The organism is Mycobacterium barrassiae (assembly GCF_025822765.1).
GTDB lineage: Bacteria > Actinomycetota > Actinomycetes > Mycobacteriales > Mycobacteriaceae > Mycobacterium > Mycobacterium barrassiae.
This window is the reverse complement of record NZ_JACKUK010000023.1, coordinates 665910-855395: the sequence shown is the minus strand read 5'-3', so window position 1 is coordinate 855395 and position 189486 is coordinate 665910. Positions and strand designations below refer to the sequence as shown.

General features: G+C 65.0%; 182 protein-coding genes, 1 tRNA gene and 3 pseudogenes (1 of these 186 cut by a window edge). 120 read left to right on the top strand and 66 right to left on the bottom strand.

Going from position 1 to position 189486, the window contains the following annotated elements; genetic code table 11:
- Window positions 1–20: 20 nt before the first annotated feature.
- Window positions 21–1106: an IS630 family transposase gene (locus tag H7J93_RS14500; protein WP_267306957.1), complete on the top strand. Its 1086-nt coding sequence runs from the start codon at window positions 21–23 to the stop codon at window positions 1104–1106.
- A 158-nt stretch (window positions 1107–1264) separates the two neighbouring features.
- On the opposite strand, the gene H7J93_RS14495 is transcribed toward H7J93_RS14500, so the two are convergent.
- Complete coding sequence (locus H7J93_RS14495) at window positions 1265–2122, bottom strand: formate/nitrite transporter family protein (RefSeq protein ID WP_267306956.1); 858 nt, start codon at window positions 2120–2122, stop codon at window positions 1265–1267.
- 271 nt (window positions 2123–2393) lie between these two features.
- On the opposite strand from H7J93_RS14495, the gene H7J93_RS14490 reads away from it, so the two are divergent.
- A complete protein-coding gene (locus H7J93_RS14490) occupies window positions 2394–3239 on the top strand; it encodes a hypothetical protein (protein WP_267306955.1) in 846 nt (281 codons plus the stop codon).
- Between the two features lie 78 nt (window positions 3240–3317).
- Entirely contained in the window at window positions 3318–4127 is an 810-nt protein-coding gene (locus H7J93_RS14485) for a hypothetical protein (protein ID WP_267306954.1), read from the top strand.
- 63 nt (window positions 4128–4190) lie between these two features.
- Here H7J93_RS14485 and H7J93_RS14480 read toward each other — a convergent pair.
- Window positions 4191–4805 (bottom strand): annotated as a pseudogene (locus H7J93_RS14480) (IclR family transcriptional regulator); the annotation flags it as partial.
- Between the two features lie 19 nt (window positions 4806–4824).
- Here H7J93_RS14480 and H7J93_RS14475 point away from each other — a divergent pair.
- The 4 genes from H7J93_RS14475 (at window position 4825) to H7J93_RS14460 (ending at window position 9251) form a co-directional block, all read left to right on the top strand.
- The gene (locus tag H7J93_RS14475; RefSeq protein WP_267306953.1) at window positions 4825–6039 is read left to right on the top strand and encodes an amidohydrolase family protein; all 1215 of its coding nucleotides are present in this window, start codon (window positions 4825–4827) and stop codon (window positions 6037–6039) included.
- 15 nt (window positions 6040–6054) lie between these two features.
- Window positions 6055–7323: an amidohydrolase family protein gene (locus H7J93_RS14470; RefSeq protein WP_267306952.1), complete on the top strand. Its 1269-nt coding sequence runs from the start codon at window positions 6055–6057 to the stop codon at window positions 7321–7323.
- 4 nt (window positions 7324–7327) lie between these two features.
- Entirely contained in the window at window positions 7328–8524 is a 1197-nt protein-coding gene (locus H7J93_RS14465) for a CaiB/BaiF CoA transferase family protein (RefSeq protein WP_267306951.1), read from the top strand.
- Window positions 8525–8618: 94 nt separating this feature from the next.
- The gene (locus H7J93_RS14460; RefSeq protein ID WP_267306950.1) at window positions 8619–9251 is read left to right on the top strand and encodes a L,D-transpeptidase family protein; all 633 of its coding nucleotides are present in this window, start codon (window positions 8619–8621) and stop codon (window positions 9249–9251) included.
- On the opposite strand, the gene H7J93_RS14455 is transcribed toward H7J93_RS14460, so the two are convergent.
- Entirely contained in the window at window positions 9248–12403 is a 3156-nt protein-coding gene (locus tag H7J93_RS14455) for a bifunctional cytochrome P450/NADPH--P450 reductase (protein WP_267306949.1), read from the bottom strand. The two genes, H7J93_RS14460 and H7J93_RS14455, sit on opposite strands and share 4 nt — an antisense overlap.
- 69 nt (window positions 12404–12472) lie before the next feature.
- Window positions 12473–13363: a beta-keto acid cleavage family enzyme gene (locus tag H7J93_RS14450; RefSeq protein WP_267306948.1), complete on the bottom strand. Its 891-nt coding sequence runs from the start codon at window positions 13361–13363 to the stop codon at window positions 12473–12475.
- 111 nt (window positions 13364–13474) lie between these two features.
- Here H7J93_RS14450 and H7J93_RS14445 point away from each other — a divergent pair, with 111 nt between their 5' ends.
- Complete coding sequence (locus tag H7J93_RS14445; protein WP_267306947.1) at window positions 13475–14167, top strand: mycothiol-dependent nitroreductase Rv2466c family protein; 693 nt, start codon at window positions 13475–13477, stop codon at window positions 14165–14167.
- A 49-nt stretch (window positions 14168–14216) separates the two neighbouring features.
- Here the strand turns inward: H7J93_RS14445 and H7J93_RS14440 are convergent, their stop codons facing one another.
- Window positions 14217–14432: a hypothetical protein gene (locus H7J93_RS14440; protein ID WP_267306946.1), complete on the bottom strand. Its 216-nt coding sequence runs from the start codon at window positions 14430–14432 to the stop codon at window positions 14217–14219.
- Window positions 14433–14615: 183 nt separating this feature from the next.
- Entirely contained in the window at window positions 14616–14969 is a 354-nt protein-coding gene (gene fdxA, locus H7J93_RS14435; protein WP_267306945.1) for a ferredoxin, read from the bottom strand.
- A gap of 200 nt (window positions 14970–15169) precedes the next feature.
- On the opposite strand from fdxA, the gene H7J93_RS14430 reads away from it, so the two are divergent.
- From H7J93_RS14430 to H7J93_RS14420, 3 genes are all read left to right on the top strand, one after another.
- Window positions 15170–15415: a three-helix bundle dimerization domain-containing protein gene (locus H7J93_RS14430; RefSeq protein WP_267306944.1), complete on the top strand. Its 246-nt coding sequence runs from the start codon at window positions 15170–15172 to the stop codon at window positions 15413–15415.
- 16 nt (window positions 15416–15431) lie between these two features.
- A complete protein-coding gene (locus tag H7J93_RS14425; protein WP_267306943.1) occupies window positions 15432–16334 on the top strand; it encodes a universal stress protein in 903 nt (300 codons plus the stop codon).
- A gap of 110 nt (window positions 16335–16444) precedes the next feature.
- Window positions 16445–17437, top strand: coding sequence for an Acg family FMN-binding oxidoreductase (locus H7J93_RS14420; RefSeq protein ID WP_267306942.1), 993 nt, complete (start codon window positions 16445–16447; stop codon window positions 17435–17437).
- A gap of 69 nt (window positions 17438–17506) precedes the next feature.
- Here H7J93_RS14420 and H7J93_RS14415 read toward each other — a convergent pair whose 3' ends face one another.
- Window positions 17507–17761 (bottom strand): hypothetical protein, encoded by a 255-nt coding sequence (locus H7J93_RS14415; protein ID WP_267306941.1) that lies wholly within the window; start codon window positions 17759–17761, stop codon window positions 17507–17509.
- A gap of 196 nt (window positions 17762–17957) precedes the next feature.
- On the opposite strand from H7J93_RS14415, the gene H7J93_RS14410 reads away from it, so the two are divergent.
- Window positions 17958–18362, top strand: coding sequence for a PNPOx family protein (locus H7J93_RS14410; protein WP_267306940.1), 405 nt, complete (start codon window positions 17958–17960; stop codon window positions 18360–18362).
- Between the two features lie 4 nt (window positions 18363–18366).
- Entirely contained in the window at window positions 18367–18966 is a 600-nt protein-coding gene (locus H7J93_RS14405) for a zinc ribbon domain-containing protein (protein ID WP_267306939.1), read from the top strand.
- On the opposite strand, the gene ppsA is transcribed toward H7J93_RS14405, so the two are convergent.
- Window positions 18963–21239 carry a phosphoenolpyruvate synthase gene (gene ppsA, locus H7J93_RS14400; protein WP_267306938.1) on the bottom strand — a complete coding sequence of 759 codons (2277 nt, stop codon included), beginning with the start codon at window positions 21237–21239 and terminating at the stop codon, window positions 18963–18965. The genes H7J93_RS14405 and ppsA overlap by 4 nt on opposite strands.
- A 204-nt stretch (window positions 21240–21443) precedes the next feature.
- Between ppsA and H7J93_RS14395 the strand changes: the two genes are divergently transcribed.
- Together H7J93_RS14395 and otsB are read left to right on the top strand one after the other, a co-directional pair.
- Window positions 21444–22397 carry a 1-phosphofructokinase family hexose kinase gene (locus tag H7J93_RS14395; protein WP_267306937.1) on the top strand — a complete coding sequence of 318 codons (954 nt, stop codon included), beginning with the start codon at window positions 21444–21446 and terminating at the stop codon, window positions 22395–22397.
- A gap of 29 nt (window positions 22398–22426) precedes the next feature.
- Entirely contained in the window at window positions 22427–26146 is a 3720-nt protein-coding gene (otsB, locus tag H7J93_RS14390) for a trehalose-phosphatase (protein WP_267306936.1), read from the top strand.
- A 2-nt stretch (window positions 26147–26148) separates the two neighbouring features.
- Here the strand turns inward: otsB and H7J93_RS14385 are convergent, their stop codons facing one another.
- Window positions 26149–27030, bottom strand: coding sequence for a universal stress protein (locus H7J93_RS14385; RefSeq protein ID WP_267306935.1), 882 nt, complete (start codon window positions 27028–27030; stop codon window positions 26149–26151).
- A 254-nt stretch (window positions 27031–27284) separates the two neighbouring features.
- Between H7J93_RS14385 and H7J93_RS14380 the strand changes: the two genes are divergently transcribed.
- The 11 genes and pseudogenes from H7J93_RS14380 to H7J93_RS14330 all read left to right on the top strand — a co-directional run bounded on the left by H7J93_RS14380 (window position 27285) and on the right by H7J93_RS14330 (window position 39252).
- Window positions 27285–28688, top strand: coding sequence for a wax ester/triacylglycerol synthase domain-containing protein (locus H7J93_RS14380; RefSeq protein ID WP_267307012.1), 1404 nt, complete (start codon window positions 27285–27287; stop codon window positions 28686–28688).
- Entirely contained in the window at window positions 28685–30058 is a 1374-nt protein-coding gene (locus H7J93_RS14375) for a wax ester/triacylglycerol synthase domain-containing protein (protein WP_267306934.1), read from the top strand. The genes H7J93_RS14380 and H7J93_RS14375 overlap by 4 nt, the downstream gene beginning before the upstream one ends.
- Window positions 30051–30512 (top strand): hypothetical protein, encoded by a 462-nt coding sequence (locus H7J93_RS14370; RefSeq protein WP_267306933.1) that lies wholly within the window; start codon window positions 30051–30053, stop codon window positions 30510–30512. The genes H7J93_RS14375 and H7J93_RS14370 overlap by 8 nt, the downstream gene beginning before the upstream one ends.
- Window positions 30499–31159, top strand: a pseudogene (locus H7J93_RS14365) (1-acyl-sn-glycerol-3-phosphate acyltransferase). Before H7J93_RS14370 ends, H7J93_RS14365 begins: the two are co-directional and overlap by 14 nt.
- Window positions 31160–31433: 274 nt before the next feature.
- Window positions 31434–33278 carry an AMP-dependent synthetase/ligase gene (locus H7J93_RS14360; RefSeq protein WP_267307011.1) on the top strand — a complete coding sequence of 615 codons (1845 nt, stop codon included), beginning with the start codon at window positions 31434–31436 and terminating at the stop codon, window positions 33276–33278.
- A 355-nt stretch (window positions 33279–33633) separates the two neighbouring features.
- Window positions 33634–35442: an NAD(P)H-dependent oxidoreductase subunit E gene (locus tag H7J93_RS14355; protein ID WP_267306932.1), complete on the top strand. Its 1809-nt coding sequence runs from the start codon at window positions 33634–33636 to the stop codon at window positions 35440–35442.
- Complete coding sequence (locus tag H7J93_RS14350; RefSeq protein WP_267306931.1) at window positions 35439–36155, top strand: 2Fe-2S iron-sulfur cluster-binding protein; 717 nt, start codon at window positions 35439–35441, stop codon at window positions 36153–36155. Before H7J93_RS14355 ends, H7J93_RS14350 begins: the two co-directional genes overlap by 4 nt.
- A gap of 86 nt (window positions 36156–36241) precedes the next feature.
- Window positions 36242–36769 (top strand): NADH-quinone oxidoreductase subunit B family protein, encoded by a 528-nt coding sequence (locus tag H7J93_RS14345; protein WP_267306930.1) that lies wholly within the window; start codon window positions 36242–36244, stop codon window positions 36767–36769.
- 15 nt (window positions 36770–36784) lie between these two features.
- Window positions 36785–38266 (top strand): Ni/Fe hydrogenase subunit alpha, encoded by a 1482-nt coding sequence (locus H7J93_RS14340; RefSeq protein WP_267306929.1) that lies wholly within the window; start codon window positions 36785–36787, stop codon window positions 38264–38266.
- The gene (locus H7J93_RS14335) at window positions 38263–38745 is read left to right on the top strand and encodes a hydrogenase maturation protease (protein WP_267306928.1); all 483 of its coding nucleotides are present in this window, start codon (window positions 38263–38265) and stop codon (window positions 38743–38745) included. The genes H7J93_RS14340 and H7J93_RS14335 overlap by 4 nt, the downstream gene beginning before the upstream one ends.
- Before the next feature lie 72 nt (window positions 38746–38817).
- The gene (locus tag H7J93_RS14330; protein WP_267306927.1) at window positions 38818–39252 is read left to right on the top strand and encodes a pyridoxamine 5'-phosphate oxidase family protein; all 435 of its coding nucleotides are present in this window, start codon (window positions 38818–38820) and stop codon (window positions 39250–39252) included.
- A 30-nt stretch (window positions 39253–39282) separates the two neighbouring features.
- Here the strand turns inward: H7J93_RS14330 and H7J93_RS14325 are convergent, their stop codons facing one another.
- Window positions 39283–39978, bottom strand: a complete 696-nt coding sequence (locus H7J93_RS14325) for a C2 domain-containing protein (protein ID WP_267306926.1) — start codon at window positions 39976–39978, stop codon at window positions 39283–39285.
- 179 nt (window positions 39979–40157) lie between these two features.
- Here H7J93_RS14325 and H7J93_RS14320 point away from each other — a divergent pair, with 179 nt between their 5' ends.
- Both H7J93_RS14320 and H7J93_RS14315 read left to right on the top strand, forming a co-directional pair.
- Complete coding sequence (locus tag H7J93_RS14320) at window positions 40158–40442, top strand: DUF1876 domain-containing protein (RefSeq protein WP_267306925.1); 285 nt, start codon at window positions 40158–40160, stop codon at window positions 40440–40442.
- A gap of 26 nt (window positions 40443–40468) precedes the next feature.
- Window positions 40469–42514: an erythromycin esterase family protein gene (locus H7J93_RS14315; RefSeq protein WP_267306924.1), complete on the top strand. Its 2046-nt coding sequence runs from the start codon at window positions 40469–40471 to the stop codon at window positions 42512–42514.
- 19 nt (window positions 42515–42533) lie between these two features.
- Here H7J93_RS14315 and H7J93_RS14310 read toward each other — a convergent pair whose 3' ends face one another.
- Both H7J93_RS14310 and H7J93_RS14305 read right to left on the bottom strand, forming a co-directional pair.
- Window positions 42534–43406: a beta-ketoacyl-[acyl-carrier-protein] synthase family protein gene (locus H7J93_RS14310; protein WP_267306923.1), complete on the bottom strand. Its 873-nt coding sequence runs from the start codon at window positions 43404–43406 to the stop codon at window positions 42534–42536.
- A complete protein-coding gene (locus tag H7J93_RS14305; protein ID WP_267306922.1) occupies window positions 43390–44490 on the bottom strand; it encodes a 3-oxoacyl-ACP synthase III family protein in 1101 nt (366 codons plus the stop codon). The genes H7J93_RS14310 and H7J93_RS14305 overlap by 17 nt, the downstream gene beginning before the upstream one ends.
- Window positions 44491–44597: 107 nt before the next feature.
- Between H7J93_RS14305 and H7J93_RS14300 the strand changes: the two genes are divergently transcribed.
- From H7J93_RS14300 to H7J93_RS14245, 12 genes are all read left to right on the top strand, one after another.
- Window positions 44598–45296, top strand: coding sequence for a hypothetical protein (locus tag H7J93_RS14300; RefSeq protein ID WP_267306921.1), 699 nt, complete (start codon window positions 44598–44600; stop codon window positions 45294–45296).
- Between the two features lie 100 nt (window positions 45297–45396).
- Window positions 45397–47106: a sensor histidine kinase gene (locus H7J93_RS14295; RefSeq protein ID WP_267306920.1), complete on the top strand. Its 1710-nt coding sequence runs from the start codon at window positions 45397–45399 to the stop codon at window positions 47104–47106.
- A gap of 405 nt (window positions 47107–47511) precedes the next feature.
- On the top strand, window positions 47512–48318 hold the full coding sequence (locus tag H7J93_RS14290) for an MlaE family ABC transporter permease (protein ID WP_276021989.1): 807 nt from the start codon (window positions 47512–47514) through the stop codon (window positions 48316–48318).
- Between the two features lie 4 nt (window positions 48319–48322).
- Entirely contained in the window at window positions 48323–49192 is an 870-nt protein-coding gene (locus tag H7J93_RS14285; protein ID WP_267306919.1) for an MlaE family ABC transporter permease, read from the top strand.
- 3 nt (window positions 49193–49195) lie between these two features.
- Window positions 49196–50257, top strand: a complete 1062-nt coding sequence (locus H7J93_RS14280; RefSeq protein WP_267306918.1) for an MlaD family protein — start codon at window positions 49196–49198, stop codon at window positions 50255–50257.
- The gene (locus H7J93_RS14275; protein WP_267306917.1) at window positions 50254–51264 is read left to right on the top strand and encodes an MlaD family protein; all 1011 of its coding nucleotides are present in this window, start codon (window positions 50254–50256) and stop codon (window positions 51262–51264) included. Before H7J93_RS14280 ends, H7J93_RS14275 begins: the two co-directional genes overlap by 4 nt.
- Entirely contained in the window at window positions 51261–52304 is a 1044-nt protein-coding gene (locus H7J93_RS14270) for an MlaD family protein (protein WP_267306916.1), read from the top strand. Before H7J93_RS14275 ends, H7J93_RS14270 begins: the two co-directional genes overlap by 4 nt.
- Before the next feature lies 1 nt (window position 52305).
- Window positions 52306–53469 (top strand): MlaD family protein, encoded by a 1164-nt coding sequence (locus tag H7J93_RS14265; protein ID WP_267306915.1) that lies wholly within the window; start codon window positions 52306–52308, stop codon window positions 53467–53469.
- The gene (locus H7J93_RS14260; protein ID WP_267306914.1) at window positions 53466–54521 is read left to right on the top strand and encodes an MlaD family protein; all 1056 of its coding nucleotides are present in this window, start codon (window positions 53466–53468) and stop codon (window positions 54519–54521) included. Before H7J93_RS14265 ends, H7J93_RS14260 begins: the two co-directional genes overlap by 4 nt.
- Window positions 54518–55483: an MlaD family protein gene (locus H7J93_RS14255; RefSeq protein ID WP_267306913.1), complete on the top strand. Its 966-nt coding sequence runs from the start codon at window positions 54518–54520 to the stop codon at window positions 55481–55483. Before H7J93_RS14260 ends, H7J93_RS14255 begins: the two co-directional genes overlap by 4 nt.
- Window positions 55484–55518: 35 nt before the next feature.
- Window positions 55519–56271 (top strand): hypothetical protein, encoded by a 753-nt coding sequence (locus H7J93_RS14250; RefSeq protein ID WP_267306912.1) that lies wholly within the window; start codon window positions 55519–55521, stop codon window positions 56269–56271.
- Window positions 56272–56316: 45 nt separating this feature from the next.
- A complete protein-coding gene (locus tag H7J93_RS14245) occupies window positions 56317–57051 on the top strand; it encodes a hypothetical protein (protein ID WP_276021987.1) in 735 nt (244 codons plus the stop codon).
- Window positions 57052–57064: 13 nt separating this feature from the next.
- Here H7J93_RS14245 and H7J93_RS14240 read toward each other — a convergent pair whose 3' ends face one another.
- Both H7J93_RS14240 and H7J93_RS14235 read right to left on the bottom strand, forming a co-directional pair.
- Window positions 57065–57436 (bottom strand): hypothetical protein, encoded by a 372-nt coding sequence (locus H7J93_RS14240; protein ID WP_267306910.1) that lies wholly within the window; start codon window positions 57434–57436, stop codon window positions 57065–57067.
- Between the two features lie 59 nt (window positions 57437–57495).
- Complete coding sequence (locus H7J93_RS14235; RefSeq protein WP_267306909.1) at window positions 57496–58275, bottom strand: acyl-[acyl-carrier-protein] thioesterase; 780 nt, start codon at window positions 58273–58275, stop codon at window positions 57496–57498.
- A gap of 200 nt (window positions 58276–58475) precedes the next feature.
- Here H7J93_RS14235 and H7J93_RS14230 point away from each other — a divergent pair, with 200 nt between their 5' ends.
- Genes H7J93_RS14230 through H7J93_RS14215 form a run of 4 tightly spaced genes read left to right on the top strand, consistent with a single transcriptional unit; the run spans window position 58476 to window position 66139 of the window.
- Window positions 58476–61094, top strand: a complete 2619-nt coding sequence (locus tag H7J93_RS14230) for a two-component system response regulator (RefSeq protein ID WP_267306908.1) — start codon at window positions 58476–58478, stop codon at window positions 61092–61094.
- A 6-nt stretch (window positions 61095–61100) separates the two neighbouring features.
- A complete protein-coding gene (locus H7J93_RS14225; protein WP_267306907.1) occupies window positions 61101–64673 on the top strand; it encodes a response regulator in 3573 nt (1190 codons plus the stop codon).
- Window positions 64666–65535, top strand: a complete 870-nt coding sequence (locus H7J93_RS14220) for a CheR family methyltransferase (RefSeq protein ID WP_267306906.1) — start codon at window positions 64666–64668, stop codon at window positions 65533–65535. Before H7J93_RS14225 ends, H7J93_RS14220 begins: the two co-directional genes overlap by 8 nt.
- The gene (locus H7J93_RS14215; protein WP_267306905.1) at window positions 65522–66139 is read left to right on the top strand and encodes a chemotaxis protein CheB; all 618 of its coding nucleotides are present in this window, start codon (window positions 65522–65524) and stop codon (window positions 66137–66139) included. The genes H7J93_RS14220 and H7J93_RS14215 overlap by 14 nt, the downstream gene beginning before the upstream one ends.
- 10 nt (window positions 66140–66149) lie before the next feature.
- Here H7J93_RS14215 and H7J93_RS14210 read toward each other — a convergent pair whose 3' ends face one another.
- Window positions 66150–67928, bottom strand: a complete 1779-nt coding sequence (locus tag H7J93_RS14210) for a serine/threonine-protein kinase (protein WP_267306904.1) — start codon at window positions 67926–67928, stop codon at window positions 66150–66152.
- Between the two features lie 156 nt (window positions 67929–68084).
- On the opposite strand from H7J93_RS14210, the gene H7J93_RS14205 reads away from it, so the two are divergent.
- Genes H7J93_RS14205 through fadD1 form a run of 7 tightly spaced genes read left to right on the top strand, consistent with a single transcriptional unit; the run spans window position 68085 to window position 74420 of the window.
- Complete coding sequence (locus H7J93_RS14205; protein ID WP_267306903.1) at window positions 68085–69236, top strand: acyl-CoA dehydrogenase family protein; 1152 nt, start codon at window positions 68085–68087, stop codon at window positions 69234–69236.
- Between the two features lie 4 nt (window positions 69237–69240).
- Complete coding sequence (locus tag H7J93_RS14200) at window positions 69241–70236, top strand: acyl-CoA dehydrogenase family protein (RefSeq protein ID WP_267306902.1); 996 nt, start codon at window positions 69241–69243, stop codon at window positions 70234–70236.
- Between the two features lie 5 nt (window positions 70237–70241).
- Window positions 70242–70745, top strand: coding sequence for a MaoC family dehydratase (locus tag H7J93_RS14195; protein WP_267306901.1), 504 nt, complete (start codon window positions 70242–70244; stop codon window positions 70743–70745).
- On the top strand, window positions 70742–71248 hold the full coding sequence (locus H7J93_RS14190; RefSeq protein WP_267306900.1) for a MaoC family dehydratase: 507 nt from the start codon (window positions 70742–70744) through the stop codon (window positions 71246–71248). The genes H7J93_RS14195 and H7J93_RS14190 overlap by 4 nt, the downstream gene beginning before the upstream one ends.
- Window positions 71245–72447, top strand: coding sequence for a thiolase family protein (locus H7J93_RS14185; RefSeq protein WP_267306899.1), 1203 nt, complete (start codon window positions 71245–71247; stop codon window positions 72445–72447). Before H7J93_RS14190 ends, H7J93_RS14185 begins: the two co-directional genes overlap by 4 nt.
- A 1-nt stretch (window position 72448) precedes the next feature.
- Window positions 72449–72850, top strand: coding sequence for a Zn-ribbon domain-containing OB-fold protein (locus H7J93_RS14180; RefSeq protein ID WP_267307009.1), 402 nt, complete (start codon window positions 72449–72451; stop codon window positions 72848–72850).
- Window positions 72843–74420 carry a fatty-acid--CoA ligase FadD1 gene (fadD1, locus tag H7J93_RS14175; protein ID WP_267306898.1) on the top strand — a complete coding sequence of 526 codons (1578 nt, stop codon included), beginning with the start codon at window positions 72843–72845 and terminating at the stop codon, window positions 74418–74420. Before H7J93_RS14180 ends, fadD1 begins: the two co-directional genes overlap by 8 nt.
- A 31-nt stretch (window positions 74421–74451) precedes the next feature.
- On the opposite strand, the gene H7J93_RS14170 is transcribed toward fadD1, so the two are convergent.
- On the bottom strand, window positions 74452–75693 hold the full coding sequence (locus H7J93_RS14170; RefSeq protein WP_267306897.1) for a cytochrome P450: 1242 nt from the start codon (window positions 75691–75693) through the stop codon (window positions 74452–74454).
- A gap of 202 nt (window positions 75694–75895) precedes the next feature.
- On the opposite strand from H7J93_RS14170, the gene H7J93_RS14165 reads away from it, so the two are divergent.
- Window positions 75896–76225: a hemophore-related protein gene (locus H7J93_RS14165; protein ID WP_267306896.1), complete on the top strand. Its 330-nt coding sequence runs from the start codon at window positions 75896–75898 to the stop codon at window positions 76223–76225.
- Between the two features lie 119 nt (window positions 76226–76344).
- Here the strand turns inward: H7J93_RS14165 and H7J93_RS14160 are convergent, their stop codons facing one another.
- Window positions 76345–77148: a DUF1906 domain-containing protein gene (locus H7J93_RS14160; protein WP_372507879.1), complete on the bottom strand. Its 804-nt coding sequence runs from the start codon at window positions 77146–77148 to the stop codon at window positions 76345–76347.
- A 133-nt stretch (window positions 77149–77281) separates the two neighbouring features.
- On the opposite strand from H7J93_RS14160, the gene H7J93_RS14155 reads away from it, so the two are divergent.
- On the top strand, window positions 77282–78778 hold the full coding sequence (locus H7J93_RS14155; protein WP_267306894.1) for a serine hydrolase domain-containing protein: 1497 nt from the start codon (window positions 77282–77284) through the stop codon (window positions 78776–78778).
- Here the strand turns inward: H7J93_RS14155 and H7J93_RS14150 are convergent.
- Both H7J93_RS14150 and H7J93_RS14145 read right to left on the bottom strand, forming a co-directional pair.
- On the bottom strand, window positions 78775–79449 hold the full coding sequence (locus tag H7J93_RS14150; RefSeq protein ID WP_267306893.1) for a TetR/AcrR family transcriptional regulator: 675 nt from the start codon (window positions 79447–79449) through the stop codon (window positions 78775–78777). The two genes, H7J93_RS14155 and H7J93_RS14150, sit on opposite strands and share 4 nt — an antisense overlap.
- Before the next feature lie 56 nt (window positions 79450–79505).
- A complete protein-coding gene (locus tag H7J93_RS14145; RefSeq protein WP_267306892.1) occupies window positions 79506–80429 on the bottom strand; it encodes a metal-dependent hydrolase in 924 nt (307 codons plus the stop codon).
- A gap of 91 nt (window positions 80430–80520) precedes the next feature.
- On the opposite strand from H7J93_RS14145, the gene H7J93_RS14140 reads away from it, so the two are divergent.
- A complete protein-coding gene (locus H7J93_RS14140) occupies window positions 80521–82488 on the top strand; it encodes a flavin-containing monooxygenase (RefSeq protein ID WP_267306891.1) in 1968 nt (655 codons plus the stop codon).
- A 71-nt stretch (window positions 82489–82559) separates the two neighbouring features.
- Window positions 82560–83585 (top strand): alcohol dehydrogenase catalytic domain-containing protein, encoded by a 1026-nt coding sequence (locus H7J93_RS14135; protein ID WP_267306890.1) that lies wholly within the window; start codon window positions 82560–82562, stop codon window positions 83583–83585.
- Window positions 83586–83597: 12 nt separating this feature from the next.
- Here H7J93_RS14135 and H7J93_RS14130 read toward each other — a convergent pair whose 3' ends face one another.
- Window positions 83598–84497 (bottom strand): alpha/beta fold hydrolase, encoded by a 900-nt coding sequence (locus tag H7J93_RS14130; protein ID WP_267306889.1) that lies wholly within the window; start codon window positions 84495–84497, stop codon window positions 83598–83600.
- A gap of 67 nt (window positions 84498–84564) precedes the next feature.
- On the opposite strand from H7J93_RS14130, the gene H7J93_RS14125 reads away from it, so the two are divergent.
- From H7J93_RS14125 to H7J93_RS14095, 7 genes are all read left to right on the top strand, one after another.
- On the top strand, window positions 84565–86337 hold the full coding sequence (locus H7J93_RS14125; RefSeq protein WP_267306888.1) for an N-acyl-D-amino-acid deacylase family protein: 1773 nt from the start codon (window positions 84565–84567) through the stop codon (window positions 86335–86337).
- A complete protein-coding gene (locus H7J93_RS14120; RefSeq protein WP_267306887.1) occupies window positions 86330–87232 on the top strand; it encodes an alpha/beta hydrolase in 903 nt (300 codons plus the stop codon). Before H7J93_RS14125 ends, H7J93_RS14120 begins: the two co-directional genes overlap by 8 nt.
- Window positions 87233–87240: 8 nt before the next feature.
- Window positions 87241–88380, top strand: coding sequence for an aromatic ring-hydroxylating oxygenase subunit alpha (locus H7J93_RS14115; RefSeq protein ID WP_267306886.1), 1140 nt, complete (start codon window positions 87241–87243; stop codon window positions 88378–88380).
- Window positions 88377–89525, top strand: a complete 1149-nt coding sequence (locus tag H7J93_RS14110; RefSeq protein ID WP_267306885.1) for an epoxide hydrolase family protein — start codon at window positions 88377–88379, stop codon at window positions 89523–89525. The genes H7J93_RS14115 and H7J93_RS14110 overlap by 4 nt, the downstream gene beginning before the upstream one ends.
- 5 nt (window positions 89526–89530) lie before the next feature.
- The gene (locus tag H7J93_RS14105; RefSeq protein WP_267306884.1) at window positions 89531–91279 is read left to right on the top strand and encodes a DUF3556 domain-containing protein; all 1749 of its coding nucleotides are present in this window, start codon (window positions 89531–89533) and stop codon (window positions 91277–91279) included.
- A gap of 89 nt (window positions 91280–91368) precedes the next feature.
- Window positions 91369–92223: an SDR family oxidoreductase gene (locus H7J93_RS14100; protein ID WP_267306883.1), complete on the top strand. Its 855-nt coding sequence runs from the start codon at window positions 91369–91371 to the stop codon at window positions 92221–92223.
- 155 nt (window positions 92224–92378) lie between these two features.
- Window positions 92379–92675: a hypothetical protein gene (locus H7J93_RS14095; RefSeq protein ID WP_267306882.1), complete on the top strand. Its 297-nt coding sequence runs from the start codon at window positions 92379–92381 to the stop codon at window positions 92673–92675.
- On the opposite strand, the gene H7J93_RS14090 is transcribed toward H7J93_RS14095, so the two are convergent.
- Both H7J93_RS14090 and H7J93_RS14085 read right to left on the bottom strand, forming a co-directional pair.
- Window positions 92654–94159, bottom strand: coding sequence for a sensor histidine kinase (locus tag H7J93_RS14090; protein WP_267306881.1), 1506 nt, complete (start codon window positions 94157–94159; stop codon window positions 92654–92656). The genes H7J93_RS14095 and H7J93_RS14090 overlap by 22 nt on opposite strands.
- On the bottom strand, window positions 94156–94923 hold the full coding sequence (locus H7J93_RS14085) for a response regulator transcription factor (protein WP_267306880.1): 768 nt from the start codon (window positions 94921–94923) through the stop codon (window positions 94156–94158). The genes H7J93_RS14090 and H7J93_RS14085 overlap by 4 nt, the downstream gene beginning before the upstream one ends.
- 123 nt (window positions 94924–95046) lie before the next feature.
- On the opposite strand from H7J93_RS14085, the gene H7J93_RS14080 reads away from it, so the two are divergent.
- The 3 genes from H7J93_RS14080 to H7J93_RS14070 all read left to right on the top strand — a co-directional run bounded on the left by H7J93_RS14080 (window position 95047) and on the right by H7J93_RS14070 (window position 99129).
- Window positions 95047–95643 (top strand): TetR/AcrR family transcriptional regulator, encoded by a 597-nt coding sequence (locus H7J93_RS14080; protein WP_267306879.1) that lies wholly within the window; start codon window positions 95047–95049, stop codon window positions 95641–95643.
- A gap of 187 nt (window positions 95644–95830) precedes the next feature.
- On the top strand, window positions 95831–96235 hold the full coding sequence (locus tag H7J93_RS14075; protein WP_276021982.1) for an MmpS family transport accessory protein: 405 nt from the start codon (window positions 95831–95833) through the stop codon (window positions 96233–96235).
- On the top strand, window positions 96232–99129 hold the full coding sequence (locus tag H7J93_RS14070; protein WP_267306877.1) for an MMPL/RND family transporter: 2898 nt from the start codon (window positions 96232–96234) through the stop codon (window positions 99127–99129). The genes H7J93_RS14075 and H7J93_RS14070 overlap by 4 nt, the downstream gene beginning before the upstream one ends.
- 5 nt (window positions 99130–99134) lie before the next feature.
- Here H7J93_RS14070 and H7J93_RS14065 read toward each other — a convergent pair whose 3' ends face one another.
- The 5 genes from H7J93_RS14065 to H7J93_RS14045 all read right to left on the bottom strand — a co-directional run bounded on the left by H7J93_RS14065 (window position 99135) and on the right by H7J93_RS14045 (window position 103568).
- Window positions 99135–99617 (bottom strand): nucleoside deaminase, encoded by a 483-nt coding sequence (locus H7J93_RS14065; protein ID WP_267306876.1) that lies wholly within the window; start codon window positions 99615–99617, stop codon window positions 99135–99137.
- A gap of 12 nt (window positions 99618–99629) precedes the next feature.
- Window positions 99630–100910 (bottom strand): MFS transporter, encoded by a 1281-nt coding sequence (locus tag H7J93_RS14060; RefSeq protein WP_267306875.1) that lies wholly within the window; start codon window positions 100908–100910, stop codon window positions 99630–99632.
- Window positions 100911–101031: 121 nt separating this feature from the next.
- A complete protein-coding gene (locus H7J93_RS14055) occupies window positions 101032–101577 on the bottom strand; it encodes a nuclear transport factor 2 family protein (protein ID WP_267306874.1) in 546 nt (181 codons plus the stop codon).
- 19 nt (window positions 101578–101596) lie between these two features.
- Entirely contained in the window at window positions 101597–102223 is a 627-nt protein-coding gene (locus tag H7J93_RS14050; RefSeq protein WP_267307008.1) for a TetR/AcrR family transcriptional regulator, read from the bottom strand.
- Window positions 102210–103568, bottom strand: a complete 1359-nt coding sequence (locus tag H7J93_RS14045; RefSeq protein ID WP_267306873.1) for an aromatic ring-hydroxylating oxygenase subunit alpha — start codon at window positions 103566–103568, stop codon at window positions 102210–102212. Before H7J93_RS14045 ends, H7J93_RS14050 begins: the two co-directional genes overlap by 14 nt.
- A gap of 88 nt (window positions 103569–103656) precedes the next feature.
- Here H7J93_RS14045 and H7J93_RS14040 point away from each other — a divergent pair, with 88 nt between their 5' ends.
- Window positions 103657–105417, top strand: a complete 1761-nt coding sequence (locus H7J93_RS14040; protein ID WP_267306872.1) for an N-acyl-D-amino-acid deacylase family protein — start codon at window positions 103657–103659, stop codon at window positions 105415–105417.
- 3 nt (window positions 105418–105420) lie between these two features.
- Here H7J93_RS14040 and H7J93_RS14035 read toward each other — a convergent pair whose 3' ends face one another.
- The 3 genes from H7J93_RS14035 to H7J93_RS14025 all read right to left on the bottom strand — a co-directional run bounded on the left by H7J93_RS14035 (window position 105421) and on the right by H7J93_RS14025 (window position 107993).
- Window positions 105421–106266, bottom strand: a complete 846-nt coding sequence (locus H7J93_RS14035) for a mycofactocin-coupled SDR family oxidoreductase (protein ID WP_267306871.1) — start codon at window positions 106264–106266, stop codon at window positions 105421–105423.
- A 78-nt stretch (window positions 106267–106344) separates the two neighbouring features.
- Window positions 106345–107283: an acyl-CoA thioesterase gene (locus H7J93_RS14030; RefSeq protein WP_267306870.1), complete on the bottom strand. Its 939-nt coding sequence runs from the start codon at window positions 107281–107283 to the stop codon at window positions 106345–106347.
- A gap of 131 nt (window positions 107284–107414) precedes the next feature.
- Window positions 107415–107993, bottom strand: a complete 579-nt coding sequence (locus tag H7J93_RS14025; RefSeq protein ID WP_267306869.1) for a VOC family protein — start codon at window positions 107991–107993, stop codon at window positions 107415–107417.
- Window positions 107994–108049: 56 nt separating this feature from the next.
- Here H7J93_RS14025 and H7J93_RS14020 point away from each other — a divergent pair, with 56 nt between their 5' ends.
- Genes H7J93_RS14020 through H7J93_RS14010 form a run of 3 tightly spaced genes read left to right on the top strand, consistent with a single transcriptional unit; the run spans window position 108050 to window position 111319 of the window.
- Entirely contained in the window at window positions 108050–108976 is a 927-nt protein-coding gene (locus H7J93_RS14020) for an NAD-dependent epimerase/dehydratase family protein (protein ID WP_267306868.1), read from the top strand.
- Window positions 108973–110121 carry a sulfotransferase family protein gene (locus tag H7J93_RS14015; protein ID WP_267306867.1) on the top strand — a complete coding sequence of 383 codons (1149 nt, stop codon included), beginning with the start codon at window positions 108973–108975 and terminating at the stop codon, window positions 110119–110121. Before H7J93_RS14020 ends, H7J93_RS14015 begins: the two co-directional genes overlap by 4 nt.
- Before the next feature lie 4 nt (window positions 110122–110125).
- Window positions 110126–111319 carry a DUF1214 domain-containing protein gene (locus H7J93_RS14010; RefSeq protein WP_267306866.1) on the top strand — a complete coding sequence of 398 codons (1194 nt, stop codon included), beginning with the start codon at window positions 110126–110128 and terminating at the stop codon, window positions 111317–111319.
- A gap of 216 nt (window positions 111320–111535) precedes the next feature.
- Here H7J93_RS14010 and H7J93_RS14005 read toward each other — a convergent pair whose 3' ends face one another.
- Window positions 111536–112315, bottom strand: a complete 780-nt coding sequence (locus H7J93_RS14005) for an SDR family NAD(P)-dependent oxidoreductase (RefSeq protein ID WP_267306865.1) — start codon at window positions 112313–112315, stop codon at window positions 111536–111538.
- 58 nt (window positions 112316–112373) lie between these two features.
- Window positions 112374–113075, bottom strand: a complete 702-nt coding sequence (locus H7J93_RS14000) for a PAS and ANTAR domain-containing protein (protein ID WP_267306864.1) — start codon at window positions 113073–113075, stop codon at window positions 112374–112376.
- Between the two features lie 166 nt (window positions 113076–113241).
- Between H7J93_RS14000 and H7J93_RS13995 the strand changes: the two genes are divergently transcribed.
- Complete coding sequence (locus H7J93_RS13995; RefSeq protein WP_267306863.1) at window positions 113242–113646, top strand: MerR family transcriptional regulator; 405 nt, start codon at window positions 113242–113244, stop codon at window positions 113644–113646.
- 10 nt (window positions 113647–113656) lie between these two features.
- On the opposite strand, the gene H7J93_RS13990 is transcribed toward H7J93_RS13995, so the two are convergent.
- Window positions 113657–114817, bottom strand: coding sequence for an LLM class flavin-dependent oxidoreductase (locus tag H7J93_RS13990; protein ID WP_267306862.1), 1161 nt, complete (start codon window positions 114815–114817; stop codon window positions 113657–113659).
- Window positions 114818–114910: 93 nt separating this feature from the next.
- Between H7J93_RS13990 and H7J93_RS13985 the strand changes: the two genes are divergently transcribed.
- The 3 genes from H7J93_RS13985 (at window position 114911) to H7J93_RS13975 (ending at window position 116292) form a co-directional block, all read left to right on the top strand.
- Entirely contained in the window at window positions 114911–115372 is a 462-nt protein-coding gene (locus H7J93_RS13985) for an OsmC family protein (RefSeq protein ID WP_267306861.1), read from the top strand.
- A gap of 97 nt (window positions 115373–115469) precedes the next feature.
- Window positions 115470–115934, top strand: a complete 465-nt coding sequence (locus H7J93_RS13980) for a hypothetical protein (RefSeq protein WP_267306860.1) — start codon at window positions 115470–115472, stop codon at window positions 115932–115934.
- 76 nt (window positions 115935–116010) lie between these two features.
- The gene (locus H7J93_RS13975) at window positions 116011–116292 is read left to right on the top strand and encodes a hypothetical protein (RefSeq protein ID WP_267306859.1); all 282 of its coding nucleotides are present in this window, start codon (window positions 116011–116013) and stop codon (window positions 116290–116292) included.
- 16 nt (window positions 116293–116308) lie between these two features.
- Here H7J93_RS13975 and H7J93_RS13970 read toward each other — a convergent pair whose 3' ends face one another.
- The 4 genes from H7J93_RS13970 to H7J93_RS13955 are packed head-to-tail and all read right to left on the bottom strand — an operon-like array spanning window position 116309 to window position 120919.
- On the bottom strand, window positions 116309–116596 hold the full coding sequence (locus H7J93_RS13970; protein ID WP_267306858.1) for a hypothetical protein: 288 nt from the start codon (window positions 116594–116596) through the stop codon (window positions 116309–116311).
- A 10-nt stretch (window positions 116597–116606) separates the two neighbouring features.
- Window positions 116607–117800, bottom strand: a complete 1194-nt coding sequence (locus tag H7J93_RS13965; protein ID WP_267306857.1) for an amidohydrolase family protein — start codon at window positions 117798–117800, stop codon at window positions 116607–116609.
- Between the two features lie 35 nt (window positions 117801–117835).
- Entirely contained in the window at window positions 117836–120049 is a 2214-nt protein-coding gene (locus H7J93_RS13960) for an acyl-CoA dehydrogenase family protein (protein WP_267306856.1), read from the bottom strand.
- 3 nt (window positions 120050–120052) lie between these two features.
- Window positions 120053–120919: an amidohydrolase family protein gene (locus H7J93_RS13955; RefSeq protein WP_267306855.1), complete on the bottom strand. Its 867-nt coding sequence runs from the start codon at window positions 120917–120919 to the stop codon at window positions 120053–120055.
- A gap of 247 nt (window positions 120920–121166) precedes the next feature.
- Between H7J93_RS13955 and H7J93_RS13950 the strand changes: the two genes are divergently transcribed.
- The gene (locus tag H7J93_RS13950; RefSeq protein WP_267306854.1) at window positions 121167–121745 is read left to right on the top strand and encodes a TetR family transcriptional regulator; all 579 of its coding nucleotides are present in this window, start codon (window positions 121167–121169) and stop codon (window positions 121743–121745) included.
- A 17-nt stretch (window positions 121746–121762) separates the two neighbouring features.
- Here H7J93_RS13950 and H7J93_RS13945 read toward each other — a convergent pair whose 3' ends face one another.
- Entirely contained in the window at window positions 121763–122647 is an 885-nt protein-coding gene (locus H7J93_RS13945; protein WP_267306853.1) for an alpha/beta fold hydrolase, read from the bottom strand.
- 151 nt (window positions 122648–122798) lie between these two features.
- On the opposite strand from H7J93_RS13945, the gene H7J93_RS13940 reads away from it, so the two are divergent.
- Window positions 122799–123533 carry a YwaF family protein gene (locus H7J93_RS13940; protein WP_267306852.1) on the top strand — a complete coding sequence of 245 codons (735 nt, stop codon included), beginning with the start codon at window positions 122799–122801 and terminating at the stop codon, window positions 123531–123533.
- 9 nt (window positions 123534–123542) lie between these two features.
- Here the strand turns inward: H7J93_RS13940 and phoU are convergent, their stop codons facing one another.
- Window positions 123543–124184 carry a phosphate signaling complex protein PhoU gene (gene phoU, locus H7J93_RS13935; protein ID WP_267306851.1) on the bottom strand — a complete coding sequence of 214 codons (642 nt, stop codon included), beginning with the start codon at window positions 124182–124184 and terminating at the stop codon, window positions 123543–123545.
- A gap of 100 nt (window positions 124185–124284) precedes the next feature.
- On the opposite strand from phoU, the gene H7J93_RS13930 reads away from it, so the two are divergent.
- Complete coding sequence (locus H7J93_RS13930) at window positions 124285–125298, top strand: NAD-dependent epimerase/dehydratase family protein (RefSeq protein ID WP_267306850.1); 1014 nt, start codon at window positions 124285–124287, stop codon at window positions 125296–125298.
- 57 nt (window positions 125299–125355) lie between these two features.
- Here the strand turns inward: H7J93_RS13930 and H7J93_RS13925 are convergent, their stop codons facing one another.
- Window positions 125356–125619, bottom strand: a complete 264-nt coding sequence (locus tag H7J93_RS13925) for a hypothetical protein (RefSeq protein ID WP_267306849.1) — start codon at window positions 125617–125619, stop codon at window positions 125356–125358.
- Window positions 125620–125898: 279 nt separating this feature from the next.
- Here H7J93_RS13925 and H7J93_RS13920 point away from each other — a divergent pair, with 279 nt between their 5' ends.
- Window positions 125899–128754, top strand: a complete 2856-nt coding sequence (locus H7J93_RS13920) for an MMPL/RND family transporter (RefSeq protein WP_267306848.1) — start codon at window positions 125899–125901, stop codon at window positions 128752–128754.
- A gap of 49 nt (window positions 128755–128803) precedes the next feature.
- On the opposite strand, the gene H7J93_RS13915 is transcribed toward H7J93_RS13920, so the two are convergent.
- Together H7J93_RS13915 and H7J93_RS13910 are read right to left on the bottom strand one after the other, a co-directional pair.
- Window positions 128804–129673: an alpha/beta fold hydrolase gene (locus H7J93_RS13915; protein ID WP_267307007.1), complete on the bottom strand. Its 870-nt coding sequence runs from the start codon at window positions 129671–129673 to the stop codon at window positions 128804–128806.
- A gap of 69 nt (window positions 129674–129742) precedes the next feature.
- Window positions 129743–130717, bottom strand: coding sequence for a hypothetical protein (locus H7J93_RS13910; protein WP_267306847.1), 975 nt, complete (start codon window positions 130715–130717; stop codon window positions 129743–129745).
- A 122-nt stretch (window positions 130718–130839) separates the two neighbouring features.
- On the opposite strand from H7J93_RS13910, the gene H7J93_RS13905 reads away from it, so the two are divergent.
- Together H7J93_RS13905 and H7J93_RS13900 are read left to right on the top strand one after the other, a co-directional pair.
- Window positions 130840–131733: an alpha/beta fold hydrolase gene (locus H7J93_RS13905; RefSeq protein ID WP_267306846.1), complete on the top strand. Its 894-nt coding sequence runs from the start codon at window positions 130840–130842 to the stop codon at window positions 131731–131733.
- An 81-nt stretch (window positions 131734–131814) separates the two neighbouring features.
- Window positions 131815–133581, top strand: a complete 1767-nt coding sequence (locus H7J93_RS13900) for an alpha/beta hydrolase domain-containing protein (RefSeq protein WP_267306845.1) — start codon at window positions 131815–131817, stop codon at window positions 133579–133581.
- Window positions 133582–133612: 31 nt separating this feature from the next.
- On the opposite strand, the gene H7J93_RS13895 is transcribed toward H7J93_RS13900, so the two are convergent.
- From H7J93_RS13895 to H7J93_RS13885, 3 genes are all read right to left on the bottom strand, one after another.
- Window positions 133613–134212 carry a dihydrofolate reductase family protein gene (locus H7J93_RS13895; RefSeq protein ID WP_267306844.1) on the bottom strand — a complete coding sequence of 200 codons (600 nt, stop codon included), beginning with the start codon at window positions 134210–134212 and terminating at the stop codon, window positions 133613–133615.
- Window positions 134213–134359: 147 nt separating this feature from the next.
- Complete coding sequence (locus H7J93_RS13890) at window positions 134360–137620, bottom strand: MMPL family transporter (RefSeq protein ID WP_267306843.1); 3261 nt, start codon at window positions 137618–137620, stop codon at window positions 134360–134362.
- An 85-nt stretch (window positions 137621–137705) separates the two neighbouring features.
- Window positions 137706–138506, bottom strand: a complete 801-nt coding sequence (locus tag H7J93_RS13885) for a SigB/SigF/SigG family RNA polymerase sigma factor (RefSeq protein WP_267306842.1) — start codon at window positions 138504–138506, stop codon at window positions 137706–137708.
- A 169-nt stretch (window positions 138507–138675) separates the two neighbouring features.
- Between H7J93_RS13885 and H7J93_RS13880 the strand changes: the two genes are divergently transcribed.
- Together H7J93_RS13880 and H7J93_RS13875 are read left to right on the top strand one after the other, a co-directional pair.
- A complete protein-coding gene (locus tag H7J93_RS13880) occupies window positions 138676–139113 on the top strand; it encodes a VOC family protein (protein WP_264073186.1) in 438 nt (145 codons plus the stop codon).
- A gap of 172 nt (window positions 139114–139285) precedes the next feature.
- On the top strand, window positions 139286–140071 hold the full coding sequence (locus tag H7J93_RS13875) for an extracellular catalytic domain type 1 short-chain-length polyhydroxyalkanoate depolymerase (protein ID WP_267307006.1): 786 nt from the start codon (window positions 139286–139288) through the stop codon (window positions 140069–140071).
- Here the strand turns inward: H7J93_RS13875 and H7J93_RS13870 are convergent, their stop codons facing one another.
- Both H7J93_RS13870 and H7J93_RS13865 read right to left on the bottom strand, forming a co-directional pair.
- Window positions 140072–140227, bottom strand: a complete 156-nt coding sequence (locus H7J93_RS13870; protein ID WP_267306841.1) for a hypothetical protein — start codon at window positions 140225–140227, stop codon at window positions 140072–140074.
- 29 nt (window positions 140228–140256) lie between these two features.
- Window positions 140257–140415 (bottom strand): hypothetical protein, encoded by a 159-nt coding sequence (locus H7J93_RS13865; protein WP_267306840.1) that lies wholly within the window; start codon window positions 140413–140415, stop codon window positions 140257–140259.
- 44 nt (window positions 140416–140459) lie between these two features.
- Between H7J93_RS13865 and H7J93_RS13860 the strand changes: the two genes are divergently transcribed.
- Window positions 140460–140951, top strand: a complete 492-nt coding sequence (locus H7J93_RS13860) for a nitroreductase/quinone reductase family protein (protein ID WP_267306839.1) — start codon at window positions 140460–140462, stop codon at window positions 140949–140951.
- An 89-nt stretch (window positions 140952–141040) separates the two neighbouring features.
- Here H7J93_RS13860 and H7J93_RS13855 read toward each other — a convergent pair whose 3' ends face one another.
- On the bottom strand, window positions 141041–141454 hold the full coding sequence (locus tag H7J93_RS13855; RefSeq protein ID WP_267306838.1) for an EthD domain-containing protein: 414 nt from the start codon (window positions 141452–141454) through the stop codon (window positions 141041–141043).
- 10 nt (window positions 141455–141464) lie between these two features.
- Complete coding sequence (locus H7J93_RS13850) at window positions 141465–142382, bottom strand: LysR family transcriptional regulator (RefSeq protein ID WP_267306837.1); 918 nt, start codon at window positions 142380–142382, stop codon at window positions 141465–141467.
- A gap of 112 nt (window positions 142383–142494) precedes the next feature.
- Here H7J93_RS13850 and H7J93_RS13845 point away from each other — a divergent pair, with 112 nt between their 5' ends.
- From H7J93_RS13845 to H7J93_RS13820, 6 genes are read left to right on the top strand one after another with little or no spacing between them, the layout of a single operon-like run.
- Window positions 142495–143778, top strand: coding sequence for an aromatic ring-hydroxylating oxygenase subunit alpha (locus tag H7J93_RS13845; RefSeq protein WP_267306836.1), 1284 nt, complete (start codon window positions 142495–142497; stop codon window positions 143776–143778).
- A complete protein-coding gene (locus tag H7J93_RS13840; protein ID WP_267306835.1) occupies window positions 143775–144098 on the top strand; it encodes a hypothetical protein in 324 nt (107 codons plus the stop codon). The genes H7J93_RS13845 and H7J93_RS13840 overlap by 4 nt, the downstream gene beginning before the upstream one ends.
- Window positions 144099–144104: 6 nt before the next feature.
- Window positions 144105–144935 (top strand): TauD/TfdA dioxygenase family protein, encoded by an 831-nt coding sequence (locus tag H7J93_RS13835; RefSeq protein WP_267306834.1) that lies wholly within the window; start codon window positions 144105–144107, stop codon window positions 144933–144935.
- Window positions 144932–145795, top strand: a complete 864-nt coding sequence (locus H7J93_RS13830) for a TIGR03619 family F420-dependent LLM class oxidoreductase (protein ID WP_267306833.1) — start codon at window positions 144932–144934, stop codon at window positions 145793–145795. Before H7J93_RS13835 ends, H7J93_RS13830 begins: the two co-directional genes overlap by 4 nt.
- A complete protein-coding gene (locus tag H7J93_RS13825; protein ID WP_267306832.1) occupies window positions 145792–146391 on the top strand; it encodes a carboxymuconolactone decarboxylase family protein in 600 nt (199 codons plus the stop codon). The genes H7J93_RS13830 and H7J93_RS13825 overlap by 4 nt, the downstream gene beginning before the upstream one ends.
- Window positions 146392–146427: 36 nt before the next feature.
- Window positions 146428–147258, top strand: coding sequence for an LLM class F420-dependent oxidoreductase (locus H7J93_RS13820; RefSeq protein WP_267306831.1), 831 nt, complete (start codon window positions 146428–146430; stop codon window positions 147256–147258).
- Here the strand turns inward: H7J93_RS13820 and H7J93_RS13815 are convergent.
- On the bottom strand, window positions 147255–147761 hold the full coding sequence (locus tag H7J93_RS13815) for a DUF302 domain-containing protein (RefSeq protein WP_267306830.1): 507 nt from the start codon (window positions 147759–147761) through the stop codon (window positions 147255–147257). The two genes, H7J93_RS13820 and H7J93_RS13815, sit on opposite strands and share 4 nt — an antisense overlap.
- The gene (locus H7J93_RS13810; protein WP_267306829.1) at window positions 147748–148704 is read right to left on the bottom strand and encodes a nitrilase-related carbon-nitrogen hydrolase; all 957 of its coding nucleotides are present in this window, start codon (window positions 148702–148704) and stop codon (window positions 147748–147750) included. Before H7J93_RS13810 ends, H7J93_RS13815 begins: the two co-directional genes overlap by 14 nt.
- 214 nt (window positions 148705–148918) lie before the next feature.
- On the opposite strand from H7J93_RS13810, the gene H7J93_RS13805 reads away from it, so the two are divergent.
- Both H7J93_RS13805 and H7J93_RS13800 read left to right on the top strand, forming a co-directional pair.
- Window positions 148919–149506: an SDR family oxidoreductase gene (locus tag H7J93_RS13805; RefSeq protein WP_267306828.1), complete on the top strand. Its 588-nt coding sequence runs from the start codon at window positions 148919–148921 to the stop codon at window positions 149504–149506.
- A 3-nt stretch (window positions 149507–149509) separates the two neighbouring features.
- Window positions 149510–150043 (top strand): LOG family protein, encoded by a 534-nt coding sequence (locus H7J93_RS13800; protein WP_267306827.1) that lies wholly within the window; start codon window positions 149510–149512, stop codon window positions 150041–150043.
- A gap of 10 nt (window positions 150044–150053) precedes the next feature.
- On the opposite strand, the gene H7J93_RS13795 is transcribed toward H7J93_RS13800, so the two are convergent.
- Entirely contained in the window at window positions 150054–151247 is a 1194-nt protein-coding gene (locus H7J93_RS13795; RefSeq protein ID WP_267306826.1) for a thiolase family protein, read from the bottom strand.
- Between the two features lie 87 nt (window positions 151248–151334).
- On the opposite strand from H7J93_RS13795, the gene H7J93_RS13790 reads away from it, so the two are divergent.
- Window positions 151335–151733 (top strand): Zn-ribbon domain-containing OB-fold protein, encoded by a 399-nt coding sequence (locus H7J93_RS13790; protein WP_267307005.1) that lies wholly within the window; start codon window positions 151335–151337, stop codon window positions 151731–151733.
- Window positions 151734–151876: 143 nt separating this feature from the next.
- Here the strand turns inward: H7J93_RS13790 and H7J93_RS13785 are convergent, their stop codons facing one another.
- The 6 genes from H7J93_RS13785 to H7J93_RS13760 all read right to left on the bottom strand — a co-directional run bounded on the left by H7J93_RS13785 (window position 151877) and on the right by H7J93_RS13760 (window position 157930).
- Entirely contained in the window at window positions 151877–152815 is a 939-nt protein-coding gene (locus tag H7J93_RS13785; protein ID WP_267306825.1) for a R2-like ligand-binding oxidase, read from the bottom strand.
- Between the two features lie 153 nt (window positions 152816–152968).
- Window positions 152969–153670 carry a TVP38/TMEM64 family protein gene (locus H7J93_RS13780; RefSeq protein WP_267306824.1) on the bottom strand — a complete coding sequence of 234 codons (702 nt, stop codon included), beginning with the start codon at window positions 153668–153670 and terminating at the stop codon, window positions 152969–152971.
- Window positions 153671–153691: 21 nt separating this feature from the next.
- Window positions 153692–154660, bottom strand: coding sequence for an LLM class flavin-dependent oxidoreductase (locus tag H7J93_RS13775; RefSeq protein ID WP_267306823.1), 969 nt, complete (start codon window positions 154658–154660; stop codon window positions 153692–153694).
- Window positions 154661–154673: 13 nt separating this feature from the next.
- On the bottom strand, window positions 154674–155423 hold the full coding sequence (locus tag H7J93_RS13770; protein WP_267306822.1) for an SDR family NAD(P)-dependent oxidoreductase: 750 nt from the start codon (window positions 155421–155423) through the stop codon (window positions 154674–154676).
- Window positions 155420–156667, bottom strand: coding sequence for an alkyl sulfatase dimerization domain-containing protein (locus H7J93_RS13765; protein ID WP_267306821.1), 1248 nt, complete (start codon window positions 156665–156667; stop codon window positions 155420–155422). The genes H7J93_RS13770 and H7J93_RS13765 overlap by 4 nt, the downstream gene beginning before the upstream one ends.
- Window positions 156668–157930: a sulfotransferase family protein gene (locus tag H7J93_RS13760; protein ID WP_267306820.1), complete on the bottom strand. Its 1263-nt coding sequence runs from the start codon at window positions 157928–157930 to the stop codon at window positions 156668–156670. It lies immediately after the preceding gene.
- A gap of 237 nt (window positions 157931–158167) precedes the next feature.
- Here H7J93_RS13760 and H7J93_RS13755 point away from each other — a divergent pair, with 237 nt between their 5' ends.
- The 6 genes and pseudogenes from H7J93_RS13755 (at window position 158168) to H7J93_RS13730 (ending at window position 163322) form a co-directional block, all read left to right on the top strand.
- Entirely contained in the window at window positions 158168–159523 is a 1356-nt protein-coding gene (locus H7J93_RS13755; protein ID WP_267306819.1) for an APC family permease, read from the top strand.
- 25 nt (window positions 159524–159548) lie between these two features.
- The gene (locus tag H7J93_RS13750; RefSeq protein ID WP_267306818.1) at window positions 159549–160421 is read left to right on the top strand and encodes an SDR family NAD(P)-dependent oxidoreductase; all 873 of its coding nucleotides are present in this window, start codon (window positions 159549–159551) and stop codon (window positions 160419–160421) included.
- Entirely contained in the window at window positions 160418–161965 is a 1548-nt protein-coding gene (locus H7J93_RS13745; RefSeq protein WP_267306817.1) for an FAD-binding protein, read from the top strand. Before H7J93_RS13750 ends, H7J93_RS13745 begins: the two co-directional genes overlap by 4 nt.
- Window positions 161962–162255 (top strand): annotated as a pseudogene (locus tag H7J93_RS13740) (SDR family NAD(P)-dependent oxidoreductase); the annotation flags it as partial. The gene H7J93_RS13745 and the pseudogene H7J93_RS13740, both read left to right, overlap by 4 nt.
- The gene (locus tag H7J93_RS29430; protein WP_267307013.1) at window positions 162206–162373 is read left to right on the top strand and encodes a hypothetical protein; all 168 of its coding nucleotides are present in this window, start codon (window positions 162206–162208) and stop codon (window positions 162371–162373) included. The pseudogene H7J93_RS13740 and the gene H7J93_RS29430, both read left to right, overlap by 50 nt.
- Window positions 162374–162383: 10 nt before the next feature.
- Entirely contained in the window at window positions 162384–163322 is a 939-nt protein-coding gene (locus H7J93_RS13730) for a TIGR03619 family F420-dependent LLM class oxidoreductase (protein WP_267306816.1), read from the top strand.
- Window positions 163323–163371: 49 nt separating this feature from the next.
- Here the strand turns inward: H7J93_RS13730 and H7J93_RS13725 are convergent, their stop codons facing one another.
- Entirely contained in the window at window positions 163372–164943 is a 1572-nt protein-coding gene (locus H7J93_RS13725) for a PTS transporter subunit EIIC (protein ID WP_267306815.1), read from the bottom strand.
- A gap of 122 nt (window positions 164944–165065) precedes the next feature.
- On the opposite strand from H7J93_RS13725, the gene H7J93_RS13720 reads away from it, so the two are divergent.
- Genes H7J93_RS13720 through H7J93_RS13705 form a run of 4 tightly spaced genes read left to right on the top strand, consistent with a single transcriptional unit; the run spans window position 165066 to window position 168153 of the window.
- Window positions 165066–165536: a PTS sugar transporter subunit IIA gene (locus H7J93_RS13720; RefSeq protein ID WP_267306814.1), complete on the top strand. Its 471-nt coding sequence runs from the start codon at window positions 165066–165068 to the stop codon at window positions 165534–165536.
- A complete protein-coding gene (gene nagB / locus H7J93_RS13715; protein WP_267306813.1) occupies window positions 165537–166322 on the top strand; it encodes a glucosamine-6-phosphate deaminase in 786 nt (261 codons plus the stop codon). It begins immediately after the preceding gene.
- Window positions 166323–167462, top strand: coding sequence for an N-acetylglucosamine-6-phosphate deacetylase (gene nagA, locus H7J93_RS13710; protein ID WP_267306812.1), 1140 nt, complete (start codon window positions 166323–166325; stop codon window positions 167460–167462).
- Window positions 167463–167478: 16 nt separating this feature from the next.
- Window positions 167479–168153: a hypothetical protein gene (locus H7J93_RS13705; RefSeq protein ID WP_267306811.1), complete on the top strand. Its 675-nt coding sequence runs from the start codon at window positions 167479–167481 to the stop codon at window positions 168151–168153.
- 22 nt (window positions 168154–168175) lie between these two features.
- On the opposite strand, the gene H7J93_RS13700 is transcribed toward H7J93_RS13705, so the two are convergent.
- A complete protein-coding gene (locus H7J93_RS13700) occupies window positions 168176–169864 on the bottom strand; it encodes a patatin-like phospholipase family protein (protein WP_267306810.1) in 1689 nt (562 codons plus the stop codon).
- Window positions 169865–169988: 124 nt separating this feature from the next.
- On the opposite strand from H7J93_RS13700, the gene H7J93_RS13695 reads away from it, so the two are divergent.
- The 3 genes from H7J93_RS13695 to H7J93_RS13685 all read left to right on the top strand — a co-directional run bounded on the left by H7J93_RS13695 (window position 169989) and on the right by H7J93_RS13685 (window position 171390).
- Complete coding sequence (locus H7J93_RS13695) at window positions 169989–170435, top strand: SRPBCC family protein (RefSeq protein ID WP_267306809.1); 447 nt, start codon at window positions 169989–169991, stop codon at window positions 170433–170435.
- Entirely contained in the window at window positions 170419–170958 is a 540-nt protein-coding gene (locus tag H7J93_RS13690; protein WP_267306808.1) for a TetR/AcrR family transcriptional regulator, read from the top strand. The genes H7J93_RS13695 and H7J93_RS13690 overlap by 17 nt, the downstream gene beginning before the upstream one ends.
- 87 nt (window positions 170959–171045) lie before the next feature.
- Window positions 171046–171390: a hypothetical protein gene (locus tag H7J93_RS13685; protein ID WP_267306807.1), complete on the top strand. Its 345-nt coding sequence runs from the start codon at window positions 171046–171048 to the stop codon at window positions 171388–171390.
- A 59-nt stretch (window positions 171391–171449) separates the two neighbouring features.
- On the opposite strand, the gene H7J93_RS13680 is transcribed toward H7J93_RS13685, so the two are convergent.
- Window positions 171450–171647, bottom strand: coding sequence for a hypothetical protein (locus H7J93_RS13680; protein WP_267306806.1), 198 nt, complete (start codon window positions 171645–171647; stop codon window positions 171450–171452).
- A 53-nt stretch (window positions 171648–171700) separates the two neighbouring features.
- On the opposite strand from H7J93_RS13680, the gene H7J93_RS13675 reads away from it, so the two are divergent.
- Complete coding sequence (locus H7J93_RS13675) at window positions 171701–172402, top strand: Ntn hydrolase family protein (RefSeq protein ID WP_267306805.1); 702 nt, start codon at window positions 171701–171703, stop codon at window positions 172400–172402.
- 67 nt (window positions 172403–172469) lie between these two features.
- Window positions 172470–173081 carry a GNAT family N-acetyltransferase gene (locus H7J93_RS13670; protein ID WP_267306804.1) on the top strand — a complete coding sequence of 204 codons (612 nt, stop codon included), beginning with the start codon at window positions 172470–172472 and terminating at the stop codon, window positions 173079–173081.
- Window positions 173082–173152: 71 nt separating this feature from the next.
- Here H7J93_RS13670 and mbtN read toward each other — a convergent pair whose 3' ends face one another.
- Genes mbtN through mbtL form a run of 3 tightly spaced genes read right to left on the bottom strand, consistent with a single transcriptional unit; the run spans window position 173153 to window position 176159 of the window.
- Entirely contained in the window at window positions 173153–174316 is a 1164-nt protein-coding gene (mbtN, locus tag H7J93_RS13665; RefSeq protein WP_267306803.1) for a mycobactin biosynthesis acyl-ACP dehydrogenase MbtN, read from the bottom strand.
- A complete protein-coding gene (gene mbtM / locus H7J93_RS13660) occupies window positions 174313–175893 on the bottom strand; it encodes a long-chain-fatty acid--ACP ligase MbtM (protein WP_267306802.1) in 1581 nt (526 codons plus the stop codon). Before mbtM ends, mbtN begins: the two co-directional genes overlap by 4 nt.
- Window positions 175890–176159, bottom strand: coding sequence for a mycobactin biosynthesis acyl carrier protein MbtL (mbtL, locus tag H7J93_RS13655; RefSeq protein WP_267306801.1), 270 nt, complete (start codon window positions 176157–176159; stop codon window positions 175890–175892). Before mbtL ends, mbtM begins: the two co-directional genes overlap by 4 nt.
- A gap of 178 nt (window positions 176160–176337) precedes the next feature.
- Here mbtL and crcB (H7J93_RS13650) point away from each other — a divergent pair, with 178 nt between their 5' ends.
- From crcB (H7J93_RS13650) to H7J93_RS13630, 5 genes are all read left to right on the top strand, one after another.
- Window positions 176338–176844, top strand: coding sequence for a fluoride efflux transporter CrcB (gene crcB / locus H7J93_RS13650; RefSeq protein WP_267306800.1), 507 nt, complete (start codon window positions 176338–176340; stop codon window positions 176842–176844).
- Entirely contained in the window at window positions 176841–177209 is a 369-nt protein-coding gene (crcB, locus tag H7J93_RS13645; protein ID WP_267306799.1) for a fluoride efflux transporter CrcB, read from the top strand. Before crcB (H7J93_RS13650) ends, crcB (H7J93_RS13645) begins: the two co-directional genes overlap by 4 nt.
- A 56-nt stretch (window positions 177210–177265) precedes the next feature.
- Window positions 177266–178897: a phosphoglucomutase (alpha-D-glucose-1,6-bisphosphate-dependent) gene (gene pgm / locus H7J93_RS13640; protein WP_267306798.1), complete on the top strand. Its 1632-nt coding sequence runs from the start codon at window positions 177266–177268 to the stop codon at window positions 178895–178897.
- Complete coding sequence (locus H7J93_RS13635; protein WP_267306797.1) at window positions 178894–180162, top strand: MFS transporter; 1269 nt, start codon at window positions 178894–178896, stop codon at window positions 180160–180162. The genes pgm and H7J93_RS13635 overlap by 4 nt, the downstream gene beginning before the upstream one ends.
- A gap of 56 nt (window positions 180163–180218) precedes the next feature.
- Window positions 180219–180291 (top strand) — tRNA-Ala (locus H7J93_RS13630).
- Between the two features lie 80 nt (window positions 180292–180371).
- Here the strand turns inward: H7J93_RS13630 and H7J93_RS13625 are convergent.
- Together H7J93_RS13625 and H7J93_RS13620 are read right to left on the bottom strand one after the other, a co-directional pair.
- A complete protein-coding gene (locus H7J93_RS13625) occupies window positions 180372–181559 on the bottom strand; it encodes a tyrosine-type recombinase/integrase (RefSeq protein ID WP_267306796.1) in 1188 nt (395 codons plus the stop codon).
- Window positions 181556–182137 carry a hypothetical protein gene (locus H7J93_RS13620; RefSeq protein ID WP_267306795.1) on the bottom strand — a complete coding sequence of 194 codons (582 nt, stop codon included), beginning with the start codon at window positions 182135–182137 and terminating at the stop codon, window positions 181556–181558. Before H7J93_RS13620 ends, H7J93_RS13625 begins: the two co-directional genes overlap by 4 nt.
- Before the next feature lie 54 nt (window positions 182138–182191).
- Here H7J93_RS13620 and H7J93_RS13615 point away from each other — a divergent pair, with 54 nt between their 5' ends.
- The 9 genes from H7J93_RS13615 to H7J93_RS13575 all read left to right on the top strand — a co-directional run.
- Complete coding sequence (locus tag H7J93_RS13615) at window positions 182192–182419, top strand: helix-turn-helix domain-containing protein (protein ID WP_267306794.1); 228 nt, start codon at window positions 182192–182194, stop codon at window positions 182417–182419.
- A gap of 234 nt (window positions 182420–182653) precedes the next feature.
- Window positions 182654–184090 carry an AAA family ATPase gene (locus H7J93_RS13610; RefSeq protein ID WP_267306793.1) on the top strand — a complete coding sequence of 479 codons (1437 nt, stop codon included), beginning with the start codon at window positions 182654–182656 and terminating at the stop codon, window positions 184088–184090.
- A 142-nt stretch (window positions 184091–184232) separates the two neighbouring features.
- Window positions 184233–184436, top strand: coding sequence for a hypothetical protein (locus tag H7J93_RS13605; protein WP_267306792.1), 204 nt, complete (start codon window positions 184233–184235; stop codon window positions 184434–184436).
- Between the two features lie 6 nt (window positions 184437–184442).
- Complete coding sequence (locus H7J93_RS13600) at window positions 184443–184697, top strand: hypothetical protein (protein ID WP_267306791.1); 255 nt, start codon at window positions 184443–184445, stop codon at window positions 184695–184697.
- Between the two features lie 474 nt (window positions 184698–185171).
- Window positions 185172–186638 (top strand): terminase large subunit domain-containing protein, encoded by a 1467-nt coding sequence (locus H7J93_RS13595; protein WP_267306790.1) that lies wholly within the window; start codon window positions 185172–185174, stop codon window positions 186636–186638.
- Window positions 186635–187990 carry a phage portal protein gene (locus tag H7J93_RS13590; protein WP_267306789.1) on the top strand — a complete coding sequence of 452 codons (1356 nt, stop codon included), beginning with the start codon at window positions 186635–186637 and terminating at the stop codon, window positions 187988–187990. The genes H7J93_RS13595 and H7J93_RS13590 overlap by 4 nt, the downstream gene beginning before the upstream one ends.
- Window positions 187987–188544, top strand: coding sequence for a VG15 protein (locus H7J93_RS13585; RefSeq protein ID WP_267306788.1), 558 nt, complete (start codon window positions 187987–187989; stop codon window positions 188542–188544). Before H7J93_RS13590 ends, H7J93_RS13585 begins: the two co-directional genes overlap by 4 nt.
- Window positions 188541–188975: a hypothetical protein gene (locus H7J93_RS13580; RefSeq protein WP_267306787.1), complete on the top strand. Its 435-nt coding sequence runs from the start codon at window positions 188541–188543 to the stop codon at window positions 188973–188975. The genes H7J93_RS13585 and H7J93_RS13580 overlap by 4 nt, the downstream gene beginning before the upstream one ends.
- Before the next feature lie 115 nt (window positions 188976–189090).
- A protein-coding gene (locus tag H7J93_RS13575) for a phage major capsid protein (RefSeq protein ID WP_267306786.1) crosses the window boundary here: on the top strand, window positions 189091–189486 show its start. The gene runs 465 nt beyond the window's last position; 396 of the gene's 861 nt are visible here — the first part of the coding sequence; it begins with the start codon at window positions 189091–189093; the stop codon falls past the right edge of the window.

The following is a 189486-nucleotide window of genomic DNA, read 5'->3' as shown; positions in this document are numbered from 1 at the left end:
TTAGCGGTTAGACTTGGTGGGTGCCGAACCCTGTTGCGCCGGTTGTGCGCTTGACCGAGGATGAGCGTTCTGAGTTGGTGTCGTGGTCGAGGCGGTCGAATAGTGCTAATGCCTTGGCGATGAGAGCTCGGATCGTGTTGGCGGCAGCTGACGGGCTGAACAACACCGCGATCGCAGACAAGCTCGACATCCACGTCTCCAGCGCCCGGAAGTGGCGGACGCGGTTTGTGGCCGACCGGCTCGACGGGTTGCTCGACGAGCCGCGTCCTGGTCGCCCTCGGGTCGTGGGCGACGAACAGATCGAGGCGTTGATCGTGGCGACGTTAGAGACCGCGCCCAAGGACGCCACGCAGTGGTCGACGCGGTCGATGGCCGAGCACCTGGGTTTGAGCCAGTCGATGGTGTCACGGGTATGGCGTGCCTTCGGACTTGCTCCCCACAAACAGGATTCGTGGAAGCTGTCAAAAGATCCGTTGTTCGTGGCCAAGGTCCGCGACGTCGTCGGTCTGTATCTGAACCCGCCCGAGCGGGCATTAGTCCTGTGCGTCGACGAGAAGACCCAGATCCAGGCGCTTAACCGCAGTGCGCCGGTGTTCCCGATGCTGCCAGGCACCCCGGCGCGGGCCAGCCACGACTACGTCCGCCACGGAACCTCCAGCCTGTATGCCGCTTTGGACCTCACCACCGGCAAGGTCATCGGCGCGCTGCACTCGCGCCACCGCGCTACCGAGTTTCTGGGCTTCCTGCGCAAGATCGACGCTGAAGTTCCCGACGACCTCGACGTGCACCTCGTGCTGGACAACGCCTCGACCCACAAGACGCCGGCGGTAAAACGTTGGCTGACAAACCATCCCCGGTTCGTAGTGCACTTCACCCCGACCAGCTCGTCGTGGCTCAATCTCGTCGAACGCTGGTTCGCCGAACTGACCACCAAGAAGCTACGCCGCGGCAACCACACCTCAGTCCGCCAACTCAACAACGACATCCGCGCCTGGATCGAGCACTGGAATGAAAACCCCAAGCCCTACGTCTGGACCAAGACCGCCGACCAAATCCTCGCCAGCATCGGCAACTACTGCACCCGAATTAACGACTCAGGACACTAGNCATCCGCGCCTGGATCGAGCACTGGAATGAAAACCCCAAGCCCTACGTCTGGACCAAGACCGCCGACCAAATCCTCGCCAGCATCGGCAACTACTGCACCCGAATTAACGACTCAGGACACTAGGAATAGAGCGCTAGGTGGTTACCGGTGGCGTCATCATTTGATGACGCCCGACTTGGAAGCATCGCCGCCCGTGGGGCTTTCGTCGGCTTCCTCACGCTCTTCCTGGAGGCGGTCTTTGCTACGCACTAACCGAAGAAGTGTCACGAGGCCGAGCCCGCCGATCACGTTGCCCAACGCGGTGTAGCCGAACCACGAGAGCCAGCTGAGGTAGCCGAAGGGCGAATCACCGGTCGCCAGCGCGCCGAAAATGATCAGCGAGTCGAGAATCGAGTGGAACATCTGCAGACCCGCGAGCACGAAGGCGCCGGCCACTGCGGCGGCGATCTTGCCGATCATCGCGTCGGTGCCGTGCTGCATGCGGGTCATCAAGGTGATCGCCATACCGCCCAGCAGCGCCAGTGCGATCGTCTCCGCTGAGATCGGTGCCGCGATGTAATGCGTTGCGGACTCCACGGCCTGCGCGCGCAACTTCGGAAACCCAGTCATGATCAACCACATGAGCACCCAGCCACCGACGAGGTTCGCGATCAAGGTGCCAGTCCACAGCTTCAGCAACTGACCCATGCTGGCGCGTTTGGCGGCAACTGTGGTGACAGGTACCAGGAAGCCTTCGGTGAAGAGCTCACTGCGGCCCAGCAGGAGAGCGAGGAAGCCGATGGAAAACGCTAAGCCTGCCAACAGCGGGTTCTGCGTCGCGTGCAGAATCGCCAGGTAGGCAAGAACCCCCATCGCGACCTCGGTACCGCCGAAGAAACCGGTCGCAAGCACTTCACGCCATGTCCGGTGAAGGCGCTGGGTACCCTCGTCGATCATTCGAGCGAAAGCATCCTCGAGTTCATCCTCGATCGGACGATCAGTGTCGCCGAGCTCCCGCTGAGTCGTCTCGCTCACCATGATTCCTTCTGTCCGCAAATCAGTGACGAACACAAATACCCGCCCCAGCACTCCCCGAAAAGCACAACGACTGCCCGCAGTGCGCCTGGAGGGTTAGGAAGCACGTGAAGCGCATGATGCGTACTACGTATGGGCTCTGAATCCCGCATACTGCTACCTAGATGTTGTCTGCTTCGTACTATGCGTATCCAGATGCTGATGTAACTGTCCTCGTCGGCACGTGGCCGAAGCGGCGACGTCGCGACCGCAGGGAGAGTTGAGGAGCGTAATGAACGTCTATACGCTGACGCTGTTCGAAGGCTTGGGGCCGCGGCCAGAGTGGGTAACGGCTGCCAGCTCGGCCTGGGCTTACACCTTGGTGGTGGGTGCAGCATTCGTCGTGTCGGTGATCTGGTGCCTCGTCTACGTTGTTCGCCAACGCGACGTACTTCCGTTGGTGATGCTCCTGGGCGGTGTGATCTCCATGGGTCTGGAACCGACCGTGGACACGCTGGGCAAGGTCTGGTACGCCAAAGACAATCCGTGGGTGGTCTATGTCGGCATGGGGGTTCCGCAGCCGGCGTTCTTGCTCATGGGTTACTCCCTCTTCTGGGGCGGCGCGGTATACATCGCGTCTCGGCTCGTGCGCAATGGACTGTCGATATACAAGGTTTTCGCCGGCGTGTTCGTCGTGGACCTGATCGTCGAGTACCTCGGTGTCTCGGTATTGGGTGTTGGCCTCTACTACGACTTCTCGCCGTTCAGGGTGATGGGCTTTCCCTTGTGGTGGGCATTCGTGAACGCGGCCGCCGCAGTGATCGGAGTCTGGCTCGTGCTTGTGTTGGAGCCGCGATTGACCGGGTGGCGACGACTGGGCTTCTTGGTGGTTCCGGCGACGGCATTCGGCACCACGCATGCCGCGTGCTCCTGGGCAGTCTGGCTGACCTTGCATTCTGACGCCCCGCATTGGTTGGCCAACCTTGCAGGTCTGTATGCCATCGCAATGTCGTTCGGGCTCACCGCTTTCGTAGCTTCGGAGTTGCGGGACCGTCGGCAGCTGACTGATGGGTCCTCGACATATTCCGCAAATACACTCTCTTCCAGCGTATCTGGAGTCTCGCCGCGATCGAAATGACGGCGGGTATCAGCCATAGCAGCGCTCGGGTCGGCAATAAACCCTCGAGTCCCGACAAACGATTGGCATCGGATCACGATGAATCGGCTTCTCGCCTCGGATCTACCTCCGGACCTGCATTCCCGAATCTCACCGGCGTTGGTGCTGGTGGCTTTCGGAGTCATCGTCGCGGCGTCTGCGGTGTACGCCGTCTATCTGTCAGTGCGCCGTCGAGACTTGGTGCCCCTCGTCGTCTGCGTGGGGGCGCTGATTTGCGCGCTCAACGAGCCGATCTACGACATCCTGGGCAAGATCGTCTATGCCGACAACCACCCCATGGCATATACCTACTTCGATCGCGAGATCCCGTGGTTCCTGGTCCTCGGATACCTGCCGTGGGTGGGCCTGCTGCCATACCTCGTTGCGCAAGCGATGCGAAACGGCTTGCCGCGCAGCAAGCTCCACTGGCTGGCGTTCGGGTCTTTCGTCTCCGTTGTCGTCGTCGAATCCCTCGGTACCTCATTTGAGGCTTGGGGATATTACGGGGCGCCGCCGCTGAAGTTCCTCGTGGTAGCGCCGCAAATGGCACCGGTGCCAATCGTGGGGGGATTCCTGCTCTTCGCAGTCGCGGACCGGCTTGTCGGATGGAAGCGGGTACTGGCCGCGTTCGCCATTTCCACCGTCGCTCTTCCGATGGTGTTCGCCTCCGCCTCTTGGCCGCTGTACGTCGGACTGAACGCCGATCTGCCCGTGGTTGTCAACTGGTTCTTGGCGATCGCGATGCTAGCTCTGACTGCTGCGACCGTGGCGGCCGCAACGCAACTGGGTGAGAACCACCGCAAGTTCCTCGAGCTGGAGGGCAACACGCGCCTTCAAGCGTCAGCACGCGTATCGACAAGTCGATCCTGAGCCTCGACCACAAAGATCGATTTGGGGCAGCGGCACCCACCTATTACGTTGGTGCACAACAAATCACGCCTCTGATAGAGCCGCGCTCAGCCGACGGGTCGCCTCGGAAAGCTGCGTCCCGATGCGGGTGACCTCCGCGCCAGTCATCGGCTCGGCGCTGGGAACCAGGCTGAGCATCAACGCGATCCGCGAATCCAGACCGAGGATCGGTGAGTCGATATGGCTCAGCTCGTACGTGCCGTCCGCGGCGAGGCTGACCGGGAACCACTCCTCCTGGTGGATCAACTCGTCGGTCAGCTCCTGGGCCAGCCGACTGAGCCGCGTCGAACGCACTTCAGCACTGCGCACGATCAACGCCAACTCCTGCAGGCGTAGATCGGGCAGCAGATGAAGCCCGACGGCATAACCGCGCTGCCGGGCGTTGGCAATCGCTTCGCGGTAGCGGTCGCGCACATCCTCAGGCAGCGCGGCCAGCCAGCGTTCGCGGACATCCGGTCCGGCCCACGCGACCGTCGATGCCCCATAGGGCGGGCGGTGGGGGAACTGGGTTCCGATCGGCATCGGATGGCCGCCGCCCAGCCGACTCCGGACCTGATCAACGACGGTGGAGTAGTCCTCGTCCACCGCGAAGGCGACGCAGTGCGCGCCGGTGGCGGCGGACAGCTCCACCATCGCCGAGCCGACCCGGGTGTAACCCATGGAGCGCTACACCGTCATCTCGGCGGACTGTCACGCCGGCGCCGACCTGCTCGACTACCGCGAGTATCTCGATCCCGCCTACAGGGACGAATTCGACAGCTGGGCAGCGACATACGTCAACCCGTTCGCCGACCTCGCCCACGAAGAAGCCGAACGCAACTGGGACAGCGACCGGCGCAACGCCGACTTGGACACGGAGGGCATTGCGGGGGAGGTCATCTACCCCAACACCATTCCTCCGTTCTTCCCTTCGTCGAGCCTGGCGGCGACCCCACCGGAGACCGCCCGCGAACTCGAGCTGCGTTGGGCGGGACTGCGGGCGCACAACCGCTGGCTCGCCGACTTCTGCTCGCAGTCACCTGAGCGGCGCGCCGGGGTCGGACAGGTGATGCTCCAGGACCTCGGCGAAGCCGTCGCCGAGATCGCGCAGATCGCCAAACTCGGTCTGCGGGGTGGTGTTCTGCTGCCCGGGATCCCGCCCGGGGCCGCCATCCCACAGCTCTACGCCGAACACTGGGAACCGCTGTGGACCGCGTGCGCCGAGGCCGGTGTCGTGGTCAACCATCACGGCGGCAACGCCGGACCGAGCCCGCTCGACGGCTGGGGCAGCTCGTTCGCGGTGTGGGTGTACGAGACACACTGGTTCGCCCACCGTGCGCTGTGGCACCTGATCTTCAGTGGCGCAATGGATCGCCATCCGGATCTCACCGTGGTGTTCACCGAGCAGGGCGCGGGGTGGATTCCGGCCACCCTTGATTCGCTCGATGTCGCGGCTGCCCGGTATGCGCGCGAGGGTTCGGCGATCGCCCGCTTCGCCGGTCCCACCGCAGGCTCGTTGAGCCTCAAACCGAGCGAGTACTGGGCTCGCCAATGCTACGTCGGTGCCAGCTTCATGCGGCCGGTCGAGTGCGCTGAGCGTCACAACATCGGCGTCGATCGCATCATGTGGGGGAGTGACTACCCGCACCTCGAAGGCACCGGCCCCTTCACCCGAGAGGCGTTGCGCCACACCTTCTCCGGTGTGCCGCCCGAGGAAGTGGGCGCCATGCTCGGCGGAAACGCGGCGGCCGTCTACGGCTTCGACCTGGTAGCGCTCAAGCCTCTGGTCGACCGGATCGGTCCGACGGTCGACGAGGTCGCCGAGCCGCTGGAGGCCGTACCGGCAGGCGCAAGCAGCACCGTCTTCGAGCCCGACCCCATCCGAGCCTGGTAGCGAAAGGACCTGCCCATGGATCCGTACCTCATCATCTCCGCGGACACCCACGCCGAGCTTCCGACCGAGCGGTACCGCGAATACGTCGACCCCGAATACCGGGAGGACTTCGAGGCCTACCTCGCCGAGAAGTTCGCAGCCGCGCAGGCAGGCGGATTCATCGACGAGGAATTCGCCGAGCAGTGGTTCGACGAACACGGCGAAGGCATTGCCGGCGGATGGGATGTCGCACAACGGGATAAGGAGCTCGATGGGGATGGTGTGGCCGGCGAGGTCATCTTCCCCGACGCCGACGCGGTAACGGGAGTCGCCGGGGCACCGTTCGGCGCCGGCCTGGGACAGTCGGGCGATCTGGACCCGGGCCGTGCCATGGCCGGGGCGCGCGCCCACAACCGTTGGCTGGCCGAGCTGTGCAGCCACAGTCCCGAGCGGCGGGCCGGCGTTGCGGTGATCCCGATCCTGGCGGATGTCGATGCTGCGGTCACCGAGATCACGCGCGCGGCCGAGGCCGGTCTACGGGGCGGGATCCTGATTCCGGTCCTCTGGGGCGACTACCCGCCCTACCACGATCGTCGGTACGACAAGGTTTGGGCCGCTTGCCAAGACCTGAACATGCCGGTGCACACCCACGTGGGCCCGGCGCCGAGCGCAGAGTACGGACCGCACCTGGGCATCTACACCACCGAGGTGCGGTGGTGGGGCGCTCGGCCGTTGTGGTTCGCCTTGTGGGCCGGTGTTTTCGAGCGCTTCCCGAAGCTACGATGGGGTGCTACCGAGTGCGGTGCATTCTGGGCGAACGACCTGTTGTGGCTGATGGACACCCGGTTCCTGCGTGAACACTCGGCGAAGAAGATGAGCAAGTTGCTCGAGGGTGACCTGATGATGCCGCCCTCGGCGTACTTCGACCGGAACTGCTTCATCGGTGCCACCACGACCGAGCGCCGAGAGCTGGCGCGACGCTACGAGATCGGTGTCCCGAACATGCTGTGGGGCAACGACTATCCCCATCCGGAAGGGACATGGCCGAACACCCGCAAATGGCTCCGACACGCGTTCTGGGACATCCCGATCGACGAGACCCGGCAGACCTTGGGACTGGCGGCGGCCGAGATCTACAACTTCGATCGCAAGGCCATCGCGCCGCTGGTCCAACGCATCGGCCCGACGCCCAAGGATCTGGGCCAGGACGATTCGGTCAGCATCCCCAAATGGGAGGCCGCCCGCCAGGCCGGCCGCCACTGGCTGACGGAGGCGGAGCCGCTCGCCGACCTGGTGGAGAACTGATGGCATGAAACACGCCGGACCGCTGAGCGGAATTCGCGTGCTGGAGTTGTCGATTGCGCTGACGGGCCCCTACATCGGCGCGCTGTTCGCCGACCAAGGTGCAGACGTCGTGAAAGTGGAGCGCCCCGACATCGGCGACATCATGCGGTGGATCGGCCCGAGTGTGAACGGGTTGAGCGCAGTGTTCAGGGTCTGCAATCGCGGCAAGCAGTCGATCGCCGTGGATATCCGTACCGACGCCGGCCGGGAGATCGCCCTCGAACTCGCCGCACGAGCAGACATCGTCATCCAGAACTTCCGTCCCGGCGTGGCCGAGCGGCTCGGTGTCGGATACGACGACGTCGCCGAAATGAACCCCGACGTCGTGTACGTATCGCTGACTGGATTCGGCGAGGTGGGGCCATACCGTGATCGCAGCGCCTACGACACGGTGATTCAGGCCTACGGTGGCGTCGCGTCGAGCCAGGCGGTGCCGGACGTGGGGGAGCCGATATTCCTGCAGCAGGTGCTCGCCGACAAGGTCACCGCGCTCTACGCCAGCCAGGCGGTCACCGCCGCCCTGTTCGCACGTGCCAATGGTCGTGGTGGACAGCATGTGCACGTCTCGATGGTTGACGCGGTCGTCTCGTTCCTGTGGACCGATGCCGCCGGCAACGAGGTGCTGCGCGACGCCGACGGTTCGCAACCGTCGAGCTTCACCTCCGGCTTCAAACCCTTCCGCCTCATCGACGGATGGGGTGTGGTGACTCCCATCTCGGACTCGGACTTCATTGGAATGTGCCGTGCGCTCGACGCACCCGGCGCCGACGATCCGCGCCTGCAGACTGCCGAGCTCCGAAATCAGCACCGCGCGTTGATGGCTGAGGTGATGGAGGGCTGCTATGCGGACGCGGCACGCTTGACCGTTGAGCAAGCTACCGTTCGCTTCGAAGCCGCGGATGTGCCCTACGCCATGATCGTGCCTCCCGAGAAGCTGCCCGACGATCCGCATGCCGTCGCGATGAAACTGTTCGAGGAGTCCGATGATCCGGTCGTGGGCCGCACCCGCATCCCGAGACATCCGGCCATCTTCGATGGCACACCCGCTCGATTGGCCGGCCCCGCCCCGACATTGGGGCAGCACACCAAGCAGGTACTCGGCTCGCTCGGCCGCGACGATCAGGAAGGCGAACTACGGCAAGCCGGTGTTATCGCCGGATAACGGCAGTTCCGCCGCTTCTTGCCGTCGAATCGTTATCCGACCTTGCCGCCGATGACACGTACGCCAGTAAACATGTCAGCGTGTGAAGCGTTGTGTGCTGGGACTCGTCTGTGCGGTACTGCAGACCGTGCCGCTGGCAGCACCCGCAGCGGCCGCCCCAACTGTCCAGTGGATAGTCGTCGGTGTACCCGCTGCAAACGCGACGACCGGAACGCTCACCGCCTATCAACGCCTCGGTCAGCAATGGAAGGTGGTCCTGGGGCCGATACCTGCGAAAGTGGGGGCGGTCGGTGTCGGCGCTCCCGCCGACGGTGTGCATCGGACGCCCGTCGGCACCTTCGGGTTCGATCAGGCCTTTGGCCGCCAGCCGAATCCCGGTACGAGAATGCCGTATTTCCAAACCACTAACCAGGACTGGTGGGACGAGGATCCCCAATCGCCGACCTACAACACCCACGTGCGCGGACCTGACAGTCCGTCGTCGATTGCGGAGAACCTGTTCGACTCGGGCCCTGTCTACGACTACGCCGTGAACATCGTGGTGAACCCGCAGCGCATCCCTGGACGTGTGTCCGGGATCTTTCTCCATGTGACCGACGGCAGTCCCACGTGGGGGTGCGTCGCGATCGGTCGCGAAGAGATGCGTGCGGTGCTGAAGTGGCTAGACCCTGCCGCGTCCCCGCGGATCACCATCGGAGTGGGAAATCCCTCGTTGGTCTCGGCCTAGCCCGCCCACACGTCCTCGACGTAGCGGTCGGACTCGACCAGGTCGATGAGCCAGTCGCGCGCCTGACTTTCATCGGATCCAGTTCGCGCGCAGTAGATGTCGAGGAATGCCCCGCGTACCGCGGGAGCCATTTTCGCGCCGTCCCCGCAGACGTAAACGTGGGCGTCCTTCGCGGGGTCGCCGAGCAGGTCCCACACCTCGTCGGCGTCGGCGGTGATCCGGTCCTGCACATAGCGGACTCCATCCTGCGGTGCGCGGGAGAACGCCGGACGCATCCGCACGATGCCGAGTTCTTCGCCCATCTCGAACTGGTCGCGGAAGATGTAGTCGACGTCAGGGTCGCGCACACCGAAGAAGCACAACGCGGACGTGTACTGCTCGCCTGCCTCCCGCGCCGCCAACCGGTCGCCGAGAAATCCGCAGAATGGGGCCACGCCGGTACCCGCGCTGACCAGGATCACATTCTTCTCGGGGTCGGCGCCCGCTCGAAATGCCTCACGCGCCTGGTCCACCCGGGCGCGGATGGGCGTCCCGGGGTCCATGGCTGCGAGGTGGTTGGACGCCACACCCTTGAAGAGTCCGCGACCGGACCTGGCGGGTGCGTCCAGCACGCTGACGATGAGGTGGACCACGCCGGGCGATCGTTTCGACGACGATGCGATCGAGTAGTGGCGCGGCGTCATCGGCTCGAGCATCTCGAGCAGTTCCGCTCCGGTGACATCGCACGCCGCGAACTCCAGCAGGCACTCGACCGGGCTGAGTTCGCACGGTCCGGTCATCTCGGCGAGCGCTTCGAGCCGTTGCCGCTCCGGTTCGCACGAATTGGACGCCGCGAGCCGACGTAACTGGCTGGGGGTGGCCGGCTTTCGCAGCTCCACGAAATGGGTGAGCAGTTCACGCACGCTGACCTCGCGATCGAGGGCAATGAGCCGGCGGCTGCTTCGTCGCGGGTTGATCGCCAGGCGTTGATCGGGATCGATGCCCAGTCCTTCGAGCACGGCGTCGACCAGTTCGGGCGGGTTATCGGCAAGGACCGTCAGATGGTCTCCGGTGTGATAGGTGACATCGTCGGGAAGAGCAACGCGGACATGCCGTTTCGCCTGACCCAACGAGTTGTCGGCGCTGACCAGTTCGTCGTTCTCGACGACGGTCATCGGCACCACCATGAAACGTTGGTCAATTGCTGTAGTGACCGGCCCCACGATGGGGCGGAGGTCGTAGAGCGGTTCGTCGGTGTCGCTGACGGGCGCGGCATCGGGATCCCCGAAGTGCTGTGCCATGGCCGTCCACAGGGCGACCTCGAATTCCTCGACTGTCCCGGTGAGATCTCCGGAAGTATCGGCTTCGGCTCTGGGAAGCAGCGGCGTCGCGCCGAGTTCTGTGAGCCGTTCGTCGATCCGCTTGGGCACCGCCTGGTAGGTGTCGGCCCAGTTCCGATCGCCGACACCGAGCACCGCGACGTTGGGGCTGCCGCGCAGCGCGGCATCATCGCTCGACAGCCAGGCCACGAACGCGCGTGCGTCGTCGGTGGGCTGCCCGTTGTAGGACGAGGTGATGATCAGGTTCGCATCGGCGTCCGGCAGGCCGCCCACCGCGTCGTCGAGGGGCCCGACGGTCACGGTGCAACCCATGGTGGTGGCTTCCTCGGCGAGTTGGGTCGCCAGGGCGCGACAGGTCCCCAGATTGGAGCCGAACAACACGGCCAGCGTGGTGCCTTGCTTCATCGCCGACGTGTGACCTTCAGTCGGCTGGGCCGACACCTCGGTAACGACGACCTCGCACCGACGGTCGTCAGGGGTGCGGTGGACAACATCGAAACAGAAGGCAACCGGCCGACGGCTCAATGGGCCTTCCCATCGCAGCACATAGTGTTGTGAGTCGATCAATCGATACCGGTGCACCACGCGGGCCACGGCCATGGTCGCCTCGTGCAAGGCGAACTGGCGTCCGATGCAGGACCGCGCACCGGTGCCGAACGGTTTGAACAGCGCCGCAGGGCGCCCCGCTGCCCGCGCGCTGTCGAACCGGCCCGGATCGAACAACTCAACGTTGTCCCCCCAGCCGGTCTGGCGATGAAGTGCGCCGGTGAGCACTGTGACAGCCTCGCCTGCCTTGACCGGATACTTTCCGCCTATGACAGTGTCCGCCAGGGCCATTCGATCGAACCCGAGCACCGGCGGGGACAGCCGCAGGGTCTCGTCGATCACTTGCCGTAAATAGCTCAACTTTCCGATGTCGTCATAGCTCGGCAGGTAGTCGCTGTCAGCCCCGAAGACGCCATCCACTTCGGTTTGGACCTGCCGGAACACAGCGGGATGATGCATCAGGTTGTAGAGGACGTTTGGCATCAGCTCCGACGTCGTCAGCTGCCCAGCGATCAAGAACGTCATGATCTGGTTGCGGATGTTTTCCGGGTCGAGCACAGGATTGCCTGCCGCGTCCCGCCCGACCATGACGTAGAGCAGATCGTCGACATCTGCGGGTTCGCCGGTGCTGTGCGCCGCGATCAGATCATCGAAAACCGAGTTCAAATATGTCAGTTCGGTCTCGAATCGGGTTGTCGTACCGTCGTTTCCGAGATCGCCGAGCGCGGCGGTGAAGCTTGCCGGCACCGGTGCCAGACCTTCGTGATCGAAGGAGTTGAACCGCGCCCCGAATCCGGCCAGGGCGACGGTGTCCATCGCGAGCTTCTGCAAATCGGCAGAAGCGTCTACAGCATCGCGGCCGACACGCGAGTCCCAGCGCGCGATGAGCGCAGAGCTGATGTCGAGCATGGCAGCGTGGTAGTTGCGCAGGCCCGCATAGCTGAAGCCGGGCAGCAGAACATCGTGCGCCTTCCGCCAATTCGGTTCCCCGTAATAGGCCGTGAACAGTCCGTCGCCGGCCAGCGGGCGGACCCTGGCCAGCGGTGGGGTCAGGTTCTTGGCGAACCTGCTCTCGTCGCACAGTTCATCGACGAGGTCTGCTGAGCACGCATACAGCTTGCGGAAGCCGTTGTGATCGGAGTAGAAGAGCGGTCCATGGCGCTCGCCCAGAATGTCGATCGGCAGGGCGTAGGGGCGCCCGGCGACGTCGGCCCAGGTGGGCAACCGGCCCACAGCGGACGGAACGTCGTCGAGCTGCGGGGGCAGCGACGGTGCGAACTCGGCCATGGCGGGCAGCATAGAAACACACTGCGCCATGGATCTGACGTTTCTGACAATTGAGGCATGCCGAGCCGGCTACCGGCCGGATTCATGACACCCCAGTGGCAATCCGAGGATCTGCGCGGCCTCGTCGGGCGTCGCGACCCGTCGGCCCACCCGTTGGCACAGCGCCACGGCTTCGGACACCAGGTCGACGTTGGTCGGCGTGCGGTCGCCGCCGTAGAACTCCAGTCCCACATGAAGGTTCCCGCCGCGTTCGAGGGCCAGTTCGGCGAGTCGATCTGCACACAGGTCACCGCCGACGATGGAAACCGCCCACGGAATATCGCAGCCGTCGAGCAGTTCGAGGTATGCGTCGAGCGCGCGTTCGGTCGGTGGCAGCCCGAAAGGCGCGCCGAGGTAACCCCGTTCGGTAGAGAAGTACAGCTTGATCATCGCCCCGGCGGGCAAGCGGCCTGCGCTCCACCATGCGAGGGTGGCTCGCAGAAAGCCCGGCTCGTAGATCGCCAGACTCGGGCCCAGCAGTCCATCACGGCAGATGTCGAAGGCGCGGCCGATGACGTCGAATGAGTTGCGGTACACGAAGTCACCCGAAGGTAGGCCTTCGGCGTCCCTGATGCCCAGGTTGACCGAGCCGGGATCGGTGATCCCGATTCGCATACCCGCTGCGGCGAGTGCAACAAGGTGCTCGTATGAACATGAGCCGGTGGCATCGAAATGAATCGTCGGATAGAGCAAGGCGTCGGGCCGAGCGGCGAGCACCGGACGCCAGGCCTCGAGATAACGCTCGACAGCGTGCTCCACGCTGGCGCCGGGAAGATCGATGTGATTGTGGATGATCGCCGCTCCCGCGTCCATACAGGCGATGGCTTCAGCGGCGATCTCCGAAGGTGCGACGGGCACATGCGGGTTGGTGGCCTTCGACGTCACACCGTTGATCGCACATTCGATGATGACGGGGTCCATCGGGACACTCCTTTCCTGGCGCTCGACCGCGATCGTCGCACTTCGCGTGGCATTCGTTGGCTGATCGGCTCCATCATTGAGATGCTCGCCGCCGCGACCTAGGGTTCAGTTGTGACGAGTCGTCCTGCCTCCGTCGACTTCCATTTCGACGTGATGTGTCCCTACGCGTACCAGACGTCGCTGTGGATTCGCGAGGTCGCAGACCTGACGGGCCTCGAAGTGAACTGGCGCTTCTTCAGCCTCGAGGAGATCAACCGTCAAGAGGGTAAGAAGCACCCGTGGGAACGGGAATGGTCCTACGGATGGTCGATGATGCGCATCGGTGCGCTGTTGCGGCGCCGATCGATGGGGGACCTCGACGCGTGGTACGCCCGGGCGGGCCGGGCGCTGCACGTCGACGGGCACAAGCCCCACGAGAAGGCCGTCGCACGGCACCTCCTCACTGAACTCGGTCTCGATCCGGAACTGGTCGACCAGGCGATCGCCGACCCGACCACCGGGGACGAGGTGATGGCCGATCACCAGCGGGTGGTCGATGCCGGCGGCTACGGCGTGCCGACGATGTTCTTTCCCGACGGGCAGTGTCTCTTCGGGCCGGTGCTCATCGACCCGCCCACCGGGGAGGCAGCACTGCGGCTCTGGGACGCCGTCGTCGGCTGGACGGAGTTTCCGCACCTGTACGAGCTTCAGCGGCCGAAGACCCCCGAAGACGGAAAGCTGATCACCGAGACCTTCCGCCCCTACCTCGAGGCGCGTGACTGGGTGTCGATCAATCGGGGCGAAGTCATCACCTTCGATACCTGAGGGCCTACCGGGCGCGATCTGCGCGAGCTGATGCGCACGCCGATCCTCGTCAGGACCAACCGTTCCATCCCACGCAGATGCAATGCACGGTCGAGTTCAAGCCCGTCATGTCATGGCACACGTACTCGCCGTGGCGATAGAGTTCGTGAGCCTCTTTCGGGTCACCGTGAAAGTCAAGGTTGTGTTGTTCTTTTGGGTGACCGCAGGTGCGGCAGTAGTGGATCAGCGGTTCGACATCACTGTGCATTTCCACATCGCTCGACATGATCGCGCTCCTCTTCGGTTGATTACCGTCAGGATGCGCCCGGCGGCGGATTGGCAATAGGGCCGATGGGCCCCTTGTCGACTGTGGCGAAGTGCCCCTATTCGGGCTACGTCGCGACGCGGACGTGACGTAAAGGCGCTGCGTTGCAGCGCCTTTACGTGTCGGTCATATCAACCGGTCTGATCAGTGGTCTACGTGATCCCTCACCGGCATGGCCGCTACGCGTGGGGTGTCGACACCAACCCTGCCGACCGTCTGCGCGCCGCCCGGCGAGCCCAATGGCTCCGTCCGTCCGGGCAGCACGGTCTGGAAGAACGCGGCGTTGTCTTCGAGGTGCCAAAGGTCGTCGTCGTCGAGGTCGGTCTCGTACTCGATCGCCTCCACGCGGCAGACCAACTTGCACGCCCCGCAGTCGACACACTCGTCGGGATTGATGTAGAGGGTGCGCGCGCCCTCGTAAATGCAGTCGGCCGGGCACTCGAGTACACACGACTTGTCCATGACATCAACGCATGCTGAACCGATCACATAGGTCATGGCACCACGGTAGAAACCCGATGTGGCAGCGCGGGGGAGCCCAAAGGCACGATTGCAAGTGACCTTGGTCCCTCGCGATGTGCGTGCGCCTCGACTGTTAGCAACGCAGGTCACCCATGGCCGCGAAAGTGACCCACGCTACCCGTTTCCGGGACTTTGGTCCGTAGTCCCGGCGCGCATATCCGTCCGACAATTCGGTCATGACCAGTCTCGCGGAGCCAACGGTGCGCGACGAGCTCGACCGTGTTGTATCTGAGCTGCGCACCAGATTTTCCGACCGCACGCGAATCGACATCGAGAGTGTCGTCAACGAGGTCTACGCCGAGCTGGCCGCGCGAGCGACTGTGACCGCGCACTTGATTCCGCTGACCCTCAACAGGAGTCGACGAATCCTCGCCCGCAGTGCGGGTTCCGATCGGCCGATGCAAGCGGTCGGCTCGCAATAGTCCCAAGGAGTGTGAAATGTCTGCTGCAACACCATCTTCGGATACCAACTATCACGGCATCGTCGTCGGAGTCGACGGTTCGCCCGCATCGGATATCGCGACCGAATGGGCCGCCCGCGACGCGGCACTTCGCAACGTGCCGTTGACGGTCGTCCACGTCTTGCCCACGGTGGACACCGGCGCGTGGGTGGACATCCCGATATCGGCCGACTACTGGATCGAGCGGGACCGGCGCGCAGAGCAGGTTGTCAACGACGCCATGAAGGTGGTGCTCGAGGCCACCTCCGGCGCACCCGATTTCGCCACGGAGCATCGGGTGGTTCCCGGGCCGATTGTGCCCACCCTTGCGGACATGTCGAAGGACGCCGAGATGGTCGTGGTCGGATGCCGCGGTCTCGGCGGGGTGAAGGAGCTGTTGCTTGGTTCGGTCAGTTCGGGACTGTTGCACCACGCCCAATGCCCGGTTGCCATCATCCACGACGAGGAGCCGGTCACGAACTATGCCGTCGACGCACCCGTGGTCGTCGGTATCGACGGGTCGCCGGCATCCGAGCGTGCGACCGCCATCGCCTTCGACGAGGCATCACGGCGCGGCGCCGAGCTGGTTGCCGTCCACACGTGGATGAACAGCGCCGATTTCGCTATTGACGTGGCACCCGAGGGTGTGGCGGCGCAGGCCGATGAAGAACTCGCTCAACGGCTCGCCGGCTGGTGCGAACGCTATCCGGACGTCGTCGTTCGGCGGGTGGTCGGTCAGGACAGCCCGGCCAAGCGGCTGCTCGACGAATCGCGACAGGCGCAGCTCCTGGTTGTGGGCAGTCACGGTCGCGGGGCATTCGCGGGCCTGCTCCTGGGCTCGGTGAGCTCAGCCGTCGCGCACGCGGCGCGGATTCCGGTGATCGTGGCCCGTCAGGCATAGGTCGACACCGCAAGTCATTCGAATCCGGGTCTTTAGACCCTCTCCATATTGATGGGGACGCGGCACTCTGACAGATGACACAAGACCTTCTCCTTTCGAGGTTTGGACGAATGAGCTCACACTTTCCCGGCACCGAGACGATGAGATCGGCGCTCCTGCTGGCTACCAGGGCACCGTCGGTGCACAACTCTCAGCCGTGGCGCTGGGTGGTGGGCGATGAGAGCCTGCACCTGTACGCCGACCGTGATCGCCAACTACCGAACACAGACCCCGACTCGCGGGATCTGCTACTGAGTTGTGGTGCTGCGCTGAACCACTGTGTGATCGCCTTGGCGGCGTTGGGCTGGGCGACGAGGATCCACCGGTTCCCCAATCCCGCCGACGCCGATCATCTGGCCTCGATCGAGCTTCGCCGGCAGACACCGGCCGATCTGGACATCAGTTTGGCTGCGGCGATTCCGCGCCGGCGTACCGATCGCCGCAGTTACAGTGAATGGCCAGTAGCCACAGGCGATCTCGCCTTGATGGGTGCTCGGGCGGCGCGCGCCGGAGTGACCATGCGCAGGATCGACGACATCGCCCACCTGAAGCACATCGTTGCCGACGCCGTCTTACGGCATTCCGCCGACGCCGAGTATTCGGCCGAACTGGCTGCGTGGAGTGGAAGGTATGCGTCTGTCGCTGGGGTTCCTGCTCGGAGCACCCCGGTACCGGACGCGTCGGCTGCAATCCCGTCGCGGTGGTTCGCGGGATCGGCGCTTACTCAACCGCCCGACGTTGACGCGGCCGAGGACAACGCGGTGGTCCTCGCGCTCGGCACCACCAACGACGACGATCTGTCGAGGCTCCGGGCCGGTGAAGCCACCAGCGTGGTGCTGCTGACCGCGACCGCGCTGGGGCTCGCGAGTTGCCCGATCACCGAGCCGTTGGAGATCCCGGAAACGCGCGAGGCGGTCAGGACGGAAGTTCTCGGCAACGAGAGCTATCCGCAAATGCTGTTGCGCGTCGGGTGGGCTCCCATCAACAGTGATCCGCTTCCCGCCACACCGCGGCGCGCCCTGGCGGAAGTGGTCACTCGACTGGATGACGCGCCGCTCGACTAGCGGGACGAAGGCGTTGCCGCTCGCGGGCGGCAACGTCGCGCGGACCTCCCAGAGTGTGGAGGTGCTCCCTTACAAGCCCGACTTGCGAAGCACGCCTTTGCGCAGGGCTGCACCGATATTGGCCATGACACGTTCCAGCACGACGTTGAAACATCCGTTGCGGAGGAGTTCGGATGCCTCGTGATGCTGGAGATAGGCCTCGAGACGCCTGTCAATCGGCCAGTCGGCGTAGATCGGACTGGAGAACTCTGATCGCAGGAACCGCCATGCGACCGCCTCGACATCCTCGGTTTCGAGCTCGGGGTGGGTCGGGGTCGCGGTCATAGGCATTCCTCTTGGACGTCATCGACGTGGCTTCATCCTTCTCCAGATCCTTCTCCAGATCCTTCTCCAGCCGTCCCCGCGGCACTAGAGCCCAAAGTCATCTGCGTCGGCATACCGGAGTAGGTGCCAATGGTCCCTGTGGTCGTGGTCCGGTCGGCCCTTACGCGTGGTGGTGTCAGACCACGACTATGGGCGCATGAGCACCACAAAGACCCAGCTCAGGGATGTAGTGCGCAGCTTCAACAAGCATTTGCTGAACCCCGCGATGATGTATCTGGCCGGGCGCCGGTACTGGTATGCGGCGGTCATGCGGCATACCGGGCGCCGCTCGGGGCGGCACTACGCCACACCGGTGGTGGCCGATCAAGTTGTGAACGGATTCCTCGTACCACTGCCGTACGGCACGGACGTCGACTGGCTGCGCAATGTGCAGGAGGCAGGAAGGGCCGCCATCTCGGTAGGCGGTCACACCTATGACGTCGTCGAACCCGAAATAATCGACGCGGCAACGGCCGGCCCTCAACTGTCTCCGGTGCGGCGGCGCCTTTTCGAGACTTTCGGAATCGAGCGCTTCCTCAAGCTGACTTTCGATAGGGGCTGACAACATGCTGGAGTGTCCTCATGGTCACCCGAACCCGGATGGGTGGCAGTTGTGCGGCGAATGCGGCAGCCCGATCGAGGCGCCGCCGGAACCCTCGGACGGCGTCTGGTACCGGACCAAATGGGCGATCGCTGGGGCGATCGTCGTGGTAGCCATCGTGCTCTCGAGCGCAGCGATCACACTCGTCGTGACCGGGGATCGGCGCGCCGATCCCTCGACGCCGGAATCTGCCGGTCAGGCAGCGGTTTTGGACTGGTGGGCAGGGGCGCGTGAGCCGTTCGTCGACCTGCAGCGCTCCCTCTCCAAAGCGCAGCAGGCGCTGGCCCACGTCGACCGCGAGGCAATGGACGAGGCCTGCCGGCAGATGCATGACAGCTCAGCGGTCGACCTTCGGTCGCACCTGCCGGCACCCACCCCTGAACTGACCAGCGAGCTGGAGGCTGCCACCGAGGATGCGCACGCGGCCGCCCACATGTGCATGTCTGTGTTGGCAAGATCATCGAACAGTTACGACGGCGAGTTTCCCGTCGACGTGGAACAGGCAGAGATGCACCTGGACGCGGCGCAGGAACTGGTGCGCCAAGCGCTGGCCGGAACCGCCTAGCGCGCAGCCTCGAGGAGGAGCCGCCGCTCAGCCGCGGCGATCGTCCGCCGCGCGGCCACCAGTGCGTCCGGATTCACCGAGACCGACGTGATACCCATCCTGACGAGGTGTTCGGCGAACGCGGGTTTGGTGGACGGCGCCTGCCCGCACAGCGAGGAGGTGATCCCGAATTTCCTTGCTGTGCTGATGATCTGGCCGATTGCATCCAGTACCGCCGGATCGGACTCATCGAACAGCTCGGCGCAGATGTCGGAGTCACGGTCCACGCCCAGCACCAACTGGGTGAGATCGTTGCTGCCGATCGACACGCCGTCGATACCCATTCCGATGTACTCGGGTAGCCAATGCATGACTGACGGCACCTCGGCCATCACCCACCGATGCAATCCGCGTTGGCGACCCAATGGGCTTGCGTCGACCAGAGACAGGCACTCCTCGAGCTCCCATTTGGTCCGGACGAACGGAATCATCAGATGCACATTCGGCGACTGCTCGCGCACACGGGCAAGTGCCTGCAGTTCCAGGGCGAACAAGTCGGGTTCCTTGACGTACCGATAGCAGCCGCGATAGCCGATCATCGGGTTGTGCTCGACGGGTTCGTACGCCTCGCCACCCTTGAGGCCGCGGAATTCATTGCTGCGGAAGTCCGTTGCCCGATAGATGACCGGCCGTGAGCCGAAGGCCGCGCCGATCCGGCCGACTGAGGCGACCAACCCGTCGACGAGAGTGCCTTGCTCACCATGCGCGATTAGATCGCGCGGATGACGACCCTGCAGCGCCTCCGTCAGCATGAACTCGGCACGTAGCAGGCCGACACCGTCGGGCCCTTGCGCGGCAACGTCTTCGGCGGTGTCGGGCATCGCCAAGTTGACATAAACCTTGGTTCCGGTGACCTCGGTCGGGACCTCGATTGGCGCCCGGCCCTCGATCGTCTGCGTTCGGGCCCGAGGGGCCTCCGGCTCGACACGTCCGGACAACACCCGCCCGTGCGCTCCGTCGACCGTCACCGTGGTGCCGTCATGCAGGTCTCGCGTCGCGGTGCGCGCCCCGACGATGCATGGCACGCCCAACTCGCGGGCGACGATGGCGGCGTGACACGTCATGCCGCCGGTGTCGGTGACCAGCGCCGCGGACCGCCGGATGGTCGGCAGCCAGTCGGGATTGGTCATCTGGGCGACCAGGATCTCGCCCTCGAGCAGCCGGTCGCCCTGGTCGGGGGTCTCGAGGACGCGTACCTTCCCCGACGCCATGCCCGGTGCCGCCGCGAGGCCGCGGGCCAATACTGCGTGCTCTTCCGATGAGGGTGCCGCCGTATGACCCAGCGTGGTGATCGGTCTGGCCTGCACCAGGTAGACCTGACCGCCGGAGATCGACCATTCGGTGTCCTGCGGGCAGCCGTTGTGTCGTTCGGTGGCGATAGCGAGTTCGGCGACCCGGCGCAGCTCGGTGTCGTCGAGCACCCGGGCGTCTGCTTGCTCGTCGCTCAGATCGACCCGCGCGTCGTTGCCGTCCGGTCCCCGGACGATCTTGAACGACTGGTGACCGAGGCGGACGTCCAGAATCTCGAGGGACTCCTTGGACACGATGTACGTGTCGGGTTCGACGAGGCCGGACACCACGACTTCGCCCAGCCCGAACGCGCCCTCGATGACCACGCGGTCCCGCGCGCCGTTGCTTGGATCGGCGGTGAACGCCACGCCGGCTTTCTCGGAGGCGATCATCTGCTGGACCACGACTGCCATAGCGGGAACCCCGGTGAATTGCCGACTGGCGCGGTAGGTGATCACTCGCGGCGAGAACAGCGACATCCAGCAGCGCATCACGGCCTCGATGAGAGCATCCTCGCCGCTGACGTTGGTGATGGTGGCGTTCATCCCGGCGAAGGACGCATCGGCACCGTCCTCGCCGGTGGCCGAGGAGCGCACGGCCACAACGGCGTTCGGCCCGAGCTTTCGGTACGCATCGAGCAGCGGTGCCCGGACGGCATCGGCGATCCCCGCCTTTTGCACAAGTCCCTGCAACTGCTCACACCGCTCCGGCAGGTGCACCGTGTCGGCGACGTGCTCCATCGCGTCGCGGTGTAGTTGCGCCAGGTCGGCGTCGACGCCACCCGCCGCCATCGAGTCCCGGTAGCAATCCCGCAGAAGTACGAACCCGGGTGGGACGGGCAGTTTCGCGGCGACCAGTTCGCCCATGTTCGCACCCTTGCCGCCGGCCTCCTCGGCATCGGAGATGCGCAGCGTCGAGATGTCGCGGATGTATCTGTCGCTCATGGCACCACCCTCGTTCGCGCCGGGCGACCCACCTAGCGTCCGATGGCCCGATCGTTGGGGTCAAAGGTCCTCTGCGGTAGGGAGCGGGTGATGCCGGCGGGCATCTGCGACGAATGCCACCGCGGTGCGGGACTTCTGTCCCTACCGCGCTGATCTGTCGCATAGTCGGATCAGTGGTGGCGCATGAAGCGAGGAGGTTGTGCCATGGATTCGATCGTCACCCTGACGATGAACCCGGCGCTCGACATCACCGTCGCTGCGCCGGAGGTGCGTCCCACCAGCAAGATCCGCTGCTCGCGGGCTCGCTATGACGCGGGTGGCGGAGGCATCAACGTGGCGAAGATCGCGCACGTCCTCGGCGCGCCGGTCACGGCGGTCTTCCCTGCCGGAGGCCCCAGCGGTGACTTCCTTGCGCAGCTCATCGCGGAGGCAGGTGTGCCCTTTCGGCGCATCGATATTGCCGAGCCGACGCGCGACAGCTTCACCATCGATGAAGCGGCGACGGGTCTGCAGTACCGGTTTGTGCTTCCAGGGCCGCGACTGACTCCGTCCGAACAGGCCGAATGCGTGGAACAGCTGCACCGTCAGGCGATGTCCGCGCAATTCGTGGTGGCCAGCGGCAGCCTGCCGCCGGGGGTGCCCTCAGACTTCTACCAGCGGATCGCGGATATGTGCGGTGAGATTGGGGCCCGCTTCGTCCTGGACACCTCGGGAGCCGGTCTCCAGCACATCAAGCGTGGTGTCTCGATGCTCAAGGCGAGTCTGCGCGAACTCCGCGAATGCGCGGGACGTGAGTTGGCGACCGAATCCGAACAACTGGATGCCGCTCACGAACTGATCGAGTCCGGCCGGGCCGAAGCCGTCGTGGTGTCGCTGGGAGCCGAGGGCGCAATGCTGGCCACGCCGACCGAAAGCTACCGATTCGCCGCCATTCCGATGCGAGCGGTGAGCGGCGTCGGTGCGGGCGATGCGATGGTCGCCGGCATCACCGTGGGCCTGGCGCGCGGTTGGCCGCTGAGCACGTCGGTTCGCTTCGGTATCGCCGCGGGAACGGCGATGCTGATGACGCCCGGCACCGCTCCGTGTACGCGTGCCGATACCGAGCGGCTTTTCGAGATCGCTGAGGAGCCGGTGGATCTGGCTGCCGTATCCGCATGAACCATCGAACAGTCGAACAGGGAACAGACATGAAGCCGACAGCGACCATCGATCCGCGGTTCCACGATGCCGTTGTCTTCGGACTCGACGCCGTGGTCACCGACGCTGCGCCCAATGACGGTTGGACGGTGCTCGGTTCGACAGTCGCTCTCGTCCGAAAGCTTGCCGAAGCGGGGGTCGCCACAGCTGTCTATTCGCCGGGACGCAACAGCGAAGAGGTCTTGAAAGCGGCCGGCCTCGACGACCTGTTCGACGTCCACGCCGACGGCTTGGTCGCCGATGCCCTCGGACTGCCGGGACAGCCCGATCCTGCGGTGTTGCTGGCCGCCACCAACAGATTGGAGACGACACCGGCGCGTACCGCGGTCGTCGAGACCGCGGAGGCCGGCGTGCACGCGGCCCGTAACGGGGGTTTCGGTCTGGTCATCTGGGTCGACCACACGGGGCTCGCCACGCAACTCCGGCACAGCGGGGCCGACGTGGTCGTCGAGAATCTTGCGCAGGTCGCCGTGCGGTTGGGTGACAAGCGGATTTCGCAGTTGCCGAATGCGCTCGACTCCTATGGTCAGCTGGTCGGAGTTGTCGCTGGGCGTCAGCCGTTCGTGTGCCTCGACTTCGACGGCACTCTGGCCGAGATCGTGGCGGAACCGGATGCGGCCGAGCTCATCGACGGTGCGGCGAAGGCTCTCGAGCGACTCGCGGCGTTGTGTCCGGTGGCGATCGTGAGTGGGCGTGATCTGGCCGATGTCCGCGAGCGGATCGCGATACGTGGCATCTGGTATTCGGGCAGCCACGGCTTCGAAATCCTCGGACCGGACGGCACGCACCGCAGCAACGACGCGGCCGCTGCTGCGGTTCCCGTCCTCGAAAGCGTTGCGGATGACCTGCGTGAGGCTCTCAGACAGATTCCAGGTGTGAACATCGAGCACAAGCGTTACGCCGTCGCGGTCCACTACCGCAACGTCGCCCCCGAACAGGTGGCCGACGTCGTTGCGACAACGCATCGGCACGGCCAGCGCCGTGGACTGCGCGTCACCGGCGGCCGCATGATCGTCGAACTGCGACCCGATATCGATTGGGACAAAGGCACAGCCCTTAGCTGGCTCCGTGACCAGATCCATCAGACGGGGCGCGTGCTGCCCATCTACGTCGGCGACGACCTCACCGATGAAGACGCCTTCGACGCCCTTCGGTTGAACGGCGTCGGGATCGTGGTGCGTCATGCCGAAGACGGCGACCGTGACCGCGCCACAGCCGCCCAGTTCGTGCTGAACAGTCCCGGCGAGGTCGAGGAATTTCTGCGCCGCGGCGGCGATTGGCTGGCATATGAACAGCGGACCTCCGATGAAGCGTGGACTCTGACATACGACAGCTATGACCCGCCGAACGAAAAACTCCGTGAGGCGTTGTGCACGGTGGGTAACGGCTACTTCGCCACGCGCGGCGCCGCACCGGAATCCAAGGCAGGGCAGGTCCATTACCCGGGCACCTATGCCGCAGGGGTGTTCAACCGCCTCGACGACGTGATAGCGGGCACCACAACCGCGCACGAGAGTCTGGTGAATCTCCCCAACTGGCTTCCGCTCACATTCCGCATCGACGGTGGTGACTGGTTCGATGTCGACGAAGTCGAGCTACTCGACTACCGCCAGATCCTCGACATTCGTCGCGCCATCCTGACGCGCGAGCTCCGCTTTCGTGATCACGCCGGCCGTATAACCTCTGTATCCCAGCATCGCTTTGTCGCCATGCATCAGGCGCACGTCGCCGCAATGGAAATGACTGTCACCGCCGAGGATTGGAGCGGCACGATCGAGGTGCGATCGACGCTGGACGGCCATGTCGGCAACACCATGGTCGAACGCTACCGAGGTCTCGCCAGCACTCACCTCACCTCCCCGAAAAAGCGGGCGCTGACGCCGAATTCGGTGCTCCTCCAAGCGACTACGACGCAGTCACAGATCCCTGTCGCTGTGGCCGCGCGAACCACCGTGTGGCGGGACGGACAGCCGGCACCCGCGACGTACCGACTGGTCGATGAGGAATTCGAGGTCGGCCACGAAATCTTCGCCGAACTGGCTGCGGGTCAGTCGCTTTCGGTCGAGAAGGTCGTCACATTGGTCACGGGCCGCGATGTCGCGACGTCGGAGCCTGCGGCTTCGGCCGAGCGACGCCTCGGGCGCCAGGAGCGGTTCGCCGGCATCCGGGATGCCCACACGCTGTGCTGGGCTCACCTATGGGAGCGCCTGTCGATCCAGTTCGACGACCACACCGATGAATTGCGTATTCTTCGACTGCACCTACTGCACCTGTTGCAGACGGTCTCCTACAACAGCGACGACCTCGATGTCGGCGTGCCCGCCCGCGGTTTGCACGGTGAGGCGTACCGGGGGCACATCTTCTGGGACGAGCTCTTCATCTTCCCCGTGCTGAATCTACGGCTGCCGTCGGTCACGCGGTCGTTGCTTCGTTACCGATATCGGCGACTGGTCGAGGCGCGCCGCGCCGCCAAGCTCGCCGGTTACGCGGGCGCCATGTTTCCCTGGCAGTCCGGCAGCGATGGCCGGGAGGAGAGTCCTGTACTGCATCTGAATCCCCGCTCTGGTCGGTGGAATCCCGATCCCAGTCATCGGGCGCACCACATCGGCATCGCCGTCGCCTACAACGTCTGGCAGTACTACCAGGTCACGGGTGATCTGGCTTATCTGATCGACTACGGTGCCGAGATGCTGGCGGAGATCGCGCGATTCTGGGTCAGCAGGTCTACGTACGACGAGAAACGCCACCGCTACAACATCAACGGTGTCATCGGGCCCGACGAGTTCCATACCGGTTATCCGGGTAGACCTTTCGAGGGTATCGACAACAATGCGTACACCAACGTCATGGCTGTCTGGGTCATCATGCGTGCGATGGAGGCTTTGGAGCACCTGCCGCTGCCCAGCCGAATCGACTTTCGTGAACGGCTCGGACTTACCGACGCCGAGCTGCAGCGGTGGGATCACGTCAGCCGGCGGATGTTGGTGCCGTTCTGCGACGGGCGCATCAGCCAGTTCGAGGGTTATGACGAGCTGGCGGAACTGGATTGGGACGCGTACCGCAGCCGGTACGGCAATATCCAACGGTTGGATCGCATCCTCGAAGCCGAAGGTGAAGACATCAACCGGTACAAGGCGTCCAAACAAGCTGACGCGCTGATGCTGCTCTATCTACTTTCGTCGGACGAGCTACGCGAGGTGCTTGATCGGCTCGATTACACGCTTGCACCTGAGCAGATACCGGAGATGGTTGACTACTACCTGGCGCGGACGTCACACGGATCGACGCTTTCCGGCGTCGTCCATACCTGGGTGCTTGCCCGGGCCAATCGTGATCGCGCCATGGAGTTCTTCGAGCACGTGTTGAAGTCCGACGTCGCCGATATCCAGGGCGGTACCACCTCCGAGGGCATTCACCTCGCGGCGATGGCGGGCAGTGTCGACCTCGTCCAACGATGCTTCACCGGCTTGGAAACCCGCGGCGATCGGATGATGTTGTCGCCCCATTGGCCGGATTCTCTTGGTGCACTGGGATTCCCGATCCACTATCGCGGGCATCACGTGTATATCCGGGTGAGCGGCAAGGGTGCAGAAGTCAGCGTGGACCCGCGTGATGTCCCGCCGATCGTCATCGAGTGCCGAGGCCGCGTCGAACGGCTAACGCCCGGGTGCACCGTGCGATTTCCCAGTGGATCTTTCGACGCGAGTTGACGTTACGGCTGGCGCGCGACGATCACCGGCATCCGCGCTGATCGAACCACCGCCGCACTGACCGAACCGAGCAGCATGCCGGCGAATCCGCCACGGCCGTGACTGCCGACGACGACCAACTGCGCCTCTTCGGAGCGTTCGATGAGCGCACGAGCCGGATTTTCGCAGACGACCTCGCGCCGGATGTTCACGTCCGGGTACTTCTCCTGCCATCCCGCCAGTCGCTCGGCCAGCGCCGCATCCTCCGAAGTCTTCATCTCCAGCCAGTTCATCCCGAGATAGTCGCCAACGCCGAACTCGGTCCATGCGTGCAGGGCAATGATGTCGACGTGTCTGCGTGACGCCTCGTCGAAGGCGATCGCCGTAGCCAACTCGGACGACGGGGAGCCGTCGATTCCCACGAGAACCGGCGCCTGTGCCGGATGCGGCATCAACGGATCCTCGTCGTGAATGACCGCGACCGGGCAGTGCGCGTGCTGGACGACGCCGGCGCTGACGGACCCGAGGAGCCCGCCGACGGCGCTGTGGCGGCGACTGCCCACCACGATCAGGTCTGCTCCCTTCGACATGTCGACGAGAGTGGGCACGGCTGTCGAGTAGTAGATCTCGGAGCGGACTTCCAGGGGACCGGTGTCCTTCTCCACTTCGGCCACCACCGCCATCGCTTCGCCGACGGCTTCGTGCGCCCAGTGCTGTTGCCGTTTCCCGATGCCCGTCGGCAGGGGCACTTGAGACAACGAGCCGAGGACACTGCTGACGACGTGGACGACGGTGAGCGTTGCGCCGCGTTGCGCGGCGTCACGTGCAGCCCAATCGACGGCAACCTTTGCGGCGGGGGATCCGTCGACGCCAACAACGATTTCCGGAGAAGCAACCGAAGACATAGGGCAAGTCAAGACGATGCCAGCTCTTCAGGCGTGGGTATTTGGTCCTCAACGGGTCGTCAATGGGCCCGTAATGCCATGCAAAAGGACCAAAGCACTTCGGGGAGTGTGCCTTGGCCCCTCTGCCGTCGAGGGTGTCGGGTGGTCTGATCAACGAGGTCGCACCCAACGAGGAGGCCACCCTTGAGATCGCACCGGGTGAGAACCCATCGGCTCACCGAATTGCCCATCGACGTGACCGAGGCCGGGTAGCCATGGCCGAGTTCCTGCGCAACACCGACGCCTTCATGTGGTCGATGGAAAGCGACCCTCGACTGCGGTCGACAATCGTGTCCCTCGTCCTGCTCGACCGCACACCGGAGTGGGAGCGGCTGGTCGACCGATTCGATCTGCTCAGTCGGACGATGCCCATGTTCCGTCAGCGGGTCACCGCGTCACTCGTGCCGGCACCGCCGCGATGGCAGTTCGATCCCGACTTCGATCTCGCGTTCCATCTGCGCCGTGTGACGGCGCCGCAACCGGCCGACGTGGACACGCTGTTGGAGATGGCGCGGGTCGCCGCGATGGCCGACTTCGATCGAGCGCGTCCGCTCTGGGAAGTCACGCTGATCGACGGTCTCGCCGACGGCGGTGCCGCGCTGTTGTGCAAGCTCCATCACGCGCTCACGGACGGGATCGGCGCCATCCAGATCGCAATGACCCTGTACGACCGCACCGAAAGGGGTGACGAATGTCCGCCCAAGCCGAGTGTGCCGATACCGACGAGCGCCGGGCTGCTCAGCGGTGTCCGGGACATGGTGGCCTACGACACCGGACTGGCCACGTCGGTGGTGACCGCTTCGGTAAAGGCCGCGCCCGCATTTGTGGTGAAAGGCGTTCGCCACCCCGCCGGAACGCTCAAAGGCGTCGGCTCGGCCGTGGCATCGATCTATCGGACCGTTCGGCCTATCAGTGCACCCGGATCGCCGATCATGCGTGATCGCGGCAAGATTCGCCGGCTCGCGACGCTCTCTGCGCGCACGGACACCCTGCGGCGGGCCGGCGCGATCGCCGGTGGCTCGTTGAACGACGCCTTCATCGCCGCCATCACCGGCGGGCTGCGTCGCTACCACGAAAAGCACGGCGAGTCGGTCGGAAACCTGTCGGTGTCGATGCCGATCAGCCTTCGGACACCCGAGGACCCCGCCGGCGGAAACCGGGCGACGTTGATGCGGTTCGAGGTGCCTGCAGCCATCGCCGACCCCGTGGACCGCATCCGCGCCACACACGACCGCACCACGAAAATGCGCAGCGAGAAGTCGCTCTCCTACACCCAGGCCATCGCCGGCGTGCTCAATCTGATGCCGCGGTCCTATATCGGCGCCGCATTGCGGAACGTCGATTTCGTGGCCAGCGACGTGCCGGGCATTCCGGTACCTGTCTTTCTTGCAGGTGCCGCCGTGCGGATGCAGTATGCGTTCGCCCCCACCATCGGGGCGGCGTTGAATGTCACGTTGTTGTCCTACGTCGACACCTGCGCGATCGGGATCAACGTGGATACCAGCGCCATCCCCGACCACGATGTCCTGTTCGACTGCCTTGCTGCCGGTTTCGATGAGGTGCTGGCGCTCGCAACTGGCGTGTGGTGTGGCGCACCAGCGGCCGGTGACCACAGATGACCGAATTCATGCGAAACAGCGACGCCTTCACCTGGGCTATGGAAAGCGATCCTCGGTTGCGTTCCACGGTGGTCACGGTGATCATGCTCGACCGGTCACCGGATTGGGACGAGGTCCGCAATCGCTTCGACGTCATTTCGCGTGCCGTCCCGATGGTGCGCCAGCGTGTAGTTCCGTCGCCGGCGCCGGCGCCGCCGAGGTGGGAATACGCCCCGGACTTCGACCTGGGCTTCCACATGCGGAGGGTGACGGCGCCCGCACCCGGCACCATCGACACGGTGCTGGAGATGGCGCGGGTCGCGGCCATGGAGGACTTCGACCGGGCTCGCCCCCTATGGGAGGCCACGCTAATCGACGGAGTCGAAAACAACGGTGCAGCAGTGCTTCTCAAGTTCCACCACGCACTGACCGACGGTGTTGGGGGTATCCAGATCGGGATGATTCTCTTCGATCTGTCCGAGGTTCCCGAGCGGCACGAGTCTGTTCAGCCATGGCCTGAAGTTCCTCCACCACAGCCGCTGCGGGGCTACCGCGACACCGCGCGATACGGCGCCGGTTTGGTGGCCGACGTGCTGACGGGCACTCTGAAGAATGCTCCGAAGATGATTGCCAACGGCATTATGCAGCCAGTGGACAGCGTTTCGTCGGCCGCCGAGTTGGCCGCCTCGGTCTACCGCACCATGCGTCCTGTGAGCCGCAGGGGCTCCTCGCTGATGAGTAATCGCAGCCTCATCCGAAAGCTCGGTGTACTCGAGATCCCGTTCGCACAGCTGCGGGTGGCCGCTCATCACGGCGGCGGTGCATTGAACGACGCCTTCGTTGCGGGCGTAGCCGGGGGGCTTCGCATTTACCACGAAAAGCACGGCGTCGCGGTCGGCGACCTTCACCTGACGATGCCCATGAGCCTGCGCGAAGAGGGCGACGAAATGGGCGGCAACCGCATCACCATCATGCGGTTCGATGTGCCGGTCGGCATAGCCGATCCCGAGGAGCGAATCCGCCAGATCCGCGACAGGACCGGCAAGGTGCGTCACGAGAAGTCGCTGCCGTACACGCAATGGATCGCCGGAGCGCTGAACATGATGCCACGCTGGTACATCGGCTCGATCCTGCGCAATATCGACTTCCTGTGCAGCGACGTACCGGGGATTCCCGTGCCCGTGTTCCTCGGTGGCGCCAAGGTGTTGACACAGTACGCATTCGGCCCGACGATCGGCGCGGCCGTCAACGTCACGTTGTTGACATACGTGGATGTGTGCACGCTGGGCATCGACGTGGACACCGGTGCGATTCCCGACCACGACGTGTTCATGGACAGCCTCGCCGCAGGCTTCGACGAGGTGTTGGCCCTTGGCGTGGACCATGTCTAGGACTAATGGTCGAAGTCTCGCGGTCGCTGGCGTTGTCGGCGCCGCTTTCCTCGCCACGCTCGTTCTCGTACCCGGGTTGCGAGTCGGTGCGGACTCGCCGTGGTTGGGCGCGCTGGTCATTCTCGCTCCCACGGCGACGCTGTTGGCCGTTACGGGATTCCGGCACTACGGCATCGGACGTGCGGTCGCTGCCGCGGTCGTGATCGCGGTCGTTGCGGGCGGCGTCAGCTGCCTCGTCGCGGTATTCACCTTGGTGAGGGCACTGAGCGGGGCGGGCGTGCAGCTTGCCTGGGCGATTCTGCTGTTCCTCACTCCTGCGGTGTCGGTGCTGGCACTCGGCGCGCTGGCGTTGCGCGTCGTCCCGTCGAGATTCGTGCCCGGCGAGCCGTCGGACGCGGTGCAGAAATCAGCGCCATTGGCGCGTGTGAACCGACGTAACGATGCACCACGATGACGTGGGACGAACGGCTGACGAACCTTCGGTAGCGGCGAAGTGGGATCGGGGTCTGACGCAACGCTTCGTGGACCTGCAGCGCCCGATTGTGAAGACCTACTTCCGGTCACAGGTTCTGGGTTTGGAGCACGTCCCGCCCGGGGCCGCGCTGATGGTAGCCAATCATTCGGGTGGGCTCGTCACCGTCGACATGTCGGTGATTGCCGTCGACTACTACAAGACCTTCGGATACGAGCGGCCGCTCTACGCGCTAGCCCACGACAACCTGTTTCGCGGACCGGCGGCCGGGTTCCTCGAGCGAACCGGTGTCATCCGGGCCACCCCCGAGCACGCATCCGAGGCCCTCGCGGCCGGTGGCCTGGTGCTGGTCTTCCCCGGCGGGGACTACGACGTCTACCGGCCGACCTCCCTCCGCACCAATATCCTTCCGGTCACGATCGGTTTCCCGTTCGGCCTCAGCGTGGTGTTGCCGATCAACATTCCACTGCCCACCAAGATCGTCACCCAGGTGCTGCCCCCCGATCGACATCGCCGCCGAGTTCGGTGACGACCCCGACGTGCGAAGGGTCGACGCACACGTGCGCGCCGTGATGCAGCACGCGATGGTTGCGCTGGCGCGCAAACGCCGACTGCCCGTAATCGGGTGACGGCGTGGGGAGATAGGGCCGTTCGGCCCTGCCGAAAGGGACTCAGTGGGCTACCCGCCCCTGCGCGGGGGTCGCAGAATCGAGGTCGAGTGCTGCCGTGACTCGTCGGAGCGGGCGGATCACCTTTCGTCTAGTCGAGGCACGCTCCTAGGAGGTTGCCATGCGAGACGCCCGTCGTACAGAACAAGATGCCCGTCATACAGAACAAATTGTGCTGAGCAACAATGTGTTTGCGCCTGATGTGGGCAGTCGACGTGCGCGGGTCCAGTGCGGTCTGCCTGCCGCCGAGGCGGACCGCGCGGGCGTGCTTGCCGACACGGCACCGTCGGTGGCCCGGTTGTTCCTGGACCGCGTGGCCGCGACGCCCGGGGCCGAGGCGTTCCGCTTTCTCGATGACGGACACTGGAAGAGTGTCACGTGGCAGCAGGTCGGTGACCGCGCCCGCCGCATCACCGCCGGGTTGATCGCATTGAACATCGCGCCCCAGGAGCGCGTCGCACTGGCATCGTCGACGCGTTACGAGTGGGTGCTGGTTGACTTCTCGGTGCTGTGCGCCGGGGCGGCCACCACGACGCTCTACCCCACCACGAACGCGCGCGACGTCGCCTTCATCGTCGCCAACTCAGGAAGTCGCTTGGTCATTGCCGAAGACCAGGCGCAAGTCGACAAGGTGCTTTCGTATCGCGCTGAGTTACCCGAGCTGGAGAAGGTGGTGATCATCGGCGGCGAGGGTGACGGTGATCTGGTGATCAGCCTGGCCGAGCTCGAGGCGCTCGGCGAACGACTACTTGCCCAGTCTCCCGACGTCGTCCAGCGTCGGGTCGACAACATCCATCCCCACCACCTGGCCAGCATCATCTACACCTCCGGCACTACGGGCCGCCCGAAGGGCGTGCTCCTCCCGCACCGGGCGTGGGTCTACACAGCCGCGGCGATCGATGCGCTCGACATCCTCCGAGCCGACGACCTGAACTACCTGTGGCTGCCGTTGGCGCACGCCTTCGGCAAGGTCATGTTGGCGCTGCCGTTGATGATCGGCTACTCGACGGCAATCGACGGCCGGGTCGACAAGATCGTCGACAACCTCGCGGTCGTGCATCCGACGTTCATGGCGGCCGCACCGCGGATCTTCGAGAAGGCTTACGCACGCATCCAAGCGATGATGGTCGAGAAAGGTGGGCTCAAAAAGCGCATCTTTGACTGGGCGATCGCGGTGGGAGTCAAGGCGTCTCGGGCAAGGGAAGCCGGCAGCCGACTGTCGCCGCTGCTGTCGATTGAGCACGCGATCGCCGACCGATTGGTGTTCTCGGTCATCCGGAAACGCTTCGGCGGGCGACTACGGTTCTTCGTCTCGGCTGCCGCGCCGCTGAACCGCGACATCGCTCAGTGGTTCGACGCCGTGGGCATCATCGTGCTCGAAGGATACGGCCTTACCGAGACGGCGGCGGCGTCATTCATCAACCGTCCCAACGCCTACCGGTTCGGAACTGTCGGGCTGCCCTTCCCGGGCACGGAGGTGAAGATAGCCGACGACGGCGAGATCCTCGTGCGCAGTCCCGGCGTGATGACCGGCTATCACAACCTCGAACAGGCCACGGCCGAAGCGCTCGATCAGGCGGGCTGGCTCTACACCGGCGACATCGGTGCCATCGACGACGACGGCTTCCTCCGTATCACCGACCGCAAGAAGGATCTCTTCAAGACCTCGCAGGGCAAGTACGTGGCACCGTCGGCGATCTCGGCCGCCTTCAAGGCGATCTGTCCGTACGCCAGCGAGATGATTGTGTTGGGCAATGCGCGCCCATATTGCGTTGCGCTGGTCAGCCTGGACGGCGACGCGATCACTGACTGGGCGGCACACAACGGCCTGGCGAGCATGTCCTTCATCGAGATCGCACGCCACGACTCTACGCGGGAACTGATCGGTGGCTATGTCACCGAACTCAACGCGCAGTTGAATCGATGGGAGCAGATCAAGAAGTTCGCCATTTTGGAACGGGAACTGTCGATAGCCGCAGGTGACCTCACGCCCAGCCTCAAGGCCAAGCGAAACGTCATCGTGAAGAATTCCGCCGACGTCATCGCCGGTCTGTACGGGGAGCGCCCGATGGATTCCTAGGGGCGAGCTGAAATGAGGTCTCACTGCCCGTCGGACAAGATCATCCTTGGCCAAGGGATGTGTTGTACGACCATTGGCTGCCGGGGCCTACCGAAGCAGAGGACACGCAGAAACCACCACCACAGGCACCAACGTCGCCCCTGGGGGCTTGGTCGGTAGTGGCCGACCTCGGCGGTCCATAGCGTGGACAAAGGTAACGAAACCAGTTGAAGGGATCCGCGATATGGAGGTCCAGACAGTAGAGTCGCAGCACGCGACATCTCACTCGAGGACGCAGCCCGCGCGATCACTCCAAGGCCGGCCGCTTCGGTCTGGGCCATTAGCGTGAATCCCGGGATACACTGCGAGGTAACAGATGAAAGCAGACATCGATACCCTGCTCCGGCGCTACGGCCACGACGGAACGCGGCTGATCGACATTCTGTGGGATGTTCAGCATCTGTACGGCCACCTCCCCAACGACGTCTTGCCGCAGCTCGCGGCCGGGTTGAACCGGTCTCTTCTCGACATCGTGGAGACCGCGTCCTTCTATCACTTCTTCCGTAGCGAGCCGTCGGGGCGGCACCAGATCTACTTGAGCAACACAGTGATTGCCAAGATGAACGGCTATCAGGAGGTCTACGACGCGCTCGAGCGCGAGACCGGCGTCAGATTCGGAGAAACCGACGCGGCGGGGATGTTCGGCCTGTTCGAAACGCCGTGCATCGGTCTCAGCGATCAGGAACCCGCGATGATGATCGACAGCGTGGTGTTCACGCGACTGACGCCGGATACCGTCGCAACCATCATTGCGCAGTTGAAGACGGGGAAGGTCGCCGCCGAGATCGCTAACCCCGCGGGGCTACCCGATGACGACATCGCCTACGTCGACGCTCTGGTGGAGTCCAATGTCCACACGCGGGGGCCGGTGTTCTTCCGCGGTGAGCCGGATTACCAGACCGTGCTCAAGAACTGCCTCTCCCGTACTCCCGACGAGACGATCAGCGCAGTCCTCGAATCCGGGCTACGGGGGTACGGCGGTGCGGGGTTCCGAACCGGGCTCAAGTGGCAGCTGTGCCGGGCCGCGCCGGGCGACGAGAAGTACGTCATCTGCAACGCCGACGAGGGTGAACCCGGCACCTTCAAGGACCGGGCGCTGCTGACCCGATCACCTCTCGACGTTTTCATGGGGATGGTCGTCGCGGCCTACGCGATCGGCAGTTCTCACGGGATCGTCTACCTCCGTGCCGAATACGTCTACCTGAAGCGGTATCTGGAAAGCCAGCTTCGGCGGCTCCGGGATGACGGCCTGCTCGGCTCCAGTGTCGGTGGCCGCACGGGATTCGATTTCGACATCCGTATCCAGATGGGTGCCGGCTCCTATGTCTGCGGTGAAGAGTCGGCGTTGATCGAGTCCTGCGAAGGCAAACGGGGTACGCCCCGGCTGAAACCACCCTTCCCTGTCCAGCAGGGGTACCTCGGCAAACCGACCAGCGTCAACAACGTCGAGACCCTGGCTGCGGTAACCCGCGTCATCGAGGAAGGCGCGCAGTGGTTCCGCCGCATGGGCACCCCGGACTCGGCGGGTGCACGCCTGTTGAGTGTCGCCGGCGACTGCGACCGTCCCGGTGTCTACGAGGTCGAATGGGGTATCACGCTCGATGAGGTGCTGATGATGGTCGGCGCGCACGATGCCCACGCCGTGCAGATCAGTGGCCCATCGGGGGAGTGCCTGTCGGTGGCCGTGGACGGCAGACGCCGCATCGCCTACGAAGACATCCCGTGCAATGGCGCCGTGACCATCTTCAACGCCACCCGTGACCTCCTGGACAGCGTCAGGGACTACACGAAGTTCTTCGCCGACGAATCCTGCGGCATTTGCGTTCCGTGCCGAGCAGGCACAGTCGACCTACACGACAAACTGCGACTTGTCACGGTCGGCGCGGCGAACCAGGAGGACCTGGACGACCTGGCCGGTTGGGGTGCGGTGGTCAAGAGCGCCAGTCGATGTGGCCTCGGGGTCACCGCAGCCAATCCCATTCTGACGACCATGGAGAAGTTCCCCGAGATCTATCGAAAACGGTTGCGCGCTCAGGAGCAGGCCCTCCTGCCGTCGTTCGATCTGGATGCCGCGCTGGCCGGGTACGACCACGCAGTGACCGAACTCGAGGACGGGACGACATGACCATCCGCATCGAGATCGATGGACACCCGGTGTCGACCGACGAGGGCGAAATCCTGGTCGATGTTGCCGCTGAGGCCGGTGTGTACATCCCTACGCTGTGCTATCTCAAGGGGAAACCGTGCCTCGGGACCTGCCGGGTGTGTTCGGTGAAGGTGAACGGCGCCGTGGTCGCGGCGTGCACGGTTCGCGTCTCGGACGGGATGCACGTCGAGGTCGACGAGCCGGAGACGACTGACATCCGAAAGGCAGTGGTGGAACTACTTTTCGCCGAAGGCAACCACAATTGCCCGAGTTGCGAGAAGAGCGGTCGTTGCACGCTACAGGCCGTCGGCTACGAGGTGGACATGCTGGTCTCACGTTTCCCGTATCGCTTCCCGCAACGAGAACGGGACCACGCGTCGGAGAACATCTGGCTGGAGCGAGATCGTTGCATCTTCTGCCAACGCTGTGTGGAATTCGTCCGCGACGAAACCACCGGGGAGAAGATCTTCAGCATCAGAGGCCGAGGCAGCGAGTCCCGGATCGAGGTCGATACCGAACGTGCGAACGCGATGCCCGCCGAGCAGGTCCGCTATGCCGTCGAGATCTGCCCTGTCGGTGCCATCCTCGCGAAGCGGGTTGGATTCGACGTTCCGATCGGCCGTCGAAAGTACGAAGTCCGCACCGCCCGTGCACGGGCGCTGGACCCGTCAGACGGATCTGGTGCACCGTGACAGAAGAAATCGCATCACACGAAATGCCCTCAACACCAACGGATCCAGCGCCGTCAGCGGCCCGGGATGGCAAGATCAATGTGGCCATGATCGGATTGTGTGGCTGCTGGGGATGCACGCTGTCGTTCCTCGATATGGACGAGCGGATCGTTCCGCTCTTGACGAAGATCACCATCCACCGGTCCTCCCTCACCGACATCAAGCGAATCACGCAGCGATGCGCCATTGGCTTCATCGAGGGCGGTGTTGCGAACGAGGAGAACATCGAAACGCTGCGACACTTTCGGGACAACTGCGACATCCTGATCTCCGTGGGTGCCTGCGCCGTCTGGGGTGGCGTCCCAGCGATGCGCAACGTCTTCGAACTGAAGGACTGTCTGTCCGAGGCGTACATCAATTCGCCCACCGCGGTACCGGGGGCGGAACCCGTCATCCCCTCCCATCCCGATATTCCCCGACTCACCACCAAGGTTTACCCCTGCCACGAAGTGGTCAAGATGGACTACTTCATTCCCGGCTGTCCGCCGGACGCTGATGCGATCCTGACGGTGCTCGAGGATCTCATCAGTGGTCGTCCCGTTGCGCTGCCCCGCTCGCTCAACCACTACGACTGATCACGGAGACTAGGTGTGAGCAAAAAGCTGATCATCGACCCCGTGACCCGGATCGAGGGCCACGGCAAGGTCACCGTCCATCTCGACGACGACGACAACGTCGTTGACGCCAGACTGCACGTCGTCGAGTTCCGCGGATTCGAGAAATTCGTTCAGGGCCACCCATTCTGGGAGGCGCCGATGCTGATGCAGCGCATCTGCGGAATCTGCTTTGTCAGCCACCATCTCTGTGGCGCAAAGGCGCTCGACGACATGGTCGGCGTCGGGGCGAACGCGGGAGTCGGGATCACGCGGACTGCGGAGAAGATTCGCCGGCTCGGCCATTACGCGCAGATGTTGCAGTCGCATGCGACGGCATACTTCTATCTGGTCGTTCCCGAGATGATGTTCGGGTTGGACGCCCCGCCCGAACAGCGGAACCTGCAAGGCCTCATCCAAGCCGATCCGGCTTTGATGAGGCGAGTGATCATGCTGCGCAAGTGGGGGCAAGAGGTCATCAAGACGGTCTTCGGCCGAAGAATGCACGGCATCAGCTCGGTGCCGGGAGGCGTGCACAAGAGCCTGAGCAAGGCCGAATGCAACCGTCTGCTGAATGGCGAGGAGGGGCTACCGTCGATCGACGAGATCATCGACTACGCGCAGGACGGTCTTCGCCTCTTCTACGAATTCCACGACAAGAACCGAAGCGCGGTGGACGGCTTCGCCAACGTCCCTGCCCTGAATATGTCTCTTGTCGGCGCCGACGGCAACGTGGATTACTACCACGGGATACTACGCATCGTCGACGGGGACAAGAACGTCGTCCGGGAATTCGACTATCACGACTACCTCGACCACTTTTCGGAAGCGGTCGAAGACTGGACGTACATGAAGTTCCCCTTCCTCAAAGATTTTGGCAGGGAGGACGGTTCGGTCAGGGTAGGACCGCTCGGGCGAATGAATGTCACCACGTCACTGTCGACGCCGCGTGCTCAGGAGGCCTTGGAGCGCTTCCATGCGTACACCGGCGGATCCGCGAACAACATGACCTTGCACACCAATTGGGCACGGACCATCGAAGTGCTTTACGCCGCGGAATTGATTGAGGAGCTGCTGCGCGACCCCGATCTACAAAAGGCGGACCTGCTCGTGACGCCCTCTGCCGACGCGTGGGTCGGTGAGGGCATAGGTGTCGTCGAAGCTCCGCGCGGCACATTGCTTCACCACTACCGTGCCGGTCCAGAAGGTGACGTCACTTTTGCGAACCTGATCGTGGCAACCACGCACAACAATCAGGTGATCAATCGGACGGTGCAGTCCGTAGCCGAGAAGTATCTGCAGGGACGCGGTGAGATCTCTGAAGCCATGATGAACGCCATCGAGGTGGGAATTCGCGCATACGATCCATGTCTGAGCTGTGCTACGCACGCCTTCGGGCAGATGCCGCTGATCGTCACCGTCTGTGATGCCGCGGGAAACGTGATCAACGAGCGTGTTCGCTCGGAGACCGGTTCATGAGACTCGACGACTTCGACAACGGCTCATGCCTGGTCTATGGCATCGGCAACGTAGGTCGACAGGATGACGGCTTGGGCTGGGCGTTTGTCGATTGGCTTGAGGCGCAGAGTCTCTGCCCGAGCGCAGAGTTGCAGTGCGGCTATCAGCTGTTGCTCGAGGACGCCGAACTGATCAGCACCAAGGAGCGTGTGCTGTTCATCGACGCCACGAAGGATGCGACGGTGGACTCGTTCACATTGGAGCGCGCGGCACCGCGGATGGACTTCAGCTTCACATCGCACGCCATCTCGATTCCGGCGATCATGGCGACCTGTCAGCAGTGTTTCGGCCGCCTGCCGATTGTGCACGTGCTGGCGATCCGAGGGTATGAGTTCGGACTCGAACTAGGTTTGACGCCCGCGGCGAACCAGAACCTGAATGACGCGACAGCTCATTTTTCCGGCTTGTCGGCCTCGGCCCCCCGACGCTCGAAGAGATGAACCCCCTCAGTCCTCAAGGTATGTGACTTTTGGCCGCTTTCATTAGAACGCGTGTTGGGTAGCGTCATCACCATGACCACACCGTCGCAACCGATCGCCATCCTGCCGGAGAGCGAGTGCTGGAAGCTGATATCCAGCGCCGCGCTGGGACGGCTTGTCACGACAGTCGACGGTCAGCCCGAGATATTTCCGGTCAACTTCGTCGTCCAGAACCGAACGGTGTTGTTTCGCACAGCCGAGGGCACCAAGCTGATCAGCACCGCGATCAACCGCAACGTGCTGTTCGAGGTCGATGACCACGACGCCCACGAAGGGTGGAGTGTGATCGTGAAGGGCCTTGCGCAATCGCTGCGTACCGACGCCGAGATCGACGAAGCCGAACGCGCGCAACTACTCCCGTGGACGGCCACGGTCAAACAGCATTACGTGCGCATCCGCCCGCTGAGCGTCACCGGCCGACGGTTCACCTTCGGGTCCGAGCCGGACCGCGAATTCACTATTGCCTGAGCCACCGGGCAAACTAGCCAGACGGCGGACCTAGACGACGCCGTGCAGATCGTCGCTTGCCCGGGTCGCCGACGCCAGCCTTGATTCGCCGGCCTGAACTTGCTGCTGAGCCCGCCGCTTGATGCCGCGCAAGATGCCCCGGGTCACGAAAGCCGTCACCGGTCCCAAGAGTTCGGTGACCAGCACCTGGCTCGGAAGACGCAACGGCGTCCGAATCCGGATGAGAAGGCGGCAGCGATCCTCCCAATGCGGAATGACGTGGAATGACCACACCACGTTCCAGTTTGGGCTCATCGAACCTCGCAACACGATGGATTTCTGGGCCTCTTGATCGTTGACCTCGACCACCTCGAGCGCGAATCCGTCACGTAGACCCATCCAGCCCCGTGGAACAAGCCTGACGGTGTCGCCCGGCTCGAGATGTTGCCATTCGGGATGAATGCGGTCGGCGGTTACGTAATGCAGCCCGGCGAGGTTTTCCAATGTCTCGAACGTGTACAGCCCGCCGCGGTCTTGACCCATCTGCACCAGCCACGGCCACACCGCGCTGGCCGGGGCATCTATCCACACCGCTTCTGTACTCCGCACGACGGGCCCGAAGATGTGCGCATCGCCGTCGAGGTACATCTGGCTTTCTTCCTTGGTGGTGCCCCAGTTGCGGTAGTACCTCCGCGCCGCGTAGAGCAACGTCAATGCCCCGGCGAGGCGCAGTCCGTTCGTGATCATGGCCCAACGATGCGCTGCGCAGTCGCGACGCGACTAGGGCCGGTAGTCCCTGATCTGGTCGACGTTTCGCCCGTCGAGGTACCGGGCGCCGAACGGCCCGCTGAGCGGGGACTTCGGTCCCTACCCGACGCCCACGTGCGGTGGTCGTATGCAGATGTGCACTGAAGGAGATGACTGCGATGACCGGGGAACATTCAGATCACGTTGTGAAGAACTGGACAGTCGAGGTGACGATCGACGAGCACATGGGGCTCACCCGAGCCAAGGCGAGGTTGCGCTGGCGCGAAAAGGAAGAGGTGGGAATCGGCACGGCGAGGCTGAATCCGGAGGACCGCGACATCGCTGAGATCGGTGACGAGTTGGCCGTCGGCCGCGCGCTGGCGGACCTGGGGAAGCGGTTGATGGCGGTGTCCGCTCAAGACATCGAGCGCGTCACCGGACAGCCCGCGACTTTGTTGCCCTGACGAGTATTGAGGACGGGAGAGCAGAAATGGTCCGGACCTCGGAGACATTGAGAAGCCAACCCAGGCGTGTCTTCCGCGATCGTCGTGAAGCGGGTCGGGTACTGGCCGACTTGCTCGGCGCATACCGGGGGCGCGAAAACGTGATCGTGCTGGGGCTGCCCCGCGGCGGCATACCCGTCGCATGGGAAGTGGCGGCGGCCTTGGGCGCCCCTCTTGATGCTTTCGTCGTGCGCAAGCTGGGTGCGCCAGGCCATGAGGAGTTCGCCGTCGGCGCTCTGGCCAGCGGCGGGCGGGTGGTCGTCAACGACGACGTGCTCCGAGCATTACGGGTGACGCCGCAACAGCTGCGCGATGTCGCCGAACGCGAAGGGCGAGAGCTCATCCGGCGTGAGACCGCCTACCGCGGCGGCCGGCCGCCGCTGGACCTGGCGGGCAAGACCGTGATCCTCGTCGACGACGGTCTTGCGACAGGCGCCAGCATGCTCGCCGCGGTCCAGGCGCTCCGCGAGATGGACCCCGCCGAAATCGTGATCGCGGTGCCGGCAGCACCTGAATCGACGTGCCGTGAGTTCGCGGCGATCGTCGACGACGTCGTCTGCGCCTCGATGCCCACTCCGTTCCTTGCGGTCGGCGAGTCGTTCTGGGATTTCCGTCAGGTGAGCGACCAAGAAGTGCGGGACCTACTCGCCACCCCGACAACCGGTTTCGCCACCGCCGCCATCCGCATCGAGGAGAGTCCCGCCGAAGCGATCGAGCGTGTTGCCGTTGACGCGCCGGGCGGCGTTCCGTCTCCCGAAGTGCTCGAAGAGATCATCGGGGACGCCCACATCGTGCTCATCGGTGAAAGCTCTCACGGCACCCACGAGTTCTACCGGGCGCGCGCCGAGATCACCAAGTGGCTGATCGAAGAGAAGGGTTTCGTCGGTGTCGCCGCCGAGGCCGACTGGCCCGACGCCTATCGGGTCAACCGCTACGTCCACGGACTGAGCGAGGACCAATCCGCGGACGAGGCATTGAGTGGCTTTGAGAGATTTCCCGCGTGGATGTGGCGTAACACCGTGGTGCGTGATTTCGTCGACTGGCTGTACGACCACAACCAGCGAACCCGAACCGTCGGGAGACGCCAGGCGGGTTTCTACGGACTCGACCTCTACAGCCTGCATCGGTCGATACAAGAAGTGATCGCATATCTCGACAAAGTCGACCCGCGGGCAGCCGCGCGGGCGAGGACCAGATACGCCTGCTTCGATCACGTATCGGCCGACGACGGACAGGCATACGGATTCGCCGCAGCGTTCGGCGCCGGGTTGTCGTGCGAGCGCGAAGCCGTCGAGCAACTGGTCGAGATGCAGCGCACCGCAGCGGAGTATGCGCGACGTGACGGACTTCTGGCCGAGGACGAGGCGTTCTATGCCCAGCAGAACGCGCAGACCGTGAGGGACGCCGAGGCCTACTACCGGGCGATGTTCAGCGGCAGGGTCACCTCCTGGAATCTGCGGGACCGGCACATGGCCCAGACCCTGCAGGCCCTGATGGCGCATCTGAGCCGCCATGGCGACCAGCATTCCGCCCGAATCGTGGTGTGGGCTCACAACTCTCACATCGGCGACGCCAGGGCCACCGAGGTGGGCGGCGACGGGCAGCTCACACTGGGCCAGCTCGTACGTGAGCGGTACGGGCAGGACTGCCGGCTGGTCGGCTTCACCACGTATTCGGGCACCGTCACCGCCGCCAGCGAATGGGGTGGAGTCGCCGAACGCAAGATCGTCAGACCCGCCCTGAACGGCAGTGTCGAGGAACTGTTTCATGAGACGGGGCGGTCCGAGTTCTTGGTGTCGCCGGCTGTCAGCCGTGCCGCGGCGGATCCGTTGGACACGGTCCGGTTGGGCCGGGCCATCGGCGTCATCTATCTGCCCCAGACCGAAAGGCAGAGCCATTACTACCATGTTCGCCCCGGCGAACAGTTCGACGCGATCATCCACATCGATCGAACGCGGGCGCTGGAGCCACTCGAGACGACCAGCCTGTGGGACGCCGGTGAAGCGCCCGAGACGTACCCAACGGGGTTGTAGGACGACGGTCAGACTCTGTTCAGAATCGGTATAGCGCGGCGCCGGCTGTGACTCCGGCGCCCGCCGCGACGACAAGCATCACGCCCGTCTCACCAATGCTTTTGGCGGCGCGGTCGAAGGCCGAGGCCAGTGCGGCCGTGTGCATTCCCGCATCGGCGCCGACGGTGATGGCTCCGGCATCCACACCCAATTGTTTCGCCAATGCCGCTTGGAAGCCGGGTCGCGCCGGTGCGGCGGCAATGGCGTCGACGTCATCGATCGTGAGTCCCGATTCGTGCAGGCATTCGCCGATGGCCAGCGCCGCGGCCTTTGCATAGTGTGCGTCGACCGATGCCGTTTCCTGGAACCGCAGCATGTTTCGGTGGCCGTTCTGCATGCCGACAGTGGCGGAGAACACGTCGCTGTGCTCGGGCAGATTCTTCCAGTAGGTGCGTCCGAGCCCGCGCCCATGGGTCGTCCGCGAACACAGCAGCGACGCTCCGGCGGGTGTGAACGGAAAATCCTTGCTCTGTCGGTGCCCGGGATCGGCATCGCTGGCGACTACCAGGGCGCAATCGACGGCGCGCGAGTTGAGAAACCCGTCGACGATCTGCAAGGCCGTCAGGATTCCGCATGTTCCATTCGCGACGTCGAAGGAAAATGTGCCGTGAGCGTTTTCGTGCGGTTCCTCCGGGTTGGCACCGATGTCTTGTTGGATCAACGCCGCGAGTGCGGGCTCGGCCAAATTTCGGTCGCGATAGATTCCTGCGTTGACCAACAGGTCGACCTCGTCGGCGGTCCGTCCGGCTTCGCGGAGGCAGTCCCCGGCTGACTTCACCGCGAGTTGCAGAGCGCTGTGGCGGGTGCGCCATCCGCGCTCGACGATGGCGACCCGATCAATCAGCATGCCCATGACGACCCACCATTTCCTCGTCCAACGTCAGCAGGATGATGCCGATCTCCAACCCTGAAGCCAGCGCGATCAGCGCAATTGTTTCTCCGGGCTTGATGTTTCCGGCCTCCAGCTCCTCGATGAGGGCGACGGTGTGAGTGGTCGAAGCGGTGTTGCCGTATCGATCGACGGTGATCACGGCATCGTGCTGCGGGGTGTCGCCGAATTCGGCGGAGATCTTCGTCATGCCCTTGCGTATCGCGCGAGCGGAGGTTTGGTGCGTGATCACGTGGTCGATGTCGTGTATCGAGATGCCCACCGTGTCAAGCACTTCGTGCAGCAGCACCGGGGTGTTCGACATCGCTGCCTTGTGGATCCCCCGAGCGTCGGTGAACATCCGCGCGGCGGGTTCATCGTCCGTCGGATACGCGAGACACAGTCTGCTGTACTGAGCCACGGTCGTGAATCCCGCGAAATCGATGCCCGCGGTGCCGGGTGCGGCTCGCTCGAGAAGCAAGGCCGCCCCGGCGTCGCCGAGGGTCAGCGAGGCGAGCTCCTTGCTCATGATGGTGCGGATATGACGCGCGGCGTTCTGGCCCAACTGAGAAATGTATTCGCCGCTGACCACGAGGGCGCGTTCGATGAAACCTTGGCGGATCCAATTGTTGGCCACGGCTACTCCGGTCAACATGCCCGCGCACGCGTTGGAGAGATCGAACGTCAACGCGTTCTCGGCACCTATCGCGCGGGCCACTGCGCCGCTCATCGTCGGTTCGAGACATTGCGTGAAGTCGCTGCGAAGCTTGGTGATGCTGCAGTTGATCACCGCGTCGACCGACCCGGCGTCCCGTTGCGCGTTGTCGAGGCACTTCACCGCTGCCGCGGTCGCCAGGCTGTATGAGTCCTCGTCGCCCACCGACACGCGGCGCTCGCGGATCCCCGTCAACCGTTCGAGATCGATGTGGGTGCGGTGCCGGGTCACCGACATCAGCTCGTCGGTGGCAAGGCGAGTCGTCGGCAGATGCCGTCCCGCGCCGGCGAGTCGGGTGCGGAACGGCGCGTCCCGCGTCCCGGCTTCCATGACCAGCCAGTGCTCGTGTGCCATCACCCGATGATGTGCCTCTGCGCGTCGGCGATGTAGAGCGCAATTGGCATCGATGATGGGGACCTTCGGCCCTTCGCCGTGTGCGTACGCATTTCTAGCGTCGGCGTATGGGCAAACAGCGCCGGTGGCTGGCCGCATTGATGGCTGTGGTCGGCATCATCACGATGTACCGAGCCGGCGTGCGGCCCCGGATCTACACGTGGGGTGCTGACGACGATGAAGTCGCGGCCACCTTGCCGGGAGATGAATTCGTGGCGCCGGGGACCATACGCACGACGCGGGCACTGACCATCGACGCGCCCCTGCAGGCCGTCTGGCCGTGGATAGCGCAAATTGGTGAAGACCGCGGTGGCTTCTACAGCTATTGGCCGTTGGAACGGGCCGTTGGCTCACACATCACCAACGCGGACACCATCCACCCCGAGTGGCAGGACGTCCGCGTCGGCGACAGCGTCTGGCTCGCCCGGCGGTACGGCGACGCGGCCAGGCAGGTGGTTGCGGCCGTCGAGCAGGATTCACACCTGGTGTTGGTGTCACCGGCCGATTTCGGGCGCCTGCAGCGCGGCGAGAAGGCCTCGGGTGCATGGGCGTTCTGTCTTCGTCGACAGAACGCGTGGACCCGTCTGCTCGTTCGGGGCAGTGGCGGAGTTTGCGGACATCCGGTTTTCGATATCGCTCATTTCGTGATGGAGCAGAAGATGATGCGGGGCATCCGCGACCGTGCCCAACGCCTGCGTCAAGACCACGTCACGGTCGATATGTCGCAGGACCTCCGCGAAGGAGACAAGGCCGCACAGGGCAGCTGACTTCAACGTGAGCTGGAAAAACCGCCCAGCCTCGTCCATTGGCTTCCGGAATCGCCGACATTAAGCCGACATTAAGCGAGCCCGGTGAGACGATGAGGCGGTGACCGATGGGCCGGGGGCGAGCGCTGAGCCACGCGCGCCGCGGGTGCGTGAAACCCTTTCGGGGTTGCGGCTGCGGGAGCTGCTCACAGAGGTACAGGAGCGCGTCGAGCAGATTGTCGAAGGTCGAGACCGCCTCGACGGTCTGGTCGAGGCGATGCTGGTCGTCACTTCGGGTCTCGAACTCGATGAGACCCTGAAGACGATCGTGCACACGGCTATCGAGCTCGTCGATGCCCAGTACGGCGCCCTCGGCGTACGTGGCCACGACCACGAATTGGTCGAGTTCATCTATGAAGGCATCGACGAGCAGACGCGTGAGTTGATCGGCCACCTACCGGAGGGCCGTGGCGTACTCGGGGTGCTGATCGACGATCCGAAACCGATTCGCCTGGACAACATTTCCCACCACGCGTCGTCGGTCGGATTCCCCCCGAACCATCCGCCCATGCGAACGTTCCTCGGCGTACCGGTGCGCACTCGCGACGAGGTGTTCGGAAACCTGTACCTGACGGAGAAGGCGGACGGGCTGCCGTTCAGCGAGGACGACGAGGTATTGGTCCAAGCGCTGGCGGCCGCGGCGGGCATCGCAATCGACAACGCCCGGCTCTACGAACAGTCCAGGACCAGACAGTCGTGGATCGAGGCGACCCGCGATATCGGAACCGAGCTCTTGGCGGGGACCGATCCCGCCACGGTGTTCCGGATGGTCGCCGACGAGTCTCGGCATCTCAGCGGTGCCCAGTTGACGCTGGTCGCCGTTCCAGCTGACGCGGATCTGCCCGTCACCGAGACGACCGAGCTCGTCGTCGCCGCGATCTCTGGGGACGGCACTGGGGAGTCGCTGCAATCCGTACCGGTGGAGGGAACACCGATCGGAGAGGCATTCCGCCAGCGCATACCCGGCCGGTTCGACCGTATCGTGCTGGATGCGACGGAGACTGGTCCGGCGCTGGTGCTACCCTTGCGCGCCAGCGACGAAGTTGCCGGCGTGCTGGTCGCGCTGCGACCGGTCGGGGCGCCGCGGTTCAGTTCCGACCAGTTCGACATGATGACTGCCTTCGCCGACCAGGCCGCTCTGGCCTGGCAGCTGGCCAGCGCACAGCGCCAGATGCGGGAGCTGAGCATCCTTAGCGACCGCGATCGCATCGCCCGTGACCTGCACGATCACGTCATCCAGCGGCTGTTCGCAGTCGGCCTCGCGCTGCAGGGCACCATCCCGCGGGCGCGGGCGCCGGAAGTGCAGCAGCGACTGATGGAATCCGTCGACGACCTGCAACAGGTGATTCAGGACATCCGGACGGCGATCTTCGACCTGCACGGGTCGTCATCCGGAGTGACCCGGCTACGCCAGCGGCTCGACGAAGCCGTCGCCCAGTTCGCCACCGCAGGAATTCGCACCACTGTGCAATACACGGGACCGCTTTCGGTGGTCGACGCGACGCTCGCCGACCACGCCGAAGCCGTTGTCCGAGAAGCTGTGAGCAACGCCGTCCGGCACGCTCAGGCCGCCTCGATCGCGGTCAGCGTCGGGGTCGGGGACGACTTGACCATCGAGGTCACCGACAACGGCTGCGGCATCGAGGGGGAGATCACCGGAAGCGGGCTGAGGAACCTGCGCAAGCGCGCCGAAGAGGTGGGCGGGTCGTTCATCGTCGAACCGATGCCGACCGGTGGCACCAAGTTGACGTGGAGTGCGCCGCTGCCGTGACCGGCGGTACCTGCCCAACCACTCAAACCACCCCCGCAAAGCCCGCCAACTGGGTTTAATTGTCGCGTGCGTCAGACCCATAGGCTGTTCGGAGCGGGCAGTTAGTACTGCAAACGGACACCCGCAGTTCGGCACCTCTGGTGAAGCGCACAGCAGCCCAGGCTTGCGTACTGGGGAATCGTCGTCTCCGAGTGCTGGGGGAACCAACGTTTGACCGTGAGGGTGGATCGCGCGACGGGGGCCGGCGCAGCGGATGGCGTGGAAGTCGATCGACTTCCCGACATCGACGCGGGCGCCACCAGCAACGGCGCAGACGTCGCCGATCTCGTGGTGACCTTCAGCCCGAACCGGGACACGGATGAGGATCAGCAAGACACTTCGACGGGCCGTCGACTCCCCACGGTCCTGAGCAGGCCGCTGCGGTACGGGCTTGCCAAGTCCGATTCCTCGCTGCAGACGTTGGGCCGCTTCTTCGACTTGGCCTCGCAGGCGTTCCGCTACCTGGTCGTGGATCTGATCCGGTTGCGCCACCCATGGCGGGACACCATCAATCAGGCCTGGTTCATCATCAGCGTGACGGCGATACCCGCGTTGCTGGTGTCGATTCCGTTCGGGGTCATCGTGGCGGTGCAGGTCGGCAGTTTCATCCAGCAGGTCGGCGCCTCGTCGATCTCGGGTGCCGCCGGGGGACTGGGGGTCATCCGGCAGGGCGCCCCGATGGTGGCCGCCCTTCTGTTGGGCGGTGCGGCCGGTTCGGCGGTGGCCACCGACCTCGGCTCCCGCACCATTCGTGAGGAGGTCGATGCGCTGCGCGTCATGGGCGTCGACCCGGTGCAGCGGCTGGTCGCCCCGCGGGTGGCGGCGATGGTGCTCGTGGCGCCGGTGTTGTGCGCCTTCATCATCTTCATGGGGCTGGCGGCGGGCTACGCGATCAATGTCGGCTTCCAGTCCGGCACTCCCGGCAGTTACATCGCCTCGTTCGCGTCCTTCGCCAGCGTCGGCGACGTCGTGGTCGCCATGCTCAAGACCTGGCTTTTCGGCATGGTCGTGATCCTCGTGGCCTGTCAGCGCGGGCTCGAGGCCAAAGGCGGGGCGCGCGGCGTCGCGGATGCGGTGAACGCCTCCGTCGTCATCGGCGTGGTCGCGGTGTTCATCCTCAACCTGATCATCACGCAGGGCGTCTCGATGTCCATGCCGCTGAGGGTGGGCTGAGCCGATGGCCCGGGTATCGCAGCCGTCACGACATCTGCCCCGCATCCTGCGGGCCCCGTGGTGGATCATCGGCCAAGGTGACTCACTTCTGCAGCGCCTCGGTCACCAGCTCTCGTTCTTGACCCAGGTGATCGCCGCGATACCGCACACATTGCGGCACTACCGTCACCAAACCGGGGTGCTGCTGGTGGACGTGATGTGGGGCAACGGGTCGCTCATCGTCGGTGGCGGCACCATCGGCGTCCTGGTGCTCATGGGGGCGGCTGTCGGCGGTGCGGTGGGAATCGAAGGGTACGGGGCCCTCGACATGGTCGGCATGGGCCCGTTGACCGGTTTCGTATCCGCCTATGCGAACACCCGTGAGATGGCACCGATGATCGCGGGCATCGGGTTCGGCGCGCAGGCCGGGTGCCGGATGACCGCCGAGATCGGCGCCATGAGGATCAACGAGGAAATCGACGCACTGGAAGCCCTCGGTATCCGGTCGATCCCATTCGTGGTGACCACCCGCGTCCTCGCCGGCATGGTGACCATCGTTCCGCTGTACATCGTGACCCTGGTGTTGAGCTATGTGTCGTGCTCACTGGTGGTCAACGTGCTGCACGGACAATCGTCGGGCACCTACAACCACTACTTCAGCTCGTTCATCCAGCCGTCCGACGTGGTGTTCTCGGTGCTGAAGGCGGCCATCTTCGTCACGCTGATCATCGTCATCCACGCGTATCACGGTTACTACGCCTCCGGTGGTCCCGAAGGTGTCGGCCGAGCCTCCGGCCGTGCGATCCGGGCCAGCATCGTCACCGTCGTTGCCGTCGATATGGTCCTGACGCTGTTGTTCTGGGGCAACAGCGCAGGCATTCGGATCTCGGGGTAGCGGATGCCGCTCTCTTTCAATCCACCGCCATCTGCCGATCAAGGCGTACGCGCGCTCAGTTCGCGCTCGCTGCGGATTCGCGGCCTGATCGCCGCGGTGATCCTGGGTGTCGCGGGCACTGTGCTCTTTCAGCTGGGCACCGGCGGCCTCGCCGACACGTTCAAACTGACCGTGCTTGCCGACACGCTGGGCGAGGGGCTGACGCCGGGGGCGGAGGTGAAGTTCCGCGGATTGACCATCGGATCGGTGGAGAGCCTGCAGACGATCGGATACAACAAGCAGAAGATCACGCTGGAGCTCGAGCCGCGGCAGGCGGCGGTCCTGACCGCCGATACGACGGCGAATTTCATGTCCTCCAACACTTTCGGCCTCGCCGCCGTCGAATTGGTGAGCAGCGGGACCGGACCGCGGTTGCGCCCCAACCAGACGCTGATGGTCGACACCAGTGCGCGGTCCACGTCCATCACCGGACTGCTGCGTGAAGGCCAGAAGTTCGGCGACATCATCGATTCGCCCGACGTCGACCACATCATCGAGGTGGTGCGGCGGCACTCCGACCTCACGCACCCGGTGACCCGGTCCTATTTCGACCTGATCAAGATGCTGTCCGACTCGCAGAGAGTTCCCTTCTCGCAGTCGCTTTCGGTGTTCGCTTCGGTGATCAACGGTGTCAGCGACTCGGTGCCGCTCATCGGGCTGGCCTACGACCTGCTCAACGGGATGGAGTTTCTCGCCCACCCCGACGGGGTCGAGCGAATGAACACGATCATGGAGCAGACCACAAAGCTGCTCTTCGATGCCACCGAGATTCTCGCGAAGAACATGTCGTGGCTCGTCCCGATTATCGACGCGATGACGAGCGTGCTGTTGCCGATGTCGTACTTCCAGGGCAGCTTCGCGCCGGCCTATGACCGGCTTTCGGGCCTGCTTGACCGCACCAGCGCGGCGTTTCCGATCGTCGACGGCAAGGTTCGCATGCAACTCGAACTGACGCTGGACACCATGCCGGGGTTGGCGGCGGCGCTGCCCTTGCCCGAAACCATCCCCCAAGGCGGCGGCCGATGAGAAGTGTCGCCAAATCCGTGACGTGGTTGACGATCTTCACCGCGATCGCCGCCGTCTGCACACTCGTCGTACTGACCGCGTTACGCAGTCCCGTCAGTGGAAAGCTTTCGCGCTACACCGCCGAGTTCTCCGATGTGTCAGGGCTTTACGTCGGTGACGACGTGCGCATCTCCGGAGTCCAGGTAGGCAAGGTCGAGGCGGTCCGCCTCGACGGCCGGATCGCCAAGGTGGATTTCACGGCACAATCAGATCACCCACTGTTCACCAACACCGTTGCCGCCGTGCGCTATCAGACGCTGATCGGGCAGCGCTATGTGGAACTCGTCCAGCCGGCCGAGCCCGACAGCCGGTTGACCGACAGCGGCACGATCCCACTGGGCCAGACGATTCCGTCATTCGACGTCGCCAAGTTGTTCAACGGTTTTCAGCCGATATTCCAAACCCTTGATCCCGCCCAGTTCAATCTCCTTGGTGAAAACCTGCTGCGGCTGATTCAAGGTGATGAATCCGGCATCGGCCCTTTCCTTCATCACCTCGACCTCATCGCGAAGTTGGCGGTAGACCGTCAGGCGGTCATCACCGTCATGATCCGCAATCTCAGTGCGATCTCTCAAGATCTGGGCGGCAAGTCGCAGCAACTGTTCAACCTCATCACCCAGCTCAACAATGCGCTGGCGAGGTTCGCCTCCGTGGGCGAGCAGTTCAATGTCGCGCTGGACACCCAGCTGCCCGGGCTGCGAACCATGACCCATCTCCTTCAGTACACCGAGCGCACCTTCGACGGCACGACGGTTCCGCTGTACGACCTCGTCAGCCGCATGTGGCCGCAGACCCCGACGATCATCGCGGGTCTCTCCTTGGCGCCGTCGTTGATCCAGGGGATGCGCAACTGGCTGGTGGATGCGCAGCCTGCCGAGCCGACCTTCGTCTGCTCGAACGGAGAGGTCACCTTGCCGGGGATCGGCTTGGTGTCGTTCGCGAATCAGAACTTGGTGGTGTGTCGATGACGTGGCGTAACCGACTCACCACCTTGCGCGCAGGGCTGCGCGGGCGGCGCGGGGTGCTCGACGAACGTGCCGCCGCCTCGCGCCATCGTCGGCACGGCGTCATCGGGGTCCTCGTCATCGTTGTGTCGTTGGCCGTCACCGCGATGGCCTACCTCAATCCGACGGGTCATACGACCTATACCGCGCACATGGCCAACTCGGCCGGAGTGCGCGTCGACGATCAGGTGCGCATCGCCGGCATACCCGTCGGCAAGGTCACCAGTGTTCGACTCGACGGTGCGGTCGTCGAGATGAAGTTCGACGTCGAGCGTTCGGTGATGGTCGGCTCGGACTCCACCCTGGACGTCAAACTGCTGACCCCGCTGGGCGGCCATTACATATCGCTCGATCCGAAGGGGGCTATGCCGCTGGGGCGCAAGGTCATTCCGGCAAGCCGTGTAACGCTGCCGTTCGAGGTCAACGACATCATCCAGGCGGCCACACCGGTGATCAAAGAGGTGGACGGCGACGTCATCCACGACACCTTCACCGAGGTCGCGAACGCGGCCAACAAGTATCCCGACGCGGTGCGTGACCTCATCTCGTCGGCGAATGCTCTGACCACCTCGATGAGCGCGTCCACCGGCGACTTCCACCGCAGTCTCGACTTCGTCAACGACGGCCTGCGCGCCGTGGTCGCCGACCGCGCGCAGCTCATGATGCTCGTCGAGCAGTTCGCCACGCTCGGTCGGATGTACACCACGAGGGCGGTGGATATCGTCGAGTTCTTTAGCCTGCTCAAGGAATTGGCCCGCGTTCTCGACCGCGTCGCGGTGTTCTACGGTCGGGAGGTCGCACCGATCGCCGAGGGCCTCGAAGACATCACCGACACGCTTGCCGCCCACCCGGAACGGTGGGGGATGGCCCTCGACGGCCTGGGTCAGACCCTCAACATCGTGGTGCCGATGCTCAGCGGCAACGGGGTTGTCTTCGACAAGAGCGACGTGCGACTGGCTCCCGGGCAGGACCTGTGCCTGCCCAACATCATGAGGTACTGCTGAAATGGCCGGGCTGTCGTCTATCCGCGCACGGTTGCGTTCCCCGCTGGGGATCGCGACGGCGACAGCCGTCGTGGTCGCCGTCGTGGCCGCGGCGGTGATGGGCGCCAAGGTCGTGACGCCCAAGGTCAGCAACACTCGGGCGATGTGCGCCGAATTCACCGATGCGGTAGGGCTTTACCCAGGAAACAAGGTGGCGCTGCTTGGCATCGAAGTCGGTTCCACGACCGCGATCATGAACAGGCCCGACCATGTCGAGGTCCAGTTCACCATTCCGGCTGATCTCGACCTGCCCGCTGATGTCGGTGCGGTGACGTACTCGCAGTCGATCGTGACCGATCGCCATATCGAGCTGACCAAGGCCTACACCGCCGGACCCAAGTTCACCGGCCCGGGGTGCATCAAGCTCGATTCGACCAAGACCCCGATCAGCATCAGCGAAACCTTCTCTGCCATAGGCAACCTCGCGGACGCCGTCATCGGATCCCAACCCGGTCAGGACCCGTCCAACGCGCAGGGTGTGCGAGCCATCAACGACAGCCTGAGCGCGGCGAGCCGTTCCCTGGAAGGCACCGGCCCCGGCCTGAACCAGACGATGCGCAGTCTGGTCACCATGCTCGGCGACCCGTACAAGGCCGACGCCGACTACCGACGGCTGTTCGAGAACAGCGAGATCCTCACGTCGGACTTCCTCAACAACTGGGACAGCTTCGCATCGGTCATCCGAACGCTTCCCGAGACGACCAAGTTGATCGAGGGCCTTTCGGACAATTTCGCCGGGTCCCTGAGCTACTTGTCGCACTCGCTGCCGATCCTGGTCGACGCCATGCAGCGGTTCGGCCCGCGGATGTATAACACCGCAGGCTCGCAGGTCTCGTGGCTGCGGGACCTGTTGAACAACCACAGGCCCGCCATCCTCGCCATGATCAATTCGTGGCCGCAGTTCAGCAATTGGATGGCCGATATCTACGAGCCGGCGTGGGGCACCCACAACGTCACCTATATTCCGCCGCAGGTGGCCATCGCCCCGACCCAGGCCGGTGCGATCTGCCAGGCGCTGGCGCAGCGCAACATCCCCGGTGCCGCGTCGGCGTGCGCGTCGGGCAACGGTTCAGATCCGGTGACCCTCGGTCTCACCGATCTCGTCCTGGGGGCCGCGTTCGGATGACCGGACGACGTGCTATTCGCGTGCTGCGGGCCATGCTGCTGGCCGCAGTGGTGGTCGGCGCGGCGGCGGCATGTTCGTTGGATCCGACCCGGCTGCCGGTCCCGGGCGCCTTCACCGCACACGATGCCTACAAGATCAAGATCGAATTCTCCAGCGTGCTGAACCTGCCTGCCCGCGCCAAGGTGGACTCCGGTGGAGTGCAGGTCGGTGTGCTCGACCATGTTCAGCTCGAAGGCAACACTGCGGTTGCGTACGTCGAAATAGCCGGCAATACCACGCTTTCCGACAACACCCGTGCTGAACTGCGCCAGGCCACACCCTTGGGCGACATCTATATCGCGCTGCTTCCACCAGAAGAACGTTCGGGGGCAACCTTGCGCGACGGCGATACCATCCCGCTGCGCAACACCGCCCCGGCCGACAACGTCGAAGACCTCCTGCGGTCGATGTCGAACCTGGTGGGCGGCGGCGCGATCGGCACCCTGCAAACCACCGTGGTCGAGGTCAACAAGGCCTTCCCGGATGACCCTGCCGAGCTGACCCGGATGCAGCGCACCGTCGCGGGAGTGCTCAACGACCTTGCGGCCAACCAGGACACCATCAACGGCATGCTCTCCAGCATGGAGAACATCAGCACCGCAATGGCGGCGAACACCACGGTGTTCAACCGGCTCGTCACCGAAGGCCCGGCGAAGCTCGAAGGCCTGTCGGAGATCACGTTGGCAACCCTGAACGTGGTCAACAGCTCGCGTGATATCGGCACTCTCAACGCGGAGCTGATCAACCCGGTCGCCGGTGATCTGATGCAGATGCTTTCCTACCTCACGCCGATGGTCGGAACGATGGCCACCGTCGACACCACGATCCCGGTGCTCGCCGACAAGTTCGTCGCGTTCCTGCGCTACAAGCTCCTCGGGTTCTTCCGCAAGGGCGGGCCGAAATTCACGATCACCGGACTTCACCCACCGACCGGGCAGGAGGGCGTCGACCCCGCGGACAAGGCCGACGCAGCGGTCGAGGCGATGCAAACGATGGGACTGCTGCCGCCGTGAAATTCAGCGCCCGCACCACGCTCGTCATCCTCGCGGTGATGACGCTGCTCGGTGCCGTCTACATGTCGTTCGGAGTGCTCGACGTGAGTCCGGCCAAACAGGTCACCCGACTCACCCTTCTGCTCGATTCTTCCGCCGGCCTCATGCCTACGTCGGAGGTGACGATGCGCGGCATCAAGGTCGGTCGGGTGTCAGATATCCAGACCACCAGCACCGGCCTGGCGGTCTCGATCGAACTCGACGACGAGCACGAGGTCCCGGCCGACAGCCCGATCAGCATCGAGAACCTCTCCGCTGCAGGCGAACAGTACATCGACTTCAAACCGAAGCTCATTGCGCCGCCCTACTTCAGCGACGGGTCAGTGATTCCCGCCGACCGGGTCGCACCGGTGGTCACGGCCAGTGACCTGCTCGCCAAGGTCAATGTCTTGTTCACCGCGCTCGACCTCGACCAGATCCACGCCATCATCAACGAAGTGTCTGCGGCGATGGCCGACAACGACGACACCATCGACTCCCTGGCGACCACCGCCGGCCTGACCGCCGAGGTCATTCACGATGACAAGGCCCTGCTGGCCACTCTGGTCGACAATGTCTCGGCCCTCACCACCAACCTGGGCGACCTCAACGCCGGTCAGGTGATCAGTGAGACAGGCAATCAGCTACCGCGCTCGGTGCCGGCGTTCCTGCAGCTGATCCACGAGATCGAGAACATTTCACACGCCGGAATGGGCGTGCTCGGCCCCGACGATGCGGTCACCGTCCTGGTCGCGAAGCTCGACGAATACCTCGACATGCTGGCCGGTCCGCTGGGCGCTTTCGCCACCGTGCTGCAGCCTGCGCTCAAACCGCTGCACGACATCAAAATCGACGCCGGGCACTGGCTCGACTTCTGGGAATCGACGTTCAACGATACTGGCAGCGTGCGGGTCCAACTCAACGTGCCCGAATGGCACCAATGAGTCCGGGCGAAGCGACTGCAATGAAAGAAGCTGACATGACCGACTCGACCGTCGACGGAGACGACAGCGATGCTGGCGACGCTAGCGACGCTGGGGCCTCAGACGAGTCCCCGCCGAAAACGGCGACAGACCGTGACGACGCCGATGACACGGCCGAAACGGACACCGCGGTGGCAGCCGATCGCGACGCCAAGTCGCCACTCGGGTCCAGCGGGCCCTGGCCATGGGTCGCAGCGGTGTTGCTCGCGGTGGTGCTGGGCGGGGGCGTGTTCGGCTTCATCAAGTACCAACAGGCCACCAGCCAACTCGAGCAACTACGGCAGAGCCAGGCCGATCGCGAGGAAGCGGCCCAACTCGCCAAGGACTATGCGCTGAAGTCGCTGAACTACACATACGAGGATCCGGACGCCTTCTTCCGCGCCGTGGAAGACGGTGTGTCGCAGCAACTCAAGGACAAGTACGTCAACGCCAGCGAGCTGCTCAAGGCCGTCATGCTGGAGGCGCAGGTCACCTCCAGCGGTGAAGTGTTGGCCACCGATCCCATCCTTCAGCCCGACGGTTCCTATCGGGTGGTGGTGTCGGCCCACCAGACCACCCGTAACCTGCAGAACCCGACGCCCAAGGTGTCGATCATCCTGCTGCGCGTCACCGTGAACAAGGTGAACGATGCCTGGCAGGTTGCCGACATCGGGCCTGAGACAGGCAGTAAACCCCCAGCGGAACAACAGCTTCCCGCACTGCCCCCGCCCGCATCTCCGAGTCCCACCAAGCCGACGCCGCAGCGGTAGGCACACCTCGTGAAGCGGTTGTCAGCACTGGTCGGCGTCGTGGCGATGGCGACCATCGGCACGGCGTGCCCGACCGCCGTCGCTGAGCCCACTCTGCCGCCGTGCCCGCGGGCCATCCCGATCATCAGTCCGGAGGGTACGTCGCCACACGTCGACTGCTCCCTGCGCTCCGGTGATCTAGATTTCGCCGTCACGTATTTTTCTGTGCCCGATTTGCCGCAGCCACGGGCGGTGAAGGTCACCGTGACCGACCCGGCGGGAGAGGTCGTGCAGACGATCGACGAACTGTTGGAGCCGTCAAGCCCTGGAGGTGTCGGGCTCGAGGATGTCGACGCCGACGGTCGGGAAGAGCTGATCATCCCGATCGCGCGAAACCTGTTCAACGGCAGCCCAAATACGCGTTTCGCAACCTGGCGCGCGCCGGGGGACCGTTGGCATTACGAGCGTACGCAGATGGTCGGACAGGCCGCATATCCCAGCGGGGACGGCTATCTGGTGGTCAACGGCGGCGGTCTGGTCAGCCGCGATCTCACCTTCTATCTACCGACCGGCGCGGGGTACACGCTTGTCGTGGTGTTGACCATCGAAGCTCAGGAAGTCGACCCGCATACCCGCAAGGTCTTGACCGTCATCTGCCGTGCCCACCAGGAAGACGGACTCCACGCGGTCGGCATGACCATCCGCCAAGCCGAGGCGGCCTTCTGCGCATCACCGGCGGCAAACGCCATTTGGCCTGGCGCAGAACGTCTGTCGGTTCGAATCTGGGGTCCGGGCAGCTAGTCGAACGACGGACCTAGCGTCCACAGAATGCGCGGGCCCCGGCCAGCAGTTGTCTCTCGGCGGCGAGGTCGCGGACGAATAGGTCTGGACTCGCCGGTCGATAGGGATCGCTGTTGTCGATCTGAGCCGCCAGCATGTCTGACCGGATCCGGAGATCGATGGCCGCCGGACTTCTCAAGCCGTACAGCGGCGAAACCGCCTTTCGCACCTGGCCGGCCACATAGGACGGTGTCCCTTCGGGAGTGACCGCATGGAGCACCGTCTCCAGCTGATCACTCGCGGGCAGGATGACGCTGCACTCGTCACCGGCCGCCGCCGGTGCGGCCGCGAGCCAGATGGCCAGCACGGCCACTGAGAGCGGCACGCCGAGAAATCGTCGAGACATCGGACCTACCTTGACACCGCAGCAACTGGTCTGTCGGCGTTTTCACCCGCGACAGCCGCTCACGGCAGCTTGCGCAGCAATGCGGCGGCACGGATTCCGTCGCCGACAGCGATGGCGATGTTCACGTCGTTGCCGCGTCGGGCCCACCGCAGTGTGACGTCTTCGCCGTACTGGATCGGCCGGCGATATTCGACCACCGCGCGATACGGCGCGCGGCAGACGTCGGGTACTTCGGCCATCACTTCGTGGACGGCATGCCAATAGGCGGTGTTGGTGACGTGCTCGAAAACGTCGATATCGGTGCGACGCAACGCGAATGGTCTAACGACGTCGGCCTCGTCGAGGTTGGTCAACCACGGCCGCCATTTGAGGCGGTGCTCGTCTGCGGTGCTGGCGAACTTGTCGATGAGACTGTCGGACACCCGCTGGGGTGTCAGGGTGCGTTCGTTGATCGCGATCCAGAAACCTTCGGTCTCGATGCGACCGCCCTCGCTGCCAACCAGATCGACGCGCATCGTGCACCAGCGCGTCGACAATGCTGAGCACCAGCGGCTGAACGACACCTCGTTGGGCCACTCGATCGGCTCGATGACATCGACCACGGTGCGCTGGACCAGCCAGTGCGGGTGCGCCTCGGCCTCGCCGGCATCGAGCAGATTTTCGGCGCCGACCTCCTGGATATAGCGGGCAACCCCGTCAAGGCGCAGCTGCAGCTGGTCGCCGATATCGCCGGTCGGCACCGCCCAGGAGGTGCGATAGACATAGCCGGCGGACGGCTGTGGGCGCAGCCGCTGGTCCACATCATTGCCAGGGGTGGTGCTCGGGATGTTGCTAGCCATCGAGTCCTGTCTACCTGGTGGTTCGGCGAAACTTGCGAATTCGTGTCGTTCCGTCCGCTTCGGTCCCTTCCCGGGCCAACCGAACTATTGTGGTCGAAATCTGTCTTTGGGCTGGTCGAAGGGGGCTAGATGTCTCACCGAGACCTGCGCGGACAGAAGCTGCCGTGCGCGCCCCGTGGCTGCCCGGGGAGGTGTGCACCATGTCCACGCTGACCGATAGCTCCGCGCCGAAGCCCACCCCGGTCGACAGCATGCAGACCGTCCTGGTCGTCGATGACGACGCCCGGCTGCGCGATGTGCTGTGGACGGTGCTCACCCCGCTGAAGTGTGAGGTCGTCCAGGCAGGCTCCGGGGAAGAGGCGCTCACCGTGCTGCTCCAGCGCAAGGTGGCGGTGATCGTTCTCGATGTCAACATGCCCGGAATGGACGGATTTGAGACCGCGCAATTGATCAGAGACGTCGAGGAACTGGCGTCGACACCGATCATCTTCCTGACCGGTCAGGCCGATGCCGGCGATCTGGACCGAGGCTATGACCTGGGCGCGGTCGACTTCCTCGTCAAACCCGTCTCCCGGGCGGTGTTGTACGCGAAGGTCAAGGCGTTGCTGGAGCTGGATCGGTCATTCGCCCGGCTCCACCGCGAGGCCGCCGAGCTTCACGAGGAGCAACTGCAGGCGGCCCGCGCCGCTGAAATTCGGCACCGTGAGGAGTTGGCCCCCGCGCGCGCACGGGCGAGGCTGGCCAATCTGTTCGCCGAACAGACCGTCGATCTGGCCTCCCTGAAAAAGACAATCGTCACCGAGTTGGGCCAGTTGATCAGGGGCGATTGCCTGCTGCGCCTGCCGGATTCCGGGGACGGTTGGGACGATTCGTTCGCGCGCCCGGAGTCGCTTCGAAAGTGCGAGCGGCCGCACGAGTGGCTTGCTCAGAAGGTCACCGACCGGAAGCCAAGCCCGACGGATCAACTCGTCTTGGTCGAGGAGTTGACGGCGCGGGGCGAGCTCGTCGGCACCCTGTGCGTCGGCCGACCCGATGGTGAGCCGTTCACCGACACCGAGGTCGCACTGTTCCGCGCAGTAGCAGTGGTAGCGGCATTGTCGATTTCGAACGCAACCCTGTTCCGGGTCCAGGCCGAGTATGCCGCCGTGATGCAGGGCACCGGTGACGCAATCCTCGCCGTCGATGGTGCGGGCGAAATTCGCAGTTGCAACAAGGCCGCCGAAGCGCTGTTCAGTCAGGACTGCGACACGTTGGTCGGCCGATCCATCGTGGAGCTTGCCGTTGACGGTCACCGGGACCGGCTGCGGGAGCAATTGAACGTCGCTCTTTCGACGCGCCGGCAGAGCTCACTGGAAACCACGATTGCCGCGAACGGCGACCGCCAGGTCGACGTTCTGATCACGTTGTCACCGATCGACGACTCGGTCGATCTCAGCGTCGCCGCGGTGGTCCACGACCTGACGGAGATCAAGCAGGCGCAGTCGGTGATCAGCCATCTCGCGAGTCACGATCCGTTGACCGACCTTCCCAACCGGAGACAGCTGACCGAGCGGCTTGACGAGCTGTCCCGCCAGCAGGACGGAGAACTGGCGGCGCTGCTGTACATGGACTTCAACAAGTTCAAGGGCATCAACGACACCTACGGCCACGAAACCGGGGACGAACTGCTCGTCGAAGTGGCAGACCGGCTGCGCTCGGCGGTACGGGCCGACACCCTGGTCTGCCGTGTAGGCGGCGACGAGTTCATCATCCTGTTCGAACACGTGGAGTCCGCCAGCGCTGCGGTGGCCGGTGGAAATCGCATTCTGGAGCAGGTGCAGTCGCGACCGGTGCAGTGTGAGAACGCGACCGTTCAACCCTCTCTCAGCATGGGCATTTCCGTTCTGGGCGCGAGCGCTCACACACCGCAGGAGTTGCTGACTCAGGCGGATATTGCGATGTTCGAGGCGAAGAAGAATCGGCTCGACGAGTGTGTGTTGTACACCGAGTCGATGGGGTCGCGGCGGCGGGGAAACGCCCATCTGCGCGCGAAGCTGTCCGACGCCATCGCGCGCTCGGAGCTTCGCATGGTTTACCAGCCGATCGTCAACGCGGTCACCGGTGAACTGTTCGGGCTGGAAGCGCTGGTGCGCTGGCGGGTTCCCGACGACTGTGATGTACCCGATGACGAGGTGCCGGCGAGCGAGATCATCGCGTTGGCAGAGGCATCCGGGCAGGCCGGATCGCTCGGTCGGTGGACCGTGACACGAAGCTTCGAAGACTATGTGGCGCTTGGCCGCAACGACCTGAAGCTGCATGTGAATCTGTCGCCCGCCCAGGTGCTTGACAAACAATTCCTCAGTCACCTGATCGGGTCTCACCGCGACAAGGGGATAGCGCCCGAACTCATCTGTCTGGAACTCACCGAGCGTGCGTTCACCAAAGATCCCTCGCCCGCGTATGCCGATCTGCATCGCGCCCGCGAACTCGGGTTCAGTCTGGCCCTAGACGATTTCGGTGTCGACCACGCGAGCATGACCACGTTGAAACACATTCCCGCCAACTGGTTGAAGATCGATCGCTCGTTGGTCGAGGACGTTCACGAAAGCGATCGCGCGCAGCGCCTGGTCCGGGGTCAGATCGCCGTCGCAGCGTGTATGGAGATCGATCTGATCGCCGAAGGCGTCGAGAAGGCCGAACAGGCCGCCTGGCTCACCGAGGCAGGATGTGTTCTGCAGCAGGGATTCTGGCACGCCCGGCCGATCGAGGCGACGGATCTCGCCGATGCGGTGGGGAGCTGGCGTGCGGCGCAGGCCAATCGAGTCACGGGCGAAAGCTAGGGTGATATGACGCTTGCGACCAGATTGGCGGTACTGTGCGGAACCGCAATACTCGCAGTCATTTTGGGTAACACCCTTTACACGATTCAGACCAATCGGATCAACAACCTTTTCGAGGCGCGCAGCGCAGTGCGCCTCGAACAGCTCGGCGTCATGGAGATTCAGCGCGACCTCGAGACACTGCTGACCACGTACTACCAATTCCTGTTCGACGACCCCAGTCGACGTGCCGGACACGCGGCCGAGCTCGATGAACTCGACAAGTCCATCCAGGACCAGCTGCGAGCAGCCGCAGCAGACGACAGCGACAGCGCCCAGCGGATCCAATATCAGCAGGCGCTGTCCACCTGGGCCACCTTTCAGTCCGACTACCGCTCCGGCATGCAGAACTTCCGGACGACGGGGGATGCCGCGGCTTCCGCGGGAGACCTCAACTCCCAGGTGGCACAGCTCGAACAGCAATTGGAACAAATCGAGCAGGAAACGGCCGAGTCGGTCGACGTCGCGAGTCAGCGAGTGCGGCAGGCGATTCAGACCACCCGTGCGTTGCTCTGGACATTGGCGAGTGTCATCGTCGCGACGTTGGCTGTGCTGCTTTTCTTCACTAGTCGCAACATTCACCGCACCGTCACCAGCGCGGCTGCTAGGGACGAGAAGGCGCGTCGTTCCAAAGAGATCCAGGCGAACCTCATGACCGAGGTGCAGGCAGCGCCGGACCTGGAAACGGCGGCCGGGATTGTCATATCGCGCACAGCGCAGGCTCTCGACGCCAAACACGGAGCGCTCTACCTCCGCGAGCCAGCCGATGACACCCACTTCGCCCTCACCGCGTCGTACGCGTTCCACCAACGAGAGGACCTACCCACATCGTTCGGGCTGGGGGACGGCCTGGTCGGCCAATGTGCCCTGGAAGGCAACAGGATCGAGGTGATCGGGGCCCCCGGTGACTACGTCGAGATCGTCTCGGGATTGGGCAAGGCCGAGTCCATGTCGTTGATATTGATCCCGATCAGCTTCGAGTCCGAGGTGCTTGGCGTGATGGAATTCGCCGCATTCCGGTTGTTCTCCGACGATGACATTGAACTCTTGGAGAGCATCGCACTCGGTGCGGGCGTGGCGATCAGTGCGATCGAGTCCGCGGAGAAGACACGGGAACTGCTGAAGATATCGCAGGCTCAGACGGAAGAGCTGCAGGCTCAGGAGGAGGAGCTGCGCACGGCGAACGAGCAGCTGATTCAACGCGAAGATCAGCTGTCGGCGCAGAATGCCGAACTGGAGGAGACGACCGAGGAACTCCGCTCACAGCAGGAAGAGCTGAGGGCCGGTTCGGAGCGGCTCGAAGCCCAGGCGCATACCTTGGAGCAGAAGAACGACGAACTTCATCGTCTCAGTCAGACTCTGGAAGCCAAGGCCGAAGAGCTGGCTGTCTCGTCGCGGTACAAGTCGGAGTTCCTGGCGAACATGTCGCACGAGCTACGCACCCCGCTGAACAGCATCCTGATCCTGGCAAGCCTCCTTGCCGATTCCGACGAGCCGCTCACCGAAAAGCAGCAGGAGTTCGCCGAAACGATTCAACACTCCGGCAAGGACCTACTCAACCTCATCGACGAGGTGCTGGACCTGGCCAAGGTCGAATCCGGTTCGATACACCTGGAGATCGAACCGATCGATCTGGCGGAGTTGGTCGGCTTCCTCGACCGCAATTTCCGTCCGGTCGCCGAAAGCAAGGGCGTGGCGTTCAGCGTCGTGCTGAACGACCGAGATCATCTGGGACGGGCGCCACGCGAAATCACAAGTGACTACACGCGGGTCAAGCAGATCGCGAAGAATCTGGTGGCCAACGCGATCAAGTTCACCGACGAGGGCTCGGTGACGGTCGAGCTGTCCGGTGCGCGCGACATGGAAGGCAACCCGGGCGATGGCTATCTGAGCCTGGCCGTCGTGGACACCGGAATCGGCATCGACGAGAAAGACCACAATCTGATCTTCGAGTCGTTCCAGCAGGCCGGCCGTGGCACCGCGAAGCAGTACGGGGGGACCGGTCTGGGGCTGGCGATCAGCCGGGAACTGGCTCGCAATCTCGGGGGCGAGATAACGCTGCGCAGCGCCTTGGGTCAGGGATCGACATTCACCTGCTATCTGCCGGTCGAGGCGCATGCGCTCGGCGACGGGGACCACTCCGCTGTTCCGCACAGTCCGGCGGTTTCCCACGGTGCGGCGACCTTGCCATCGAATGGTGAGGCGTCCGTGGCGTCGGCCCTGGAGGCCGCCCCCGGCCCCGTCTCGCCGGACAGCGGTGGAAACGGTGCCGGCACCCGCTTCGAAGACGTGGACATCTCGGACATCATCTGGCCGGCAGGCGCGAAACCGGTTCTGCTGATCGTGGAGGACGATCCGACCTTCGCCGGTTTGTTGGCTGACCTGGCGACGGAGGCAGGCTTCGACTTCGTCACCACCGCCAGCGGCCGAAAAGCGTTGGCATTGGCGAAACAACGGCAGCCGGCGGCGATCACCTTGGACATCGGGCTGCCCGATATGGCCGGCTGGGTGGTTCTGGACGTCCTCAAGCACGATCTCGCCACCCGCCACATCCCGGTCAATGTCGTTTCCGGGGCCGACGACGACGGACGTGGCCGCCGCATGGGCGCCATCCAGACGTTGCAGAAGCCGAGCGACGTGTCGGAGCTGCGGTCGATGTTCGCCGCCGTCGCCGATTTCCTGAAACCTGGTCCGCGACACGTGCTTGTCGCCGAGGACGACGCGAATCAGCGCGCTGTCGTCCAACAATTGATCGAGAGCGACGATATCGCGATCACCTGCGTCGGCACGGGTCAGCAAGTCCTGGCCGAACTGGCTGGGCCGACCGCCTACGACTGCCTGGTTCTCGATCTCGGATTGCCCGACATCGACGGCATCGACCTCATCGAACGGATCAAGGACAAGCTCAAGCAGAAGAGTCTGCCCGTGATAGTGCACACCGGCCGCGAGTTGACGTCGGCGGAAACCGAGCGCCTCGAAGCGTTGGCGTCGGCCATCGTGTTGAAGAACGCTAGGTCGCCGGAACGACTACTGGACGAGACCGCACTGTTTCTGCACCGCGTGGCCAACGACATGCCCTACTCGGCGCGCGAAATCCTCTCCAACACCAGGCGCATCGACGAATCCCTCCAGGGCAGCACCGTCCTACTTGTCGATGACGACGTACGGAATGTGTTCTCGCTCGGTAGCGCGTTGAAACGCTACGGGATCACCGTGATACCCGCGCGCAACGGGCAGGAAGGGCTCGACAGCCTGGCCGCCCACCCAGAGGTCGGATTGGTGCTGATGGACGTCATGATGCCCGTCATGGACGGTTACGAAGCGATGCGCCGGATCCGGGCCGAGGACCGCTGGCAGGATCTTCCGATCGTCGCACTCACCGCCAAGGCGATGAAGGGTGACCGTCAGAAGTGCTTGGACGCAGGAGCTTCGGACTACGTCACCAAACCCGTCGACATGGATCAACTCACGTCGGTGCTCCGGGTGTGGCTCGCCGGCCGGCCGCGGGGGCAGCAGGAAAACTCAAGAGCCAGTGAGTAAGCACGCCGAGAAGCCGGATGCGGCTCGATCCAGAGGGTTGACTGGGATCGAGGCGGAGGCGTTCTTCTACGCCGTGTTCGACTATCTCGGCTACGACTTCCGTCACTACAGTGATGCGTCGAGGAACCGGCGGCTGGTGGCGTTCGTCGAACGACACAAGTTGGGCACCATCTCCCAAGCGCAAGGCCGGGTGCTCCGCGAACCGGAACTGTTGGCCGCTTTCCTATCGGCGATGACGGTGAATGTCACCGAGATGTTCCGAGATCCGTTGGTGTTCTCCAAGATTCGAGCGGATTTGTTGCCCAGGCTGGCAACCTACCCGCGCATACGGATCTGGATCGCGGGATGTGCGACCGGAGAAGAGGCCTACTCGATTGCGATCCTGTTGGATGAAGCGGGTCTGTTGGAGCGGACGACGATTTACGCCACGGATATCGACAGCGATTCGTTGCGGACTGCCGCCGCAGCCATTTATCCGGCAGATGCGATGGTCGGCGCCACCCGCAATTACCAGGCCAGCGGAGGACAGCGGCCCTTTTCGGACTGGTACACCGCCAAGTACGGGCGCTGTATCCTCAGTCCCGTCCTGCGGTCGCGACTCGAGTTCTTCTCGCATAATCTCGCCACGGACAGCACGTTTGGCGAGTTTCACCTCATCATGTGCCGAAACGTCTTCATCTACTTCGAGGAGACCCTCCAGCGCAGGGTCGAGCACCTCTTCTGGGAAAGCCTGGCTCCCTTCGGCAATCTCGTCATCAGCCCACGCGAAGGTCTCACCGCTGAAGGCAAGCGACTCTTCACCGCAACGGACCGTCGGCTCGGGATCTACGTCAAGAGTCAGAATGAGCATGTCCGCCGCTGATGTCGTCGTTATCGGGGGCAGCGCCGGCGGAATCAAAGCGTTGAAGAGCATCTTCGAGACGCTCGAGAACATCAGTGACCGCGTGCTTTGCGTGGTGCTGCATCGCGCACCCCAGTACTCCGGTCTCGTACAGGTGCTTCAGGGATATACCGCGCTTCCGGTGCACGAACCCAGCACCAGTCCGTGGGCCTGCCCGTCGGGTGCCGTTACGGTGGCACCTGCGGGCTACCACCTGCTGCTGGGGAATGACCGAATTCTGTCGAAGGAGCCACAAACTCCCGTCGAGCAGTATGAAACCGGACCTGGCGTACGCGCACACCTGACCTTGGATGCCCCGGTCGGCTATTCGCGTCCGTCGATTGATGTCGTCTTCTCCAGCGCAGCTCAACTCGTCAACTCGGTGACGGCGGTGCTGCTGTCCTGCGCGAGCGACGATGGTGCGCGTGGCTGTGACGCCGTGAAAGCGGCCGGGGGGCGAGTCGTGCTTCAGGATCCCGACAGCTGTGAGGCGCCGATCGCCGTGAACGCGGCGATGCGCCGTGTGGTTCCAGACCACGTCGCGGATCCGTTTGGGATCGGCAGGTGGCTGTCGAGGTCCGGATGACGTGTGTCGCTCAGTCGGCGGCCTGCAGCGTGATCTCTGAGATCTCCGTGCGGCTCTCGCCATCCGTCGTGCCGAGTTTCGAGATCCACACCAGCACATTGGAGGTCTTGGTCCGGTCGTGCACCTCGATGCGGTTCTCGCCCGGCTCCAGGGTGGTGGTGGGGGTCAGCTCGGTGGTGTCGGCCAACGTGGCAGGTTTCTCGGTGGGCGAGGATCGGATCTGCACATCGGTTCCGGTGCTCGATAAGTCGATGGTGACGGCGCTCAATGCGGTCGGTTCGGCCAGATGCAGCAACAGGCCTTGACCCTCAATGAAAGTGGGGAACGGGTCGGCGTCTCGGTAGGTGACGGTTTTCCATGCGGTGTCCGGGTTACCGTCGATCGCCAGGTCGGCGTCCTGCGGGTTGTCCGGCGTGCCGCCGGGGGCGAAGACGGTCGCGCTCACCGGCTTGACGATGGGCCCTGGACGGGTCCAGAGACCGAATCCGTCGGTGAAATAGAGGACAGCGCCCGCCGCCAACATGATCACTGCGAGGAGTGCGACGATCGGGATCCACCTGCGTTTGGGTGTCGTGTCGGCGCGATGTGACTTGGCCTTCCGCGGCGTACGTCGCTGCTTGGGCCGAACCCCGGCCGAGATGTTGACGATCGTGTCCGCGTCGAGGCGGTCGCCATCCCATGTCCCGGTGACCTCGACCTCGTCTCCGTCTGCGAGCTGATCCGTGACGAGCTGAGTTTGTATCTCGACGGGCACCGGCGCGTCCCGGCCGGCGACGGGCTCATAGGGCACGAGATGAAAGGACAAGAGCCCGATCGCATCTCGATTGTCGAGTGCCCGGCGCTGCACGCCTCGCGCGGTACCGTGGACGACAAGGCGTTCCAGGCGTTGCGTCGTCGGACGTTCGCTTGTGGCGTGCATCGGTCCTGTCGCCTGCGCGGCAGCCTGCACGCGTCGCTCCCGCTCCGTGAGCGCGCGGGCGAAATCCATACACGTCGGGTACCGCTCGTTGGGGTCCTTCGACAGCGCCTTCGAGAACACCGGGTCCAGGTGGGCCAGATCGGGTCGGCGCTCCGATATCCGCGGCGCCGTGGTGCCCAGGTGGTGGCTGATGATGACGGCGGGATTCGAGTCCTGGAAGACAGGCGTCCCGGTCAGCAGGTGAAACGCGGTGGCGGCCAAGGCATATTGATCGGCCCGGCCGTCAAGTGCCCGGCTCAGGAGCTGCTCGGGCGCTACATAGTTGATGGTCCCCAACGCGATGTTGGTGTCGGTGAGGTTGCTGGCGTCATCGATGCGGCGGGCGATCCCGAAGTCGGTCAACAGCACCCGGCGCCGGTGGCCGTTCGGGGCGGTCACGAGGATGTTCTCCGGCTTGACGTCACGATGCAGCAGACGGCGCTCATGACCGAAGTCGAGAGCATCGGCCACCGCGGTCATGATCTCGAAGACGTCTTGCTCCGGCATGCCGCGGGGGTAGGTTTCGCGGATCAAGTGACCGGCGTCGGTGCCCTCGACGTACTCCATCGAGATCCAGAGTCGACCTTCGAATTCACCGCGGTCGAGGACGCTGACGATATGGGGATGCCACAGCGTCGCCGCCAGTTCGGCCTCACGGTTGAACCGGGCCCGGAACTCGCCGTCGACCCCGGACGCCTTGGTCAGGATCTTGAGCGCATCCTGACGAGGCAACCGGGGGTGCTGGGCGAGGTACACCTCACCCGAACCACCGGTGCCCAGCAGCCGCTGGATCACGTAGCCGGCGAAGACCTCGCCGTTCTCGAACGGCATCCCCGAAGACTACAAACCACGGCCCCCGGGCGACGAACTATGCCGATGACGAGCCTGCGATTTCGGCGTGCGCAGTCACGCTCAGCGTGACTAGCCACGCCGAAATCGCTATGCGTTCGCCCGCCGTGTGCACACTTTCTCGATAGTGTCGCCTGCGTGGACTTCGAGCTCGACGACGAGCAACGAGCCTGGGTGGCAGACGTACGGCAGTTCCTCGACGAGAACGTCACCGCCGCGCTGCGGGCGGAGATGGCCGAACACGGTCTCGAACACCAGGGCGGCGAGCTGACAGCGTTCCGCCGCAAGATCGGCGAGAAGGGCTGGTTCGGCCTGAACTGGCCGAAGGATTACGGCGGGCTGGGGCTGACCGCCATGCATCAGCACCTGCTGATGAGCGAGTTCGAATACGCCGGCGTACCGGGTCCGGACCTCACCGTGACGTCGGTGGCGCCGATGATCATGCGGCACGGCACAGAGCAGAACAAGAAGGAATTCCTGCCGGGAATCGCCAGGGGAGAGATCGTCTTCGCGCTTGGCTACTCCGAGCCCAATGCGGGCACCGACCTGGCCAGCCTGCGCACCCGCGCGGTGCGCGACGGTGATGAATGGGTGATCAACGGCTCGAAGATCTGGAACAGCGGAGCCCAGCGGTCGACGCACGAGTGGCTGTGTGTGCGCACGGACCCCGACGCGCCGCGGCACCGCGGCATCTCGGTGATCGTTGTCCCCGTCGACAGCCCGGGCATCGAGATTCACCCGCTGTACGCGTGGTCGGGCTACCGCACCAACGAGACGTTCTTCCGCGACGTGCGCGTACCCGTGACCAACCTGATCGGCGAGCTCAACATGGGCTGGACTTACATCACCGGCGCCCTGGATCTGGAACGTGGCGCGCTGATCAACGTCGGCGACCTGCGTCGGGCGCTCGACGAGCTGATGGCGCTGGCTTCCGATCGCGACCCGGCGTACCGCCGGCGACTGGCCCAGGCCGAGGCCGACGTCGAGGTCGCCAGGCTGATGGGCCTGGAAGCGGCCTCGATACTCGACAGCGGCCGCATCCCGTCCGTCGAGGTCAGCGTCGAGAAGATCTTCACCAGCGAGCTGCGCCAGCGGATCGCCGACCTCGCGGTCGACCTGCTCGGTCCCGACGGCCTGCGCGCCCACCGCAGCGCCGGCGCACCGCTCGACGGGTTCTTCGAGCGGCTCTACCGGGTGTCGCCCCTCATGCGTTTCGGGGGAGGCACCAACGAAGTGCTCCGTGACGTGATCGCCCAACGCGGTCACCGGATGCCGTCGTACGGGCGGTGACCGAATGCGGGTGATTCCTTCGCAGGATGAACGCGACCTGGCCGCGATGTGTCGCAGCGTGCTTGCCGCCGACCTCGAGCCGGACGCGCAATGGAAGGCGCTGGCGTCGGCAGGTGTCCTCGGTCTGGTGGTCGACGGCAGCCTCGGCGACATCGGCGTCTTCTGCATCGAGGCGGGACGGGCGCTGTGTCCCACAGTGGTGCAGAGCACCGTGTACGCCGCGCTCGCGGTCGACTGGCTCGGCGTCGGGTCGGCGTGGCTGCCACGGCTGACGTCGGGTGGCGCACGTGGAACCTGCGCACTGTTCAACCCGCAGGACGCATCGGATGTGACACCGCGCGTGCGGATGCGTCGTGACGGCGACACCTGGCGGGTGAGCGGCGAGGTGCGCTACGTCGCCAACGCGGACCAAGCCGACGTGATCGTCACGACGACCGACGGTGGCGTCGTCGCCGTCGACACCACGGCGAACGGGATCGACGTCGAAGCCCTGCCCATCATGGGCGGCTTCCCGGTGTTCACCGTACGGTTCGACGACGTCCTGGTCGACGAGCCGGTGCCGGTCGATGACGATCAGCTGCGGCGGGTGGCCAACGCGATTGTGACGCTGGACTGTTTGGATCTTGTCGGTGTCGGCGAAGCGGTGATCGACCGCACCGTCGACTACACGAAGATGCGGGAGCAATTCGGTCGGCCGATCGCCTCGTTCCAGGCGGCGCAGCATATCGTCGCCGATATGCACATCGCGCTGGCGGCAGCGCGTCTTGCGGCGCAGTCGGCGACGTTCTGGATCGGGCGCGGTCGCACGGCCACGCGGGAGACCGCGATCGCGCGGATACGGGCGGCCGAGATCAAGAAGGTCACCCTCGACGCCCATCAACTGCACGGCGGAATGGGTTATGTCGTCGACACCGGACTTCACCTGTTCTCCGAGCGCGCACGGGTGCTGTCGACGCTCGGCGGCGGTGCTGATGTCGCTGCGAAATGGCTTGTCGGGTAGGCACGGTGAGCACAGAGAGCCTCATCGATGCCGAGTCGGCCGCCAAGGTCGGATCGGTGGTCGCCGTCGCCACCGGCGAGGTGTACCGGCGGGACTGGCAGCGTTGGGCCGCCGCGGTCGACGATCACAACCCGCTGTGGTTCGACGGGGATTACGCACGCCGGTTTGGCTATCGCGACATCATCTGCCCGCCGCTGTATCTGCAGTACGCGATCCTGGGCGTCGCCGCACTCGGCGAGTTGCGGCCCGACGGATCGTCTGGCGCGGTGACCGGCAGCATGGCATTTCCGAAGGCGCCGCGGCGCATGGCCGGTGGCGAGAGCACCACGTTTCACCTGCCCGCCTACCACGGCGACGAGGTCGAGATGACACGGACGGTCGAGTCCATCGTCGAGAAGGAAGGCAGATCAGGCCGATTCGTGTTGGTGACCTGGCGCGCCGAGTACCGCAACCAGCACGGCGAGCTTCTCGCCGAAGCCACCACGTCGATGATCGCGCGGCCAGCATGACTCCCTCTTCTTCCGCGAGCAGACGCGAAAACCCCCAAAATGGGCCCGAAAAGGAGGGTTTCACGTCTGCTCGCGACGGAACGCAACCCTACTTCGAGGACGTCGCCACCGGTGAAGCGATTCCCGCGTTGACAGTCACCGTCGACGAGACGCAGATGTTCTTCTTCAGCGCGGCGACGTACAACGGCCACCGCATCCACTACGACAAGGACTGGGCACGCGACACCGAGGGCTACGACAACGTCCTCGTCCAAGGTCCGCTGCAGGCCGCACTGCTGTCGCGGGCGCTGACCGACTGGATCGGTGGCGCCGGCCGGTTGGTGGCGTTCTCCGTTCAGAACCGGGCGATCGCATATCCAGGGCAGCCGTTGACATTCGGCGGGGTGATCACCGGAAAGCGCGCCGACGGGCTCGTCGACCTCGACATCCACTGCAAGCGTGGTGACGAGGTGTTGATGCCGGGGACCGCGACCGTTGCACTGCCGTCGAGGTCTGCGCTGTGACGGGCCTGCGCGGCGAGGCGGCGATCGTCGGCATCGCGGAACTGCCCGCCGAGAAGCGGCAAAGCTCACCTCCGTTGTTCACGCTCGACCAATATGCCCGGCTCGCCAAGATGGTCATCGAGGACGCCGGCGTCGAACCCGCTGTGGTGAACGGTCTTTCGACGCACGGTATCGCGGAGTCGGACATGTTCGCGCCGGCGACGCTGTCCGAATACCTGGGTCTGCCGCTGAACTTCGGCGATCGCGTGGATCTCGGCGGGGCCACCGCGGCGGGCATGGTGTGGCGCGCGGCGGCCGCGGTCGAGTTGGGCCTGTGCGATGCGGTGCTCGCCGTCATGCCCGGATCGAGGGAGATTCCACGCACGGAGTCGAAGCCCGGGCGGACCCTGAGCTGGTACGGCGCGTCGAGCAACAACTACGGCTCACCGCAGGCGGAATTCGAGATTCCGTACGGCAACGTCGGCCAGAACGGACCCTACGCGCAGGTGGCGCAGCGCTACGCCCACGAATTCGGCTACGACGCAGCGGCGTTGGCGCGGATCGCGGTGGACCAGCGAACCAATGCATGTGCTCATCCCGGCGCGGTGTTCCACGGCAAGCCGATCACCGTCGACGACGTGCTCAGCAGCCCGGTGATCGCCGACCCGATCCACATGCTCGAAACCGTGATGCCTGTGCAGGGCGGCGCCGGTGTGCTGATCGCCAATGCCGACGTGGCGCGCCGCGGTCGCCATCGCCCGGTGTGGCTCAAGGGTTTCGGCGAGCACATCCGGTTCAAGACACCCACTTACGCCGACGATCTTCTGCGGACGCCGATTGCGCGGGCCGCTGAACGGGCCTTCGCGATGGCGGGATTGCAGCGATCCGATATCGACGTGGCATCCGTCTACGACTGCTACACGATCACCGTGCTGATGACGCTGGAGGATGCGGCCTTCTGCGGCAAGGGTGAGGGCATGACATGGCTGACGGAGCACGATCTGACGTTCCGCGGTGACTTCCCGCTCAACACCGCAGGCGGCCAATTGTCGTACGGGCAGGCCGGTATGGCCGGCGGGATGCACCATGTAGTCGACGCTGCCCGGCAGGTGATGGGGCGATCGGCGGACGCACAGGTCGCCGACTGCAACACCGCGTTCGTCAGCGGAACCGGCGGCATCATGAGCGAGCAGGTCGCGTTGATCTTGGGGGGTGACTGAGGTGGCCGCGCCGTTGCCGGAACCGACGCCGGTGTCGCAGCCGTACTGGGATGCCCTGCGCGAACACCGGATCCTGATCCAATACTCGCCGTCGGCTGACCGCTACGTGTTCTACCCGCGCACGTTGGCGCCGGGTACCCTGGCCGACGACGTAGAGTGGCGCGAGATCGACGGTGCGGGAACGCTGTACACCTACACCGTCGCGCGTCGCCCGACCGGACCGCCGTGGGCGGAGAAGCTGCCACAGTTGTTGGCGGTCGTCGAATGGGATGTCGGTCCGCGGGTCAGCACCGAGCTGGTCGATGTGCGGCCCGAGGACATCCGGATCGGCATGAGGGTCGTCCCGGTCTTCTGCGACGAAGAGGGTGTGACGCTGCTTCGCTACCGGCCCGCCGATGATTGAGACGGTGCAGCAGCTCCTGCGCACCCGCATGGACGATGACGGCGTCGCGATGATGCACGGCGACCGGACATGGACATGGCGTGAGCATCTGGCCGAGGCGTCGGTGGAGGCCTCGGCGCTGATCGAGCTCGTCGGATCCGAGGAGCCACTGCATGTCGGTGCGCTGCTGGGCAATTCGCCGGCAATGCTGCGGTCGATGGCCGCTGCCGCGCTCGGCGGCTATGTGCTGTGCGGAATCAACACGACGCGGCGCGGCGAGGGGCTGGTGAAAGACATCCGTCGCGCGGACTGCCGGCTGGTGCTCGTCGACACTGATCACCGGCCGCTGCTCGACGGGCTGGATCTGGGCCCGGTGACGGTGGTCGACGTCGACAGCGCGCATTACCGCAGGGCGGTTCGAGCCGCGAAACCCCTTGCCCCGCTTCGTGAGGTCAGCGGTCAAGACACGGCGCTGATGATCTTCACGTCGGGAACGAGCGGCAACCCCAAGGCGGTGCCGTTCGCACACGCGATGGCGGTGCTGTGCGGGGCCAGCTTGGTGGAACGCTTCGACCTGACCGCCGACGATGTGGCGTACCTGTCGATGCCGCTGTTTCATTCGAACGGGGTAGCGGCCGGGTGGGCGGTCGCGATCGCGTGCGGGGCGGCGATGGTGCCCGCGAAGTTCTCACCGTCGCGCTTCCTGTCCGACATTCGCCGGTACTGCGCCACTTACATGAACTACGTCGGCAAGCCGCTCGCGTTGATACTGGCGACACCGGAGCATCCCGACGATGCGGACAACACGCTGCGGGCCGCGTTCGGAAACGAAGCGACGGAAAGAGATATCGAATTGTTCGCCAAGCGGTTCGACTGCCGCGTGGTGGACAGCTTCGGTTCGAGCGAGTTCGCCGTCGTGGTGATGCGCGAGGACGGCTGCCCGCCGGGATCCATCGGGAAGGGCTATCCAGGTGTCAGCGTCTATCACGCTGACACCGTGACCGAATGTGCGACTGCGGAATTCGACGAGCACGGCGCGCTCACCAATTTCGACGACGCCGTTGGGGAGTTGGTGAACACGTTCGGGTCGGGAGGGTTCACCGGCTACTACAACGACCAGGCGGCCACCGACGAGCGCATGCGGCACCGCATGTACTGGTCGGGCGATCTGGCGTATCGCGACGCCGATGGGTGGATCTATCTGGCGGGCCGAACCGCGGACTGGATGCGCGTCGACGGGGAGAACCTAGCGGCAGGCCCGATCGAGCGGATCCTGCAGCGCCTTTCGGAGATCACTCTGGTCGCGGTGTACGCCGTTCCCGACGAGCACGTCGGGGATCAGGTGATGGCGGCCGTCGTCCTCAACGACGAACTGACCCCGGAGCGGTTCGAGGAATTCCTTGCGGCGCAACCGGACCTGTCGCCGAAGGCGTGGCCTCGCTACGTACGGATCAATGACGATCTGCCGCAGACCGCGACGAACAAGATCCTCAAACGCGCCCTTATTCAGGAGGGTGTGACAGCCGGCGACGGCGTGCTATGGGAACGCGAGCCGCGCGGGCGACGTTTTTCTGCGATTTCGGCGTGCTAGGTAACGCTCAGCGAGACTAAGCACGCCGAAATCACACTTTGGCGCCCCGGTAATCCACTTGCCAGTGCTTGATGCCGTTGATGAAACTCGACCTCAACCGCTGCGGCGCCGATATCGGCTTCAGGTCGGGGATGTGGTCGGCGATCGCGTTGAACATCAGATCGACCGTCATCCGTGCGAGGTTGGCGCCGACGCAGTAGTGGGCGCCGGTACCGCCAAAGCTCAAGTGCGGGTTGGGGTCCCGCAAAATGTTGAACGCGTGCGGATCCTCGAACACGTCCTCATCGAAGTTCGCCGACCGGTAGAACAGCACCAGCCGCTGGCCCTTCTTGATCGGCACACCTGAGACCTCGGTATCCGCCAACGCCGTGCGCTGGAACGCGGTGATCGGCGTGGCCCAGCGGATGATCTCGTCGGCGGCGGTCTTCGGCCGCTGCGCCTTGAACAACTCCCACTGGTCGGGATGGTCGGTGAACGCCATCATGCCCTGGGTGATCGAGTTGCGACTGGTCTCGTTACCCGCGACGGTCAGCGTCACGACGAACATCCCGAACTCGGCCTCGGTCAGTTGGCCGTCGGCTTCGGAGTCGACCAGAGTGCTGACGATGTCCTCGCCCGGCATTTCTTTACGCACTGCCGCCAATTCCATGGCATAGCCGATTAGTTCGCCCACCGCGGCCAGCGAGTTGTGGTCTTCGAACTCGGGGTCGTCGCCGCCGACCATCTGGTTCGTCCAGTCGAACAACTTCTCGTGGTCCTCCTCCGGGACGCCGAGCAGCCCCGCGATGGCCAGCAGCGGCAGTTCCCGCGCGACCTGAAGGACGAAGTCGCCCGAGGTATGGGTGGCGGCTTCGGCGGCGATGCGCTGCGCCTGCTCGTTGAGCCCGGCGCGCAACCGTTCCACGGCGCGTGGCGTGAACCCGCGGGAGACGATCTTGCGCAATCGGGCGTGTTCGGGGTCGTCCATCATCAGCATCGACAGCTTGGACGCCGCGATCTGCCCTTCGATGTCGACCGAGGGTTTGAGGTGGGGGACCACGGTCTTCTCGGCCGCCGAGAACACGTCGCTGCGCAACGACACCTCGCGAACGTCGTGGTGTTTGCTGACCACCCAGAAGCCGCCGTCGCCGTACCCGCCGACGCCGGGCGCCTGGTCGTTCCACCAGATCGGCGCCGCGCGACGAACCTCGGCGAGCTCCTCCGTGGGTAGCCGGCTGGCGTAGATATCGGGATCGGTGAAGTCGAAGCCGGGCGGCAGGTTCGGAGCAGCCATCAGAACTCCTCAGGTGCGACTACGCGATGGCCTGAGTATCGCCGGGCACGGCACCCACCCGTGCGATTTCGGCGTGCGCGGTCACGCTCAGCGTGACCAGCCACGCCGAAATCGCACAAAAAGCGAATCGCGAGCTACCATGGACGCACTGTTCACGTCAGGGCCAGTCGGGGGCCACTGCATAAGTTGGAAGGTCCCCGAAATGCTCAACCTCTCTTCGAAAAAGTTGCTGGTCGCTGCCGTCGGCGGTCTCACGCTGTCGGTTGCTGCGGGTACCGGGGTGGCGTCCGCCGACCCGATCATCGACACGACCTGCAGTTATCCGCAGGTCATGGCGGCCTTGAACTCCGAGAACCCAGCGCTTGCGCAGAAGTTCAGTGGGAACCCGCTGGCAGCGGTCATGCTGACCAACTTTCTAGCCGCGCCGCCCAGCGAACGCGTGCAGCTGGTCCAGGAATTCCAGACCACGTCATGGGGCCAGAAGTATTTCGGCGCCATGGCGTCCATCGCCAACAGCTGCAATAACTACTGAGCTGCGGGCCACGCTGCGTAGCCTGCTGCACAAGGCAAGTGCGGGGACCTCGTCGGGTGGGGCCCCCGCACTTGCTGACAGCACATTGATGCGTCAGCCTTGGAAACTTCTTAAGGCGGCTATCTTGCGAGGTCCCACTGCCCGAAGTCGGGTGCGAGCACGATGTCGACGTCGACGCTGGTGTTGGCCAGGATGACGCCGGGGTCGCTCGGGGTGACGATCACGTCCTGATACAGCACGGCCGCCGGCTCGCGCTCACCGTTCGACCACGCTCGGGTCTGCCATGCCCAGGCATGGCCGGGGCTGGTGGACGGTCCGATGACGCCGTCCTGGAGGGCCCACCCGCACGCATTCGCATGTCCGTAGATGCCGGTGCGGGGTATCCCCAGCACCGAGTTGATCCCTCGAAACCACTCGACCGCGACGCTGTTCCAGGTGTCGAGATCGATGTCCTCGTCGACGCTGAAGAAGATCGGCGCGCTCGCGGGTCCGCCGGCTGCGCTGTGCCACCGCAGCGCTGTTTGCGCGTCGTAGACGCCGCCGTCGTATCCGCGGGTGTAGTCCGACGGCGCGTTCGGCCAATTGGGCTTCCCGTACTGATAGCAGCTGACGACGTGCAGGCCCTCTGCGCGCAGCGCGTCCGCATATTCACGGGTGACGGGTTTGAAATCGAAGTCCGCGCCCGGCCGTAACTCCGATACATAGACAAGGGCGCCGTCGAAGCCCGCCGCTTTGATCTGATCAGGTGGAACCAGCCGGTGCGTGAAATCGATCAGTTTCATGGGAGCTGCCGAGGCCTGCGGCCCATGCAGAGTCGCCGCTGCTGATCCGAGAATCAGCAGAGCGGGAGCGGAGGCGGCATATTTGAGGACCTCGCGCCGCGTGCGGGTACCGCGACCGGGTGACGCTGGCGAGTCGACCACGGCGCGATGCTAACAAGATTCGGGGCCCAACCTTCCCCGCTCGCGAGATTCAGCGACGCCGGATCTCGTGCGATGCTGTTGGTCGACATGTAGTGACCAACGCACACCTTCGATCCGACGAGGTGGCCCGACCATGCCGAAGTGCTCTCCGCGGAAGGCCATTGCGGTGGGCGCTGTCGTCCTTGCGTTCGCATCCACCTCGTGCGGCGGTACAGACCCGCCCGCAATAACCAGCGTCCCGTCATCGAGTACGACCACGCCGACCCCGGTGCCAAAAGCGGCTCCCAGCCCAGAGTTAGCCCCGGTCTCGCAACTCATCAACGACGCGATCGCGGCGCGCACACTGCCAGGAGCGGTGGTGTTGATCGGGCACGGCGGCAAGATCGTGCACGAGAAGGCCTACGGCGATCGCAAGCTTGCCGGAGAATCAGGCCTCGACGGAGCTCCTTCGCCCGAGGAACCGATGACCGAAGACACCATCTTCGACCTCGCATCATTGACGAAGCCCCTCGCGACGGCGACGGCGATCATGCAGCTCCACGAACAAGGCAAAATCCAGTTCGACGACGCCGTACAGACATACTTGCCGGACTTCAACGCGTCCGACGATCCGCGGCGTGCCGAGGTGACGGTGCGCATGTTGCTCACGCACACTTCAGGTTTGGTGGGGGAGCTGGACCTTCGGGATCCCTGGGGGTTGAACGGCGCAGACCACGCGGAGGGCATCCGTCGCGCGCTGACCAAACCGCTCGAGGCGACGCCAGGCGCGGGCTTCCACTACTCCGATGTCAACTTCATTCTGCTCGGCGAAATGATCGAGAGAATCACCGGTCAGCCGGAGAATATCTACGCGCAACAGAATGTCTTCGCGCCGCTCGACATGACAGAAACCCGCTTCCTCCCGCCAACGAAAGTGTGTGGGCCACACCAGATCAGAGGATCGGCGGTGGCGTGGGCGCCGGGACCACCCACGGACGCATGCCCCGCGGATGCGTGGAACAGCAACCTGCTGCCGAGGATCGCGCCGACGGCACGCGACGAGGAAGGCCGGGCGGACCCGGGCAGCAACCCCGACCTCGACGGTCTACTTCGCGGTACCGTGCATGACCCGACCGCGCGCCGCATGGGGGGAGTGGCGGGCAGTGCCGGTGTCTTCTCGACCGCGCACGACGTCGGCATCTTCGCGCAGGCCCTGCTTGATCGACTCGCGCGCCGCCCCAGCACCTTTCCGTTGACCCAAGCCACGCTGCAGGTGATGACCACTCCCGAACAGCCGGGACATACCCCACAACAAGTCGAGGCAGCCAATGCCGCCGAACAAGAAGCCATCGCGACAGCGCCCAATACCCAGCATCCCCTACTTGCTCCGCACTATCCCGCGATCGCAGGCCAGAATCTCCGCGGCTTCGGCTGGGACATCGATACCGCCCACTCCAAACCGCGCGGAATGGTGTTTCCCATTGGCAGTTTCGGCCATACAGGGTTCACCGGAACGTCTCTGTGGATCGATCCCGGCTCGGACACCTACGTGGTGCTGCTCACCAACGTGATCCACCTGCGCGGCAGTCGACCGATCTCGAATCTGCAGGGCGAACTCGCGACGGTGGCGGCGCGGGCCCTCAATCTCTAGGACACGGAACGGCGCCGCGACCGTGACGGTGGCGCAGCCACTTTGATCAGCGCACCCATCGCATCGGCGAATCGCGGGTAGATGACCGCCGGACCGATCCACCGCGCCAGAAACCTGCGCAGGGTGTCGCCCTCGCGCGGAGCCTGGCCGGGATCGATCAGGAAGGAGTGCAGCACCCGAAGCAGGTACTCGGCCAGTTCGCTGAGGGCATCTTCGTCGAAACCATTTGCCTCCCAGTCGACCTCGTACCGATGAAGCATCGAGAGACTAAATGCCAGCGCCGTGTCGGAAGTGAGCGTGTGCGCGACCTCGCCGCGAGACCGCCTGGTCATCATAAAGCTGATGCGTTCGTCTTTCGACAGGTTCTCGATCGCAAACGCCAGGCCCTCGATGATCGCGGTCACCGGATCGGTCTCACCGCGTACGTGGTTGGCCAGTTGTTCGAGGAAGCCGTCGCCGGACCGCATGGCCGTGGCGAGCAGAAGCGCTTCGGTGCCTGGGAAATACCGGTACACCGTCTGGCGAGTGACGCCCAGCGACCGGGCGACGTCCGCGATCCGCATCGCGGAGCCGCGCTCGGCAATGATCTTGTCGGCGGCGTCGAGGATCCGGGTGATCGCCTCCTCGTCGGAGGTGGGCGTGTTACCTGACCAGCCGTGGCTGCGAACCATTACTCGCTCACCTGCATGCCGCGATCATATCGGCGGTATCGCTTCGCAGAGTCGCGCTAGCCGCTGGCCGCGCCGACCGAGTACCACCGGGCCGCGCACTTCGGTTCCTCTTCGTAGCGATGGAACCACCGTCCCGCGAAGGCCGGCAGCTTCTCGTACGTGGGGTCGTGGCTTGGGCCTTGGGATCGCACCAGCCCGACCAGCATGGCGAGTAGTTCGCGCCTGGGGACACCGGCGTAGGTCGCCTGGCCAGGGGTGGTCAGCTCGCGGGCGGCGCGTGCGGCGGAAAGGAGGGACCGCGGCGACAAGCCGTCCGGAATCAGCCGACCGAATTCGCCACCGTCGGCCGCCGGCACATGCTTCTGGAACCCGCGGGAGACGATCGCCAGGATCTCGCCGAGGTGCTTGACGACGCCTCCGATCGTCCGCACTCGGTAGGGGAAGTCGCCGTGCACCGCGTCGTAGACCATCAGTGCGGAGCTGCGATGCTCGATCTCTTCGACGAAGTGCCAGAGGAACAGCGACGCCACGCGTTCGTCGCCGGGTTCGAACAGCTTGTCCTCGTGGTCGAGGAACACCTTGAAGTACGGCGTGAAGGTGTTCTCGATGACGGCGGTGTAGGCCAGTCGCCACGCCAACGGCTTTGTGGCGGTGAGCCGGTCGTAGGAGGCGACGACTTCGCCCAGCGTTTCCTGCAAACCGGGCCAGCGTCGGGCGAGGGCACGGAAATGGCTCATGTGCGCCGCCGAATGCTGAGCCTCCTGGCGCAGATAGGCATTCGCTTCTTCGGCCTGTCTGGGATCGCGCATCAGCGGAATCGCCTCGCGGGTGGCGTCGACGATGAACTTCTCGAAACCCGGCGCGAAGAACGTGATCAGGTTGCACTGCATGGCAAACGCCGGGCGTTGTGGATGCCAGTTGAAGGGCACGTCGTCACCTGCGAGATCGAACCGCACGCGTCGCACCTGCAGATCCGTCATTCATCGACGGTAGCCCGACCGCGGCGCGATGACAATACGTATTTGAAAGAGCGTATGGTCAATCAGCGGATGGTCTATGTATGGTGAGGCGATGGGTCACACTTCGGTAGGCGACACCACCACCTGGGACACCGCGAACCCGTTGTTGGGGCTGCCTTTCGACGACTCCGACGACGTGATTCGAGACGCCGTCGACCAGGCCAGCGTGCCCGCCCTGCTGATGTCGATGGTGCACATGACCGGCGACATGGGTCTGCTGGAGGAGCTTCCCGGGCCCTACATGCTCATCGCGATGGACCTCCAGGGCGGAATGAGCGAGCCCGACAAGGAGCTGGTGCGCAAACGCGCCTTCGACGTCATCCGCGACTATCGCGACCGCGGCTGCCCGCCGCCCTTCGTTCCAGACGCCCGGCAGATGCGGGCGATGTTCGACGTGATGTCGGCCGGGACGGTTACGGAGGAACACGTCGAGTACGTCGCCGCAGACCTGCGGTTCAGCGACGCCGATCAGTGCGGACCGGAGCTTGCGTCGACGCCCGAGCAGCGCGCCGAGTTCCCCGTCGTCGTCATCGGGTGTGGTGAGGCCGGCCTGTTGGCCGGGGTCAAGCTCAAGGCGGCGGGCGTACCGTTCACGATCATCGAAAAGCAGTCGGGGGTGGGCGGAACCTGGCTGGCCAACCGCTATCCGGGATGCCGCGTCGACATCGCGAATCAGTACTACGCCTACTCGTTCGAGCCGACCGACCACTGGACCCACTACTACTCCGAACAGCCCGAGATCCTGCAGTACCTCCAGGACGTCGCGGCGCGCCACGACATCGTCCCGCACGTGCGCTTCAACACCGCGGTGACGGGCGCCGCGTGGGATGACGAATCGGCGACCTGGCGGGTGACCATCTCCGGTGCCGATGGCAGCACCGAAGAGCTCACCTCCCGCGCGCTGATCTGTGCCGTCGGTCAGTTCAGCAACGCGGTGATCCCAGACATCAAGGGCGCCAGCGACTTCCGTGGCCCGTCCTTCCACACCGCGGACTGGCGCCACGACGTCGATCTGGCGGGGAAGCGGGCCGCGGTCATCGGTGCGGGCGCCAGCGGGTTTCAGCTCGTCCCCGCGATCGCGGACACGACCAGCCACATCGACGTCTACCAGCGCACGCCGCAGTGGATGGCGCCCAATCCCATGTATCACGACGCCATTCCGGATGGGGCCCGTTGGGCGATCCGGCATCTGCCGTACTACGGGCGGTGGCTGCGGTTCGTGTCCTGGTGGCCGATCGCCGACGCCCTCGACGAGCAGGTCAGGATCGACCCGGACTGGGACAACGGTGGACTCTCGTGCAACGCGTCGAACCACGCCATCCGTGAGATGTTCATCGCGTGGATGCGGGCCTTCTGCGACGACGAGGAGCTGCTGGAGAAGGTGACGCCGAAATACCCGCCGATGGGCAAACGGACCTTGCAGGACAACGGAACCTGGCTCACGACGTTGCAGCGCGACGATGTCGAGCTCATCACCGACGGTATCGCCGAGGTGACCCCGGACGGGGTGACCACCGTTGACGGCGTGCATCGGCCGGCTGACGTCCTCATCTGGGCCACCGGCTTCGACGTCAACCACCAGCTGGGACCCATCAACGTCCGCGGCCTCGACGGGATCGAACTCAACAGCGCGTGGGGCGATTCCCCGTATGCCTACCTCGGAATCACCGTGCCGGGCTTTCCGAACCTCTTCTGCATGTACGGTCCGGGCACCAACGGCGTCAACGGCGCGAGCATCATCTACAACTCGGAATGCCAGATGCGCTACATCATGGGCTGCATCGACATGATCGCCGCGGGCGGTTTCGGCTCGGCCACCGTGCGCGCGGACGTGTGCAACGACTACAACCGGCGCGCCCAGGAGCGGCTGAAGCAGATGGTGTACAGCCACCCGGCGATCACGAGTAGCTACTACAAGAACGCCGCCGGAGAGGTGCCCACCCTGTACGGGTTCCGCATCTTCGACTATTGGAGATGGACCAACCGCCCGATTGCCGCAGAGTACGAACTGCGGCCGTAGCCGAGTACGGCTCGATCGCGGCCGGCAAGGTTGCACATCCGCCGTCGACCTGACCAGAAAGGCGACCATCGATGAAGAGCGTCGTGATCGATACCCCGGGACAAGTCCGGGTGGAGACGTTGCCCGATCCGGCCCTACCCGGCGCCGGCGGCGCGGTGATCGAGGTGCGCGCGGCGGCGATCTGCGGTTCGGATCTGCACTTCTACGAAGGTGATTACCCGCTTGGCGCGCCGGTGGCGCTCGGCCACGAGGCGGTCGGCACCATCGTCGAGGTAGGGCCCGACGTCGGGACATTCGCGGTGGGCGACGAGGTGCTCGTGTCATCTGTCGCCGGCTGCGGATCCTGCGTGGGGTGTGCCACAAGCGATCCGGTGACATGTGTCGGCGGCCCAAGGATCTTCGGCGCAGGAGAACTCGGCGGTGCGCAATCGGAACTGCTGGCGGTGCCGGCCGCGGACTTCCAGCTGCTGCGTTTGCCGCACGACATCGACACCGAGGAGGCGCTACTCCTGACGGATAACCTCGCCACGGGATGGGCGGCCGCGCAGCGGGCCGACTTCCCGCCGGGCGGCACGGTTGTGGTCCTCGGTCTCGGTGCGGTCGGCCTGTGCGCGGTCCAAAGTGCTCTGACGCTCGGTGCCGGAACTGTTTTCGCTGTCGACCCCGTCAAGGGCCGTCGTCTCCGTGCGGAACGGCTGGGTGCCATATCCTTGGAACCGCCTGCGCTGCAGGCGGTTCTGGACGCAACCGGTGGACGAGGCGCGGCCTCGGTCATCGACGCCGTCGGCAGCGACGGATCGATGTCGGACGCGCTCAATCTGGTCCGTGCGGGCGGCACCGTGTCGGTGGTCGGCGTCCACAACCTCGACCCGTTCCCATTTCCCGCCACCCTCAGCCTGATTCGCAGCATCACCCTGCGGATGACGACGGCACCGGTGCAGCGCACGTGGCCCGAACTGGTGCCGCTTTTGCAGTCGGGCCGTCTCGACGTCAGCGGTATCTTCACCCACACGATGCCGCTCACCGACGCGCCGGCCGCCTACACCGCCGTCGCGGCACGCACCGCGGACTGCGTCAAGGTCGCCCTGACCGTCTGAGCAGAAGCAACGTCAGTCGACCTTCAGGTAATCGAGGATCGCCGCGCACACCGCGTCGGGCTGATCCACCTGCAGGAAATGTCCAGCGCCCGAGATGGTTTGGACCCGGCTGCCCGGCGGGAGGGCGTCGATCGCCCCGTCGAGGTAGCCGACCTGAACCGCGCCGTCCTGCTCGCCGTGCAATACCAGCACGGGGGTGCGCGGCAGCTTGAACCGGAAGCGATGCAAGCCCGCGTAGGGCTTCGAGGCACGGGTGAACCGGATCATCGCGCGGTAGTACTCGACCGCGGCCCTGCGGTGGGCCAGGGTCGGCAGCGCGGCCTGGGTGCGGGCCACATCGTCGCCCACGTCCGTGCCCGGTGGTGACCAGTCCTTCCACAGCCGCGGGATGACCCGGTGCAGGATCCGTTCGGGAAGGTACGGCAGCTGGAAGAAGAGTACGTACCAGCTCCTGCGCAGTTGGATCGCCGACATCTTCAGGTTCTGCGCAAGGCCACGCCTGGCGTTGTCGAACGCCCGCACGGGTGGCAGCGCCATCGAGACGTATGCGCCGAACGGCGACCCGGGGTACGCCGCGAGCCCGTTGGCGGTGAAGCAGCCCCAGTCGTGGCCGATCAGCACAGCATCGGCCCCGCCGTCGAGCTGTTTGTGCAGGTCGATGAGATCGGACATGAGTGCACCCAGGTGGTAGTCGCCATCAGGTGCCGGTCCCGTCGGCGCATAGCCCCGGGTGAAGGGCGCGACGACGCGAAATCCCTTGGCCGCCAACATGGGTGCGAGCAGCCGCCAACTGTGCGCGCTGTCGGGAAAGCCGTGTACGCACAGAGCGAGCCTGCCGTCCTCCGGGCCCAAGTCGAGAGCGGTCATGCGCAGATGGGGGAGTTCGAATTCGACCAGTTCCGGCTCGGCCATTTCTTGACCATACAGTATTCGACAAGTGTATTGTGATGGCCACGGCCCGACGGTGGAGGGGTAACCCATGAGCTTCGACGTGGTGATCAGGAATGGCCGGTACTTCGACGGCACAGGTGGACCGTCGGCGGTTCGCAACATCGGCATCAAGGACGGCCACGTCGCGGCGGTCACCGAGGAGCCGCTCGAGGGCATCGAGGAGATCGACGCCACCGGCAAATGGGTCATTCCGGGTCTGATCGACATTCACACCCACTACGACGTCGAACTGCTCAACGGTCCCGCGCTGTCGGAGTCGCTGCGGCATGGCGTCACCACCGTGGTGATCGGATCGTGTTCGATCTCAACGGTTCACGTCGACGGGGTCGACGCGGGTGACCTCTTCGGCAGGGTGGAAGCGATCCCACGCGAGCACGTCATCTCGGCGGTCGACGAGCACAAGACCTGGACGAACGCCGAGGAGTACATCCGCGCCGTCGAGGCGCGTCCACTCGGGCCGAACGTGACCGCATTCATCGGTCACTCCGATATGCGCACCGCGGTCATGGGGCTCGAGCGCGCGACGACCAAGGAGGATCAGCCCACGAGGGCTGAGCTCGCTCAGATGGAACGCTGGCTGGCCGAGGCCCTCGACGCCGGCTTCATCGGTCTGTCGTCGCAGCAACTGCTCTTCGATCGGCTCGACGGCGACGTATGCCGTTCACGCACACTGCCGTCGACCTACGTCAAGCGGCGCGAGATGCGTCGGCTCACCCAGTTGGTGCGCAAGCGCGGGCGCGTCCTACAGAGCGGCCCCGACATCCAGCATCCACCTCGGGTGGCGGCACAGCTCGCGAGATCGATCGGCGGGCTGCGACGTCCGTTGAAGATCAGTTTCCTGGCCGCCGCCGACGCCAAGTCGAATCCGATCGGGTACCGGATCCTCAGCACCGCGGCCCGGGTGATCAATGCGCTCGGCGGTGATTTCCGGTGGCAGCATCTGCCGGTGCCGTTCGAGGTCTACAGCGACGGCATCGATCTGGTCATCTTCGAGGAACTGGGTGCCGGCGCCGCGGCACTGCACCTTCGCGACGAGCTGGAACGCAACGAGTTGATGCGCGACGAGGCCTACCGGCGCCGGTTCCGCAAGGAGTACGACGACAAGTTCAGCATCGGGGCGTGGCACCGCGACTTCTTCGATGCCGACATCGTCGCCTGCCCGGACCCCTCGCTGGTCGGCAAGACGTTCGGCCAGATCGGACTCGATCGCGGCGTGCATCCCGTGGACGCGTTCCTCGACCTCGTCATCGAGCACGGACGGTCGCTGCGGTGGCGCACCGTCATCTCGAACCACCGCCCGAAGATCCTCAAGAAGCTCGCGGTGGACCCCGGGAATCAGGTCGGCTTCTCCGATGCCGGTGCACACCTGCGCAACATGGCCTTCTACAACAGCGGGCTCTGCCTGCTGCGCCATGTGCACCAGAGCGCCGAGGCCGGGGCGCCGTTCATGACGGTCGAACATGCCGTGCATCGGCTGACGGGGGAACTCGCCGACTGGTACTCGCTGGATGCGGGCCACCTGAGGGTGGGCGATCGTGCCGACGTCGCCGTGATCGATCCCGCCCACCTGGACGAATCGCTCAGCGCATACGCCGAGGAAACCGTCGACCAGTACGACGGTCTGTCCCGGATGGTCAACCGCAACGACGACACCGTCACCGCTGTCCTCGTCGGCGGGCGGACGGTCTTCCGCAGGGGAGTGCCTACCGAGATCGTCGGACAGGTACGCACCGGCAGCTTCCTACGTGCGGGCCGCAAGATCCCCGCGCCTGCGCAGCCGGCGCTGGCGAGAGGTGGGTGACATCGACTACTCGCAATTCGACCCGGAGCTCCGGGCAACGGCCCGGGTGCTCCCCAAAGGCTATGCGCTGCACCGGGGTCTGACGCTGCCGCGGGCGCTGATGAAGGCGGTCGGACGGGTGGGCCGGATTCGCGGGGTCGAGGTGGCCAGTGTCAACGACGATGTCACGGTACGCATCCACCGACCGACCGGAATCGGTGAACCGAGACCCGCGCTGCTGTGGATCCACGGCGGCGGAACGGTGATGGGCACTGCCGGACAAGAGGATCGGTTCTGCCGCAAGCTCGTCAACTTCACCGATATCGCCGTCGTGGCGGTGGAGCATCGGTTGGCTCCCGAGTACCCGTATCCCACGCCGGTCGAGGACTGCTACGCCGCGCTGCGTTGGCTCGCAGGCAGGCCCTGGGTCGATCCGGGACGCATCGCCGTCGGCGGGGCCAGTGCGGGCGGTGGATTCACCGCTGCGGTCGCGCAACTCGCGCACGATCGCGGCGACGTCCAACTCGCACTTCAGATGATGGTGTACCCGATGCTCGACGACCGCACCGGTGTCAACGGCGACCGACCGCGGGTGATGTGGACCGCCGACGACAACCAACACGCGTGGCGGTGGTATCTCGCCGGTGCCGATCCCGCGACGGCGGCGCCCGCGCGCAGGGCCGACCTGTCGGGTCTGGCACCGGCGTGGATCGGCGTCGGCACGCAGGACCTCTTCCACGACGAATGCCGCGCGTACGCCGCCCGCCTGAGAGAGGCAGGCGTGCCGGTGCACGAGGAGATCGCGACCGGGGCCTTCCACGCGTTCGACCTCATCGCCGCGAACGCTTCAGTGTCCCAACGTTTCTTCGCCAGTCAGTGCCGTGCGCTGCGCGCGGCCCTCGTCGAAACCACATGAGGTGTCCCATGCCACGACAGGAAGCTCTCGAGCTCACTCGACGGGTGCTCAAGCACTTCGAGAACGACACTCTCGATATCGCTGACGACGTCTGGCGCGAGCCGCGCGACACCTACGTCGACCACGCACGATTCCAAGCCGACCTCCGGATGTTGCGCAGCGTGCCGCACGTCATCGGGTGGACGGGTGAGGTCGCTTCACCGGGGTCGTATACGACGAAGGATGTGATGGGTGTCCCCGTGCTTGTGGTCCGGGGAAAGGACGGCGTGCTGCGTGCCTTCATCAACGGCTGTGCCCACCGCGGTGCGCAGGTCGCCGACGACTGCGGCACGGCGCGAATGTTCAACTGTCCCTACCACGGCTGGAGCTACGGTCTGGATGGTCGCCTCACGGGGACACCTGCGCGCAAGATGTTCGCCGGAGCTGACCTGGACCAGCGCGGTCTCATCCCGCTGCCGCTCAGCGAGCAGGGTGGCCTGATCGTCGTGGGGCTGTCAGCCGAGGTGGACGTGTCGACGGTGCTAGATGGCATCGCGGACCAGTTGTCGGAATACGGGTTCGACCACAACCACCACGCGGAAACCCGGCGCTTCGATATCGCATGCAACTGGAAGCTCGCCGTCGACGTGAACTTCGAGGGCTACCATTTTCCCTACGTGCACGCCGACACCCTGGATCCGCTGGCGTCCAACAACTCCGTCTACGACATCTACGGCCGAAACATCCGGTGGGCCTTCCCGTTCCGCGACATCGTGCAATACCGGGATGTGCCGGAGGTCGACTGGCCGGACCAGTTCTTCGGCACGGTGGTGTACGGATTGTTCCCGAGCTGTGTGCTGATCGAGGCGCCTGGGACGTCGCAGATGCTGCGGGCATACCCGGGGAGGAGTCCCGGCGAGACGGTGATCTACCTTTCGATCGGAGCGCCCAACGAGATCACCACCGATGAGGAACGGGCCTGGTACAAGATGGGAATCGACGGCGCCGCCCAGGTGCTCGACGGCCAGGACTTCCCGATGGCGGCGGCATGTCAACGCGGTCTCGAAGCCGGTGTCGACCATGTCGTGTTCGGCCGCAATGAGGCTCTGCTGCATCACCTGGCGTCGATCCGGAACGCGGCGATCGCCGCGGCGTGTGAGGCAAAATGACCACGGCCCAGTCGCTGACGCCGTTCCCAATCGCTGTCGCCGAGGCCGACCTCGACGACCTGCGGCGCCGCCTCGACTCAGCACGCTTCCCTGCTGAATTGCCGGACAGCGGGTGGGACTACGGCACCGAGCAGGGCTTCCTCCGATCCGTCGTCGATCGGTGGCGCGACGGATATGACTGGCGGGCAACCGAAGCCGAGCTCAACGGGTGGGGGTCATTCATGGCAACGGCCGCCGGGCAGCGGGTACACCTGCTGCATGTGCGATCCGATGACGTCGATGCGATACCCCTTGTGCTGGTGCACGGGTGGCCGGGGTCGATCATCGAGTTTCTGGACGTGCTTCCGCTGCTGCGCGAACGATTTCATGTCGTAGTGTTCTCGATGCCCGGTTACGGGTTCTCCGGTCCCACCACCGAGCGAGGTGTCGACGTCGCGAAGGTCGCCGCGGCCGTCGCCGACGTGATGTCCCAACTCGGCTACGAGCGATACGTCGCTGAGGGCGGAGATTGGGGCGCGCTGGTGGTGCGCCACCTCGGCGAGCACCACGCGCCGCAGGTCGCCGCCATCCATACCAACATGTTGTTCGCCCCCTTCGACGGGGACCCCGCCGATGCGATGACGGGAGTGTCGGAAAGCGAACTGGCCGCGATCGTCTCGTCGGCCCAACGCATCACCGACGGCACGGCCTATATGGAGATCCAATCGACACGGCCGCACTCCTTGGGTTTCGGACTCGACGATTCGCCGCTCGGCCTGGCGGGCTGGATTCTGGAGAAGTTCCACGCGTGGTGCGACATTCGCGAGGGCATGCCGATCCGCGTCGACCGCCTCATCGACAACCTGATGATGTACTGGCTCACCGGCACCGCGACATCGGCGGCGCGGCTGTACTGCGAGGCCAAGCGGGCCGGAAACTCGCCGCTGAGTGAGTGGACGGGACGCGTCGACGTCCCGACGGGTTACGCGGTCTATCCGTACGAACTCCTGCAGACGCCGCGGGTCTGGGCCGAAAAGCGTTACAACCTGGTGCATTACAGCGTGCAGGATCGCGGCGGGCACTTCGCCGCGTTCGAGCAGCCGCAACTCTTCGCCACCGATGTCAACACCTACGGCGACATCCTTCGGGAACTCGGGGTGTTCTGAGCGCGATGGGATTCTTCAAAGCGGATTCACCGTCGATCGAGTACGAGTCGTGGCGGCTGGGTAGCCGATCCGAGCGGCTCAGGCCACTCGTCCGGCACATCGCCGAGCGGGGCATGGGCAACCCGGACGTCCTGTACGTGGTCTATGCGGTGAAGATCGGGCTGTTCGTCCTCGGGGCGGCCTGTTTTGCGTTGGCCACCAAGGGGATCGACGGTTGGAGCAACATCGGATCGTGGTGGAGCGAGCCGATCGTCTTCCAGAAGGTCGTGCTGTGGTCGTTGCTGTTCGAGGTACTGGGCCTGGGCTGCGGATTCGGCCCGTTGACGGGAAAGATCAAGCCACCGATGGGGTCGGTGCTGTATTGGCTCCGCGCCGGCACCCTGCGGGTGCCGCCATGGTCCCGGTGGATTCCGTTCACGGGCGGTGATCGCCGCACCCTGTTCGAAGTGTTGCTGTACGGGGGCCTGCTGGCGGCGACACTCTACGCGCTGTGTTCGGATGGGAACGGGCCGATTCCGGCGCTGAACACGACGGTGGGGGTGCTGTCGACCTGGAACATCGCGCTCATCCTGATGCTGCTCGCGGTCGTGAGCCTGCGGGACAAGCTCATCTTCCTGGCCTGCCGCGGCGAGGTTTACGGCGCGCTGACGGTGACGTTCCTGTTCCCCGGTGTCGACATGATCGTCGCGGCGAAGCTGGTCATGGTCGCCATCTGGATCGGCGCCGCGACGTCGAAACTGAACAAACACTTTCCCTACGTGGTGGCGACCATGATGGGTAACAGCCCGCTGATTCGCTCTCGGTGGTTGCGCAAGTCGCTCTATCGCCACTATCCAGACGATGTTCAGCCGAGCATCATTCCGGGACTGCTCGCCCACGGCGGCACCGTCATCGAGATGGGCGTACCGCTGGTGTTGTTCTTCTCCCACGGCGGCACCGTGACCGCGGTCGCCGCGATCGTGATGGTGATCTTCCATCTGGTGATCCTGACGGCGATTCCGCTCGGAGTGCCGCTGGAATGGAACGTCTTCATGATCTTCGGCGTCGGGTCGTTGTTCGTCGCCCACGCCGGACTCGGGCTTGGGGATCTCGAGCATCCGTGGCTCGTCGTGGCGCTGATGGCTGTGATCGTGACGGCGATCGTGGTGGGCAACCTACATCCGCCCGCGGTGTCGTTCCTGCCGGGCATGCGGTATTACGCCGGAAACTGGGACATCTTGACGTGGTGCCTGACCGAATCGGCGACGAACAAGATCCATGCCCAACGGATCGGTTTGGGAATGCTGCAGCACAAACAGCTCGAACGACTCGTCGGCCCGGAGAACGCCGACATCAGCATGCACCGCGGTCTGGCCTTCCGGGCGATGTACGCCCATGGTCGCGCGGTGATCACCTTGTTGAATCGCGTCATGCCGCCCGGGCGCGAGGACGACTACGCCGTGGTGGAGGGTGAGATGGTGGCCGCCTACGCCCTCGGCTGGAGCTTCGGCGACGGGCATCTGCACAACGAGAACCTGGTGCGTGCACTGCAGAAGCGCTGCCACTTCGAGCCAGGCGAGGTCCGCGTCATCATCATCGACGGCCAACCGATCCACCGGCAGCGCCAGCAGTACCGCCTCGTCGACGCCGCGACCGGCGAGTTCGAGCGCGGTACCTTCGACGTCGCCGATCTCGTGGTACGTCAGCCCTGGGAGGACGACGTCCCCGTCACCGTCACGTCGCCGACCGGCGGGCGCGTGCAGGCCCAGGGGTGACGCCGGCGAAGCGAGCGCTGCCGCTACGCTTCCGGTCGACGCTGGCACGCGCGCAGCGGGCTAAACGGCGACGCTAGGGGACAAGTGGAATGGGCGTGTACGCGGTCACCGGATCGCCGTCGGGGATGGGACGTCAGGCGGCCGAGAAGCTCAGGGCTGCCGGTCACACGGTGATCGGTGTCGACGTCAAGGAAGCCGACGTCGTGGCGGACCTGTCGACAGCTGACGGTCGGCAGGCGGCGGCCGACGCCGTATTGACGGCGGCGGACCACCGACTCGATGGGGCCGTCCTGGCGGCCGGTATCGGACCCACGCCCGGAGCAGACAGTCTGCGCCGCATTTTTGCAGTCAACTACTTCGGCGTGGTGACGTTGTTGGAGGCATGGCGACCGGCGCTGGCCGCCACTGGACGCGCCAAAGTGGTGGTGATCGGGAGCAATTCGACGACGACAAGCCCGTTGGTGCCGCGGCGCACGATACGAGCGCTGCTGGCCGGCGATGCCGATAAGGCCGTACGTTCGTTGCGGTTTCGCGGTCCCTTGGCGCCTACCCTTGCGTACGCGGCATCCAAGATCGCGGTATCCCACTGGGTGCGAAGCACCGCCGTCACCCGTCCGTGGGCGGGGGAAGGTATCCGCCTCAATGCACTGGCGCCGGGCGCCATCATGACGCCGCTGCTGGAGAAGCAACTCGCGACGCCAAGTCAAGCCAAGGCCGTCAATGCCTTCCCGGTGCCCGTCGGCGGGTTCGGTGATCCCGGCCATCTCGCCGACTGGATGGTGTTCATGCTGTCGGACTCAGCGGACTTCCTTTGCGGCAGTGTGATATTCGTTGACGGCGGATCCGACGCCTATTTCCGCGCGAAGGACTGGCCGCAAAGCGTTCCCGCTCGGCGCCTGCCCGCCTACCTGTGGCGATTCATGAGGTTCGGTCGCTCGAAATGAATCGCTGCGCGTGAAGAGGGGCGATGAACCTCGTCGCGCCGCAACACTTTCATAGCACCTTCATATGTTTGTGTTCGCTATGAAGATCTGGCATCGGTATATGCCGCACTTACCTTTGGATGTGTAAGCAGATCAACATCTTTGGAGGTTTCGCCATGAGCCACGTTACGTTGGTGGGCATCGCCGCGAGCGCCCTGGCGACGTCAGCGCTCGTGCTGGTCGGCACCGCCGCCGCAGCCCCGACGGGCCCGTCCGAGGTCGACGACACTGTGCAGACGCTGAAGGCGAGCGGTTACACCGTGATCGTCAACCGGACCGGCGCCGGGCCGCTGTCGAATTGCTCTGTCACCGCAGTACGTCCGGGGGTTACTCACCAAATCATGGACACCCGAGGCAGCGACATCAAACCGCTGATCATCTCGGACACCGTTTACGTCGATGTGGCGTGCTGAGCCATTGCGACTGCGGTTGGCAGGCGCACACTGAAAGTGGTATGTCCAGAGCCGGATCGGGCCTGCACCGTTCCTCCGTGCGCTTCCGCGATCGACGCGGCAATCGATAGGCCCAGTCCGAAACTGCCCGCTTCACGTGATCTCGACTTGTCGGCACGCACGAACCGTTCGAACAAGTGGGGCAGCAGCTCCGCCTCGATTCCTGGGCCGTCGTCGGACACCGACACCTCGACGTAGGCGTCATCGCAGCGACCGGTCGCCACTGCTGTCGTCACGGTCGTGCCTTCCGGGGTATGCACCCGCGCGTTGGACATGAACACCGCCAGCATCTGATGCAGCCGCGCCCGGTCGCCGCTCACCCACACCGCGCGGTCGGGCACGTCGATCTGCCACCGATGCGACGGTGCCGCCACCCTCGCATCGTTGACCGCATCGGTCACCACGTCGGTGAGGTTCACACGGGTCATCTCGAGATCGTGGCCCTCGTCCAGTCGTGCCAACAGCAGCAGGTCGGCGACCAACGAACTCATCCGGTGCGCTTCGGCCTCGATGCGCGCCAGCGAATACTCGGTGGTCTCGGGCAACACCGCGCTGTCCTGCCGGGTCAGTTCCGCGTAGCCGTGAATGGCCGCCAGCGGTGTGCGTAGTTCGTGGCTGGCGTCGGTGATGAACTGACGCATCCGCCGATCCGAGGCGGCGACGTCGGCCAGCGCACGTTCGACGTGATCGAGCAGGCGGTTGAGCGTGTCGCCGACGAGTCCGACCTCGGTGCGCGGATCCGTGTCCTGCACCGGTACCCGCGGTGTGATCGCGAAGTTGTCGCGGTCCAGCGGAAGGGTCGCGACCTCGGCCGCCGTCGCGGACACCCGACGCAGCGGGCGTAGGGCAAACCGCACGATGGCCACCGTGCTCAGCGCGGTGACCAACAACGCCAGCGCGGTCATCACGGACACGGTCACGGTTTCGCGCACCATCGCGTTCCACGCCGGGGTCCGCGAAACCCCCGTCACGAGCACCTCGTCGCCGTCCCCGGGCTGGCTGACCATCCGGTACCACCCCAGCCCGGGTAGCTCGATGGTTTGTGCCGCCGGGCCCTCGTCAGCAGCGGCAGCGATCGCGTCGAGGGCCTGCTGTGGTGCCGGCCGCGCCTCACCGTCGACAAAGTAGGCCGAATCGACGACCTTGCCGCCCTGGATCAACGCGACGACATTGCCTTCGGCCTGCCCGACGAGCTGCGTGAGCGGTTTCATGTCTCCCGGCGGCGGGAGCTCACCGTTGGACTGTGGCGTGATCCGGAACTTCGTCACCGACTGACTGAAACCGTCTGCGGCACCGGCTAACTGGGTGTCGATGATGCCGAGCACCGAGGACCGCAGCGTCACCACCGACATTGTTCCCACGACGACCAACGCGACCATGACCACTGCCGAAACGCCGACGACGAGTTGCCGCAGCAGAGTCCACTGGCGCCAGGGCTGCTTCATTCCGGTTGCCGCAGCATGTATCCCACCCCGCGCACGGTGTGGATCATCGGTTCGTGAGTCGCGTCGATCTTCTTGCGCAGATACGACACGTAGAGATCGACGATGCTCGACCGCCCGCCAAAGTCGTAGTTCCATACCCGCTGCAGAATCTCTTCACGGCTCAAGGCGCGTCGTTGATTTCGCATCAGGAACCGCAACAACTCGAACTCGGTGGAGGTCAAGGCGATCGGCACCCCGCCGCGGGTCACTTCGCGGCTGGCGACATCAAGCGTGAGGTCGCCGACGGTCAGCGACTCGTCATCGGCGGGCGTGAGGTAGGCGGACCGGCGTATGAGTCCACGCAGCCGCGCAACCAGCTCTTCGAGCGAGAACGGCTTCGTCATGTAGTCGTCACCGCCGGCGGTCAACCCGTTGACGCGATCGGCCACCGAATCGCGTGCGGTCAGAAACAGGATGGGCGTGTAGTTGTCGGAATCGCGGATTTGCGCCAGCACGCCCAACCCGTCCATGTCGGGCAGCATGATGTCGAGGACGATGACGTCGGGCGCGTTTGCCCGGTACTTGTCGACGGCTTCGGCTGCGTTGTGGGCGACCTCGATATCCCACCCCTCGTACTGCAGCGCCATGCGCACCAGGTTCGTCAGTGCGCGTTCGTCGTCGACCAGCAGCACACGAATCGCGGACCCGTCGGCGCGATACTTCCGCGGCAGTTGCCCTAGGACGGCGCGACGGGGCCCGCGGTTTCCGACAGGCGCAGACGTCACGTAACCATTCTCGCCGCCTCACAGCGCACCGGCAGGATCCTCATAGGAATTTCATATGTGTGCCAACGACCGGAGTGGGGCAGGTGTTGGTCTATATGACTTGCACCGATTTAGGGTGGTGCGATGACCAGGAGTGCCGCTCGCGGTGTGGAGTCCTCGCCGTGGTCCCCGCGGGAGGCCGAACTCCTTGCTGTGACGTTGCGGTTGCTGCAGGAAGCGGGCTACGACGGGCTGACCGTGGACGCTGTCGCCGCCGCCGCGCGGGCCAGCAAAGCGACGGTGTATCGGCGCTGGCCGACGAAGGCCGAGCTGGTGTTGGCGGCGTTCATCGAAGGTGTGCGCCACGTCGCGGTCGCCCCGGAGACCGGCAGCCTGCGCGGCGACCTCCTGCAGTTGGGGGAGGTGATCTGCGATCAGGCCCGCACTCACGCCAGCACCATGCGGGCGGTCATGGTCGAAGTGGCACGCAACCCCGCACTCAACGACGTGATGCAGCACGAATTCCTGAATCAACGCAAGGCCCTGTTCAAACACATCCTGGCGCAAGCCGTCGAACGTGGCGAGATCGACGCGGAGGCCGTCAGCGAGGAACTCTGGGATGTGATGCCGGGCTATCTCATCTTCCGGTCTATTTTTTCGGGGCGACCGCCAAGTCGACGCACGGTCCAATCGCTTGTCGACGACGTGATTATTCCCAGCCTGACCCGTCTGAACAGCTAGTTGTTTGCGCGCGCGGATGGGCGCCCAGACTCCCTTGTGCTGTCCGGTACCGTACCGTACTCTCAACTACGTTGACATACCGCCTGACTGAAATAGGGTTGTGCACGGTCTGACCCTCGTGTCGTAGGTATCGAAAGGCTGACGGGTGCAGGGGTTTTCAGTGGGTCGCCTTCTTGGTCGAAACTGGATGCTCCTTGTCGCCGTCGTGGTGATAGCTCTGGCGGGTTTCGCGGTGTACCGCCTGCACGGAATCTTCGGTTCGAACCACGACACCTCGACGGCCGCCGCGCTTGCCGATGAGATCGTGCCCTTCAATCCCAAGCACGTCGTTCTCGAGGTGTTCGGCCCGCCGGGCACCGTGGCGACGGTGAACTACCTCGATGTCAACGCCCAACCCCAACGCGCCGAAGATGTTCTGCTGCCGTGGCGGTACGACATCACGACGACCCAGCCGGCGGTGCTGGTCAACGTCATGGCGCAGGGCAACAGCAATTCCCTCGGCTGCCGGATCACCATCGACGACGTGGTCAAGGACGAGAGAACGGTCGACACCATGAACGCCTACACCTTCTGTCTGGACAAGTCGGGATGAGCAACCAGGTGGAAAGCCGCGAGACTCTGACCCACCGCGTCGCGAAGCGGGTTCGTTGGCTTGCGGTGCCGATCGTCTTGTTCTGGTTGGTTGTCGCCGGACTCACCAACTCCTTGGTTCCGCAGCTGGAGGTTGTCGGTGAAGCGCAGAACGTGGCGTTGAGCTCACCTGACGCGCCGTCGCTGAAGGCGTTCAAGAAGATTGGCGAGGTATTCCAGGAGTTCGACTCCGACAGCGCGGCGATGATCGTGTTGGAAGGCGACCAGCCTCTCGGTGCGGAAGCGCACCAGTATTACGACAGGCTGGTCCAGCGCATTGAACAGGATCAGAAGCACGTTCAGCATGTCCAGGACTTCTGGGGTGACCCGCTGACGGCGGCTGGTTCGCAGAGCGCGGACGGTAAGGCGGCGTACGTCCAGGTCTTCCTCATCGGGGATCAGGGCTCAGCACGGTCGATCGAATCCGTTGACGCATTGCGCGACATCGTGAAGAACACGCCTCCGCCCGCCGGTGTCAAAGCCTACGTCGCAGGTCCGGCACCGCAGGTCGCAGATCAATTCGAGGTGGGCAACGAAGGCACCACGAAAGTCACCGTGTTGACCATCGTGGTGATCGCGGTGATGTTGCTGTTCGTCTACCGCTCGGTGGTGACGATGATCCTGGTGCTCATCACCGTCCTCATCGAAATGTCCGCCGCCCGTGGCATTGTGGCGTTCCTGGGCAATTCCGGAGCCATCGGTCTCTCGACATATTCGACGAACATCCTCACCCTGCTGGTCATCGCGGCAGGCACCGACTACGCAATCTTCTTGCTGGGTCGTTACCACGAGGACCGCAACAACGGGCTCGATCGTGAGACCTCGTACTACAACATGTACAGCGGTACTTCACATGTGATCCTGGGCTCGGGTCTGACCGTCGCGGGCGCGGTGTTCTGCCTGAGTTTCACCCGGTTGCCCTACTTCCAGAGCCTCGGGATTCCTGCCGCGATCGGTGTGCTGGTGACACTACTGGCGGCGCTCACGCTGGCGCCCGCCGTGATCATCATCGGTGGCCGTTTCGGCCTGCTGGATCCCAGACGCAAAACGCGCACCAGGGGATGGCGCCGGATCGGCACCGCGATCGTTCGGTGGCCCGGGCCGATTCTGGTGGCCACACTGGCGGTGGCCGCGGTGGGACTTTTGGCGTTGCCGGGCTACAAGACCAGTTACGACGTCGGGAACTACCTGCCCGACCGTGCCCCGTCGACTGTCGGGTATGCCGCTGCTGAGCGGCACTTCTCCAAGGCCCGGCTCAACCCCGAACTCCTGATGATCGAGGCCGACCACGACCTGCGCAATCCGACCGACATGATCCTGTTGGAACGCGTGGCCAAGGCCGTCTTCCACACGTCCGGCATCGCCCAGGTGCAATCGATCACCCGCCCCTTGGGTACACCGTTGGACCATACGTCCATCCCGTTCCAAATCAGCGCCCAAAGTGCCGGGCAGATACAGAATCTCGGTTATCAGCAGGACCGGGCCAACGACCTGCTCAAGCAGGTCAACGAGATCGACAAGACGATCGGCATTCTGCGGCAGCAGGCCACTTTGCAATCACAGGCGAACGATGCGACGCACGAACAGGTCCAGGCGTTTCACCAAACCGTCGCCGTCGCCCAAGACTTACGGGACAAGATCGCCAACTTCGACGACATGTTCCGCCCCCTGCGCAACTATTTCTATTGGGAGCCACACTGTTTCGATATCCCGATCTGCTGGGCGTTCCGATCGCTGTTCGACGCGCTGGACGGGATCAATGCGCTGACCGACCAGCTGGCGAACGTCACGACGAGCCTGGACAAGCTCGATGCGATTCAGCCGCAGTTGCTCAAGCTGATCCCGCCCCAGATCGCCAGTCAGCTGACGAATCGCGACCTGGTCATGACCAACTACGCGACGCTGTCGGGAATCTACAGTCAGAACGCGGCGGCGCTACAGAACTCAACCGCGCTGGGGGCAGCGTTCGACGCGTCCAAGACCGACGACTCGTTCTATGTCCCGCCGGAGGTGTTCGACAACGCCGAGTTCCAGCGCGGCTTGAAGCTGTTCCTGTCTCCTGACGGCAAAGCCGCGCGGATGATCATCACCCACGACGTCGATCCCGCTACCCCGCAGGGTATTTCGCATATCGACGCGATCCGCCACTCGGCGGAGGAGGCCGTCAAGGGGACGCCGTTGGCGGGATCCCACATCTATATCGGCGGCACGGCGGCGACGTACAAGGACATCCAGGAGGGCGCCAAGTACGACCTGATCATCGTCGTCATCGCCGCGCTCAGCCTGATCCTGCTCATCATGATGTTCATCACCCGCAGCATGGTTGCCGCGGTCGTCATCGTCGGCACCGTGGTGCTGTCGCTCGGTGCCTCGCTGGGGCTGTCGATCCTGGTGTGGCAGCACCTTCTGGGCATCCAGTTGTATTGGGTGATCATCCCGCTCGCCATCATCCTGCTGCTCGCAGTGGGTTCGGACTACAATCTGCTGCTGATATCCCGCTTCAAAGAGGAGATCGGCGCCGGCTTGAACACCGGCATCATCCGGGCGATGGCCGGCACCGGTGGGGTCGTCACCGCGGCAGGGTTGGTGTTCGCCTTCACCATGGCATCGTTCGTCTACAGCGATTTGATCGTGCTCGGCCAGATCGGCACGACGATCGCCCTCGGTCTGCTCTTCGACACCCTCGTCGTGCGCGCTTTCATGACACCGTCGATCGCCGTGTTGCTCGGGCGCTGGTTCTGGTGGCCGCTGCGCGTCCGGCCCCGCCCGTCGAGCACGATGCTGCGGCCCTACGGACCCCGCCCGGCGGTGCGGCAGCTGCTCCTATGGGAGGACGACGAACTCGGGCGCGTCTAGGTGCGTCAGCTCTGCTGAGTCCAGTAGTTCTTATGTGGCTCGAGCACGGCATCGGCGACCTCCGGGATCGGCCCAATCACCTCGATCTGCTTCTGTCCGGCGCCGAAAACCTTTCGGCAATCAAGGCTCAGTGTGGGATTCCTGGGATCGTCGCCGGTTTCGGCGAGCAGTTGCTTTTCCGTGATGCCGTAGACAAGACGTCTGACATTGGCCCAGTACATCGCCCCCGCGCACATCGAGCAGGGCTCCGCCGTGGTGTAGAGCGTGCATGTGGCAAGAAATTCCTTGTCGAATTTCTTCGACGCCTGCCGCATCAACGCGGTTTCCGCGTGACCGGTGCAGTCGGATTCGGTCACTTCGATGTTGGTCTGCTCCAGTAGGACGTTGCCCTCGCTGTCAACGAGGACGGACCCGAATGGATGATTACCCTCGCGGACAGATCGTTTGGACACGTCAACGGCATGCAGGAGATACTTCAGGTCGTCCATCAATGGACTCCTTTACTTTGCGGTGGGGATTGGCAGCGGATCCACGGTCGTGGACGACGGTGGTTGCGCTCGATCCTTGAGCGCAACCGAGCACAGTGCACCGACGGACAGCACGATGAGCAACGGAATCAAGGCTCCGCGGTAGTGGCTGATCGCGATGTCCGTACCGACTGGTGGAGCCTCACCCACAAGGACGCCGATCACATAGTCCAGTCCGGCGCCGGTGAGGAAGCCGACGCTCGTCATCAACCCGAACGCGGTGGCCTGAGCGTTGTCGGGAATGTGCTGCCCGATCTGCGCGAACCCAAGGATGTTGCTACCCAACAGGAAACCGAAGACGAACAGGAGAACGAACACGCCGGCGGTCGGGAGGCGCGGGAGGAACAACACCAGGGCCATCGTGAAGGTCAGTAGCCAAATGGTGATCTGCGTGACCCGCGACCGCTTCCCGAGCCGATCCGAGATCCAACCCAGCAGCAGGCCGCCGACACCGGCGGCGATGGCGCCGGTCGATGTCAACGCCGTAGCCATCTCCAGGGTGCGTCCATAGGCCCGCTGGTTCATGATGCCCCACAGGTCGTTCCAGGCGATTAGGACACCGAATACACTCGCGAAAAATGCTGTACCCAACCAGAATTGCGGTACTCGCACCACCTCGCGTAACTGGCTGAGAATGCCACTGTCACCTGGCGCAGCGGTGGCAGTTGCTGTGGCTGGTCTGGACACCAGCAGCAGGATTGCAATCCCGAGTACCACGTAGCCGACGGCCATGCCAATCATCGCGGCGTGCAGTGGCGGGATGGTCTCTGTGACAGAAAGACCGATGAGCATAAGGGCCAGAATCACGTTGGTCGCCAGCTGAGAAACGGAGGACATCACCGCGAATCGTTGCGGAGGGAACCAGATTCGGGCGAGGTAAATCGCGCCGAGGAAGCTGGTCGAGAGCCCGATTCCGAGTATGACCCTGCCTGCGACGGTGACGCCCATGCTCGTTGCGTTGGCAAGAAGTACACATCCGACCGCAGCGATCAGCGAGGAGATTCCGAGAATCAGGCGCGGGCTGAGGCGGTCGAGCATGATGCCGCCGATGAATTGCGCAATCGAGTATGCGACGTAGAAGACGGCGCTCAGCATGCCGATCGCGTGTTCGGACACCTCGAGGCGGTCTCGGACCTGCTCAGCCACGATGCCGATCATCACAGCGGTGAGCAGGCCCAAGCCCAGGAAAAGCGTGCCGAGGCCCCAGACGACTATCGCCTGGGCCCGAGTCGGAGGCCGCTCAGAGCCAGCCATCGCGCATCGCACTCTCACTCCTGTGTGCGTAGCCCGGGTCTGGACTTCGCGGATAAACCGGAGCGTAATCGCTCTTTGTGTCGCTGTGTCGACTTTGCCGATGTTGGTCGTGGGATCGTGCTTATTCCGGCGACGGGTCGGCCAACAGTGCGAAGAACTGAAACGACGGATCGGTCTCGTCGAGAGCGCCTTTGAGAGTGTCCTTGGTGATCGGGTGGCTCACATCCATCGACGAGGGGTCGTCCAACCGGGCCCAGTCGGTGACGATGGCCCGTTCGATCAATTTCCATGCGTCAGCACGCTTCTCGTACTTGTCGAGGTAACGCCCTCCGATGATGAGGTCGACGTCTCGTTCCTTGCCTGCGAGCGTGTGGACCGCGATGTTGTAGATCTCGCCTTCCGCCGTGTTTCCTTCGATCGCGAAGTTCGCCGTCGTGATGTTGTGCGCCATCATCCGGATGAAGGGCCGGGAGGCGACAAGCTGTTCGAAGAATTTCTCAACTGAGCCCGTCGAGAATGCGCCATGGGCATCGACGGCGTCAGGGTGATAGAGGTCCCGCAGCGTGGCCATGTCTCCACGGTCCACGGCACGGCAGTAGGCGTGGACCAGCTTTCGCAGCGCAAACTCATCGAGCATCTCCTGCAGCGCGGCGTCAGTCGTTGCCATCGTCGCCTCCGAGCTTGCGTCACCCATCGCTTAGCCGTGCCAACAGTGCCCTCAGCCCGTACTCGAACACCGCGTCGTAGTCGGTAGGGGATTGCAGCGCCTCGACCAGCGCGCGGTCGGGCCAGGCATCCGCCCACAGCGACGGATCCTCTTCATCGTGCTTGGCCCCGCGGACCGCCGAGAACTGCATGACCGCAGAGGAAATGACGTGAACCTGGATCGCCCGCAGCACCAGGGCGGCCTCGCTGCCGGTGACCCTCAGCTCGGAAAGCTCTGCCGCCAACCGCTGCTGAATCGGCAGGAACAACTGTGGTGTCCGGTCGCGTTCATGGGCGATCGCCAGGAGATGTTGCTTCTCGATGAGCATCCGACGTTGCGACCGTGCGAGCGATGCGATGCGCTCGACGGGGCTTCCGCCGTCGCTCGGCAGGTGCGCCATCTGTCGCAGCAGTTGTTCGACCAGGCTGTCGAAGAGTTTGTCTCTGCCGCCGACATGCCAATAGATGGAAGTGACGGCGACGCCCAACTGCTCGGCGAGTCGGCGCATGGTGAACGCCTCGACCCCGTCGACGTCGATCATCCGGGCCGCGGTCGCCAGGATCTGGTCCGCAGTGACGGGATCACCGCTTCGGCTACGTGGCTGCACCAAGTGGCTCACCTCCGGTGATTCGTTCCGACTCGGGCAGGTCCAGATAGCGTTCCAGATTACGGTGCATGTTGATCACGCGACGCTCCTCGTTGGACAGCACCACATGGGTGAAGCCGGGCTGATGAAGGCCGCGCTGTAGACCTGCCAACACCGTGATGTCCTGCGTGAGAACCAGACCGGGGTGGGCATCGGCCACAGTCATCCGCACATCGGTCGGCTTGACACGGGGTGCGTCCGGCGGCATCCGCATCCAGACGATCATCACCAGCTCACCGTGATCGGGATCGGGCCCGGGACGGGCGGTGAGTACCGTCAAGTGGTCGGCGTTGGTCAACAGCGACATGTTCGGGAACACGTTGTACTGGTGAAGGCGCATCACCTGATCGGTACTCGCCCAGCTCAGGTCGACACCACGCTCAGCGGCGAACTCCTTTGTCCGCGCGGCGATCACGTCGGCCGCCGAGCGCCCACTCTGATCGGCGGGGAACGGCGTGTCCTCCGCGACCCCCATCAGCGCACCCTGCGTCGCAACGTAGGCGTCCCAGACCTCGCTGTCGGTCAGCCCCTCCTTGATGCTCGGGCTCGGCACCCCGTAGTACTGCTCGGACTTGCCGGTATGACCCCAGATGACTTGCGGGGCATAGACGTCGTCCATGCATCTGTGTAGCTCGGGATGCAGCGTCTGGATGTGGTAGGTCTCGCTGAACCCGTCGGCGATCGTCTTCCAGTTCGCCTCGGCCTCGATGGTCATGGTGGCGTAGCAGCGGAATTCGCCGAGCCGATTCCAGGCGATGTCGTCGGGCATCGCCTCCAGGTACTCCCGCAACGGGATCGCGTCGGCGTCGAGATTGACGAACACGAGACGTTCCCAGGTTTCGACGCGCACCGGCAGCAGGGGATAGTCGGTCAGCCGGAGTGCGCCGAAGCCTTTCCTGTGGGGCACGCGCCGCAGTGCGCCGCCCAGATCCCAGGTCCAGCCGTGATAGCCGCACCGCAGTTCGCGCAGCCCCTCGCCAGACCCCGCGCACAGCGAATTGCCGCGATGGCGGCACACGTTCTGGAAGGCGCGCAATTCGCCGTCGTCGCCGCGCACCACCAGTACGGAGTGGACGCCGCACCGGTACTCGAAGTAGTCGCCGGGTTCGGCCACGTGGTCGACCGTGCAGGCGAACTGCCAGACCCTGGGCCACATGTGTTCGACCTCGAGCCGGGCGAACTCCGGCGAGTAGTAGCGCTGCGCCGGTACCAGCGTGGGCCGTTGCGGTGGCGTCCCGATCGCGTCTTCGCGCCGGGTGTGGGCCGGGTCGCCGAGGTTCTCGTTGACCGGTGCCGTTCGCGTCACGATTCGCCTCCGAAATCCGGCTGCCGCCGCCTGTAACGGTGTTACATTCGACACGATAACGGCTGCCCGGGCGTCGAGGGAGAGAATTGTGTTCGACCTGAAAATCACTGGCGGAACCGTGGTGGACGGCACCGGCGCGGACCGGTTCCAGGCCGATGTCGCCGTCAAGGACGGGCGGATCGTCGAGATCCGTCGTCGCGGGCCCGGTGACGCTCCGTTGGAAGGCGACGCGGCGGAAACGATCGACGCGTCGGGCAAGATCGTCGCACCCGGCTTCGTCGACATCCACACCCACTACGACGGCCAAGTGAGCTGGGACAGCTCGTTGGAGCCGTCGAGCGCGCACGGTGTGACGACCGTCGTCATGGGCAACTGCGGTGTCGGGTTCGCGCCCGTGCGACCGGGCCGCGAAGACTGGCTGATCGGGTTGATGGAGGGTGTCGAGGACATCCCAGGCACCGCGCTTACCGAGGGCATCTCGTGGGGTTGGGAGACGTATCCCGAGTATCTCGACGTGATCGAAAAGCACGAGTTCGCCGTCGATGTGGGCAGCCAGATCGCCCACGGATCGGTGCGCGCCTACGCGATGGGGGAGCGCGGAGCCCGCAACGACCCCGCCACGCCGGATGACATCGCCGCGATGGCACGCATCGTGCAGGAGGGCATCGAGGCGGGGGCGCTTGGCTTTTCGACATCACGCACCCTGGGGCACCGCGCGATCGACGGTGAGCCCGTGCCCGGAACCTACGCTGCTGAGGACGAGTTGTTCGGACTCGGGCGGGCCATGGCGGCCGGCGGGCGCGCGGTCTTCGAGTTGGCCCCGCAGGGGGTCGCCGGCGAGGACATCATCGCGCCCAAGAAGGAGCTGGAGTGGATGCAGCGCCTCGGTGCCGAGATCGACCGGCCCATCTCGTTCGGCATGATCCAGGTCGATGCGGCGCCGGACCTCTGGCGCGAACAACTCGACATCTCGGCGGCCGCTCATGAGGCCGGCAGCGAGCTCTACCCGCAGATCGCTGCGCGGCCGTTCGGCATGCTCTTCGGTTTCCCCGGCCATCATGCGTTCACCCATCGGCCGACCTTCCGCCGACTCAAGGCCGAGTGTGATCGACAGGAATTGGCGACACGGCTCGCCGACCCCGCGGTCAAGGCCGCGATCCTGTCGGAAGACGACCTGCCGCCGGACCCAACGAAGCTGTTCGACAACATGTTTGCGCTCGTTCAGTACTCACTCGGCCGCATCTATGCCCTCGGTGATCCGCCGGACTACGAACCGACCGTCGAGCGCACCGTCGAGAAGATCGCCAGCGACCGTGGCGACGATCCGCTGTCCACGCTGTACGACCTGATGCTCGAAGACGATGCGACGGCCATGCTGATGCTGCCGTTCTACAACTACTTCTACGGCAACCACGACGCCATCCGCGAGATGCTGTTGCATCCGGCCGGCGTCGTCGGGCTTTCCGACGGTGGGGCACACTGCGGCATGATCTGTGACGCGTCGTACCCGACGTTCCTGTTGACGCACTGGGCGCGCGACCGTCGCCGCGGCGAGAAGCTGCCGCTGGAGTATCTGGTGCGCAAGCAATCTCACGACACCGCACAGCTGTTCGGCCTCAGCGACCGTGGCGTCATCGAAATCGGTAAGAAGGCCGACATCAACGTCATCGACATGGACGCGGTGACGCTGCACCCGGCGAAGATGGCTTACGACCTACCCGCCGGTGGTCAGCGTCTCGTGCAGGGTGCCAGCGGCTACACCGCCACGATCGTCAGTGGCGTGGTCACCCGTCGCGACAGCGCAGACACCGGCGCACGCCCAGGCCGTCTGGTGCGCGGCGCGCGCTGAGCGTCAGAACTTCGCGGTCGCTCCCGCATCGATCGGGAGTGCGGCGCCGGTGATGTACTTGGCCTCATCGGATGCCAGGAACAGCACGGCGTTGCTGACCGCCCGCGCCTCGAAGTAGGGCACCGGCAGCAGGTGGAAGTGCCCGATGATTTCGCCCGCATCGGCCATGGTCGGCTCGGGGAGGTCAGGGCGCAGGGTGTGCCGGAACTGATCGTTGTCGATCATCGGCGTCAGAATGTTCCCCGGGTGAATCGAATTCACCCGAATCCATTGCGGAGCCAGCTCATTGGCGAGCGAGTTCATCAGGCCGACAACGGCGTGCTTGGCGGACGCGTAGTGGGCCATGTAGCCGCCGCCGCGCAGACCCAGCATCGAACTGACGAGGATGATCGATCCGCCCCGCCCGTCCGACATGTGGGGGACCGCCACTTTGACCGTGTGCCACACGCCGGTGATGTTGATGTCGAGCATCGTCCGCCACGCGGCTTCCTCGATCATCGCGGCGGGGGCGGGACTTCCGCTGATGCCGGCATTGGCGACCACGATGTCCGGTCGACCCAGTTCGTCGATGCCTTGCTGCAACGCCTTCCCGAGCTCCTCGACGTCCCTGACGTCCGCCTTCGCGGTGACGATGCGACGGTCCAACTTCTCGACCAGCGCGGCGGTTTCGTCGAGGTCGGCTTCAGTCGCCCCGGGGTAGGGGACGCCGTCGATCTCACCGCACACGTCGACGGCGATGATGTCAGCGCCTTCCTCTGCCAGTCGGATGGCGTGTTCGCGGCCCTGACCGCGCGCCGCACCCGTGATGAATGCGACCTTGCCGGCAACCCGGCCAACTGTGTTCGGCATCATCGCCTCTCGGTCACCTCTCGTTGCTTGGCCTCTACACATTCCGCTGTGACAGCAATGAAGTCAACGATGAGGACGTCACGTCGTGCGTGAGGTGGGTCGGACGAGCACTTCCTGGGCGGTGTTGGCGACGACGTGTCCCGCCGCGTCGCGAATGACTCCGTGAACCAGCGCCCGGTGTCCCGCGATGGCAGCGATCTCCTGCGTGTAGAGATGCCATTCGTCGAAGCGGACGGGACGGTACAACCAGATGGCGTGGTCCAGGCTGACCGCGGCCACCGAGGTGTAGTCCGCGGGTTGAGGATGGTTACGAAGGGCCATGTCGAGCATGAGGTAGTCGCTCGCGTAAGCGAGTATCGCGTTGTGTAGCGCGGGTCTGTCGCCGATGCCGCGTGGCAGGCGCATCCAATGGGAACGCGGTCCGGACGTCTGCCGACCCCCCAGGAACGTCGTCGGTTCGGCGATGCGCATTTCCACCGCGGGTGGGACGTCGATCCACGTCTGCGCGTTTCCGAACATCGGCGGCGGCACCTGATGCACCCAGTGCTGCAGCAGCGGCATTTCTTCCGGCCCGGGCACGCGCGGCTGTTGGTGGGCCAATTCGGGTTCGGCCGGGTTGCTGTGGAATGACGCCAACGCCGTGAGCAGAATCCGATCGCCCTGCGCCACGCTCACCTGCCGCGCTGCCATGGACCGCCCGTCGCGAACAGGATGCACGACGATCTCCACAGGTCGTCGCGAATCGCCGGTCTGGAGGAAGTAGGCGTGCAGGGAATGAGGCGGGTGCGCCTCGACGGTCGTTGCCGCCGCGTACAGCGCTTGTGCGAGCAGCTGGCCGCCAAAGATGCGTCCAAACCGATCGGCTTCGTTGGTCGCCTGAAACCTGTTGTCGCCCAGAGGCTCCAACTGCAAGGCTCGCTCGAGAGTGTCCAGCGCACCAAGGACCGATGCCTCGAGTGACGTACCCCGCAGCGGCCCCGTCAGATCGTCGGACGAAGTGGACTCGTCATCGCCCACCTGCGTCCTCCTGCTCTGTCGGGTGAGTGGTTGCAAATCTCTGCTCTGAAACCCTAAAGTTCATTAGATTAGCTCACTACATCGAGGTAGGGGTGGCTTTGTCGCTGATGTCCGAACCATCGCCGACTCGATCAGTCGGGCACCCGGTACCCGCCTCGGGTCATGATGCGCACCGGGTCACGTCCGTCCCAGTTGGCGCAGGTATCGGATATGACGCGCACCTGCTCGAGGAAGCTGGACGGGGCGTCGACGACCTCGGTATAGAAGCCGAACTCCGTCGCGGTGTCGATGTAGGCCACCCGAAAGCCGCCGCCGAGGCTCTCCGCAGCGATCGAATAGCCGAGCGCCTCGAAATGTGCGATCTTCCCCTCGTAATCGGCTGTCAGCGTGGCTATCTGGTGGAAGGCGGACGTACCGTTCCGGCTCCATTCACGAAAAATGCTGGGCGTCTCGCAATGTTGCTGAATCAACTCGATCTGGATGGGTCCCGCCTGCGCGACGGCGACCTGGATCTGAACGGTGCGGACCTCGCCGCCGTAGTCGGCTTGTTGTCCGACGAGGGGAAGCACGTGAAACGGCCCGATGCCGAAGGCCCGTGCCCAGCGACCCGCGGCGGCGACGACGTCGTCGACCACGTGCCCCAACTGGAAGAACCGGTACTCGTCGGCGGGCCAGGACTCCTCGAACAGCGGATGTGCCGGTGGCGTCATGCGGACGATCATGGCATGGGGTCATCACGCATCACGCACACTCGGATGAGAGGGGAGTGTGGCACACGTTGAACGGCGAAAAGATCCTCATCACCGGGCCGGGAGGACGAATCGCTTACGGCATCGCCAAAACCCTGTCCCCGCACAATGAGGTGTGGGGCATCGCCCGGTTCACCGACCCGACGGTTCGCGACGAGGTCGAGGCATTGGGCGTCACCACGCGATCCGTCGACCTCGGCGACCCCGACTTCAGTTCCCTTCCCGACGATTTCACCTACCTGCTGCACATCGCCGCCGACTTCGGAGAGGATTACGAGCAGGGGTTGCGGGTCAACGCGGAGGGCACCGGCCTGCTGCTGTCGCACTGCCGCAACGCCAAGGCCGCGCTCGTGATGTCGACGATCACGGTGTACAAGCCGCATCCAGATCCGTGGCACACCTTCGCCGAAGGCGATCCGATCGGTGATGCCGGACTGCCCACCCCGCAGCCCTACTCCATCGTGAAGATCGCCGAGGAGGCTGTCGCACGGTACTGCGCGCGCGAGTTCGATCTGCCGATCACCATCGCCCGAATGGGCAGCGCCTATGGTGACCGCGGCGGTCTGCCGCTGTGGCATCTCAACGCGATCGCCGAGGGCAATCCCGTCGTGGCGCGATGGGACCCGTTGCCCTACAGCCCCATTCACTACGACGACATCAACGCACAGGTGGCGGCGCTGCTCGGGGCGGCAACGGTGCCCGCGACGATCGTGAACTGGGCGGGCGACGTTCCTGTCACGGTGCAGGAATGGTCGCGCTACTTCGCCGACCTCCTCGGGGTCGAACTCGACCTTCGTGTCGAAGTCGTTCCCGGCGCATCGATCGGATCGGTCGGCGATCACACCAAGCGAACGTCGATCACTGGGCCGTGCACGGTGGACTGGCGTGACGGATTCCGCGCGATGGCGGCGCACCACTATCCCGATCTCGTGAAGGAGCGATGAGCGGTATGCGGTACCCGTCGCCGGACCAGCTGTTGTCGGAGGCCATCGCCGAGGGTGGTCACGCCGACTTCGGCCCCGGTGATTTCCGTGAAGGCCTGGCGGTGCTGTTGGACAGCCTGGAACGCGACGGCGATCTGCACCCGGACACCGACGCCGCGGTGATCGGTGATCTGCGGCGCCGCCTCGTGAACCGGCTGGAGGTCGAAACCTGGTATGCCGAGCACCCGGAGGTGCACGACGTGCCGATCCGGGGTCCCATCGACATCAACGGACTGCCCCGGACCGGCACCACCGCGCTGGCCGACATGCTCTCGCTCGACCCGCAATTCCGGTGTCTGCGCGGCTGGGAACAGACCAAACCGGTGCCGCCGCCCGTAGCCGAGCACGAAGCCGTGGATCCGCGACGCGTGGAGTTCGTCCGCATGCACGAACAGCGGTCGGCGAAGAGCGCCGTCATGCACATCTTCGAGGTCGACGCGACCATGGAGGACACCGAGATCCTCGGAATGGCCTTCCATGGCCAGCAGATGACACTGCCGGTCCCCGGTTACCGAAAGTGGTGGCGCAGTGCAGATTTGACCCAGACCTACGAGTACCACCGGCGAGTGGTCAAGCTGCTCGGATCGACGCGGCCGCCTGACCTGTGGTTGTTCAAGGCGCCGCACCACAAATTTCATCTGGAGGCACTGGCTCGGGCGTATCCCGACATCCGATTCGTGATGACGCACCGCGATCCGGCCAAGGTGGTGCCGTCCTACACCAGCCTGGTGTCGACGATCTTCCCGCCCGCCGCCGACCAGAGGGATCTACACGCCCTCGGTCGCGAGGTCAGCGAGCATCTACGTGAGGGCATGCAGCACGCCATCGAAGAACGGGCGCGCATCGGGGAAGACCGCTTTCTCGACGTCCACCACCGCGAGCTGGTCGCGGATCCGAAGGGCACGATACGACGCGTATACGACTGGCTCGATCTCGAACTCACGCCTGATGTGGAGCAGACAATTCTGCACTGGCAGGAGGAAAACGCCATGGGCGCCAAGGGCACTCATCGATACACCGCCGAACAGTTCGGCCTCAGCGTCGGACAGATTCGCTCCGACTACGACTTCTACATCCGCCACTTCGACGTGGCGGTGGAGGGATGACACCGTGACCGGACTTCCGACCTGGGACGACCAGATGGAGGCGCTCAAGGGCGTGGCCGACCACCTGCTCGCGACGTGGCGCCCCGACGCCTCCGAGGCCGAGGTGCAGGACATGAACAAGCTCGCGCTGTCGATCCTGGCGTGCGGCTATCTGTGCCACGTCTACACCGACGCGCGCAGACCGGTGTTCATGCCGCTGTGGAACTACGCCTGCAATCAAGGCGGCCCCAACCCCGATTACGTGTACCTCAACGCCGAGGTCGACGGATCAGGTGTCTATGAACTCACTGGCAGACGGGGGACGGTGCGCTTCGTCGAGATCACCCAGTCCGCTCCGGGAATGATGAAGAGCCTCAAGGGTGTCGAGCGGCAGATGAAATTCGACGCCATCACCCATGATCTCGACGACCTGACCATCGCCGAGGACGGCTCGTTCCGGGTGATCCTCAGCGCGGAGCGTCCGGAGGGCTACGACGGCGACTGGTGGCCACTCAACCCCGAGGCCGGCAAACTGCTGATGCGAAAGTGCGCCTGCGACTGGAACACCGAGATCGACGCGCAGGTCGCGATCAACCGGCTCGACGACGGCGGCGAGGACATGACGCCCGCCGAGATCGCGCGCCGCTTCTCGGAGCTGGGCGACTGGATCAGGGGCATGATCGATTTCGACATGGAGCTCGTCCGGTACTACCGCGAGCACCACGGCATCAACGTGCTGCTGCGCTCACAGTGGATCCAGCAGGGCGGCGGCCTCGCCACCAAGCAGGCCTATTACGACGGCATCCACGAGATCGCCGACGACGAGGCGCTCATCGTCGAGTTCCCGGTCCCGGCCAACTGCCACTACTGGCAGATCCTGGTCGCCGACGACCGGTTCTCGACAGTCGATTGGGTGAACCGCCAGTCGAGCCTCAACGACGTACAGGCCCGCATCGACCCCGACGGCTGGTTCCGCGGCGTGGTATCGAAACAAGATCCGGGCGTTCACAATTGGCTCGACAAGGCCGACTGGCCGTGGGGCATCCTGCAGGCCCGCTTCTACCGTGCCGACGAATACCCCGAGGCGACCGTGACCAAGGTGCCCGTCGCCTCAGTGCTCGAGCACCTACCGTCCGGCACACCGGTGCTCACACCTCAGGGGCGCGCAGAGCAGCTGCGGCACCGGCGGACCGGGGCGCAACTTCGTCGCATCTGGTGACCGTTCAGGGAGTCATCAGCCGCAGCCGCCACCGCGCAACACCGGCGAACAGCGCCGCCAGCAGTCCCAACATGACCATGTCGAACAACCATGGCGATGCGGCGTGCTGCCAGTGTGTGTCCTGGACGATGCCGGTGACGAGATTGCCCAGATCCGCCGTCGCGTCGATGAAGGGGGTGATTGTGCGCCGTTATTGCAGTGACGGGGCGCGCGTCGTCACAGTGCGAACGAAAAACCGCCGTTCACCGGAATCGTCTGTCCGGTGATCCACGATCCGTGATCGCTGGCCAGCAGTACGGCGATGCCGGCGGCGTCGTCCGGGTTGCCGGGCCGGCGAATCGCGTAGTTCTGCAGAATCGCCTTGGCTTGTGGTGAGTCGGCATGCTCGGCCCAGAACTGCTCGGTCATCGGAGTCCGCATGGTGCCCAGCGCGATGTTGTTGGCCGTCACCCCGTGACGCCCGTTCTCGGCTGCGATCGAACGTGTCAACCCGGCAGCGCCTGCCTTGGATGCGGCGTAGGCGGCCCCGTTGGCGTCACCCGTGCGGCCGGCATCCGACACGATGGTGATGACGCGACCCCATTTTCGACTGACCATCGCCGGAAGCACCGCGCGCGTGCAGTACATGGCGCCGTAGAGATTCACCCGCAGGTACGGCTCCCAGTCGGAGGGGTCGGATTCGGCGAACGGGCCGCGTCCGCCGAATCCTTCGGCGCCGGCGTTCCCCGCGTTGTTGACCAGGATGTCGATATCGCCGGCTGCCGCAACGGCTTTCGTGACCGCGTCGAAGTCGGTGACGTCGAACGCCGCTGGATTCGCCTGAGTCCCGGTCGCGCGCAACTCGTCGACGACCGCGTCGGCGCGGCCGGAATCTATATCGTTGACGAGCACTTGGGCGCCCGCGGTGGCGAATGAGTGCGACAACCCGCGGCCCACTCCTTGTCCCGCACCTGTGATCAGGACTCGACGGCCGGTGAGGTCAATGTGCAGCGTCACAGCTGCAGAGTCAATCACGTGATCGCGTGTGGACGTGTCGGGCCTTGCCGGCTCGAGGTCAGGAGATGTTCAGCAGAGCGTGATCGACTTGGGTCCTGGTGCCTGACGGGAAGGTGCCCGCCATCTCAGCGAGGAAACGGCGGGCGAGTTCACGAACCTTGATGTTCGTCTCCTGTGACCGCCAGACAAGGATGTCGAAGGCACGGTCCGCGCTGATGCCGTAGGCGGCCATCAGCAGCCCTTTGGCCTGTTCGATCTCCGCGCGGGCCTCGGCCACCTTCGAAACGGCCGTCGAGACGTCGGTTTGCATGGTGTCGGTGTAGTCGACGTAGAAACCGGATGTGCCGATCACCTCGCCCGCCTCGCCGAGCATGCGGTCACCGATGACGATCACCCAGTGCGTGCGCCCGTTCGTGTCGACCATGCGATGGCGACTGCTGAATGGTTCGCCGTGCACCACTTTGTCGAGGATGGCCGCGACCTTCTCTCGATCGTCGGGGTGTTTGTGACTGAGCACCAGTTCGGTGGTCGGTGTCACGCTGCCGGGTTCATAGCCGTGCAGCCTTGCGACGTTTCTGGACCATTCCCACCGCTGGCCGTCAATGTAGAAACGGAATCGCCCGATACTCTCCGGCTCTCCGGTGCTGATGGGCGAGTCGACTTCCTGCACATCATCGATCGAGTCCGAGGCGCCTTCGGGCGCAGACCGAGCCCTGTGTCCATCGACGTCGGGGGCACCATCGTGCGGGTTCAGCAACATGATCGTGGGTCTCAGGGGCATTCCCATCGTCAACGGCGGCAATAATCTATGGCTGCAGGTATAGATTTTTTATAACACCGGCGCGAGCGCTGGTGCAACGACGCCAACATATGTTGGCCTTTGACTGGCACACATTTCCTGTCACCCAACAGATCGAGTTCACACGATGACTGCCGAGGACCCGAAACAAGAGGTCAAGCCAGGCCCTCCGGCCTCTGATCGCGGGGTCTACGGGATCTCGGTGGCGTCCGAGTTGTCGTTTGTCAGCGAACAGTCATTGCGGCTGTACGAACGTCATGGCCTTCTCACGCCCGCGCGTAGCCCCGGCGGGACCCGCCGCTACAGCGCCGATGACCTGGTTCGCATTCAGCGCATCAGCGAGCTCGCCGCCGCCGGGGTCAACCTCGCCGGCATCGCACGCATTCTCTCGCTGGAGGACCGCAACGCCGCCCTCGACGAACGCAACATCACCCTGGAGGGCGACAACGACGCTCTGCGCGCGCAGCAATCGTCACCGTCACCTGCGACACCCGAACCCAAACAGCGGGCACGTCGCAACGCAACGGAGTAGGTTTCGGCGTTTAGGTCGCGGCCGCGCGCGCCTTTCGCTCGGCCTCGTGGTCCTCGATCGCTTTACCGATCGCGTGTGAGGCACGATCGACGAACTCCGTCCCGCTTCCGATCACCCAGTCGGCCGAGGCGGCGGGTCCCTCGAGTTGACCGGTGAAGTGGGGAATCACGTACTGCGCGAAGAGTTCATAGCTCTTCAGCTTCGCGGCGGGAGGTGCCCAGTCGTGGTCGAACAACAGGAATGCGCCGAAGCCACCGTTGCTCGCCTCGACCAACTCCTCGATCTTGGCCACCGCGTCGTCGGGCGTTCCGATCACCGCGAAACCGGACTCACGGTTGTTCGCGATGATCTCCGTCGCTGAATCCCCCTGGACGGGGCCCGCGGGCAGGATGTGTTTGAAATAGCGCGAAAACTCGGCGATGCCGTATTCGACGTCACGCTCAGCCTGCTCGCGGGTCTCCGCAAGATGCATCGGGCCGACGAGGCGCCACTTCGACCGGTCGGCCACGTGGCCGTGCTCTTCGGCCACCTCCTGCCACGTCGCCCAGTGGTGGGCCAGTAGATCCATGCCCTGCTTGGCGGTCGCCGCGATCGACAGCATGCCGATGCCGTGCTTGCCCGCGCCGCGCGGACCGGTAGGGGAGAACGACGCCGCGACGGCGACATCGAAGCACGGTTCGCTGTAGGGCTTCAGTTGCAAGCGTGCGTCTTTGAGAGTGAATCCGTCGGTCTCCATGGTGACGGTCTCCCCGCGCAGTAGCCGCATGATCGCGTCGAGACACTGCTCCATGCGTGGACGCTGCTCGTCGGCCGGGATACCCAGCATGTGTGCATCCGACGTGAGCTGGCCGGGTCCGCAGCCCAGCATCACCCGGCCGCGGGTGAGGTGGTCGAGCAGCACCATGCGATCGGCGAGCATCAGGGGATTGTGGTACGGCAGTGAGCTCACGCCGGTGCCCAGCTTGATGTGCTTGGTCCGCTCGGCGGCGACTGCGATGAAGACCTCCGGCGACGCGATGATCTCGAACCCGGCGGAATGATGCTCGCCGACCCACGCCTCGTGGAATCCGAGTTCGTCCATCGCGGCGATCAGCTTGAGGTCTCGCTCGAGAGCGAGCGTCGGATTTTGTCCGACCGGGTGGAAGGGCGCCATGAAGTTTCCGAATCGCATCCGCCCATTCTGGACCGTGCGTCGCGTTTGTCGGTTAACTTCCGCTGCGGCGCGGCGAAGCCCCTGCCCGCGCTCGGAGCCGAGGAGGCCGCAGTGACCACACCTGAGACTGCCCGCGACGCTTCGTCGCCGGAAGGCATCGTCATCGTGGCCGAATCGGGCGCGGGGACCTATACCCAGCGGATCACCGCCGGGAACCACGAACTGGTCGCTGACGAACCGCGGCCAGTCGGCGACGATATGGGACCGACGCCATACGATCTGCTGCTCGCAGCACTCGGCTCCTGCACCTCGATGACGGTACGGATGTACGCCAAGCGCAAGGAGTGGCCGCTCGATCAGGTCCGAGTGACGTTGCAGCACTCACGCATTCACACCGAGGACTGTGCTGACTGCGAAACCCGTGTCGGACTGGTCAACCACATCGATCTCGACCTCGAGTTCATCGGCGACCTCGATGAGGAACAGCGGCAACGGTTACTGCTGATCGCCGGGCGCTGCCCCGTGCATCAGACCCTCACGTCGGAGGTCCACATCACCACGACGCTGCGGTGAGTCCTCGACGGGTGGTGGCGACGCGCTGACCTGCGGTTATGAATTGACGTTTCCGTAGGCGATGGTCGGGTATCCGCTGTACAGGAGGTGAGCGGAGATGCCCGTCTGGGGTTGGTTCTTCATCGCCGCCGGCGTCCTGATCGCGCTGACGGTGGCCATCGGCTTCGTCATGTCGGTGATCAAACGCGCGAAGGTGCGACGGTTGGAGGACGACGACGCGGCGGATCCCGTAGAAACTTCGGACAGTGAAACAACAAGCGCCACAATGGAAGTCGCCGAAGACGCATCGTCAGAGGACGAATTGCTCTCGCCTGCTGACGCTTCCGATCTGCAGTCACGGTGGAGCGACATCGAAGCGGCCTTCGTCGATGACCCCGCCGGATCCGTCGAGAAGGCCGACAGACTCATCGAGGAGGCCATCGAGCAGCTCATGTCACGCGTCGACGACGCGCGATCACGCCTCGGAGCGCAGTGGGCACGCGACGACGCCGCCTCCACTGAGGACCTGCGAGTCGCGCTGACGCGATATCGAGACTTCTTCCAACGGCTGCTGTCGGTCTAGTTATCCCGCGAGCAGACACAAAGGGGCCCAAAACTGCGGCGTGTCGCGGAGTTTTGCGTCTGCTCGCCCAGGGAAAGTGGCGCACGAGCGCGCTGGCGGCCAACCCACAGAAGAAGCCCGCGAGGAAGAAGCGTCGAGCGTGGCGTTTATTGCGCCGCGCAATGGTGGACGCGACGAAGCCACACGCCGCCGCGACGGCTGCGACAGCCACCAGCAGCGCGATGAACTGCGTTGGAGCCAGCGATCCCATATGACCTCCGGGCCGTCGTTGGCGATCGGCCGCTCAGCCGATCCAATCACCGTGGTGGCCGGACGCGGATTCTCGGTCATCAATCGTGACCAAAGCGAGAAGGGTTAGTTGTGAAAAGGTCCGCTCATTTCGACGTCCAGTCGTCGACGAGGTCGGCCCAGCGCCGTGAGATCGCCTTCGCCATATCGCCCTGTCGGCGCCGGGTGTTCACGTCGTCGGGTTGGATCGCGCCAATGGCCAGCCGCGCGATCTCGTCGACCTGATCGCGCTCCAGCCCGAACTTCTCGAGCGTGTCGAGGTCATGATCGGTGTCGATCGTCTCGCCCAGCTCTGAGCGGGCCACGAGGACGGCCGCGTTCTCCTCACCGACTTCCAGGAGCATCGCGACCAGGCTGGCCTTCTCGACTTCCACAGAGCTCCCGTCAGACCGGGCGGCGGGTCGCCAGACTGAGCCCGTTGTCGCGCATGACGGTCCGGCACTGCTCAGGCGTGTAATCGAAGTTCTCGAGATCCTTGATGTAGGACGCCGGCTCGGCGAGACCCTCCACATGCGGGAAGTCCGAACCCATGATGATGCGTTCCGGGCCCAGCAGTTTCAGCAGGCTGGCGAGTTCGTCCTCGTAGAACGGCGACACCCAGACGTGGCGCTTGAACGTCTCGCGCGGGTCCTCCTGATAGATGAAGGGAATCTGGCCGTACGACTTCGTCAACTTCTCGAAGAGGTGGAACACCCACGCCGAGCCACTTTCGATGGACGCCATTCGCAGATTCGGGAACCGGAGGAACAGGCCGTTGTGGAGGTGGTTGGCGAAGGTGTCCTGCAGTGCGTCGCCGGAGAACAGCGATCGGAACCCCAGCAGCGCCTGGAAGGACATCATGTAGTCCGGTTCACCCCAGGCCGGCATGAACTTCGAGTAGTACGTTTCGCCGGAGTGATAACAGACGGTGATGCCCGAATCGTTGGCCAGCCGCCAGAAGTCGTCGAACATCGGGTCGCCCGGTGCGCGCATGCCGACATCCGTGGAGATCGGTCCGGGAACCATGACGATGAAGCGGGCATCGCGTTCCAGCGCCCATTCCAGTTCGCGCACTGCCGCTGCGGGTTTGCAGAGCGTGATGTAGGGCGCGGCGAAAATGCGCTCCTGATAAGCGAATCCCCAATCCTCGTCCATCCACCGATTGAACGCACGGAACGTCGCGACCAGAGCATCCAGATCGGACAGAAGCGCTTGCTCCATGCCGACCCCAAGGGTGGGCAGCATGATGCAGCCCTGCATGCCCTGCTCGTCCATCAACGCCAGTCGCGCATCGCGGTCGCGGTAGGCAGCGGGGATAGGCTCCAACTCGCCGAAAAGCGAATTCATGTCGGCGCCTTTGGGATTCCGGCCGCGAAAGTACTCATCTAGCGCACCCGGCTTGCCGACAGGATCGAAGGTGGGATTCGGAATGAACCTGTTGACCCGACCGGCGACCATCAGCCGCTGCTTGCCATCGATCTGGGCCCACTGAATCCCGCGTTTGCGGTATTCCGGTTCGATGTGCCGGGTGAACGCGTCAAGGGCCTCGTAATAGTGGTTGTCGCAGTCGAAGAATGTGAAATCCAATTCCGCTTTCACGTCTGGCGTTCCTTCCGCTGGGGCTGTTGATCGCGTTACTTGCGCGGTAAACCGAGGATCATCGAAGCGATCACGGTCAGCTGTATTTCGGCTGTCCCGCCGCCGATGAGTTCCGACGGCATTTCGAAGTAGGGACCGATGACGGCCGGATCCGACTCTTCGAGGAGGGCGGCGGCGCCGGTCAGGCGTAGGGTCGCGGTCGACGCGCGGCGTAGCAGCATCACCATCGCGTACTTGGCGACGCTGGAGGTCGGACCGGCAGCCTGCCCCTGCGCCAACCGAAGCGTCTCGCGCAACACCATGGCCTTGATCGCGGCGGTGAATGCCTCGACCTCACCGAGCGCCTGCAGGGCGGCATCTCGATCCGGACCGTCGTTGCGGGCCACGCGGCGCAGCGCGGCCGATCGGTCGATGTTGGCGTAGTTGCCGATCGCGGTGCGTTCCACGGCCATGGTGGCGACCGCGAGATTCCAACCGTCGCCGGGTTTTCCGACGAGCATGTCGTCGGGAACGAAGACGTCGGTGAAGAAGACCTCGTTGAAGTCCTGATGCCCGCTGGCCTGTCTGATCGGTTCGACCGTGATGCCCGGCGAGGTCATGTCGATGAGGAAGTAGCTGATGCCCCGGTGCTTGGGGGCGTCGGGATCGGTGCGGGCGAGCATTGCCCCGTACTGCGCTCGGTCGGCCAGTGACGTCCAGATCTTGTGGCCGTTGATCAGCCAGCCGCCGTCGACTTTTCGGGCGCGGGTGCTCAGCGATGCGAGGTCGGAGCCCGCGCCCGGTTCGCTGAACAGCTGGCACCAACGTTCGGTGCCGCGCAGCATTGGCTCGGCGAATCGTTGCCGCTGCGTGTCGGTTCCGTGGCTGAGGATCGTCGGCAGGATCCACTCCGCGATGCCGAGCGAGGGTCGTTGCACATCGGGACGCTTGTCGAACTCTTCTGTGATGATGACCTGCTGCAACGAGGACGCGCCGATGCCCCACGGCGTTGGCAGGTGCGGCGCGACGAGGCCGTGCTCGGCCAGCAGATCGCGCTGATCTCCCCAGGCGAGTCCCGGCGCCCTGTCGTCATCAGACGCATGCGCGTTGTGCAGTTCGCGCGCCTGGTCGAGTATCGCGGCGATGGATGCGCGGAACTCCGACTCGACCTCGCCGAGATTCAGTGCGGTCGAACGCTTCTCCGTGAGCAAGAGTTCACCCGATTGGCGGGCCCACTGGGTGATGGATCCGATGGATGCTGCGAGAGCGGTCGCGCGACGCCAGTACAGGTGAGTGTCGTGCTCCCACGTGTATCCGATGGCGCCGAACATCAGCAGGGCGTCGAGGACGAGATCGGGGCCCGTGGCGACGGCCATCACCGCGGCTGCTCCGGCGGCGAGCCGTTGTTGCTCAATGGAATCCCCGCACGCCCGGACGGCGTCCCAGGCTGCGGCGGACGCCAGTTCCGAGTGGACGAACAGCACGGCGGCCTTGTGCTGCAGGGCTTGGAAGGCGCCGACGGGCTGGCCGAACTGCTCACGGGTGCGGATGTAGTCCGTCGCGGCCTCGGCGCATCTGCGCACGGTGCCCGCGGACGCGCACGCGGTGAGGGCGACAGCGGTGCAGCGGGCGCGCTCGACGGAGATACCGGTGATTTCAGTGCTCGCGGACACGGCGTGGGCGGTCAGCGTCAGGGTGCCGACGTCCGTGCTCAGGTCGGTGCCGCGTGGCCGCGCGATCGGCAGCCCGTCGGCCGCGAGGGCGAACCAGCGCACCGTTCCGTCGTCGGTATGCGCGGCGACCAGGATTCGTTGCGCGGCGGCTATTCCGAGCGTCGGCGCACAAGTTCCGTCAAGGCGCCAGCCGTCGCCGTCGGGGACAGCGCGGACCTCGGAGTGCTCCGGGAGCACGACGGCGGCGGTCGCTCCGGCGGCGAGTTCGGCGATCAGGACCGTCTTGGAATCGTCGGCCAGATCGGCGACGGCACTGGCGATCGTGGTGCTGAGCAGGGGCCCCGGCAGTAACGCCGCAGCGGCGGCCTCGATGACGCAACCCAGGTCGGTCATCGTGCCGCCCTGGCCCCCGGCAGCTTGGGAGAGGTGGACCGCGTGAAATCCGTACGCGGTGAGCTCTTCCCACCACGGGGGCGTCTCGCCTGCTGCGATCGAGTCGAACGACGCTCTCGTCTTGTCGATCGGCGCGTGCCGCGCGGCGAAGTCGGTGACAGCTGCCGCCAACTGTTCCTGCTCAGTGGTGATCGCGAGGGCCATCGATCAGTCCGTCAGGCCGAGGATGCGGGCGGCGTTGCCGTACAGGAACTTCGGCCACACCTCGTCCTTGAACGGCACGTTCGGCAGCTCGCTGAAGATCCGCTCGAGCGACAGGCCCATAGGGAAGTAGCCCGCATACAGCACCTTGTCGACACCGCGCGAGTTGGCGTAGTCGATGATGGCCTTCGGGTAGTACTTCGGGGCGAAAGCGGAGGTGGAGTAGTACAGGTTGGGCCACTTCAACATCAGCTTCACCGCGAGGTCCTCCCACGGCTCGCAGCCGTGGCGCGTGACGAACACCAGATCGGGGAAGTCGAACATCACGACATCGATGCGCGAGACCTCTTGCGGGGCAAAGGGCACCCGCGGACCGGGGATTCCGGCGCACACGAAGATCGGCAGACCCAGCTCGACGCAGGTGGCGTAGATCGGGTACATCTTCGGATCGTCGATCGCCACTTGCGGGAATGTGCCCGCCGGAAACACCGACGTGGCCCGTATCCCGTACTGCTCGTAGTCTCGGCGGATCCCGTTCACCGAGCCCATCACGTCGTTGGGGTCGAAGATCGCGCCCGAAGGAACGAAACGGTCCGGGAACGTCTTGAGTGCCTTGGCCGCACACTCCTCGGAAACACCGATCATGGCCTTCTCGATGCCGAACCGATCCATCTGTTGCAACACCAGCGACACCGGATCATCGGTGGGCAGTCCCTTCGGAACGTCTTTGAAGATGTACTCGACGGGGAAGTCGAAGCCCTCCTTGGACTCACGGTCCTTGGTCTGCCGTCGAATGAAGTCGTACTGGGCTGACCCCTCGTGCGGAAAGCCGATCATCGTGTCGATCACGGGGAGACCGACGGGTCCTGGCATTGATTCCTCCGATCGGCTCAACCGCGGCGAAAGTGCCACGGCTCTCGCTTCCATTTTGAAACAAGGTTCTATTTAGAGTCAAGCAGACGGAGCGCGCTTCACGAAATGGGGGGCCGCTAGCTGCTGATATGGGATATGATCGCGGCGAGCAGCTAGAACGACGTTATGAAATGCAGCGAGTGAAAGGCGCATCGTCATAGCCAGGATCGCGGAGCGCGTTGAGGGCGATGTCCTGTCGACAGCCGATATGACCAGCGCGCAGTTGGCGCGCCGGGCGAAGATCGTCGAGGCGGTCATCGCCCTGATCAACGAGGTCGGCGCCGATGCTGTTCAGATGCGCGACGTGGCTCAGCGGTCCGGGGTGGCGCTGGGCACCGTGTACCGGTACTTCAACTCGAAGGAACACCTGCTGGCCGCGGCGCTGGAGGATTGGCAGAAGCGGTTGACGCGTCGGGTCGTGGCGGCGAGCGGTGCCAAAGGTAGTGGGCCACTACCGGCGACACTTGACTACCTGCAGCGCGCGCAGCGCGCCTTCCACCGTCATCCGAACATGACCGCGTTGATGTTGCAGGCGATGACCTCCAAGGATCCCGAGATCAGGACGGGCATCGACCACATGGCCCGAACCAACGCCGAGCTGTTCGATCGTTTGCTCGAAGGCATTGAGCCAGAACGTGTCCCGAACGTGAGCTTCGGAGTGAATGCGGCGCTGTCGAGCGCGCTGGCGGCGGTGCTGACCGGGTCGTTGACGATTGATGAGGCTGTCGACCGAGTCGAATGGTTGGCGCGAACGCTGCTTGACGCCGCAACCGCGCCGCTGACATAGACCGTCCGGCGAGGAGGTCAGTGCACGGAGGCGATGGCCTCCTCGATGACGTCTGTCACCGCGTCGGGGTGGGAGATCAGCGTGAGGTGTGAGCCGCCGTCGAAGACCGTGACGTGCGAGTGCGCCCGTTCGGCCATGGCCTTCTCCGAAGTCGGGGTGATGATCTGGTCGCCGCTGCTGATGAAGTACCAGGAGGGGATCGTCTTCCACGCCGCCGCCTTCGACGGTGTTTCGAATGCAGCACTCGATGCCGCGCGCTGGGTCGCCCACAGGCGGGTCGCTTCATCGGTCGGCAGATCGTTGGCGAAGTTGTGCAGGAAGATGTCCTTCTTGAGGTAGAGGTCGACGGCTCCGGTGGGCGCGCCGGGGTAGGGGAGCTTGTCGAATAGTTCGCTTTCGGGCGTGTGCTTGAGCACCGAGTCCGAGCCACTCAGCGAGCCGTTGGTCTCGCCCACATCGGGCGCGGCGGCATCGACGTAGACGAGCGCCTTGACGTTCGGGATACCTGCTGCCGCATTGGTGATCACCGACCCGCCATAGGAATGGCCGACCAACACGATGGGCCCGCTGATCGACTTCAGGAAGTTCGAGACGTATTCGGCGTCGGTGGTGAGATTCTCCAGCGGATTGGCGATCGCCCGGACGTCGTGGCCCTTAATCTGCAACGCCGTGACTTCACCGTCCCAGCTGGACGCATCGGCCCACGCGCCGTGAACCAACACGACCGTGGGTTTCACCGCGTCCGGCGCCGGCGCCGTCGGCGCGCTGAGGGCAGACGTCCCCGACGCCGGTGTGTGCGGTTGTGGGGCGGCGCACGCGACGGCCACCATGGCGATGGCGGCGCCCACACCGACGAGCGCGCAAAGGCGCATCACCCAGCGGCGTGATCCGATGAAGTCCATGCCAATGAACCTCGTCGATCCCGGCGTCGGAGTCATCCAGGCTGTCGGGCGGTCGAGGTACCGGCTAGCTGCAAACCTGCGGAAGCGATCTGCGCCAAGTCGAGCCGTGACGCGCCTGAGGCAATAGGGTTTCTACAAAACAGGGGGCCCCATGGAGCTGATGGCAGCACAGCGGGAATTCACGGCCTACGGGCCGTCGCATCTGGTGGTCCTCACCGTGTTCGCGATCGGCGCGGCGCTGCTGATCTGGGGCGGACGACGGCAGACCGAATCGCAGGCCCGAATCTTCAGCCGGGCCTTTGCGATTGTCATCCTGGCGATGTTCCTGGTGGCGTTGACCTACAAACTGATCAAACCGGCCGCCGAGACATCGATTCCGTTGCAGCTGTGTGATGTCGCCGAACTCGTTGCGGTCTACGCGCTTTGGACCCAACGACATTGGGCGTTTGTGCTGACCTACTACTGGTGCCTGGTGCTCAGCTCGCAGGCATTGATCACACCGGACGTCGGCACACCGGAAGAAGGCTCACCGGACTTCCCGCACCACCTCTTCGTCACCTTCTTCGCGCTGCACGTGCTCGTCGTGTGGGCGGCCATCTACCTGACGTGGGGACGCGGGATGCGCCCAAGCTGGCGCGACTACCGCTTCGCGGTCATCGCCACGTTGGTGTGGGGCGCCTTCACGTTCACGTTCAACGCGATCGTCGGCACCAACTACGGCTATCTCAACGGCAAACCGCCCACCGCATCAGTGCTGGACTTCCTGGGGCCGTGGCCGGTGTACCTGCTCGTCGAGGTGGCCATCGTGCTCATCGTCTGGGCTTTGATCACGTGGCCGTGGGAACGGATACGGCGGCGGGCGCAGGAACGCCCAGCGACGGTCTGAGCGCAGCGCTCAGACCGATTCGCCGGTGGCCGAGAAGATGACCCGGCGACCGATCTCGACGGCGTGATCAGCGAACCGCTCGTAATAGCGGCCTAAAAGGGTGACATCCACGGCCGCGGCAACGCCGTGCCGCCACTCCCGGTTCATCAGTACCGAGAACAGGTGGCGGTGCAGGTTGTCCATATCGTCGTCGTCGTCGGCGAGTTGCTCTGCCCGGTGGGCATCCTTGGACAGCACCACCTGTTTGACGTTGCTTCCCATATCGACTGCGATACGGCCCATTTCGGTGAAGTAGCCGTTGACTTCCTCGGGGAGCACGTGTTCCGGGTGACGTCTACGGGTGAGCTTGGCGACGTGCAGCGCCAGCGCAGCCATCCGGTCGACGTCGGCGATGTTCTTCAAAGCGCTGACCACGGCGCGTAAATCCCCAGCGACCGGAGCCTGCAGAGCGAGTACTGTGAGCGCCTGCTCCTCGGTCTTGCGGGCTTTCTGCACGATGAGGTCGTGGTTGGTGATCACCTGCTCGGCCAGCACCAGATCGGCCTGAAGCAGCGCCTGGGTCGCGGATTCCATCGCCTCACCGGCGGCACCGCACATTTCGGCGATGCCGGCGATCAGGTCGTCGAGCTGCTGATGGAATGCGTTACGCACGGATAGAGCTTAGGTGGCGGCTGGTCGCCAAGAACACCCCCGACTCGCGCTCGCTAGCATCACTGCGTCGGAGCGGACGACCATCTGAGACAGGCGGACAATGGCATCGAAGAAACTCGTCATCGGCGCCAGCGGATTCCTGGGGTCACACGTCACGAAACAACTCGTCTCGCGTGGCGAGGACGTACGGGTGCTCATCCGCGACACCAGTTCGACGCGAGGTATCGACGGATTGGCCGTCGAGATCCACCGCGGCGACATCTTCGACGAGTCGAGTGTGCGAGCGGCGATGCACGGCTGCGACGTGGTGTACTACTGCGTCGTCGACGCGCGGCCGTGGTTACTCGACCCAACCCCGATGTGGCGCACCAACGTTGACGGATTGCGCGCGGTCCTCGACGTAGCCGTGCACGCCGACCTCGACCGCTTCGTCTTCACCAGTTCCATCGGGACCATCGGCCGCTCCACGGACGGCCTCGCCGACGAGGGCACCGCACACAACTGGCTCGACCTCGGAGGCGACTACATCCGCAGCCGAGTCGTCGCAGAGGAGATGGTGCTGCGCTACCACGCCGAGAAGGGCTTGCCCGCCGTCGCGATGTGCGTCTCGAACACCTACGGCCCGGGTGACTGGCTGCCGACCCCGCACGGCGGTCTGCTGTCGGCGGCTGTGCGCGGGAAGATGCCGTTCTACATCGACGGCTACGAAGCCGAGGTGGTCGGGATCAAGGACGCCGCCGACGCGATGATCCTCGCGGGGGAGCGGGGACGGCCCGGCGAGCGCTACATCGTCTCCGAACGGTTCATGAGCACCCGCGAGATCCACGAGATCGGCTGCCGGGCCGTCGGCGTCCCATCGCCGCGGCGGCGCATACCGATACGCCTGATGTCGGCTGTGAGTTATCCCAACAGTTGGCTGGCCCGACTCCGCCGACGCGACAGCCAGTTGACACCGCTGAACATCCGGCTCATGCACATCATGACGCCGCTCGATCACTCCAAGGCTGTCCGCGAACTCGGCTGGAATCCCTCGCCGACTCCAGAGGCGATCGTCGAGGCCGCCCGATTCTTCCGCGACCGTCATAAGCCACAGGTCGACGCCGCGTCCAGGTGACGCACACACCGAAGAGGGGCCGCAGGTGACTGCGGCCCCACCCGGTTACCCACCTATTCAGGGTTGCTTGGCATAGCGGAGCAGGAAGACGGCGGACACCCAACCCGATCCGACCGCGACGATGCCCCACCAGATGAGGGGGAAGATCAAGGTGGTGGCCAACCAGCCGAAGCTCGAGTACACCGCGGCCGAGTAGAAGAGCCAGAACACGCGGTAGATGGACCACAGCGCGGTCACGCCGGCCAGGATTCCGTAGACCAGGCTGAGCGTGCGGTCGACGTGGCTGACCTGGTCCTGGATGCGGGTGGGCACGATGTTCATTCTTGGGTTCCTTTCGCTTCTCTGGCGCCGCCGGGTTGGCGTCGTCACTGGGGCAAGTACAGCGACCCGAGGTGGCTACCGATCCCAACAACTGCCTGCCGGCGTGCAGCGCCGCTGCGGCTACCTGGAAAGATGCTGTGCCGGCCACGTCAGGCGGCTGCGGTAGCAATTGACAGGCGACAGTTTGACGGGCTACATATATGTCGATATACGTCGCGTTGTGCGAGTCGTGTGACGCCGCGGCTTCTTGTGGGCCAGTGAGGGGCCGATAGTCCGACGATGAGTTCTGTCACCACCGAGCGATCTAAGATCGCTCACGCCATCCGAGTGCTCGCCGTGCCGATCGTGCTCGGCTGGGTGGCGTTGACCGTCGTGACGAACCTCTTCGTGCCGTCCCTGGAAGCGGTGGGCGAGGCCAACAGCGTGTCGATGAACGCTCACGACGCACCGGCCTTCATCGCCATGCAGCGCATCGGTAAGAACTTCGAGGAGTTCGACTCCGACAGCAATGCCATGGTCATCCTCGAGGGCGAGCAGCCCCTCGGCGACGAGGCCCATCGCTATTACGACAACTTGATCAAGGCCTTCCGGGACGATCCCGAGCACATCGAGCACGTCGCGGACTTCTGGAGCGATCCGCTGACCGCGGCGGGCGCCCAGAGCAACGATGGCAAAGCCGCCTATGTCCAGCTCTACCTTCGCGGGAACATGGGCGAGACGCTGGCCAATGAGTCCATCGCCGTTGTGCGGGAGATCATCGAGAAGAACCCTCCTCCGCCAGGCGTGAAGGCGTTCGTGACCGGCGGCGCGGCGATGAACGCCGACCAGCGGGTCGCCGGCGACAAGGGCGCGGCCAAGGCCACCCTCGCGACGCTCGTCGTCATTTTCATCATGCTGCTGATCGTCTACCGCTCGATCGCCACGACGATCTTGATCCTGCTGATGGTGTTCATCGAGCTCGGGTCGTCCCGCGGCATCGTCGCGTTCCTCGGAGACATCGGCGTCATGGGGCTGTCCACGTTCGCCACCAGCCTGCTGACGCTCATCGCGATCGCGGCGGGCACCGACTACGCGATCTTTCTCATCGGCCGGTACCAGGAGGCCCGCGGCGCCGGCGAAGACCGGGAAACCGCCTACTACACGATGTTCCACGGCACTGCGCACGTGGTGCTGGGCTCGGGCCTGACCATCGCCGGTGCGCTGCTGTGTCTCAAGTTCACCCGCCTGCCGTGGTTCCAGACCATGGCGATCCCGTGCGCGGTGGGCATCTTTGTCGCGGTCATGGCCGCACTGACGCTCGGCCCCGCGGTGGTCGTCATCGGCGGCCGGTTCGGTCTGTTCGACCCCAAACGCGCGATCGCCTCCCGGGGTTGGCGTCGGATCGGTGTGGTCGTCGTGCGGTGGCCAGGCCCGATTCTGGTGGCCACGTGCGCTCTTGCGTTGGTCGGGTTACTCGCGCTGCCGGGCTACAAGACCGATTACGACGGACGCCACTTCATGCCGGATGACACTCCGGCGAACATCGGCTACGCCGCCGCCGACCGGCATTTCGACAGCGCCCGAATGAATCCCGAGCTGATGATGGTCGAAAGCGACCACGACCTGCGGAACTCGGCGGACTTCCTGGTGATCAACAAGATCGCCAAGGCGATCTTCCGAGTGCCAGGCATCGCGCGGGTACAGACGATCACCCGTCCCGACGGCAAGCCCATCGACCACACGACCATTCCGTTCCTGCTGAGCATGCAGGGCACGACGAACCAGCTGAACCAGAAGTACAACCAGGACCGGATGGCCGACATGCTGGTTCAGGCCGACGCCATGCAGAAGAACATCGAAACGCTCACGCGGATGTCGGAGCTGACGCAGCAGATGGCGGACATCACGCACAGCATGGTCGCCAAGACCAAGGCGATGACCGTCGACGTCGCGGCGCTGCGTGACAATATTTCTAACTTCGATGACTTCTTCCGGCCGATGCGGAATTACCTCTACTGGGAACCGCACTGCTTCAACATCCCGGTCTGCTATTCGATCCGGTCGATCTTCGACACCCTCGACGGCGTCGACATCATGACCGCCGACATCGAGGCCCTGCTGCCCGATCTCGAACATCTCGATTCGCTGATGCCGCAACTGGTCGCGCTGATGCCCGCGCAGATCCAGACCATGAAGACCATGAAGACGATGATGCTGACGATGTATGCCTCGCAGAAGGGCATGCAGGATCAGATGGCGGCGCAGCAGGAGAACTCGTCCGCGATGGGCGACGCCTTCGACGAATCGATGAACGACGACTCGTTCTATCTGCCGCCGGAAGTGTTCGAGAACGAGGACTTCAAACGCGGCATCAAGAACTTCATCTCACCCGACGGCAAGTCGGTGCGCTTCATCATCGAGCACGAGGGCGATCCGGCGAGCCCAGAAGGTATTGCCCGGATCAACGCGATCAAGCAGGCGGCCAAAGAAGCCATCAAGGGCACGCCACTCGAAGGATCCACCATCTATCTGGGTGGTACCGCAGCGACCTACAAGGACATGCACGACGGGTCCAACTTCGACCTGATCATCGCCGGGATGTCCGCTGCCACACTGATTTTCATCATCATGCTGCTCATTACGCGAAGCGTCGTGGCGGCAGCGGTCATCGTCGGCACGGTGCTGCTGTCGCTGGGCACCTCCTTCGGGCTTTCGGTGCTCGTCTGGCAACACATTCTCGGCATTCGTCTGCACTGGATCGTGCTGGTGATGTCCGTGATCCTGTTGCTGGCAGTCGGTTCCGACTACAACCTGCTGCTCGTGTCCCGGTTCAAGGAAGAACTTCATCACGGGCTCAAGACGGCCATCATCCGCGCGATGGCGGGATCCGGATCCGTGGTGACGTCGGCGGGCCTGGTCTTCGCCGCGACGATGGCGTCGTTCGTGTTCGGCGATCTGCTCAGCATCGCGCAAGTCGGCAGCACCATCGCACTGGGTCTCCTCTTCGACACGTTGATCGTGCGGTCGTTCATGACGCCTTCGATCGCGGCGCTGATGGGCCGGTGGTTCTGGTGGCCGCAGCGGGTGCAGACGCCCGCGTCCAGACGTCGGATGCAGAAGGTCTTCGGCGACCGCGACGAGCACCAGCCGGCCTAACTTACTTTTCGCCGAAACTGCTTAGAGATCGCCGCGATTTTCGCGAGCTCTACGCAGTCTCGGCGTGCCGGTCGAGGAACTGCATGACGGCTCCGGCGAAGTGGTCGTTGCGGTCGCCGGCGACCATGTGGCCGGCGCCGCCCACGTCGACGAATTCGACGGCGGGGAATCTGGCGAGGAACTCGTCGGCTCGTTCCTGAGTGACGAGGTCGCTCATCTGGCCGCGCACCAGCAGCATCGGAATGCCCGAGTCGAGGATCGCCTGGACGGCTTTGTGCATGCGATCGACCTCGGTCACCTCGATCGGCGGCAGCGCCGACGTGCCGTCGATGAACTTCGGGTCCCAGTGCCAGTACCAGCGACCGTCCCGGTGACGCAGGTTCGCGCGAAGACCGTCCAGATCGGAGGGCCGCGGACGGTGAGGGTTGTACTCCTGAATCATGTCGGCGACTTCGTCCAGGGAATCGAAACCCGACTTCATCCGGTCGTACATGAAGTTGTGTATCCGCGACGCGCCCGACTCATCAATGTCGGGAACGATGTCGACGAGTACCACTGCGCGCGCCGTCCCCGGCACGAGTTCGCCCTCGAGCAGCATCGAGGTGAAGCCGCCGAGCGAGGCGCCGACCAACACCGGCTTCGGCGGAAGCTCACGCAGCACCTCGAGCACATCGCGGGCGAAGGAAGTGACGCGATAGTCCCCGTCGGCGGACCAGTCGGACTCGCCGTGGCCACGGAAGTCGAGGGTGATCGCCTGCCAGCCGCGCGCGGCCACGGCGGCGGCGGCGCGGCCCCATGACCTGCGGGTCTGGCCGCCCCCGTGCAGGAACACCACCGCAGGCGCGGCAGGGTCGCCGATCCGGTCGCCGACGATCTGAACGCCGCCCTGGCCGCGAGTGGTGAACGCCTCAGGTGCCATCGTCACCATGTTTTCTTAGCTCGGATGCATTCAATCCGGGCCGACATTGGGGAATTCCGTCCCTTCCCGTCACTCGAGGAAGCCGTTGGTGACGAACTTGTGGTCACCGATCCGACAGGTCACGGCGCCCTGATAGGTCGAACCGCATGCCGCGGGCCCGTTCTCCAGGCGTTCACCGGCGGGCAGTGCGTCGACATCGCGCGTGAACGTGGCGGTCTCGGAGTGGACGTAGCGGGCGCCGCTCGCGTCGACGATGGTCTGGTTGGTTCCCTCGGGCGCACTGTCCGGCACGAAGTCGCAGCCGGCCAGGCCGCCACCCGGCGCGATCCCACAGGAGTAGGAGTCGACGCCGGCCTTTTCCGTCGGGGTCCGGAAGTAGACCCACCCGGGATCGGTCGGCGTGGTGAAGTGTCCGCGGGCCAGCGGCCACTGGTCGAGACCGTTGGCCGGCGGCGGGATGTCGGGCAGCGGCGAACCGGTGGCGATGGCGAGAATGCGGGTGTAGGCGTCCCGTGCGGCCAGCGCACCGTAGTTGCTCGATGGTGGCCCCGGCGGCGCCTTGACGTAGCCGACGACGACCGTCTGGCCCGCGCCGTAGGCGTAACCCGTGGGACCGCCCGGCACGTTGATGTACTGCACCGGCTTGCCGTCAAGGGTGACGTCGCCGCCGCGGGCGTCTGGCCCGAGACGCGAGAACAGCCCGTCCACGTAACCTTCGCCGTCTTCGAGCGTCGCCACGAGCACATCGAGGATGACCATGTCCGGGGACATGCCGGTGTCGGTGACCCGGCCTGCGGTCGGCGTCGAGGACTGCGCGTCGACGTCGTCGAATCCGGCTCCCATGTCCGCGGGGCAGATGGGAACGACGTTCAAGTCGTTGGGCAGCCCCTCGAACGCAGCTGAGAACGCCGTCGTCTGTGTGTCGCAATCCTGGCCGGCGGCCGGGGCTGCGGACCACAGCGCGAGCACCGTGGCGGCGGCAGCGAGCACCACGCCTACCCGCCTGATCCGGCCTCTTTTCCCTTGCAGGTGCGTCACCGCCATCGTCGTAGCGTCGCACACCCGCACCAGACCAAAGGCGGAGTTTCCGCAGGTCTGACGGGTGCGTTAAGAAATTTCCAAGTAGGGCTCCGCACCCTCCCTCCATACCAGGAAGGAGGAGACCAATGAGAGCAGTGAGTGACTCGGCCACCGAGCCGACGATGAACCTTCGCAAGTTGACCTTGCACGGCAACCGGGTGGCGTACCTCGACGAGGGCGAAGGCGACGTGCTTTTGCTGATCCACGGCATCGGCGGAAGTTCGCACTGCTGGCGCAACGTCGTGGACACACTCGCGTTGCGGTACCGCGTCATCGCCGTTGATCTCCTCGGCCACGGACAGTCCGACAAGCCGCGCAGCGACTACTCGCTGGGTGCGTTCGCGGTCTGGCTGCGTGACTTCCTCGACGCCCTCAACGTCCGCGAGGCCACGGTCGTCGGCCACTCGTTCGGCGGTGGGGTGGCCCTGCAGTTCGCCCATCAGCACAAGGAATACTGCCGACGGCTGGTCCTGGTCAGCAGCGGCGGACTCGGTCCCGACCTGGGGCTGCTGCTGCGGATGTTGTCGCTGCCCGGTGCCGAACTCGTGCTTCCGCTGATCGGCTCCCGGCCGGCGGTCAAAGTCGGTGCCGCGCTTCGCAAGCGTGCACTGTCCTCGGGTCGCGAGGCCACCCGCTACAGCGAGACATTGCGCGCTCAGGTTTCGTTGTCCGACAGGCAGGGCAGGGCCGCGTTCCTGCGGACGCTTCGATCGGTCGTCGACCACCGTGGCCAAGCGGTCAGCGCGATGGACCGACTGCCGACCGACCTCCCGACGCTGATCATCTTCGGCGACCAAGACCGTTGTATCCCTGCCGCCCACGCACATTCGGCGCACCAGGCAATTCCCGGCAGCATGCTCCACGTCATTCCAGGTGCGGGTCATCAGCCTCAGGTGGAATGCCCCGACACCGTGATCGCCGCCCTGGACGAGTTCATCGACTCCACCACCGGCACACGCCGATTCCACGCAGTCGCCTGACACCGAATTCCGTCGTTAAGAAACTTCCAAGCCCCTACCCGCAAATTCCTACCCAACAACCATCGAACCGAAGGAGTGGAAATGACCGTCGAGTCAGTTCACGTCAAAACGGTTTATCCCCACTCTGACAACCGTTACGAGTGGGTAGAGGCGACGGTCGATTTCGCCGTCGATCCCGAGTTGCTTGCCAACGAGCGCATCGTCGACCTCGAGCTCGCACCTCGCGACGACGACAGCCTGGTGCGGTTCGACGCCGACCTGAAACTTCTTCGTCCGGTCGACGGGGGCAACGGCAAGCTGCTCTTCGTCGTACCGAATCGCGGCGTACCGACCCTTGCGCCGTGGCTGAAGAACGACTTCCTGCTCAACCGCGGCTACACCATCGCGTCGTGTGGTTGGCAGTGGGATGTGCAGCGCGGGCCGGCAATCCTTGGCATGTCCGTCCCTCACGCCGACGTGCCGCCGGGATTCATGCGCCTGGAATGGCGATCGGACAGCGCCAGCGCGGACCACCCGCTCAGCTTCACGGTGCCCGAGATCGACGCACTGCCCGCCGGCGCCGAGGCGTTGTTCACCTTCACCGACTACCCGACCGTTGACGTCGACGACCCCGACGCCGTGCTGAGCGTGCGCACCTCGCCGGACGCCGAGCCCACCGTCATCCCAAGGGACCGTTGGCGATTCACCGACGAGACGCATCTGGAACTCGACGGCGGCTTCAGGCCCTTCCACTGGTACGAGCTGGTGTACCGGACGGCGCGGACCCCCGTCGTCGGCTGCGGCATGCTGGCCATCCGCGACATCGTGGCGCATCTTCGAAGTGACGGCATCGAGCACGCCTTCGCCTATGGAGTCTCACAGGCCGGACGGCTCCTGCGCCAGTTCCTCGCCGACGGACTCAACATCGATGAGACCGGCATGGCCGTCTTCGACGGCGTCTTCAGCGAGTCCGCCAGTGCGGCCACCGGTGAGTTCAACCACCGGTATGCGCAGCCCTCGGTGGCTCAGGTCAACGGTTTCGGAAATGTGGCGCCTTTCGCGGCCGCCGAACTGCTTGCGCGGCAACGTCAATTGGGCGGTGTGCCGAAGACGATCTTCACCAACAGTGCGACAGAGTACTGGCAGAGCGGCGGCGCACTGCTGCACGTCGACCCGGTCACGGGTGCGGACTTGCCCGAGGATCCCGATGTCCGCACGTACCTGTTGGCCAGCACCGACCACTTCGGGAGCAGCAAGCTCAAGGAGGCGTTCCCGACGGCCAACCCGGTGCACCGCCTCGACGTCACGCCCGTGAACCGGGCCCTGTTCGCGGCGCTCGAGGACTGGGTCTGCGAAGGTGTCGAGCCTCCGCCGAGCAAGGTGCCGCGGACCAGCGACGGCACGGCGGTGGCCCGCAAGGAAGTCCTGTCGCTGTTCAGCCACATCGCGGCCCCCGATCCGTCGGCGCTTCCGTACACGCGGGACATCGACCTGGGCCCCGATGCCGATCGTGGAATCGGCCGCTGGCCGATCAAACTGGGCGCGCCGTACGTCGACCTGGTGTCGGCGGTCGACGAAGACGGTAACGAGGTGGCCGGCATCCGGCTGCCCTCGGTCGCCGCGCCGTTGGCCGCATACACGGGGTGGAACCCGCGCCGCCACATCGACGAGTTGCCCGATGTCCTCTATGAGCGGGTCGGCAGCAAGGTGGCATTCCCGCCGGGACGTCCGTCGGTCACCGACCGGTATCCGTCCCGTGAGGACTACGTCGCCGCAGCGCGACGTGCGGCCGAATCGCTTGTTGCCGAGCGGTTTCTGCTCGCCGAAGAACTCGACGTCGTCGTTCAGAAGGCGGCCGCCGACTACTGACACACCCCCTATGCACAGCGGCCGGGCAGCCTCAGCCCCGGCCGCTGTGCGCTGTGTGCAGGGTGGGCCGGTAGACGAGTTCCTGGATGTCGCCGTCGAGCGTTCGGCTTTCGATCAGCTCGAGGTCGAAGTCGGCGGCGCCGGCAAGGATCGGATCATCACCGGTCTGACCGGTGATCACCGGGAAGACCGTGACCTGAAGGCGGTCGACCAGGCCGGCAGCCATCAGCGCACGGTTCATCGACAGGCTGCCGTGTGACCGCAACGGGACCTGCGACTCTTCCTTGAGTCGGGCGACGACGTCGACGGCATCACCGCTCACGACCGTCGCGTGGGGCCAGTCGAGGGGCGCCTCCAAGGTCGACGACACCACGATGGTCGGTAGGTGCCGCATCCGGGTGACCCAGGGATCGCGTACGTCTGACTCCTCGGTGCTCTCGGCCACCATCTGCGCGAACAACCGATACGTATTGGCACCGAACACCATTCGTTGATCCTGGTCGTACAGCGAGAGACGATGGTCGAGCAGTTCGGGGCCCTGCTTGCCCCAGTAGCCGCCCCAGTCCCCGCCGTTGACGCCGCCGAACCCGTCCAGGCTGGAGAAGACGTCGAAGGTGTACGTGGCGGTCATGAGGCTCCCCTGAAGTGCGGTTGATGGTGTGTCGGAGATAGAGACCAGCCGCGGCGGCGAAACTCATCGTCGAGAGTGCACTCATGGCTGTTGTGAGGCGGCGACAACAACCGTGAGTGCACTCTCGCGGGTAGGAGCCGTTGGGTGCTAGGCCGATATCGCGGGGGCGTACACGGGTGTCAGCCGGCGCGTACGCTCGTCGGCCGACTCGACATGAAGGGTCCGCCCACCGACGCGCACCGACGCGCCGGCCCGGAAGACCACCGGCTGCCACGGCACAAGGCGCGTCCAGATCTGCTGACCCGGTTCGCGCATCAGCACGCCGTTGGTCGAGTTGCGGTCGAGGACCACCAGTTCGCCGTCGACGATGCGAATCTCCATGTGGGCGCGAGACATCAGGCCCGAGCTGTCGTCGATGCGCAGCGGCCGAAGACCTTCGCGCGCGGCACTCGAACCGTGTGGGTCCCGGCCGATGACGCAGTCACGGTCGATCCGCAGCCGGGAATTGTCATCGAGGACCACCCACTGGGTGGGCACCGAGAACTCCTGCGTCGGCTTGGTCGAGAGGGGACTCGAGGAGGGACCCGAGAAGGGAGTCGCGACCGGTGCCGGCCCCGCGGGCGCAGGGGCAGGCGCGGCGTCCGTCGACCACACCACCGCACCCCGGCCGTGCACGACGCCATCGGCGAGCGCGTAGGCGTCGTTGCGATGCGGCGGCGCCACGGCGGGCCGCTTACCGAGCTCGTCGACGCTGACCACCGCCGCGACGCCGGGGACCTGAACGGAACGGTGCAGGCAGCGGTTGCGTCCTTCGATCTGGGTGACGCTTGTGCCGTTGTCGAGCGTCACGGTCACCCCGCCGCACAGGAAGATCTCCAGGCCTTTGGCCGTCGGAATCACGACGCCGACCTCTGCCAGATCTCGGCTCCACGTGGTGCTGCGGGTGAGCTGCGAGAACGCATACGCCAACATCTCGGGCTCGGTCCGCCGCACGATCTCGACGAGATGCGACATCTGCTGCGCGGCCATGGCCTGCTGGGACAACGAACTGCGGTTGGCGACCACGATCACGGTGCCGTTCACGTTCGCCACCAGGTGCTGTCCGGACACCACCTGGACCCGCCCCGCCAGCTCGGCGCGCTTGACGGCCAGGGTGCGGAGCAGCTCTGCGGGCAGCGCGTCCGCGGTGCGGTGCGGCACCTCCGACGTCACCTCATCGACGGCGAACGACAGCGCTTCGCTGATACCGATACGGGAGTGCAGCCACCGCAATGGTTTCGGCGCCCACCAGTTGAGTTCGCCTGCGACGCGCAGGAATGCCGGCACGACGACTCCGCGAATGATGGTCGCGTCGATTACGACGGCCAGCGCCGTGCCGATGCCGAACATCTTCATGAACGACATGCCGTTGGCGAACGACACCAGCGTGATTGTCAGCAGAAGCGCTGCGCTGGTGACGATCCGGCCGACCCGACCGAGTCCGACGACGATCGCTTCGTTGTTCGACATCCCCGAGTCGCGGGCTTCCTTTATCCGGCTCAGCAGGAAGATCTCATAGTCGACGGAAAGGCTGAATGCGATGGCGCAGAGCAGAACTACCATCGACAGGTTCAGCGGCGCCGGGGTGAATCCCAGCAGCGATGACAGGTGCCCGTCCTGGAAGATCCACACCATGACGCCGAGGACGCCGGACAGCACCAGCAGGTTCAGCAGCAGCGCCTTCATGGGCACGACGACGCTGCCGGTGAACAGAAACAGCAGGATGAAGGTGAAGACCGCGATCAATCCGATCGCCCACGGCAGCCGCTCGGCGATGGCGTGCCTGCTGTCGAGGAGCGTGGCGGTCGGTCCGCCCACCTCGACCCGCTTGTCGGTGATCTTCGCGCGGATGTCGTGCACGAGGTGTTCAGCGATTTCCGAATCCGCATCCACCGCAAGGTAAGCCAGCGCGTAGGCGGCGCCGTTGGCCTCGCCCGGCGGCGCGGGGGCGACACGTGCGCCTCGTTCGAACCGTCCGATCGAACCGTCCACCAGAACCACGTCGTCCATACCGGACACTTCGGCGGCGAGGGCATCCAGCGAGGCTGCGTCGTTCTGCGTCACCAACGTGATCGCCTGCGACGGGTCGAGGGGGTAGTCGCGCTGCAGCGACTCGGCCACCTGGCGCGCGTTGGAGTCGGTGGGCAGCGCGCGCTCATCGGGGTTGGTGAATTGCACCTTCAGGAACGGGACTCCGAGGGCGATGAGCACCACGACGACCGGCAGGGCATACGTGAGCGGTTTCTGGATGACCTTTTCCGCGAACCGCCGCCAGAACATGGAATCGGCCGACGGCGGAGTCTTGCGCTTGATGATGGCCAGCGAGTCGATGCGCGTCCCCAGCATGGCGAGCATCGCGGGCAGCACGACGATGGCGCTCAATGCAGACAAAACGACGGTCGCGCTCGCGGCGATGCCCACCGACCGTAGGAAGTACGTGGGAAACACCAGCAGCGACATCATGGCCAGGGTGACCGTCGCGGCGCTGAAGATGATCGTGCGGCCGGCGGTGGCGACCGTCGCGATGATCGCCGCCTGGTGATCCTTGCCGCTGGCGCGCTCCTCCCGGAACCGCGACACCATCAGCAGGCCGAAGTCGATGGACAAGCCGAGACCGAAGGCCGTGGCGACCGTCAGCGCATGCGTCGACACCTCGGTGACCGTGGTCATCAGCACGAGTACGAGCAGCGTGGTGACGATCGAGGTGATACCGACGGCGATCGGCAGAAATGCGGCGATGAGCCCGCCGAAAACGATGACCAGCACTGCCAACGAGACCGGCAATGCGATGCTTTCGCTGATCTTGATGTCGTTCTTGACCTTGGCGCGGATCTCCTGCTGGACGCCGAGGGTGCCGCCGGCGCGCACCTCGACATTCGGGTTGTCGGGCAGTCCGGCGATCAACTCCTTCGCGGTGTCGGCGGCCTCATCCGCGGTGCCGCTGACGTGAACGAGGATCAGACCGGAGCGACCGTCGCGGCTGCGCAGGTCGGTGGCCGACTTGTCGGTGAACGAACGCGTCACCTTCGCGTCCGGCTCCGCCTTGATCTGGTCCGTCACCTGACCGGCGACATCGAGCGACTGGGGGTCGTCGATGGTGCCTTCCCGCGGCAGCAGTTGGATGACCAGGTTCGCGGTCGTGCCGAAGTTCTGGTCCATGACCTCGGCCGCGTGCGTCGACTCCGATGACGGGGCGTTGTAGCCGCCCACGGCGAGCTTGTCGGAGACCCCGCCGCCGATGACGATGCTGACGCCGAGCAGAACCACCACAGCGCCGAGCACCAGCTTGGGGGACCGCACGGTGAATGCGGCCAAGCGCGTCAAGATGCCGCTACGCATCAGCTTCACCAGCAACCCGACAAAAGACATGCAAGAAGGGTGCGGTGCGGACCTTGGCACTTTCTAAAGGCCGGCGCGGCCCCGCGTCGAGGCTGGTCGGGCGGGGTTTAGGAGATCAGGCGGACACCAGTTCGCGGGCGTCGGCTCGCTCCGGTTCGCGGACCTGCTCCCGCAGGGTGTTGAGGGCCTTGGCGATGAGCCGCGACACGTGCATCTGTGAGTAGCCCATCCGCTCGGCGATCTGCGTCTGGGTCAGGTTCTCGAAGAACCGCAGCGTCAACACGGTCTGCTCGCGATCCGGCAGGGCGGCGATCAGCGGACGCACCGTCTCGAGGTCGACGACCTTGTCCAGGTTGGGGTCGACATCGCCGATCGTGTCGCCGATGGCCCGATACTCGGCGTCCGGCCCGGCCTGCACGTCGGTCGACAGCGTGGTGTAGTTGCTGCTCGCAATCGTCGCTTCGATCACCGATTCCCGTTCGATGCCAAGGTGTTTCGCGATCTCGGAGGGCGTCGGCGCGCGGCCGAGCTCTTGTGACAGTTCGCCGCGGGCCCTGACCATCTGGCTCTGAAGATCTTTCAGCCGGCGCGGCACCTTCACCGCCCAGCCGTAGTCACGGAAATGGCGGCGCACCTCGCCCATCATCGTCGGCACAGCGAACGCCAGGAAATCGGAGCCGTTCTCGGGGTCGAAGCGGTTGACGGCGTTGACCAGGCCCACGCGGGCCGCCTGGATGAGATCGTCGACCGGCTCGCCACGGTTTCGGAAGCGCCGTGCGATGTGATTGGCGAGCGGAAGACCTCGCTCGATGATGGCGTCGCGTTGACGCCGGTACGCCGGGGAACCTTCATCGAGGGTCGCCAAATGGCGGAACATCTCGGTGAGGTCGGCGTACTCAGAAGTCGGTTCAGACATGAAGCCCCTATCCGGTACTGCGTAGTGCATGACGCGGCTCGGATCTGAACCTCTCGTGGTCCGGGCTATACCCCCCGGACGACGTCCTGAAACCCACCGTACACGGCGTGAGACGCAGAATCCGCCCAATGACGCGGGGCGGGTGGCAGTTTCTGATATGACCGACGTTATGCAGCCAGATCAAAGCGGACCGGTAGGAATCACCGGAATCCACCACGTCTCCATCACCGTCACCGACCTGGAGACCAGCCTGGCCTGGTATGAGCGCCTGCTCGGCGCCGACCGGGTTCCGATGAAATTCCCGCATTACGGATGTGAGGACACCGGCTACGGCGAACTGCTCGTCGAACCGCGCTCGGGCGTCGTGATCGGCCTGCACACCAACACCGGCAACGACGGGCAGCCGTTCGACGAGGCGCGTACAGGGCTGGACCACCTCGCGCTGAACGTCGCCACGCGCGCCGATCTCGAGGCGTGGACGGCCCGGCTCGATGAACTCGGCATCGAGCATTCCGGCATCAGGGCGGGGGATCAGCCGTTCCCCTTCGCGACGGTGGTGTTCCGCGACCCCGACAACATCCAGCTGGAGCTTTTCGCGGTCGGATGATCCGGGCGGTCGAGCAGCACATTTTGCCGTAACGCGGTTTTGAATCGGGCTGCGCGGCAACAATGCGATCCGTACGACTGTCGGTCCACAACCGGGGGAGCCAGCTTTGCGGATTTTCGGGCGCGCGACGGCGCTGATCGCCCTTCTCGTGGGCTTCGTCGCCTATAGCGCGGTGCCGGCTTCGGCGGTCCCTGGCGGCGACTTTCCCGACGCTCTGACGTTCGGCGGCGTGCAGCGCACCTACCTGGTCCACGTACCGCCGGGTCTCGAACACCCGAACGGGCTCGTGATCAACCTGCACGGCTCCGGGATGACCGGGGGCGCACAGGCCGCGGCGACGAACTACAACGCCGTTGCCGATGCGCACGGATTTGTCGTCGCCTATCCCGAAGGCATCGACCTCAGCTGGGCCGATGGGCGCGGCGCTTCGATACCCGACCGTCAGGGGGTCGACGACGTGGGCTTCCTCGTCGCGGTCGCCGAACGGCTCACGCGCGACTTCGGCATCGCCCCCGGCCGGGTCTTCGCCACCGGAATCTCGGCGGGCGGATTCATGGCCAACCGGTTGGCCTGTGATCGCGCCGACGTCTTCGCCGCCGTCGCCTCGGTGGCGGCGACGCTGGGCTCCTCGCTGCCGTGCAACCCGTCGCAACCGGTATCCGTCCTGATGATCCACGGGACGGCGGACCCCGTCGTGCCGTTCAACGGTGGAGCGATGGTGGGCCGAGGCGGGGCGAGCGACATCGTGGCAGCTCCGGCGATGGCCCAGCGGTGGCGCGATATCGACGGCTGCCCGGCGCCCGTCGAGGATTCCCCGATGCCCGGCGTCACCCGGTTCACGGCCGCCGGCTGCGCCAACGGCACCGAGGTCTCGCTCATCCAGATCGACGGCGGCGGGCACACCTGGCTGGACGCCTCGAACGCCAGCGCCCAATTCTTCGCCACGCACGGTAGGTGACTAGGTTTCGTCGGCGACCTGATCCTTCGTCTGATGCCCGCCAGGGGCTTCGGGATCGTCGTTCTGATGGTCGAGCTTGTCCTGCATCTCGCGCTGCTCGTCGGTCGCCTTGGTGGCGTCCTTGGGCGTCGACGGCGGATCGTTCGTAGGCTCCATGCGTCGAGGTTCGCCCGCCCGCCCAGTGGCTAAACCCCGCCGTCGGGGGACAACCGGAAGACGTTGATGGTGCGGACCCCATCGGTTTTCACCGCGTACGACGCGAGGATCGTGCCGACCGCCCGCAGCATCCACGACGGTTCGGCCGTGGGGTCGACCCTCGGGATGCCATTGAGCAAATCGGTCATTGGGGCCATGGTATGTATCGGGAAGGCCATCAGGAAGAGGCGCAATGAGCGACGAATCGGCAGCCGCCATCCGGCAGAAACGCCGCGAATGGGCCGCCCAGCACCGGGACATGTACCTGCGATCGGGCGGCGCGGCGGGCCATGTCGTAGACATCAGCGATGTCGGCGGACATCGCTTCACGACCCATTGCTTGATCAGGGTCAAGGGCCGCAAGTCGGGCAGGACGCAGATCGTTCCGCTGATCTACGGCAACATCGGCGGCGAGATCGTCATCGTCGCGTCCAAGGGTGGCGCGGACCAACACCCCGAGTGGTATCTCAACATCCGCGCCGGCGATCACGTCGACGTACAGGTCGCCACCCAAGCGTTCCGGGCGACATGGCGGGAACCCGAAGGTGAAGAGCGGCATAGGATCTGGGACTACATGGCGCGGGTGTTTCCGCCGTACCTCAACTATCAGAAGGCGACGACGCGACACATCCCGGTGGTGATGCTGACTCCCGTGGAGAACATCGACGTGTTCACCGAGGCCTAGATCCACCCGCGGCGCATCGGTATCAACAAAATGCAGACGTTCACTCGAACTTTCGCTGCATTTCGTCGAAAGCGATGAAAGCCCGATCTTCAATCCTCGTAGACTAGTTCGACGCGCGGCAGCTGCCCCTGCGGCCCCATCGGTGAGTCGTATTCGACTACCGAGCACATCGGGTTGCTGTGGGTGGCGAAGAGTTTCGCCTCATCCGCCATGATGTCGGGCAGCCGTTCGGCGTCGGCGATGATGCGTTGTGAGTTCTCGAAGTCTTCGCGGCTGTTCCACCAGATCTCCATGATGCAGTGGTAGCCCGGATCGATCACCTCGCCCGTCACCGGATTGCGCTCGGGTGTCAGGTAGCGCCGCACGTATCGCACCGCGTTGGGTATCGACGGCGACCGCCCCATCCGCTCCGACAGCCGGGAGTGCTGGTTCTCGTAATAGTCGATGAACTCGTCCATCGTCATGTCCGGACGCTTGCGAAAGAAACAGACTTGCTTGAACATTCACCTCACCTCAGGTTCGTGCGGAGTTCTCGACGATGATCTGGCAGGCGGTCTCGTAGAACGCGGTGATGAGCGTGGAGAACGAGAGCTCGAACGGATAGATCATGTGGACATCCATCGCGTCGAGCTTCCACTCCGGAAGGACGGGGACGATGCTGCCCTCCCGCAGTTCGGTGGTGCAGATGATCTGCGTGGGCATGACGCCGATCCCGAGCCCCTCCAGAATGTACTGTTTGCACACCTGAAAGTTGTTGGCGCGCGCCCGCACCTGCGGCGACAGCTCGTAGCGGCGCTTGAGTCTTGCCACGCTCATCTTGCGTGGCCCGCCGAAGCCGAAGTCGACGAACGGGACGGTGTCCAGCTGTGCGGGATCGGTGATCGGTCCGGGCAGCCGGGCGACGAAGTCCGGTGAGGCGCACAGGAAGAGCTCGAGACTGAACACCTTCCGCGCGATCAACGTCGAATCCTGAAGCGGCCCGGTGCCGAACACCACGTCGAACCCGTCCTTGACCGGGTCGACGAGGTTGTCCACCAACCTGATGTCCAGCCGCGACTGGGGGTAGTGCTGAAGGAATGCCGCGCCGACGCGGGACGCGTAGTCGATACCGAGGAAGATCGGAATCGCGACCCTCAGCTCGCCCTGCGGCTCCGCCCTGCTGCCCTCGACCAGGGCGCGGACGTCGTTGGCCTCCGCCAGGATGTTCACGGCGTGGCTGTAGACCTTCTCGCCGAGGTCGGTGACGGTGAGCTGATGCGTGTTCTTGCGCAGCAGCTTGATGCCGAGATCGGCTTCGAGCTTGGTCAGTTTGCGGCTCACCGTGGACTTGGGCATGCCGAGCAGCGCGGCCGCCTTCGACAGGCTGCGGTTTTCGACGACCTTGCCGAATACCAGCAGGGCGTCGAGATCAAAGGGCAGGTTCTGTTCCATCAGGTGTTCCAAATATGCAACAGGGTGTTGCGGTTCTGCATCTGTTTTCGCCATTTCCGCAGCTGTTAGCGTCGGCCCATCTGTAATCGGGGTCGAGTCTGAGGAGTGCCTCATGAGTCACGACAGCCTGGTGACGAAACCCGAAAGCGGACATTGGACCGATGCCTATCCCGAACTCGGCCGCGGCCCGGTGTCACTTGAGGACTGCGTCTCCGAGGAGTTCTACGAGAAGGAACGCGAGCACGTCTTCCGCAAGACCTGGCTGTATGTCGGGCGGGTCGAGCGGGTGCCGAAGTCGGGCAGCTACTTCACCCGTGAGCTGACGTTCCTCAACACCTCGCTCATCATCGTGCGCGGCAAGGACGGCGTGATCCGCGCCATGCACAACATCTGCCCGCACCGCGGCAACAAGATGCTGTGGGAGGACGATCCGTTCCAGGAGATCGAGGGCCGCGCGCCGCTGCTGTACTGCCGGTTCCACGGCTGGCGCTACAAGCTCGACGGCTCGTTGCACTCGGCCACCCGCAAGGACCTGCTGCTCGACTTCGACGCCGACAGTTGCCGGGTGCCCGCGGTGCAGTGTGAGGTATGGGAGGGGTTCATCTTCGTCAACCTCAACCCGCACAACACCGAGCCGCTGCGGTCATATCTCGGCGAGCTCGCGCACGATCTCGAGGGGTACTTGTTCGAGGGGCCGCACCAGCTCTATCGGTTCAAGGCCGAATTGCAGTGCAACTGGAAGATTTTCGTCGACAGCTTCGCCGAGAGCTACCACGGCCCATATCTGCACGCCTCCTCGTTCGGGGCGGTCACCGCGGAGGCCAGGGAAGCGTTCGACCAACCGAACCCGTTCACCGATGCGCTCGCCTATCAACTCAAGGGTCCCCACCGGATGTTCTCCTTCGCCGGCGAGCCGTCGCGCAAGACGCCGTACTCCAAACCGATCGAATGCGTCTTCGAGGCCAGTGCGGCGGGCCCGTGGAACAAGCGGATCGACCGGGGGCCGATGCCGCCGGGAATCAATCCGACACGATCGGAGAAGTACGGTTTCGACTCGTATCAGTTCTTCCCGAACTTCGTGCTGATCTTCGGCGCGTCGGGGTACACGGTGCACACGCACTGGCCCACCGGTCCGCATTCGCACATCTTCGAGACCGAGGCGTACTACCAGCCGCCGACGACGCATCGCGAACGGTTGGGCCAGGAACTGACCGTGACCTTCCTCAACGACATCATCCTCGAGGACGCCAGCCCGTCCGAAGGCCTGCAGGCAATGCTGAACAGCGGCGTTCTCACCCACTTCACCATGAATGACGAGGAGATCCTGCTGCGCCATCTGCACAAGGTCGTCGGCGACTACGTAGAAGCCGGGGAGAAGGAGAAGGCCGGATCATGAGTTCGCTTCTGCCACCGGAGTTCTCCAAACTCGAGCACCTGGTCGACGAATGGGCCATCGAGGACGGTCACCAGCGCTACGTCAAGCGGGTGAACTCCTCGATGGAGCAGATCCAGGCGTTCTACGACGAGGTCTTCCCGTTCGCCGAGGAAGCGGTCGCGTACATCGACAAGTTCGACTACTCCGAGCCGCTGCCCGAGGATGTCGCGAACCTGCGTAACCTGCTCTACTCGCTCATCACCGTGTCACTGGCGGTGGAACTGTGGAAGCAACCGCGCGTGAAGCATTCGGCCAATACCATCCTGACGAGAGTGAGCTGACTCGTCATGGGAATCACCTCTGCACAACTCGACGTCGTCGACCTCACCCCGCGGATCGGCAGCGAGATCAGAACCGACCTCGACACATTGCTCAGCGGCGCCGAGGCGGCCAACATCCGCGCGATCCTCGAGCAGCGCGGTGTCGTCTTCTTCCGCGGACTCGACATCGCCGACGAACAACAGGTCGCGATCGCCAGAACGCTCGGCGACATTCCCGCGAACGAGGGGGAGAGCGGCATCTACAAAATCTCGCTCGACAAGGACGTCAATCAGCGCGCCGAGTACCTCAAGGGCTCGATGTTCTGGCACTTCGACGGTTCGCTGCAGCCTTACCCGAATCTTGCGACGCTGCTGCGGGCGGTCAAGCTGTCCGAGACGGGCGGCGACACCGAATTCTGCAATACCTATGCGGCGTACGACGATCTCCCGGAATCGGACAAAGAACTCATCGCCGATCTTCGCGTGGTCCACAGCGCCGAGCGGTCGCAGTACTACGTCCGCCCCGAGATGAGCTACGAGGAGATCACGTTCTGGCAGAAGTCGCCGACGAAGTCGTGTCCCATCGTGTGGACACATCGTTCCGGTCGCAAGTCCCTTCTACTCGGCGCGACAGCCGATTACGTGATCGGCATGCCGGTGGAGGAAAGCCGCGCGCTGCTTGCCCGTCTGCGTGACTGGGCGACCCAGCCGCAGTACGTCTACCACCACGAGTGGGAACCCGGGGACCTGCTGATGTGGGACAACACCGGCACGATGCACCGGGTGCTGGAGTATCCCGTCGACAGCGGGCGTCTCATGCACCGCACGATCCTCGCGGGCGAAGAGCCTTTGCAGTGAAGATCGGCATCGCGACGCCGGTGGTCACCAACGTCGGCGGCGCCGCACTGACGTGGGAACGCGACGCCACCATCGAGGACATCGGGCGGATCGCCGAGGCAGCGGATCGGCTGGGTTACTACCACCTGACATGCAGCGAGCACATCGGCATACCCTCGTCCGAGGCCGGCAGGCGCGGCGCACGTTACTGGGATCCGTTGGCCACGTTGGGCTACATCGCGGCGCGCACCGAGCGGATCAGGCTGGCGACCATGACCCTGGTGCTCGGCTACCACCATCCGCTCGCGATCGTAAAGCGTTACGGCACACTGGATCATGTCAGCAAGGGCCGAGTGATCCTCGGCGTCGGCGTCGGATCGCTGCGCGAGGAGTTCGATCTGCTCGGCGCGCCGTTCGAGGACCGCGGGGCGCGCGGTGACGATGCCCTGCGGGCGCTGCGCGCCGCGCTGCCGACCAACGAACCGGTATACGACGGTGAGTTCTACTCCTTCAGCGGTCTCACCATCGATCCCTGTGCGCTGCAGCCACATATGCCGATCTGGGTCGGCGGCCGCACGAAACGGTCACTGCGGCGGGCGCTCACACTCGCGGATGGGTGGTGCCCGTTCGCCGTATCGGCCGACACCGCCGCCGAGTGGCTGAAGGACCGCGACGTTCCGCCGGGCTTCGAGCTGGTCCTACCTCCGGAGAAGCCGTTGGACCCGGTGGGAAATCCCGCAGCGGCGCAGGAGACGTTGGAGAAGATGGCCGCGGCCGGCACCACGACTGTCTTCGCCCATTTCGTGCACCGCTCGTGTGACCACTTCCTCGAACAGATTCATGCGTTGGCCGAGTTGCACGGACTGAACGGAGCGATATGACGCTGCTGCGCCCGCTGGCCGCCGAGGAGTGGGGTGACGACGAATACGCCGCGGTTGGTGCGTTGTTCGGCATACCGGGTGACGACGTGCCGCGGGCCGGTTCCGGAAGCGCCCGTGACCCGGTCAAGTTCGACATCCTGGGTGTGCTGGCCCGCCACCCTGCGATGGCCCGGGAGTTTCTGGCTTACAACGCCTTTCTGCTGCAGCGCGGCGAGTTGCCGCTGCGCCTGCGTGAGCTGGCGATCCTTCGGCTGGCCCAGACTCGACGATCGGCGTTCTTCTGGGGCGAGCATGTCAGAGTCGCGACCGCCGGTGGTCTGTCCGAAGCGGACATCACGCGTCTCACCCAAGGCAACGACGGATTCGACGGCCCAGACCGGCTGGTGCTCGAGGCAACTGACGAACTGCTCGCCGACGGACGTGCCGCACCACAGACCTGGGAACGCCTCGTCGACGAGTTCGGCACACACCAGGCGATGGAACTCATCTTCGTCGTCGGCACCTACGCGATGTTGGCGATGGCCTGCGACACCTGGGCTCTCACGCCACCGCCGGGTAGCGCCAAACTTCCCAATCCGCATCAGACGTCGCCCTAGACTGACGTCGTTCTGCGGCAGACGACGGGAGCCGACATGCGGGTAGGGGTCTTGACGTTCGTGACCGACGAGGGAATCGGCCCCGCCGAACTCGGCGCCGCTGTGGAGGAGCGCGGCATCGAGTCGCTGTTCCTGGCTGAGCACACGCATATCCCCGTCAGGAACGCGAGTCCGTATCCGGCGGGCGGCCCGATACCGCCGAAGTATTACCGCACGCTCGATCCGTTCATCGCGTTGACGGCGGCCGCGGGTGCGACCGAGACGCTGTTGCTCGGTACGTGCATCGCCCTGATTCCGCAGCGTGATCCGATCATCACCGCCAAGGAGGTGGCATCGCTCGATCTGGTGTCGGCGGGCCGATTCATCTTCGGCGTGGGGGTGGGCTGGAACCGTCAGGAAGTCGCGAATCACGGTGTCGATCCAGGTGTACGCGGGCGGGTGGCCGACGAGCGACTCGATGCGATGGCCGCGATCTGGACGCAGGACGAGGCCGAATACCACGGTGAATTCGTCGATTTCGACCCGATCTTCTGTTGGCCCAAGCCGGTGACGAAGCCGTATCCGCCCCTGTACATCGGTGGTGGGGGACCTGCGGTTTATCGACGGATCGCCCGGCTGCACGCCGGTTGGATGGCGATCGCCCCGTCGCCGGACGTGCTCGCCGGGCAACTCGAGGAGCTGCACGCCGTCGCCGGCAACGACGTGCCGGTGACGGTCAGTCAGCTCGGCGCGCAATCGGTGGATTCCTTCGCCGGCTACGCATCTCTCGGCGTCGACCGGGTTGTGGTGGAGCTGCCGACCGAGCCGCGGGACGAGACACTTCGACGGCTGGACCAATTGGCGGCGGACATCGCGAAGCTGGCTTAAGCGGCGGTGACCTTTGCGGCCAGTGCGGCCAGCTTGGCGTCGAGCTCCTGGGCCGCTGCCAGTAGCGGCGGATTGGGTTCGACGACCATGAGCGACGACGGTACGACGTAGGTCAGCGCGCTGGTGTTGTTGTCCTCGTCGGTCAGCAGTAGTTCGACCGGAGCGAAGAGTCCCGCGGTCACGTCGTGACGCAGCATGGTGATCGCGATCAGCGGATTTCCGATGATGAGACGCAGCACCTTTCGGTGGATACCGGTCTTGGTGATCCACCCGCCGTGGTTCAGCGAACCGAACAACATGAAACCACCTGGGCCGACGTGGGATTGCACCTGCTGCTCGTAGGAGTCCCAGCTTGCGAAGCGCTGCCCGATGTCGTCGATCGGCACTGGTTCGTGGCCGACATCGGCGAGTAGGGCCTCGACGAGGTCGTCGTAACTCTTGGTGCTGTCGAAGCGTACGCGGACCCCGTCGAACGGGACTACATGCGGCTCAGATGCGGACATGGTCGGCCTCCTCGATGGTGACGTCGTGTGTGTAAGGTGCGGGGCTGCGGTTGATCATCAGGCTCAGCAGCTCCGGGCGGCCATAGTGCCCGCGGGCGTCCATCTTCGATTTCCGTTGGTCGATCAACGCAAAGTCGAGATCGGCAATCACTTCACCTTCTCCGGAAACCAATGGTTCCGTGAGTAATTCACCCAGCGGCGACACGATCGCGGTGAACGAGCCCGCCGAGATCGGACCGATGGGTCCGCCCGTATCCGCGACGATCTGAGCCCGCTGGTCGGCGTCGAGCCAGCCGGTGGCGTTGACGACGAAGCTTCCCGACTCCAGCGCGTGGTTGCGCACAGCGATCTCGGTCTGATCGGCGAAGATCGGCCCGCCGAACGATCCGGGGAACATCGATGAGTGAATCTGCTCGCCGTCGGCGATCAGCGCGTACCGGAACAGGGGGTGATAGTGCTCCCAGCACGCCAATTGCCCGATTCGTCCGACTGCACTGTCGACCGCGCGCAGGCCGGAGGCGTCGCCTTGGCCCCAGAGAATTTTTTCGTGGTAGGTGGGTGTGAGTTTGCGGCGCCGTTGAAGCAGTGTGCCGTCGGCATCGAACAACAGTTGCGTGTTGTACAGCGTGCCGCCGTCACGCTCGTTGACCCCGATCGACACCACGACACCGGCCGATCTGGCGGCATCGGCGATCGCGTCCGTCGACACAGACGGGATGGTCACGGCCTGGTCGAGCAGGCGTAGGTGTTGAGGCGCGAGTTCGAACGGAGCCTGCAGGTAGGTGAAGTACGGGTAATAGGGCACGATCGCCTCCGGAAAGGTTGCGAACTGCACGCCCTGGTCACCGAGTTCGGCGATCTTGGCGACGACCTTCTCGACGGTGCCCTCCCGGCTGTACAGAACGGGACTGAGTTGTACCGCAGCGGCTTTGACGACGGTCATGGCCTTCACCTTTCCGATGTTCGTTCTTGTCAGGTGCAAGCGAACCGCGTCCGGACGTATTCCTGAGTTTAGTCAGATATACCTAGCTGATCTGCGGCCGCTACTAATGGCCCACCAACACACGGCGGAAATGGCCCGCGCACCCAGGCCAATCGATGGGTAGCGTCGATGGTGCAGCTGGATTTGATCCAGTTTGGACACAGGAGGCGGCGAGATGACCGAACGCATCTATCTGGCAGGCGCCACCGGCGTCATCGGCAGCCGCCTCGTCCCGCTGTTGGTCGCCGCAGGCCACACCGTCGGCGCGATGACGAGAACGCCCGATAAGGCGGAATGGCTGTCATCGCTCGGCGCTGAACCCATCATCTGCGACGTCTTCGATCGCGCAGGCCTCGCTGACGCATTGAAGTCATTCTCACCCGACGTGGTTCTGCATGAGCTGACTGATCTGCCTGATGCATTCGAGGACATCCCGAAGGCTCAGCTGCTCAACGCCCGGATCCGCGTGGAGGGCACACGCAACCTCATCGACGCGATGGACGGTTTGAGCCATGCGCGCATCGTCGCGCAAAGCATCGCGTGGACAACGGATCCCGGCCCGGGTGCCGATGCGGTGACCTACCTCGAAGAGGCTGTGCTCGGGGTGAACGGTGTCGTGCTCCGTTACGGTGCGTTCTATGGTCCGGGTACGTACTACGAAGATGAACTCCCTTCAGCACCAAGGGTGCACATCGACACCGCCGCCGCTCGGACCGTCGAAGCTCTCGGCGCGCCGTCGGGAAGCCTGACCGTCGTCGACTGATCCATGAACGTTTGCATCTTTCTGTCGGCGGCCGATCTCGACCAGCGATACACGCGGCCGGCGCGCGACTTCGCCGAAGGCCTCGGACGGGCCGGCCACACGTTGGTGTGGGGTGGATCCGATACGGGGCTGATGAAGGTCGTCGCTGACGGAGTGCAGGAGACCGGTGGACGGCTCGTCGGGATATCGGTGGAGCTTCTGCGGGATAAGGCGAGAACGAACGCCGACGAGATGGTGTTCGCCTCGGATCTCGCCCAGCGAAAAGCGTTGTTGCTGAGCCATTCCGACGCCGTCGTGGTCATGGTAGGCGGACTGGGGACGCTCGACGAGGCAACCGAGATCCTCGAGCTCCGCAAGCACGGCCTGCATGACAAGCCGGTGGTGCTGCTGAACACGGCCGGCTTCTACGACGGGCTCGTGCTTCAGCTTCACCGGATGGAGGAGGAGGGCTTCCTGCCGGTGCCCCTCGACGACCTGGTTTTCGTAACCGACGAGGCCGCACGCGCGATCGACTTCCTCGAAGAAGTCGTCGGCTAATTCGCAGCTGTCAGCAGGTCAGCACCATGCAGCCCGCGATCGGACCGCCACCTGCGGCGGCGACAGCCACCTCGGGTCGCTTGGCGAGCTGGCGGTCGCCTGCCTGTCCGCGCAGCTGCAGGCATGCCTCGTGCAACAGCCAGTAACCGTGCATGCGTCCCGCGGACAGTTGCCCGCCGTAGGTGTTCAGCGGCAGCTCCCCGTCGAGCGCGATCCGTGTGGCCCCTTCGACGAATGGCCCGGCTTCGCCGTCGTCGCAGAAACCCAGCGCCTCCAGCCACGCGAACGTGAGGAACGTGAAGCCGTCGTAGATTTCGGCCACCTGCACATCGGACGGTGTCAGATCCGTCCGCGACCACATCTCAGCTGCGGCCTCACTCGACGCCATCTTCGGGAAGTCGGGCCGATGGAACCAGCCGTCCGAGCCGTACGCACCGCCGACCGCTTCGACCTTGACCGCGGGATTGGGGCAGTCCGCCGCGTAGTCGGCGTGCGAGACGATCAGCGCGATGGCTCCGTCGATCGGCACATCGCAGTCGAAGAGGCCCAGCGGCGTCGAAATCGGGCGTGAGGTCAGGTAATCGTCCATCGTCATCGGCTCGCGGAACGCCGCACGAGGGTTGAGGCCGGCATTGCGCCTGCTGTTGATGGCCAGCCAGCCCAACTGCTCCCGCGTCGTGCCGTACAGCGCCATGTGACGCTGGCAGTGCATGGCGACCCAGTTCGCCGCCGAGTACGCATGGGCTGCGAGCAGCACGCCGATGTCCTCGAACGGCTTGAGCTTGCGTCGCGTACCGGGTAGTTGCGGTTCAACGGGCGGGTTGGCCAGTGGGCCGAGCAACGGCGAGGCGGGCCCATCGGTCATCGCGCCACCCAGCATCTGTACCGTCCGATAAACCAGCACATGTCGCGCCCGTTTCTCCGCGACGGCGACCAGTGCCGACATGAACGGAGTCAACACGCCGCCGGTGCCGAAGCCGCCCCCGACGTCAGTGGCTTGATTACCAAGGCCCGCAACGACTTCAGAAGGCAAGGTGTCACCGAAGGTTGCAAATCCGTCGATGTCGTCGGCAGTCAGGCCGGCGTCGTCGATCGCGGCCCGCACCGCCTCCATGGTCAGTTCCAGGCCGGGGATCCCAGTCTTTCGGCCGATCCGTGAAATGCCGAGGCCACTGACGATCGTGTCCTTCTCGAAGTAACTCATCGGCACCCATCAATCTATCTTTGTAATGACAGCCGATAGGAATGTACTTTGCTCCCTATGCCCAACGGCGCCCCACCCTCAACGCGGATGCTGCCCGCGCTCGACGACGACAACCGGGCGTTCTGGACGGGGGGAGCCGACGGCGCGCTCAGAATTCCCTTCTGCACCGGATGCAACGTGTGGGTGAGTCCACTGGCCGCTGAATGCCCGGACTGCAATGGCGCGCTCGAAGCGCGTCCGGTGTCCGGCCGCGGCACGGTGTTCACCTATACGGTCAACCATCAGCAGTTCAACCCGGCCGTTCCCGTGCCGTACGTGATCGCGATCGTCGAACTGGACGAGCAGGCCGATCTGCGCATCGCGGCGAACATCGTTGACTGCGAACCTGACTCGGTTCGCATCGGACTTCCCGTCGAGGTGCGCTTCGAACGGCAGAACGTCGGCGACGAAAGCGTGTACGTGCCGGTGTTCGCGCCTGCGGACTGACTAGTCGATGGGCAGCCCCGTAGCGACATTGTCGCTGAAGTTAGGCCCGGGCCGTAGTAGGTGAGCGACAATGTCGCGCGGAGGCTGGCAGCACGGCATATTGCCCCAGCAGGCACCGCCGGCGCCACTGCTGTCGACGTCTGTCAGGCCGAGGCGGCCAACGACTTCCTGTCCTCGTCGGCGAACGTGTCCTCCAACTGCACCGGCGAGTAGTCGACGTCGATCTCGGCCAGGTCCCGCCCGCGCGCGCTGCTGATCGTTCCCAGGCGACGCATTCCCTTGTCAGACGCATACGCCGCGAACTCGTCCATGGTCAGGTTGAACGGAATCTCGTCGTAAAGAGCGAAGGCGTCGTCGTTGTTCTTCAGTGCCAACGGGATGAGTTCATTCATCTGGTTCTCGAACACCGTCCAGTTGGCGTCATCTGCGGCGACGTGGCGCCGGCACGTGAACGTGCCCCAGGCCATGTGACGGCGTTCGTCATCCCCGATGCGTCGCACCAGCTCCTGCATCCCCGGCAGAATGTTGTTGTCCACGCAAATGCGGTGCCACGCATAGTATCCCGTCAACGCCATCATGCCTTCGATGATGTGGTTGTAGGTCGCCGACGCCCGAACTTGAGCCGCGGGCGAGGGGTCGGACGCCAACGCGTTCAGTGACTTCGGCAGCTCTTCGTAGAACATCTGGCGGTATGCGGGCAGGCCGTCCAGATAGTGCTGCAGGTCGTCGGTCATCCCGACGGCGTCGAGCCACATGCGGAACACCTGCGTGTGTTTGGCCTCTTCGAACGCGAACTGCGTCAGATACATCTCGTCGCCGAGACGGCCTTCGGCGCGCATGGCCGCCATGAAGGGCTGGATGTCCTGGGTGACCGCTTCCTCACCGGCGATGAACTGGGCGCACAGTCGAGTGGCCCAGTCCCGTTCAAGCTCCGACAACCCCTCCCAGTCCTCGCGGTCACGCGAGAAGTCGATATCGGCGGGATCCCAGAACTTGGCGTTTCCCCCGGCGAACAGCTTCAGCGGCAAGCTGTCCCAGTTGAGCCCCCCGGCGGCGAGTGAATCAGAGTGGTTCCTGGTCATGGCACGACTCTAGTGTGACTGCGGTCACAGTCAACCAAGTGGTTGGGAGCTATTCGCGACAGGCGCTTGACCAGCGGCGATGTGCCCATCCCATCCGCGCTGCGGTCCGCGACGAACCCCTTCTGAGAACTGACGGAAGGAAATGCGTAAGACCTATTCGGCTTGTGTGCTTCGAGCGTGCGCGCGCCATTTCCGATAGCCGTGATGAGTGGCGAACGCGCCGATGACGGCGGTGATGCACCAGACGGCGACGGCGACGTAGGCCAGCGGTGACGACAGGTCGCCGATCGACGCACCCAGCGCGGTGTAGACGAACGCCCGCGGCACCGATCCGATGAACGCGCCGACGGCCATCTGCCATACCGGAACCCCGAACGCACCGAACGCATAGGAGGCAAGCGCGTCTGAGACACCGGGGATGAACCGCTGCCCGACGACCGCCCACAGCCCCCATCGCTCGATCAGCGCGTCCAGCCGATCGGCCCGATCGGTACCCAGCAGTCCTCGTGCGCTGCCGCGTCCCGCGCGCCGGCCGATCAAGCTGGCGACCACGGCCGTGCCGACCGTCGCGCCCAGCGTCACGAACAACCCCAGCACGGGTCCGAACAGCACGCCGCTGCCCGCTGCCAGGATCGGCCCCGGCACGAACACGGCGCCGAGCAGTGCGGACACCACGATGTAGGCGACGGGTGCGACGGGCCCGGTGGCGGCGACGGCGCCACGCACCGCCTCGACGTCGATGACCCTGGCCACCGCGACGAGGTAGAACAGGCCGAGCAGGAACGCGACGACCACCGCGAGCCGCACGACATGAGGCCAGCGCGGCGCGGGTGGGGGCTCGTCGATTTCGGACATGTCGCCTGCGATTGTGCCCGGCTAGCGCCTTCCCAGGGCGGGCAGCACCTCGTCGGTCAGCAGGTGGACCGATTTCCAAGCCTCGTCGATCGGCATGGCGCCGACGAGCGGGTGCAGAACGATGTGGTCGCCGGGGTTCTCCTTCACGTCGGCGATCAACTCCGCCGGCGACATGAAGCGGTACCGGCCCGCGGCTTTCACGTCGTCGAGTGTCTCGATGGTCTCCGTGCCGTGCATGAATGAGTGCACCTGACCACCGCCCCATCCGGAGTAGACGCTCGCTTCCCAGAGGTAGTGCTCGCCGAGTTCCGCCCAGGCCCGATCCGGATCCTCGTGCAGGAAGACCATGCCGCGACTGCGCGGTGGCGGCATCACCACGATCGGTCGGTGTCCGGCCTCTTTGCACAATTCCCTGTAGTAGTCGGCGAGTTCGGGGAGATGGCTGGGCAGGTTCAGCGGCAGGCCGTAGCGGGCGGCCCGCCGCGCGGTGGCGCGAACGCTACCGCCGACGAACACCGTCGGGTGCGGACGGGTCAGCGGGCCGGGAGTGAAGTCCGGCGATGACCACAGCGACATCAGCGTTTCGAGGAGTTCGTCCATCAGGCGGCCACGGTCTTCGAAAGGCGTTCCGAACATTTCGTATTCGACGGGGCGGTATCCCAGCCCGAGCGTGACGATCAGCCGTCCGTTGCCGATCGTGTCGGCCAGCGCGATGTCCTCGGCCAGCCGCGCTGGGTGCCAGAGCGGGCCCATCGCGCAGTCGACGCTGGCGACGACGCGTTCGGTGCGGGAAAGCAGGACCGCGGCGGTCATGATCGGGTTGCAGCTCCAGCCGTGTCCGCTCTGATGGTGCTCGTCGAAGCTGACGGCGCTCACACCGCGCGATTCCGACCAGGCGCTGAGCTCCATGGCCGCCTGTATACGGTCCCGACGGGCGGCCGGGTCATCCTGCGGTGCAGCGAAATTGAACCGCAGGATGGCCATCGTCATGGGTGTCCCTCGTTCACTGGCTGGTGGACCCGCCGTCGACGATGAACAGTGAGCCGCTGGTATAGGAACTCTGCTCGGTACACAGAAAGGCGATCGTCGACGCGATCTCGGCGGCAGTGCCCAAGCGGCCGAGAGGAATTCGGGAGAGCTCGGCGTCGATGATCTCGGGCACCGTCTGCGCCAGCTCGGTCATGGGGGTGTCGATCACGCCGGGTACCACCGCGTTGACGCGGATGCCCCGCGGCGCCCACTTCACCGCGAGATTGTGCGTGAGGCTCGCGATACCGGCCTTGGCCGCACCGTATCCGGGCACCATCGTGACCGCCCGCAGCGCCGACAACGATGACAGGAAGACGACGCTGGCGCCGCCCTGGGCCGTCGACGCCGCCAGCGCCTTGCGAAGCCCGACGGTCAAGCGGTACGGCGCGGTGAGGTTGAGGGCCACCGACGCCTCGAAGCCGTCGGGCTCGGCTTCGTTGAGCCCGCCGGGGAAGTTCGCGCCGGCGTTGTTCACCAGCACGTCGAGTGTGCTTGTGGTGGAGACGAGTTCGTCGATCGAGTTCGTGTCGGTGAGGACGAGTTGGCGATACGTCAGCCCCGCCAGATCGGTGTCGTAGTCGTCGGGGCTCGGCTTCGTGCCGGTGACTGTGACGCTGGCGCCGGCGTCGCGGAAGAGCGTGGCGGTCGCGTGCCCGATGCCACTGGTTCCGCCGGTGACCAGCGCCGCGGTGCCGGTGAAGTCGAACGTCGCGCGCGCGGTCATGAGTACTCTCCGATTTTCTTGGTCAGCCAGGCGGATTCCCAGAAGTTGGTGCTGGCGGCGAGCAGCTGCTGGTGTGCGGACTTGAGCACGGTTCGTGCCGCGGTGTGGTCCGGGTCGGCGTGGACGACCGCTTCGGCGAGATGGATCGCGTGCACGGGACGGTTCTCCGCGAGATGTGTCTCGGCGCGTTCCACGATCCGGTCCACACCAGCCAGGTCGACGAAGTCAGCGTTCAACTCGTCGGGGCCGACGGCGTAGAGCTCTGTGGTCGAGCGGTGGTGGAACCAGCCTGAGTAGTTCTCCCAGATGGCCCGCACATCCCAGGACACCTTGCCGTAGCCCTGACCGACCTCGAGCTCGGCGGGCAGGGTGATCTCACGCATCAACGTGAAAACATCCTTTCCCGCGTTCATCCCTTCCACGGTCCGGTCGTGCAGGTAGGCGATCGCGTCACGCAGTCGGGTCAACTCGCCGTGGATGCGATCGGCGCCGCGGATCGGGTCGAAGTGCCCGGTGATGAGGACTTCGGGTCGCAGATCGCGGACCCGCTCGATCGAGGCGATGGTCGTCAGCGCATCGCGGTACCGGTCGCCGCGCATGGTCACGAAGTTCGGGATGTGGCCGAAGACCGGCCCGAAGGTGTTGCCGCACAGGCACACCTGCTCTTCGGGAAGCGACACGACCATCGAGTCGGTCGTCTCGCCGCCGGGGGTGGCCAGCAGTTCGATGGTGCGACCGCCCAAGGTCAACACGAGGGAGTCGTCCACCTCGATGTCGGCGGTGGGGGCCGCCTGGGCCGGGAGCCGTTTTCCGAACCGCTTCTGGATCGCAGCGATGCCGTGCGCGAGTTTGTCGGAGAATGCGAATGCGCTGTTGTTGGCGCGATAGCTCAGCAGTCGCTCGTTGTCGTCGCGCCAATGCCGCCAGTTGGCCTGCGCCACCACTTGGGTCTGTGGATCGCGCAGGGTGTCGAGGCCGCCGACGTGGTCGTAGTGGCCCTGCGTGACGATGATGTACCGGATGGGGGAGGAGTCGACGGCGTCGAAATTAGCGCGGTGGACCGGGCTTTCGAACCCCATACCGGTGTTGACGACGATGCGGCCATCGGTGGTCGTCAGCAGATAGGCGTTCGAGAGTCCCGGCGAGCACCAGACGCCGGGAGCGACTTCCTCGGCCCGTTCGGCGGCCGCCGGGGCGAGCGCGTCGGCGTCAGGACGGCTCCGGTAGATCGGCTCCTCGCTCACCTAGTGTCCTTCGGGTCGCACATCGAATCGTTCGAAATAGAAGGCGAATTGCGAGCGTAGTTCGTCGGGCGACACCCCGAAGTGCCTTTCCAGCTCATAGCGCACCGCGCCGTGCTTACCGCGCGGATTGCTGTCCAGGTATGCCTGGAAAGCCCTGCGGACCTTGCCGGTCAGCTCGACGCCGGCGCGCGCGTAGAGGTCGTCGAGCAGGTCGAGTTCGTGACCGTTGAGATGGTGGAAGCCGATGTCCACGCTGCGTTCCTCCGGCACCAAGCTGCGGTTCCGCACGCAGCCACGCAGGAGCCGCTCGACACGATCGGCCCAGTAGTCCAGCAGCCACTGGGGTTCGATGCTGCGGCGCCGCAGCCGATCCGAGTAGGCCATCATCGTGATCGCGGACTGGATGACGGCGACGGGATCGCGGTGGGTGAAGGCCACGGTGGCGTCCGGGAACGTCGTCATCAGCGGGCCGAGCTGCTCGCAGTGCTGCGGCGATTTCAGCACCCACGTGCGGGGACCGCGCAGGAACGTCAACGCCTGCAGCACCTTCTTCAGATACCCGTAGTGTCGCGTCTGGTCGAGGCCGAGGTAGAAGTCCCGCCAGCCGGGCACGCGGGCGTGCCATTCCAGCACGTAGGCGGCGAAGTCCAGGTCGAGGATCTCGACCTCTTCTTCGATCGCCTCCGGGAACCGGTCGTGCATCGCGGCGGTCGCCGGGGCGCTGACCATCATCGCGTCGTGTTCGTTCTTTGCGCGGGTGTACCGCGGATCGACTCCGTGGACGTCGGGCCCCTGCCCTGGAATCGGCAGCGGCTCTTGGCTTTCCCAATACGGCAGGGCGCGGCGACGTGGATCCGCGGCGAGCAGGTTGACCAGATGTGTCGTGCCCGAGCGGGGCATCCCGACCACGATGAAGGGTTTCTCGATGGGGATCGACTCGATCTCGGGGTAGCGCTTGAGCAGTTCGGTCAGGGACAACCTGTTGCGCAGGAGTCGCACCATCCGTTGCCGCAGAGTCCCTCGGATCAGTTGGGTCAGCCCGTCGTCACCCTCGATCGCGTCGGCGTAGGCGGCGACGCGATCCCAGAATCCTTCATCGGCCGCGAAGTCGTCGACACCGGCTTCGGCGATGGCCTCCTCGACCATGGGCTCGATCGCGAGGTCGATCGTCCGGCGCTCGGTGTGTTCGAGAATCTGCCGCTGAACCTCGGTCAGTTGCGGAGCGGTCAGATCGTCGAATCTGAGCTCGCCATTGCTGCCCATCGCCGTTCCTCGGTGATTACGCGGTTCGAAAATTCGACATAGCGTTCGATATTGTCACGCTGAACGTCGACGTCGGTCGGCGATTGCTGGCCGCCCCGCGTGTCACCGCGGGTTTGCGTCTGCCGCCGGTGGTCCGTTGAGGCTTGCGACGAGCGAATACTCGACTCTTGGACCCGAATGCAGCCGTTTTCGCCGTTTGATCTCTGGGTAGAACACCGGTGGGCGAAGGAGTGGCAGATGACGTCGACGGCACAGGCGCGCGCCGGTGAAGGCGACGCGGGCACCGAGGGCAAACTCAAGCGACACATCACCGGACCGCTGCTGTTCATGTTCATTCTCGGCGATGTCCTTGGCGCGGGCATCTACGCGTTGATGGGTGTGTTGGCCGGGGATGTCGGCGGGATGCTGTGGGCGCCGTTGCTGGTGGCACTGCTGCTTGCCCTGCTCACGGCGGGCTCCTACGCCGAACTCGTCACCAAATACCCCAAGGCGGGCGGCGCCGCTGTCTTCGCCGAGCGTGCGTACCGACAGCCTGTGCTGTCGTTTCTGGTCGGCTTCTGCATGCTCGCTGCGGGGATCACAAGCGCGGCCGGGCTCGCCCTGGCGTTCGCGGGCGACTACCTCGCTACGTTCATCGACATTCCGGCGGTGCCCGCCGCCGTCGCGTTCCTGGCGCTCGTCGCATGCCTCAACGCGCGCGGGATCAGCGAATCGGTCAAGAGCAACGTCGTGATGACGGTCATCGAGCTGACCGGGTTGCTCATCGTCATCATCGCGGTATCGGTCATGGTCGGCGGCGGTCGCGGCGGCCTCGGTCGCACGCTGGAACTGCCTGACGGCGCGACCCCCGCGCTGGCGATCCTGGCCGGCGCGATCGTCGCGTATTACTCGTTCGTCGGTTTCGAGACGTCGGCCAATGTCGCCGAGGAGATCCGCAATCCGAGCAAGGTGTATCCGACAGCGCTCTTCGGCGCGCTCATCACCGCGGGTGTCCTCTACGCGTTGGTGGGGCTCGCAAGTGCCATCGCGCTGCCGGCGAGCGAGCTGTCGGAATCGTCGGGCCCGCTGCTGGCCGTCGTCTCCGCGGCCGGCGTCGGCGTCCCGGACTGGTTGTTCAGCGCCATCGCGCTCGTCGCCGTCGCCAACGGCGCACTGCTGACCATGATCATGTCGAGTCGCCTCGCCTACGGAATGGCCGAGCACGGTCTGCTTCCGGGGGTGCTCAGTCACGTGCTGCCGCAGCGGCGGACGCCGTGGGTGGCGATCGTGGCCACGACGGCGGTGGCCATGCTGCTGACGTTGGTGGGCGATCTGTCGACGCTTGCGGAGACCGTCGTCCTGCTACTGCTGATCGTTTTCATCTCGACCAACATCGCCGTGCTGGTGCTGCGCCGCGACACCGTCGAGCATCCCCACTTCCGGGTGTGGACCGCGGTGCCGGTGCTCGGCGTGGCGTCCTGTGTACTGCTGCTCACCCAGCAGGCGGCCGAAGTCTGGCTGTTCGCGGCCATCCTGTTGGCGGTGGGCGCGGTGCTTTACTTTTCGGCGCGCGCGGCAACGCGCCGCACCGCCGCAAAGTCGCCCGCCGACTAGGCGAGAGCGGCTAGTGTCCGTCGCCATGACCGGTGGCGGGGAAGGGCTGTCCGACCCGGTGGGTGTACCGCCGATTGATGACTGGAACCGGCTCCTCGACGGTCGGGTCGCCGTGGTGACCGGCGGCGGCGACGGCATCGGGGCAGGCATTGCCCGGCTGTTCGCCCAACATGGGGCGCTCGTCGAGGTCGCCGAGGTCGATCAGGGACGTGCCGACCGCATCCACGAGGACGTGACCAGCGCCGGCGGCTCGATCCGGTGCCATGTCGTCGACGTCACGGCCGACGCCGATGTCGCGCGACTGGCCGACGCGGTGCTCACCGAACACGGACGGGTCGACGTGGTGGTCAACAACGTCGGCGACTATCGGCCCCTGGTGCCGTTCCACCATTCGACGCCGGAGTCATGGCAGCAGCAGTACGACATCAACCTGCGCCACGTCTTCGCGGTCACGCGGGCGTTCGTTCCGTCGATGATCGACGCGCATCGCGGCAGCATCGTCACCGTGCATTCGGTGGAGGGCATGCGCGGCTACCCCAAGGACCCGGTGTACGGCGCGATGAAGGCGGCCGCGGCGCACTTCACCACCTGCTTGGCCGTGGATCTGGGTCGACATGGGATCCGGGTCAATGGCATCGGCGCCGACCTCGCACAGACGCCACAGGTCGACTACCTGACCGGTTACGAGGACGTCGAGCAGCTGTGGGCATCGTGGGCGCCGGTGGGCCGGGTGGGGTGGCCGGAGGATCAGGCGCGCGTCGCTCTGTTTCTGGCATCGGATCAGTCGGCCTTCGTCACCGGTCACAACATTCCCGTCGACGGCGGCACCAAAGCCGGTGGCGGATGGCTGTTCTCGCCACGTGAGGGCCGCTTCGTCAACAGATCGAGGAACCTGTGACCACTGCTGATGAGACAGTCGACGTCCTGGTCGCCGGCAGCGCCGGCGCGCTGGCAGGCGCGTACACCGCTGCCCGCGAAGGGCTTTCGGTGGCGATCGTCGAGGCGACCGACCAGTTCGGCGGTACGTTCGCCTACTCCGGCGGCGGCGGAATGTGGTATCCCTGCAACCCTGTCCTGGTCCGGGCGGGGGCCGACGACACGATCGAAGACGCGCTGCGCTACTACCGCAGCGTGGTGGGGGACCGCACTTCGGCCGAGTTGCAGGAGACGTACGTGCGCGGCGGCGCGCGGCTGATCGAATACCTCGAGGCCGACGAACACTTCGCGTTCAAGATCCTGCCCTGGCCGGACTACTACAGCTCAATTCCTGGTGCGCGCAACGACGGTATGCGCCATACCGTTTGCAAGTCGGTACCCGACGAGCGGCTCGGACGCTTCCGGGGGAAGGTCCGCGGCCCGCTGGACCATGAACGCCTCGGTGCGCCGCAACCCGACCTGCTCACCGGTGGACGCGCTGTCGTGGGCCGCTTTCTCTGGGCGATGGCCGACAACCCTGACGTCGCCGCCTACCTGAACACCAGCCTTGTCGAGTTGACCGTCGACGGTGGTCGCGTCACCGGTGGGGTGGTCGAGTGCGACGGTGAGCGGCGAACGATCAGGGCGCGGCGCGGGGTGCTGCTGGCCGCGGGCGGATTCGAGCAGAACGCGCGGATGCGCACCGAATACGGTGTTCCGGGAACGGTATCGGGCACCATGGGGTCGCCTGGCAACACCGGCCTGGCGCACAAGGCCGCGATCGCCGCCGGCGCGAGCACCGACCTGATGGACCAGGCGTGGTGGTCACCGGGGCTGATACATCCCGACGGCCGTGCGGTTTTCGCGTTGTGCTTCACCGGCGGCATTTTCGTCGACAAGGCGGGCAGGCGTTTCGTCAACGAATCGGCGGCCTACGACCGACTGGGACGGAAGATCTTGGCCGCGATGCAAGCAGGCACCCTCGGTACGCCGTACTGGATGGTCTATGACAGTCGCTCCGGTGAACAACCGCCGGTGATGGCGACCAACGTCTCCTTCTCGCCGACGAGTGAATACGAGTCCGCCGGGCTATGGGTACACGCCGACACCTTGGAAGAACTGGCTCACAAGATCGACGTGCCCGCAGCGAATCTCGTCGAAACCGTGCGCCGGTTCAACGAACTCGCGACACGCGGCGATGACGAGGATTTCGGTCGCGGCCGGGAGTCGTTCGACCGGGCGTTCACCGGCGGGGCGTCACCGCTGGTGCCCATCGACACGCCGCCGTTCCGCGCCGCGGCGTTCGGCACGTCGGATCTGGGTACCAAGGGCGGGCTGCGGACCGACGTCGATGCGCGGGTGCTGGACACCGAGGGCCGACCGATCCCCGGCTTGTACGCGGCCGGGAACACCATGGCCGCGGTGTCCGGGGAGACGTATCCCGGCGGCGGTAACCCGATCGGCGCGTCGCTGTTGTTCAGCCACCGCGCCGCGCTGCACATGGCGCGGCAGGAGTCAGGCGAATGACGGGCGTATTGGACGGCAAGACTGCCGTGGTCACCGGGACCAGTCGCGGTGTCGGGGGCGGTATCGCTCATGAACTGCTGCGCGCCGGTGCGACAGTGGTCGGATGTTCGCGGTCGGAGTTGGATGCGATACCGGGCACTTCCGACAATCCGGAGTGGGCGTCGCGTTCTGCCCAATTGGTCTGCGATCAAGGCGATCACCAGTCGATCGACGCGTTCATCAACCGGGGCGTGGATGCTCATGGCCGGCTCGACATCTTGGTCAACAACGCCGGCGGGACCGTCCCGGCGGTTCCTGGCCTCGGGGGCGGCGGACTTCGTCAACGGCACGACGATCGAAGCCGACGTAGGCATGCTGCCCGGTGTCCTCTACGACGCCGTCCTCAAGACGATCACCGATTTGTTGTAGTGGAGACGTAATGGCGACGCGCACCCCTGAACTCTCCTTGTACTTGGGGACTTTCACCGACGGGCCGCACCATGACTGGCGTGCGACGTTGGATTTGGCTCGTTCGATGGACGTGGCGGGAGTGGACCGCGTGGTGGTGTCCGACCATGTGGTGTTCGGCGAGAACCTCGATGCGTATGCCGATGCATCGATCGGTGGCCAGGCCGGCGGTAGGCAACCGACCGGCCCGGACGGCGCATGGCTCGAACCGTTGACGGTCCTGACCGCGATTGCCGCCACAACGACGCGCATCAGGCTGGGCACCGCGGTACTGCTCGCCGCGTTACGACGTCCCGCGGTATTGGCCAAGCAGCTCGCCACGCTGGATGTGTTGTCGGAAGGCCGAGTTGATCTCGGCGTCGGCGTCGGCTGGCAGCGCGAGGAGTACGAAGCCGCCGGGCTGTCGTTCGACGACCGCGGGCGACTGCTCGACCACACGCTCGAGGTCTGCCAGACGTTGTGGACACAGCAGCGGGCCTCCTATCGGTCCGCCGAACTCGCCTTCGACGGCATCCATCAGATGCCCAAGCCGGTGCAGCCCGGTGGCGTCCCGATCTGGGTCAGCGGCACCGTCAACAATGCGGTCGCACGCCGGATTGCGCGCTTCGGAAGCGGCTGGATCCCGTGGGGTTCGGCGTACTCGGACCTCCCCGGCGCGATCGCGGCGATGAAGGACAAGGTGCGCGAGTTCGGCGGTGACCCAACCGGTCTGCAGGTGCAGGGCATCGCACGGGTCGACAAGGCCGACGACGGATCAATCGACTACGCGGCATCGGCAGCTGCCGTCCCTGCCCTCGTCGACGCCGGTGTCACCGATGTGAGGTTCCCGGCGTCGTTGACCGCAGACCGGAGTCGCGTGCCGGAGATCCTGCCGCCGCTCGTCGAAGCGTTCCGGGCCGTTTCTGAGTGATTTGTGTGCGTTCGAGAGCGCTGACCGCTCGCGAGTGCACACAAATCACTCAGAGAAGGTCGTTGATGTCGTTCTTCAACGCCTCGGCGTCGGTGCCGAAGACCGCCTGCACGCTGTTGCCCACCTCGACGACGCCTGCGGCGCCGAGGCTCTTCAATCGAGCCTGGTCCACCTTGCCCTTGTCGGACACGTCCACCCGTAGCCGAGTGATGCAGGCGTCGACGTTGACGAGGTTCTCCCGGCCGCCGAAGGCCGCGATGACCTGTTCGGCCTTGCTGTCCGCACGGGCGGGTGCGGTGAGCGTCGCGGTCGCGCCGGCCGCGACGGCGGTCGCCGAATCGGCTCCCTCGCCGAGGTTCGCCTGCTCCTCGGCCTCGAACTCGCTCTCGGCCTCGCGGCCGGGGGTCCGCAGGTTCCACTTCTTGATCGCGAACCTGAACAACAGGTAGTAGACGGCGAAGAAGACCACGCCCATCCCGATGAGCAGCGGAATGTTCTTCGCGGCCGGCGCGGTGCCGTACAGAAGCAAATCGATGAGCCCGGCCGAGAACGAGAAGCCCAGGTGTATGTCGAGCAGGTAGGCGATCGCCAGCGACAGCCCGGTGAGCACCGCGTGGATGACGTAAAGGGGGAACGCCACGAACATGAACGCGAACTCGAGCGGCTCCGTCACGCCGGTCAGGAACGCGGTCAGCGCGGCTGCTGCCAGAATGCCGACCGCGACCTTGCGCTGCTTCTTGTTCGCGACGTGGATCATCGCCAGCGCGGCGGCGGGCAAACCGAACATCAGGATGGGGTAGAAGCCCGAGGTGAGGATGCCCGCCGTCGGATCACCCGCGGCGAACCGGGTCAGCTCACCGGTCACGGTCTCGCCGCTGGGCGGCTGATAGTCACCGTAGAGGAACCAGATGTACGAGTTGGGGATGTGGTGCAGGCCGAACGGGATGAGCATGCGGTTGGCGAACCCGTAGACGAAAGCGCCGAATGCCCCGCTCGCACCGATGAACTCGCCGAGGCTGGTCAGGCCCGCGTCGAAGATCGGATAGAAGTAGCTCATCGCGAAGGCGATGAACAGGCTGGCCAGCGACACCACGATGGGGACGAACCGCCTGCCCCCGAAAAAGCCGAGGTACGACGGCAACTGGATGGTGTGGTAGCGGTCGAACAGCCACGCCGTCACCAGGCCGATCACGATGCCGGCGAACACGCTGTAGTTGATCTGCGCCTGTTCGCCCGCCTTGTCCAATTCGCCGGCGAGGACGATCGGCGACATGGTCTTGAAGACCGCCTCCATCACCAGATATCCGACGACGGCAGACAGCGCGGTGGAACCGTCGGCCTTTCTGGCGAAACCGATCGCCACACCGACGGCGAACAGCAGCGGCAGGTTGCTGAAAAGTGCATCGCCTGCCGCGCTCATCGCCTTGAAGAAGTCGCCGATGACCGGCGTCTCGATCCTGCCTAGCAGGTCGGGCTGGCCGAGCCGGAGCAGGATGCCCGCCGCGGGCAGTACCGCGATCGGCAGCATGAGGCTTTTGCCCAATCGCTGCAGCTGCGCGAAGCCGGGGAATCTCAGTCCCGACTTTGCCTGTGTTTCAGCGGGTTTCGCTGCGTCACTCATCGACGGTGACCTCCTCGCCATAGCCGACCGAGCGTTGCAAGCTTAGAGGAATAGCCGAAGTCCGGGCTCTCTTTCCGGCACGCTCGTATTGTTGGTGCGCACGAGCAGAATGGAGTCTCGACGTGAGTACGACGCAGGTGTTGGCCCCGGTCGGTGGGCGTGCGGTTCCGCTCGCGGATGTCCCCGATCCGGTTTTCTCGGCGGGGATGGTGGGTTACGGCGCCGCGGTCGACCCTCCGCACGAGGTGGTCGACGCGGTCGCCCCGGTCAGCGGGAAGCTGCTGAAACTGATGCCACACGCTTACGTCGTCATGACGCCGGACAACGTCGGCGTTCTCGTTCACCTCGGTCTCGATACCGTCCAACTCAAGGGCGACGGTTTCACCGCGCATCTGAGCCAGGGCGATGAGGTCACCGTCGGTCAGGTCGTCATCACGTATGACGTCACCTCGGTGGTGGCCAAAGGGCTGAGCCCGATCGTTCCGGTGGTCGTGATGGACGAACGCGAAGCGGGCAACATATTGCCGTCCGAAGCGGTGCTGGAGGGTGCGCAGATCCCTTCCGGGGCAGATCTTTTCATCGCGAACAAATAAATGGAAGTCATCATCCTGCCGGACGCCAACGAGATTGGCGTCGTCGGCGCTGACGCGATCGCCGCGCTGCTCGGTCGCAAACCGGATGCCGTGCTGGGCCTGGCGACCGGTTCGTCTCCGCTGGCGATCTACGACGAACTCGCGCGGCGGCACGCCGCCGGAACGATCTCGTTCCGCCAGGCCCGCGGCTTCACCCTCGACGAGTATGTGGGCCTGCCTGCCGACCACCCTCAGCGGTATCGCAACGTCATCGACGAGGTGTTCGTCTCCAAGGTCGACTTCGCTCCCGGCGCCGTGCAAGGCCCGGATGGGCTGGCCGCCGACATCCCGTCCGCATGCGCGGAGTACGAGGCCGCGATCAGCGACGCGGGAGGCGTCGACCTACAGATTCTCGGCATCGGCACCGACGGGCACGTCGCATTCAACGAACCCGGTTCCTCATTGGGCTCACGCACCAGAATCAAGACGCTGACCAGGCAGACGCGGATGGACAACTCGCGCTTCTTCGGAGGCGACGTCGACGCGGTGCCGACCCACTGCCTGACGCAGGGGCTGGCGACCATCATGGAGGCCCGGCACCTGATCCTGGTGGCGACGGGGCGCGGCAAGGCCGAGGCGGTACATCACCTGGTCGAGGGGGCGATCTCGGCGTTGTGGCCCGCGACCGTGCTCCAGCTTCATCCGCACGTCACCGTTCTGGTCGATGAAGCAGCAGCGCGACGGCTCCAGCTCGTCGACTACTACCGCGAGACCTATCGCGCCAAACCGGAGTGGCAGGGCATCTGAGTGCTGCTGACCGCCGAAACCGTACTCACCGGACGAGAGTTGTTGCGGCCCGGATGGATTGAGATATCGAACGGCCTCGTCGATGCGGTCGGTGACGGCACGCGGGCTCGATCGCCGGATCGGGACCTCGGCGCCGTGACGGTGGTGCCGGGCTTCGTCGATGTCCATGTGCACGGTGGGGGAGGGACGAACTTCTCGGCTGCCGTCCGTTCCGATACCGCCACGGCCGTGGACTTTCACCGCAGGCACGGCACCACCACGCTGATCGCGTCGTTGGTCACCGCCGCGCCCGACGATCTGTTGCATCAGGTAACCGAATTGGCTGCCGACGTCTCCGAAGGCCTGATCCACGGGATCCACCTCGAAGGTCCGTGGCTGTCCACGTTGCGTTGCGGCGCTCACGAGCCCGCCCTGATGCGCGACCCCGACCCCGCCGAGATCAACCGCGTCCTGGCGGCCGCCGCCGGGGCGGTGCGCATGATCACCATCGCACCGGAGCGCGACGGCGCGCTGGCGGCGATCGACCGGATCGTCGACGCGGGTGTCGTCGCCGCCGTAGGGCACACCGAGGCGACGTACGAGCAGACGCGTGCGGCGATCGCGGCGGGCGCGACGGTGGGCACCCACCTGTTCAACGCGATGCGCCCCATCAACACCCGTGAGCCCGGCCCGGTCATCGCGCTGCTGGAAGACCCTCGCGTCACGGTCGAACTGATCACCGACGGTGTGCACGTCGACCCGGCGCTCTATCGGCATGTTTCGCGCAGCGCGGGACCGGACAGGGTGTCGTTGATCACCGACGCGATCTCCGCGGCCGGTATGACCGACGGCACGTATCGCTTGGGCCCGCTTGACGTCGACGTGCTGGATGGGGTGGCGCGCGTGGCAGGCACACAGATCATCGCGGGGAGCACCGCCACCATGGACCACCAGTTCCGGTTCGCCGTCCAGAACAGCGGACTTCCGCGCGACGAGGCACTGCTGGCCGGCGTGCGGCAGGCCTCGATCAATCCGGCTCGCGCGCTCGGTCTGCCGGCTCAGGGGCTGGTCCCAGGCGCCGGCGCAGATCTCGTCGTGCTCGACGCTGATCTCGCCGTGACCGGCGTACTGCATCGGGGAGCATGGGTGGTCGCCGTTTAACTGGCATCCTGGCGAGGTGGGGCTGTTCATCCGCTTGCTCGAGCTGCTGATCGTGATCGTCCCGGTCGCAGTCGGCGTCACCGCCGCGATCAGGGCTTTCTCATCGGCCAAGAACCGAGGTGCACAACAGGAAGAGATCGACGGCCACGCCGGCCCTGGTCTCGGGTCTGCCCAGCCCGCCAGTGGCAATCCCGCCGCGCTGTGGCGCACCGTCACGCGTGCGATCGAGGAACATTCACGCATCGAGTCGCGATGGCTGAGCTACGAACTCGACCCGGCCAAACTGCTGGAATTCCCGATGATGACCGATCTGCGGGCGCCGCTCACCGAACGATTCCACAAGGCGAAGATCCGGGCGGACATCCTGCGACCGGTACGAGCCGAGGATCTGCTTGACGACCGTGAGTCGGCCGCGAACTACCTTGCTGCTGTCGAGGAGTACGTCGCCGCATTCAATGCGGCCGAGGCTGAGGCGATTCGTCGGCGGCGAGACGATTTCCCCGAACGGGACAAGCAGCGGATCGACCGTGCTCAGCGGCTACTGCGGGTGGCGTCGAATGAGGCTGCGACACCGAGCGAACGTGAGCGCGCATACGATCGCGCACGCCAAGAACTCGAGGGCCTGCTCGTTCTTCCGTCTGCAACCCGGGCAGCCATCGAGCGCGGCATCGCGGGTGAGATCAACCCGTGACGGCTATCGCTGCGGTGCCCGGTCACGTCAATCGTTCGTTTCGCCACCGCGCCAACCGATTCTGAGGCACCTCGAGGGCTGCCATCACCGCGCTCATCGGTGACGCCACCGAACCGCGCCGGGCGGCGGGCCTGGTTTCGGGGACGGCGGGCCGGTCGCCTTCCCACCACGTCGGCTTGAGCAGCGCGGTGGTGACGGGGATGGCCTTCTCAACGCTCTTGCGTCCCCACGCACAGGCGCGGTCGATCGACGCGCGCGACGGTGCGAGGTTGGCGGGGGACAGCGTGGGCGAGAAGCGGACGAGGTGGTCGGCGTAGGGAGCATTGCGCACCATCTGCAGCTGGACCGCCTGCGCGATCGGGATGAGCCACATATGACGTGGATCCCATTGCGGGTGAAAACAATCGAACGCGAGATAACAGGCGTTGCGGGTGCCCAGCCTGCCGTCGCGGACACGCTTCCACGCCAGTTCGACCGGGACGTTGCTCGCCGCGCCCCCGTCGACCAGCGCCGCGACCTCCTTCTCCTTACACAGGGCGTCGAGGATCGGGACCATCCGGCGGTCGCTCGTTTCGTGGTGCAGCACACCGGGAATCGCCGACGAAAAGGATGCTGCGTCGACGACGTCGACGTCGCGGGTCAGGTCGTCGTCGCCGACGACGATCGGCTTGACCACCCGCACGTCGATGAACGCCGACACCTGCCACAGCCGACGCGCGACCTGCGCCCCGATTCCGATCGGACGGAAGGGCAGTGACCGCATCTGCAGCGCGGCCAGCTCCGGTCGACGAAATCGTGACGGGAGCGCGGCATACGGCTGTTTACGCACACCGGCCACGACAATGTCGAGTGGAATCGCCAAGTCCGACATCCGCATTCGTTCACCGTCTTCGCGGCTGAACAAGGCGTGCGCGAAGTCGTCGAAGCGCAACGAGAACAGACCGGCCAGCCCATGCCTGCGGCGAAGTCGTTCGGGTCCGAGGATGGCGCCGTATGTCACCGTCTTCGCCCACGCGACGTACTCGTCGACCGGTATCGGGAGGGTGCGGGCCATCACGCTGCCGATGATCGATCCGAACGACGAACCGATCATGTAGTCCGGTACCTGGCCGACGTCGAGCAGCCGCTGCATACCGCCGATGTAGACGAATCCCGCACCACCTCCGCCGCCCAGCACCGTGACGAGTTTCTTGTGGCCCGCCTCGGCGTCCAGTTCGACGGGGGAGAAGGCGTTTCCATGCCTCTCGATGAGTAGGCGACGCTGCTCGTCTTGGGCGTCGGTCAGATCCGCAAGAACATCCCGCACTCGCGCCAACGCCGTTGCGGGGTCGCGCTCCTCGCGCAGCGGCACGTAGAGCGCATCGGCCACCCTCGTCCGCCACTTGGCGAGTTCGGCGCCCACCGAGACGTCGCCGCGTCCGCGGCTGCCGCCCGGGCCGGCGGCCCCTGGCTCGAAGTCGGCGAGGCGGGCGAAGTTGAGGATGTACCGCAGCCTGCGCAACTGTTCGTCGCTCAGCACGCCGGGCTTCGCCAGGTGATGCCGGACGAGCTTGTTCTCCATTTTCTGCAGCAGCAGCGCCGGCTCGGCGGAGGAGAGATCGACGGCGCCGATGGAGTCGGCGACCTCCTCCTCGACGGCCTCAGCAAGGTCGAGCGCGACCTCACGGCGGTTGAGCCGGTCGAACACGGCGTCGTCGAACGGAGTCTCCATGTCTAAGGCTGCGCCACCAAGTCCTTCGAGTCCTGAATTGTGTGCTCGACGGTAGAGGGTCGGACGGGTTATCCACGTGATTTCGGGCTTCCGTGGCGCATCGAGTTCATGTACCGTCTGGTACATGATTACCGATGCGGGCGTCGACATCGACGCACCAGCCACCGTTGTCTGGGACGTCTTCAGCGACGTTGAGCACTGGCGGGAGTGGACGGCCTCGGTCACCAGCCTGGTCGCCCTCGATGGCGCGGGCATTGCAGTCGGCAGGCGCTTCGAGATCAAACAGCCGCGCATGCCGAAGCTGGTGTGGGAGGTCACCGACGTGACGCCCGGTCAGTCGTGGACCTGGGTGCAGCGCTCGCCCGGCGGTCTCACGGTGGCCAGCCACGAGGTCAGCGCGATTTCCGGCGGACGGACACGGGTGCGTCAGCAGATCGACCAGCGCGGGCCGGTCGGCGCCCTGGTCGGCCTCGCCATGCGGCGAATGACGCGGCGCTACCTCGACATGGAGGCCGCAGGCCTCAAGGCGCGAAGCGAGCAGCTGTACCACCTCGATGGCCCGGCCTCTTGACCTCGAGCGGCGCCAGTCGCTGCTCGACGCGTTGGTGGAGGAGTTCGCGGCAGGCGGCATCGGTGACCGCTCGCTGCGCGACGTCGCCGCCGCGGTCGGCACCAGCCATCGCATGCTGCTGCACCACTTCGGTTCGCGCGACGAACTGCTGTTGGCCATCGTCGACGAGGTCGAACGGCGTCAGATGACAGCGATGCGCGAGCTGCCGGACGATCCGGCGGACGCGATCGCCGCCATGTGGGCGGACCTGCGCAAGCCCGAGCTGCGGCCGTTCGAGCGGCTGTTCTTTGAGTGCTATGCGCGCGGTGCTCAGGGCGAGCAGCCCTTTGCCCGGATGGTGCCGGCCGCCGTGCACTCCTGGCTTGACGACGAGGCGGCGCGCACGGTCGACCCCGCGATGATGCGCCTGGGCCTGGCTGTCGCGAGGGGGTTGCTGCTCGATCTGGTGGCCACCGACGACCACGAGGGTGTCGATGCCGCGGCGGCTGCGTTCGTCGATCTGGTGCGTCGAGCAGGCGTTTAGCCAGCACCGGGCCGCGGGTAGTCCAAGACAGTCGGGGGTCGAGCACGCCCACATTCGGTGGGGTGCGATTGAAGGAGTCGACCTTAAATGAATGTCAAGAAACGCGTGGTGACTGCGATATGTGCGGGCGCGTTGGCGGGCGCCGCACTGGGGATCGGGTCGGGTGTCGCAAACGCCGGTCCGAAGTGGCCGAGCCCGCCTCCGTGGCCGGTGCCCGGCCCTGGCGCGAACTTCGGTGGACCAGGCAACCCGCTGCCGCCCGGGCACGGTGGGCTTCCGCCACCTGGACATCGCAACTACGTGATACCGGTCTGGGCGCCACCAGCGCCGCCTCCGCCGGCCTGGGCTCCGTGGCTGCCGGTGGAGTGGAACAGCGAATTGAACGTCTGGGGTGTGCACTGGAACGGAGAGTTCCGAGCCGCACCGTTCTAAATGTCACCGTTCTGATGCTGATCTGACGGGTCGCCCCGCCTCCGGGCGGGGCGACCTTGTCAGTTGTCGTCGCTGCGCAGCCGGTCGCCGATGAAACCCAGCAGCCGTGGATCGTCGGACGTGAACCGGTCCATCTCTTCGCCACCGTCGCACCGCAACAGAGCGACCGTCACCGTGTCGCCGTGACGAGAGATCACCTCCCACACCGCACCCGAGTCCTGCCAGCGTTGGAGTTCGGCAACGCGGTCGACGTCCATGCCTCCACGATTGCACGGGGTGGGGCGACCGCAATGTGGGTACCACCTGAGATGTGACGGTCGTTCTCGCGCTGCGTTGTGCCGACGGATTGGTGATGGCGTCGGATTCCCAGATCACCGATCCCGTCCGCGGTGTGAGTTATCCGTCTCAGAAGCTGCATCCCCTCGGCAAGCGCGCCGCTTGGGGCGGGAGCGGCTCCCGAGCCGTGCTCTTCGACCTCGAGCAGATCTTCGACGCCGAGGCGGACGCCGTCGTCGAGGCGCCGGATGTCGGGCACGCGCTGCAGGACCGAGTCCTACCGGTGCTCAAGCGGCACTACGACAACTTCATTCCCGAGGTGCCCGGGGGCAAGCCCGGCGCAACCCCCGCGACCTACCTCTTGGCCGCGGGCTATGCCCACGGGAAGCCGTTCATCATCGATATCGATCCGCACGGTCTGATCGGGCACCACGAAGAAGGCGGCTTTCAGGCCGTCGGCAGTGGTTCACCGATGGCGCAGCAGGCGTACGCGCTGCTGGCGCACTTTGAGATGACGAAGCGCAGTGTCGACTACGGGGTGGTGGCAGCCCTGCGCGTGCTCGACGCGCTCGACGCATCCTCACCGAGTGTCGGCGGACCGATGGACATCTGCCGCATCACGCCAGAGGAGGCCAAGCACCTCGACGAGGACGAGGTCGCTCGGGTCCGTGAGCACGTGAGCAGGTGGATAGAGCTGGAGCAGAAGGCGATCGACGAGTTGTTCGGCGATAGGTAGTGCGTGACGACCGCACGCTTGAGGTAGGTAAGCCTCGCCTCAGTTACTCGGGTAGGCTCGGCGGTCGATGACCGACATTGACCAGGCGCCATCACCCGTCCTGCCGCGTGAGCTGACGTCGATATCCGACGAGATGCGCGCCGTGGATGCACCGCCGACCCCCGTGCTGGCCGAGCCGTACGACGTGCGGCTCGTCGACGCCGCGGGTGATGCGGAGATGGTCTCGGAGTGGATGAATCGCCCACACCTGGTGGAGGCGTGGGAGTACGCCTGGCCGCCGCAGCGGTGGCAGCGCTACCTGCAGGCCCAACTCGACGGCGAGTACTCGCGGCCGTTCATCGCCAGCTTCCGCGGCCAGCCGTTCGCCTACCTCGAGCTCTACCGCGCGGCGAAGGACTCGATCGCCCCGCGCTATGACGCCGATCCTTACGACATCGGTCTGCACGCGGCCATCGCGGAGCTGCGGTTCGTCAACCGGGGGATCGCGCCGATCATGTTGCCCCGCTTGGTCGCCAGCATCTTCGAGCTCGATCCGCGGTGCCGTCGCATCATGTTCGACCCGGACCACCGCAACACCGGAGCGCGTGGCGTCTGCGAACATGCGGGTGCCGTGTTCCTCGGTGAGCATGACATGTCGAACCGGCGGATGGCCTTGTACGCGCTGGCGCGTCCACTGTAGACCCGCGAGCAGACGTGAAACCCCCCATTTCTGGGCGATTTTGGGGGTTTACGCGTCTTCTCGATGACAAGCTACGGCAGCTGGTTGAAGTCGGCGTAGCCGTCGTAGTCCGGCTTCATCGCCGCCGCGACCAGTTCCCACAACACTTCATCGGTGCCGCCGCCGACGCGCGCCAGTTTCATATCGCGCCACCACTTGCCCAGCGGCGTCTCGTCCACCAGATAGCCCGACCCGCCGAAGATGTGCATGCACTCGTTGAAAACCTCTTCGCCGAGGCGGGCCGCCGTGACCTTCATGGCCGCCGCGGTGCGAAGGTCCAGCTTGCCCGTCGCCGCGATGCCGTCGAGGGCGTACCGCAACATGTCGACGCGCGCCTGCAGATCTGCGATACGTAACCGCAGCGCCTGATGCTCGTACAGCGTGTGACCGAACTGCCGACGAGTCATCATGCGTGCCAGCGTGATTCCGATGACACGTTGCGCGGACGTCGACACCAGGCCGGCGACCGATATCCGTTCCTGCGCCAGGCCCCAGGAGATCGCGGCCAAGCCGATACCCGCACGGGCGACGAGGGCGTCGGCGGGCACCCAGGTGTCGATGTGCACCGCGGCGGTGTCCAGCGGTCCCGCACCGACCTTGCGATACGGCGTCTGAATCTCACACTGCGACAACGGGACAGCGACGACGACCACACTGCCGTGCTTGCTGTTCGGATCGTGGTCGACGTTCCGGGCCACCGCCAGCACATGGTCGGCGATCGGCGACAGCGAGACGAACTTCTTGATGCCCTTGACCTCGAAACCGTCACGGACGGAGCGGACCTCGGTGCCGACGATCTGTAGGTCAGACCCGCCGGACTGCTCCGAGGCGCCGATGCACAGCACGGCCTCGCCACGGATGGCCTGCTCGGCGATGTTGCGGAGGTAGTCCGACTTACCGAAGCGACGGAGGATCGCGATGCCCGCGTCGTGCAGCCCGACGCCGACCCCGATGCCCGCCGATCCCAGTGTGCCGAGCTTCCTTGCCAGTGCGATCACTTTCGCCACATCGCACTGCTGCTGACCAGTCGGCCACTTCGCTGCGAAAATGCCTGACTCACCCAGGTATTCGATGAGCTCGCGGGGAAAGCGCTCGCTCTCTTCGGCCTCGGCGGTCCACTTCGTGACCCGGTCGTCGAAGACGCGGTCGAGCAGCTCGGTGAATTCCTCCGCCTGAACGTCGGCGGTCACCGTCATCGACTGGCTCCCTCCAGGTTGCGCTTGACCTCCAACCGGCGCAGCTTGCCGGAGGACGTACGCGGCAGCGCACCGGGTTTCACGAACACGACATCCGCGGGCACCACGCCGCACTCCGACGCCACACGCGCCACCACTGCACTGCGCGCCGCGGATTCGTCCTCGCCCTTGAATTCCGCCGTGATGACGAGCTTTGGCCGTGCCGTCGCCTCACCTGTGCCCGTCGCGATGACGCAGCCGTCGCGTACACCCTCGATCTTGCCGGCGACGCGCTCCACCTCGGTGGGGAATATATTGCGGCCCGCGACGGTGATGAGTTCTTTTGCGCGACCACAGATGACGAGGCCGTCGTCGGTGAGGTAGCCGAGATCCCCTGTGGGCAGCCATTCCTGGGGATCGATCGGGTCTTCGCCGACGTATCCCGTCATGAGGGACGTGCCACGGACTTCGACCTCGCCGACGTCACGCCCCGTCACCTCGGTGGAGCGGGGCTCATCAGTGTTCACCCGGACCTCCATGCCGGGTATGGGGTGGCCGAGCACGGCGAACTGCCGGGTGGACTCGCCTTCGTCGGTGGTGACGGTGACCTCGTCGAGCCGAAGTCCGGTGAACGGTACGGGAATGGTTACCGCACAGGTGGATTCGGCGAGTCCGTAGGACGGGGCGAGCGAGTTCGGGTTGAAGCCGAACCGGGCCAACTCGGTGGAGAAGCGGGTGTACCCCTCGCAGTCGATGGGCTCACCGCCGTTGAGCGTGAACCCGAGGTTGCTCAGGTTCAGATCGGACAGACCGCTGGCGTACTTGCCGATGATGTTGAACGCCATGTTGGGCGCCGCGGTCATGGTGGCCTTGCTCTCGTCCAGCCAGTTGAGCCAGTTGAACGGGTTGCCCGCGAACGCCTTGGTGGGCGCCTGCCACAGCTCCGCCTGCGACAGCGTGGACACGAGCAGGAATGTCAGCCCCATATCGTGGTACAGCGGCAGCCAGCTGTGCATGCGGCTGTCTTCGTTGATGTTGACTCGCGTCTGGAGTCCGCGGAGGTTGGCGATAGCGGCCGCGGGCGAAATCTGTGCCGTGCGTGGCGTTCCCGTCGATCCCGCGGTGCCCTGCAGGATCGCGACATGTGCGGTGCGCGGGCCGTGGAACGTGGTGGAACGGTGTATGTGCGCGACCTCGGTGAGGTCGTGGACGACGATGCCCTCGGCGTGTTCGCGCAGCAACTCCAACTCGGCGCCGTGGCTGAAGGCGGTCGACACTCCGATGCTGCGGAATCTGTCCGCCGTGCTCCTGGCCCACTCCTGAGGGTCGGCACGCCGGATCGGGCCCGGCAGGATCGACAGTCCCGCGCCTGCGAAGAACGCGCCGGGAATCGCAGCGATGAACTCCACGGTCGGGTCGCCAACAAGCCCGACCGCGGTCGACCCGTCGTCGACGATGCGTTCGGCGATGTTTTCGGATCGCGCGTGGACCTCTTGCCAAGGGTGATGAATCCACTTGTCGTTCTCGGTATCGAGCACCGACAGCTTGGTCGGGGCACCCCGCATCGCAGCCGACAGCGCGTCGGCCAGGTCGGTCATGAGTTCCCCTGGGCGGCAGGCGCCTTCGCGAGGATGGCCGCTTCGAGGTCACCGACGGTATCGCAGCTCAGCAGGTCCTCTTCGGAAAGTGCCACGCCGAGTTTGTCTTCGATGGCCACCATGCCGACCGCGAAGGCGACGGAGTCGAGTCCGACGTCGTCGATGAGTCTGGACTCTCGGGTGACCCGGGCGATGTCGACGTTCATGTCTTCGCGGAGGATTTCGGTGAGGGCGGTGCTCACCGCTTCGGGTGTAGACGGCTTCACGGCGTGGGACGGTACACCGGAATCGAAGGTGAGGCTAGGCTTACCTTTGGTCGCAAACCCGCTTCTGGGGTGCTCGAGCGGTACAGTCACCGCTGGTGATGGATCTTGCCCGTAACCGGGTCGCTCGAGCCGCAGACCGGCTGGTAGCTCCTGCCGTCAGCGCACCGAAGGCCCCCACATGACGGCAGATCAGCCGAATGCCGAGCGCGCCGACGATTCGCACGCCGAGCTGCCTGTCGATCCCGACGCTCCTGCGATCCCCATCCGACCGCTGCATCTGCGGCCCTCGGCGATGGCGTGGATCTTCGCCGGAGGCATCGGCGGAACGGCGCTTCGGTACTACATCGAGAAGCTCATTCCGCACGACGGCGCATCATGGCCGTGGGCGACCTTTCTGATCAACCTCAGCGGGGCCTTCGTCCTGGGCGGGTTGTTGGAAGGGCTCACTCGGCTCGGCGATGACTCCGGATGGCGCCGACGCGCACGCCTGTGTGCGGGCACCGGATTCTGCGGCGCGTTCACCACCTACAGCACCTTCGCTTTGGAGATCGTGCTGCTCGGCCGGCACGGCCACTTCGGAACTGCGATCAGTTACGGCGTGCTCAGTGTCGTCGGCGGCGTGGTCACCGCCTGGCTCGGCATCGTCGTGATGGCAAGTGTGCACCGCAGGAGGACGCGGGCATGATCGCCATCCTCGCCTTCCTCGCTGGAGCATCCGGTGCGGTGACGCGGTTCCTGCTCGATTCATGGACAAAGGAGCGGTGGCGATCCCCGTTTCCGCTGGCGACCGTCGTCATCAACATCACGGGGTCGCTGCTCCTCGGCGCGCTTGCCGGTGCGGTGATCTTCCACGGCCAGTCCAGCGACTGGCAGACAGTGCTCGGCACCGGATTCTGTGGCGGGTACACGACGTTCAGCACCGCGAGTTTTGAAACTGTGCGACTGGTCCAACAGGGTCGGCGGATGCTGGCGTTGGTGAACGTCCTCGTCTCTCTGGTTCTGTCGGTCGCAGCCTGCGCGGGCGGATTCGCACTGATGTGGGTGCTCTGATCTGAATTCTCGCGTCGCCTCGCAGCACCCACCGGAACCGGAGCAGAATCGAGAGCATGGCCAATCCCCGCGCCGGTCAATTGGCGCAACCCGAAGACCTCATCGATGTGGCGCAGGTCGTCACGGCGTACTACACCGTCGAACCCGACCCCGATAACGTCGATCAACAAGTCGTATTCGGCACCTCGGGCCACCGGGGCTCCAGCCTCGACGGGGCCTTCAACGAGGCGCACATCGTCGCGACGACACAGGCCATCGTCGAGTACCGGCAGGCGCAGGGCACGTCCGGACCGCTGTTCATCGGACGCGACACGCACGCGCTCTCCGAGCCGGCGTGGGCCTCAGCGCTGGAGGTGCTCGCAGGCAACGACGTCGTGGCGATGATCGATGCGGCCGATCGGTACACCCCGACGCCCGCCGTCAGCCATGCCATCCTGACCTTCAACGACGGCCGCGACGGCGACCTGGCCGACGGGATCGTCGTGACGCCGTCGCACAACCCGCCCCGCGACGGGGGCTTCAAGTACAACCCGCCCAACGGCGGACCTGCCGATACCGACGCGACCGGGGCAATCGCCAAGCGCGCCAACGAGATTCTGCGCAACGGTCTCAAGGACGTGAAACGCGTACCGCTGGCCAGCGCGTTGAAGACGGCGCAGCGCCACGACTATCTCGACGCGTACATCGCGGACCTACCCAACGTCGTCGATCTGCACGCGATCAGCGCCGAGGGCATTCGCATCGGAGCCGACCCGCTGGGCGGCGCGAGCGTCGACTACTGGGGCGTCATCGCCGAGCGGTACAACCTCAAACTCACGGTGGTCAATCCGCTCGTCGACGCGACATGGCGGTTCATGACGCTCGACACCGACGGCAAGATCCGGATGGACTGCAGCTCGCCCAACGCGATGGCGTCGTTGATCTCCAACCGCGAGAGCTATCAGATCGCCACCGGCAACGATGCCGACTCCGACCGGCACGGCATCGTGACGCCCGACGGTGGGTTGCTCAACCCCAACCATTACCTGGCGGTGGCGATCGACTACCTGTACACCAACCGGCCCGACTGGCCGGCGTCCACCGCGGTCGGCAAGACCGCGGTCAGCTCGTCGATCATCGACCGGGTGGTCGCGGGGCTGGGCCGCAAGCTCGTCGAGGTGCCGGTGGGATTCAAGTGGTTCGTCGACGGATTACTCGGCGGCACCATCGGTTTCGGCGGTGAGGAAAGCGCAGGCGCATCGTTTCTGCGGCGCGACGGCTCCGTGTGGACCACCGACAAGGACGGCATCATCCTTGCGCTGTTGGCGTCGGAGATCCTCGCGAAGACGGGTTCCACGCCGTCGCAGCGGTACAACGAGCTTGCCGAAAAGTACGGCGCGCCAACGTATGCCCGCATCGACGCACCCGCCGATCGTGAGCAGAAGGCCCGGCTGGCCAAGCTTTCGGCCGAACAGGTGACGGCCACCGAGCTCGCGGGGGAGGCGATCACCGCCAAGCTGACCACGGCGCCGGGCAACGGCGCGCCATTGGGTGGACTGAAGGTGACGACGGACAACGCGTGGTTTGCGGCGCGCCCGTCGGGCACTGAGGACGTGTACAAGATCTACGCCGAGTCGTTCCGCGGGCCCGAGCATCTTGCGGAGGTGCAGGAAGCGGCCAAGGAAGTGGTGAATAAAGTCATCGCGTGAGCTTCGACGCGGAGGGCGACTGTTCGACAGTGGCCGACAAGCCGAAGCTGCCGCGGGAAGTCTGGCTGCTCGTCGCCGCGAACGTGGTGGTGGCGCTCGGCTACGGTGTGGTCTCGCCGGTGTTGCCGCAGTATGCCCGGCATTTCGGTGTCAGCATCAGCGCGGCGACCTTCGTCATCACCGCCTTCGCGCTGATGCGGCTGGTTTCCGCGCCGCCGGCGGGCTGGCTGGTGCAGCGGCTGGGGGAGCGCCGCGTCTACATCAACGGCTTGCTGATCGTCGCGGTGTCCACCACCGTGTGCGCATTCGCGCAGACCTACTGGCAGCTGCTGCTGTTCCGGTCGCTGGGTGGCCTCGGCTCGGCCATGTTCTCGGTGTCGTCGCTGGCGTTGATGATCCGGATCTCGCCGCAGGATGCCCGCGGTCGCGTGGCGGGGCTGTTCTCGTCGGGATTTCTGATCGGCTCGGTGGGCGGCCCGGTGCTCGGCAGCCTCACGGCCGGGCTGGGTCTGTCTGCGCCGTTTGCGATCTACGGGGTCGCACTGCTTGTCGCCGCCGGTGTCGTGTTCTTCAGTCTCCGGGGGAGCGACGGGCCCGTGTCGGACGAGGCTGCCGAACCCGCCGTCACGCTGCGAGAGGTATTGCGGCACCGCGCCTACCTTGCCGCCTTGCTGTCCAATTTCGCGACCGGCTGGGCGGCGTTCGGACTGCGGATCGCTTTGGTGCCGCTCTTCGTCGTGGACGTCCTCGGGCGCAGCACCGGCGTCGCCGGTCTGGCGCTGGCGACATTCGCCATTGGCAATGTCTCGGTGGTGATCCCCAGCGGCTACCTGTCGGATCGGATCGGACGGCGCAAGCTGCTCATCGCCGGACTGATGGCCGCCGCCGTGTCGACGAGCCTGCTGGGGGTGTCGTCGTCGCTGGTGATTTTCCTCGCGACCGCCTACATATCCGGCGCGGCGACGGGCATCTTCGTGTCCCCTCAGCAAGCGGCGGTGGCCGACATTGTCGGCAATCAGGCGCGCGGCGGGGCCCCGGTAGCGTTGTTCCAAATGATGGTCGACGTGGGGTCGATCGGCGGATCGTTGATCGTGGGCCTGATCGCCCAGCACGCATCGTTCGGATGGGCCTTTGCCGTCAGCGGCGCGGTCCTCTTCGTCGCGGCGATCGGTTGGATCTTCGCCCCGGAGACGCGTGGCTTACCTCCCGCCGGTCACACTCCGGCGCGCCCGCTTGGGCCGGAAGCCGCGGGCGAAGTGCCCTGATCTGCGATTTTGAAGCCATACCGCAGGTGGTGTAACTTCGATGGGCACGACTTCACGGGGCTATGGCGCAGTTGGTAGCGCACCACACTGGCAGTGTGGGGGTCAGGGGTTCGAATCCCCTTAGCTCCACAGATAGAAAACCCGCTCTGACCATTGAGTTAGAGCGGGTTTCTTGTTTGCTACACAGCGCGCCTGGCGGGTCGTTTGTCCTAACTCTGTCCTATCGCGTCGGACTGTCCTACCGTGCCAAATACCTTGGCCGCAGCGGTCAGCCGGTCGTCGGTCACGCGGCCATATACCGCCTGCGTCATCCGCTCGGTATGCCCGTGCCAGGCGGCGACGACATCGGCGGCGATCCCGGCAGCCCGCATCCGCGAGATATTGCTGTGCCGCAGCTTACCGAGCGTGATGGCCTTGAGTCCCGCGGACTTGCGCTGCGCGGCGAACTCGCGGCTGTACTCGCGCACCGGCAGAGGCGTTCCGTCAGCCCGCGAGAGCAACAGATCGGCGTCGGCCAGCGGCCGACCCACGGCCAGACGCTCGCGTAGCTGTACGGTCCGCATGGCCTTGAGCATCGCCAGCTCGCGGGATGGCACCGGCAGATCGCGGGCGCTGCGCTCGGTCTTGGTCGACACGATGGTGTCGCGTCCGTTGACATCCACGCGGGCCTGTCGGATGCGCAGCGCGCCGGTGTCCAGATCGAGGTCCGACCAACGCAGCCCGCCGACCTCCTCACGACGCAGACCGAGCAGGGTCAGGGCGAAACATCCGGCCAGCCGGTGCGCCGCGACGTGATCGAGAAATGCCGTCATCTGCTTGGGCGTCCAGATGTCATCGGCTGCGGTCGCCGTGACGGCCTTCTGCTCGGGTGATTCGAGGTCTGCCGAGGGGTCATAGGTCAGCCATCGCATTCGTTTCGCGTGGGACATGACCGACTTGACTCGAACGATGGCGCGGCGCTTGGTGGCCGGTGCCAGGGCCTTGCCACCCTTGCCGGTCAGCGTGGCCGACCAGTCGGCCAGCGTCGCCGGGGTGATCTGTTGCACGGATACCTCACCGAAGGCGCGACGTGCGTAGGCGAGCGATTCCCGGTCAGCCCGCACCGTGTTCGGTCCGATGGACTGGTCGGCCTCACGGATTTTCAGCCAGTGGTCGGCAACCTCGGTGAAGGTGCGCGATGACTTCGGGGTCCACGTGTGGGCGCTCCACTGGTTGCGCTGCTCGGTGACCCAATCCTGCGCGGCCCTCTTGGTAGTGAACACCTTCGTAGGCCGAACCTGCTTGCCCGTCACGGGGTCGGTTCCAAGCGTTGGCCGTGCGCGCCAGCCCTTGCCGCCGGGTAGGCGCTTGATCGAGCTATCAGTGCGCTCGCCGCGCTGCCGGTCGTCGGTTGTCATCGGTCCTCCTGAATGTCTCGCTGCGGTGGCTGTGGTCGTTTGGGTAGTGGCTTTCCGTCCCACCAGCTTTCTGCCGCAGCGCGTTTCAGTAGCCGGTCAACTGTCTTGGTGCTGACGTTCAGCTCGGCGGCGACGGTGGGCCGTACCGGCTGCCCAAGGCTCAGCGCTCGTTCGGCGATCTTCGCGGCCTGGTAGACCCGGCTGTCGTGGTGCTCGGGCTGTGTTCCGCTCTCGGCGGTGTCGTCCACATAGCCGACCTGCCCGCCGTGTCGTTCGATCCACTGGGCTGCGGTATATGCCAAGCGCCGCGGGTTAATTGAACGCATGGCCTGAGTGTCAATGCGTGCGGTCTCGTTGTTGGTGGTGATGGTGAGCTCGGTCAGTCGTGGCTCGCGGCCCTTGGCCGTCGCCACCTTGACGACGTACGTCAGCGGGTGGCCTTCCAGCTTGACGGCTACCCGCTCGTCGTTCTCCGGGATACGCCCTAGCGGACCTGTGCGGGTCTTGTCGTTGGGAGGGTCCGCGAACGTCACCGAGTAGACGTCGCCGGGTCGCAACTGTGGTCGTGCCGCGCACATGTTGTCCACTCTACTGTGTAGACATTGGACATACAAGACGGCACTCTAGAGACCATGCCGCACAATCACACCGACTCAACACTTTCACTGCCCACACTGGACGAATTGCGCTGTGGGCCACCGACACTCAGTGTCGAGCAAGCCGTCAAGTATCTCGGCGTAAGCCGCGCGTACGGGTATCAGATGGCCCGCGATGGTCGCCTACCCACGATCAAGCTCGGTGAGCGTCGCGTACGGGTGCCCGCTATGGCGCTGCTCAGGATGCTCGAAGGCCAAGCGTAACGAGAACGCCCCGCGGGGCAGTGGATCCCGCGGGGCGTTCAACCGAAGTAGCCACCAGATAGGAGTCCGAGTGACTGGCCCCAATCATACCCCGTGGGGGTACTTTCCACACTGCCCGAATCCGCTGTGCCGTCGCCGGTTGTGGTCGGCCAGCGTTCGGAGGCCGGTGTCGGGGCCAACCCACGACGGGCACTGCCCGCACTGCGGTGCCGACCTCTGCGGAGGCACCGCGACGTGACTGACCCGTATGACTTCGACTTCAACAACCCGACGTGTGACGCCAACTTCGCCGCGATTGCCGAGGCCGACGCCGTTGACGAGCAGCGTCTAAGACGTTGGGGCGCAAGCCGGTTTGCTCTCGGTGAGCTGCGGGGCCGAGGTGAATCGTTGGCGTGGGCGCGCAAGGTCGTGCACGACACTGCGCGCACGAATGCCGGGGCCGACCCGATCACCGACATGCCGAAGCTGATGGCTACGGGTGACGCGCTGGTGAAGGCCGGGGCCACGGATGCCGAAATGGCCGGTCTGCACGCACTGACCCCGGCCGAAATTGCGAAGCTGCAACTTGAGTCAGCCGCATTCCGGGAAGATCGGCGCGCACAGGTCCGCACCCTGGCCCGCAAGATCGCGGCTGACCGCGAGACGACCGTGGCCCAACCGGAACCATGCCTGCTGTCGGAACTGCTCGACGAGCCCGATGAGAGCGCTACGTACCGCATCGGCGAAGTCTGGCCCACCGGTGGCCGGGTGCTGCTCGCCGCACAGTTCAAGTCGGGCAAGTCGACGCTGGTCGGCAACACCGTCCGCAGCTTGGTCGACGGGGAACCTTTCCTCGGTACGTTCCCCGTGAGCCCTGTGGGCAAGGTGGTCCTGATCGACACCGAACTTGATCGGCGCACGCTGCGGCGGTGGCTGCACGATCAGGGCATCCGCAACACCTCTGCCGTGACGGTGGTGCCACTGCGCGGCGCCGTGTCGACGTTCGACATTCTCGACGCGCGCACTCGGACCGAATGGGCGCAGCGGCTCGGCGGTGCAGACGTGGTGATCCTCGACTGCCTGCGGCCGGTGCTCGACGCTCTGGGGCTCTCCGAAGACAAGGACGCCGGGAAGCTCTTGGTTGCCTTCGATGCGCTACTTGCCGAAGTCGGGGCCACCGAGGGCCTGGTGGTCACGCATATGGGACACCAGAACGAACGTGCCCGCGGTGACTCCCGGCTACTCGACTGGCCGGATGCGCTGTGGAAGATCACCCGAGACGGCGACGACACCGACGACGACGGAACCCGACGCCGCTACTTGTCCGCGATGGGGCGTGATGTCGACTTGCCTGAGGGCGCGTTGACGTTCGACGCCGACACCCGGCACCTGAGTTTCGGGTGCGGAGGACGTGCCGACACAGCGCGGGATGCCGCTATTTCGCTGCTGCTCGAAATGGTCGACGCAGCACCCGGAGAATTGTCGAAGAATGCGGCCGAAAATCAATTGATGGATGATCACGGCGTCACGCAAAAGGATGCACGGAAAGCAATCGCACGGGCGATCAAGGCCGGAATGGTCACAGTCACATCAGGACGGCACCGCGGTCATTATCTGTCGCCGGTTGCCGTCAATCCATACCCACAGCCCGCCGAGGTTTTTAATTTCATGCTCGATTCGGAGGGCCGCTAGATGTCCAGTTCGTCAGTTCGTTGTAGTTCGTCAAACGAGCTGGGAAGTAGTTCGTCAGTTCGTTTAAGGGAACGAACTGAACTACTTCACGAACGACGAGCTTGTGACGCAACGAACTAAATCACCGACGAGAGGAGAAGCCGTGACCGACCTGAGTGACTACTGCCGTACCTGTGTCGCCGAATGTGGCTGTGGCCGAACCGACACGCTCACCGAGCCGTTCCAAATCGACTGGCGTGGCCGTGGCTCAATGCTGACCGCTCGATACGAATGCGATGGCGGGCACAAATGGACGTGCCACTGGTCACCGGAATTGCTGGACCTGTACGAGACGATGGGAGAATAGACAGCTATGGCGACGACGGAAGAATACGGCGCGCTGCTGACGGCGCTCGCGTTGATAGACGCCTACGCCGAGCGCGACGAGGATTCAATTAGCGCGCTGCTCGACGGACAGGATGCTGCGCCGGTCGTGTCCAACCTGCTCGAAATCATGCACCGGCTGTTGCGGATTATCTCGGTGGTGACCGAGGACGACCCGCGAAAGCCGATCGAAGAACTTCGCCGCCGTACGCTGGCGCAGATCGCGCAGAAGGGATTCAATTAAAATGCTGCGGCCGTGTATCGAATGCGGCGAGCCGACAAATGGCTCCCATTGCGACGCTCACGCCCGAAAGTCGTCGCCGAAGGCGTCGGCTACCGCGCGCGGCTACGATGCCGCCTGGCATCGTCTGAGTGCCCGTGCGCGCCGGTTGCAGCCGTTCTGCTCGGACTGCGGGGCCACCGAGGACCTACAGTGCGACCACAGCCCGCAGGCGTGGGCGCGCAAGGCTGCGGGCAAGGCCATCCGGCTACGGGACGTGGACGTGGTGTGCGGCCGGTGCAACCGTCGGCGCGGTGCCGCCCGACCAGCAAACATCGCGGACGGTCTAGCAAACATGCCCATGCGGCCGACCAGGGGCTATACCCCTCCCCGAGCCCCTAAGGACCCCGGCGGTAAGGCGCGCTCAGCGTTACACACTGCGTCGACGGCCGACCCGCTATCGGCCAGCAAACATCTCGGCGAACTGGTGGTAACGTCATGAAGGCGGGACCGAAGGCTGCGGTTGATCCGACGCCGTTGCCGTGGCGTCCGAGGTCGGTGGGGTCGGCACGGTTCGCCACGTTCTGCGAGAAGTTCGTGAAGGTGCCGAGCGGCACGGGGGCGCTGACGCCGATGCGGCTGCGGCTGTGGCAACGCGATCTCGTCGGGTCGGTGCTCGACGCCGACCCCCGGCCGCGTACGGCCGGGTGGATGCTGCCGCGCGGTCAGGGAAAGTCGAGCCTGATGGCCGCGTGGGGCCTGTATGAGCTTTTCGAGGGAGGGGAGGCGGCGACCATCGCCGTGGTTGCCACCGACGAACGTCAGGCGGGCATCGTGTTCGGGGTCGCTCGCCGGATGGTGGAGCTTGACCGCGAGTTGGCGCGCCGTGTGCAGGTGTTCAAGGAACGTCTGGTGATCCCGGCACGTGGTGCCGAGTTCCACGTGCTGCCCGCCGAAGCGAAGCGCTTGGAAGGATTGAATTACACGCTGGCCGTGCTCGATGAGGCTGGCGTGGCGAACCGGGACAGCTACGAGGTGTTGACCCTGGGGCAGGGCAAGCGGAAACGCTCGACGCTGGTATGTCTCGGCACACCCGGCCCGAACCTCGATGATCAGGTGTTGCTTGATCTGCGGGCGTCGGCAGCCGAGCACCCGGAGGACAAGAGTCTGGTGTTCCGGGAGTACAGCGCGGCCGGATTCGAGGACCACCCGGTGGACTGCCAGCACTGCTGGACGCTGGCGAACCCGGCACTGGACGACTTCCTGCACCGCGACGCCCTGCACGCGCTGTTGCCGCCGAAAACCCGCGAGGCGTCGTTTCGTCGCGCTCGGCTGTGTCAGCTTGCATCGGACACCGATGGCGCGTTTCTGCCCGCGGGGGTATGGGACGGCCTCGCAACCGGTCAGGGCATCCCGGACGGCACAGAGGTCGTGATTGCTCTCGATGGTTCGTTCTCAGACGACACGACGGCGCTACTGGCCGGAACCGTTTCGCCGACGCCGCATTTCGACGTGGTGAAGGTCTGGGACCCCGCGGGCGACCCCGACTATCGGGTGCCGGTGGCCGAGGTCGAGCAGACCATCAGGGAGGCGTGCCGACGCTGGCAGGTCGTGGAGATTATCGCGGACCCGTTCCGCTGGACCAGGACATTGCAGGCGCTCGCCGCCGAGCGGCTGCCGGTGGTCGAGTTCCCGCACAGCCCAAGTCGTTTGACGGCTGCGACCACCGATCTGTACAGCGCGTGCGTGAACGGCCGTGTCAGCCATTCCGGTAACCCCACGCTGGCCGCTCACGTCGCCGCTGCGGTCATCCGGGAGGACGCCCGAGGTATGCGGCTGGACAAGGCGTCCCGGTCCCGCAACGCCCGCAAGATCGACCTGGCTGCGTGCCTGGTGATGGCACACAGCCGCGCTACCTGGCGAGCCACGAACCGCCGTCGTAAGAAAGTGAGGTCATTCGCATGACCACCCAAACCGAGCTACTGACCAACCTGTTGCAGCGGCTCAACGAGCCGCTGGCCCGCTATGCCGATCTGGACCGGTACTACGACGGCAAGCAGCCGTTGGCGTTCCTGTCCCCGGAGGCCAAGACGGCGCTGGGCAACAGGTTCGGCGTCATGGCGTCCAACCTCCCGCGCCTGGCCGTGACGGCGCTGGCCGAGCGGCTGCGGGTGACCGGATTCACCGGGGAGGCTGCCGCCGTGTGGCCGGACTGGCTGCGTAACGATCTCGATCAGACCAGCGGTGTCGCGCACCGTGAGGCGCTGCTGTTGGGCGACAGCTACGTGATCGTGTGGGCTGATCAGTTCGGCCGACCGCGGGTGACCGTCGAGAGCGCGAAACAGGTTGCCGTGCTGACTGATCCGGGCAGCCGTGAGGTCGTCGCCGCGGTGAAGCGCTGGGAAGACAAGCAGGCCAAGACGACCGAGGCCGTGGTGTATCAGCCCGATGAGATTCGCCGCCTGCGGGCCGACCAGCAAGGCGCAGTAGCCAACGGATTCCGCACCCTGGAAGTGATCCCCAACCCGTTGGGTGTCGTGCCCGTCGTGAACCTGCGCAACACCGACCGCATCGTGGGCGACTGGGGAAGCAGCGAGGTTGACGACCTGAAACCGCTTGTGGACGCGTTGAATAAGTCACTGGCCGACATGATGGTGACGAGTGAGTTCGTCGGCCGTCCGCGGCGCTGGGCGACCGGAATTGAGCTGACCGAGGAACCGCTGACCGACGACGACGGCAACCCGGTACTAGACGACGACGGCCAGCCCGTCATGCGGGAAGTCAACCCGATCCCCGAAGGTCACCGGGCAATGATCTCCGAGAGCGATCAGGCCAAGTTCGGGCAGTTGCCGGCTGCGGACCTGGCCGGCTACGGGGAGTCGGTCAAGGTGCTGCTCGGTCAGATCATGGCGGTGTCGACGCTGCCCGCGCACTACGTCGGAGTGCTCACCGACAACCCGGCCAGCGCGGACGCGCTGCGTGCTGCCGAGGCATCGCTAACCGCCCGCGCCGAAGCTCGACAGCAGACGTTCGGGCGAGCGTGGGAACAGGTGGCCCGTCTCATGGTGGCGGTGCGCGACGGCCGCGACCCGGCGCAGGTAGAGGCACGGGTGCAGTGGGCCGACGCCGCAACCCGCAGCGTCGCGCAAGAGGCCGACGCCGTGGTGAAGCTGTACCAGGCCGGTCTACTGCCGATCTCCTACGCGCTGTCCAAGCTCGGTTACTCCGACGACGACATTGCCGCGATCCGCACCGCACGCCGTGGCGAGGCGCTCGACGGTGCCGGTCTGGACCTGTTGGGAGGTCGGAGCGCATGACGACGACCGGCGTTGACCACTATCAATCGCTGACAGGCGATCTGGCGGCATGGACGGCCGCTGCGGCGGTGCACGTCTACCTGAAAAGCGGCCTGTCGCGCACGGAAATCACAGCCGCGATTGCGACGGTGATCGCGGCCGGGAATGCGGCAGCGGCGACGCTGGCGGTGTTGTTCGTGCGGTCGCTGCTAGAACGCGCCACGCGGGTGCCCACTCCAGCGGCAGACCTACCTCCCGTCGATGACACCGCGCGGCTGCGCACGGCGGTATCAACGATTTTCGATGACACGGCCGCCGAACCGTCAGCCCCGTCACGGCTGGAACGGCTCGCACGCTCCGAGGTGCTGGACACGGGACAGCAGGTCGTACAGGACACCATCAGTCGGTCGCCCGTCGTCACGGGATGGACCCGCAAGCTCGACGCCGACCCCTGCGAGCGGTGCCAGCGGTGGGCTGAGGACGGCCGGGTGTTCCCGAAAGATCACCACTTCAAGCGCCATTTTGGCTGCAACTGTCAGATGAATATCGTTACAAGGGAAGGGAACACAGTATGACCGACACCGACACAGCCACCGAGGACGCGGCGACCGAGGACACAGCCACCGAGGGCACCGAGGACACGGACGCCGCCACCGAGGGCGACGAGCAGCCCGACGACGCCGAGACGTTCCCGCGGTCGGTTGTCGAGAAGCTGCGGCAGGAGAACGGGCGCTACCGGCAGCGCGCGGCGCAGGCCGACGCCTACGCGCAGCGGCTACACGCGGCGCTGGTGGCCGCTACCGGCCGTCTGGCCGACCCGGCTGACTTGCCGTTCGACGCCGAGCACCTGGACGACCCGGACGCGCTGACCGCTGCCCTGGACGCACTGCTGACCGACAAGCCGCACCTGGCGTCCCGCAAGCCGTCCGGTGACATCGGGCAAGGCAACCGCGGACCGGCGTCGGGATCGTTTTCGCTGCTGGACACGCTCAAGTCTCTGACCTGATACCCCCTGGGGGTAAACTGGTGAGGTCGGTTCCTGGCGGACCGGCCCCACGGTTGTCCTGGCGGCACGGGTAGTCCATTCGACAATCCCTATGTCGCATAAGGAATTTTCACTCATGGCCATCGAAGTAACTTCGGGCAACAGCACTCTTATTCAGTCGCAGGTCGCCAGCCTGCTCGTCCAGCCGCTAGAGCAGGCCAGCACGTTCTTGGCCGCTGGCCCCGTCGTGCTGGACAGTTCCAGCCCGGTCCGGGTGCCGCGCATCGTCAACGGCGTCACGGCCGGGTTCGTGGCCGAGGGCGCGCAGATCAGCGACGGTGACGTGGCATTCGATGAGGTGACCCTGTTGCCGAGCACGCTCAAGGGTCTCAAGGTGCTGGTGAAGCTCAGCAATGAGCTGATCCGTACCAGCGTCGTCGGGCTGGAAAGCGTGCTGCGTACCCGGCTGGTCACCGACGTAGCCAACGCGCTCGACGCGGCGCTGTGGGACGGTGCTGGCGCGTCCAACACG

Excerpts from the sequence above, each read along its gene's own strand:
- H7J93_RS14490 (WP_267306955.1), top strand. The coding sequence starts at position 2,394 with ATGAACGTCTATACGCTGACGCTGTTCGAAGGCTTGGGGCCGCGGCCA.
- H7J93_RS14485 (WP_267306954.1), top strand. The coding sequence starts at position 3,318 with ATGAATCGGCTTCTCGCCTCGGATCTACCTCCGGACCTGCATTCCCGA.
- H7J93_RS14475 (WP_267306953.1), top strand. The coding sequence starts at position 4,825 with ATGGAGCGCTACACCGTCATCTCGGCGGACTGTCACGCCGGCGCCGAC.
- H7J93_RS14470 (WP_267306952.1), top strand. The coding sequence starts at position 6,055 with ATGGATCCGTACCTCATCATCTCCGCGGACACCCACGCCGAGCTTCCG.
- H7J93_RS14465 (WP_267306951.1), top strand. The coding sequence starts at position 7,328 with ATGAAACACGCCGGACCGCTGAGCGGAATTCGCGTGCTGGAGTTGTCG.
- H7J93_RS14455 (WP_267306949.1), bottom strand. The coding sequence starts at position 12,403 with ATGGCCGAGTTCGCACCGTCGCTGCCCCCGCAGCTCGACGACGTTCCG.
- H7J93_RS14450 (WP_267306948.1), bottom strand. The coding sequence starts at position 13,363 with ATGGACCCCGTCATCATCGAATGTGCGATCAACGGTGTGACGTCGAAG.
- H7J93_RS14440 (WP_267306946.1), bottom strand. The coding sequence starts at position 14,432 with ATGTCGAGCGATGTGGAAATGCACAGTGATGTCGAACCGCTGATCCAC.
- fdxA (WP_267306945.1), bottom strand. The coding sequence starts at position 14,969 with ATGACCTATGTGATCGGTTCAGCATGCGTTGATGTCATGGACAAGTCG.
- H7J93_RS14430 (WP_267306944.1), top strand. The coding sequence starts at position 15,170 with ATGACCAGTCTCGCGGAGCCAACGGTGCGCGACGAGCTCGACCGTGTT.
- H7J93_RS14425 (WP_267306943.1), top strand. The coding sequence starts at position 15,432 with ATGTCTGCTGCAACACCATCTTCGGATACCAACTATCACGGCATCGTC.
- H7J93_RS14420 (WP_267306942.1), top strand. The coding sequence starts at position 16,445 with ATGAGCTCACACTTTCCCGGCACCGAGACGATGAGATCGGCGCTCCTG.
- H7J93_RS14415 (WP_267306941.1), bottom strand. The coding sequence starts at position 17,761 with ATGACCGCGACCCCGACCCACCCCGAGCTCGAAACCGAGGATGTCGAG.
- H7J93_RS14410 (WP_267306940.1), top strand. The coding sequence starts at position 17,958 with ATGAGCACCACAAAGACCCAGCTCAGGGATGTAGTGCGCAGCTTCAAC.
- H7J93_RS14405 (WP_267306939.1), top strand. The coding sequence starts at position 18,367 with ATGCTGGAGTGTCCTCATGGTCACCCGAACCCGGATGGGTGGCAGTTG.
- ppsA (WP_267306938.1), bottom strand. The coding sequence starts at position 21,239 with ATGAGCGACAGATACATCCGCGACATCTCGACGCTGCGCATCTCCGAT.
- H7J93_RS14395 (WP_267306937.1), top strand. The coding sequence starts at position 21,444 with ATGGATTCGATCGTCACCCTGACGATGAACCCGGCGCTCGACATCACC.
- otsB (WP_267306936.1), top strand. The coding sequence starts at position 22,427 with ATGAAGCCGACAGCGACCATCGATCCGCGGTTCCACGATGCCGTTGTC.
- H7J93_RS14385 (WP_267306935.1), bottom strand. The coding sequence starts at position 27,030 with ATGTCTTCGGTTGCTTCTCCGGAAATCGTTGTTGGCGTCGACGGATCC.
- H7J93_RS14380 (WP_267307012.1), top strand. The coding sequence starts at position 27,285 with ATGGCCGAGTTCCTGCGCAACACCGACGCCTTCATGTGGTCGATGGAA.
- H7J93_RS14375 (WP_267306934.1), top strand. The coding sequence starts at position 28,685 with ATGACCGAATTCATGCGAAACAGCGACGCCTTCACCTGGGCTATGGAA.
- H7J93_RS14370 (WP_267306933.1), top strand. The coding sequence starts at position 30,051 with ATGTCTAGGACTAATGGTCGAAGTCTCGCGGTCGCTGGCGTTGTCGGC.
- H7J93_RS14355 (WP_267306932.1), top strand. The coding sequence starts at position 33,634 with ATGAAAGCAGACATCGATACCCTGCTCCGGCGCTACGGCCACGACGGA.
- H7J93_RS14350 (WP_267306931.1), top strand. The coding sequence starts at position 35,439 with ATGACCATCCGCATCGAGATCGATGGACACCCGGTGTCGACCGACGAG.
- H7J93_RS14345 (WP_267306930.1), top strand. The coding sequence starts at position 36,242 with ATGATCGGATTGTGTGGCTGCTGGGGATGCACGCTGTCGTTCCTCGAT.
- H7J93_RS14335 (WP_267306928.1), top strand. The coding sequence starts at position 38,263 with ATGAGACTCGACGACTTCGACAACGGCTCATGCCTGGTCTATGGCATC.
- H7J93_RS14330 (WP_267306927.1), top strand. The coding sequence starts at position 38,818 with ATGACCACACCGTCGCAACCGATCGCCATCCTGCCGGAGAGCGAGTGC.
- H7J93_RS14325 (WP_267306926.1), bottom strand. The coding sequence starts at position 39,978 with ATGATCACGAACGGACTGCGCCTCGCCGGGGCATTGACGTTGCTCTAC.
- H7J93_RS14320 (WP_267306925.1), top strand. The coding sequence starts at position 40,158 with ATGACCGGGGAACATTCAGATCACGTTGTGAAGAACTGGACAGTCGAG.
- H7J93_RS14315 (WP_267306924.1), top strand. The coding sequence starts at position 40,469 with ATGGTCCGGACCTCGGAGACATTGAGAAGCCAACCCAGGCGTGTCTTC.
- H7J93_RS14310 (WP_267306923.1), bottom strand. The coding sequence starts at position 43,406 with ATGGGCATGCTGATTGATCGGGTCGCCATCGTCGAGCGCGGATGGCGC.
- H7J93_RS14305 (WP_267306922.1), bottom strand. The coding sequence starts at position 44,490 with ATGGCACACGAGCACTGGCTGGTCATGGAAGCCGGGACGCGGGACGCG.
- H7J93_RS14300 (WP_267306921.1), top strand. The coding sequence starts at position 44,598 with ATGGGCAAACAGCGCCGGTGGCTGGCCGCATTGATGGCTGTGGTCGGC.
- H7J93_RS14285 (WP_267306919.1), top strand. The coding sequence starts at position 48,323 with ATGGCCCGGGTATCGCAGCCGTCACGACATCTGCCCCGCATCCTGCGG.
- H7J93_RS14280 (WP_267306918.1), top strand. The coding sequence starts at position 49,196 with ATGCCGCTCTCTTTCAATCCACCGCCATCTGCCGATCAAGGCGTACGC.
- H7J93_RS14275 (WP_267306917.1), top strand. The coding sequence starts at position 50,254 with ATGAGAAGTGTCGCCAAATCCGTGACGTGGTTGACGATCTTCACCGCG.
- H7J93_RS14270 (WP_267306916.1), top strand. The coding sequence starts at position 51,261 with ATGACGTGGCGTAACCGACTCACCACCTTGCGCGCAGGGCTGCGCGGG.
- H7J93_RS14265 (WP_267306915.1), top strand. The coding sequence starts at position 52,306 with ATGGCCGGGCTGTCGTCTATCCGCGCACGGTTGCGTTCCCCGCTGGGG.
- H7J93_RS14260 (WP_267306914.1), top strand. The coding sequence starts at position 53,466 with ATGACCGGACGACGTGCTATTCGCGTGCTGCGGGCCATGCTGCTGGCC.
- H7J93_RS14250 (WP_267306912.1), top strand. The coding sequence starts at position 55,519 with ATGACCGACTCGACCGTCGACGGAGACGACAGCGATGCTGGCGACGCT.
- H7J93_RS14245 (WP_276021987.1), top strand. The coding sequence starts at position 56,317 with ATGGCGACCATCGGCACGGCGTGCCCGACCGCCGTCGCTGAGCCCACT.
- H7J93_RS14240 (WP_267306910.1), bottom strand. The coding sequence starts at position 57,436 with ATGTCTCGACGATTTCTCGGCGTGCCGCTCTCAGTGGCCGTGCTGGCC.
- H7J93_RS14235 (WP_267306909.1), bottom strand. The coding sequence starts at position 58,275 with ATGGCTAGCAACATCCCGAGCACCACCCCTGGCAATGATGTGGACCAG.
- H7J93_RS14230 (WP_267306908.1), top strand. The coding sequence starts at position 58,476 with ATGTCCACGCTGACCGATAGCTCCGCGCCGAAGCCCACCCCGGTCGAC.
- H7J93_RS14225 (WP_267306907.1), top strand. The coding sequence starts at position 61,101 with ATGACGCTTGCGACCAGATTGGCGGTACTGTGCGGAACCGCAATACTC.
- H7J93_RS14215 (WP_267306905.1), top strand. The coding sequence starts at position 65,522 with ATGTCCGCCGCTGATGTCGTCGTTATCGGGGGCAGCGCCGGCGGAATC.
- H7J93_RS14210 (WP_267306904.1), bottom strand. The coding sequence starts at position 67,928 with ATGCCGTTCGAGAACGGCGAGGTCTTCGCCGGCTACGTGATCCAGCGG.
- H7J93_RS14200 (WP_267306902.1), top strand. The coding sequence starts at position 69,241 with ATGCGGGTGATTCCTTCGCAGGATGAACGCGACCTGGCCGCGATGTGT.
- H7J93_RS14190 (WP_267306900.1), top strand. The coding sequence starts at position 70,742 with ATGACTCCCTCTTCTTCCGCGAGCAGACGCGAAAACCCCCAAAATGGG.
- fadD1 (WP_267306898.1), top strand. The coding sequence starts at position 72,843 with ATGATTGAGACGGTGCAGCAGCTCCTGCGCACCCGCATGGACGATGAC.
- H7J93_RS14170 (WP_267306897.1), bottom strand. The coding sequence starts at position 75,693 with ATGGCTGCTCCGAACCTGCCGCCCGGCTTCGACTTCACCGATCCCGAT.
- H7J93_RS14165 (WP_267306896.1), top strand. The coding sequence starts at position 75,896 with ATGCTCAACCTCTCTTCGAAAAAGTTGCTGGTCGCTGCCGTCGGCGGT.
- H7J93_RS14155 (WP_267306894.1), top strand. The coding sequence starts at position 77,282 with ATGCCGAAGTGCTCTCCGCGGAAGGCCATTGCGGTGGGCGCTGTCGTC.
- H7J93_RS14150 (WP_267306893.1), bottom strand. The coding sequence starts at position 79,449 with ATGGTTCGCAGCCACGGCTGGTCAGGTAACACGCCCACCTCCGACGAG.
- H7J93_RS14145 (WP_267306892.1), bottom strand. The coding sequence starts at position 80,429 with ATGACGGATCTGCAGGTGCGACGCGTGCGGTTCGATCTCGCAGGTGAC.
- H7J93_RS14140 (WP_267306891.1), top strand. The coding sequence starts at position 80,521 with ATGGGTCACACTTCGGTAGGCGACACCACCACCTGGGACACCGCGAAC.
- H7J93_RS14135 (WP_267306890.1), top strand. The coding sequence starts at position 82,560 with ATGAAGAGCGTCGTGATCGATACCCCGGGACAAGTCCGGGTGGAGACG.
- H7J93_RS14130 (WP_267306889.1), bottom strand. The coding sequence starts at position 84,497 with ATGGCCGAGCCGGAACTGGTCGAATTCGAACTCCCCCATCTGCGCATG.
- H7J93_RS14125 (WP_267306888.1), top strand. The coding sequence starts at position 84,565 with ATGAGCTTCGACGTGGTGATCAGGAATGGCCGGTACTTCGACGGCACA.
- H7J93_RS14115 (WP_267306886.1), top strand. The coding sequence starts at position 87,241 with ATGCCACGACAGGAAGCTCTCGAGCTCACTCGACGGGTGCTCAAGCAC.
- H7J93_RS14110 (WP_267306885.1), top strand. The coding sequence starts at position 88,377 with ATGACCACGGCCCAGTCGCTGACGCCGTTCCCAATCGCTGTCGCCGAG.
- H7J93_RS14105 (WP_267306884.1), top strand. The coding sequence starts at position 89,531 with ATGGGATTCTTCAAAGCGGATTCACCGTCGATCGAGTACGAGTCGTGG.
- H7J93_RS14100 (WP_267306883.1), top strand. The coding sequence starts at position 91,369 with ATGGGCGTGTACGCGGTCACCGGATCGCCGTCGGGGATGGGACGTCAG.
- H7J93_RS14095 (WP_267306882.1), top strand. The coding sequence starts at position 92,379 with ATGAGCCACGTTACGTTGGTGGGCATCGCCGCGAGCGCCCTGGCGACG.
- H7J93_RS14090 (WP_267306881.1), bottom strand. The coding sequence starts at position 94,159 with ATGAAGCAGCCCTGGCGCCAGTGGACTCTGCTGCGGCAACTCGTCGTC.
- H7J93_RS14080 (WP_267306879.1), top strand. The coding sequence starts at position 95,047 with ATGACCAGGAGTGCCGCTCGCGGTGTGGAGTCCTCGCCGTGGTCCCCG.
- H7J93_RS14075 (WP_276021982.1), top strand. The coding sequence starts at position 95,831 with ATGCTCCTTGTCGCCGTCGTGGTGATAGCTCTGGCGGGTTTCGCGGTG.
- H7J93_RS14070 (WP_267306877.1), top strand. The coding sequence starts at position 96,232 with ATGAGCAACCAGGTGGAAAGCCGCGAGACTCTGACCCACCGCGTCGCG.
- H7J93_RS14065 (WP_267306876.1), bottom strand. The coding sequence starts at position 99,617 with ATGGACGACCTGAAGTATCTCCTGCATGCCGTTGACGTGTCCAAACGA.
- H7J93_RS14060 (WP_267306875.1), bottom strand. The coding sequence starts at position 100,910 with ATGGCTGGCTCTGAGCGGCCTCCGACTCGGGCCCAGGCGATAGTCGTC.
- H7J93_RS14055 (WP_267306874.1), bottom strand. The coding sequence starts at position 101,577 with ATGGCAACGACTGACGCCGCGCTGCAGGAGATGCTCGATGAGTTTGCG.
- H7J93_RS14035 (WP_267306871.1), bottom strand. The coding sequence starts at position 106,266 with ATGCCGAACACAGTTGGCCGGGTTGCCGGCAAGGTCGCATTCATCACG.
- H7J93_RS14025 (WP_267306869.1), bottom strand. The coding sequence starts at position 107,993 with ATGACGCCACCGGCACATCCGCTGTTCGAGGAGTCCTGGCCCGCCGAC.
- H7J93_RS14015 (WP_267306867.1), top strand. The coding sequence starts at position 108,973 with ATGAGCGGTATGCGGTACCCGTCGCCGGACCAGCTGTTGTCGGAGGCC.
- H7J93_RS14000 (WP_267306864.1), bottom strand. The coding sequence starts at position 113,075 with ATGTTGCTGAACCCGCACGATGGTGCCCCCGACGTCGATGGACACAGG.
- H7J93_RS13995 (WP_267306863.1), top strand. The coding sequence starts at position 113,242 with ATGACTGCCGAGGACCCGAAACAAGAGGTCAAGCCAGGCCCTCCGGCC.
- H7J93_RS13990 (WP_267306862.1), bottom strand. The coding sequence starts at position 114,817 with ATGCGATTCGGAAACTTCATGGCGCCCTTCCACCCGGTCGGACAAAAT.
- H7J93_RS13980 (WP_267306860.1), top strand. The coding sequence starts at position 115,470 with ATGCCCGTCTGGGGTTGGTTCTTCATCGCCGCCGGCGTCCTGATCGCG.
- H7J93_RS13960 (WP_267306856.1), bottom strand. The coding sequence starts at position 120,049 with ATGGCCCTCGCGATCACCACTGAGCAGGAACAGTTGGCGGCAGCTGTC.
- H7J93_RS13955 (WP_267306855.1), bottom strand. The coding sequence starts at position 120,919 with ATGCCAGGACCCGTCGGTCTCCCCGTGATCGACACGATGATCGGCTTT.
- H7J93_RS13950 (WP_267306854.1), top strand. The coding sequence starts at position 121,167 with ATGACCAGCGCGCAGTTGGCGCGCCGGGCGAAGATCGTCGAGGCGGTC.
- H7J93_RS13945 (WP_267306853.1), bottom strand. The coding sequence starts at position 122,647 with ATGGACTTCATCGGATCACGCCGCTGGGTGATGCGCCTTTGCGCGCTC.
- H7J93_RS13940 (WP_267306852.1), top strand. The coding sequence starts at position 122,799 with ATGGAGCTGATGGCAGCACAGCGGGAATTCACGGCCTACGGGCCGTCG.
- H7J93_RS13930 (WP_267306850.1), top strand. The coding sequence starts at position 124,285 with ATGGCATCGAAGAAACTCGTCATCGGCGCCAGCGGATTCCTGGGGTCA.
- H7J93_RS13925 (WP_267306849.1), bottom strand. The coding sequence starts at position 125,619 with ATGAACATCGTGCCCACCCGCATCCAGGACCAGGTCAGCCACGTCGAC.
- H7J93_RS13920 (WP_267306848.1), top strand. The coding sequence starts at position 125,899 with ATGAGTTCTGTCACCACCGAGCGATCTAAGATCGCTCACGCCATCCGA.
- H7J93_RS13915 (WP_267307007.1), bottom strand. The coding sequence starts at position 129,673 with ATGGCACCTGAGGCGTTCACCACTCGCGGCCAGGGCGGCGTTCAGATC.
- H7J93_RS13910 (WP_267306847.1), bottom strand. The coding sequence starts at position 130,717 with ATGGCGGTGACGCACCTGCAAGGGAAAAGAGGCCGGATCAGGCGGGTA.
- H7J93_RS13905 (WP_267306846.1), top strand. The coding sequence starts at position 130,840 with ATGAGAGCAGTGAGTGACTCGGCCACCGAGCCGACGATGAACCTTCGC.
- H7J93_RS13900 (WP_267306845.1), top strand. The coding sequence starts at position 131,815 with ATGACCGTCGAGTCAGTTCACGTCAAAACGGTTTATCCCCACTCTGAC.
- H7J93_RS13895 (WP_267306844.1), bottom strand. The coding sequence starts at position 134,212 with ATGACCGCCACGTACACCTTCGACGTCTTCTCCAGCCTGGACGGGTTC.
- H7J93_RS13890 (WP_267306843.1), bottom strand. The coding sequence starts at position 137,620 with ATGTCTTTTGTCGGGTTGCTGGTGAAGCTGATGCGTAGCGGCATCTTG.
- H7J93_RS13885 (WP_267306842.1), bottom strand. The coding sequence starts at position 138,506 with ATGTCTGAACCGACTTCTGAGTACGCCGACCTCACCGAGATGTTCCGC.
- H7J93_RS13880 (WP_264073186.1), top strand. The coding sequence starts at position 138,676 with ATGCAGCCAGATCAAAGCGGACCGGTAGGAATCACCGGAATCCACCAC.
- H7J93_RS13870 (WP_267306841.1), bottom strand. The coding sequence starts at position 140,227 with ATGGAGCCTACGAACGATCCGCCGTCGACGCCCAAGGACGCCACCAAG.
- H7J93_RS13865 (WP_267306840.1), bottom strand. The coding sequence starts at position 140,415 with ATGACCGATTTGCTCAATGGCATCCCGAGGGTCGACCCCACGGCCGAA.
- H7J93_RS13860 (WP_267306839.1), top strand. The coding sequence starts at position 140,460 with ATGAGCGACGAATCGGCAGCCGCCATCCGGCAGAAACGCCGCGAATGG.
- H7J93_RS13855 (WP_267306838.1), bottom strand. The coding sequence starts at position 141,454 with ATGTTCAAGCAAGTCTGTTTCTTTCGCAAGCGTCCGGACATGACGATG.
- H7J93_RS13850 (WP_267306837.1), bottom strand. The coding sequence starts at position 142,382 with ATGGAACAGAACCTGCCCTTTGATCTCGACGCCCTGCTGGTATTCGGC.
- H7J93_RS13845 (WP_267306836.1), top strand. The coding sequence starts at position 142,495 with ATGAGTCACGACAGCCTGGTGACGAAACCCGAAAGCGGACATTGGACC.
- H7J93_RS13840 (WP_267306835.1), top strand. The coding sequence starts at position 143,775 with ATGAGTTCGCTTCTGCCACCGGAGTTCTCCAAACTCGAGCACCTGGTC.
- H7J93_RS13835 (WP_267306834.1), top strand. The coding sequence starts at position 144,105 with ATGGGAATCACCTCTGCACAACTCGACGTCGTCGACCTCACCCCGCGG.
- H7J93_RS13825 (WP_267306832.1), top strand. The coding sequence starts at position 145,792 with ATGACGCTGCTGCGCCCGCTGGCCGCCGAGGAGTGGGGTGACGACGAA.
- H7J93_RS13820 (WP_267306831.1), top strand. The coding sequence starts at position 146,428 with ATGCGGGTAGGGGTCTTGACGTTCGTGACCGACGAGGGAATCGGCCCC.
- H7J93_RS13815 (WP_267306830.1), bottom strand. The coding sequence starts at position 147,761 with ATGTCCGCATCTGAGCCGCATGTAGTCCCGTTCGACGGGGTCCGCGTA.
- H7J93_RS13810 (WP_267306829.1), bottom strand. The coding sequence starts at position 148,704 with ATGACCGTCGTCAAAGCCGCTGCGGTACAACTCAGTCCCGTTCTGTAC.
- H7J93_RS13805 (WP_267306828.1), top strand. The coding sequence starts at position 148,919 with ATGACCGAACGCATCTATCTGGCAGGCGCCACCGGCGTCATCGGCAGC.
- H7J93_RS13800 (WP_267306827.1), top strand. The coding sequence starts at position 149,510 with ATGAACGTTTGCATCTTTCTGTCGGCGGCCGATCTCGACCAGCGATAC.
- H7J93_RS13795 (WP_267306826.1), bottom strand. The coding sequence starts at position 151,247 with ATGAGTTACTTCGAGAAGGACACGATCGTCAGTGGCCTCGGCATTTCA.
- H7J93_RS13790 (WP_267307005.1), top strand. The coding sequence starts at position 151,335 with ATGCTGCCCGCGCTCGACGACGACAACCGGGCGTTCTGGACGGGGGGA.
- H7J93_RS13785 (WP_267306825.1), bottom strand. The coding sequence starts at position 152,815 with ATGACCAGGAACCACTCTGATTCACTCGCCGCCGGGGGGCTCAACTGG.
- H7J93_RS13780 (WP_267306824.1), bottom strand. The coding sequence starts at position 153,670 with ATGTCCGAAATCGACGAGCCCCCACCCGCGCCGCGCTGGCCTCATGTC.
- H7J93_RS13775 (WP_267306823.1), bottom strand. The coding sequence starts at position 154,660 with ATGACGATGGCCATCCTGCGGTTCAATTTCGCTGCACCGCAGGATGAC.
- H7J93_RS13770 (WP_267306822.1), bottom strand. The coding sequence starts at position 155,423 with ATGACCGCGCGCGCGACGTTCGACTTCACCGGCACCGCGGCGCTGGTC.
- H7J93_RS13760 (WP_267306820.1), bottom strand. The coding sequence starts at position 157,930 with ATGGGCAGCAATGGCGAGCTCAGATTCGACGATCTGACCGCTCCGCAA.
- H7J93_RS13755 (WP_267306819.1), top strand. The coding sequence starts at position 158,168 with ATGACGTCGACGGCACAGGCGCGCGCCGGTGAAGGCGACGCGGGCACC.
- H7J93_RS13750 (WP_267306818.1), top strand. The coding sequence starts at position 159,549 with ATGACCGGTGGCGGGGAAGGGCTGTCCGACCCGGTGGGTGTACCGCCG.
- H7J93_RS29430 (WP_267307013.1), top strand. The coding sequence starts at position 162,206 with ATGGCCGGCTCGACATCTTGGTCAACAACGCCGGCGGGACCGTCCCGG.
- H7J93_RS13730 (WP_267306816.1), top strand. The coding sequence starts at position 162,384 with ATGGCGACGCGCACCCCTGAACTCTCCTTGTACTTGGGGACTTTCACC.
- H7J93_RS13725 (WP_267306815.1), bottom strand. The coding sequence starts at position 164,943 with ATGAGTGACGCAGCGAAACCCGCTGAAACACAGGCAAAGTCGGGACTG.
- nagB (WP_267306813.1), top strand. The coding sequence starts at position 165,537 with ATGGAAGTCATCATCCTGCCGGACGCCAACGAGATTGGCGTCGTCGGC.
- H7J93_RS13700 (WP_267306810.1), bottom strand. The coding sequence starts at position 169,864 with ATGGAGACTCCGTTCGACGACGCCGTGTTCGACCGGCTCAACCGCCGT.
- H7J93_RS13695 (WP_267306809.1), top strand. The coding sequence starts at position 169,989 with ATGATTACCGATGCGGGCGTCGACATCGACGCACCAGCCACCGTTGTC.
- H7J93_RS13690 (WP_267306808.1), top strand. The coding sequence starts at position 170,419 with ATGGCCCGGCCTCTTGACCTCGAGCGGCGCCAGTCGCTGCTCGACGCG.
- H7J93_RS13685 (WP_267306807.1), top strand. The coding sequence starts at position 171,046 with ATGAATGTCAAGAAACGCGTGGTGACTGCGATATGTGCGGGCGCGTTG.
- H7J93_RS13680 (WP_267306806.1), bottom strand. The coding sequence starts at position 171,647 with ATGGACGTCGACCGCGTTGCCGAACTCCAACGCTGGCAGGACTCGGGT.
- H7J93_RS13670 (WP_267306804.1), top strand. The coding sequence starts at position 172,470 with ATGACCGACATTGACCAGGCGCCATCACCCGTCCTGCCGCGTGAGCTG.
- mbtN (WP_267306803.1), bottom strand. The coding sequence starts at position 174,316 with ATGACGGTGACCGCCGACGTTCAGGCGGAGGAATTCACCGAGCTGCTC.
- mbtM (WP_267306802.1), bottom strand. The coding sequence starts at position 175,893 with ATGACCGACCTGGCCGACGCGCTGTCGGCTGCGATGCGGGGTGCCCCG.
- crcB (WP_267306800.1), top strand. The coding sequence starts at position 176,338 with ATGACGGCAGATCAGCCGAATGCCGAGCGCGCCGACGATTCGCACGCC.
- crcB (WP_267306799.1), top strand. The coding sequence starts at position 176,841 with ATGATCGCCATCCTCGCCTTCCTCGCTGGAGCATCCGGTGCGGTGACG.
- pgm (WP_267306798.1), top strand. The coding sequence starts at position 177,266 with ATGGCCAATCCCCGCGCCGGTCAATTGGCGCAACCCGAAGACCTCATC.
- H7J93_RS13625 (WP_267306796.1), bottom strand. The coding sequence starts at position 181,559 with ATGACAACCGACGACCGGCAGCGCGGCGAGCGCACTGATAGCTCGATC.
- H7J93_RS13620 (WP_267306795.1), bottom strand. The coding sequence starts at position 182,137 with ATGTGCGCGGCACGACCACAGTTGCGACCCGGCGACGTCTACTCGGTG.
- H7J93_RS13615 (WP_267306794.1), top strand. The coding sequence starts at position 182,192 with ATGCCGCACAATCACACCGACTCAACACTTTCACTGCCCACACTGGAC.
- H7J93_RS13600 (WP_267306791.1), top strand. The coding sequence starts at position 184,443 with ATGGCGACGACGGAAGAATACGGCGCGCTGCTGACGGCGCTCGCGTTG.
- H7J93_RS13595 (WP_267306790.1), top strand. The coding sequence starts at position 185,172 with ATGAAGGCGGGACCGAAGGCTGCGGTTGATCCGACGCCGTTGCCGTGG.
- H7J93_RS13590 (WP_267306789.1), top strand. The coding sequence starts at position 186,635 with ATGACCACCCAAACCGAGCTACTGACCAACCTGTTGCAGCGGCTCAAC.
- H7J93_RS13585 (WP_267306788.1), top strand. The coding sequence starts at position 187,987 with ATGACGACGACCGGCGTTGACCACTATCAATCGCTGACAGGCGATCTG.
- H7J93_RS13580 (WP_267306787.1), top strand. The coding sequence starts at position 188,541 with ATGACCGACACCGACACAGCCACCGAGGACGCGGCGACCGAGGACACA.